Source organism: Altericista sp. CCNU0014 (genome assembly GCF_044923475.1).
Classification (GTDB): Bacteria; Cyanobacteriota; Cyanobacteriia; order Thermosynechococcales; family Thermosynechococcaceae; genus JAAURS01.
The window spans coordinates 4,570,541-4,800,577 of the sequence record NZ_CP137338.1; the positions used below are offsets into that span (position 1 = coordinate 4,570,541).

Below are 230,037 nucleotides of genomic sequence, written 5' to 3' on the forward strand. Positions count from 1 at the left end.
TCGACGTTTCGATACCATCGACCATCGACTCGACTCGATGGACTCCAAGATAGATACCATCCTGCAACACATCACAGGCATAAACCGCACGAACGATTGAGAATAATTTGCCGTTAATTTTATCTATACCGCCCATGCTACCCGAATAAAAAGGCGAATGAATTTTGTCGCGCTTGCGCTTCGCTCCCGATCCATTCCCCCAAATTCCAGTCACAATGGAAATCGTGGTCCGTAATCTTCGGTGAGCCTGTGATTGCCCATTCGTTAACCCTTTCTGCTCTGTTAGACCGAGCCGCATCAGGCCGAGACCTTACCTCTCAAGAAGGCGAGCTGCTGCTGAAACAAAGCGATCCGGCAGCAATTCAAGAAATTCGGCAGGCAGCGGATGAGCTCCGGCGATCGCTGGTGGGGGAAACCGTCACCTACGTGGTCAACCGCAATATCAACTTCACCAACATCTGCGAACAGCACTGTGGCTTCTGCGCGTTCCGCCGCGATGAGGGGGATCGAGACGCCTACTGGCTCTCCCATCAGCAGATTCTAGAAAAAGCCTTAGATGGAGCGCTCCAAGGCATCACAGAAATTTGCATGCAGGGAGGACTGCATCTCGGCGCGAAGATTGGCGGGCGATCGCTCCCCTATTACGTTCAACTGGTGGAAACCCTCCAGGATAAATTTCCGAAGCTGCATCTCCACGCCTTTTCGCCCCAAGAAATTCAGTTTATTGCCCGCGAAGATGGCTTGAGCTATTGGGAAGTCATTGCTGCCCTCAAAACGGCTGGAGTACAGTCCATGCCGGGAACAGCTGCCGAAGTGCTTAACGATGAAGTGCGGCGGGTGCTGTGTCCGGAAAAAATCGATACCGCCACTTGGCTGGAGATTGTAGAAACCGCCCATCGCTTGGGGATGCCCACCACCAGTACGATGCTATCCGGCCACATCGAAACCCCGGAGCAGCAGATCGAGCATTTGGAACATTTGAGATCGCTCCAGCAGCGCGCCCAGGAACGCGGCAATACGGGCATTACCGAATTTATCCTGCTGCCCTATATCGGCCAAGATGCGCCCAAACCCCTGCGCAAAAAAGTAGGCCGCGACCAGCCCATTTTGCAAGATGCCCTCCATCTGACGGCGGTTGCCCGTCTCTTTCTGGGGCGCTGGATCGCAAACCACCAACCCAGTTGGGTCAAGCTAGGGCTGGCGGGTGCTACGGAAGCCTTGCAGTGGGGCTGCAACGATCTCGGCGGCACTTTAATGGAAGAACACATCACGTCTATGGCCGGGGCGCAGGGGGGCACCTGCATGACTGTGGCGCAATTGCAGGGGGCGATCGCCTCCTTAGAGCGACCTTGGCAGCAACGCAATACCCTCTACGAACGCCTTCCCTAAGCATGGGTCAGAAAACGCTATACTGAGCAGTCAGTTATTTGAGGTCATGTACGGACGCCCTCGCTCGGGTTTTACCTTACAGATCTGTGGTTAGCAAAGGTACAACAGCTCAATGAACACGGCGCGGCGTGCAGAATTACGAAATCAGCTCAGAGCAAAACGGATGCGATCGCTGGCCTTAACCCTGGGGGGAGCTGCCTTCCTCGTGGTAGGGGGGACTGCGGCTTATTTCTTACTCAATGGCCGTCAATCGGAAAGCGTTATTCCTTTCGGTGCTGCTGTTACCCCACAAACCGCGCTCTTGAGCCTAACCGCGTCAACCAACGAAGGCCCCTGGCGACAACTGGGAGAATTTGGCACTCCAGAAACTAAAACGCGTTGGAAAGGACAGCTCAAGAATATTGAAACCGATTTTTTAGAGCCTTTTGGCCTCTCTTACGACAAAGATATTCGTCCTTGGGTGGGCTCGCAGCTCAATCTCGTACTGCTATCTCCCGCGCCCGAAGATGTTGCTAAAGTCGGCGCAAATGCAGCAGTCTGGTTTCTACCGATGCGAGATCCCCAACAAGCGAGGTCTGTTGTGGATCGTGCGGCGGGCAGCGCGTCCCAAAAGCGGACTTATAAAGATGTCGAAGTTCAAACTTTTCAAGGTCAAAACGGCAAATCTCTCTCTGCAGTGGTCCTAGAGAACCGTTTGCTTGTCGTCAGCAACGGCAACAATACCCTCAACCAAGTCATCGACACCTATCGAGGTGCGCCCTCTCTCGCCCAGACGCCCAGATTGCAAGAAGCCATGAAAGAGGTAGAGGATTCCTCTGCTTTCGCGCAAGTCTACGTGAACCTGCCGATCGCCGCAGCGGGTCTGCTGCAAAATGCGGGTCGCGGTATTTCGCAATCCACCATTGGGCGCATCCAAGCGGTGCAAGGCATTGGCGCTTCGATCGAGATTGAAAACGACGGGCTTAACTTTAAGGCGATCTCCTGGCTGAAACCGGATGCCAAGCAGGAGGTAAAGGGGAGCAATAAAACCCAAACTCTGGCACGGCTGCTGCCTGGGGACACCCTTGCGATCGCCTCTGGCGTCAATTTTCAACAGGCTTGGCAAGACCACACTCAAGGGACGGAATCCCAGTTAATCGTGCCATTGAATCCCAGTAAAATTCAGGCGAGTTTGCTGAAGTCGACGGGCCTGGATTTTGAAAAAGAATTTGCGAGCTGGATGGACGGTGAATTTATAGCTGCCGTGGTGCCGACTGCCAATTCGTCTAAACAGGGGGTTGGCATGATGCTGCTAGCCAAAGCCAACGACCGCGCTAAAGCAGATCGAGCGTTTCAGAAACTGGATACCGCCATGCGCGATCGCCACAATTTTTTGGTCGCTGAATCTAAAGTAGGAAACCGCTCCGTGACCACTTGGAAGGTACCGCCCAACCTACCCTTGGCAACCCACGGGTGGTTAGATAACAACGTGGCCTTTTTTACCTTCGGCGCGCCGATCTCCGAGCGGATTTTGACCCCGCAAAATAATTCCCTTGCAGATGCCGCCCTGTTTCAAAAAACGCGGTCGTCGAACCTCACCTCTAATACAGGCCAGTTTTTTGTAGACCTGCCGCGCGCGGTCGCGACGATGCAAAATAGCCCTCTGCTGCCCAAGCTGGCACCCACAGCAAATCAGATTGCTCAAGCCATTGAGGGCATCGGTATGTCGACTGCCATTCACAACGCTTGGAGCACCCGTTACGACTTTACCGTGAAGCTCAAACGCCAATAGATGCCAAAGTTTTGTTAAAAATCCGGCAGAACTCCCGCACAACAAGCCGTCCTGTGGCTCAATTGAGGATAGCCCAGAATCAAAATCGATGGTGCGAGTCCGGTTTCTAGACTTGTCCGCAACTGCGTTGGCGTTGGGCCTGCATATTTCCTCGTCCGAGCACTATCATTGCTATGACTGTTTCTTCCGCCGCCGAATTAAGCTCGACTCTGAACGGTCCTCCATCTGACTCCAAGCAACGGGTCGTGAGCTTTTTGCGATCGCTCCAAGATTCCATCTGCCAAAAGCTGGAGGCCGTCGATGGCGGCGGTTCGTTTCAGCAAGATGAGTGGGAGCGGCCTGAAGGCGGCGGCGGTCGTTCGCGAGTCATGCGCGAGGGCAATGTTCTGGAGCAGGGCGGCGTTGGATTTTCGGAGGTTTGGGGAGAGCATTTGCCGCCTTCGATCTTGAATCAGCGCCCCGAGGCCGCAGGCCACAAGTGGTTTGCAACGGGAACTTCGATGGTGCTGCACCCGCGCAATCCTTACATTCCAACCGTTCATTTGAACTATCGCTATTTTGAAGCCGGCCCCGTCTGGTGGTTTGGCGGCGGCATCGACTTGACGCCCTATTATCCGTTTCTCGAAGACGTGGTGCATTTCCACAGCACGCTCAAGGATGCCTGCGATCGCCACCACCCCGAATACTACCCCACCTTCAAACGCTGGTGCGATGAATACTTTTATCTAAAGCATCGTCAGGAAACCCGCGGCGTGGGCGGCATCTTCTACGACTATCAGGACGGCACGGGCGCGCTGTATCGAGGTCCAGATGCCGACGGGCCAGCAGGGCAATACAGCGCCCAAGTCGGCGCGCCCGCCCAGCGGTCTTGGGAGGAGCTGTTTGGGCTGATGCAGAGTTGCGGCAATGCATTTTTGCCCGCTTACGTACCTATTCTCGAAAAGCGACGGAGCCAAGCCTATAACGAGCTGGAGCGCAATTTCCAACTGTATCGGCGGGGTCGCTATGTGGAGTTCAACTTGGTCTACGACCGAGGGACGATTTTTGGGCTTCAAACCAATGGCCGCACCGAATCGATTTTAATGTCCCTACCGCCGCTGGTGCGTTGGGAGTATGGTTACCAGCCCGAACCCGGCACCCGCGAAGCCCAACTTTACGAGACCTACCTGAAGCCTCAAGATTGGCTGTCTGGGACAGTTGCCCATTCTTAATCCGCTTACGCTTGGCGGCTCGGGCTGCCATCTCTGGGTGAGCGATCTGCGCTCGCCCCCTTTGCGTATCGGCACGATTCCCCTCGACTGGATAACCTCAACCCCATGACCGTTACGCCGTTTCGAGTTCCATTGATGCAAGACCCCAAGGCACTCTACGAGTGTCTGGCGACGTTTCAAGCATCAAGCTCGAACGACGAGGCGATCGCCAGTATTTCTTTGGCACTTCCGCCCCTCGATCCCCTCGCGGCCTTAGAACAGCTCGGTCATGCCACCCAGGCGCATTTCTACTGGGAGCACCCGACTGAAAAAACGGCAATCGCGGCGATGCAGCCCATCGCGCGGCAGTCGATCGACGGCGGCGATCGGTTTGCTAAGACCCAACGATTTATCTCTGAGGTTTTGCAGCGCACCGCCACCGCAGGCGAACTGCATTTACCGATGGCAGGGCCTCATTTTTTCTGTAGTTTTACGTTTTTTGACAAAGCCCACCACGAGGCGCAGCGGTTCCCAGCCGCGACGGTCTTTTTGCCCCAGTGGCAGGTGGCTTGCGTGCGGGGCCAGGGGGTTTTAGTGGCAAATTTGCCCCTTACACCCACCGCCAATCTCGCGCAGCTGACGGATTCTGTATTGCAGATCTGGCAGCGACTCCAATGCCGCAGCGCGATCTACCGCGATCGCTTTTCCCTACCGCTGCTCCACGTTCCCGAGCCTTGTTTGAGCCATCAAACTCGGTTTTTAGAGGCCGCCGAGGCGACCTTAACGCAAATTCGCAAGGGCGAACTGGAAAAACTCGTGCTGTCCGAAACCCTGGAGGTGAAGACTGCTACACCGCTGCCCCTGGCTCCGACGCTCCACAAACTGCGATCCCGCTATGGGGACTGCCAAATTTTTTCGCTGCGGGACGATCGGGGCCAGGGTTTTATTGGGGCAAGTCCAGAACGGTTGTTGCAAATCCAAGAGGGGCGGCTGACGGCGGATGCCTTGGCGGGTTCGGCCCCGCGAGGGCGGACGTTAAGGGAGGATGCGGCGCTGGGCGATCGCCTCCTCAAAAGCGCGAAGGATATCCACGAGCATCGACTGGTGTTGGCTTTCATTCAGCAACGGCTGCAAAGCTTGGGCATTGCGCCCCATTCGACTTCTCCAGCCCACCTATTGCAGCTCCCAAACATTCAGCACCTGCGGACCCTGGTAACGGCTGACTTACCCGATCGCATTGGGTTGTTGAACGTACTGGCAGCGCTCCACCCCACGCCCGCAGTAGCAGGCACGCCGCAGCACAGTGCGGAACCGTATCTGCGCCGTTACGAACCCTTCGATCGCCACCTTTACGCGGCACCCCTAGGCTGGGTGGACTACCGCGGTAACGGCAGCTTTACGGTCGGCATTCGCTCGGCGCTGCTCCAGGGCAATTGTTTGCGCCTCTATGCAGGTGCGGGAATTGTGGCGGGTTCCGACCCCCATCGCGAGTGGGCGGAGGTGCGGCTCAAGCTCCAGACGTTATTGCAAGCCCTTGTGGAATATAAAATGTAGACTCCGAATCGAGCATCTATATTTTTTGCAGCGACCATCAGATCGGAGGCCAACCGCACTGGTTTTACAGCAGCCATCTCAGGACTGAATCGACTAAGATGGTGATCTAAGGCTAGATCTATATCTCAGCCTCGTTTTTTACAATCTCCCAGAACCTATGACCACTGAACTTGCCTTCGATAAACGCAAAATCGACCATCCTCCTTACGAAATTCATACCTTGGGCGATCGCGTCCTGCGTCAGACGGCAAAACGGGTCGCGAAGGTAGATGCAGAGACTCGTCAGATTGTCGAAAATATGCTGAGAACGATGTACAGCGCTGACGGCATCGGGCTGGCCGCGCCTCAGGTGGCGATCGCCAAGCAAATTATCGTGGTGGACATCGAACCCGATGAAGCCGCAAATCCGCCGCTGATTTTGATCAACCCCGTCATCCGCAAAAAAAGTCCCGACCTAAGCGTGGCCCAAGAAGGATGTCTGAGCATTCCAGAGGTATACCTCGATGTCAAGCGGCCAGAAGTAATCGAGGTCGCATTTAAGGACGAACTGGGCCGTCCCCAGGCAATCCGTGCCAAAGGGTTGCTGTCTCGTGCCATCCAACACGAAATGGATCACCTTTCTGGGGTGCTCTTTGTGGACCGGGTGGAGAATGCGCTGCTGCTGAACCAAGAGTTAGACAAGCACGGTTTCTCTCAAAAGGATGTGAAGCCAGCTTGAGGGGTAGGCTGATAAACCGATCGAGCTGCGTATAGGGCTAATCAGAAAAATATGGTCATACCGACAAAAAGCGGAATTCTCTTACTGTTCTCTTGCGTTGCCTTTATCGCCGTCGTAGGGTGTACGTTCGAGCTATCTTCTGGCGAACCATCGCTAGGGCAATGGCCGACGATCGCTATTTTGGCGTTGAGCGTGCCCTTGGGCGTCTTTACCTTTATTGCAGCGGCGCGCGAAGCAAAGGCAAGTCTGAAAAGCTAAGCATAGAGAAAAGGGGAATACCATGACCCAATCGCTCTCAACCTCAACGGATGCAGTATCGCCAGAGTATCCCGATCTGGTGGTACCGGATATCAGCGATCTGGTCATTGAAGACGATACCCCTGTGGACAATCTGATCTCTGAAAAACAGCAGCGGCTTCTGACCGAGCCACTTTATAGCGCTCAAGATCTATTTAAGGGACGTTCCTTTTTAGCCAGCGCTAATGTGGGCGTATTTTATGCCCTCCGCCGCCCGCCCTTAGTGCCGGATGTCTTTTTAAGTCTTAATGTTGAGCCGCCCCAAGACTTTAAAGAGAAGAAAAATCGTACCTACTTTGTCTGGGAATTCGGTAAGCCACCCGATGTTGTAATTGAAATTGTCTCGAATAAAGAAGGCAATGAGTTAGGGTACAAACTGACAAACTACGCTCAGATGGGCGTAACCTACTACATCGTGTACGATCCTTTGCAACAGTTAGGGCAAAAGCTTTTGTACGCGTTTGGCCTGCGGGAAGGACAATATCTCGAACTAGAGCGCCTGTGGCTACCTCAAGTGGGTCTTGGTCTAACACTTTGGCAAGGTGCTTTTGAAGAGGTCCAAGGTGAATGGCTGCGCTGGTGCGATGAGACCGGAGCGGTTATTACAACGGGGGCAGAACGAGCGGAACAAGAGCATCAACGAGCAGAACAAGAGCATCAACGAGCAGAACAAGAGCATCAACGAGCAGAAGCTGCCGAACGTCGAGTGGCAGAACTATTGCAGCAAATGCAGACGATGAACATACAGCCCATAGCAGGATTAGACGAAGCCTCAGAGCGTTGATTTTTCCTGCTAAGGTATTGCCAGCTAAGATAAAAGACGTTGTTGGCACATTCATCAAAACATGCAAGAGCGGGCAGCTTGGTTAGCTTGGGCACAAATTTCAGGAATTGGGCCAGTGTCGCTACAGCGACTGCAAGAGCACTTCGGTAGCCTAACCAGAGCCTGGACTGCCCCTCTAGACGAACTTGGGTCGGTGAATGGCATTGGGCCGACCGTCCTAAAGGCGATCGCCGCCCAGCGCCCGCAGCTAGATCCAGATGCTTTTCTGAGCCACCATCTTCGAGCCAATCCCACCTTTTGGACTCCAGCAGATCCAGACTATCCGCGTCTGCTCAAAGAAATCCCCGATCCGCCTGCGGTGCTCTATTACCGAGGCAATCCGGCCTTACTGGATGCCCAAGGTCATACTCCTGTCGTAGCGATTGTAGGCACCCGCGACCCTTCCGACTACGCCCAGCGCTGGACCCGTAAATTGGCTGTTGTCCTGGCCAAAAACGACATCGCAGTGATCTCTGGAATGGCAGAGGGGATCGACACCCAAGCTCATTTGGGTTGTCTGGAGGCTAAAGGCCAGACGATCGCCGTTTTAGGCACTGGCACCGATATTGCCTATCCACCTCGAAATCGCGCCCTGCACCAACAAATTTTAGAGCGAGGGTTGGCCATCAGCGAGTATCCCGCAGGTACTCAACCGAATCGCGCTCATTTTCCACGTCGCAACCGGATGATTGCCGCCCTCAGCCGCGCCACTTTAGTCATGGAAGCACCCCAGCGATCGGGGGCGCTGATTACGGCTTATATGGCCAATGATTACGGTCGGGATGTGTACGTGCTCCCCGGCACTCTAGACAATCCCCGCGCGGCAGGCTGTTTGGGGCTGATGACCAAAGGCGCGCAGTTAATTTTGGGGGAGGGGCATCTCTTAGAACTGCTAGGAACCATCCCTACGCTCGATCCCATCCCAGTTAAATCACCTGGAATTCCTGTGGCTGCGAAGGTCGAGATGCCCGCGCTCAGTGCCGATCTGCAGAAAGTCTGGACGCTGGTGCAATCGCTCTACGAAGGCTCGGGACAGACGGCGCTATCTTTCGATCGCTTGGTTCAGGATGCCGCCCAACCTGCAAATGAGGTGTCGAGCGCGTTGCTTCAGTTGGAGTTGATGGGTTTGGTAACGCAGTTGCCGGGGATGCGGTATGCGGTGGCGATGTGAGAGGGTGGGAGACATCAATCTTGACGCTGATGCAGTCGAGGGAGATAAAGTGTTTGATGTAAAACTTGACGGTAGAGAAAAAATCTATGGATTTAGGTATAGAAGGGGCTGGAAAAGTACAGAATGCAAGATATGCGCTGTGAAGGAGTGTTAGACCGCTGTGCTCGGCGAAACGGCTTTGCTGCATGAATAGGGGTTTGCGGACGGTAGATGAATGCTGTAGTAATCCAAAACTGGCAAAGACGAGTGCTGATATAGCCAAAGCTGTTCTTAGCGATCGTCAATATCAACGCAATCATATTTAATGGCACCATCAAGGTTGGAAAGCGGAAGAAGTTATTGCTCATCCAATCGAGAAAAACTTCCGGTGCGGCTGACTGCCAAAACTTAACAACGAACAGTGCAATAAAGATAAAGGCACCAGAAAATAGGCTGAGTGCACTCACAGAGAGTAAATTTAGAATTCTTGCAAGATTAAACATGGGGTACTCCTTAAAAGACGTTACGCTGCGGCTCGGATAGGGTAACGCGAATCGTGATGCTGCCATCATTTAGATTTTGTTATAGATTGCAGTTTGTGAAGTCCATTAGCTGCTTTTACCTAAAGTTATTATGGGCGATCGCATCTACAATCCATACCACGGCGATCGCTAGAAACTAGCTCAACACTTCCCGCAAAGCTTCCCCACGCACAACATAACGCAATCTTCTGGACGGCCTCTAAACCCTCGAACTAGAATAAAAATATCGGATTTCGAGCACAGAGGTAAGAGTAGAATCTCAATTCTTAGAGAAGCGTTGTCGGTCAGTTTCTGCGCTCACCTCAGATTGGCTCTAGCTTTATATATTAGGAGGCTTGACTATGCTTTTCCTCCTCTCGGCGATCGCCCTCTTTGCCCTAGCATTTCTTACCTTGGGCTATATCGGCGTTCCCCTCTGGACTTGGACGATCTACGCTGCAACAGTCCTTTGGATCGCACAGGCTCCAGTTTGGCTTTGGATAGGCTTTGGCATCGCTGCAATTATTCTAAATATCCCTAAACTGCGCCAAATTCTTCTCACCTCGCCAATGGTGAAAGCAGTCCGAGCCTTAAAGCTATTGCCCAATATTTCTGAGACGGAAAAAGCCGCGATCGAAGCCGGAACTGTATGGGTCGAGGGTGAATTCTTCTCCGGCAAACCCAACTTCCAACGCATCCTCAACGAACCCTACCCGCAAGTCACACCTGAAATTCAAGCCTTCCTAGATGGCCCCGTCGAACAAGTCTGCCGCATGGCAACGGATTGGGATATTTACCAACACAAAGATCTCCCTCCCGACGTGTGGAAGTACCTCCATCAAGAACGCTTCTTTGGCATGATGATTCCCAAAGAATATGGTGGCTTAGGCTTTTCTAACTTGGCCTACAGCGCCGTCATGACCAAACTGGCCTCCCGCTCCTTCACCCATGTCGCCACCGTTGGCGTCACCAACTCCCTCGGCCCCGCCAAGCTACTCCTGCGCTACGGTACAACAGCACAAAAAGACTACTACCTCCCCCGCCTAGCCAGTGGCGAAGAAATTCCCTGCTTTGCCCTCACAGAACCCCACGCGGGGTCTGATGCGGCCAGTATTACCTCCCACGGTGTGGTATTTAGAGGTGAAGATGGGGAACTTTACTTACGACTAAACTGGCAGAAACGATATATTACCTTGGGAGCGATCGCCACCCTCCTCGGTCTCGCCTTCCGCCTCCAAGATCCTGAAAACCTCTTAGGCAAAGGCGAAGACGTTGGTATTACCTGCGCGCTCATTGCCACCAGCACCCCCGGCGTAATCCAAACCCACAGACACGATCCGATGGGCGTCCCCTTCTACAACGCACCCCTAGAAGGCAAAGACGTTGTAATTCCCATCGATCGAATCATTGGTGGCGTGGCTCAAGCAGGTCAAGGCTGGAAGATGCTGATGCAATCGCTTGCCGCCGGACGGGGTATTAGCTTCCCTGCTACCTGTACGGGCGTAGCCAAACTCGTCTCCCGCGTGGCAGGTGCCCATGCAGTGGTTCGCAAACAGTTTGGCCTTTCGATTGGTCGCTTTGAAGGCGTGGAAGAACCCTTGGCCCGCATTGCTGGACTGACCTACCTCATTGATGCCGTGCGTCTCTACACCTGCGGCGCAGTGGATCGAGGCGAACAGCCAGCGGTAGTCTCGGCGATCGCCAAGTACAGCACCACGGAACTTTCGCGCCAAATTATCAACGACGGCATGGATATCTTGGGCGGCTCCGGCATCTGTCGCGGCCCTCACAACCTACTGGCGAATATCTATACCGCTACTCCCATCTCCATTACCGTGGAAGGTGCAAACATCCTCACCCGCACCCTCATGATTTTCGGGCAGGGTGCTATTCGCAGCCATCCCTACATCTATGCTGAAATTGAAGCATTGCAGCAGTCGGATGTTGCCGCCTTCGATCGCGTCATTTGGCCCCATCTTGGATCGATGGTGCGCCACAAGGTTAGAACTATTGTGTTAAGCCTGACGCGAGGAGCCTTAACCCCCTCTCCCGTCCGAGGCCCCACCGCACGCTACTATCGCAAACTAGCCTGGGCCTCAGCCACCTTTGCCCTTTTCAGCGACTTTGCCATGCTGGTCTTTGGCGGCACCCTCAAACGCCGAGAAACCCTCACTGGACGGTTTGCCGATGTGCTGACTTGGTTATATCTGGGCACCGCGACCCTACGACGCTTTGAAGCAGAGGGCAGTTTGTCCGAAGATCTCCCTCTCGTCGATTGGGCCATGCAATATACCTTTGCCCAAATCCAAGCAGCATTTGAAGGACTATTTGCAAACCTCAGTCCAATTCTGCGTCCGTGGGCGATGCTCTGGCGACTCAACCCTATCGGCACCATGCCGTCTGATGCTTTGGGGGCTAAAGTCGCAGCCATTTTACAGACAGTCGGGACACAGCGCGATCGCCTCACCTCAGGGATCTACCTGCCCACCCACCCCGATGAAGCCCTCGGTCGGCTGGAACGAGCGATGGCGTTGACCCTTCAGACTGAACCCTTTGCAAAAACCATCAAATCCGCCAGCCTTCGCGGTCAGATTCCTCAAGGGAAACCAGAACAATTGGTAGAAGCTGCGGTAGCCGCAGGGGTAATGACGATAGAGCAAGGGGTTTTGATTAGGGAAGCAGCGATCGCCCGCAATGAAGCCATCCAAGTCGATGCATTTTCGATGGAAAATTATCGACAGGAATCAGCGATCGCAAGTCGATTGACAAATAGCTATGTCCCGATGCAACGTTAAATCAAAGGATATCCGGTACATTTTTTAGGGGCGCAGGGCTTTGCGCCCCTTCCGATATGCGGCATTGTATTCAAATTCTCCGCACCAGAATCGTTCCTAATCCACGTCGTGGGCAAATCGATTGTAGAGAAAGTCGAGGGCGTAGTTCCGCAGTTTGTAGTACTCCGGTAACTCCATAATCCGACTCCGATCGCGGGGACGCGGGAAGGGAATCGTCATAATTTCGCCAATTTTAGCAGCGGGGCCGTTGGTCATCATCACCAGTCGATCGGCCAAGAATAGGGCTTCGTCAATATCGTGGGTAATCATCAAAACCGTGCAGCGATTGTTGTTCCAGATCTTCAGTAACTCTTCCTGAAGTTCTTCCTTTGTAATCGCATCCAACGCCCCAAAGGGTTCGTCCAGTACCAACACCGCCGGACGAATCGAGAGGGCACGGGCGATCGCCACCCGTTGCTTCATCCCGCCGGAAATTTCCGGCGGCTTTTTGTCGGCGGCTTCCGTCAACCCCACCATCGCCAGGTGCTCGTGAACCACCCGATTTTTTTCAGCGCGGGTCTTTTGCGGGAAGACAGCATTCACCGCCAAAAACACATTGTCGAACACCGACAGCCAAGGCAACAGGGCATAGCCCTGGAATACCACCATGCGATCGGGGCCGGGTTTGACGATGGGTTGCCCTTGGAGGCGCACTTGACCCGCCGTCGGTTTGGCAAAACCGCTCACCATATTGAGGAGCGTACTTTTACCGCAACCGGAGTGACCGATCAGGCAAATAAATTCGCCTTGCTGAACCGTGAGATTGACGCCTTCAAGAACGGTGTAGCGATCGCCTTTGGGTAAAGGATAGACCTTACCCACATCGTCAATAGTCAAAAAGTCATCCTGCCGAGGGGCAGTTGCAGCGTTGGAAAGGGAGCTTTTACTGGTCACGGTAGTTTGCATAATTTAGGGGGTAAGAAAGGGGAATTGGACAAAACCCGTCATTCTGTAGGGGCGCAAGGCCTTGCGCCCCTACTAGGGCATTTTTCTACGCAGCACGGGCTACAGGCATTCCCAACGGGACTTCTGCCATGTAGATGTCGTGCTTGATTTTCAAGCTATTCAGATAGGCGATCGGGTCGTCGGCGGTAAACGTCGCGCCATCAAAGAGCTGGATGGGGCCTCGGCTGTAGGAGACATCCTCTAGCCCCAGTTCGCGCGAGGCAATACTAAAGGCGCTGACCTTGCAGATCCGCTCCAGAATTTCTACCCAATTGCGCGGGAACGGGACATCGCCCCACCGTGCGAGCTGGGTCATAATCCAGAGATTTTCGGTACGGCTGGGACGGTTGATGCCTTTGCCGAAAAACTGATGGTGCGCGTACTCGTGAGGAGATTTCCGAATACTGCACACGCGATGGTTGGCATCCCCCAGGTAGATGTAGTTTGGATCCATACTCAAATACTCCGCCCGCGACAGAATCTCTTGCACTTCGGCGTGGTTGGCGGGATTAGCGCAGTATTGGCAGGCTTCTAGCAAGGCTTTGATCAATGCCACATGGGTATTGGGGTAGGCCAAGGCCCAATCCTCGCGCACGCCCAGCACTTTGCCGGGATGCCCATCCCAAATTTCGAGGTCGGTGGCGATCGTATAGCCGAGGTTGTCGATTGAGGCCCGGACATTCCAGGGTTCGCCAATGCAGTAGCCGTCAATGTTGCCCGCCTCCAATTGAGCGATCATCTGAGCGGGCGGAATGGTTGAAATCGAGACATCGTGGGTCGGATCGACACCCCCCGCCGCCAACCAGTAGCGCAACAGCAGATTGTGCATGGAGGCTGGATGCACCACGCCAAAAGTATGCCGCTTGTTTCGGGTTTCGAGCAGCATGGTTTTAAGGTCGTCGAGCACCCACAATCCTCGATCGGCAAACTTTTTATCCAGGGTAATGGCGTTGCCGTTCCGGGTCAGGGTGAGGGCGCTGACGACGGGGACGGGTTTGCCGTTCATGCCGCCAACAGTCATCCAGACGGGCATCCCCGAAGGCATTTCGGCAGCATCTAGATAGCCGCCCGCAATACCGTCCTGGATGCCACGCCAGCTCGATTCGCGCACGAGGTTGACTTCATCGAGACCGTGGTGTGTAAAGAATCCCTTCTCCTTGGCGATCGCCAAGGGCGCGCAGGCCGTCAGCGGCACAAAGCCAATGTCTAGATTCACCTTTTCGAGGCCGTGACGGGCGATTGTGGTTTGCTTGCGGGCGCGAATTTTTTTGATTTGTTTTTGCTGGTTCAGGAAATAAATGATTTCGCTGCGGTAGCTGTAGTAGTTGGGATGGTTGACCACTTCCATCCGCTTGCGAGGGCGAGGAATGTCCACCTCCAAAATTTGCCCAATATTAGAAGACGGCCCATTGGTCAGCATCACCACCCGATCGGACAGCAGAATGGCTTCATCCACATCGTGGGTGACCATAATGGCGGTGACGTGGTTTTCTTCGCAAATGGCCATGAGCTGTTCTTGCAAATTTCCTCGCGTCAGGGCATCCAACGCCCCAAAGGGTTCGTCCAGCAGCAGCAGTTTGGGGCGGATGGCTAAGGCACGGGCGATCGCCACCCGTTGTTTCATCCCGCCCGAAAGCTGGTCCGGCGGCTTGTTGGCCGCAGCCCGCAGCCCCACCATATCGATGTGGTGTTCTACAATGCCGCGACGTTCCCCCGCCGGAAGGTGGCTCAACACATTCTTGACCGCCAGTTCGATATTTTGGCGCACCGTCATCCAGGGCAGCAACGAATAGTTTTGGAACACCACCATGCGCTCCGGGCCGGGTCGCAAAATTTGCTCGCCTTGGAGCATCACCAACCCTTCCGTGGGCAGATCTAGCCCCGCCACCATATTGAGCAACGTGGATTTGCCGCAGCCGGAGTGGCCGATTAGGGAAATAAATTCTCCCTGTTTGATGTCGAGGTCGATATCTTTGAGGGCAACGTACTTCGTGCCGTTGCGGAGGGTGAAGGTTTTTTCAAGATTATCAACAGTTACAAAGGCAGTCATGGCTTATCTCTTGAATGAAGAACGATAGAGCAAAACGGGTGAAGGCATAGCGCAGACCAAGACAGAAAAGCTGCACTTTGGGGCGATCGCTGGAATACTTAAGGAAGATGGAGAATGGACGCCGACAGAAGGAGAACAGAAGAGTCCTGAGCAGCCCCACTCTCCATCGATCGCCGCGCGGCAAAGCCATACCGCGCAGCAGACTTAGAGGCTCAAACGGGCCTAGCTGTGGCGTTCGGCTAGTTCCTCTGGCTTTGAGGAAGCAAGCGATTTTGAATCACACCCATGAGCCAATCCAGAAACCAGCCCACTAACCCGATATAGAACAAGGCCAAAATAATTTCGCTCACCTGTCCGTTCTGATAGGCATTCCAGATAAAGAAGCCAATGCCAACCACGCCAGACATCACGATTTCTGCGGCAATAATGGCCAACCATGCCAACCCGATCGCAATTCTCAACCCCGTAAAAATATAGGGCAGTGCTGCCGGAAATAGGATTTTAAAGAAATACTCAGAGCGCGGCAATTGCAAAACTTGAGCCACGTTGTTGTAGTCCTGGGGGATCTGCTTCACCCCAACGGCAGTATTAATCAAAATCGGCCAAACGGCGGTAATAAAAATCACGAAGAGCGCAGCGGGTTGGTTCTGCTGGAGGGCAGCCAAGGCGATCGGCACCCAAGCCAAGGGCGGAACCGTGCGCAGCACCTGAAAGATCGGATTCAGCCCTTTAGAGATGCGCGCGTTCAACCCAACCACAATCCCTAAGGTAATTCCAACGACTGCTGCTAGGGTATACCCTATAGCAACCCGTTGCAGGCTCGCAAAGACTTGCAAAAATAGACCTTTATCCGTACCGCCGCGATCGTAGAACGGGTACAGAATGAGCTTCCAAGTTTCTTGCACGACTTTCAGAGGGCTGGGTAGCGTCGCACCGGGCAAGGAAGTCCAGAGTTGCCAGATCGCTAATAAAATGAGTGCGGTGACTAAAGGCGTTAGGATATCGTCAAATTTTTCAATCCACTTATTATTTTGGAGGAACGTATTGAAGGCATTGTTAGAACGGCGGCGAGCTATAGTCATGGTCTTGTTCTCCTAGTTGTTAAATCGCAAAGTAGGCTTTTGATGGCGGAGGTGCGCGGGTGGCACCTACCGATTCAATCCAAATCAAACGCGCTTGATCTTCAAACTGTTCAAATAGGCTTCTGGCTTTTCGGGGTCGAATTTCACCCCATCGAAGAATTCCTCAACCCCCCGCGAAGTACTGGTGGGAATGTCAGCCGCCGCAATTCCCAGATCCTGAGCCGCTGCTTTCCAGAGATCTTCCCGATTCACGCTGTCGATCAGCGCTTTGGCTTTACTCAAATACTCCTTGGGCAAGAACTTCCAGCGAACGCTCTCGGTAATAAACCAAAGGTCGTGGCTTTTGTAGGGATAGGATACGCTCCCCTTGCTATCCTTCCAGTACATGACCGCCATCGATTTATCGTCGATCTTGCGACCTTCGCCCAGGTCGTATTTGCCCATCAGCGGTTCCATTAAGACGGTTTCTGGAACGCCAAAATACTGACGCTGAGAGAGGATTTTGGCCAGCTCAGTGCGATTGTCGAAGTTATCGCACCATTGCTGGGCTTCCATAACAGCTTTCAACAATGCCTTGGTGGCCTTCGGATGTTTATCGACCCAATCTTTACGCACGGCAAAATATTCTTCAGGATGGGCCTTCCAGATTTCGGCGGTCAAGGCAGAGATAAACCCAATTTTGTCGGCCACGATGCGGTAGGGCCAAGGATCGCCCGTACTAAAGGCGTCCATTGCGCCGCGCTTCATGTCCGCAACGGTCTGGGACGCAGGAATCGTTAATAGTTCTACTTGCTGCTCTGGATCGATACCTCCCGCTGCCAGCCAGTAGCGAATCCAAAACTCTTGATTGGCCTTCGGGAAGGTATAGGCTGCCTTAAACCGAGTCCCTCCGGCCATAATTTGGTCGAAGTAGGCTTTCTTGCCATCCAACTTCAGTCCCAATCCCTTCCCCTGATGCTTTCCGGCGATCGCAATCCCATTGCCTTGGGTATTGAGCTGAGCCAATACGTACATGGGAATGGCCTTGCCATCCGTAATCAGCCCCTCGGTAATGAGATAGGGCATCGGCATTTGCCACTGACCGCCATCGATACCGCCGCCTTGGGAACCAATTTTGACATTATCGCGGGCCGCCCCCCAGTTGGCTTGTTTATCGACCTGTACCTCCGGCATGCCGTACTTCGCAAAAAAGCCCTTTTCCTTGGCAATGATGAGCGGAGCTGCTTCCACAATAGGGATGTAGCCCAACTTCGCCGTTTGCACCTCCGGCTCCTGACCCGCTTTTACACCTGTACCGGGGTTTGCAGTAGGAGACGAAGCGGCTGTACCGCCTGGCGTATCCTCAGGCGGAGCGCCCAAGCAGCCTTTCAAGAAAATCGATGCAGCGGCAGACGCCCCTGTTGTAGCTAAAAACTTACGTCTTGAAATCTGCCGCAAATGATGGTCCATAGATTGTTCTCCTTGTTTTGATAAAAAAATCTATCCCGCCGACTAAAATCGGGGGTTAAATGGCTATCCGACACCGCTCGATCTTTGCCTCAAAAATGAGCAAAGACCGAACCAGAACGAGCTAAGCGATTTAAATTCTTTTCGGCTTATCGCCTAGACATTTCACCTCAAGGGAAAGAAAGCTAGATCGAAATTTGCTGGATATGAACTGTCAAGAATCACTGAAATGAATTGCTGACATAGATGCTTTGAATGCAGTTTCAACAACTCAAAGACTATAGTGATTGACTATGAAGATACTCGTTTACATAGAAGATGTCTAGATAGATCTCTGACAAAATCTCAAGATTTTATTGATAATTCTGATAGAAAATTTCTTTTTTCCTAGCCTAGTAAAGATTTTGGCCAATATCCGGGCATCAATTGCTTCGCAGATTAATGCATGATCTAACTATAAGTGATAGATAAAATCTATCAATTGTCTAGACTGTGTAAAGTTTTGAAAATGGCTTCTAGGCCCTATAAAAACATGAATGAATTGGAGTAAAGTAATCGCCTTAAAATAAGGGAGCTTTAGGATCGGCTCTAACAATGAAAAAAATAACTACCTCAAAGCCTTATGGTTTTCTGGCGTATAGCTTTTTACATCCCGTAGAGCAGAAAAGCATAAAGTTTATGCAGTTCTGAGTCCGAGGGATAAGCTCTTTTGAGAGTGGGATAGCAAGGAAGATTCATAAACTAGAATTATGAGGAGATAGAGAATAATGAACGATGTCCGGTATAGAGCGCATAAGATGAAAGGGTGCGAGCAAGTAAGACTTTAGGATACTTAGGCCATTTCCAGGAAAAAGCTAACCGCTGGCTTCGGCTCCGCTCAGCCAGCTAGAGACTATTCTCGGAGGGTATAACCTTTCCTGAAAATCACCTTAGTACAATAAAATAGGTCAACTTTGGCCCCATCGAAGATGGATGCAACATTGCCAAGCCTCATTCAGCAGATGCTCCAGTCGGACTTCTACCCCCATCCCGTGCTGGAACCCGTCCAACTGCTGCAAACGCATATTTCCTACATTCTTCTGACGGGGGAGTATGCCTACAAGATCAAAAAGCCGATCGACCTTGGCTTCTTAGACTTCACGAGCCCCGAAAAGCGTCGCCACTTTTGTCAGGAAGAACTGCGCCTCAACCGACGACTTTCGCCAGAACTCTACCTAGGAGTGCTTCCTGTCGTAGACAACGAGGATCAGTATAGCTTTGGGGTTGACGATACAGAGCAGCTCGTTGCAGACTATGCCCTTCAAATGCGGCAGTTCCCCCAAGACATGCTCCTGAGCCAGCTCTTTCAGGATGGCAAGCTAACGCCTGAAATGGTGCAGCAATTAGCAAGGCAGGTGGCAGCGTTCCATACGAGTGCTGGCACTAATCCCGAAGTAACCGCTTACGGTAGGGTTGCGTCGATCCAGCAGGTGGCAACCAATAACTATGCCATCAGTGCGGCTTTTATCGGAACCTCGCAAACCCAACAGCAGCTAGACGAAACCCGTACCTTTACCGATTGTTTTTTTGATCGCCATGCCGACTGGTTTGCACAGCGTCAAATCGAGGGCAAAATCCGCGAGTGTCATGGCGATCTGCACCTGAATAATGTCTGCGTCTACCGGGACAAAATCCAGATTTTCGACTGTATCGAATTCAATCAAGAATTCCGCAATATCGATGTTATCTACGATGCAGCCTTTCTCGTCATGGACTTGGCCTTTCGGGGCCGAGCGGACTTGGCGAACCTTTTCCTAAATACCTACCTAGAGCAAACCGGAGACTATCGCGGTGCGGCCTTACTCCCGCTCTATCTGAGTATGCGCGCCTACATTCGCGGCAACGTCAATTCCCTGGCTCTCAACGATCCGGCCATTTCCCCGTCCGAAAAGGCAGCATATCTTCAGCGCGGTCAGGCCTATTATCGCCAAGCTTGGAACTACACTCGAAAATCGCAGGGTCGCATTCTCCTCATGTCAGGACTTTCTGGCTCTGGCAAAAGTACGGTCGCCCGCCAGCTCGCCCAAAAACTCAATGCAATTCATTTACGCTCCGATGCAGTTCGCAAGCATCTTGCCGCAATTCCGCTCCACCAGCGCGGCGATCGCGGGGGTGCGGTCGATAGCGGTATTTACACCCCAGAAATGACCCAAAAAACCTACGGAATATTGCTAGAACTTGGGCTACTGCTCGCGCAACAGGGCTGGCCTGTCATTCTGGATGCGAAGTACGATCGTCGGGCTTTGCGTCAGTCTGTGTTAGAGGGGGCGATCGCCGCCCAAATTCCCATCACCATCGTGGAATGTACGGCACCTGTTGAGGTATTGCGCGATCGCCTCCTTCACCGCACCAACGACATTACTGACGCTACCGCAGATCTGCTGGACAGCCAAATCAAAGCGGCTGAACCTCTCACAGAGGCGGAAAAAGCTATTGCCATTGTCTTACAAACCGATCGGCCATTAGAACCTCAGCTAGATCGGATCTAGAGGAAAGCGATTGTTGTAGGGGCGCGAGGCCCTGCGCCTTATTTACTTGCGCTTTATCTACTAGACAACTGAGAGACTTGAGAACTTCGCTCTTTATTAATTTGCTTCAACGTTCCTTCTGGAAGCTCGTTGCCCAGTTTTATAGCTCGATCGAAGTACTTAACGGCTTCGGTCGGATTCTTTTGAAGCGATAGAATTTGAGCCTTTAAGTAAAACAGCTCTGGATTCTGAGGCGCAACGGCGATCGCCTTATCCACCGCCACCTGAGCGTTTGCGTAGTCTTTCGTGTCGCGGTAGACCAGCGCCTGTCCGCGCAATGCCAGATAGGGAGGGCCAGCCTTTTGGAAATTTTTCAGCGCCTCACTATGCTTGCCGAGCACCATGTTAATAAAACCCACAAACAGATTTATTTCAGGGTCATTCGGCGATAAGTTATGGGCCTTATCAATTTCTAACAGCATCGAACTGGCATAGGTTAGCGTTTTGGGCAGATCCGTCACGCTATCCTTCAAAAAATAGCCCTCTAACCCTTGGGCAACGCCTTTATAAAGATGCGAACGCGCCACATCTTTAGCCGCGATCGCCTTGGATGCGGCTCTAATCTTCGGCAGGGTGGTCAAAAACACGTCTTTTTGCTGATTCTGATAGGCTGTTGCCGCTAACAACGTGTAAACCAAAGGTTCGTTAGGATTTTCAGTTTGAGCTTTAGTCAGCTTTTGACCGGAACTCTGGTATCTGCCATACCGAAAAAAGTCTTCAAAGGCACTTTGCAAAGACGCCCCAATGGGCCTTGCCTTAATCCCCACTCGAAACGGGTCGGCGGCCAATGCCGAATTCGCACATAGTAGTACTGCAAGGGGCAATACAGTACAGCGCCGGATTAGGCTTTTCATCTTAGGCTTTTGTAAGAAAATTTGCATGGGACACAATGGAATGATTTCACACCAGGCATCCTCTATCTTAAGAGCAAATTTTAAGTGCCCTAGCCTATATTTAACAAAAGTTCTGTCAGTGCAGCACAGTTGTGAAGAAAATTCGATTTTCTACCCCTATTTTGACCCCGCTGCTGAGCAATCAACCCCTTTGCAGGGCGATCGCGGGAGCTTCAGCCGTTCATTTATCCCTAACCGCCCTGGGTTTGCCGAGCTGGCCCTGTCCGTTGCGCTACGGATTAGGCGTCCCTTGTCCGGGCTGCGGGTTGACGCGAGCCATCAAGTCCTTAGCTGTCGGACACTGGCAACAAGCAATGACCGTTCATGCCTTTGCTCCATTGGCATTAATCGTAGTGATGTCGGTCGGATACGCTAGCTTAGCGCCAGTAAATCATCGGCGTTGGATCGTCCGACATTGCCTTCAGGTCGAACGCAAGACAAGCTTATCGTTCATCTTAACGACGCTATTCCTAGCGTATTGGTTGATTCGATTGTCGTTCTTTCGTGAAGCGTTTTACTACTTAGTTTTGTAATGTGATTTTCTGAACGTAATCGAAGTTTCTAGCTGGCTGAGCGAAGTCTCTAGCTGGCTGAGCGGAGCCGAAGCCAGCGGTAAGCTTTTTCCTGAAAATGACTTTACTTCTGTGCAGAGAGATACGCCAGCAAGGCTTGAAAGCCTAGATAATAACTTTGCGCGCCAAACCCGCTAATTTGACCGATCGCGACAGAAGCCAAGTAAGAATGATGGCGAAATGCTTCGCGCTGATGCACGTTACTGAGGTGCACTTCAACTGCCGGAAGCTTCACTGCTGAAATTGCATCTCGAATTGCCACGCTCGTGTGGGTATAGGCAGCAGCATTGATCAGAATACCGTCGTGAACGCCAAGGGCGCTGTGGACTTCATCCACGAGGACACCTTCGTGATTCGATTGAAATGTCTTAATCTTCGCACCCTGCTGTTCTGCCAAATCGTTAAGACGGGCATCGATCTCGGCAAGCGTCACAGAACCGTAAATACCAGGCTCTCGAATCCCTAAAAGGTTTAGGTTAGGGCCATGAAGCACGAGAATGCTGACCAACAGCTAACCCTCAGGACTGGACCAAACCGTTCTTAACGAAAATTGCGATCGCGCACTGGCACGGGAATAGGTTCCATTTCTAGCTCTGGCTCAGATTCTGGGCCAAACAAAGCTTCAATTACCTTACGGGCCAGATGCTTGAGGGCATCAAGGATTTTTTCTATATGCTCCATTGAGGAAATGGCTCCTTGCCGTATAGTACGGAGTCTTTATTTTAATACCTTCACCAAGGTGAAGCACGTTTCTGAACTTCCGTTACTAAATCTTAACACGGCAAATTCTTGAGGGCACCCCGAACAACAGATTCTCTTAAGGATTTTATGCTCCGAAACTGCTGTCTGCTCGTCTTTCTCTCAAGAATACAAGCCTATTTTCAACGCAACGAGGTGGCGAGAGGGACCTTTTAAGCTCTACGGGACGCCGAGATTGACTCGAAGTTCTAACCCGAGTAAAAACTGCGGCTAGGAGAGCTGCAGTAAATGGCGTCGGAGAAAGTCAAGGGCATGGGACGCGCTGATATCTCGAATCCAATCTCGTCCCCGACCGCCACCAATGCGACATTCTTTGTGGGTAACCGTTCCTTCAGGCCCTGCAAGCCCAATATAGACCAGACCTACCGGCTTGTTCTCAGAGCCACCGCCCGGTCCTGCAATACCCGTAATGCTGACGCCCCAGGCTGTACCGAGCAACTTTTGTACCCCCACGGCCATCTGCTCTGCCACCTGAGCGCTTACGGCTCCCTGCGTTTCTAAAGTTCCACTATCGACGTTCAAAAGCCGAAGCTTAACGCGGTTGTCGTAGGCGATCGCGCCTCCCCAGAAGTAGGCAGAACTACCGGGAACCTCCGTCAGCTTTTGGCCTAACCCCCCACCCGTACAGGATTCGGCGACCGAAACCGTTTGCCCGCGTTGCGCCAGCAGTTTGCCTACGACGGTTGCCAACGTATCGCCATCGGTGCCGTAGCAGTCGAGTCCGCACAAAGCCTGAATTTGGTGCTGCACGCTATCTAAAGCCCGATCGGCCTCTGCGTGAGAAGCCGATCGAACCGAGAGCCGCAGGCGCGCTTCGCCTCGACTGGCATAGGGGGCAACGGTCGGAGAATCCTGCGCGAGAAAAGGGGCCACTTTTTCGGCCAGGCTGGATTCGGAGATTCCCCAAAACCGCATGTTTCGGCTGTAGATCCGAGCAGTGCCCCACCCCTGCGCCAACAAAAAGGGGATGGCCGTCTCGGCCCACATGGCGTAAAGTTCTCGCGGCACTCCAGGAAACGTCAGGACAGTCAGACCCGATCGAGGGGTCCATATCATCCCTGGTGCGGTTCCCACGGGATTGGGCAAAACTTCAGCTCCCTTAGGGAGCAACGCCTGCTTCCGGTTGCTAACACTGGGAACGATGCCGCGCGTTGCAAATTTTTGCTCAATATCCGCCCAAATGGTCGGGTCTTCAACCAGAGGCGTCTCGAAAAAATCGGCGATCGCCGCTGCGGTCAAATCGTCGGGCGTCGGACCGAGCCCGCCCGTAAAGATCAGAATACTAGAGCGCTGGCAGGCCAAGGCAATGACTTGTTTGAGCCGAATCGAATTGTCGCCCACCACGGTCTGAAAAAAGTGCGGGATGCCGAGCTTCGCAAGTTCTTGGGCCAAAAACTGAGCGTTTGAGTTGAGAATTTCTCCCAGCAGCAGCTCGGTTCCCACACAGATAATTTCAGCGCTTTGAGTCATGGGTCGATTTAGATTGCCTCAGGCGTCGGCTTGCAACGAGAACGTCAAAGAATGGGATAAAAAAGCGTACTGCCTCATTCTACGGAGGATTTATCCTGAATGCGACGCCATACCTGCCAACTTGAATACCCTAGCAATAATGTCGCCCCGATCGCGTAGGCTTTAGAGCCGGGCAATCCGGCAAAGGTGGTCGCAAGGCTACCCACCCAAAAGGCGATCGAGTATAGAAATAAAACGATACTGCGTTGAGATAGCCCGGCCTGGAGGAGACGATGGTGGATATGGCGCTTGTCCGCAGCAAAGGGCGATTTACCCTGACTGAGGCGCGCCAGCACCACCGCTGAGGTATCGACAATGGGCAGTGCCAAGATCAGGAAAGGGAGCACCACTGCCACCGTCGTAACGCTTTTGACCAACCCCACAACGCCGAGCGCTGCCAAAGTAAAGCCCATAAAATACGCGCCACCATCTCCCATAAAGATCTGAGCGGGATTGAAGTTATAGCGCAAGAACCCCAAAGCCCCACCCGCCAGCGTTGCCGCCAGCACCGCTGCGATCGGCTGGTTCATAAACAGGGTCACCATCAGCATAATGACGGCAGCAATCCCGGCAATGCCAGCGGCAAGACCATCCAGCCCGTCCATAAAATTCATGGCGTTAGCCATACCCACCAGCCAGATGACCGTAATAGGCAGGCTCAACCAGCCGAGTTCGACCAGCCCGTGAAAAGGAACGGTCGAAAAATCAATACTCACACCAGCGTACCAAGCTAAAACAGCCACGCCGATTTGCAATGCCAATCGCAAGAAAGGAGAGAGCGTAAAGAGATCGTCCAGCAGCCCGATGAGAAAGAAGCAAAGTCCCCCGCCCGTAACGCCGAGCAGCTCGTAGGCCGACGCTAAAGGCAGCTCGCTAAACCCCCCCGAAATCCAAATAATGATCCAAGTGACGATGTTGCCGATAAAAATAGAGATGCCCCCCAGTCGGACCATCGGTCTTTTGTGAACTTTACGCGGATCTGGCAGATCGACGTAACCGCTCCTAAGACCAATTTTTTTGACAATCGGGGTACTCCAAAGGACAACAAAGGCAGAGATTAAAAACGCAACCAGATGATAGGGCATCTGAAAGTTGAAACCACTGAAAAACAGCTCATGCAGAGTTTACACTACGCCCTTCAAGCTGTCACATTTAAAGGGCAAAAGGCGTAAAAACCCCGTAAAACGGCAAAAAACCGCGCGTACTCGCAGACTCAATCGCAACGGACCGTTCATCCGATAGAGATTGAAATCCGTACGTTCATCGTAAACGAACATGGTTGCGAACGGTTTCTACAAACCGTCAAAGGTTTCAGTCATGCCTACCTCGCCAATCGATCGGGTCGAACAATCTAACGCGCGGCATTCCTGAAAGTCAAAGCTCCTGATGTGACTCGAACACACGACTTCTTCATTACGAGTGAAGCGCTCTACCAACTGAGCTACAGGAGCATTTTTCGAACATTTGCAGGCATTGCGCCCGTTACAACTATATCAGTTGGGCGCTGAAATTCAAGCCATTCGATCGACAAGAACTGCAGCAATTGGGCTTTAGGCGGGTGCTGACATCCTCGGACGGGCAAAGATCATCCGGCCTGCGGAAGTTTGCAGAGCGCTGGTCACCACAACGGGTACTTCATCGCCGATGTAGCCGCTGCCCTCTTCAACCACAACCATTGTACCGTCAGATAAATACCCTACGCCTTGATCGGGTTCCTTGCCTTCCTTCAAAATTTTAAGGTCGATACTATCGCCTGGCAAATAGACGGGCCTTAGAGATTGAGCCAGATCGTTTACGTTTAGCACCTGCACTTTTTGGAGGCTCGCAACCTTATTGAGGTTGTAGTCGTTGGTCACCAGACTACCGTTAATGTCTTGGGCCAGACGTACTAGTTTTGCATCGACCGTGGCCACATCTTCATAATCGGCGGGATTGATCGCAATGCGCTGGGGGTGGTTTTCTTGAAGGCGATTGAGGATATCTAACCCTCGACGACCTCTCGTGCGTTTCTGATCGTTGGAAGAATCGGCAATCCTCTGAAGCTCCTGGAGGACGAACTGCGGCACTAAAATCTGACCTTCTAAGAATCCTGTATTGACCAGTTCTTGCACTCGACCGTCGATGATGCAGCTCGTATCTAAAATCTTTGCCGGAGTGGGTTTCAAGGTGCCTTCTGCAAGCAGGATTGTTTCTAGGGAGTTGGGGTTAATCAGCCGAAGCAGGGTGCGGCCATGGGTATCTGCCAAGGTCAGGCCGGAGTAAGAAAAAATCAAACTCCCAAACAGCGCCGTAATGGGTTTTAAGAAGGACAGTTCTGAAGGGATGGGCAATAAAAAGATCGGAGCCAGCATTAAGTTGGCGACAATCAGACCTAATACCAATCCCACGGCGCGGCCGATCAGCACGTCGGTAGGGAGTTTCTTAACGCCTCGCTCGAGGCGGCGGTACGCTGTTTGCACCACTAATCCCATTCCCACACCAATGAGACAGCCAAAACCAAGCGTGACCCAACGCAGTCCCTCTATATTGGCTACTTGAGAAAGGATGTCGAATGGGAGCAGCTCGACGCTTTGATACCCTATCGTCGCGCCGACTAAGATAAGAGTCAAAATAATGATGGCGTCAATCATTGCCGTTTGCGCTCTGAAGGTAGGAGATGCCCCGAAGCAAAGATTGAAACCCTTTGCAGGCTAGCGGGATGGAATAACCGGGAGGAAACATAGAACCTATTATACTTTCTCGGTTTCTGAGACTTATTAAATTACTGGCAAATGGAATTTTAAGGGCGGCAAACCTAAATTTTGTCAGACAGCACTTTAAACAATTGTTTCACTAATGCTAAATCCTTGTCTCCAGGCGATACTTCGACCCCGCTGGAGAGGTCGATACCAGACGGGTTGACTCGAGCGAGGGCGGCGATCGCATTTCCCACGTTCAGCCCCCCCGCTAAGAACCAGGGACGCTCCGGCGCAAACTGTTCGACCAATCCCCAGTCCCACGTCTCCCCCGTTCCCCCCAAGGCATGGGGGTTAAAGGCGTCTAATAAAAAAGTGTCTGCGGCACTGGCGTAGGTCTCGACGAGGGCCAAGGTGTCTGCTGTCTGCACTCGGAATGCTTTAACGAGCTCGATTTGAGGCAATTCGAGGCGCAGCGCCCGACAAAACGCTGGCGATTCTTGGCCGTGGAGCTGTACGCCAGTCAGCGCGCCGCGATCGACCGTGGCAACAATTTGCTCGAGGGATGCATTGGCAAAGACTCCAATTTTGGCAAGGGTTCCGCCATTGAGAGACTGTCCCGGCAACCTTTTGACAATCTCTGCGATCGCTGGGGGTGCAATATACCGAGGCGATTGCGGGACGCAGATAAATCCAAGGGCGTCGGCTCCGAGGGCGGCGATCGCCTCAGCTTGGTCGGATCGGGTTAGCCCGCAAATCTTAACGCGCAGTTTCCCCGACATAAAAGTTAGTCGTTTACCCGCCAATCTCGTGCCCTAATGTTAACTCTTTAAAACAAACCGCGAAGGGTGACCCAAGGGATTTTTATAATCCTGACAGTTCTTGCGGGATCGCGTTTGACCGTGTGTTGGACGAACTGCAATCCCACAGCTCTCATTTTTAAGACGTTGAGGAAACCGATTTTATGAACAGTACTTTATTGGCGGTCGTTGCTGCATCTCCTTCTAACTGGTCCGTTCAAGTTGGCATCATTATGATTTTGACCAACCTGTTCGCCTTTTTTATTGGGCGGTATGCCATCCAACACAAAGGCGTGGGACCCAGTCTTCCAGCGAATTTGCCGGACGTGCTCAAGGGGTTTGGGGTCCCCGAGCTATTGGCAACCGCCAGCTTCGGCCATATTTTAGGAGCCGGAATGATCTTGGGCCTTCGCACGACAGGCGCGTTCTAAAAGATTCGATTCCGAATCTATCCCGTCCGTTCTCTCAGTCCATTCTCTCAAAAGAGCAGCCGAAAAGATTTCGCGTCTGCTCTTTTGGGTTTAGATCCGATCGGTGTCGTACAGTTCGGGTACGGCTTCTGCAATTTTTGCCGACAGAAACGGAATGAGGGCTTCCGTCTCGCTGGCCTGCTTGCCCTCTGTAAACACCACCAGCAAATAGGGGTGCCGATGGGGCAGTTCGACGTAGGCCGCATCGTGGCGGGTGGCGCTCGTCCAACCCGCCTTCGACCAAACTTTGCCCTCTAGAGGAACGCCTCCCCCAATAAAGCCCGCGACTTGGTTTTCAGGGTCTTCCGCTAAGATCTTGGGGTCTAGGTCGCGCCGCATCAGATCGAGCACGGACTGCGATCGCCTTGGGGAGACCGCCACTCCACCGACGATGCCATGGAGCAGACGCGCCGTCGCGTCCGTCGTCAGTCGATTGCGGTTTTCTCGCTGAGCCCCTACAAACGCGCATTCTCGACCGTAAGGCCCATCCCCCCACGTTTTTTGATTGACGTTGATGCTCTCTAGCTCGACCCATCCCAACCCTTCAAAATAACGGTTGACGATATTGCGCTGCGCTTTCCACGTTTCAAAGGGGCCGGGCGGCAGTTCTGGCCCGCTGGTCGTCCCGGTGAGGACGTCCACCAAGTAACCCGTCGCATCGTTGCTAGAATCTACGATCGCGTCGCGCAGGGCGCGATCTAACTCCGTCGAGGGAGGAATCATCCCTTTCTCTAGCCATTCGTGGCAGGCCACCGCATAGAAAAGCTTGACCACGCTGGCTGGGTAAATCGGCTCTATCCCGCGATAGCTATAGCCCCGCACGGGGTAGCTCCAAAACTCCTCTGGCGACAGCGCGCCCCCCGTATTGACGGGAAACGGTGGGTCGTAGACCAACCAAGTAAAGGCGAGCTGATTGCGGGCGAGCCAGGGAAACGCCACCCAGGTCTGCTCCAGAATGCTCTGGGCCTGGGTGGAGAGGGTTTCGTCAAGTCGGTAAAACGCCATGTATTGTACCCTTGACCTAACGTGCCTCAGATTCGCCGGACGCCTGAAGCGTCTGCTTGTTGCGATCGAGCTTAAAGATGAGGGTGGACAGCGGTGGCAAACACAAGTCGAGGGAGTAGGGACGATTGTGGAACGACCATTCTTCCGTCCACTTACCGCCTAAGTTCCCCATGTTGCTGCCCCCGTACTGACGGGCATCGCTGTTGAGCAGCTCGACGTAAAACCCAGCCTCTGGAACCCCGACGCGGTAATGGCTGTGGGGTTGGGGTGTAAAGTTGCACACCGTCAAAATAAATTCGTCGGAGTGCTTCGTGCGCCGCACGAAGGAGATCACGCTGTGGCGATTGTCGCTGCAATCCACCCACTCAAATCCGTCGTAGGCAAAATCCTGAGTGTGGAGCGCCGTTTCTTGACGGTACAGGTGGTTGAGTTCTGCCACGTACTGCTTGAGCTGCTGGTGGGGTTCGTACTGGAGCAGGTGCCATTCTAGGTCTCCCCAAACGTTCCATTCGCCGCGCTGGCCGAACTCCATCCCCATGAAAAGGGTTTTTTTGCCGGGGTGGGCGTACATAAAACCGTACAGACAGCGGAGGTTCGCAAACTTTTGCCAGTCGTCTCCCGGCATTTTGTTGAGCATGTTGCTCTTGCCGTGCACCACTTCATCGTGGGATAGCGCCAGCATGAAGTTTTCCGTAAAGGCATACATGATGCTGAAGGTGACGTTGTTTTGATGGAACTGTCGGAACCAGGGATCCATGCTGAAGTAGTCCAGCATGTCGTGCATCCAGCCCATGTTCCACTTCAGGTTGAAACCCAAGCCCCCAACGTAGGTGGGCCAGGAAACCATCGGCCAAGACGTCGATTCTTCGGCGATCGACAGCGCGCCCGGAAAGTAGTTAAACAGCGCGTTGTTGAGGTGACGCAAGAAATCAGCTGCCTCGATATTTTCGCAGCCGCCGTAGTCATTGGCGACCCATTCGCCATCCTTTCGGTTGTAGTTCAAGTACAGCATGGAAGCCACCGCATCGACGCGGATGCCGTCAATGTGGTACTTATCGAACCAAAAGAGCGCGTTGGCGGTCAGGAAGTTTTTGACCTCAGGACGACCGTAGTTGAAAATCAGCGTGCCCCACTCTTTATGTTCGCCCTTGCGGGGATCGGCGTGTTCGTAAAGGTGGGTTCCGTCAAAGAAGGCCAGTCCGTGGCCGTCTTTGGGAAAATGCCCCGGAACCCAATCTACGATGACCCCAATGCCATTTTGGTGGCACCGATCCACAAAGTACATAAAGTCTTGAGGCGTGCCGTACCGCGAGGTGCAGGCATAATACCCAGTTACCTGGTAGCCCCAGGAACCGTCAAATGGGTGCTCCGAAACGGGCAGGAGTTCGATGTGGGTAAAGCCCAGGTCCTTAACGTAAGGAATCAGGCGATCGGCCAATTCTCGGTAGGTTAGAAATCGAGCATGGGGTTTGAGCTCGGCAACGCTCACGGAAATTCCCGGTTCGCCATTTTCGAGCAGGGGCGGCTCTGCGGAAGCACCGTGCATCCAAGATCCGAGGTGGAGCTCGTAGATCGAGACCGGTCGAGCGAGGGGATCGCTGTGACGGCGGGCATCCAGCCAGTCCAAATCGTTCCACTCATAAGCATTCAGGTCGGCAACGATCGAGGCGGTTTTGGGACGAACTTCTTGATAGAAGCCGTAGGGATCCGTTTTCTCGTAAATGTGTCCCGCGTCGTTTTTAATCTCGTACTTATAGCTCTCTCCGACCGCTAATTCTGGGATGAACAAATCCCAAATTCCGGTCGGACCTTTACGCATTTGATGCTTGCGACCGTCCCAGTAGTTGAAGTCACCAATGATGGAGACGTTACGGGCATTGGGCGCCCATACCGCAAAGTAAACGCCATTCACCCCTTCTACAGTGGCTGGGTGTGCCCCCAGCTTTTCGTAAATGCGCTGATGGTTGCCCTCGGCAAAGAGGTAGCGGTCGTATTCCGTCAGGAGGGGAGACTTAAAGGCGTAGGGGTCGTACATGACCCGTTCGTGACCTGCTTCGGTAACGCGGAACTGATAGGTGGGCAGCGCGGTACTTTCTAGGGCGCACTCGAAGAAATGGGGGTGATGGGCGGACTGCATCGGATGCTCGGAGCGCTGCTCCGGACAGACAACCGTGACGGCTTCTGCCGTTGGCATGTAGGCTCGAATTACCCATTTTGAAGTCCCATTCATTTCAATGGGATGAGGCCCTAAAACTTCAAAGGGGTCGTGATGCTGATTGGCAATAATGCGCTGGACCTGATCGGGCGAAATCGAAGCGGTCATGTAAAGTACCTATATTAAAAAATCCCAATCTAGTCAACAGTGACAGCCTGAGACTCAAACATTGAGTGTAGTGTTTGAGGCAATCCTAAGCTCTAAGAAATACTAGAGCAGCGCGAGGCTAAATTTTACGGAGCAAACTCTAACCTGTCTGAGCCTCAAGCGGAGGCAAATCTATAAAGCGTTGGAAATCATACATCTCATGCATTGAACCATCTAAGGCCGATCTTTAAAATTTCAGTCATTAATAGCTTAATAGGATTCGATCTACAAACTTTGCAATTAGTCGATTTGCATCTGGAGTCTCCTGAAGTGAGGCCAAAATTTGCTGGAGGCGATTGTCATCGTCGAAATAGCGACTTTGATACCGCTGAATGCGGGCGGCTAAGTCTTGGGGATTTAGCTCTGGGTGAAATTGAAATGCATAGAAGGGTTTACCGATCGCTTTAAGGGCATGATACGGACACCGCTCCGTTGAGGCAAGACATACCGTTCGATCGGGTAGGGTCAAGGCTCGTTCTTTGTGTCCAGAAATGGCAAGAAAACCATTGGAGACGTCGTGCAACAGAAGATCGTCCCGAGCGGCTGGCAAGAGCTGCATTGGGTAGACTCCCATTTCCATCCGGTCGGGATCGGCAATGACTTTGCCGCCCAGGGCTTCCACGGCTAACTGAAATCCGAAGCACGACGCAAATACCGGAATGCTCTCCCGTACACAATACGCTAGTAGAACCTTTGCATCTTCGACAAAGGGGTAGCGCAGGGGATCCAAGACGGAAGCGTCACTGGAGCCACCTACGAATACGGCATCGCACTCTGACGCTTTTTCTGCATAGAAGTTAGGGGTATCGAAAACATTTAGCGTGAGGAATTGGTGCTCCTCTAAGCCGCTGTAGGCAATAAATTCCTGGAGCTCCTCCGCTCGCGTTGCGCCATCTTCTCGAATTTGGAGGTAGAGGATCCGAAGTTGAGAACGCTTGAGGCCCATGGAGTTTAATAAAAACGAAGAATAAAGGTTTGAGAGCGAACAAAAGACGGGAGATCCTCATACCCCCAAGAGAGATCGGCCAGGACTTATCCAGTATCGGCGTTACGAGATTTGCGCCGAGGGCACGACCGACGACCGCCAAGGCCTACGCTAGTGTAGGCTTTGGTGCGCTCTTCGATCGGTAAAGCTTGGCTAATCGACCAAGTTAAGCTTAAATAACTTCATTATTAAAAATAATTTTAATTTGCTTTTAACTTGGCGCTATGACCTTTTCCTCTAGTTCGGTCGCGCGCCCTCAGGTCTTAGTTTGTGCCCTCACAAGGTCTGAGACGCTTTTTAGTCCCATCGATCGAGCTTTAGAGCGCTACTGTACGGTAGTGCTCAGTTCGGATGCGGAAGCGTTTTTCAAGACGGTCGTTCGGGACCGTTTCTCGATCGACTGCTTGATTTTAGAACAGCAGCCGGACCTCGAACGGATTATCGGTCGCCTTCATCGAGAAGCGATTGTCTTGCCTCTCGTGATTTTGACAGATTCGAAGACCGACCGCGCGAGGGGATTGGCGGAACCGTCGCCGATCGACTCGATCGGCGATACGAGCCGCTACCACACGGCAGAGGTGGAGCTAGCCCAATCCAAAATCCAAGAGCTGCCCCAATCTGTCGATACTGCGATCGCCAATTTTTTGAAGCTCTCTCCCCAGTCTCGGCTCCCTCACCAATCGGAGATGGAGTTCGGCGTGGAGGATCGGTCTGCCCTCTCGAGCTTTGGCGAAACCTTAGCCGCCCAGCAACAGCGCCTCTCAGACAAACTCCGAGAGCGCTTGGGATACCTTGGCGTCTTTTACAAGCGAGACTCGCAACTATTCTTTAGAAATTTCTCGTCTGAGGAGCGGGAAAGTTTTTTACTTGAATTAAAATCAGACTACAGAGACATCATCCTTAGCTATTTTCGCAAGGGCAGCGATATCAACCAACAAATCGATGCCTTTGTGTATAAGGTCTTCTTCGCGGATATGTCTGTATCTCAGGTGCTTGAGATCCATATGGAGCTAATGGATCGATTGGCTAAAAAGCTTAAGTTAGAGGGGCGCAGCGAAGATATTTTGCTAGACTACCGCCTGACGCTCATCGATGCGATCGCCCATCTTTGCGAAATGTATCGACGCTCGATTCCCAAAGAGCCTTAGGATTGGGTTGTCAAAACGAACCGTTACATTGTCTCCTTCTACCGTCCTTTTCTGCAAGAGAAATATTATGAGTGTGCGTCGAAAAACCTACGTCTTAAAGCTGTATGTTGCTGGCAACACTCCTAACTCCGTACGGGCTTTAAAGACTTTAAATACGATTCTAGAAAAAGATTTTCAGGGTGTCTACGCTCTAAAGGTCATCGATGTCCTTAAAAATCCGCAGTTGGCCGAGGAAGACAAAATTTTGGCAACCCCCACCCTCTCTCGGGTTTTGCCTCCCCCCGTGCGTAAGATCATCGGAGACCTTTCCGACCGAGAAAAAGTTTTAATCGGCCTCGACCTTCTCTACGAAGAGTTGACCGATAGCAATAACGAGTGGGACTCATCCCCTTGACAGGCCCCCTTGACAGGAAATAGACAGTTTTTTTGCCCTTTAAATTCGAACTTTCGATCGCCAATTACAATGACTAACATTAGCAAACTTAATAAGCCTGAAGAACCCTCCTCTCTCCGCGTAGAAGTTCAGAAAATTCGGACAGATATTGAAGGATTTGACGATATCAGCCATGGCGGGCTGCCTCGGGGACGCACTACCCTCGTCAGCGGTACTTCGGGCACTGGGAAGACGCTATTTGCGATTCAGTTTTTGTACAACGGCATCGTTCAGTTTGACGAACATGCCGTCTTTGTGACCTTTGAAGAATCCCCCACCGATATCATCCAAAATGCTTTGAGCTTTGGCTGGAACCTTCAGTCTTTGATCGACGAAGGCAAGCTGTTTATATTAGATGCCTCGCCGGATCCGGAGGGACAGGATATCGCTGGAGATTTCGATCTGTCGGCGCTGATCGAGCGAATCCAGTACGCGATTCGGAAATACAAGGCGAAGCGCGTTGCAGTGGATTCCGTAACTGCTATTTTTCAGCAGTATGATGCGGCTGGGGTGGTGCGCCGCGAAATTTTTCGACTGACGGCGCGGCTCAAGCTGATTGGCGTGACGACGGTGATGACCACCGAGCGCATTGATGAGTACGGGCCTGTCGCACGGTTTGGGGTGGAGGAATTTGTCTCGGACAACGTGGTGATCGTGCGGAACGTGCTGGATGGAGAGCGCCGCCGCCGCACCCTCGAAATTCTGAAGCTGCGCGGCACCAGCCACATGAAGGGAGAATATCCCTTCACCATTACCGGGGAAGGGATCAACATCTTCCCGCTGGGCGCGATGCGGTTGACGCAGCGTTCGTCTAACGTGCGCGTTTCCTCTGGCGTTAGAACCTTGGATGAAATGTGCGGCGGCGGGTTCTTTAAGGACTCCATTATTTTGGTGACCGGAGCAACGGGAACGGGCAAAACGCTCTTGGTCAGCAAGTTTATTGAAGATGCTTGCTCTACGGGCGATCGCGCGATTTTGTTTGCCTACGAAGAATCCCGAGCGCAGCTCTCGCGCAATGCTTCATCTTGGGGCATCGATTTTGAAGAGATGGAGAGCAAAGGTCTGTTAAAAATTCTGTGCGCCTACCCGGAATCGGCGGGATTAGAGGATCACCTCCAAATGATCAAGTCCGAGATTGCCGAATTCAAGCCCTCTCGAATTTCGATCGACTCCCTCTCGGCATTGGCGCGGGGGGTGAGCAACAACGCATTTCGGCAGTTTGTGATTGGGGTGACGGGGTTTGCCAAGCAGGAAGAAATTACCGGATTTTTCACCAATACCACCGATCATTTTTTGGGTTCCCACTCGATTACGGAGTCCCACATTTCTACCATTACCGATACTATTCTGATGCTTCAGTACGTCGAGATTCGGGGCGAGATGTCCCGCGCTATCAATGTCTTCAAGATGCGAGGATCTTGGCATGACAAGGGCATTCGGGAATATACTATTAGTGCAAACGGACCCGATATTAGAGATTCTTTCCGCAATTTCGAAGGCATCATCAGCGGAACTCCAACGCGCGTTTCCATCGATGAAAAATTGGAGTTATCGCGCATTGTTCAGGATGTGAAGGGGTTGACCGATGACGATCTGAAGTTGCTATAGCAGAGGTGCGGTCATGGATGACAACGACCCAAAACGAGACCCCAACGAAATTAACGCAGATCCTGCTACAGTGCTAGCCATTATGCTGGCTGTGCTGCTGGTACCGCTCCTTTTGGTCGGAATATTTTCTCATTAGGGGCGATGCCGACTAGTATAGATAAGTTGCAAAAGATAAGTTGCGAACGTCTCCGCTTTGCAATGGTGCATTAGGATGCCGCTTTCGCCCGGCCTACCGCTATAGCCGCATACTGTCGAACGTTGGGAGAATTTCTGTGTCTTCTGTATTACACGGTATCGATCGAGCCGCTTCGCAAACGCCTCAAGCATCGAACGCAGCAAGGCGTTCGCGCCACTGTCGGGCGTGGATCTGTCTGGCGGCGATCGCCGCAGCACCGCTCTCCGGGACAATGTCAGCGTTCGGTCAGCCCCCAGCGCCCCCTCCCGTCACCTGCGACCCCAACGCTCCCCTGCCGCAGATCGAGCGTCCCAGCGCGCCGACGTCTAAGGATTTGGGTTCGCTGCCCCCACCCGGCGGAACGAGCGGCAAGGCCGCAGATCTGAGCGCCCTCACCCCGCCTTCTAGCTCCCTTCAGGTGCCGAGCAAGCCAGAAGACGTCGCGATTAAGACCACTCAGTCTATTACCCTAGATCAGGCCATCGATCTAGTCCAGCGTCGCAACCGAGATCTTCAAATTGCCGCGCTTCAAGTCGAGCAGCAGCGCTTTGCCCTCAGACAAGCTCGGGCTTCAATCTACCCAACGGTCAGTACCAATGCGGGGATTACTCGCACGGATTCGGCCCAGTCTGCCATTACGGCCAAGCAATTGGGATTGCCCAACCGCCCCAATGCCAGCAATAACTTCAATGGCAGCGTCCAGCTCAATTACGACGTATTCACGTCCGGCCAACGCTCGGCGAGCATCCGTTCTGCGGAAGCCGCGCTGAGAAGTTCGGAGAAGGCCTATCAAACCCAGCTCCGTCAGGTGCGCTTGGATGTTGCCAACGATTACTACGATTTACAGCAGGCTGACGAGTCGATCAAAATCGCGCAGCAAGCCGTTGAAAATGCGGAAGAAAACCTGCGCGTCGCCCAAGCAAGAGAAACGGCGGGATTGGGGACTCGCTTCGACGTGCTTCAAGCTCAAGTGCTTTTGGCCGATCGCAGGCAACAGCTCATCCAAGCCCAAAATCAACAGCAGGTCAGCCGCCGTCAGTTGGCTCAGCGGCTTACCTTCCCGGAGACAGTTACGGTGGTTTCTGCCGATCCCGTCGCGATCGTCGGGGAATGGCCGCTGTCCCTAGAAGACAGCATCGTGCAAGCGCTTCGAACTCGCTCGGAGCTGGCTCAGGTTCTAGATCAGCGCGACATCGCGCTCCAAAACCGCAGGGTGGCGTTGGGAAGCCTGGGTCCGCAGCTTACCTTTAACGCGAATGTCGCGCTCGCGGACGATTTGGCGGACAATAACCTGGGGGCCTACGGCTACGGAGTCGGCGCGGAAGCCAGCAAGACGATCTTTGATGGGGGTGCAGCCAAGGCGATCGCCACCCAACAACAGCTCAATGCGTCTATTGCCGAAACTCAGTTTGGGAGCTTTAAGAACGTCATTCGGTTTCAGGTCGAGCAAAACTATTACACCCTCCAAGCCAGTCGGGAGCGCATCGGCACGACCCGTTGCGCCATCGAGCAGGCGGAGCAGGGCTTAAATTTGGCGAGGCTGAGGCGCGACTTTGGGGTTGGGACCAGCTTAGAAGTGAGCAACGCCACCACCGATCTAGCTCAGGCCAGAAACAACTATCTCTCTGCGATCGTGTCTTACAATCGCGCCCTGTCTGCCCTGCGGCGATTTGTAGACCTACCAGCCGCCCCTCAACCCTAGCGCCCCCGTCCCCCTTAGAGGGCAGGCTCGCGCGTCGGTTCAATTCGTTAAACTAGATTACTGGGTCGTCATTGGGAGAAATACTGTGGCAATTTTAAGGCTTGAAACCGGGCGACAGCTTGACGATCTCGTCAGTATCGGCGAATCTCTCGCGCCTTTGAACGTTCGGCTCGATCGATGGCCTGTGGGTCGAGATGCTGCCACCCATCAGCTTTTGGCGCAGCCGAGTTTAGATGAAGCACAAAAAGAGGTTTTATTGCGATCGCTAGACCATTACTTTGAGTCCTTAGAGAACTATCAGTCGCGGGATGCGATCGTCCTCAACCCCGAAACGCCAAATCTCGATGGGTTGCTGGAAAAGTTTAGCCGCCCCCACATCCACGCAGACGACGAAGTGCGCTACATCGTAGATGGCGAGGGGGTTTTTGGTTTTGTGTGCCCCGACGGAACGCAGATGGAGCTGACCGTCCAACCAGAGGAGTACATTAACGTCCTAGCAGGCACGGAACATTGGTTTCACCTGACGCCGTTGCGCCGCATTAAGGCGATACGCTACTTTATCGATACATCAGGCTGGACGCCAGAATATACGGGAACGGCGATTCGGATGCAGGCCGTCGCCGTATAAACCCATGCCCAAAAAACACGCTTAAAAAACATGCCCAAAAAACATGCCCATTGAAGTCGAGTATCGCTTCCCAGTCGGGGTAGATGCCCAGAAGCAAGCTCAGGTCATTGCCTTGGGACAGACCGTGGGCACCTGGGATGCATCTTTTGCCCATCGCGAATCTTCCTTCCTGGCTCACAAGGCCGAAGTGGTGGAGGTTCGAACGAGCGATTCGGACGGATCCTCCCTAGCCACCATACGTTTTCCAGCGAGCAACGTAGAGGGCGATATTGCCTCTCTGCTGACGATGATTTTTGGGAAGTACTCGATGGCAGGACCAGCCAAGGTGATGGCGATTCGGCTGCCCGAAGGGTACGGCCAGCATCCGAAGTTTGGCATTACCGGAATGCGATCGCTGCTCGACACTCCCTCTCGCCCTCTGGTCATGGCGATCTACAAACCTGCTTTGGGGCTATCCGCTGCCGATCACGCCCAGATCCTCAGTCAGGTTGCCAGGGCGGGGCTAGACATCATTAAAGACGATGAAATTATGGGCAATCTGGCTGTTGCCCCTACGCTAGAGCGATTGAAAGCCTGTCGCCCGGTCATTGAAGCAGCGCAGCAGCAGAATGGGCGATCGCTCCTTTACGCCGTCAACGTCACGGGCAGGGCCGATCGGCTCTTGACCCAGGCGAGACAATTGGTTGCAGCGGGAGCCAATGCGCTCCTGCTCAACGTGCTGTCCTACGGGTTTTCTGTTTTAGAGGCACTAGCGGCGGATCCAGAAATTTCCGTGCCGATTTTTGCCCATCCGGCGTTGGCGGGGGCCTGGTGCGGCGCGCCAGACCACGGGTTTAGCTATTCGGCTGTGCTTGGCACTCTATTCTCCTATGCCGGAGCCGATGCGGTGCTTTATCCGGCCCACTATGGCAGTTTGCCGTTTGAAGCTGAAGAGGAGTTTCGGATTCGGGATGCGCTGAGAAGCCGCAATGGGTTTCCGGTGCCGTCGGCGGGGATTCATCCGGGGGTGGTTCCCAAGGCGATCGCCGACTACGGCCAAGACGTCATCCTCAACGCGGGTACAGGCATCATGGATCACCCCGACGGCCCCGCCGCAGGCGTGAGGGCGTTTTTTGAAGCGCTAGATGCCGCCGAGCCGGGTCAATCCTTCGAGCTTTCGCAAGTGCCTGAAGGTCCGCTCCGTCGCGCGCTTGAAAAGTGGGGGACGCCGTGATTTTAGAGCGGATCGTTTTCTGCGACTTTGACGGCACGATTACGGCCCGAGAAACCTTTGTGGCGGTTCTCAAGCGGTTTGCACCGGAACTGGCAGCAGCGCTGATTCCTAAAATGTATGCGTTAGAGCTGACGCTGCGGGAAGGGGTCCAGCAACTGCTAGAGTCGATGCCGTCCTCGGCTTACGCTGAGATTATTGAATTTGCTGCATCTCAGCCCCTGCGGGCCGGACTGCCGGAATTTCTGGATTTTTTAGACGATCGAGCCGTCCCTTTTGTAGTCATTACGGGGGGACTCCAAGGCATAGTTGAAGCTGCTATCCCCGCTTTACTGCCGCAAATCCATGCAGTACACGGTGTGGAAATTAATGCGGAAGGGCCTTATTTGCAGGTGCGTTCTCCAGCGTTGGGGGACTCCGAGCTGGTTTCTAAAGTAGATATCATGCAGCGCTATCCAGCCCGGCAAACGATCGCGGTCGGCGATTCGGTAACGGATTTGAAGATGGCTTTAGCGGGGGATGTGGTGTTTGCTCGCGATCGCCTGGCTGAATATTTGGGCGATCGGGATGTCCCTTACTACCCGTGGCATGATTTTCACGATGTTCGGGAGACATTGGCAACGCTCTGGCAATAGCACCTCATTGATTCTGGATCGTCTAACCGCTAAGTTTGTAATCTCTAACTTTCAATCATTTATTAGCTTTTGAAGATTCTCCTCCGAAACTTCGATCGTGAATGTTCCACCGTTTTGAAGCGGTTGCCATCCTTCTTCAATTGCTTGACGTATCCACCTTGTAACTTCAGATGGACTAACTGTTTCTTTAAGAAAAATTCCCCATCCTTGTGGACGAGGTTTATCTGTCAAAATCATTAAAGTGCTGTGCGATCGCTCAGCATGTTCCACTGCAATATTGATGCAACTGGACAGTTCAGTCCGCTGACTGTAGGTCGCTTTTCTACGAATCAGCCAGCGAAAAGGTTTTCCATCAACGACAATTCTTCTCGATCCAGTTTTGAGTAATGACATTTTACTTGGCTACATAATTCATTATTAAGTTCCTATAAAATAATATTCCCCTATGCTTTGCTTTGGGTTTAAGAAGATTTCCGGGGCTTATTGGGGTACCTGAACTTTAGAGGCAATTACAGAACCGAGCCTAGTAAAATGTTTTGGATTTAGCGTCAGCAAAACGTCAGCCTGAGATTTGAGAGTTGCTTGGGCAATCAAAGCATCAAAAATGCCGCCACCAGGGATTTGGTGCCGCACCATAGCGTTAATAGCCTCAGTGTAGTCTTCAGCAGTAAGCGGGATGCACTCGAAAGTTTGCAAGTTATCGCGGATTAGGTTTTGGGCAAGAGCAGGAGAGATCTGGGTTTGAGGAATGCGCGTTAGTGCAGAATAGAGTTCTGCCAAAGTATGGGTGGAGATGAGTCCTTGGATTTGCTGAGACTGTGCTTCTAGAAGCTGGGGTAAACAGACCTTATGAGAACTGTGCCCAGTCAGAATGGCAGCAACGAGAAGATAACCTTAGTTCCATCTGGAAGAATGGTGTTGCGAAGGATAGCACCCTTAATTCTAGGATTGTCAATACCTCCAGGTAGTTCGATCATGGCCTGACTCAAATCAACATCAGTCAGATTAGCTTGAGTAAGATCGAACTCATAACCGATAATGGTACCAGCGAAAGTAGCTCCGCTGAGGTTGGTTTCGGACAAGCTACACGATTCAAGAATGGTGTAGCTAAGATCAGCCATCGTCAAATTAGCTCCGTACAAGACTCCATTAGATATGCAAGCATGGCTGAGATTAGCATGGCTAAAATCGAGCGTTATGGAATCGCAAAAATCTTGACGCTCGATCGACGCGACTTTAGGCTCTTCCGTCCTCAGCATTGTCAAGCTTTTGAACTGTTGCCCTAGCAGTTGGAAGTCGTTTTAGAACAAGTTCGCAATCCTCAGAACCCTCATGGAAAAACTCGTAGAGAATTTGTCGGAACACCTGCGATCGCCCTTGTTCCAAAACGGCGATCGTATTAGGGATGCCAATTTGGATTATCGACAAGGAGATTTTCAGCCTGAGCAATCGCAAGCAAACGGTCATCTGCGGTCAAAAAGTGGAACGAGGCACGGCTAGGAAACTTAATCTCATTTCGAATACTCAACGCCGCAGCCAGTTGAACCGCATCGTAAGCTCGAAGCGGATGCATTTTGACCAGTTGCCCCGCCAGCTCAATAATCGTTTTATCGATTGCAGCCGTAAAATACTGAACATCCCAATGGTCGCGAAACGCCATCAAAATTTGATTCGCATGAACGTCACTAACGCTGCCTTCTCTTTGACGACGAGCAACTGCACTACAAACTTCAACCCAGGTAACGTGTGCAACAAATAACAAATTTTAATTTTGCGGATCGGTAATAGACTGAACCCAATCTGTCCCGACCTCAGAAAAGTAGCGCTTTGCTTAAGCTCTGCTGTCTAAAAAATAGACATTTACCATTCACCTCGATCCTCAATTACCGTCTCTGACAACGGCTTGCCAGAAAATTTTATATTGCGGGTCATCTCTCGAAAATCTGCTTCTGAAATAGAGGCAACATTTTGAGAATGGCATGGTGGAATAATCCTACCCGAAGCTATCAGCGGTTGCAGAATGTCGTCATTCGCAACATCGAGCTGGATTGGATTTTGAGGCATAGCTGTCTGGAGACTTGCAAATCTTTCGCTCAGAAGATTTTGTTCTTCTAATGACAACGATGAGATAACCTGCATGAGTGATTCAACGAGCTGCATATTCATCGGTTTTACCCTTAGTTCAAACCATTCTGAGTTTATTCTAGAACGACGACTGACGGAATTCCGTATTGACTTAGTGCGTTACCCGCTCAGATGAGGTCAGGCCATCCCCCAAGTAGACGACACCCAAATCGACCTCAGCCTTACGGCCTTTATCCCCTTAGACTACATCCCCGACCTCGACCAAAAGATGAGTGCTTACCGTGCGGTAGCTTCTGCTAATTCCAAGCGCCTATGATGGAAGAAATGCGATAGCTGCACCAAGAGTGCGCTCCTTGAACCATGCAAACCGCAGCAGTCAAACCGCAATACACTCCGGCTGAATACCTGGCCTTAGAAGATCGGGCCGAATTTAGAAGCGAATATCATGATGGCGAAATCATCCCGATGGCAGGCGGCTCCTTTCCCCAAAGCGAAATTGTCACTAACCTTTGTAGCATCAAGTCTGCTTTACAAAGCAAAGGCTATCGGCTTTATTCCAGCGATGTTCGCGTATGGATTTGTGAATTACCCGACGTTCACCTGAGTACAGGTAGAACGCGGGCTTCCCAGCTCAACCGCAACAGCCTCGACAGTAGTGGATTTGCGTCCATACCGCTTTGGTCTTACATCGCGTCCTTGGGCAGTAGCGCTGATTCCCAACGCCAAGATCCGTAAGCCTTCATTTCTGATATTGATGGCTGCATTCACATCTCGGTCATGACGCTCATGACAATAAGGGCATTCAAACGACCGAACAGACAAATCCATCTTTGGAACTGGCAGCAACGTCAAATGACACAAGTGTGACGATGGGAAAAATCGCCCAATCTCTAGGTAGATTTTTCCGTCAAATTCAGCCTTGTATTTGAGCATGGTACAAAATGTCGCCCAACCTGCATCGCTGATTGCTTTAGCAAGATTGTGATTTTGGACCATATTTTTGACTGCCAGGTTTTCTACAACAATAACTTGGTTCTCGTTCACTGTCTTACGGGACAGCTTGTGTAGAAAATCAGCGCGCACTCTCGCAATTTTAGAATGCACTTTTGCCACTGCAAGTTTTGCTTTGCGCCGCTTGTTCGTGGTTTTATCCTTTTTACGGGATAGTTTGCGCTGTTTACGTTTTAAGTTGCGCTCATGTTTTTGCAGATGCCTGGGATTCTGATATTTTGAGCCGTCTGATGTGACAGCAAAATCAATTAACCCCAAATCAATCCCAATCGCCTTCCCTTCACTACTGGGTTCTGGCTTTTCAATGCCATCCTCAACCAATAGAGAAGCGTAATAGCGACCATCTGGCATTCTGGATATCGTCACCGTTCTCAGCTTCCCGGAAACATCGCGATGCACCTTAGCCTTTACAGTCCCTAGATTTCCAGGAAACTTAATTTCAGTTTGGCTGAGCACTTTGACATTTGCGGGATATTGCAGGGATTGACGATCAAACTTACTTTTGAAGGTTGGGTATTGGGCTCGACCATCAAAGAAGTTGATGAATGCCTGAGACAAATTCAAAACGGATTGCTGAAGACATTGAGAATAACAAGTTTTCAACCAATCATGCTCAGCCTTCCACAACGGAATTTGTTTCTTCATGTCAAAGGCAGAAACCCCTTTCCCCGTCTCTTTATAGGTCAAGGATATGACTGCAAGAGACTGGTTCCAGACCCAACGAACACACCCAAAGGCTTGAGCCAAATGAGCTTGCTGTGCATCTGTGGGATAAAGCCTGATCTTCACTGCTTTCAACATATTCACATATTATCACACTCATTAAATTGCGATAATATAAAAATAAGTGATTTTGCGAGACATTATTTGTTCGTCTCGGCACTGTTACCTTCTCTCGCCTCCGGCATTGCTCAGGCAACGTACCTCGACTCACGCGTCTCTCATCCCGTCGCTCGCCTGGATACAGGTAGAGCGCGGGGCTTCCCGCCTACAAGCTAAATATTGTAAGTTTACTTATCCTGACATGATGGTTATTCAGGGTCAACCTGTCTCTTATGAAAATAGAACCGATACTCTTATTAACCCACGGCTTATTTTTGAGGTATTGTTTAAGTCAACTGAAGAGTATGACCAAGGCGATAAGTTTAATACCAAATCTACTTGCTGTGGCTACACATCAAGATCCCCCTAAATCCCCCTTAGAAAGGGGGACTATGAGTAGATTCCCCCCTTTTTCTTGGCGTAGCCGCTCTGAAAGAGCTAGGGGGGCTAGGGGGGATCAGATGTGTAGCGTGATTTTGCAAAATTGGTATAAGTTCTATCGCTCCATTTCTGACTTGCAAGAATACGTTCTGATTAACCAATACGAGCTTGAGATTCAGCACTATGCCAAATCTGGCGGCGGTTTCTGGATTTATCGCGCCTATGAAGCCGCAGAGGATGCGATCGCGCTGACCTCTATCGAAACAGAAATAACCGTTGCCGATATCTACGCGGGAGTGTCCTTCAAACCTGCACTTTCGACTGCAAACAGGATAGAAAGTGAAAACAAGGGATAGGATATCGCGATCGTAACTCTGCTCTAACTGGTTCAGATTCTTGTATCGGATTGCTCTGTGCTTAGATTTTTGAGATGAATCGCGATCGCTAACGCCCGATGCTGAAAACGCGATCGCCTTCGCCCCAGAACGGCGATCGCTTACTCTCCTGTCTGCATTTAAAGTATAGAAAGGAGGAACGAGGGCAACTATACTCAACTTAAATCGCGCTAATAGCATCAAGGATAATATGTTTTCACTTGTTAGAAGATTGTTTCGCCAGTTAATTCATAGGTCTACGCATATCAATCATGAATCAATCAACAAAGCTAGCATCATAATTTTAATTTTAATAGATGTCTTTGTTCTCTTTAATGTTTTTGGCGGTCTTGAAAATATTGGTCAATTAATTCTCTCCCCTCAAGAAGAATTCCCTTGCTTCTCATCTCGAGAGACCTATCAAAACTCTAAACAGAAAGGAACTTTCGACTTCGATGCAAAAACCATTGAAAATTTAATCGATACTAAAGATCGATCGTTCCCACATGTAGAGTCAGAAAGCTCTAAACGAATCGGAAAAATTTCTATCCTTTGCGAAACTGAAATTCGTTTGATTAAAGAAATTAATACTACTAACAATATCAAACTAAAAACCGAGATTAACCAAGACAGAACTGCAATCTCTAACCTAAATCAAGAAATTGAGACGCTTCGGAGACAGTACGATTCGACATTGCTCGAAAAAATTGCGGGTCAATCTCCTCAGGACTCTATCAATAAAGCGTCTGCCGATCGTGTCAAGGCTAAAATCGACGAAATAGACGCTAAAATTTCTGTTAAGAAGCAAGAAATTGTTGAAGTTCAAAAAAAGCTAGTTCGGCAGCCTTATTCTGAGGCTTATCTAAAGCTCCTCAATGACACCACTAAATACAAGCAAGTCAAAGAAGCCTATAGTTCAGCTCGGTTTTGGTATCCCAACAAGCAGTTATTTTTACAAACTCTATTCCTGTTGCCTCTCATTATTATCGCCTATTTCGTTAACTTGTCAGCCACGAAGAGAAATAAAGCAGTACTTGCTCTGATTAGCTGGCATCTTCTGCTCATTTTTTGTATTCCTTTACTCGTCAAATTCTTTGAATTCATTCAATTTGGGAACCTCTTAGGCTTCGCGATCGAGCAGGTGACGATCCTTTTGGGTGGCCTGAAATTTATTGCCAATTACCTCCTCATCCTCCTCGTTCCTCTGGCGGGCTTTGGACTGATTAAGTTTTTGCAAAAATTTGTATTTAATCCAAAAGTGCAGGCTAGGGCTAGGATTCAAAATGCTCGTTGTATTAATTGCAGCTTCAAACTAGCTAGAGGCGATGAATTTTGTCCGTCCTGTGGCTTCAACCAATTGATGGACTGTCCTAATTGCAGTCGAAAAACCTATAAGTTCACTCGCTTCTGCAAGCATTGCGGCCATAGCTTGGAACAGATCTCTAGTCTAAAAGCCGATCGACGCCAAGACGGGTAAGTAAGCACTCCTGCTGGAATAACGTTGCGTTACGTTGTATAAAAGAAAATCAATTTTTAGAAACCTCAGATTGGCCGCGCGAATTTCTCCATAGAATGAAAGTGTAAAGCGGCAGATGGCGCACTCGATCTGTATAGGAGAATGACTATGACACTTCTAAAATCCTTAGTTGACAGTCTGCGATTCATCCTTGAAGGTGTGACAAAAAACTTTGCTCCCAATGAAGAGCAGTACCCAGCTACTGGAGTAGTGCCCTACACCGGAGAGCCGTACCACGCGAAGTAGTTATTCTCGGTTGTTTTTACAAGGTTCGTCGCTCGTGGGTTTTAGGGACTCTGCCAGCGTCTGGATGTATGTCTTGCCGACCTGTCCGCCGTAGAGTTGGATCGGGCGATCGCAAAGGGCACTGCATCTCGTCAAGCGGGCGGGTAGTCTTTGGGACCCATAAAATTTTAGAAAGCTTCGCAACTGTCAATGTTGAGAAGTCCAGCCTACAATAGGGTTTAGATGGACAGCACACGCGAAGGGAGTTGAAACCCGCTATGACCGAAGCCACCCAAACCCAACAAAAGGGCATTCTAATGTCCGACTCCGCCCTCCAGCACGTGCTAGAGCTACGCGCAAAACACGGTAAAGATTTGTGCTTGCGCGTTGGCGTCAGGGGCGGCGGTTGCTCTGGAATGTCCTACACGATGGACTTCGAAGATCCCAGCAACATCCAGCCTACCGATGAAATATTTGATTACGAAGGGTTCAAAGTTATCTCCGATCCCAAGAGCTTGCTGTATATTTATGGGTTGATGCTCGATTACAGCGACGCACTGATTGGCGGCGGGTTTAAGTTTACCAACCCGAATGCCGCTCAAACTTGCGGCTGCGGCACTTCGTTCTCTACGTAATGACTCAGTAACTCATGACTACGACTACCGTTGAAGAGCTGTTCCAGCAAGGGCTCGACCGCTACAGTGCTGGCGAAGCGCCTCAGGTGCTGATTCCCGTGTTTAAGGAAGTGTGCGATCGCGCCCAGCGCAACAGCCCCGCTCTAACCTGTTTGGCTTGGCTTTACCTGTTAGACGGCAAGCCTGCCTTAGCGCTCAAAGCAGCTCAAAAGGCAGTCAAGCTGAACCCGCAAGACCCTCAAGCTCGCATTAACCTGGTTATGGCGATGCTGGATACCGCGCAGAAAGGCGTGCGGCCACACATTGAAATTATTCAGCAGCTTTTGATGGTGCCAGAGCTGCGAGAAGAAGTCGATAAAAGTTTTGCCGATGGCCTCGAGCGCAACCCTGAGTGGGCTAGCTTGCTCAAAGTCAAAGCTTGGTTAGATTCGTAGACCGACCGCGCAAATGATGCAAAAACTTTTGGACGGGTTAAATACCGTATTGGTAATCAATACCTTCGTCGTGTTGGGTAGCTTTGCTTGGCTGGCGATCGCTGTTATAGGCCGGAGCGCCGGACTGTCTCTGGGACTAGACCTGTGGTACAAACTTTGGGAACCTGTTTTTACCCCAGCACTCGGCATCCTGATGGGTGGCGCCCTGTTGAGCGGACTCATCAGTCAAATTACGAAGCGGTGGCCTCAACGGGCTAAGTCAGGCTAGGAACCAAAGCGCGGTGAGGCGAGGAGCGGAGTCCTGCGAGGGGGCTACTTGAGGTTTAACTCATCTTCCTCATCGGCCCAGTCGTTCCAATCCTCTTCTAGGTCATCGTAGTCTTCTAAGACGGGATCGTATAGGAATGCATCTTGAGCTTCTTTAAGGCTGAGCCACTGACCCGAGTCTCTAACAGCAGCAGGAGGCGAATCGAAACGAGCGTAAAACCAAGGGGGGGAGGTTGGCTGGGTGAGCGTCGCTTTAATGCGATAGACCTCTAGGCGTGGATTGTTCCGATCTACAGGAATTTCTATCCAAACCTGCTGGCCGATCAGATCGTTTGGGGATAGCATGTCAGCACCTCCTCATAATGCAGACGTTTTGTGTTGGGTTGGGCAAAGCCGATACTTCACTTAAGCAACACTTAACTTAATCTTACTCAACTTAAGGGGACGTCTTCAAAAACCTATCAAATTTTTTAAGTTTAGGTATTTACACTAATCTTGTCACCTGCTTTATCCTGAAAAGGTACTTCTACAGAGAGATTTCCGCTATATCCCTGAGTTAGAGAATCTTTTATAGCCTTTTTAGAGCAAAACGAGAATTACTATGCAGCTTGATGCCATCGCTCCTCAGATCGGTACATCGTCTTATTGGGAATGGAAGGGATGGCGCATCCACTACGTGAAGGCCGGAACGACTGGGCCAAATCTAGTCTTGATTCACGGTTTTGGGGCCTCGACAGATCACTGGCGCAAGAATATCGAGGCTTTGTCCGATCGCTATTGCGTTTGGGCGGTAGATTTGTTGGGTTTCGGGCGATCGCAGAAGCCTAAAATCGTCTACAGTGCGGACCTTTGGCGCGACCAACTGCGAGATTTTTGCGCGCAGCTGGTGCAGGCTCCAGTCTTTATTGCTGGCAATTCCTTGGGCGGGTATGCGGCGCTGTGCTTTGCTGCGGATTGTCCGGAATGGACTCAGGGGCTCATCCTATTGAACTGCGCTGGGCCTTTTTCCGAAGATACTGCTGTCCATCGTCCAGCCTGGCAGCAGGCCGTAGGCGATTTGACTCGCAACTTATTCAAGCTGCCGGGGGTTATCGAAGTTGTCAGTTTTGTGTTGTTTATGCGGACCCGGAACCGCGATCGCATTCGCGAAATTTTGCTGAAGGTCTATAAGGACCCTACTGCCGTGACCGATCGGCTCATCGACGATATTTATCGACCGGCTTTCGATGAAGGAGCACTGGACGTATTTGCGGCAGTTTTCAAGCAGCCCCCCGGACGCAAGCTCGACGAGCTCCTCCGGTCTTTGAAGCGCCCTCTACTGCTCCTTTGGGGCGAGGCCGATCCGTGGATGACGCCTACTAAGGCTCGGCGTTTCCAGCAGTTTTATCCCGAAGCAGCTTTGGAATGGGTCGATGCAGGACACTGCCCGCACGACGAGCGGCCTGAGGCGGTCAATGCGGCGATCGACGATTGGATTGGGAAGACAATGGAGGGCAGTTCCGTTTCGGTCAGTTCGAATTAGGTCAAATTCTCGCTGCGTTCTTGCTTTGGAGCGCTGACCCGTTATGTCTCACTGGCAAACTTGGATAATGGGGCATTGGTCTTGGCAGCGCATCCTCAGGCTGCCCCTCATCGCCTATGGCACGATCGCCCTCTATGCCTACTTCTTCGGCGATCGCCAGCTTTTCCAGCCCCAGCCTGCCAGCTACCGCGACACCCCAGACATCCTCAAACTCGCAACGCCCACCGGGGAAACGATTTCAGCACTGTATCTCACGCATCCCGCCGCCCAGTACACGCTCCTCTACAGCCACGGTAATGCCCACGATCTCGGGGATATCCGCTCTATTCTTGCAGAACTGCGCGCCCTTCAGTTCGACGTTCTGGCCTACGACTATCGCGGCTACGGGACTAGCCAGGGCAAACCCTCGGAAGCCAATGCTTACCAAGATATTCAAACTGCCTACAATTTTTTGACAGAACGGAAGCAGGTGAGGGGCGATCGCATTATCTTGTTGGGCCAGTCCATTGGCAGCGGTCCTTCGGTGTACCTCGCCACTCAGAAGCCCATTGCCGGACTGATCGTCCAAAGCGGGTTTGTCAGCGCTTTTCGGGTTGCCGTGCCCTTTCCGCTATTGCCCTTCGATAAATTTCCAAACCGCGATCGTTTGCCTCAGGTTCGCGCGCCAGTTTTAATTGTCCATGGCACGCACGATCGGCTCATTCCTTTTTGGCACGCGAGAGAGCTTTATAAAGCAGCAAATCAGCCTAAAACTTTAATCCCCATCCAAGGTGCAGGCCATAACGATCTCTATGAGATGGGCGATCGCCAGTATCTTGAAGCAATTCAAACCTTTGGTCGATCTCTAATTGCTCCTTTGAGTATGGGCATCGATCGTCAATGCCCCTATGCTGAGGATTGCAAATCTATGGAGGAATCGCGATGATTCCGGCTTGGTTGGTCATTGGCGGAGTTGCCCTTCTCGTCGCGCTTGCCATCAATCTTCTTCTGAGAGGCGACCTAAAGTGGTTCTTTCAACTCCGGCGTCCGCGCTGGCTTACCTTTGAGCGAGCGATTCCAGTTATCTGGACGGTCATTTTCGTTTGCGGCGGGTGGTCTGCTTACATCGTTTGGGTTGCCGAACCCGGCACATCTCAGACTTGGGGCCTAATGGCGGGTTACTTGCTGTTAGAGATCGTGACCTTACTCTACACCCCGATTATGTGTAACTTCCACAGCCTCAAGATTGGGGCGGCCATTGGTGCGACGGGATTTTTCGTCTGCCTGATTTTGAGCTTGCTGGTTTTGCCTGTATCTGGCTGGGCGGTCGCGTTGCTGCTACCGTATCTCCTCTGGAGTCCGATTGGAACGTTTGTGACTTGGAAAATGATTCCGCTCAATCCCGGTGCTGCATAAAGAAATAGTCTACGCTTGACTCAACATTTGATTAACTGAGATCTTGCACCAGTTGTACCAACCGCCAGGAATTTATTTCAGGCGATGTCGAGCAGCACGATTAAGAATGGTGCAAGATTTGAGTTAAGTCCAATCTCGCGTACAACGCTGTGAGATCTCATAGCCTTGTTACCCTATAATTCTGTCCGTAGTATTGTTTCAATAAGGCCGAATTAGTAGAAGTGACTTGAATTTCTAGAACAAAAGATCGTCATCACATTCAGGCTTATCTGGTGCAATGTATATTACTGACGAAGGATTCTGTGCGAGTGATGCAGGCAATTTCTCCTGAGGAGCTGATTCTTTATCCAAAATAGGCTCTGAAATTGATGCAATTTTCTGAGAAGAATCGATAGAACGCCCATCAGAGGAAGGCGAGTACTTAACGGGTGGAGGTAGTGGAGGCTCATCAAGCTCCATGACTCGTCCGTCTGGGAAAATAACCTTATTTCCCTCTCGACGAGGAGGTCCAAAATCAGTAACTGTTCCATCTGGAGCCGTTACCTTTTTACCCTTAAATTTGAACTTACCTAGTCCTTCCATTTCAACTTCGCCTTCATCGGAAGAAATACGCTTAACTTTTGCTTTTACTTTCTTCACCTTGCCATCTTTATCTTCAAGCTCAACTTCTTTCGTTTCACTTGTAGGTTGATTGGAATTCAACTTTTGAGAAATCTTTACATCCGAATCAGTGATTTGGTCTTTATGTTGTGGTTTCATTGCTTTAGCTAAACAAGCAGGTTGACTTTTTTGACTAAAAGAGGTTTCTGAAATACTCAATAGCGATGAGCCTAACAGAACAAAAAAAACATTTCTCAGAAGTTTAATCATAATCTTCAATGCTTTTGCCTAAGGAAAAATATGAATTTTGTCCGCGATTAATATTTGGTGGGAGGTTGCCTCATTGAACCCGACAAAACTGCCATTCATTCTTTAAGAGAATCAAGAAAGTTATGGACTTGATTTATAAAGGTTTGCATAGATCCGAGTTTGCCAGGCTAGAACTTTGTGATAGAGAGACGGAAGATTTTCCAACCATTAGTTCAAACATGACAAATGAGGAGTTAAGGGCTGTTTTTGGAGAGCGAGGAATCGTTGTTGCTCCGCAAAATGATGTTGATGTAGACATTGAGGTTTACGAAGGCTCGCAAACACCTTCTGAAACCACTTTTGTAAAAAGCGGTCAAATTACGATCGGCAATCGAGGGATAGCAATTGGTAATGCACCAGATTATGATGAAGTTCCCTGGCCTGCTGGAACAACTCAGGTTTCTGTCTACATGGATAATGTCCTCTTTGGCTGGGCACGTAAGGTTGTCTTTACTTTAGAACACCAAGATTAAAAAGTCTCATAGGAACGTTTGAGACTTGCTCAGTTCGGGTGCTGCCTGAAGGGACGTTAAATTCTGCGGGGTTCAGATCGAGATCGATGGGTTGCGGGCGTCGGGTTCTGGCACAATTGAAACCGTAGAACCTTCGACCTAAGGCTGCTCCATGTTAACGGTTGCTTTGCCCAAGGGCGCATTACTCAAAGACAGTATTCGCCTGTTCCAAGCTGCGGGCTTGGACTTTAGCGCTTTTTTAGACTCTAGCAATCGTCAGCTTCAGATCCCGGATCCGACGGGTCGCGCTCAGGCACTTTTAGTCAGAACCCAAGACGTTCCCGTTTATGTCGAGTACGGCCAAGCCCAGCTTGGCGTCGCCGGCTACGACGTCCTCAAAGAGAAGCAACCCAAAGTAGCGCAACTGCGGGACCTGAGCTTTGGATTTTGCCGAATGTCCGTAGCAGTGCCCGACAGTAGCCCCTATCGCTCAGCCGCTGAACTGCCGCCCTACAGTCGGGTCGCGTCTAAGTTTGTGAACTGCGCGCGGGAATATTTCGATCGGCTCGATATTCCAGTCGAAATTATTCCGCTTTACGGCTCGGTCGAGCTCGGTCCGATTACGGGCATGTCAGAGGCTATTGTAGATTTGGTCTCGACGGGGCGGACCCTAAAGGAAAATGGCCTGGTGGAACTAGAGGTTTTGTACGAAAGTACGGCCCGCCTGATTGCCCATCCCCTCAGCTATCGGCTGAATACGGATGGGGTACAGGACTGGGTAGGGCGGCTGTAGCTTTTATCCGCCCAGAGAAGGCTGAAGGCGCTGCTTCAGCAGATCCGGCGGACCAGATTGGGCGACTTGACCCTGCTCTAACAAAATTGCGCCATTGCAGTAGGTCAGTTCTTCAAGGCGATGCGTCACCCACAGCGCCGTCAACCCTCGCTTTTGGACGAGCGCCTTCACGCCCGTCACGAGGTCAAATTGGCTTTCCGGGTCCAGCAGGGAGGTCGGCTCATCCAGCAGCAATACGTTGCAATGACGGGCGATCGCCCCTGCAATGGCGACTCTTTGCTTTTGACCGCCGCTCAGGGCGTAGATTGGGCGGCGGATCAGGTGCAGGAGGTTGACTGCATCCAAGGCTTCCTCGACGCGATCGCGGATTTGAGGGTAGGAAAGATTTTCTTCGACGAGGCCAAAAGCGACATCAGCCCCTACGGTAGGCATCACCAATTGATGGTCGGGATTTTGAAACACAAATCCTACGGGAGCCTTGAGCTGCACCTGACCGGATTGATGCTCCAATAGTCCTGCCAAGACCCGCAGCAGCGTCGATTTGCCGCTGCCGTTGGTGCCCAAGAGCATCCAGAATTCTCCCTCAGGCACCTTCAGCGCGCAGCGTTTCAGAATGGGCTGGCGTTCGTCCCAGCCAAAGCATAAGTCTTGGACTTCAATCCCCCATTGGGTCATGGGCTTTGCTATACTCCAAAGCCAGTAAATCCGCCCTTAGAAGGTCCCCCGCCCTTTTCGGAAACTTGAACCGCCGTAATTTCGCTGACGAGAACGCCAATCTTTTTATCGGTTTCTTTTTCGCAGGTTAGCTCTAGCAGGTTAGGCGCTGTGGTCTTCATCGAGTCCACAATCGTACGGTATAGCGTCTCGGCATCGCTCAGCTCTTTGCGCTGAACGGCTAAGGAAAGGGGCGTGCCCCGCAAAGTCACTTCAACGGTGTACATCGGATCTCCATCAGTGGGTCTGGTTCGGGGTCGGTCGCGGAATGCTCGACCCTCTGAATTTACTGTACCAACGAACTGGCTGTGTCCGCAGCGAACTGTCGATGCGTCGCCGCTCTAGAAATACTAGCTTGCATCCAGTCGGGCGTTACCCCTCACCCTTGGGTCAAGGAAATGGCCCTCACCTGAACGTCCCGGTCGAATAACGCCTTTGGATACAGGAGCGTTCTGAGCAAAATCCAAACCGACTGAACTTCGCCGGGGGTGGTGCGATACTGCCACTGTCCCGGACGGCAAAACAGCATTTCAACCAGGGCTTTTTCTTGAGACAGGGTCAATGGTTCGAAGGAGACCCGCAGCACTGGCAACCCATCCCGGCATCCAATATTCGAGATCTGGGCGCTGAGGGTTAAATCGATTTCTAAAATGCAGAGCTCGACTGGAACGTCGTCCGTCTCCGGTAGCTCAACGCCTGCTTGGGTGAGGATAATTTCAGCGCCGCCTTCGGAGAGCATGGTGGTGCTGCCCCAGTAGGTGCGATCGCCCACTCGGAGCCGTGCGGTCCGGCGGAGATTAAACCACTCGTAGAGGTCCGGTTTCGGCACGTCCAGCAAAATCAGCAGGGCGATGCCAATCATCAACAAGTTGTACGAACTCCAAACCCACCCCAATCCGACCCCTTTGACGGTTTGGGCTGCTTCGGGAGACACGGTTGCTTGCCATTCGCCCTGAATCATCGAGATACCCAGATTCCGCCACAGGCTGAACGCGGTTGCGACAAACATGACGATCAGAGGCCAGGCCAAACTCCAGTTAAAGCGATAGGAGGAGCGCGCCTGCCCCTTGGGGGTAACGTTAAAGCCGCGACCAAATGGGTTCACCATCACCCGCAATACGGTCAGGGATAAAGGAAATGCCAAAACGAGGCTGTAGATATCCGAAAGCAGGGCAGAACGCGATCGCCCGTTGAGCCAAGCAAAGGTAGAAAATTGCGCGACGGTGTAGGGCACAAAGAAGTAGAGCAATTCATCCATCGTGGCCCGCAGCGGAATCACGCCCAAAAAGGCATAGGCCAAAGGAAACATCAAAAAACCGACCCGCGAAATGCTGGTAAACCAAGTCAGCAGGCCTTCTAGGTGAGCCAGCCGCTGCAGGAGCGTCAGTCCTGGAATGGTAAGGGGGTTGGCATCGATAAAGAACGCTTGGAGCGTGCCGCGCGCCCAGCGCAGTCGCTGGCTGGCATGGTCGGCAATGGTTTCGGCAGCCAATCCCGCACTGAGCTTTTCGTCTAGATAGGCCAGATGATAGCCTTGGGCTGAAAGGCGAATGCCCGTGAAGTAATCCTCGCTGAGGGAATCGGTTACAAAGCCGCCCGCTTCCTTGAGGGCCTGTCGCCGCACTACAAAGGATGTGCCAGAACAAATCACGCTGCCCGCACCGTCGCGGATGGGCTGAACTTGGCGGTAGAACACCTCTTCTTCTGGCGTCAAGACGTCTTCAAGTCCTAGGTTGCGAGCGATGGGATCGGCGTTATAGAAGCTTTGGGGGGTTTGGACCAAGCCCATATCCGGGCGCTGGAAGAAGCCGACGGTGCGTTGCAAAAAGTTTTTGGTCGGTACGAAGTCGGCATCGAAGACCGCAATCAGGTCTCCCGCAGTACGAGCGATCGCCGCATTCAGGTTCCCCGCCTTGGCGTAGCGATTGTCGGGACGGGTGAGGTAGTGACAGCCTAGGCGGCGGGCCAAGTCTGCAACCGCTGGGCGGCGGGTATCGTCCAGGATGTAAATTTCCTTCGAGGGATAATCTAGCGCCTGACATCCTAAAATGGTGCGCTTGAGAATGTTTTCCGGTTCGTCGTAGGTGGGAATCAGCACGTCTACTGCGGGCACAAACGTCCCTTCAATAACGCTCTGGGCTAGATAGTCCGCTTCCTTCCGACGATCGTTGATCCGCAGCATTAAAAATAACTGAAGGGTGCCGCTGCACAGGAGCAGCATTTCCAGCACGAACAACAGGACGCTAAAGGAACCGTTGAGCGGTCGGTCCAGATTGAGCGTCGACAGCGCCCGCCAGGCAACATACCGCAGCGTTAGCGCCAGCAGGATACCCACAACCGCAATCCGCGACCAAGATCGCGGTCGCGGCGACACCCGCATGACTGTCAGGAGCGCCAACAGCAGCATCACGGTAGGCACCAGCAAAAACGTGCCCGTCACCATGGGTACTTCCAGCCACACGGGCGGATGCGCCTGAAGCACCTCTATATGCCTGACAATTTTAGTGATGGTGCCTTCCCCAGCAAACCAGCCCGTTACGATCGCCCCTGCGATTGCTAGAAAGCCAACCATGACTAATGTCGCCCATCGGGGCTGCCAAAGTCCTGGAAACGTCCGATTCGTAGCGGTTAACTTAGATTTCGACAGCATCAGGCGATTGCCCCACCCACCGGAATAACTCAAGAAATCGAATGCCTTCCGGCAATAGGTGTCCGACGAATTTTTTCTGAAATAGTGCCTCAGAATGATTTGTCTTTTCCGATCTGTCTTTTCAAAGCGAGCAAATTGCGCGAATGTCAGCCTATTACTATTCAGCCCGCTACTACCAGTCTTTCGGCAAATTCTCGTCCTCGATCGGCCTTAGACCTTCCATGGCGCTCGGATACAGCGGCTTTCCGCAGCCATAGTCCACCCAAGCGACGGTTGCGGCGCAATGCATGCCAATGCCGCGCACCGTTCCAATTTGGCCGACAAAGACCGAGTCGCACTTAGCGCGATCGCCCGCCCGAAATAGGACCACCGATTCTGCCAAGCCCCCGATTCTCAAACAACCGAGCTGTGGGTCAATTTTAGTTCGGTTTGGACGATCTCCACTTGTTCGTCGGTCAGCCCTGAAAACTCCAGCCAGTCCACGGTATGACGCAGCCCCATAATAAAGACCTCGCCGCGAAGCGGTTCGCCTTTGGGACTGACCGCCACTACTGGCTTTGCCAATGTTTTCTGAAGCTGGACGATGGCGATCTTTGGGTCGCTGAATCGTCGATAGGCGCACTTGTCAGACTGCTGTAATGGCTTGAGCAGTGGCAGGGTTTTGGCTTCGATAATTTCGATGCCCTTTTCTGAACTGATGCGGATGTGCTTCATGTCTGGCATATCTGATTTCCTTATTGACATGATTCCCTCTGGTCAGACGATATCTGACGCGATCGAGTTCGCTGCCCCGCGATCTGCAGCCGCCACCACCACCGTACTGTTGCTGTACGCACGTTGCGAACGGGGAGAGTATCCGCATAAACCCTGAGACGCCGATCTCGACTTTCCGCCAAATTTCCGTATTCGTCCCGTATTGATTTTGCGGTTTCCGTTGAATGATAAATACATCAGCTCAAACAGACAAAAACAGGGAGAGGTTATGTTGAACAGTTTACTTGCCGAAGCTTTAGCCGTAGCCGCTGACAACCTCAACATGACGGCTAGCGTTTTGGAATGCACTAGGGATGCTGCTGTCGATCTTAGCCCTGAAGCCCAGCAACGGCTCAATTTGATTCACATGGGTTTGGCAATGGCGCTCCAGGCCATGAACCACGACGAACTCTGTCAAATCATGGAACAGTCCGATAGCTACATTCCCGCTTGGCTGACTTTGAGTTAGGAAATCGAGACGTTTGCCGCTAGGCAATCTCGCGATCGCCCCACCGCCACAACAGAAGCTCGTCTCAAAACTGCTATATCTTAAAAAGAGACGCAGCTCTTTATTGATGGCTCGATGACTTTCTCCGAAGACAAGACAGGTTCGCTCAATACCTTAGACCCCAAGCAGTACGAGGGCTTGAGCGAAGAACAGTACCGCAAAAAAATGCAGCGGCGCAAAGAAGTGCAGGAGCAGCGCTTAGAAACGCGATCCAATCAAAAAGGTCTCATTATCGTCCACACTGGCAACGGCAAGGGGAAAACCACAGCAGCCCTGGGCATGGTCCTGCGATCGCTCGGCCACGGGCATAAGGTTGCCATCATCCAGTTCATCAAAGGTGGCTGGGAGCCAGCAGAAAAGTCGGTTTTGGGGCAATGGTCCGACCAGCTCCAGTTTCACGCGATGGGAGAAGGGTTTACCTGGGAAACCCAGGATCGCGCGCGCGATATTCTGAAAGCTCGAGCAGCTTGGGATCAAGCGCTAGAGTACATCCAGAACCCAGACTATCGGCTCGTCCTGTTGGATGAAGTCAATATAGCGCTCAAGTTAGAGTATCTTAACCTCGACGAAGTGTTGGCAGGCATCGGTCAAAAGCCAGAGCAGTCCCACGTTATTTTGACCGGGCGCGGCGCTCCCGCTCGGCTTATCGAAGCGGCAGACTTGGTTACGGAAATGACGCTAGTCAAGCATCCTTTCCGGGAACAGGGCATTAAAGCACAAGCAGGCATTGAATTTTGAGGCGAAGGGAACGATGACCGTTTGGCCGAGAATTAAGAAGACCGCCCCACAGCGCCCTCGAAAAAGCGCGATCGCAGACCTCGTACTGATCGCGCTAGTGGGAGGACCGCTGGCAGCCCCGTTTTTAGCGTCCACCTCACTGCCGCTGCTGCCGCTCATCGCCAACATCATCTACTTCATGGGCGATCGCGTTTGTCCCCAGCCCGAGATGGGGTTGGCCCTATCGCCGCCCCACATCATGGCAGTCTGCATGCGCTGCTATGGAACTCTATTGGGGCTGGTGGCGATGCGCTGGCTGATCGGCCGCAGTTCGGGACGCGAAGCGTACTGGTTAAATCAGTACGGTATTGCTGGTTTTTGCCTGACCGTATTGCTCTGCCTGGCTTACCCCGCAGAACTGTGGGCGCAATCCTGGGGCTGGTGGGGCTACGACAATGCGATCGTGACGGGATTTGGTTGGATCGCAGGATTGGGATTGGGCGCTTACATTATGCCCCTCCTGCACCCAAACCCTGCAGGCCGAATCGTTGAAGGCTGACGCTCGGGGACGATTGGCCAAATTTTTGTAACGGCACCCTATGGAAAAGCAGTGGAAGACATTTACCATGCATGAGTGCCCTATTTCTTCTGGAGGAGTCAAGAAAATTCGAGACATTCGATCGAAAAGTTTACCAGGAACATTCTCGAACTGTTTCTCGATTAATTTAAAAGAGGGGATCCTCACGCACTGGAAATTTTGTCTTTAGTCGCTCGACTGCGACTGCTGCCCACCTACACCTTCGCTACTTTTAGGTCATCAACACAATGAATAGAACCGAACTGCCTCCACAACAGGGCCTATACGATCCGCAGTTCGAGCACGATGCGTGCGGTGTCGGCTTTATTGTCCACATGAAAGGGCAAAAGTCCCACGACATTATCGAGCAGGCGCTCACTATATTGGAGAATCTCGAGCATCGAGGCGCGTGCGGTTGCGAGACCAATACGGGCGATGGCGCGGGTATTCTCATGCAGGTGCCGCACAAGTTTTTACAGAAGGTGGCAGCAGCCGAAGGGATCGTCTTGCCCGCAGCAGGGCAGTATGGGGTCGGCACGATCTACGGCTCTCCCGATCCAGCAGCGCGGGCGACGGGACGCAAAATTTTCGAGCAGATTGCGGCGGCAGAGGGGCAGCAGGTGCTGGGCTGGCGCGATGTGCCCACGGACAATTCTTCGATCGGAAACACAGCTAAGTCCAGCGAACCCTTCATGCAACAGGTGTTCGTGGGGCGATCGCCCGATCTCGCCGATGACCTTGCCTTCGAGCGCAAGCTTTTCGTGATCCGCAAGCTAGCCCATACCCCCATCCGCGCGGCCCAGGCCGATCCGTACTGGTATATCGCCAGCCTTTCCTGCCGGACGATGGTGTACAAAGGAATGCTGATGACGGCTCAGGTGGGGCAGTATTACCCCGAACTGCACGACCCGGATATGGAGAGCGCCTTGGGACTGGTGCACTCGCGATTTAGCACCAATACCTTTCCCAGTTGGGAGCGATCGCACCCCTATCGCTACATCGCCCACAACGGCGAAATCAATACCCTGCGCGGCAATATCAACTGGACGATCGCGCGGCAGTCGCTGTTCGAGTCGGAACTGTTTGGGGAGGACATCAAGAAGATCCAACCTGTCATTAACGTAGACGGCAGCGACTCGACCATCTTCGATAACGCGCTGGAGTTACTGACCCTAGCGGGGCGATCGCTGCCCCATGCCGTGATGATGATGATTCCCGAACCGTGGACGGCCCACGAGTCCATGAGTGATGAAAAAAAGGCGTTCTACGAGTATCATTCCTGCCTGATGGAGCCGTGGGATGGTCCTGCCTCCATTGCCTTTACCGACGGTACCGTGATGGGAGCGGTGCTGGATCGCAACGGATTGCGGCCTTCCCGCTACTACGTCACCAAAGACGATTTAGTGATTATGGCTTCGGAAGCGGGCGTGCTGCCCATCGAACCAGAGCGAGTCGCTCGTAAAGGTCGTCTAGAGCCGGGGCGAATGTTTTTGGTGGATATGGCCGAGGGCCGCATTATTGCGGACGAAGAAATTAAACATAAAATCGCCACCGCGCATCCCTACCGCGAGTGGATCGATCGGCACATGGTGGAGCTGGCCAACGTGAAAGCTGCTTCAGAAGGCGAAGTCGTGGAGTCTCAACCTTTGGTTCAGCGTCAGATGGCCTTTGGCTATACCTTTGAAGAACTGCGGCTCTTGCTGACGCCTATGGCGCGGGATGGCGTGGAAGCTGTAGGCGCGATGGGCTCGGATACGCCTTTAGCGGTGCTGTCCGACCGTCCGAAGCTCCTGTACGACTATTTTCAGCAGCTTTTTGCCCAAGTCACCAACCCGCCCATCGACTCCATCCGCGAAGAAATCATTACCTCCGCCGAAACCACCATCGGCTCCGAGCGGAACCTGCTCAAACCAGAGCCGGAGAGCTGTCACCTGATCGAGCTAAAAAGCCCCATCCTCAGTAATGAAGACCTCGCAAAGCTCAAGCACATTGATGAGAGCGGGTTCAAATCCATTACCCTTCCCATTTTGTTCGACCCCAAGGACGGCCTTCAGGGGCTAGAACAGGCCATGGCTGAGGTCTTTGCCCGAGCCGATCGCGCCATCCAAGACGGGATTAGTATCGTTATTTTGAGCGATCGCGGCGTCAATCCCGATCGCGCTGCCATCCCCGCCCTCCTCGCAGTTGCAGGGCTGCACCATCACCTCATCCGCGCGGGCACGCGCACCCGCATCGGACTCGTTCTGGAATCTGGCGAACCCCGCGAAGTTCACCACCACGCCCTTTTGATTGGTTACGGCTGCGGGGCGATCAACCCTTATTTGGCCTTTGAGACCCTGGAAGACATGATTCGCCAAGGGTTGTTAGTGAATGTCGATCCTAAAACGGCCTGCAAAAACTACATCAAGGCCGCCACAAAAGGGGTGACAAAAGTTGCGTCCAAGATCGGGATTTCTACCATCCAGAGCTATCGCGGCGCGCAGATTTTTGAGGCGATCGGGTTGAACAGCGCGGTGGTGGATCGGTACTTTACCCGCACGGCATCCCGCATTGAGGGGGCCGATCTGGAAACGATCGTCCGAGAGGCGATCGCCCGTCATACCCATGCTTTTCCGGATCGTCCCTCCAAGGGGCACACCTTAGAAGTGGGCGGCGAATACCAGTGGCGCAAAGAGGGCGAAGCGCATTTATTCAGCCCCCAGACCATTCACGCGCTCCAGCAGGCGGTTCAGGAGGGCAGCTACGAGAAATACAAGCAGTATGCGGATCTGGTCAACGAGCAAAACCAGAAATACTTCACCCTGCGCGGCCTCCTAGAGTTCAAAGCTCGAACGCCGATCCCGATCGAGGAGGTGGAGTCCGTCGAGTCCATCATGAAGCGCTTCAAAACCGGAGCCATGAGCTACGGTTCGATCTCCAAGGAGGCCCATGAGGCGCTGGCGATCGCCATGAATCGCGTCGGCGGCAAATCCAATACGGGTGAAGGCGGCGAAGACCCCGATCGCTATACCTGGACGAACGAAACGGGCGACTCCAAAAATAGCGCCATCAAGCAGGTCGCATCGGGGCGGTTTGGGGTGACGAGCCTCTATCTTTCCCAGGCCAAGGAACTGCAAATCAAGATGGCCCAGGGTGCAAAACCCGGCGAAGGGGGGCAACTTCCTGGCAAGAAGGTCTACCCGTGGATTGCCAAAGTGCGCCACTCTACCCCTGGGGTCGGACTGATTTCTCCCCCGCCCCACCACGATATCTACTCGATTGAAGACCTCGCGGAACTCATCCACGATCTCAAGAATGCCAACCGCAACGCCCGCATTAGCGTCAAGCTGGTTTCCGAGGTCGGCGTGGGCACGATCGCCGCTGGCGTTTCCAAGGCGCATGCCGACGTGGTGCTGATCTCCGGCTTCGATGGCGGCACGGGAGCGTCGCCTCAGACCTCCATCAAGCACGCGGGCTTACCCTGGGAATTGGGCCTAGCCGAAACCCATCAAACCCTGGTGCTCAACAACCTCCGCAGTCGGATTGTGGTGGAGACGGACGGGCAAATGAAGACCGGACGGGACGTGGCGATCGCCGCGCTTCTCGGAGCTGAAGAATTCGGGTTCGCGACCGCACCCCTCGTGACTTTGGGCTGCATTATGATGCGGGTTTGCCACCTCAACACTTGTCCTGTCGGGGTTGCCACCCAAGACCCCCTGCTGCGTCGCAACTTCACAGGCGACCCGGCCCACACCGTCAACTTCATGCGCTTCATCGCCCAAGAAGTGCGGGAACTGATGGCCAGCCTCGGCTTCCGCACCCTCAACGAAATGGTGGGTCGCACCGATGTCTTAGAGCCGAAAAAAGCGATCGATCACTGGAAAGCCAAGGGGCTGGATATTTCCAATATCCTCTACCAACCCGACGTTGGTCCAGAAGTCGGGCGTTACTGCCAGATTCCCCAGGATCACGGTCTCGACAAGTCTCTCGACATCACCAAACTCCTGGATCTCTGCCGAGATGCGATCGAGCGCGGCACCCCCGTCAAGGCGACGCTGCCCATTCAAAACATCAACCGGGCCGTGGGCACCATTCTGGGCAACGAAATCACGAAGCGCCACTGGGAAGGACTGCCGGAAGATACGGTGTGGCTTCACTTCCAAGGCAGTGCGGGTCAGAGTTTTGGAGCCTTTGTGCCCAAGGGCGTCACCCTGGAACTGGAAGGCGATGCCAATGACTACCTCGGCAAGGGACTCAGCGGCGGCAAAATTATCCTGTATCCCTCCAAACGCGCCACCTTTGCGGCCTCGGAAAACATCATTGCGGGCAACGTTGCCCTCTACGGTGCCACCAGCGGCGAAGTCTACCTCTCCGGCATTGTCGGCGAGCGGTTTGCCGTCCGCAACTCCGGCGTCAATGCCGTGGTGGAGGGCGTTGGGGATCACGCTTGCGAATACATGACGGGCGGTAAGGTCGTCGTCTTGGGCCGCACCGGACGCAACTTCGCTGCTGGGATGAGCGGTGGCGTTGCCTACGTCCTCGACGAGACGGGCGATTTCGCCACGCGCTGCAACCTGCAAATGGTGGGGCTTGAAACCTTGGAAGATGCAGAGGAGATCGACGATCTCTACCAGCTCGTCCAGCACCATGCCGAATACACTGCCAGCCAAAAGGCGGCTCGAGTCCTAGACAGCTGGGCGGATCTCGTGCCCAAGTTTGTGAAGGTGATGCCGAAGGATTACAAGCGCGTGTTGCAAGCCATTGCCGAGGCGATCGCATCGGGACTCAGCGGCGACGATGCCCTCACTGCCGCCTTTGAAGAAAACGCCCGCGACGTAGCCCGCATTGGCGGAAGCTAGACTCTAAAGAGCGCATTAGACGCAGACACTTGCTACACCTGTTGCAGAAGGTTCCATTTATGGTTTGAGCAAAGACTTAAAGTGCGGATTCCCGATCGTGCCAGTATTCCTGATGAAAAACTTACGCGCTATCTATTGATTTACAGAGCGAGGAATGATAAATCGAAATTTCTTGCTCAGGCTGGATTCACAGCGCAAAATGTAGAGTCGCTGCGAACAGCTATCCGAGCGCTGAGTCAGTCTTCTGAGGCTGTTGAAGATCGCACAAATGAGTACGGTACTTTTTACGAGGTTACAGGAGAACTGATGGGAAATAATGGAAAAACTTTGTTTGTGACTACCCTTTGGTTGCGAAGACAAAGCGACGGTGAATTTCAGTTTATAACCCTTATTCCTGCTAAGGAGCCTCGCTCAGATGCTTGAGCTGTATCAAGATATTGCCTTAACTCGCGATCTTCCCGAACATCATCTTAAAATTGGCGATGTTGCAACCTTAATTGACTACGTGCATCACCCTACCGATGGCGAAGAAGGCTGCGTGCTGGAGGTCTTTAATGCAACAGGGGACTCCATTGCGGTCGTTGCTGTCCCAGTCTCTGCTGTTGAAGCGCTTCGAGCAGATGAAATCTTGACCGTGCGTTCTCTCGAACCCGTCAGTTAATCAACTTTGAAAATCTATATCTATCTAAGACGCAACTATGGGAAAACCAACGGGATTTATTGAATACCTCCGTGAAGTCGCTGCTGAGGTTTCGCCGCGCGATCGCATCCACAACTGGGACGAATTTCACTTGCCCATGGATGAGGACAAACTCCGCACCCAGGGCGCTCGCTGCATGGACTGCGGCACGCCCTTCTGCCACACTGGAACCATCCTCAACGGCATGGCCAGCGGCTGCCCGATTAACAACTTGATCCCCGAGTGGAACGACCTCGTCTATCGAGGATTGTGGGAAGAGGCTCTCGATCGCCTCCACAAAACCAACAACTTTCCCGAATTTACGGGCCGCGTCTGTCCCGCTCCCTGCGAAGGTTCCTGCGTCCTGGGGATTAACAACCCGCCCGTGACCATCAAAAATATCGAGCACGCCATTATTGATAAAGGTTGGGAAGAAGGCTGGATCGTCCCAGAACCACCCGCTCGCCGCACTGGAAAGAAAGTTGCCGTAATCGGCTCCGGTCCGGCGGGGTTGTGTGCGGCGGCGCAGCTCAATAAAGCAGGTCACTGGGTCACGGTATTCGAACGAGCCGATCGCCCTGGCGGGTTGCTCATGTACGGCATCCCCAACATGAAGCTCGAAAAAGAAGAAGTGGTGCTGCGCCGCCTCAAGGTGTTGGAGCAAGAAGGCGTGACCTTTACCTGCAATACCGAAGTCGGCAAAGACCTGCCCGTCGAAACCCTCCTCAAGGAGTACGATTCCGTCGTGCTCTGCACCGGAGCCACCCGTCCCCGCGACTTGCCCATCGAAGGGCGAGATCTGAAGGGGATTCATTTTGCGATGGACTTTCTGACCGCCAATACGCAGTCCCTTCTGGATCGAAAGGTGGGAAGTAACTTTATCTCGGCCAAGGACAAGGACGTAGTCATTATTGGCGGCGGCGATACGGGAACGGACTGTGTCGGCACTTCCATCCGTCATGGCTGCCGCAGTTTGGTACAGCTTGAAATTTTGCCCAAGCCTCCCTCAGAACGCGCCGCAAATAACCCTTGGCCTGAATGGCCCAAGGTCTATCGCATGGACTACGGCCAAGAAGAAGCCGCTGCTGTCTTTGGCGATGACCCTCGGGGCTACCTTACAACCTCCACTCGGTTTGAGGGGGATGAAAACGGCAATGTGAAAGCCATTCATACCGTCCAAATCGAGTGGACGAAGAACGAACAGGGCCAGTTTGTTCCCCAGCAAGTCCCTGGCACAGAAAAAGTTCTTCCGGCCCAACTGGTGCTATTAGCCATGGGCTTTCTAGGGCCAGAACAGCCGCTGCTGGATGCCCTTGGCGTCGAACGCGATCCGCGCAGCAATGTCAAGGCAAACACGAGCGACTATACAACGAGTATTCCTGGGGTGTTTGCGGCTGGGGATTGCCGTCGGGGTCAGAGCCTTGTGGTATGGGCGTTTAACGAAGGACGTGGCGCGGCCCGCGCTTGCGATCTATACTTGATGGGAAGCACCGATCTGCCTTAGTGGCTACTGTCGATATCTTGTTTGAGACCGTTACTCGAAAAAGGAAAGAAGTATGCTTTTGGTTTCTCCTAAAACTGTCTACCACAATCTCGGGCGATTGGAGCAGGTCGATTCCACCACGGGTGCCTATTACCGCCAAATGGCGCAAGATGCTCTAGCAGATACGGATCTGAGCTTGACCTGGCGACAGGCGATCGCCAATCGACTCAACCAAGCCAACCATCGCCTTGAGATGCGGACGGCTACGGCTAACGACAGCTACTAAAACCCATCGGTTCAATTTTGGACTTGACTTAAAAGCCCCCGATTTCTTGTGCGGGGGCTTTTGTGTTTTTATAAACTTAGGGAAAACTGCGATCGCCTGGAATGGTTTGGGCTGCTCATCGGGTGGGAAGAGGCAGATGTCTCTTATTGGCAATGCAACTCTCTAAAAAACGCTGTGCCAAGTACGGCTGCGCCCCAAAGTGAAGGTGGGTGTAGGCCGCATGAACCCGATACTTCTGCCAGCCTTCGGGCGCGAATTGTTGCCCAGACTCGTACCCTTGAAGCGCAATTAACGGACGATCCGGCTCTCGATCTAACGTCGAGCGATGAAATTCGTGCCCCCAAAACCGATCGCCCTTCCTCGCCAAGCAACTATCCTGGAGCATTGTAGCCTGACGATAGCCCAGCGCGAGCTGCTTTCCCATCACCGCTGCTGTCGGAAAAATACCCGTCATTTCGTACGCATTTTGCTCGAAATCAACAATGCGATCGCACAGGTACATCAACCCCCCGCACTCGGCATAGGTGGGCATCCCAGATTGAATGGCTGCTCGAACTGCTTGTCTGGCCGATTTGTTATCGGCTAGCTGCCCTGCAAATACCTCCGGGAAGCCGCCGCCAAAGTACAGTCCTTGGATGTGTTCGGGAAGCGCGCGATCGCTCAGGGGACTCCAAGGCACCAGTTCCGCACCGAGGGACTGGAAAAGGTCGAGATTGTCTGCATAGTAGAAACTGAAGGCTCGATCTTGGGCGATCGCCAGCCGTACCCTCTTTTCTTCCATCTTTGTTTGCGGTGGAGAGGGGGCTAGGGCATGAGAATCGAGCAACGGCAATAACTTCTCCCAGTCAAAGCAAGTTTGCCCCAGATCTGCCAACCGCTCGATGACCGCATCCAGATTCTTTTGTTCTACCGCTGGAATGAGTCCCAGATGGCGATCGGGTAACGCAATTTCCGCTTGTCGGCGGAGAACGCCCAAAATAGGAAGGTCGAGCGGCTCTAGCGCTTGGGAGAGCAGTTCCAGATGGCGATCGCTCCCCACTCGATTCAGCACCACACCCACCACTCGCACGCGCGGATCGAACGTGCGGTACCCGTGGGCGATCGCCGCGACAGAACGGGATGTGCTACTGCAATTGAGGATCAGGATCGCGGGGACATCGAGCAGCCTAGCAACGTGGGCGGTGCTCGCAGTATCGTCTCTGCCGGATGCGCCATCAAACAACCCCATGACGCCCTCGATCAGGACGCATTCCGCATTTTGGCTATGACGAGCAAAACAGTCCCGAACGTAGGCTTCTGAAGTCAGCACGGGGTCGAGATTGCGGCAGGGACGACCGGTGATGTAGGCGTGGAACATCGGGTCGATGTAGTCTGGGCCGACTTTGAAAGATTGTACAGATTGGCCCCGCTGCCGAAGGGCCGCCAATAGCGCCAACGTCACGGTGGTTTTCCCCACACCGCTGCGCTCCCCTGCGATCACGATTGTCACTACTCGTCGTCCCCAATCCTAGAAAGCCTCGTGCCGTCCTGTTACTATAGCAAGCGCTCAGAGTCCCGAATCAACGCCATTAATCCTTCATGCGATCGAAAGCGCGCCGAACTCAGTTCGGCGCGCTTTCGATTGGGACTTGAAACAATGCCATAGGCTTAGACCCTCGGCACGGCAGAACTATAGATTAATGTCTGCCAAAATAGCATCTAGCTCAGACAGAGCGTCTTGCTTTTTGTCCGCAACAGGTGCAGCGGCAGCAACGGGCTGAAGCTGAGATACCTTCTGCTCGACGTGGGTTTCAACCATCTTCGGAATTTTCGACAGTTCAGCCGTCAGATGCTCCGTTAGATGAGCTGCCATATCCTCGATCGCGCCGTTGGTGCTGTTGAGTTGGTTTTGCAAACTCACCATCTGCTCGGCTTGCAGTTGAGAAACTTGAGGATCTGCGACGGGCAAACTGCTCAGCCGCTGCTCCAACGCCATCAGCTGGTCCCGGAGCGGGCTGATGACCGACTGCACTTCCTGCTGAACCCCTTCAGGATTCAGACCCGCAGCGGGCGCAGCAGATACATTTTGATGCACCGCTTCGACCTGCTGGTGTACGATCTGCATCCGCTCTTGGGTTTGTTCCACCGACTGTTGGAACCCGGCAATTTCCGCAGAGAGCTGGGCAACTACGCTGTCTAGTCTGTCATGGAGAGACTGCACTTGGCCGTGTACGGTCTGCAACGATTCGGAATCTCCTGTAGGCGCGCTACCTTGCGCGGCCAGCCGTTCTTCTAAAGAAACGACCTGCTGCTGCACGGGAGCGATCAACTGGGATAGCTCTGCTCGTAATGGTTCTGCATCGAAAGGTGCCGCTTCGCCGCCACTGGGCCGGGCGGAAAGCTGCGATTCGAGATGGACTAGATTTTGCTGAACGGGATGGAGCAAGCCTTGGAATTCCTGCCGCAGTCCGTCTAGATCGACGCTGGGAGCGGACGAACTAGATGACAAACTGCGGATCTGCTGGTTGATCGCTTCTAAAGACTGAGATAAATCGAGCTGGTGATTGCGCAACTGCACTAATTCTTCGGCAACTTGGCCGGAACCGGCACCCGTGGGGTCGATCTGCTGGAGCTGGTGCGTCTCTAGAGCCGCAACTTTTTCTGCTAGAGAGGCGACCGCCTCTTCAACTTGGCCCGAACTGGTCAGGCCAACTTCTCCAGCACCTAAAGGGCGAAGACTTTGGATCTCACTTGACAGTCGGCGCTGAACTTCAGCCACTTCAACGTGGGTTTGGTATCGGCTAATTTGGCCCATCCGCAACCGATTGAAGTAATTTAAGGCAATGGCAATGGTAAGCGGTGCGGCTGCGACGACAGCAGAATTTTTTAACACACCAAGGGCGATAGTGCCAGCGCCTGCTATTACTCCTGTCGCCACCTCAAGTTTTTCAAATAAGACGTGCTTGTTCAGCATATCTTCCAGAATTTCTTCTGGATTGCGTTTGCGTTCTGTCATACGTACCCCTATCCGGTCGATGTCCTATTATAATTCCCCGGTTGCAACTCAAGGTAACATCGACGTCCAATGTCGCGCGCGGACAGGCAGGTTGAGCCTAGCCGAAACGCCCCGCAATGTAGTCCCTGGTATAGGTTTCGCGAGGGTTTGTAAAGATATTGACCGTGTCGTCGTACTCGACGAGATAGCCCACCTTGCCTTTATCGGTCGGTTCTACATTGAAGAAGGCTGTTTTGTCGGAGACGCGGGAGGCCTGCTGCATGTTGTGAGTCACGATCACGATGCTGTAACGCTGCTTCAGATCGTTCATTAATTCTTCGATTTTCAAGGTCGAAATCGGGTCGAGGGCAGCGCAAGGCTCGTCCATGAGTATGACGTCCGGTTGCACTGCAATGGCGCGGGCAATGCACAGCCGCTGTTGTTGCCCGCCGGAAAGCGCGGTACCGCTTTGCTTGAGCTTATCTTTCACTTCGTCCCACAGGACAGCCTGCCGTAAAGATTGCTCGACGAGTTCGTCTAGGTTGCCTTTAAATCCGTTGATACGAGGACCGTAGGCCACATTGTCGTAGATGGATTTTGGAAAGGGATTGGGTTTCTGAAACACCATGCCAATGCGGCGGCGGACCAAAACCGGATCGACGTGACGGCTGTAAAGGTCTTGGTTGTCGTGATAGACCTGTCCTTTGATATGAAAGCTCTCAATCAGGTCGTTGAGACGATTGAAGCACCGCAGCAGGGTGCTTTTACCGCAGCCCGACGGACCGATAAAGGAGGTGATCTGATTTCGAGCGATTTTAATGGAAACATTCTTGACGGCTAAAAACGAACCGTAATAGATATTGAGATCGATCGCTTCTAAGACGGAATCTTCAGTCTGGTTGGGCGCTCTAGCATCCACGTGAGGAGAGTAACGAGTCATGACTTCCTGGGATTTAGTAGGTTTTGCGGCGAAGGGCAAGGCGGGAAACAATGCTGGTGGTTAAAACTAAAAGCACCAAAATCAAAGAAGCTGCCCAAGCGAGTTCCTGCTGATTCTTGAAGGGTACGGTGGCGAAATTGAAGACGAGTACGGCCAATGACGGCGTCGGCTGCGATAAACTGTTGGGCCAGAATTGCGTGAACAGCGCCGTGAAAATGAGAGGTGCTGTCTCTCCTGCGGCTCGGGCGATCGCCAAGGTCACTCCGGTAATAATTGTCGGCAGGGCAGCGGGCACCACAATCTGCATGACCGCTTGGTATTTTGCTGCGCCCACGCCTAGGGCAGCCCACCGAATCTCTTGAGGGACAATTTTAAGGGCCTCGTCCGTGGTGCGGATGATGGTCGGCAACATCAAGATGGAAAGGGCCACTGCCCCTGCAAAAGCAGAAAAGGTTCCCGTTGTAATGACCAAAGCAGCATAGGCAAAAACGCCCAAAATAATGGAAGGGACTCCGTTCAGAACGTTTGTGGCAAACCGAATCCAGCGCGCGGTTGTAGGGTTGCTGAATTCCGATAAAAAGATAGCTGCCCCAACCCCAATCGGCACGCTAATGACAGAGGCAAGGCCCACCATGATCAGGGTACCTACAATCGCATTCGCAATCCCGCCGCCCGGAACCATCGGTGGCGGCGGCAGTTTGGTCAGCAAATCCAGGTTGAGTCGGCTAACCCCTCTGACGATAACGTAGGAAAGCACTGCCAGTAGCGGGATGAGGGCCACAACAACTAAGGCTCCCGACAGAACCGTCATGGCGCTATTGAGAATCGAGCGGGCATCTGCGGATTTACGGGTCAGATACATAGCAGGCAACCAATGGGGACTTCTGGGGACTCTTTCGTGCGATCGATAACAGCGCGATCGCGCTTAAAATTTCTGAACCTTGAGAACGATCCACTGAGCGGCCACGTTCACCAGTAGCGTCAACACGAACAAAATAAGACCTGCGTACATCAAAGCAGAGATCTGCAGCCCACCTGCTTCGGCAAATTGATTGGCGAGAAGCGACGAGATCGTATTGCCAGGTGCGAATAAAGAAAAATTAATGGTGTTGGAGTTTCCAATCAGCATGGTAACCGCCATCGTTTCGCCCATTGCGCGGCCCAAGGCCAGCATGATCGCCCCGACAATGCCCGAAAATGCAGCGGGCAGCAACACTCGAAAAATCGTTTCCCAGCGGGTTCCGCCCAATCCAATCGAAGCCTGACGCAGCTCTGGCGGGAGCGAAGTGAGGGCATCCCGGGAAATGGCTGCAATGGTCGGCAAAATCATGATCGTGACGACGAGCGACGCAGGCAGCAAGCCGGGTCCTGCGGGACTGGTGCCAAAGAGCGCGAACCATCCGAGGTTGGCGTGCAGCCATTCTCCAAAGGGCCGAATCAGCGGGATGAGCACAAAAATGCCCCACAGCCCGTACACTACACTTGGAATGGCAGCCAGCAACTCGACCAAAAAGACGAGAACCGTTCGGAAAGACACGGGCAAAAAATCTTCGCTCAAAAAAATTGCGGATCCGACTCCGATGGGAATCGCCAATAACAGCGCGATAAAGGATGTCATCAGCGTGCCGTAGATCATGGGCAAGACGCCATAACTCCCTTTGACCGGATCCCAATCCTGCTGAAAAATAAATCCCAATCCAAAGGTTTGGATTGCGGGCAAGGCTTCTATTCCAACCTGAACCGCAATGAGCGCCAACACGCCTGCGATCGAGAAGGCACAGATGCGGGTGATCCAAATAAACGTTTTATCTAAGTTTTGTCCGAGGCTAGATTTTGCTTGAATGAGCGGGGCGGATTGCGAGAGTGATGAAGCCATAGTGCTCAAAAAAGAGGAGTGCGCAGAGGAGGGAGTTCGAATAGACGCTCGACAAAACCAGACGGAAGGAGGGTTGGGGGCTAGGAGAAGGATGTTCTCTTTCTTGGCGCTAGCCCCAACGCCTGCAGATTTAACGCTCTGCTGGTTTAGTTACTTGACAGCAATAGTATCGACGGCTGCTTTAACCTGCGTTACTACATTTTCTGGCAGCGCCACGTAACCTAGCTCGGGACTGACCTTTTGACCTTCGGTCAGCCCATAGTTCACGATCGCCTTTAGAGCTTTGACCTTGTTGGCGTCAGGATAGGTCTTATACGCCAAGATCCAACTGTAGGTCACAATTGGATAGGTGTCTTTTCCATCGGGGTCGGTAATGAAGACCCGCATGTTTTCAGGAAGCTTTGCTGCTGCCAAGGTCGCTTGAGCTGATGCATCGGTCGGCTCTACATAGGAACCCGCTTTATTTTCAAGAGCGGCGAAGGTCAGCCCATTTTGTTTGGCATAGCCGTACTCGATGTAGCCCATCGAACCCGCATTTTGTTGAACTTGAGCTGTGATCCCCTCATTTCCTTTGGCACCGGTTCCGGTAGGCCATTTCACGGTCTTTCCATCGCCCACTTTACTTTTCCACTCGCTGCTAATCGCGCTCAGGAATTTAGTAAACACGCCCGTGGTCCCGCTGCCATCGGAGCGATACACGATCCCAATAGGGGAACTGGGGAGCTTAGCGTCGGGGTTGGCCTTGGCGATCGCCGGGTCGTTCCAGTTCTTAACCTTACCCAAGAAGATATCGGCTACAGCCGCTCGCGAAAGCTTGAGGGGCGTTTTAAGGTCGGGTAGGTTATAAGCCAGCACGATTGACCCTGCGGTCATGGGCAGCATCAATACGCCTCTTTGCACTTGCTTGATTTCTTCATCCGTCATGGCAACATCGCTGGCTCCAAAGTCCACGGTGCCCGCAGTAAACTGTTTCACGCCAGCACCGCTGCCCACAGACTGGTAGCTTACGGTAACGGAAGGATTGGCTTGATTGAAGTCTGAAAACCATCGTTGATAAAGAGGTGCGGGGAAAGATGCACCGGCACCGCTCAGGGTTACTTTTTCTGTGACAACTGGTGAGGCAGCTCCACCGGGAGATGCAGTTGGAGCGTCGGATTGGCCTTGGCAAGATACTAACCCGAAGGTCAATGCCGCAGCAGAAGTGGCGATAGTCCAGCGAATTGCTCTAGAACGGAGAAACATCAGGTTTTTCTAACTTTCTACTTAAAAGATGGCATTGTAATACTACAGGCCGTTGGTAAAAGAGCATACAGAATTCACGTAAAGGATAGGTTAAGAGACCGCGTCTTTTCCTTTTGCTTCTAGATCTAGAACGAATTCTGGCTTAGGGGATACCCGTTGCTTCCCTCGTTAACCTAGCCTTTACGTAATGGGTATACTTTTGTAGTGGCTAAGAGCTATGGATCCATTGCAACGCGTTTTTAGTATGCACTCAGTCACTGTTAGCCATATATTATGAATTCTACTCAACCTTCTACCATGTCTGCGGCAACTCAATTCACGCTTCAGACTGAAAATCTTTCGGTCTACTATGGCGAAACCGTAGCGGTCAAGAATGTTTTTTTAGATATTCCCAAGAACAAGATTGTGGCGCTGATCGGCCCTTCTGGATGCGGGAAAAGCACGGTGTTGCGCTGCTTTAACCGCATGAACGACCTTGTGGCGAGCGCTCGGATTGAGGGCAATGTCTTGTTTCACGGCACAAATCTATACGACAAGCGGATAGATCCCGTCGTCGTTCGGCGGCAGATTGGGATGGTGTTTCAAAAGCCGAACCCGTTTCCGAAATCGATTTACGAAAATATTGCCTTTGGCGCGCGCATTAATGGATATAAAGGCAATCTCGACGAGTTGGTCGAGCGATCGCTCAAGCGAGCCGCCCTTTGGGATGAAGTAAAGGATAAGCTCAAGGCTAGCGGGCTATCGTTATCTGGGGGGCAGCAGCAGCGGCTTTGTATCGCAAGGGCGATCGCCATTAATCCAGAGGTGATTCTGATGGACGAGCCTTGCTCGGCCCTCGATCCGATCTCCACCCTACGGGTCGAGGAACTCATGAACGATCTCAAGGAGCAATACACCATTGTGATCGTGACTCACAACATGCAGCAGGCCTCCCGCGTCTCCGACAAAACGGCCTTTTTCAATGCCGAAGCGACGCCCAAAGGCGGGAAAGTCGGCTATCTGGTCGAGTACGACGATACCGTCAACATCTTTACCGATCCCAAACAGGAAATTACCCGAGATTACGTATCGGGTCGCTTTGGCTAAACCCAAACGCTAGGTCTCTCAGTAGAGGTTGCTGAGGGACACGCCTTGAAAGTAGTGCATCAAAATCTCTTGGTAAGGCTTGCCTTGGAGTGCGAGGCTGTAGGCTCCCCACTGGCTCAGCCCCAGGCCGTGACCCGAACCCTGTCCCACCACTTGAAACCCCACGGGTCTAGACACTTTATCGCCAGCCACCGCACCAAATTCAGGCTTCACGGTGAAGCGCGTACTTTTGAGTCCTAACGCGCGACGGACATCGCTCCCTTTCATCAGGAGAGATCCCCTGCTGCCTTGAATTTTAAGGGTCCTAATTCGTCCGGTGGGAGTGGTTTTCAAAGGCGTCACGGAAATAATATCCCCAATGCCCGGAATCCGCTGGCGCAGTTGCGCTGCGGTCAGCATCAAACTCCATTGAAATACGGGAGCCGACTGATCGAAGTCTGGAACGCCGCGCAGATACGGTACGCTTTTGACCCAGACATCTTCAGAATTTTCAGTATGCCCCCCAGATGCAGCGTGAAACACCGATTCTATAATCTTGCCTTGGTAGGTCAAAACCTGGCCCGCAGTGGTCTGGGTTGCAGTCTGAGTGGAGTTCGCTTCGCCGTCTAGCCCCGCGTAGACTTGGGACGTAGTCGTGCTCAGGACGTCGAATAGCTTGAACTTCGGGTGCTGTTGCTGGTAGATGGCGTAGGAGCGGGCGGCAACGGCTTGAGCCTTGAGCGCTTCCTGAGGCCAAGTCGGGTACATTTCTTTGCCAATGACGCTGGCAACGTAGTCTTCTAGATTGAGTTTGTTGACGACTATCAATCCACCCTCGCCGCTGACCAATCTCACCTGGCCGCGATACCAGCGCCCGCCAGAGGCCGTCCCGCGATCGCCCACGTAGGTCAATCCATTTTCCTTGGGCTTGAGCAGGATCTGCCATGCTTTTTTGCCGTTCAGGCTCACGCCACCCCGGACCGCAGTTGCATTGAACCCCTGCAAGGCCGGAAGCTGTCCGATGACGGTTCCCTTGCCATCTAAAAGGTCAGCCGTGCTGGAACTGCCCACAGTCACGGTTGAGGCTCCCTGACTGAGGCCAACGCGAATGTCCATCGCGCTGGCAGGGGCTGCGAGCAACAGCCAAAATAAAACCCAGGTGGGTTTGAGGCGATTCTCCTGGCCAGATGTTCTGCGATTCTCCTGCACAGACGTTTCGCGATTCTCCTGTGGAGACGCTTTGCGATCGCTCCGAGGACCTCGGCAAAACTCAGGTCGGCGAAACGGCCAAGTCATAGAACGATACTCCATTAGAATGAAAACGGCGGGCGGCGCGGCTAAATCAGATCGAAAATTGAGGCACTAAAACTGAGGTGCCGATTTGTCTTGGATCCGCAGTTTCTTTATCTCACCATTAAGTTGCTCCCCTCGCCGAGCGGATGGATGCCATCGACCCAAGCCGCGTCAGATTTGTTTCAGAGGGACGTCTGTTGCGAGGAGCGACAGCTCCTAACCCTAAAGTCAAGGTTTGACGAATGAGAGCATAACACCTTTCCACGATCCTGCAAGCATCCTGCAAGCGATCGATCCGGTCTTTAGCCCCAAAAATGGGATTCTTTGCTCGACCCACCGAGCTTCGAGCGCGTCGAATCCAAAAATAAGATGCTTCAATCGTATGATTGAAGGACAACAATTCCCTCAGGTTTTATTAGGATTAGGAATTTTGCAAATTACGTTCCTCGGTACTAGTTCCGGTGTTCCAACGCGATCGCGAAATGTTTCGAGCGTTGCCGTTCGGCTGGCACAACGCGCTGAGATTTGGCTGCTCGACTGCGGAGAAGGAACCCAGCATCAAGTGCTGCGCAGCGACCTAAAAATAAGCCAGATCCGCCGCATTTTTGTAACCCACATGCATGGCGATCATATCTTCGGATTGATGGGCTTATTGGCAAGCTGCGGGCTGGCTGGAAATGCAAGTCAAATTGACATCTACGGGCCAGCAGGGCTAGAGGGGTACTTACAAGCCTGTCGCCGCTATTCTCAAACGCATTTTTCCTATCCGATTCGCGTCCATACAATTCAGCCGGGATTGGTCTTTTCCGACGAAGAATATGACGTTTATTGCACCCATTTAGAACATCGCGTCACTGCCTTCGGCTATCGCATCCAAGAAAAGGATCGTCCGGGTCGATTTGATGTCGATAAGGCAACGGCTCTGGGTATTCCCTTTGGCCCTCTTTACGGCCAATTAAAACGCGGCGAAACCGTGACCTTAGCGGATGGCCGCAGCATTAACGGAGCGGAACTCTGCGGCGAAACCCAAATGGGTCGCGCGCTCGTCTACTGCACCGACACCGTCTACTGCGATGGCGCAGTTCATTTGTCTCAAGGGGCAGATGTATTGATCCACGAATCGACCTATGCCCATCAGGACGCTACAATGGCGCGCGAACGGTTGCATTCTACCTCCACAATGGCCGCCCAAGTGGCGCTCACAGCCTCGGTAAAGCATTTGTTTTTGACCCACTTTAGTCCCAGGTACGCACCGGGGAGCACCGTTCAGCTCGATGACTTGCTGAAGGAAGCTAGGGCTATTTTTCCTAAGACAGAACTTGCCCACGATTTTCTAACCTATGAAATTCCTCGACAGACTTAAAAACCGCAGGAATAAGCCAGTCGAGGGGGGAAATGACTATTGTTGCGATGAATTCTCAGTTTTGCTCGATCTTTAAGACCTTTCCTTGACCTTTAAAAGCTTTTCTAGCTTAGTAATGAGATTTCAAGCATTCGTCAGTCGTCGCTCGCCATTTTTGCAAGGGATATTTTAAGGCTTACTAATTCTTCAGCTTTTCTATTTGCTATATCCGTTAATTTGGATTTAAAGTAAAATAAATTAGTTAATCGTGGTAGTTTATACACCATGCTTAACTGTCTGCGAACGGCAGATAAAGTGCTTGGCTAGTGCAATACTTTACTTGGGATTGAAGACGAATGGCAACTACCACTAAAAAGAAGGCGGAATCTTCCCCGTTAAAGGGAGAAGCGTTACTCGCTCGGGTCCGAGAATTGGAGAATTTAACGAAAGAAGATAAGGCAAAAGAGTGCGGCTACTACACCGTTATGCCAGACGGTAGCGAACGCCTCAATATGATGAAGTTTCTCAATGCCCTTATCGATGCCGAAGGCATTGAGCTAGACGGTCGGGCTAGCAATGGCAACAGTCGCGGGGGACGGAGTGCTAGCTTTCGAATCAGCGTTCAGGCCAATGGCAATTTGCTGATTGGGGCTGCCTATACGAAGAAGATGGAGTTACATCCTGGGGATGAGTTTGAGATCTCTCTGGGTCGCCGCCATATTCATCTAAAGCAGGTTTCTTCCGAGGCTGAATTAGCAGAGGCTTCATAGTTTGAGCGTTTGCTTTTTAAGAATGATGAAGGTCGACCTTTTGAAGGATCGCTCGTAGAGGGCGATCGTTTGCGAGCGCGGTCGTGCGGCTGCGTGCGATAATCTAGACTCTATGAAGGGCGAACTAGTAAGGTTCGCCCTTTTATTTATTGCTAAGCCCAGCCAAATGGGTGCGAAGTGTGACTATCAAACGCAACAGTATGAAACTTTCTTCTAGACGGTCGTCTCGTCCCATCGATTGGGTGCGGCAAGGGTTGACCTACGCGTTATTGATTGCGATCGCCTCGGTCATGCTGCTACCGCTGCTGTGGCTCGCGAGCACGGCCCTGAAATCGCCTTCCGAAAATATCTTTCAGTTTCCGCCGCAGCTTTTGCCCGCCCATCCGACGCTGCAAAACTTCGTCCGCGTTTGGGAGAGTCAGCCCTTTGGGCGCTATTTCATCAATAGCCTGCTGGTGTCGGTTCTGACGGTAGGGTTTAACCTCGTCTTTTGCTCCTTAGCGGCTTATCCCCTGGCAAGACTTGACTTTGCCGGAAAGGACTGGATTTTTGCGGCGGTCATTTCCACGATTATGATTCCCTTTCAGATTGTGATGATTCCGCTGTACATTCTCACGGTGCAGATGGGCCTCAAGAATACGTACCTCGGGGTCATTTTTCCGGCGATCGCCTCGGCCTTCGGCATCTTTCTGTTGCGGCAGGCATTCATGACCGTTCCCAAAGACCTAGAAGAGGCTGCCCGCATGGATGGCTGCTCCGAACTGGGGATTTGGTGGAACGTCATGCTGCCCTCCGTCCGTCCGGCCTTAGTGACGCTCACGATTTTCGTGTTCATTGGAGCTTGGAGCGACTTTCTGTGGCCGCTGATCGTGCTAGACGACCCGCAGTACTACACTTTACCCCTTGGCGTTTCGAAACTGGCGGGCACCTTTTCTTTGGATTGGCGCTTGGTAGCAGCGGGTTCCGTGATTTCCATTGCACCCATTCTGCTCTTCTTTTTGGTCATGCAGCGCTATATTGTGCCCTCAGACGTCGGCAGCGGCGTGAAGGGTTAAAATCTCTAACGCTTTAGGCCGGAGAAGAATTGCAAAACCGACCTGCAGAACCTAAACTTAAAGATATATAAACTCCCTTTAAAATCTTGCCTAATCTAGGCTAGCGCGACAAAATCTATACCCAGTTGGAGGCTAATGTATTAGGCTCCTGGGACAGAAGCCTGGAGAGGGCTTTGTTCTTGTCAGACGAACCCTAGCGTCCCTGTTAGTCTCTATTTATTCAGTGCTATTTTGTCTCGGTTCACACTATGTCTGACTCAGGAGCGGGGATGATCTCAGTGCCTTCTCAAGCCCAGCAGTCTACGACTGCATCGCCACAGCCTACCGAAAATGGCACCCAGGCGCTCAATCGTCAGATGATTGCGATTTTAGATTTTGGGTCTCAGTATTCCGAGCTGATAGCGCGTCGCATTCGAGAAACCCAGGTGTATTCCGAGGTGCTCTCCTACCGCACGACAGCCGCTCAGCTTCAACAGCTCAACCCAAAGGGAATCGTTTTATCCGGGGGCCCTGGCTCGGTCTACGATCGAGGCGCTCCGGTGTGCGACCCTGATATTTGGCAGCTGGGGATTCCCGTATTGGGGGTTTGCTATGGCATGCAGCTCATGGTGCAGCAGTTGGGCGGCCAAGTCGAGCAGTCCGATCTCGCCGAGTACGGGAAGGCATCGCTGTACATCGACGACCCGACCGATCTCCTGACCAATGTGGAGAACGAAACCATTATGTGGATGAGCCACGGGGATTCCGTCACTCAGCTCCCCGATGGCTTCAAGACTCTAGCCCATACCGCTAATACGCCCTGTGCGGCGATCGCCCACCACGATCGCCGTCTCTTTGGCGTGCAGTTCCACCCGGAGGTGGTTCATTCGATTGGCGGGCAATCCTTAATTCGCAACTTTGTCTACCACATCTGCGAGTGCGAGCCTACCTGGACGACGGATGCCTTTGTCGAAGAAGCCATCCGCGAAATTCGGGCTCGCGTGGGCGATAAGCGCGTTCTGTTAGCCCTTTCCGGCGGGGTAGATTCCTCCACGCTGGCGTTTTTGCTGCACCGTGCCATTGGCGACAAGCTCACCTGTATGTTTATCGACCAAGGTTTTATGCGCAAGCTAGAACCGGAACGATTGGTCAAACTGTTTAATGAAGAATTTCATATTGCAGTGGAGTACGTCCATGCCCGCGATCGCTTTTTAGCGCGCCTCAAAGGCATCACCGACCCGGAAGAAAAGCGCAAGCGCATCGGTCACGAGTTTATTCAGGTTTTTGAAGAAGAGTCGCGGCGATTGGGACCCTTTGATTACTTAGCCCAAGGCACGCTTTATCCAGACGTCATCGAATCCGCCGACACCAACGTCGATCCCGAAACCGGGGAGCGCGTTGCGGTCAAGATTAAGAGCCATCACAATGTCGGTGGGTTGCCCAAAGATCTGCGCTTTAAGCTGGTCGAACCGCTGCGCAAGCTTTTCAAAGACGAAGTGCGTCAAGTGGGTCGCGTTTTGGGGCTGCCGGACGAAATTGTCAAGCGACATCCCTTTCCAGGGCCAGGGCTAGCGATTCGGATTATCGGCGAAGTGACGGCAGAGCGCCTCAATATTTTGCGCGATGCCGACCTAGTCGTGCGGCAAGAAATTAACCGCGCGGGCGTTTATCACGATTATTGGCAGGCATTTGCAGTGCTGCTGCCAGTGCGCAGCGTGGGGGTGATGGGAGACAAGCGCACCTACGCCTACCCCATCGTGCTGCGTCTCGTCTCTAGCGAAGACGGCATGACCGCAGACTGGTCCCGCGCTCCCTACGAGCTGCTGGAAAAAATTTCAAACCGCATTGTGAACGAAGTGGAGGGGGTCAACCGCGTGGTATACGACATTACCTCCAAGCCCCCCGGCACGATCGAGTGGGAATGACGGTTAAGAGATTTTTGATGCCCGCGGAGATAGACAAAGCTTTGCTAGGATCGAGGGCGAACGGTCGGGTCAAACGCGAACCACCGATAGTAGCCTAAGAGTTGAGATGATTTGAGTGCAAAAACAATCGCGACGCTGGGGAACCATCGCTGTTTTGGGGTTTTCTAGTCTGGTTTTCATCGGCCTTTCTATTTTTCCGCTGATTGGCGGTATCCTCAACCAGCAGCAACAGAAACAAACGACCGCCATTTCTACGGCGAAACCCGGTGCTGCCGATTCTGTCGAGACGCTCCAAAAAGAAGAAGAAGGTTATCAGCTCGTGCTGAAGCGCGACCCCGATAATCCAACCGTCCTCCAAGGTCTTCTGGAAACGCGGCTCAAGCTGATTCAGCAGGGCGTGCGCCAGCCTAAAGATGTCATCGAACCCCTCGAAAAGCTGACCAAGTTGAACCCCGGCCAACCGCTTTACTCGATTCTGCTGGGCCAAGCTCAGGAGCAATCTGGCAATGGCGCTGCTGCCGTTCAGACCTATCGCGCGGTGCTAGACCAGCAGCCGACCAACACCGAAGCGCTTCAGCGATACGTTACCCTTTTACTCCAGCAAAATCAGGCCGCAGCGGCGTTCGATTTTCTGCAAAAGTCGATCGCCACGGCCAAGCAAATCAACCAACAGCAGCCCAATAGCGCTGACCTGCCCGCAATCGAGCTATTGCTGGGCGACGTGTATTTGGCACAACAAAAAAGCGAAGCGGCGATCGCCCTCTACGACCGCCTCCAAAAGGAAAGCCCCAATGATTTTCGCCCAGTGGTCGCCAAAGGAATTGTCTTGAAAAATCAAGGCAATAATGCAGAAGCCTTGACCCTCTTTAAGTCCGCTCAGGCCCTTGCCCCCGCTCAAGTCAAAGATAAAATCGAGCAGTTGATTGTCAGCACTCAAAGCGGAGCGACCCCTTCGGCCAACCCTTTTAGTAGCCCATCGCCTCAAAACTCAGCTCCATAGTGCTATAAGTCCGTACAAAGGGCGACGTAGCCAGCTAATCATCATCTGAGAGGATCCTTTATGACTGTTGCTACAGCCAAACGATTCACCATTGATGAATATCATCAACTCATACAGCTCGGGTTTTTAGTAGAAGGCGGTGCTCTACGAGACGGCAAACACGAACGCATTGAGCTGATTCGCGGAGAATTGATGCAAATGGCAACAAAAGGCATACCGCATACATTTTGTACCTCTCGGCTATGCCGCCTATTGGATCGGTTATTAGAAGATCGCGCAGTCATTCGCGGACAAGAACCGATCGCCCTGTTGCCGAACAGCGAACCAGAACCCGACGTTGTCATTGCTCGAGGCCGCGACACGGATTATTTAGCCCATCATCCATACTCCGAAGATATTTTACTGGTCGTGGAAGTTGCCGATTCCTCCTTGGATTACGATCGAACAACCAAACTGACCCTCTATGCAGAATCTGGGATTGCTAACTATTGGATCGTTAACCTCAATGCTCAACAGCTCGAGCGTTACAGTCAGCCTTATCCAACCGCTCAGGGCGAGTTTCAATATCGCAGCAAACAGATTTCCCTACTCGATGAGTCTGTTCCCATTCCTGGCTTTGCAGATGCCCGATTAGACCTCAAGCAAATTTTCCCATAAAACAAGCTAGCGGCACGCCGAGCGTTCGCGCAACCTCAAGCTTAAAGATGGGCATACTAAGGGTTGCATCGCTAGGATAGATATCATTGGCTTATTGCCAGGAGTTCAGCACGATGGAAGATGTCCGAGACGTTTTAAACAGCCCCACCTTGAATCGCCTGGTGATGTTCGCCTACCTGGTGCCCGTCTTTGGCATGGTGCCTGCGGTTTGGATCCTCACCCGCCGGAAAAGCGATCGCCACCATCGCAATCTGAGCCGTCTGAGCGTGACCCTCGGTCTGGCCTGGATTCTAGGCAGCCTCGCGTTCAACGCATCCTTGGGCGCGATCGACGAAAACGCGATCGGCGCGCAGATTTGGATGACCTTGTTCGATAGCGTATTTTCCTCCAGCTATTTTGTCGCGTCCCTGTGGCTGATGGTACGCCTGTGGAAACGCCAAAGCCTCGACCTGCCTGGATTCAGCTCCATCGCCAAACATTTGCCATAGCGGCCTATGCGCGTTCCTCGGTTAGCTCTGCTTGCGATCGGTGCCAGTGCGGTTCTGGGCCTGATGCTGTGGCTGACCAACACGCTCCTTCAGCTTTACGCGAGCGTTGCTGCCACCTCCGTACTGCTGGCAAACGTACTGATCGCTGGCATTGCTGTCCTGTTTTTGCTTCTCATGGGCGTGCTCGTCTACTACGGCATTGTTTTCAGCCGCCCGCGCCGTAAAGATCGGGTTCGCAAAGCACCCGTCAAGCTACCCGAACAAAAATCAGCGGTGGTGGACCAAACCCTCCAAGCCGTTCGCCGTCAGGTTGCCACTATTCAGGATGAAGTGGAACGGCAGGCACTGCTGCTGCGATCGCAAGAACTAGAACGAAGCCTGAAATACCGCGAGCTGCATATTGTCGTCTTTGGGACGGGTTCGGCGGGTAAAACCTCGCTGGTCAACGCGCTGTTGGGCCGCGTCGCGGGAGCCGTTTCGCCCATCATGGGCACCACCACCGTCGGCGAAACTTACCAATTTGACCTCAAAGGCATTCAGCGAGAGCTGCACATTACAGATACGCCGGGGTTGCTAGAAGTAGGCGTAGCCGGAACTGAGCGAGAACGAGCCGCGCGCCAACTGGCGACAGAAGCCGACCTGCTGTTGTTTGTCGTGGATGGAGACCTGACTCAGTCCGAATACCAAGCCCTGAAAGCCCTGCAACAGATTGGCAAGCGGTTTATTTTAGTCTTTAACAAAATCGATCGCTATCCCGCCGCCGACCGCAATGCCATTTTGCAGCGATTGCAAGAACGAGTGCCAGATGCGGATATTGTGGCGATCGCCGCTGCCCCGCTCGCCCTGCGTCTTGCCACTGGAGAGACCGTTCAGCCGAACCCCGACATCGTGGCATTGCTGCGGCAGATGGTCCTCATTCTGCGCTCTGAGGGAGAGGAGTTGCTGGCTGACAATATCCTGCTGCAAGCAACTCGGCTGGGCGATGACGTGAAACAGCTCATGGACGAACAGCGTCTGCGACAGGCCAATCGTCTCGTAGATCGCTTCCAATGGATCGGGGCGGGGGCGATCTGGATTACGCCGCTGCCCGTGGTGGATTTGCTCGCAACCGCTGTCGTCAACGCCCAAATGGTCGTCGAACTCGGTCGCGTTTACGGCTGCGAGATGGACTTGGAGCGCGGCAAGGAATTGGCGCTATCCCTAGCCAAAACCCTCGCGGGCGTTGGCATTGTGACGGGTGTAATGGAAGTCGTGACGACGGCTTTAGAGTTGAGCGTGGGCGGCTATGTCGTCGGCAAATCCATTCAAAGCGTGAGTGCCGCTTACCTGACCCGCATTGCGGGCAAAAGCTTCATCCAGTACTTCCGAAACGACCAAGATTGGGGCGATGGTGGCATTACGGCGGTCGTGAAGCAGCAGTTCGAGCTGAATCGCCGGGATGAGTTCGTGAAGGCGTTTGTGAAAGAGGCGATCGCCCAGCTCCCCAAAGACGCGGTCAATCTCTTGAATCCTCAACGGTTGCAAAACGAACCTGAGAATTTGTAAAGAACGAGCGACCGATCGGATCGCATTCAACATTGAGAGAATAAAACAATGCTTTAATGTCTCCCAACGGCAAAACACTAAAGCATTGTCAATTCAACCCAAATCAGTAGCTTAACTGCGACCTGGCTATCGTTATGGATTGAGCACGCCAGTAAACAACCCTAAAAATAAAAGGGCGATCGGGATTCCCACAGCCAGGACAGAGGAAATAGTACCCTTTGAAGGAGTGATGTTTTGAGGTGGCTTGAGTTCGGATGGATTTGAATAAGGACTGCTCATGAAAAATTTTCCTGTAGGCATTTTTGGAACATTAAATTAAACCATAAACGCAGAAATGTAATATTTCCTCGTTCGATGGTATGACTCCAAGGCTTTAGAAATAGACCTATGGATATAATTCTACGAACGATACTTGTCAATACTACAAAGGTAGTAAAGCCACATATCACTATTGGTTTTCAGGTCCTGTATATTTAAAATTTCTACTTCTTCTTTCCAAGAATAAACTTTACATCGCTCGAACCAATCGCTTAGTTGATGAATCTGTTCTTTAGGCCTAATATAGTAAGTTTTGAGCCGGAAGTTATGAGATTCATCTCGGATGATAGCGCGATCGGCAGCTTCGATCTGAGCCAAGTTCGTCGGGCGGTTGACTAAACGCAGCAACAAGTACATTGCCAGATTGACGTAGGTTTTTAAAGGGTTGAGACTGAGCTGCTTTCTTATATTAAATTCATTTTCAAGGCTTTGAAGATTGTGACTTGAAAAAAAGAAAGATCCTCCATGCTTCCCTATTCTGTTGATTTCTTGGAAAATCTTGAGTCGATCCTGATGCGAAACATAATCTATGCCATTAAAGCTAAATAAAATAAAATCAAAAGAGTCATCTTCAAATTGACTCATGTCTCTGGCATCGCAGACTGCAAACTCCACATTCTGAGAAGATAATGCAAATCGTTTCTTGCAAGCCGAAATCATTCCGGCAGAATAATCAATCCCGATATATTCTGAGGCTACCTTTGAAAAATGTTGCGTGGTACGTCCGCCGCCAACACCAATGTCGAGCATTTTGATACTCGTAGACTGCTGTTGAAGCAGTTTGAGTATTGCTTTTTCTGCGGGCTGAAGCGCGTTGAGCTGAGCGTAATGGCGGACGATACTAGCGGTTGAATAGGTTGTCTGATTGCGATCGTCAAGCATTGCCAATGCCGCCTGAATGCGGCATTGACCCGCTAGCATGTTTGACCCCATCAGCGATCCATTGGGTTGACCGCCTTCGGCAAGAGTATTCCATATAGATTTTATTTTTGTTCTAAATGAATCAGAATTTGAGCGCGCGGCAATTATAATAATCCTTCGTGCTGCAGGACAATAGAACGGCACCAGACGATGGACGGGCCTTTCGCATTGAGAAATTTATGGCAATTTTGGCGCTCCTACTACCATGGATTTTGCTATTGACTGCCAGCGCGATCGCAGGGGCGCTCAATGGCATAGCAGGTGGAGGCAGCTTTATTTCGTTCCCTGCCCTCATTTTTGCGGGGTTGCCTCCCATTAATGCCAACGCAACTAACAATACCGGAACTTGGGTCGGATATCTCGCGAGTCTCTACGCTTATCGTCGCGATTTCGGGGTGCGATCGCCAGAATTATGGCGTTTGGTCTGCATCAGTTTGGCTGGGGGTGTCATCGGTTCCCTGTTGTTGTTGAAGACACCCCAGGCCGTATTCGCGAAGCTAGTGCCCTACTTACTGCTGGTGGCAACCCTTCTATTTGCCTTCAACCCGTTATTGAAGCGGCTGCAACGCAGGCGCTCCCATCCGGTGCGACGCTCTAAATTAGCGCTTGCGGGCCTCTCAGCGCTTCAGTTGGCGATCGCCATCTACGGCGGGTTTTTTGGTGGGGGCGTCGGCATTTTACTGTTGGCACTGTTTGGTCTGATGGGGATGGAAGATATCCATGCCATGAACGCGCTCAAAACGATCCTGAGCGCTTGCATCAATGGCATTGCGATGGCGACATTTATTGTATCGGGAGCAGTGCTTTGGCCCCACGCCATTGTCATGTCTATTGGCACGCTGGTGGGCGGATACTGGGGCGTTTACTACGTCCGCAAAGCAGATCCAAAATGGGTTCGCCGCTTTGTCATCTCGATCGGCTTGGGGATGACCGTCTACTTTTTTATCGAAACCCGCTGAGTTTGCCGCTTGCAAGATCGAGCTAACTCTTTGCGATCGCCTTTTCCAGCCTTTGTTGAGCGATACCCTTTTGATGCAGAAGCAGCCAGGTTTCGATGAGGTCAGGGCCGTGGACTTCACCCGTTAGGGCAGCTCGGAGGCTACGCATGACCAATCCTTTCTTGACTCCCTGTTGCTTCACGGCCTGATTAATCAGGTCTTTAGCAGCATCTGCTGTCAATTCAGGGGTTTCCTTAAGCTGGGCGGTAATAAAGGTCAGCACTTCTGGGACACTGGTTTGCTGGAGTTGGGCCAGGGCTTCTTCCCCAAGGGTCAAGTCCTGAGTAAAAAAGACTCGAGCTTGTTCCACAGCATCATTGAGGCGGGTAAGACTGGGAGCGAGGAGAGTTGTCAACTGCTCCAGCCAGGGTCGGTTCGTGGCTTCTGTGTCATAGCCTGCTTTTTGCCACACGCCGATCAGACGATCCGTGAGTTCGGGAATGGGCATGGCGTGGAGATATTGGCTATTGATCCAGTCCAGTTTGTCCCAGTCAAACTTAGCGCCTGCTTTGGTCACGCGCTGCATCTCAAAATCTTGGGCAGCTTCGGCTAAGGAAAACAGTTCTTTAGCGGGGTCGGTCGGCGACCAGCCTAAAAGGGTCATGTAGTTGACCAAGGCTGGAGCAACAAAGCCCATCTCTTGAAACTCGGAGATAGAGGTGACGCCATCTCGCTTAGAGAGCTTTTTGCCGGAGGGGCTGAGGATGAGGGGTGTATGGCTAAATTCTGGAACGATCGCTCCTAATGCTTCGTAGAGCAAAATTTGCTTGGGAGTATTGCCAATGTGGTCTTCCCCGCGAATGATGTGGGTGATTTGCATATCAATGTCATCGACCACGACCACCATGTTGTAGAGAGGCTGCCCCATTTCGGTACTGGAGGCGGCACGGGCGATGACCATATCGCCACCGAGGTCTTTGCCTTGCCAGGTCACTTGACCCCGCACCAAGTCTTTCCAGGAGATCGTGCGATCGTCTTCAATTTTGAACCGAATCACGGGTTTGCGACCTTCGGCTTCAAATGCGGCTTTTTGCTCGGCTGTCAGGTTGCGGTGGCGATTGTCGTAGCGAGGGGCTTCGTGGTTGGCTTCTTGCGCTGCACGCATTGCTTCTAGCTCGGCAGGGGTGGTGTAGCAATGGTAGGCAAAGCCTTTATCCAGAAGGGTTTGCACGGCACGACGATACAAGTCCATGCGCTCGGACTGGAAGAACGGACCTTCGTCCCAGGTTAAGCCCAGCCAGGTGAGTCCATCGATGATGTTTTGGGTATATTCGGGGCGCGATCGCTCTAGGTCGGTATCTTCGACGCGCAGAATGAACTGACCCTGATGGTGGCGGGCAAACAGCCAGTTAAAGACGGCTGTGCGGGCGGTACCGATGTGGAGATTGCCCGTGGGACTGGGTGCAATGCGAACGCGAACTGTCACGAAATTTTCCTGGACCATTATAGGGATTGCTCTTTGACTCTATCGCAAAGCCATCACCAGTGTAGGGAAAGCGCGCGCGCGACGGAAAGATCGGTATCGATCTCATCCACTTCTTTAAGAAATGTAAGTAAGATCGTCACTATTAACCGTTCTGGACGGAGTTCGTTCGGAACGGGAGTGTTCGGTTCAAATTGTGACGCTTTTTATTTATCCGGTTGACCATGCAAGACTCGTCCACTCATCCTAAATCTCTCCTCCAGTGGCTGCTCTTAATCGCACCATTTTTCTTGTGGGGGACCGCGATGGTTGCCATGAAGGGGGTCATGGATCGAAGCAGTCCGTTGTTTGTGGGCACCTTGCGATTAGTGCCAGCGGGCCTGTTAGTGATCTTGGCAGCAGCCCTGTTGGGCAAGGCCCAGCCCCGAGGCTGGAAAGCATGGTTGTGGATTGTGCTATTTGCCCTCGTGGACGCGACTTTATTTCAAGGCTTTTTGGTAACCGGACTCTCCAAAACGGGAGCGGGCCTCGGTTCTGTTATGATCGATTCCCAACCTCTAGCTGTGGCGCTCTTAGCTTGGTTGCTCTATGGCGAACAGGTCAGATTTTGGGGATGGCTGGGCCTATCGATCGGGATTGCGGGCATTAGCTGCATTGGGCTGCCCGATGAGTGGCTTCTCGATTGGTTTGGCGGCCATTTTGCCTGGCCGACTTTAGACCTTTCGCCGTGGGATAGCGTGCAGGCATTTTTGAGCCGAGGCGAAAGCTGGATGCTGCTGGCGGCACTCTCAATGGCAGTGGGCACTGTCATGATTCAGCGCGTGAGCAAATACGTAGATCCGGTGATGGCAACGGGCTGGCACATGGCGATCGGCGGCATTCCGCTCCTCATCGGTTCTCTGCTTTGGGAGAACGATCCGTGGCAAGCTTTAACGCTCCAAAGTTGGTTGGCGATGGGGTACTCTACGGTTTTTGGCAGCGCGATCGCCTACGGTCTGTTTTTCTGGTTTGCCTCAAAGGGAAATTTGACCAGCCTGAGCGCGCTGACTTTTCTGACTCCGGTGTTTGCTCTCATCTTTGGAAATCTGTTTCTAGCGGAAGTCCTCAGCCCCATCCAGTTTCTGGGCGTCTGTTTGACCTTGGTGAGTATTTATTTAGTGAATCAGCGCGATCGCCTGCCCAAGCTTTGGGAACGGCTACCCGCGATCGACGAAGCAGAGCCGTTGCCGCCCAGCACCTCGATCGCGATACCAGTTTCCGAACAAGATATGTCTGCCAGTGCTTCTCTAGGATCGGATCGGCAGAGATAGAGGCTGGGGGACGTTGTCTCAGCCCCTTTGGGTGTTGTAATATTGAGGTTCGAAGCAACAAAACCGGGATGTAGCGCAGCTTGGTAGCGCACCTCGTTCGGGACGAGGGGGTCGTAGGTTCAAATCCTATCATCCCGATTTGCTTGGGATATAGACTAGACAAGGGTTTTAGCGTTAGTGGGATTTCGCTTTTAGCCTGTTCTATTGTCAATAAGCAACCTCTAAAGGGGTTTTTCGGCTGTTGGGTACTGTTGTTTCGCTCCCGAACGGGAGCAAAGGACTTTACCCCTAAATGTCTAATGCTTGGATTGAAAATCATGATGGTCGGCTACGCATCCGATGCCGCCACAGTGGGAAGACTAGAACGATATCTTTAGGGATTGAAGACGGTAAGGCTCAGAGAGGCTATGCCCTATCAATTCTGGGTCAGGTTAAATTAGATCTGTCCCTCAATCAATTTGATGATTCTCTGCTGAAGTACAAACCCAAAACTGTAGGTACTCAGGCCACTGAGCTAAGCTGCCCTGAACTGTTTCAGCGATTCCTGAAGCATAAGGTTGAGCGTGGCTTATCAAATGGTGCTCAGCGACGATACTCAGGGGTACTGAGTCATTTGAGGCGATCGCTTAATATCCCAGCTCATCACGTTACAGAGGGCAAGGCTGGCAATTTTGCAGCGGTTATTCAGGAATCTGTCAGCAATCGCACTGCAAAAGATTACCTGTGGGTTTTGAATGGCTGTTGGGAATGGGCCGCAGGCAAATATCGAGTCAGCGAGCGCACACCTTGGTCTGAGCTAGCCAAAGATATCAAAGCCAATGACCGCGAGGAAATACAGCCCTTCAATCCAACAGAGATTAAGGCAATTCTGCAAGGCTTCAAAACAAGTCTGTACTATGCCAGCTACTATCCTTATGTGTTTGCGATGTTCAATACAGCGGCGCGGCCTGGGGAGCTGGCAGCATTGACATGGAATGATGTTGCGGCGGATTTCAGCGGCATCAATATCAGAGCCTCATTTAGTCGTGGCACTCGAAGGAATCAGACAAAGACAGGGCGATCTCGTCTAGTGTTCTGTAACCCTGCGCTCTTAGTGGTGCAGAAAACTCCTGAAACCCTGTAAACTCGTTATTCTCAACAAGGCCATTTATTGAGAATATACAAAAAATTAACGGAAATAGGTAGCTTGAGCCTATGGTAAATCCGCTCTAAATAGGCCTAAAAAGTTTTCTGCACCACTAAGTCTTACCCCAAGCGATTGCCCAGACCTAGTACAACCGTACCCGTGGGACTTTCCAGGGTATACACTGATTCATTTCGAAAAAGAAGGCGCAACATATTGGATCCGAACCGAGCTATTGCGGCCAATGCCGGATGGATAGAAGCCAGCCAAGAAACGGAAAGTCAAAAATTAAATGAGTCCTTGTAGACTACTTTCAAAGAATAGTGTTACACTAGAATTAGTGACTAATCAAACCTATTGGCAACGATGGCGCGATCGCAAAGACGGCAAGGTCGAACCATTGCTGTTATGCAATTGTGGCGCAAAGTTAATCCGAGAATCTACCAAAAATCGCGGCACTTGCGGAGCTTGCAATCGCAAAGCAACTGTAAGCGATCGCGTCAAAAAACATAGGGAGAGTAAAATGATAAATACTACCGACGAAACAACTCCTGTTGTGCATGTTTATAAAAAAGGATGGTATGCATTCCGTTTGCATCCCGAAAAAAGAGCGGATATGTCATCGTACCAACTCGACAAATATTATCGGATGATGCCAGATGGTACGGTCGATTTCAATGCGCCCTCTTACAAATTAAGACGGGAGATAGCGCAAGCGCATCCAGACGGCAATTTTATTCTTTAAGGAGCAGCATTGAAAACCAAGCGATCGCCCAAGCCAAGCACTAGTCCACGCGGTAACGGGTTTGCTCGAAAGTCCATAACGATAAAGCCTCTGGCGCTGGCGATTACAGGCGATGACATAGACGCTGCCATAGATGCCGCTATAGATGAAGCGGTGAAGATCTGCACCATGGACTGGGACGACACTCGCAGAACAAAGGCGCAAACCCTAAAACCATTGCTGCGTCTCTTTTTGCACCATTTTGTACAGGCGATCGCCGTCTTCCTGCACCCAAGTTTCGCACCACATTGATGGTGCGGATGCACCACATTCCGCACCACGACGATCTAATTGGAAACCGTTGATAGCAAAAGGTTTGAGTGTGTTTCGCACCATTTGCACCACTTTTCTAAGAGTTTTTTTGGAAAACCATTTGCGCAAACCCTCAACCCCGTTGCTGTGCCGCTGCAAGCCATGGCCACGCTAAACATGGGCGATCGCCATACCCGATTTTTTTGGTTCCCATAAATGACGCTGAGAGGCGGTTGCACTAACAATGCTTAGAACTGCCTCTGGTTTGCTCCTGATTACTACCGTTTACTAGCAAACCCATTTTGTCGTTTATGGTCGAGCGGCGGCGGGTTTGTCACTACTGTCACTACCCTTGTCACTACCTAGTGGTGACAGATGAAAGCTTTGCTCTTCAATGGTTTGAGTGTGTTTGTCACTACTGTCGCTACCATTGTCTAGAGAATAAAAAAAGCTGGCTGTGGTGCCAGCTTATCTCCTAAATTTTGAAGGGCCTTAATTATCCGATTCCTTGCGGCGGTCGATCAGGTCCATAATCTGACCCCGCAAGGAATCGGCAAGACCATGGATCGGTTTGATGTCGGTTCCGTCATAACCTGCGATCGCATAAAACAGAAGTGTGGCGGTGTCGTGGAGCTTGCTCAGTTCGCGGTCAACGTTGAGCGATGTATCAGGAGCGAGCGGTGTATTCGATTCGTTCATGGCTTTCCTTAAATTATGAGTAATAGAGCTGGGCAGTTTTTGGGCATAACCAGGCCACTAAGTCAGGCAACGCGATAGTCGGTCGCGAACCACGTATCGCCAAGAGTAGAGCAGAGGGCGCGGTTAATGGCCGCTAGAGATGAGTTCGGGCTGATTACAATAACCTCCAGTTTGTCGAGGACAATTTTATTGGCAACCGTGGCGACAAAGGTATACAGATGATCGGCTCTGTCGCTTTGGGGGTGACGGCAAACTATTTGATCGTCGCGGACTGGTTTATCGACCACGGGACGGTCTAGGACGGCAACGTTTGGCATAATGAACTGAACTCCTGTATTGGGGTTAGAGAGCGGTCTTTGCTTCCCGGCGTTTCCGCTCTCTTTTTGTTTGACTAAATCTAGTATCGCTGTATACCGTGTTAATTGCAATTGTCCAGCTATGATATTATCACTGTATACAGCGCTTTTGATATAAGCAAAAGTTATCACTGTATACTTTTGGAAATCACGAGTATACTGATGCTGTAGAGTTTGATTTGTGAGCTATGCCCAGGGGCAACCCTAATCCAGTACAGACCTCTGAATTTAAGGTCTATCGCTACAAGCGAACTGATGGAACGAATGAGCCTTTAGCTCCTAAGCAAGTACAAGTACGTCTTCCACTGAGCATTGATACTGTGGTTCAATCTCTACCCAACCGTTCGGCATGGCTGCGCCGGGTCATCACCGAAGCGGCAGTGCGGGAACTGATGAAGGGGGGCGAGTCATGACAGAGCGATGGACAGATGAACGGCTAGATAGGTTTGCGGCAACGGTTGAGCGCTTTATTATTGGCGCTGACGAGCGCATGGAGGAGCTGACGGCAGTAACTCAGGCCATCGGTAGAGATGTAGCGCAGTTAGTGACAACACAACAGCAATCTTCACAAGCCCTCAATGAAGCCATGATTCGATTGGCTGACACCCAAGAAGGCGTAGTTCGTCTGCTGGGTTCTCTGGATGAAGACCGACCGACCATCCTCCGAAAACTCAACACGATTGAGGGCAAGGTTGACAATTTACTACAGCGTCAAGGGGGTGAGGCATGACTCAAGCAACCGACATCGATATAAGTGAGCTTTGAAGCTGGCATTTTTCCCGCAAACTTAACTCTTGCCTCAAAGTGCTTTGCTCCCGATGGCGCTCCCGTTGATTTATTGAGAATGTCCAACAGCTTTGATTTTATTGACTTATAGCTTCTAGCGGATCCTCGTTCGGGACGAGGGGGTCGAAGGTTCAAATCCTTTCATCCCGATTCAACTGACCTAAAAGAATACCGAAGTCTGATTTTGGGCATTATAAAAACACCGCCTAGCTTTTTCATTTTTAATCGAACAGGCGAGAAACCCGCGATAATGCTTAATGGGAAAGGCTCAGACTAGGAAAGCATATTTATGACTCAGATCCACGACTTCACGGGAATTTCTTGGGGAGAAGAATTCGCAATCGATGCACCTCTGACAGGCATTAGCGGAACTATCACCGGGCAGGGAGAGCTAGCTGCTGGAGATCATATCCTTTTGTGCGTCAAGTGCAAAGTTGAAGAAGTTGAAAAATATCGGGACGCCTCGGACATTTGGCAGGCAAGGATTTCCGTAGAGATGCCTGTCTCGATTGAAGAGATGACGGAAGGCGATCCGCTGCGGCCAGTCAAAATGTTACTTTCAAAATGGCGCGGTACTTTACAACAGGTCGATATCTATCAACGGATCGAGCAGTTATTTATTGCCGATAGTCTGACCCAGGTTTCCAGTCGCAATCGATTTGAGACTCGGTTGGTAGATGAATGGAAACGGATGCTCCGCGAGCAAACTCCCCTATCGATCGTCGTCAGTGCGATAGACGGCATGGATCTTTACGAAGCAACCCATGGCAAAGAAGCTTGCGATCGCTGCTTAAAAGAGATCGCTCAAACAATCCAGAATTGCGCTCAACGGTCTTACGACGTTGTGGCACGCTATGAAGAGCACAAATTTGCAGTGCTGCTCCCCAATACCTCAACAGAGGGAGCGAAGTACATTACCGAACAAATCCGAACTCAAGTTGAGGCGCTTCCTGTCTTTCAGACAGACGGCCAACCTCCGATCGCATTGCGTCTTGCAGTAGCGACTCAGGCTCCAGATATAGAAAGAGAAGCGCACGATCTGACTCGAGCCGCGCTGAAGTCGTTAGATTAACTGAATTCCCAGCCTTAGCCATCCGATGCAAAATCGATCTATGGGTCAGAAGACCGACCGACGGACCTTTTACTTACGCTCTCGCTGCATGTTTGCCATAGTGTTTGAATTTCTGAATTCAAAGAAAATCTGTTTGGCAATAAGCCACAGAAATATAGGAATAGTTGTAGCGTAGCGCTTCCAGAGTCTGAGAGGCTCCTGAGCGAGTCTATAAAACCATTCGAGGCCTGCTTGACGGAGAAACCTTGGCGCGCGTTTATGAATCCCAGCATAGACCGGGAAAGCGCCGCCTAATCCAACCATGACGGCAAATATTTTCCCCTTATGTTGCGACATCCAAGTCTCTTGCTTAGGACAACCCAGGGAAACAAAAACAAGTCCCGCGCCACTCTGATTTAGAGCTTGAACTAGGGTGCGATCCTCTTCAGAGGTTAAAGGACGAAAAGGAAGAGGAGTCATTCCGGCAATCTTAAGATTGGGAAATTCTCGTTCTAATCTGACTCTCATTTTTTCAAGAATGGAGGATTGAGACCCTAAAAAATAGACGCTCACGCCATTTTTCTCGGCACGCTTGCACAAGCCTTCTAACACATCTATACCCGCCACTCGATCTTGGCGAACCGCGCCCAAGAAACGTAACATCCAGACCAACGGCATTCCATCGGGTGTAACAAGGTCTGCATTCCGAAGAACTGCTTCAAAACGAGGATCGTTGTGTGCCTCGATCAGCATGTGGACGTTAGCAATACAGACAATCTTGCTGAGATTGCTTTTACCCCACTCCAACATCGTATCGATCTGTTCGTTACAGGGGAGGGAGCATATTGAAAAATCAATAATATTTTTATTTTCCATTGCTTGTCTGTAAAATACTATCTAAATTAATTATCAATACACGCATTAATTAAAAGGTCATCAGCTTTCTGAAGAAGTAGCCATTGTAACTTCAAAAACTTTAAAAATTAAAAACCTTATCTTCTTTCGTTTAAGCAAAGCTTCGCAGAGAGATGTCCATCGTCTAAAGCGATAGAAACCATTTCAAACTTATATGTGACCAATACATAAAGTGTAGTTAGCACGGTAAGCCAGATCTGGAAGTTAAACGACAATCTTAGAAGCAACTTTTATAGATATATGTGATCCGGATCACTTACGGCCTTGAAATATTTAAAGTGTTGATGTTTTGATAAGATTTCCCTCCAAAAGCGCTTAAATTGAGTCGTTCCATCGAAGCGGAATTTTGGCCAAAAAACAACGAAGTCAGTACATACATACTGAAACGCATATTAGACTTCGATGATTCTTGAATCTTAGCTTTGGCTAAACCTACGCCTTCCGCTAGTAAAGGCGTTTGCAGTACGGGCCCTGTGGGTTGACGGCGATTCTAAAGTGCAGTTTAGCCGTAAATTTTATACCTTTTGTTCCCTTTTGGGTTGCTTAGCCGATTAAAGCTTAGATTCAATACCCCCCCAAAAGTGCCAAGAACTTATCTACGAAATAGCATCGTTTCAGGCATATCACTCAATATATAATGCCGTTATAGCATTTGTCGATTCGTCCAACTTCTTTGAAGTCTTTGAGGATCCACAAGTTTGGATGTTACGCGAAGCTATGCCAAATTGGGAGTAAGAGAGCGTAAGCTTTAACCTTTGCAATGAGGATTCTGGAGATTGGCCCTATGGACGCTCGCTTGCTTACCCAGTTGTCTTATTTTTCTAAAAGCTTTAATCGATGATTCGTGCGTTAACGCTACCTCTTTTTAGAAGAGAAGTGTGTCAGTTCCAACCCTATCATCCTGGTGCAATCCACAAAATACCGGAATCGAATGAGACTAACGAAGATATTCTTTGCAGGCGATCGCCCATTTCAAGCGCTCTTCGTTTTGTAGGGCAGTCGTTTGCAAACGTAGGGCCAGCAGGCGCAAGGCAGCAAAACCCTGGTAGATTGGTAAAGTCAAACGCCTAACCCTTGCCGTCGGAAGAATTGGAATGGATGTAGAACTCGCGCAACTCTTTGTAAACGGCATTGCGGTTGGCTCGATTATTGCGTTGGCGGCTGTTGGGCTAACGCTCACCAACGGCATCCTGCGCTTGCCTAACTTTGCCCACGGCGATTTCATGACCCTGGGGGCTTACCTAGCACTCCTTTTCGATACTCAGCTTCTCAACTTCATCGCGATTCCAGAGCAGAAAATTGGCGCGGCGATCGCCCTTGGCAGCATCCTCACCATTGCTTTTTTTCTGCTGAGCGAATATCTGATCTGGAAACCCATGCGGAATCGTCGTGCCAACTCAACGACGCTGATTATTATTTCGATTGGGTTGGCCCTCTTCATTCGCAACGGCATTATTTTTATCTGGGGTGGCGGCAACCAGAACTACGACTTGCCCGTCCAGACTGCCCTGGACATTGTGGGGCTAAAGATCCGCTACAACCTCATGATTGCGATCGGATTGGCCGTGTTGTCAGTTTTGGTGCTTCACCTTCTCCTGCAATACACCAAAATTGGTAAGGCCATGAGAGCCGTAGCCGACGATCTCGACCTTGCCAGCGTATCCGGCATTAACGTACAGCGGGTCGTGTTGTGGACGTGGATCGTTGCGGGAGGGTTAACGGCGCTCTCGGGAGGACTTTATGCCCTCGTTCAGTCCCCGCGCCCCAATATGGGATGGTTTTTGATTTTGCCCATGTTTGCCTCGATTATTTTGGGCGGCATTGGCAACCCCTACGGAGCCATTGTGGGCGCTTTGATTATCGGCATTGCCCAAGAAGTTAGTACCTACTGGATCCCAACAGAATATAAATTAGCCATTGCACTGGTCGTGATGGTTTTGGTGCTGCTCGTGAAACCGCAGGGTCTATTTAGAGGAACGGGTTAGATCCGCAGCGGCATTCTAGTTTTGAGGGAGTCGAGCTGGCTGCTAGCTGTAAACTTTTACCAAAGAACTTTTGTAGTAATCTAATGAGGGCGCAGAGGATGCCTTAGATTTTCTCCAGCGCAGCGAATCCAACCCTATAATCCAGATGGGTGTCGGTTCGATGCTCTGGAGTGTTTTTGTGCTTTCATCCGCTCTTTAAAGTCGGCCAACCTTCTGGCATTTTCCTGCCCCTTGCTGAACCTAATCTGTGCGAGCCTATGCCCCGTCGTAACGATCTTCACAAAATTCTGCTGATTGGCTCTGGTCCTATTGTGATCGGTCAGGCTTGCGAGTTTGACTATTCGGGTACCCAAGCTTGCAAAGCGCTGCGAGATGAAGGCTATGAGGTGATATTGGTCAATTCCAATCCAGCCACCATTATGACGGATCCGGAAACGGCGGATCGCACTTACATCGAGCCGCTGACGCCAGAAATTGTCGAGAAAATTATCGAGAAGGAACGCCCCAATGCGCTGTTGCCTACCATGGGGGGGCAAACGGCACTCAATTTAGCGGTGACGCTGGCCAAAACGGGAGTGTTGGAACGCTACGGCGTGGAGTTGATTGGCGCAAAGCTTCCGGCGATTGAGATGGCGGAAGATCGCAAGCTGTTTAAAGAGGCCATGGAACGCATTGGCGTGGGGGTTTGCCCGTCTGGTTTAGCAGAGACCCTGCAAGAGTCCCGCCAGATCGCCCAACAGATCGGATCCTATCCGCTGATCGTTCGTCCGGCTTTTACCTTAGGCGGTACTGGGGGCGGCATTGCGTATAACCAAGAGGAGTTTGAGGCGATCGCCCAGTCTGGTTTAGACGCCAGTCCTGTCTCCCAAATTCTGATCGAGCAATCCCTCATCGGCTGGAAAGAATACGAGCTAGAGGTGATGCGGGATCTGGCCGATAACGTGGTGATTATTTGCTCCATTGAAAACATCGACCCGATGGGCGTACATACCGGTGACTCCATTACCGTTGCCCCCGCTCAAACCTTAACCGACAAAGAATATCAGCGGTTGCGGGACGCTTCTATTAAAATCATCCGCGAAATTGGGGTGGAAACGGGTGGTTCTAACATCCAGTTTGCCGTGGATCCCAAGACAGGTGATACGATCGTGATCGAGATGAACCCTCGGGTTTCGAGGTCTTCGGCCTTGGCGTCGAAGGCGACGGGGTTTGCGATCGCCAAAATTGCCGCAAAACTCGCGGTCGGCTACACCCTCAACGAAATCCCCAACGACATCACTAAGAAAACCCCTGCCAGCTTCGAACCCACCATTGATTACGTCGTCACTAAAATCCCCCGCTTTGCCTTCGAAAAATTCCCTGGTTCGGAGCCGATCCTGACCACTCAGATGAAGTCCGTGGGCGAGGCCATGGCCATTGGGCGAACCTTTCAGGAGTCTTTTCAAAAAGCGCTGCGCTCTATGGAAAACGGACGCTTTGGCTGGGGCTGCGATCGCCTGGAAGAAGCGCCGAGCCCCGAGCAAATCCGCGCTGGACTGCGCACGCCCAACCCCGACCGCATCTATACCTTGCGCCATGCCATGCAAACCGGGATGAGCGTAGCGGAGATTTACGAGATCACCGGAATCGATCCGTGGTTCCTCAACCAAATGCAGGATCTGCTGGAAACCGAAACGTTTTTGAAGCAGTCCCAGCTCGCAGCGCTAGACAGAGAAACCCTTTGGTCGATCAAGCGGCAGGGCTTCAGCGATCGCCAGATTGCCTACGCCACCCACACTGCCGAAGATGAGGTGCGCCAGTATCGCAAATCCCTGGGTGTGATCCCTGCCTACAAAACCGTAGACACCTGCGCGGCAGAGTTTGAGGCATTGACGCCTTACTATTATTCCACCTACGAAACCGAAACCGAGGTGCTGCCCTCCACTCGACGCAAGGTGATGATTTTAGGCTCCGGTCCCAACCGCATCGGTCAGGGTATCGAGTTTGACTATTGCTGCTGTCACGCTGCCTACGCCCTCAGCGAAGACGGCTTTGAAACGATCATGGTGAACTCCAATCCCGAAACAGTTTCGACGGATTACGATACTAGCGATCGCCTTTACTTTGAGCCGCTCACCAAGGAAGACGTGCTCAATATCTTAGAAGCCGAAAATCCCGAAGGAATCATCATTCAGTTTGGCGGTCAAACGCCGCTCAAGCTGGCAGTACCCCTTTCGGAAGCCAAAGCTCCCATCTGGGGAACTTCGCCCGACTCGATCGATACCGCTGAAGATCGAGAGCGATTTGAAAAAATTCTGCGGGAGCTCGACATTGCCCAACCCGCCAACGGCATCGCCCGCAACTTTGAAGAATCCTTAGCGGTTGCGCGACGAATTCAGTACCCCGTTGTCGTGCGTCCCAGCTACGTTTTGGGCGGACGAGCGATGGAAATTGTCTATTCCGATGCGGAACTGGAGCGGTACATGACGTATGCCGTTCAGATCGAGCCGGACCATCCCATTTTGATCGATAAGTTCCTTGAAAATGCCATTGAAGTAGATGTGGATGCGATCGCCGACTGCACCGGAGCCGTTGTTGTGGGCGGCATCATGGAACACATCGAGCAGGCCGGAATCCACTCCGGCGATTCCGCTTGTACGTTACCTAGCCTATCGTTGAGCGATTCGGTTCTCGACCGAATTCGCACTTGGACGATTCAGCTGGCCAAGGCGCTTAAGGTGATCGGCCTGATGAATATTCAGTTTGCGGTTCAGGGGGAGCAGGTGTTCATCATTGAAGCCAATCCCCGCGCTTCGCGGACGGTGCCCTTTGTTTCTAAGGCGATCGGGCTACCTTTGGCTAAAATAGCAGCGCGGTTGATGTCTGGGAAAACGTTGGCTGAATTGGGCATTACGGAAGAGATCGTTCCCAACCATATTTCTGTTAAAGAAGCCGTCCTTCCCTTTGAGAAATTCCCTGGTACCGATACGATTTTGGGGCCTGAAATGCGCTCTACAGGCGAAGCGATGGGCATCGATCGCGATTTCGGTCGCGCCTATGCGAAAGCGCAGCTCTCGGCCAATCAAAAGATTCCGCTGTCTGGGACGGTGTTTGTGACGATGAACGATCGCGATAAGCAAGCGATCGTGCCGGTGGTCGAAGCGCTGATTGAGATGGGGTTTAAGGCGATCGCCACGACGGGTACCCGCAAGGTATTGCAAGATGCAGGTTTAGCGGTGGAGCTGGTGTTCAAGCTGCACGAAGGTCGCCCTCATGTATTGGACTGGATTAAAAACAGTGAAGTTCAGCTCATTTTGAATACACCTTCTGGGGAAGAAGCGCAAGCGGATGGTCGTTTGATTCGGCGATCGGCTCTCACTTACAAAGTCCCTATCGTGACTACTATTGCAGGGGCAAAAGCGACGGCTGCTGCGATTCGAGCTTTGCAATCCGCCCCGCTGGATGTGAAGGCGATTCAGGATTATCACAACGGCATTCTTTGATTGATAGATTTTAGATGTGTACGCCAGTCGGTATGGATCCGATCGCACCTCCTTTAATCGATTCTTTAGGCCGAAGTCCTTCAAATATTGGTAATGGGTCGCGATTCGAATGAGGGTATATTGCAGCAGACCAAATTGTACTTTCTAATGTCACAGTTTAGACAAGGGTGCCACAGTAACGATCGGTGCTTTAAGCTAAAAAAGCGATAGAGGGCTTAACTTAAGGCAATGACGCAACTCACCCTGGAAATACCAGATCGGCTAGCCGAACAACTGAACGTGTATTTGAAAGAACATCCAGAAGAAGATTTAACCAGCTTAATTCAGGATGTTTTAGAAATTAAGTTGATGCCAAAAGATGGTTTTAGGCTCCTTGAATTGGCTGGGATTGTAGTGGAAGCCCCACGGGGGGCTTCGGAGCATGCTGAGGATTTTAATGGCTTGACTATTGAGGCAGGTCAAGCTGCTGTCGATGCAGCCCAAGCAAGTGTTCTAGAAATCAGGAGGGATTGGGATCTGTGATGAATAGTGAGGCCAAAATACCCGATCTAGAGACAAGGCAACGGCATGTTATTAACACTCAAGCGGCGTGCCAAAAGCTAGAGGCATTTACTTTAGCGTTAGATGATTTAATTGCTCACCTAGAAGCGGAAATGCATCTCCAGTCGCGCCGTACAAACGCGCGCTAACTTGGGAAAATGTAAAGAAATTGGTGAAAAAAGGCCATCGCCCTCCCTTTCTCTGCAATCTGAGGCGATCGCCTAGATCGCGATACTGTTTTCAGTTGGTTCACAGCAAAAATTATTTTCTCTGAGAAAAGCAAAACTCAGTGAAAATTTTGATGTATTTATGGGAATTTTAGAAATATGTCTTTAGAGCTTTAGCCATTCCAAGGTGTATAAAGAGTATGTTAGCCCTTCTCATCAAGGATTAGTCGAGGTATACCCTATGGCTTCTGCAATTGAAACTAAAGTTCAAGAGCTTGTTGCTCAACATGGGTACGACGCTCAGATACTGCTTGACTTTGTTGAATTTATTCAATCTCAGCCAAAGCCTCGAAAAAATACTCAAAAACCTTCAAATAAAAAATCAACTACAAAAGCGAAAACGTCGAAAAAAGATCTTACAGTAAACGAATTACAGGCTGCTGTAGCCGCAGCATTTAATTGCGCTGATGTAAAAGCATTAAAGAAGCAGGAAGCATTTAAACTTGCAACTGATGGACGAGAACTCAATCTCCGAACAAGAGAGGCTTGGCTTATCTTATACCGCGAGTGGGTGGGAGTGCCTGAAAATGAACGTCATGAGGAAGGTCCAAATTGTATTAATGGTATTGATGTTTTAAAAAACTTTCGTCCTTGGCATGTTTTTGGCCTTAACTCTAAAACAGCTACTGCTGACGACATAAATTCAGCTTTCCGTAAGCTTGCTAAGCAGTATCATCCTGATTTAGGGGGGGATCGATTGGTGTTTGAGCAGTTACAGAAAATGAGAGATTCAATTTTGGCCTTCCGATAGAATAGTTGCTCAATAATGGGGGAAATTGAATGGGAACTAATAAAAAATACGAACTACTTTCTGCTGAGGAAGCAGCTCAAATTCTTGGAATTAAACTTCCAAAGCTTTACAGAATATGTAAAATTTTTGATCAGCGTCATGACGATGAATGGGAATTAATTGAGGGCGAGCATCTTAGTGGTGCAGAAAACTCAAAGGAGCTGAAAGCTTTAGAAGACAGTCACCTTGGCAAACTCAATGCGAGTGTTCATCGCATCTCGCTTCTTGAGAGAGGCATAAGCAGGTGGTGGATTACATCGTGGCAAATATCTCAAGGGTGGCAGCGGTAATCTTTGATAGCACAACTGATTAATCCGTCTTAGCCCGATTTGCAGAAAACTCAATCCCCTGTGAGCATGCCAATCAATGGACTTTAGTGCGCCTTGAGCGATCGTTTCAATGGCAACGCAAATGGCAATAATGGTCGCAGCCGCCAGTAACATCAGCAGTCGGCTTAAAGCATGGGCATCTCTGAGTTTAGAACGAGGCAGTTCAAAGGCGGCAGACTTGTAATCCTTGAAATGGGGTTCAATGCCACCAAAACGTTGACCATATAGCGCGAAGGTTTGCACAGAAGGCGATTTATCTGTAATCACAGCCCAAGCCTCCTGGGCGATGGATAATCGAGCGGTCGCCAAATGACAGTGGATATCTTCAAGAATCGTGACATCAGAAAATAGAAAAGCTTGTTCAGGCTCTGGCAGCAGGTCAGCAACCGACTCGGTTTGAGCATTAGACAACGTGACCCTCAAATCGGATTTAGCGCGAATTGCCCAAGACCATTGATGGCTCCGTAGCCAACGAATTAACTCACCATGCTCAAAGCCTCGGTCAGCCAATAGTGTGATTTGACAATCAGCGGGTAAGACCGTCTCAGCCACATCCAGCACTGAGCAATAGTCCGCAAAAGCGACCGTAGCACTGCCATGCTTGAGCACCTTTTGAGCCAAAGGAAAAGAGCGCCCTCCCCAGGTCAGACAGACCTCTATCAGGCAATACTCATCCCACAGCATGCTTGTATCCAGGGTCAATGTCGTCGCCATGCCCGCCCACGCTTGAAGAAATTGAAGCAGTAATGGAACATAGAATGTTTCTGAGGTGATCTTGGGATTATGAACGAAGTAGCTCAGTCGTTCCATGTGAGAGCGGGCTTTACAACGACGATGACTCAAATAAGTCAGCCAATGGCTTAAGCTGCCACTTTGGGCTTGGAGGATTGCAGCGATGTTTTCAGCAAACACAGTAAGGTGACGTTTATCTTTGGGTGTGACCCATTGACTCAGTTGAGTTTGCAGTTGACGATAGAGTTGAGGGGTTGACATAGGATTGCTCTGAGTTTGGGAACTTAAGCATCACATTGAATGCCCCTCTCTGTCACCTTTGACAGATTTGAATATTGCCTGCTGGTAAGGTCTTCATGACTTTTCTGCACCATCAAGGGGCGAGCATTTTGAATGGCTTAGTAAGAAAATGGAGACCCGTCGTTTTTATGAATCAGGAGCTATGGCTATTGCTAAATATATACAGGAGACTACTACTGCAAATCCTGTTTCAAGTTTTATTGATACGGTTGTCGAACGTATAACCCATAGACGAGAGCGTACCCGTCGTATGTTAGTTCGGCGGCGCATCATTCATGAAACGCAAGATCTCCAAGGGATCGTCGTTCGTGGAGAATTAGTCTTTATCGAACGACCTCAGGTGATTCGAATCCTCGATACAAATGGAAAAGGCATAAATTTTGCTGCCAGAAGAGAACAGGATAACTGTGAGTTACAGGGCCGCGAACAAATGAAGCCAGGCGTTCACTTCGAAGATGTGGATAATGTTCAATACTGGAGCCAAAGAGGGATAGTTCGTCTTGCTCAAAATATGTCGGAGAACCTTGGAAATAAAAGCGCTTCTAAGTCACGAAAGACTTGGACTGATGCAGTTGCTGAAGTTGTTGAAGATGCTATTGAATATCAAAAAAAATATATTGAATCTTTTGATGCCAGAATTACACGGGCAATGAATCATGTGAAGTCGCAAGCAGACAAAAAATGTCAAGTAACTCATGAAAAGCAGGAGCCAGCTGCGCCATTTGATCTACATGTTCATCATTTATTCGACCGTGCAACACGTCCAGACCTAGCTGATTTTCAAGATAACTTAATCGCAATACATGAAAATCTACATCGAAATTTTCATGACTGGCATGGCAGTGCTAGCTGCGAACCTAAACACTTTATTGACTACCTTACTACAGTTGAATCTTGGCGCTTTGAGAAACCTAGAATGACAACTCATCTACAGCGATTAATTAATCGGCTTGAAAAATTACAGCTAAACCATGAAAATCATCGTCGTTTATAGCTGGGTATCCTCCGTCTACCGCGATCGCAATCAGACGGAAGCTAACTGAAGCCCCGCAGCCTCAAAATGCAAAACGATAAGTTGACAGGCTTTCAGGGGCAACATTGCATAGGTTCTTCCCCGATCGTCACTGAACTCAATCAAAAAAGTTTCAGGCGCTAACGCTTCTACGACCGAGCCAACTTGTCCCCGAAGCAGGCCCTGCTCAGGCAGATCTTCGGCTAACGCCACAACATCTAAAAGGGCAACCATATCTTTCTTGTTTCCCGATCTTGATTTTAGAGTAATGCGATCGCCTACCTCAGCCAAGACTGCGATCGCCACAATAAGTTAACCTCTCTGACATAAGCGACAATGCAAATAAGCCTGTTTCCTGCCTCGGAGCTTAGCCATGCAACCTATTACGCTTCACTCTCGCGTTCAATCAGATGGTCGTCTTATCCTACAACTGCCCGATGACTTTAAAGGCTACGACGTAACCGTTCAGGTGCAAGCCCAATCCACAGATTGGTTATCCATATTAGAGCAAACGGCTGGTTCTATCCCTGACCTAGAACGTCCCCCCCAAGGCGATTACGAAGTTAGAGACCTTCCATGATTTACCTGCTTGATACCAACGCCTGTATCCACCATCTTAAATTTCCAGGCTCTCCCGTTACACAACAATTACGCACTCATCTGCCCGTCTCAGCAATCTGTGCCATCACAAAATCAGAACTGTTTTATGGTGCTATGCGGAGTACCAGACCCACGCAAGCCCTCAAAAATCAACAGGATTTTTTAGCCCAACTACCCTGCCTCCCTTTTGATGCACAAGCTGCATCAATTCATGGCCGCATTCGTGCCCAATTGACCAGTCAAGGGACTCCTATTGGCCCCTATGATTCTCAAATTGCTTCAATTGCGCTTGCTTATGACCTGATTCTCGTTACTAACAACGTTGGAGAATTTCGCCGCGTAGAAAATCTGAGAATTGAAGACTGGCAGACAAACGGTTAAACCAACATCTAGCGATCGCCCACCTCAGCCAAAACGGCGATCGCCCCACGCGCCCCTATCGACAACTAAGGCAAATCTTTCTCAATAGAGAGCGGCGCTTCCGCCATCTTAGATAACTCGATCAACTCTCGCTCCTTCGTCTTAATCTTGAGCGGAATGCTCAGCGGCTCCGGTTGCTCCAGCCAACAACTGGCGATCGGCAGCGTCTGCTCCAGATCGTCCAGCGGCCTGGGAATCACCATCACCGCATTCAGCTCGCCAATCCGTTGCGCCTCATGCATCCCCGCCTCGATCGCCATCGCCACATCCGCCACCGAGCCGCGAATAATGACCGTACAGAGTCCCGCGCCAATCGTTTCGTAGGCAGAAAGCTGCACCTCCGCCGACTTCAGCATAATGTCAGCCGCCCCCACCATCGCCGGAAAACCGCGCGTTTCCAGCAACCCGATCGCCTGATTGCTGAGCTTGCTGACCGCACCATTTTGAGCCAACTGCATCATTCTGGCGCTGATGGGCAGCACCGCCTCTAGATTGGGCAAAGGTCTGGCTAGGATGAGGCTCGAAACATACTGACTGAACTTCCTGGCAGTTTCCTCACCCACCTGCACCGCAAGGCGCACATCTGCAATGCCACCGCGCACGATCGCCGTACAATGGCCGCTGCCCGTCTTCTCATACCCCACGAGCGTCACACCAGCAGACTTGAGCATCATATCTGCAGTCCCCACAATAGCCGGAAAGCTTTGGGTAGACACTAACCCCAGAGCAGTTTCCCGAATGGGGTTGCGGAGCGGTCGAGCTGCTCGCATTGGCGACCTCAATAGTTAATCTCCTCTATACTTTAGCCGCACATCCCGAGAACTGAATCCTCAAGAATCGGGAGATGGCGACATTTGACTGTTGCGGTTGGGCAAAAGGGTGGACAGCAAATCGTTGACGTAGGATTGCCCGTGCACTACATTCGCCACTTTTTCTGGAGCCGTTTTGTCGGATGCTCCATTGCTCTGTGCCGTTTGGTTGAGGCTGAGACTTGGATTTTCTGGATACTTAAATGGATTCGCGCCAATACTGGCAGGCTCTGGATACTTGAAAGAATTAAAACCGTTGCTCTGAGTTTCCGAGGACGGCGCAGAAATGGTTGGAATTTGGGGTTGAGACGTCGCCCAAGGATCGGGGGATAGGTCCGGCTGAGGCGGCGGTTGGGACGGACTCATCGTCGGTTGAGCCACCTCAGCTTCGATCTGAAGCTGACGGCTGCCGTCGCCCAAAATAGAACCTGACGGCACCAAGACCTTTGCCTCCACCGTCGTATTTAAGAGCGTACTCAGCGAGCCGATGCAGGCTCCCGGTCCGATCGCCCCAGCGCCAACGATCAGCACGCCCGCGCCAATACTCGCGCCCTCCCGAATCTCGATCGTCCCGTCGCAGGAATGCAAGACAGCACCCATACCAATGCACGCACCTGCTGCAACGACAATGCTGCTTCCCGGCGAAGCTTGGAGGAGAACACCAGGGGCGATCGCCGCATTCGGATGGATCGTGACATCGCCACTGATGAAAACCTGAGAATCATGCATGGCCTGAAGCGGCGGCGAGTACACGGATATCAAAACCTCTAAGGATACCGTTCGACAAACGAGGCATTACACCCGGATTAGTTCGGAGAACAGATTGGGAAGAACGATCGCGAGCTGTGGCGTCAAGGACAAACAAACCGTCAGGGACGGGCTATTTAAGGAAAATTGTTGCGAGGAGAGACTGGATAAGGCCGTTCTATCGGCATCGATAGCGTTCTGTGACAGCCTTACCAACAGTCTTCTCCTCGCGATACGGGAAACGATCAGCTCGGGCGCTGAATCACGGCTTCGAGCACGCGTCGCTTTGCCTTGGGGTCAATCCCAATCACGCGGACGTACTCGCCCGCATGCTCGGCAAGGCAAGTCTCAAGGGCGCGGAACACCTCGGCCTCGCGAGTGGTTGCGATCGGCGCGCAACTGTGCCAAGCATTGGCGCGGAAGCGGCGTTTGTCGGCATGTTCCGTAGAAATTTGGTGCCCTTGGGCCAAAAGTTGGCGGACTTGACTCACCACATCCGAGCTGAGCGGACCGGAACCCGATCGAGTCGCTGGTGCGGATGCAGGGCGCGCTGAAGGGGCGGGGGCAGAGTAAGAAGCAGGCGCTGGCATACTGCCGTTGCCATTGCCGTCAGGTCGCTGCACCACCAATTCCAAAACGCGCCGCTTGGCTTTAGGGTCAATGCCCACCAGCCGTACGTACTCGCCAGGATACTGCGAGACAATCGAGTTGAGTTCCGCAAGCGCGTCGCCATCGCGGCGGGCCGTCAAAGACTTGCCGCTCGTCCAAGCACTGGCGCGGAACCGACGCTTGTCGGCGTGCTCCGTCCCAATTTGATAGCCCTGGGCGAGCAAGCTATGAATGTGTCCCGCAACATCGGAACCCAAAGCCGCGCTACCGCCTGCAGCCGCAGGTCGATGAGACGATGCCGTCGATCCAGCACTCGCGACAGGTGCGCCGCCATTGCTATTGCCATTGCCGTCAGGTCGCTGCACCACTAGTTCCAAAACGCGTCGCTTGGCTTTAGGGTCGATACCCACCAGCCGTACGTACTCGCCAGGATACTGCGCGATAATCGAGTTGAGTTCGGAAAGCGCGTCGCCATCGCGGCGGGCCGTCAAAGACTTGCCGCTCGTCCAAGCACTGGCGCGGAATCGACGCTTATCGGCGTGTTCCGTCCCAATTTGATAGCCTTGGGCCAAAAGGTGGCGCACTTGCTGGGCCACATCGGCTCCAGCAGGTGTGGCACTGGGAGCAGCAGCAGATGCTTTGGAACTGCTCGCAACTCGACGCGGGGAGGGTGCAACACCGCTCGTGCCGTCGGGCCGCTGAATCACCAGTTCTGCCACGCGGCGTTTGGCTTTAGGATCGATCCCCACTAAGCGGACATACTCTCCAGCGTGTTCTGCCATACAGGCTTCTAGCGCAGCCACAACGTCTGCCTCGCGGCTCCCCAAAATTGGCTTGCAGCTATTCCAAGCACTGGCGCGGAATCGACGCTTATCGGCGTGCTCCGTCCCGATTCGATAGCCTTGAATCAGGAGCTGGCGCACCTGTTCTACGGCATCCGCACTGAGATAATTACTTCCTATTGCCACGGCGGCAGATCCTCCATTAACGCGAGATCCATTTCCAGCAGGTTCATTCCGAATCGGATCTTTTTTGGCGGCTCCCTTTTTAGGAGAACCCTCCCGAATCGGTCTGATACATTCAATGTCGTCGGCACAGCGGTAGCCCGAACGCAAAGATTGATTGATGCCAATCACATGACTGGCAAACTCCACATCGGCAGCTTGTACGTTGGGCAGGCGATCTGCCTGCTGCTGTGTGGTGATAACGGCCCCAGAAGGCACGTACTTGCCCGGCGGAATTTCTACATCCTGAATAAGGGCGTGCATCATGACAATGCAGCCCTTATTCACGCGTGCGTTGAAAACCGTCGAGCGAAATCCAATAAAACAGTTATCGCCCACATAAGCCGGCCCATGAATGAGCGCCATGTGGGTAATGGAGGTACTACCGCCAATCCAAACTGAATAGTCTTTTCCATCGTCCCCGATGACGCGACCTTGCTCTAGCCCGTGAATGACAACCCCATCCTGGATATTCGTACTTGCGCCGATCGAGAAGGGAGTCCCTTCATCGGCACGAATCGAAGTCCCAGGCGCGATCATGACATTTTCCGCAATCCGCACGTCGCCAATGACGTTGATGTCGGAGTAAACGTACGCCGAGGAATGGATTTGAGGTTTAGATAAGCTCTTAGACCAAGGTGTCGGGGGAGCCGCAAGGCCTCGGACAACCATGAATATTTCTCCTAACTGAATAATGAAACTCAGTTTGTAGTGGTAATCGATCGTTTGTGGAAGGAATCCGTCTGCCCCAGCCCCAAGCGCGTAAAACTCAAGAGGGGAAAGATCGGACGGAAGCTTCAGTCAACGCTAATACTGCTCTTTTTTGCTATAAAGCTTGCGATTATCGAGACTGACGGTGTCGATAATGCCGACCACGAGCGCGTCTAAAGGTCGCTTTTCAAAACCGGAGAGCTGACGAGCGGCGCTACCGCGACTCACCAAAACCCACTCATTGACCCCTGCCCCGACGCAGTCGGCAGCAACTTCGTATTCTGGAAGGGGCTGACCCTCTTCATCGATAAGCTGCACGAGTAAAAACTTGACGCCCATTAGGCTTGGGTCTTTTTGGGTGCTTACAACCGTTCCGCGAACCCGAGCAATCTGCATGGAGGGTTATGGTCTACCGATGGGGCGAATACCGCTGACGCTCTCGCGGAATTGCTCCACATCTTCAGTGTAACGAATGGGCAGAACGTACTCTAAGTTTTCGTGAGGGCGTGCGATGATGTGCGTGGAAAGCACTTGCCCGCCGTTGACGCGTCGAACGTTGTCAATCCCTGCAGCAACAGAAGCCTGAACTTCAGACACGTCGCCCCGCACGATGACCGTGACGCGACCGCTGCCGATCTTTTCGTAGCCCACCAGCGTGACTCGCGCTGCTTTAACCATTGCGTCTGCTGCTTCTACAACAGCGGGAAACCCGAGGGTTTCTATCATGCCAACTGCGATCGCCATAAAACCGTTCTCCAAAAAATAACAAACAAAACTCGAATCAAGACTGAGGCGCCCAGAACCTTCTCAGAACCTTAAGTTCTAAACTGCTCGACTTCTTCGGTGTAGCGAATGGGCAGGACGTACTCCAAGTTTTCGTGGGGACGCGCGATAATGTGCGTTGAAAGCACTTCGCCGCCGTTGACGCGCTTGGCAGACTCAATTCCAGCAGCGACGGAAGCCTGAACTTCAGACACGTCGCCCCGCACGATGACCGTGACGCGACCGCTGCCGATTTTTTCGTAGCCCACCAGGGTCACTCGTGCCGCTTTAACCATGGCATCCGCTGCTTCTACAACAGCAGGGAATCCCTTGGTTTCAATCATTCCAACCGCAATTGGCATAACATTCTCCTAACGTAAATTCGATCGCTTCACCTTAAACAAAAACTGAAGAAACCGCCCTGGGATCGCTTTTACACGGGAAGGGCCATCTTTCTATTTCATCAAGGCATTCAGGGTTATGAAACTAAGAATAGAGTTGCTGTGCTCCTTTTGACAATATAAGTTTCAATGATAGTTTCAAATCTAAGACATTAGCCAAGCTAATATTTTCTGGCGGTCGCGTCCCGACTCAAACCGGATGCATTGAAACTTTTACAGTCCCTTTATAAAAATATTATTAAACGGGTCTCATAAGTAAAAATTAGAGGGACGATTGATCGTTTTTTATGGTGCGTCTCTTTTCTCGGGTATCGTTGAGGTCTAAGCTGAGATTTAATCGCTTGCCCTGCGGCGATTGAAAATACGGCTTTGCGAGGCATGTCTGTTCGCTTAAGCGGTCGGTCAGTATGATGTCCGACAATCGAGCCTTGTGCGAAAGCAGCGGTTCGTGCCGTACTGTAAATGCGTTGGGTATCAATTTTGAGGTGTTTGGTAGAGGCTCATGAGCGGTTGTACCTACGGCCTCTAGGGTCCGTTGCACCTTAAAATAAAGGATAAGTTTTGTAAACGATTTGGTTAGGGCTGCGATCGCAATGGAACGTTCCCATGAATGACATCCTGGTGCAAACAAGTTGGTGGGTGCCCTGTTACGGGCTGTTGGGGGCATTGTTGACCTTGCCGTGGTCCATGGGATTGGTCAAGCAATCGGGCCCTCGCCCTGCCGCCTATTTCAATCTCCTGATGACGCTGCTTGCGTTAGTCCACGGCACGCTCGTTTTTCAGGGAACTTTGCATCGGGAGCCGATCCAGCTCGTGTATCACTGGCTCAACGTCGCCGATTTCGATTTGACGTTCCTGATCGAAGTGTCTTCCACGACGACTGGGGTCATGGAGCTGGTGACGAGCTTGAGCTTCTTGGCTCAACTCTTTGCCATCGGCTACATGGAAAAAGACTGGGCTTTGGCGCGGTTTTTTGGGCTGATGGGCTTTTTTGAGGCGGCGATGAGCGGGCTTGCCATTAGCAATTCGCTGTTTCTGAGCTATGCCCTCCTAGAAATGCTGACGCTATCGACCTATCTGCTGGTGGGGTTTTGGTACGCGCAGCCGCTAGTGGTCACCGCAGCGCGAGATGCGTTTTTGACCAAACGGGTGGGCGATATTTTGCTGCTGATGGGGGTGGTTACTCTTTCTGTATTTGCAGGGAGCCTCAATTTCCCAGATTTGTACGACTGGGCGGAGACGGCAACCCTATCGCCGCTAGCGGCCACGCTACTGGGGCTGGGTCTGATTGCGGGACCTTCGGGGAAATGCGCGCAATTTCCGTTCCACCTTTGGTTGGATGAGGCCATGGAGGGGCCCAATCCTGCCTCCATCCTGCGAAATTCGGTGGTGGTGTCTACGGGGGCCTATTTTTTAATTAAGCTCCAACCTATCTTGAATCTATCGCCCGTGGCGCTGACAGCATTGGTAGTCATTGGCAGCATTACTGCCATTGGCGAGTCTCTGGTGGCGATCGCCCAAATCGACCTGAAGCGGGCGCTCTCTCACTCCACGAGTGCCTACTTGGGATTGGTGTTTATTGCAGTGGGCATGCAGTGGACGAACGTGGCTTTGCTCTTGTTGTTTACCCACGCGATCGCCAAAGCTCTGATTTTTATGAGCGTCGGGGGACTGATCGTCACCACAAATACTCAAGACTTAACGGAGTACGGCGGAATATGGTCGCGAATGCCTGCCACGACCACTTCTTTTGTGGTTGGGGCTTTGGCCCTAGTCGGCATCTTACCCTTGGGCTGTTTTTGGGCTTTCGAGCGCGGCTTAGATATCTATTGGTACGACCAACCCTTGCTGGCGGCGATCGTGCTCGTCGTCAATTTACTTTCGGCGATTAACCTGACGCGGATTTTTAGGCTGGTTTTTCTAGGGCCGATTCAACCCAAAACGCGACGAGCGCCAGAAGTGCCTTGGACCATGGCGGTGCCGATGGTATCCATGATTGTCGCGACGCTTTTGTGTCCTTTGCTGATGTGGCGTTTATCCATCATCCCCGATCTGGCCTACATCAACAAAAGTGCGGCGCTTGCCTTGGTGCTGTCCGGTGTAATGGGCTGCAGTATTGGCGCGACGTTGGAACTGCAACGGTCGATGGCGCGCTCCATTCAGAAGCCGATCCGCGTCCTTCAAGATATCCTGTCCTACGACTTTTACATCGATAAGCTCTATCGCGTCACGGTGGTATTTGTAGTGGCTTCCCTGTCGCAGATTACGGCCTGGGTCGATCGCTATATCGTGGACGGGCTGGTCAATGCGGTCGGGTTGGCGTCAGTTCTGAGCGGCGAGGGGTTAAAGTACAGCGCCTCGGGTCAGTCTCAGTTTTACATGCTGACGATTTTGCTCGGCGTGGGCGTTTTGGGTCTATTTCTCACTTGGTCGTTGTGGTAGGGGAATATAAATGCTGAGCCTACTCCTTTGGATCCCGCTGGCTGGGGCGATCGCCCTGGCGCTGTGGCCCCAATTTCAGACTGTACGGCAGGTGAAGGGATTCGCCTTAGCGGTGTCCGTTTTGGCACTCGTCTGGACGGCGGCGATCGGGGTGCAGTTTGATGTCACCGCTGCCGGATCGCAATTTCAAGAAACCATCCCGTGGCTGGACGATTTAGGGTTGCGGTATCAGGTGGGCGTCGATGGCCTTTCCTATCCCCTGGTCGCCCTCAATAGCCTGCTGACCTGCATTGCCATCTACAGCTCCGATGACGAGATCGAGCGTCCGCGCTTTTACTACAGCCTCATGCTGCTCCTGAACTTTGGCGTGGTCGGCGCGTTTTTGGCAGAAAATCTGCTGCTGTTTTTCCTGTTTTACGAGATCGAGCTGATTCCGCTCTACTTGCTGATCGGGATTTGGGGCGGTGCCCGTCGGGGGTATGCCGCAACCAAGTTTTTGATCTATACCGCCGTTTCCGGCATTGCGATTTTAGGCAGCTTTTTGGGCCTCGTTTGGCTGAGCGGAGCCGATAGCTTTGCCTACCAACCGGATCTCGCCAATGCGCTCTCTCTGACTCAGCAGGTGGTTTTACTGGGCGGACTGCTCTTAGGATTTGGGATTAAAATTCCGCTGGTGCCCCTTCATACCTGGCTGCCCGACGCCCACGTCGAAGCTTCCACGCCCGTCTCTGTTCTGCTGGCTGGGGTGCTGCTCAAACTGGGTACCTACGGTCTACTGCGGTTTGGGGTGGGTTTATTCCCAGAAGCTTGGGCTGTGCTGGCCCCCTGGCTGGCCTCTTGGGCCGTGGTGAGCGTCTTGTACGGAGCCTTTACGGCGATCGCCCAAACCGACATGAAAAAAATGGTGGCGTTCAGTTCCGTGGGGCACATGGGTTTTATTTTACTGGCCGCAGCGGCGGCAACTCCCCTCAGCCTCGTAGCGGTCGAGCTGCAAATGGTCAGCCACGGCTTAATTTCAGCGCTGCTGTTTCTGCTGGTGGGTGTGGTTTACAAAAAAACTGGCACTCGCGACCTCACGGTCTTGAGAGGTCTGCTGAATCCAGAGCGGGGATTGCCCGTGATCGGCAGTTTGATGGTCGTGGGCGTGATGGCGAGCGCCGGAATTCCCGGCATGGTCGGGTTTATCTCGGAATTTTTGGTTTTCCGGGGCAGCTTTGCGGCCTTTCCCGTCCAAACGTTGCTGTGCATGGTGGGGACGGGTCTGACTGCCGTTTACTTTTTACTGTTGGTCAACCAAGCCTTCTTCGGTCGTTTGACGACCCGCGCCGATGGTAAGGTGGTGACACTGCCGCCTGTGGCGTGGAGCGATCGCTACCCTGGTATTATCTTGGCCATTTTGATCGTCTTGTTTGGCCTGCAGCCGAGTTGGATTACGGGTTGGACAGAATCAAGCCTCACCCAGCTAACCACTACCCCCACTTCGATTGCCGCCTTGCCCGATGCTGCTGACGGATCTGCGGTACCCGTGCCTCCAGCGTTAGCGCATTAATTGCCTTTTCATTAAAACTGCCTTGCATTCTTTGCCGAAGTCGTGCGATGACAAATTCCCCTCGCCTCAAATCCAAACATCCCTATGCCGAGTATATAGAGCGGATCCAGCAGGGCAAGACGTTGCTCCCCGATACGCCGGAGAACGTCTTGGAAGTAGTTGGCATTCTCAAAAGCTACGGCGTGGTGATGGAATCCTACTACAAAAATCTGCTGTATATTGCCGAATGGCAGTTCCTAGAACTCTTTCCGTTTTTCAAGTACTTTAACGGACAGGTGACCGTTGCCAAGGTGCTGCGCCACTGGTGGCACGATCGCATTAACTTTGAATATGCTGAATACTGCATGAAGGTGATGCAGTGGCACGGTGGCGGCGGACTCGATACCTATCTAGAATCTGAAACGTTCAGGAACTACGCGCAAAAGGCGATCGACGCTAAAACGCGCGGTAATTTTTTGATTCGGGGTCTCAATAAAGCCTTTCCTGAGTTTTTGCTAGAGCAAGTGCGGCAGTCCGTTTACTACAGCGTTCTGGGCCAGTTCTGGGATGTCATGTGCGAGATTTTCCTGACGCTGTCGGATTTGTACGATCTGGGAACTATCAAGACCATTCCTCAAGTGGTCGAACATGTAAAATCTGGACTGGTTGCGGCGGCCAGTAAGCCCATCGTCTATACCGTAGACATTCGAGGACAGCGCTACGACATCATCCCTAAATCGGCAGAGCTGACCTTTTTGGCAGATGCAGCCATTCCCTACGTAGAAACTATCTTTTTTCGGGGGACACCCTTTTTAGGTACGGTTTCTTACAACGCCCAAGCCCAACAGATTCCCTTCGACCAAGGCCGCTTTGCCTATGGCGCGCTCTACGCCGATCCCCTCCCCACGGGGGGCGCGGGAATTCCGCCTACGCTGCTCATGCAGGATATGCGCCATTTCATTCCTGACTATCTGCATCATGTGTACCAACAGACCATCCGCAAAGAAGATGACCTGCTGATCAAAATTTGCGAAAGTTTTCAAAAGTCGATGTTTTGCGTCACCAACGCGACCATTTTGGGATTGATGCCACATCCCTCGGACACCCTCGACCCCAAGGAGCAACGAGCCAATCTGATGTACCTCCAAGGGTGGATGGATCGATTGCAGTCGTCGCGGCTGGAGTCCGTTCAAATTGGCTCTGCTCCCTAGAGGCTAGAATTTGAGTTTATGTCTAGCTACGACACCTTCTAATGTTTAATTAAAGTTGAACGCCGTCCCAGAGTCTTGTATTGAAGCCACTCCAAGGGTCGACTAATGTTCGCATAGGGACTAATGTGTGGTCTTAAATTCACCCGCCCGTTTGAATAAGGTTTTGGTGGTTCTCAATGGCAAGGGGGGCGTTGGCAAAACCACAACCGCCGTTAACCTAGCGGCAATCCTATCTGCCCAGCGCAAAGTGCTACTGGTGGATGCCGACCCTCAGGGGTCTGCGTCTTGGTGGGCAGAGCAAAGCGATAGTAGCTTGGGGTTTGACATTGCAAAAGAAACCAACCCGCTGCTTCTGAAGGATTTGAGAGACGCAAAAGCCTATGGTGTCGTGGTGGTAGATACGCCACCAGCCCTGGCTTCCGACGCGCTGGCGGCGGCCATTCCAGCAGCAGACTACTTGATTTTGCCTACGCCCCCAGCGCCGATGGATTTGGCAGCTTTAGTGCAAACGGTCAAAAGTTCTGTCCTGCCCGCAGGAGTGATGCATCGGGTTTTACTGACGAAGGTCGATCCGCGCAGCATCAAGGAAGCCCATGACGCGCAGCAGACTCTTCAGGAACTGGGAATTCCGGTCTGTACTGCGTTTATTCGGGCTTACAAAGCCCACGAACGAGCGGCCCTAGAAGGGAAAACCATTCTGCAATGGCAGGGGGGGAATACCGATCGAGCTGGCTCAGACTACCATCAGGTTGTTGAAGAAATTGAAAAAGACTGGAGGACACGATCGTGACGCGCCGCAATCTCTCGGATATTCTGCGACAAGAGGTTCAAAAGGAAGCGACTGAATCAGAGTCTAAGCCTTCTGCCGCTCCGGAAAAGGCGGCGGCTAGTCGTACTCGTAAAGCTGCCGCAAGTGCTGTTCCTAGAAAAGACAGCGAGCCAAACGAGGGACAATTCGCAGCCCAAATTACTGAATTGAAGGCCGCTCTCACTCAAGGTGCGGAACGCGAAAAGGATCTGCAAGCGCAAATCGATTCCCTGCGAACTGAGGTGAAGCGCTACCAGAAAGAAGTGGGGAGTTTTGAGACCCAGGTCGCCCAAGTTTCCGTGCTGAAGACAGAATTGGCGGAGGCCAAGGAAGTCATCCTACAGCTTTCTGAGGCCAATACTGAAATGGGCAAAACTTTGGATGCCTTAAAAACGCCGAAGGCCCAGCCTCAGCGCAAAGCTCCGCTATCTCTGCGCCCTTTACCGTCCCACTCCGTTCAGCATAGTAAGGCTCCAACCAGCAATACAGGTCAGTCTAAGTCTGTAGACGTGGGCTGGATGGACTGAGGATAGGGGGGATAAACTGGTAAGCTGACTTTAAAGATAGACCCCGATTAGGGTCGATCTAGGAGGTTAACTTTGGCGCAGCGCAAGCAGTCGAAAGGAGCCTGTGCCTATTGCGGCAAGGTACTGGCGAAGGGTGCTCTGACGAAGCACCTTGGAACCTGCGGGAAGCGGTTGGAGGCGATCGCCCAGGCCGAAGCTGGCAAGGCTACCCCTGAAATCCTGTTTCATCTCCGGGTGCAGGATGTTTACCGCAGTGAATTCTGGCTGGATTTAGAGATGCGCGGTTCTAAGTCTTTGCAAGATTTGGATACCTATCTACGGGCGATCTGGCTGGAATGCTGCGGTCACATGAGCCAGTTTTCGTTTGGCGGCGGTTTTGCTCAAGAAGTCGGCAAACGACGAAAAATGAGCGATGTCTTTCAACTCGGTCGAGAACTCACCCATATTTATGACTTTGGGACTTCATCGGAAACGTTGGTGAAGCTGGTGGAGGTGCGTCAAGGGAAGCCTACGACCTCAAAGGCGATCGCCCTGATGGCCCGAAACCTCATGCCAGAGGAAAAGTGCATCGAATGCGGTAAACCTGCAACACATCTGTGCGTGGAATGTCTGTATGAAGATGAGACATGGGGAACGCTCTGCGACGCTCATACCAAGACCCATCCCCATGACAGTTATGAGGAACCCATCCCTCTGGTGAATTCGCCCCGTTTAGGGATGTGCGGCTATGACGGACCAGCGGAACCGCCCTATTGACAAGCGCGCGATCGCCAAGCGTTCGGTAACTCCACAGGTCAGCGAGACCTGCAGACAGACGTAAGCCGAGTCATATTTGCTATGAAACCTTGCCTGGATTGCCTCTAGACTAAGAGGAGGCAATAACGCCTGAGTCGCTTGAGAGCGATTTTGCCTCAAGCCAGGTCCTCTAAAATTCGGCGCTTCTATAACCCTTTCTTCTTGTGCTATGACCCTAAACACATTGACGCGCGGTGTCCAGAAAACCCTCTTAGACAACGGTCTGACGGTTTTGACCAAAGAAATTCATACGGCACCCGTGGTCAGCGTTCAGGTTTGGTATCGCGTCGGCTCTCGGGATGAGATCCCAGGCCAGAACGGCATTTCTCATCAGCTCGAGCACCTTTTGTTTAAAGGCACTCAGAGCCGCCCGATTCAGTTTGGACGGCTGTTCAGTGCCCTTGGCAGCGCTTTTAACGCATTTACGAGTTACGACATGACCGCCTACTTCGGCACCGTCAGCAGCAATAAATTAGATGCATTGCTGGTGTTAGAAGCAGATCGAATGCGTCACACGCTCATCAACGACGAGCAGCTCGACACGGAGAAGCGGGTCGTGATCTCAGAACTTCAGGGGTATGACAACAGCCCAGAGTATCGCTTGTCCGAAGCAGTCATGCGTCAAGCCTTTCCAGATCGCGCCTATGGGTTGCCCGTCGGCGGGACCAAAGCAGATGTGGCAAGCTTTACCGTCGAGCAGGTGCGGGATTACTACGGCAAGTACTACAGTCCCAATAACGCGGTCTTGGTCGTCACCGGAGATTTCGAACCAGACGCCTTGCAGCGCAGTATCGCGCAAACCTTTGGCGCTATTCCCTCAAACTCTAGCCATACTCGCGTCTCAAGGTCTCCGACGCTGGAGGAAGGCGATCGCTCCGCACCGAACATTCGCCCTCAACCCCCCATCCACTTAAAGCAGCCGGGCAGCGCGTCGTTGATTGAGGCGGTATACCCCATTCCCAACGTACAACACCCCGATATTCCAGCGCTGGATGTCATGGATGCCGTTTTATCGGTGGGTCGCAACTCTCGATTTTTTCAGACGCTGATCGAACCGGGGCTGGCCAGCAATATTAGTTCCTACTCTGCCGCCCTCTTGGAGCCGGGATGGTATAACATTTCGGTCTCGCTGATTCCCGATCGAACCCTATCTGACGTGGATCGCATTTTACTGCAAACCATTGAAGTAACGCGGACCGCTCCGGTCTCTACCGAAGAGCTAGAGCGTGCCAAACAGCAGCTCATGGCGCACTTCATTATGAGCAACCGTGAAATCGACAATCAGGCCAGCCAACTGGCCTACTGCGAAATTGTAGCGGGGGACTATCGTTACAGCGATCGCTACCTAGCCCAAATCCAGCAGGTCAGCGCTGCCGATATCCTGCGCGTGGCTCAAACCTACCTCAACGCAGCTCGCCGGACCGTCGGCTACTTCGAACCCACCCAGATCGATCGAGATGCCGAGACGGGAAGCGTTTCTGCCCAGCAGACCGTCGAAAACTTTGCCCCCAGCGAACCCGTCGATCCGGCAACCGTCGCCCAGTATTTACCGCCCCTGAACCCTACCCGAGGATCGGCATCCCAAACGCTGCCGGAAACCCTCGTCCTGTCCAACGGACTAAAGATTCTATTGCTGAGCGATCGCAGCTCGCCGACCGTGACCCTTAACGGCAATATCCAAGCGGGGAACGGGCTAGATCTTTACGCGAAGGCGGGGGTTGCTAGCCTGACCGCTGAAACCGTGATGGGTGGGACTGCGACTCGCGACGCTACTGCTTTAGCCAAGGATCTCGAAGATCGGGGCGTCAGTTTAGACTTTAGTTCTTTTCGAGAGGGCGTTGAAATTGAAGGGCATGCCCTAGCCGAAGATCTGCCCCTGTTGCTCGAAACGCTGGCTGAAGTTCTCCAGGAAGCCGCATTCCCCGAGGTCGAGCTAGAGCTATCGCGCAAACAAATGATTTCCAGCCTGCACGTAGAGTCGGACGATCCCGCTCGTTTGGGGCGCAAGGTATTGCAGCAAAAAATTTACCCTCCCGATCATCCGTATTACGTTTTTCCCACGATTGAAACGGTGCAATCCATTACGCAGGATGACGTCCTCGCGTTCTACCATCGGTGGTACACCCCAAAGCAAACAATCCTGGCCTTAGTCGGCGATTTTGATATCGCTCAAATCCAGGCCCAAATCCAAAACTGTTTTGGCAATTGGAACGCGCAAGGCGACGAGTTAACGCCTCCAGTCCCGGCAGTCGCCTTGCCCTCTGCCACCCACCGGGTCAAAGTTCCGCTGCCTGGTAAAAGTCAGGCTATCACCTACATGGGCTATCCCGGCATCAAGCGACGAGATCCCCGCTATCATGCGGCCATGGTCCTGAATCAAGTGTTGGGGGGCGATACCCTCTCTAGCCGCCTAGGGGCTGAAATTCGCGATCGCCAAGGGCTGACCTACGGCATCTACAGCTACTTTGCCGCCGGACAGCAGGCTGGCCCCTTTGCGATCGAGATGCAGACCGCTCCCGAAGATACGGAACGGGCCGTGCAAAGTACCGTAGCCCTACTCCAGAATCTGCGCCAAAATGGCATCTCCGCAGTAGAACTCAGTACGGCCAAGCGGACCCTGATCGACAGCTACCCCGTAGAGCTTGCAAACCCGGATGCCGTCGTACATCGGATGCTCGTCAATGCGGTGGACGGATTTGGGCCTGAGGAAATGCGCGACTTGCCAGGCAAAATCGACGCGGTCACGATGGAACAAATCGATGGAGCTATTCAAGACTTGATCCGGCCCGATCGCCTGCTGATCGTAACGGCTGGACCTACCGCCTAGAAAGTTTGAAGAAGTTCTGAACCTCTGAACTTCTAAGCTCTGTTACCCTAACAGAGCTTAGAAGTTAGACGTAGAGCTGTCGTCGTAAACGTCAGACCCCGGTGCGGGCACGACGGGGATTGCCACAGGGGGACGCTCTAGCACGATCATCAACGTTTTAGCATCTGCTGCTGGTCGCATTGCAACGGTCGAAGAAGCGTCAGGTAGCGGAACCGTCACAGAGGGCGCTTGAGGCTGCTGAGCTGTCTGGAACATACCGCCCTGATTGCCACCGGATAGCAACCCGGACAACGCACCAACCAGGAGCGCTGTTGCCGCGCCCAAGCCACCCCAGATCCAAACCTTGGGCTGTTGTTGTCGGTCTAAACGCTGCATGACTCGATTGACGAGCTGCTCTGTCGGTATGGAAGGCGCAACCGCAGGCATTGTCTTGAGTCCGCTTTGGAGTGCCAACATCTGTTGGTAGGTTCGCTGGAGTTCGGCATCTGAGGCGAGCCATTCTTCTACCTGTTGGCGCTCGACAGGTGACACTTCGCCATCCATGTAGGCGCTCAAAAGCTCGAATTTTTCAGAAAAGAGAGAGGTTGATGTATCCATGGGAATCACTTACTGGCCCGTTGAGGGGGATTCAGACTATTTGAAAAGCAAGAGATATAAGTTGCTTCCAGGATTGGAAAAGGAAGACATCGATTTTTGAGAAGGGGCCTTTAAAGCTTTATTTCACTCTAGCCTATGTTTCTGTGCAGAATCAAAGCGTTTGTACGGGAATGACAGGTTCAGATCTAAGATGAACCCTTTTCATTCCATATCGAACATTTTGCAAGGGTCTAGCTTTGCAGGTAGGACTGAAGTTGCGTCTGAAGTCGCTGGCGCGCTCTAGCAATGCGCGATTTGACGGTTCCCAAGGAAACTCCAGTGATTTCGGCAATTTCTTCGTAGGCCATCCCATCGATTTCGCGCAGCACGATGGTCGTGCGGAAAGCTTCGGGAAGGTCTGCGATCGCCACGTGGAGTTGATGGTAGAACTCGTTGGTGGTGAGGGAATCGTCGGGTCTGGGGTCTTCGGAGGCAATTTCCCAGCTCACTTCGCCATCGTCCATGGATAGCGGTGCGTCGAGGGACAGCGGGCTTTTGTGCCGCTTGCGCTTGCGAAGCTCGTCGTAGAACAGATTGGTCGCAATGCGACTTAGCCAGCCCCGAAACTTAGCGGGTTCTTGCAATCGACTGATATTGCGATAGACCCGAATCCATACTTCTTGGGCTAAGTCAGCGCGATCGTCCCAATCTGGCGCGAGGTGATACAGTACCCGATCGACATGGGACTGATGGCGGCGCAGCAGCTCGGAAAAAGCCGTGCGATCCGGTCGCAGTCCGCCAGATTGGCAAAACGCCACAAGCTCGTTGTTCGCAAGTTTATGGGGTGGAATTTGCACTGAAGGTACTGACCCCTCTACCCCTGACCAAGGTACAGAAAAACTGGATGTCATGGGATGGACTAGACCATAATACAGTTCTCTGTTCTTGACGCTAGGCCGAGCTAAAAGTTCCTGGGTTGGCAGTGGAGCCAACGGATGTTTGCTTGAATCCCGCTAATGGCACAGATGCTGCCAGTCTTTGTATTCCTGGCCTGCGTCGCCATCCTGCGAGCAAAACGCCAAATAGACGCGTTTATAAGGGCGCTAGCCATTGCGCTGCGTTTTTGACGTAGGTTTTGATGTCCTCTAGCGCCGTTGGGTGCTCTTGCATCCCATTGCCTGGCGGTTCTGCTACAAAGCTAGGACAGCCCAGCGCTATATTCCAGTTATAGTCTGCAAAATGATGGAATGTAGACTGAGCGATCGCTCTGCCGAGATGATTGCCGGAATTGTCTGGCCTGCGATCGCAGGCCACGACCAGATTAAAAGTTCGGCCTGTGACTTGACTCGTTCCGGTCGCGATGACCCTCGCTCCATCGTCCGCTGCTGGAACGCCAACGCCCCCTTCATGGGGGTGGGCTGGAAATAAGGAAATGCGTCCGTCTGTCGCTCCAGCCTTGTTCAGGAGGGCGTGAACGGGTTCGATGGGCGTAATGGTTTGATAATCGCCATTGCGCCCGGAGTGATAGTTGGGATATTCAATGGTGAGGGTGTGAATGTCGTCTCGACAGCAGCGTTCCGGGTCGGGATCGTTTTGCTGGGTGTGGAAATAGTGATACTTCCCTAAGGTGGGCAGCGCGCTCATGGAAAGGCCCATGTCCTGATGGTCGCGGGTGGTGAGAACGCCACCGCCCTGACGGTGAAAGCGATCGATCCCGGCACAATCTGCTGGGCTGAGTCCGTTGCCTACATCTAAGGCAAACAGCCAAAGCTCGTCAAAGTTTTGGCGGTCGAGATTGCTGAGGACGGGATCGTCGCCCTTGGCATCGGGGGTGCGATCGCGGGCAGTAACGGCGCACAGGGGTTGGTCGTCGTTGTCTTTTAAGCCTGCTAGGTATCCCTCCAGCAATGAAAATCGCCGGATGGTCCAATCGTCAGTCTCCGTCGGGAGTAAGGTTGTTTGCAGCAGAATTCGAATCGGCATGGCGCTTAGAGGTTCAGAGGGGAAAGGGTTCCTGTCGTATCTCTCGGGCTATTGCCAGCGTTAAAGTAGCTCGCAACTCGGCAAGGGTGCAAGGCATTGCACCCCTACGCAGCGCCCCTACGCATTTGAAACGGCTAATTCTTGAAGCTGTTGCTGTTGATCTTGCGAAATGCAGGACTGAATGATGGATTCCAGATCGCCTTCTAAGACTTTCTCTAGGGGGAAGTTAACATTCAGGCGATGGTCGCTGGCTCGGTTGTCTTTATAGTTGTAGGTGCGGATTTTCTCGGAGCGAGAACCCGTCCCTACTTGCGATCGCCGTAGGTCGGACACGGCTTCGTTTTGTTCGCGGAGCTTCATTTCGTATAGCTTGGCCCGCAAGATCTGCATGGCCCGCTCTTTGTTCTGAAGCTGCGATCGCTCTTCGGTACAAAAAATCCGAATACCCGTCGGTTTGTGGAACAGGTCGGCGGCGGTCTCCACCTTGTTCACGTTTTGGCCGCCCGCACCGCCGGATCGGGCCGTAGACATTTCGATATCTTTCGGGTCGATGTGAATTTCGACATCGTCCACCTCGGGCATGATGGCGACCGTGGCCGTAGAGGTGTGGACCCGTCCCGACGCTTCCGTGGCCGGAACGCGCTGCACGCGGTGGACGCCCGCTTCGTACTTGAGCTTGCTGTAGACGCGATCGCCCTGAATTTCTAGAATCGCTTCCTTGAAGCCGCCCATTTCTCCAACGGACTCGCTAATCAGCTTTACTTTCCAGTTTTGACTTTCAGCGTACTTCGAGTACAGGCGCACCAGATCCCCCGCCCAAATACTGGCTTCATCGCCCCCCGTCCCCGCGCGAATTTCTAACATGATGTTTTTGTCGTCGTTGGGATCGCGGGGTAGCAGCAAGACCTTGAGCCGACCCTCCAGATAGGCGAGACGCTCGGCCAGTTCCGAAACTTCTAAGGCGGCCATTTCTCGAAATTCTGGATCGCTGGCCGAGTCTTTTAAGATTTGCTGCGCCTCTTCCAACTCTGCCTGGGTCGATTTCCATTGATCGAACGTCTCGACCGTCTCTTCTAAGGACGAGCGAGCCTTGGCAATGCGCTGGATCTCCCCCGGATCGACTGCAACTTCAGGATCTCCCAGGCGGCGAGTGAGTTCGTGAAAGGTTTGCTCGACCGACTTTAATTTGTCAAGGAGATAGGCTTCAGCCATGATCGTTCAACTTCAGGGAATGAGAGACAGTAGGTTTTTCTAGCTTAGCCCGAAAACGATCGAGCCTCATGGGGATAGCTGCTGCGATGGTAGCTGCCGGAATCCCGCGCTGGGGAGACCCGTTCTGGGAGTTCGTGCTGGGGACTCGTGCTGGGAGACCGATCCCTCAGATCGCTACCCTAAGAATCTTGGCTCAGAAGCGATCTCGTTCGTTCTAAAGCCTGTCTGACTTGCTCGAATCCGGTACCGCCGTAGCTATTGCGCGCTGCGACGACCTGGCGAGGGGCGATCGCCTCGTAAATATCCGCTGCAAATTGGGGATGGATCGCTTGCCACTCGTCTAGGGTTAAATCCTTGAGCAGTTTTCCCTGGGACAGGCACACCTTGACCACCGTCCCGACGATGTTATAGGCTTCCCGGAAAGGCACGCCCTTCGCTGCCAGATAATCGGCCACATCGGTTGCATTGGAAAAGTCTTCGGCAACGGCACTGTTGAGACGGGCCGGGCGAAATTCCAATCCTTCTTCGAACAGGATGGTCATGGCCTGAAGGCAGGCCGTAACGGTATTGACGCCGTCGAAGATCGCCTCTTTATCCTCTTGGAGATCTTTGTTGTAGGCCAAGGGCAAGCCTTTCATCATCACCAAGAGTCCCTGGAGGTGCCCGAACACCCGCCCGGCTTTGCCCCGTACCAGCTCCGGTACGTCAGGGTTTTTCTTTTGGGGCATGATGCTAGAACCCGTCGCACAGGTATCTTTGAGGGTGACAAATCTAAATTCCTCCGAAGCCCACAGGATGACTTCTTCCGAGAGGCGGCTCAAATGCACCGCGATCAAGCTGGCTGCTGCCATGAATTCTATGGCAAAATCGCGATCGCTCACCCCATCCAAGCTATTGGCATACAACCCTTCAAACCCCAGAAGCTCGGCGCTGTAATGACGGTCGATCGGAAACGTCGTGCCTGCCAGCGCGCCGCAGCCTAAGGGCGAAAGGTTGACGCGGCGACGCACGTCTCGCAAGCGCTCCCAGTCCCGCTGGGCCATTTCCACGTAGGCCAGCAGGTGGTGGGCTAAGCTGAGGGGTTGCGCCCGTTGCAGGTGGGTATAGCCAGGGATGAGGGTTTCGACGTGGGTTTCGGCCAGGTTAACCAAGACAGATTGAAATTGGCGCAGATGAGCTTGAATTCGATCGATTCGATCGCGCAGGTAAAGGCGGATGTCGGTCCCCACTTGATCGTTGCGCGATCGCCCCGTGTGCAGCTTTTTGCCCGTATCCCCAATCAGTTCCGTGAGACGGCGCTCTACGGCAAAATGGACATCTTCTGCCTCTACGCCCGGCTGGAACGTACCGTTACGATGCTCTTGGCGAATCTGCTCCAGCCCCCGCACGATCGCCTCCGCTTCCTGAGGCGCAATAATACCCGTATGGGCCAGCATCTGCGCGTGAGCTTGCGACCCGGTGATGTCGTACTCGATCAGCGCGATATCGAAACCAATGCTGGCGTTGAACAGGGCGATCGCAGGGTGAAGCGAACCCTCAAACCGCTGACTCCACGGCTGCTGGGCCAAATTCGAGGGGGATAAAGCTGGATCCAAAATTTTACTCGCTCGCTGGTGCTAAGGGGAAATGGGTCTGGAGGCAGTTAAGAGGATGTAAGACCGCGAAAGAGGTAGCCCACGACAAATCCAATGCCGAGCGCCCAAACCTGACCGGATTGAATGAAGTTATTCCAAGATTGACCGACGTTATTGAACAGATCGTCTCTCACGGCTTGCGCGATCCAAATACTGCCAGAGATTAGCGGATAGGAGTCGATATCGAGGAAGAGAAAGCTCTGAAATCCGAAAGGAGCAGCGCTCTGGAGCAATCCAATATCCATGAAAATGGCTCTCTTACCGTCTGAGGATTTATACCGGGCTAGGGGAACATTATCATACCCCAAGGCCCAACTCCCATGACAGGGACCGTCGCTCGTCTATTTCTCAAAATCGTCCGCTAGAAAAACCAGCCGTAGGAATGCAGTCCTTTACCGAGCAAGTTAACGCCCAGATAGCAGATCCAGACCACCACAAACCCAATTGCTGCCAGGTATGCGGGGCGACGCCCCTGCCAACCGCGCGTAATGCGAGCGTGCAGGTAGGCGGCAAAGACGAGCCAGGTAATCAGCGCCCAAGTTTCTTTCGGATCCCAGCTCCAGGGGGCGCCCCAAGCTTCATTAGCCCAGACCGCACCGGAAATAATGCCGATGGTGAGGAGCGGAAAACCCAAGCCAATGACGCGGTAACTGAGGTTGTCTAAGGTTTCGGCTAGGGTGAGTCGCTGTAGGGTTAAGGTCGGACGGGAAGCAATGGGGCGATCGAGGACGGCAGTGCCTCCGTCTCCCGCGTTCGTAAAAGCAAGGGTGGGCGATCGATCTGCTTGAGGGTCGGTCCGCTTCAGCGAACGGCGGAAGCCGCCCGTCCCGACGGAGCTACCCTTGAGCTCAATGTCTCGTCCCAAGGTCGCGACGAGAAAGGCGATCGCCAACAGCGAACCCACCATAAGCGCGGCATAGCTCATCATCATGACGCTGACGTGCATCATGAGCCAGTTAGATTTGAGCGCGGGTACTAACGGTTCTGAAACCTGCATTTGTTTGGGCAGCGTTAGGGCCGCAAAGGCCGTAATGCCCGTCGCAACGGGGGCTGTTGCGACGCCCACCCAGCGATTCTGTCCCAAACGCTCTGCAACGAGGTGAAAGGCCGTAATGCCCCAGCACAGAAAAAATAAAGACTCGTACATGTTGCTGAGGGGAAAGTATCCGCCCTCCAACCAGCGGGCGCCCAGCAGGCCCGCAATGCAAAGGTTGGCGATCGCCATGCCAGCGGTTCCTAAAGTGCTGAGGAGAGGAATCTGAGGGAACGCTGCGCCGCTCCAATAGAGGAGCATGGTAATAAATAGCACTGCAAAGGATGTATTGTCCAAAGTGCCTTGGAGTGCGACCAAATCCATTCCGTTGATTCTCCCGTACCGTAGTGCTGTTACTATGGTACCGATTTCTCGGACAAGACTTTGCGTTACCTCTGTTTTTTGTAATGCTGCCTCGAGTTGGGTTTACCTGAAGCCAATCCAAACCCCAACTCGAAATCTTGCGCTGCTCTCAACACGGGTTAAGATATTGGAGACAAGCGGTTCGCTTCATGCAGTCGTCAACCTCTTAATTTCCCAGGCTTCTATGATTATTGCTCTGCTGTATCTCATCTTGAGTGGTGCTTACTTGCTCGTGATTCCGGGGTTGCTGTACTGGTACCTCAGCAAGCGCTGGTATATCGCCACGTCCTTCGAGCGCGCTTTCATGTATTTCCTGGTGTTTTTCTTTTTCCCAGGATTGCTGCTGCTCAGTCCGTTTTTGAACTTTCGCCCCCAACCTCGCCAAATCTAAGGCGCGAACGACTATGCGACGCATCGATGCCTTGGCGATTGGAGTGGCTGTCTTTTTGGCAGGCGGTCTGCTTTACGCTGGTTTGAGAGTGGCTGGTTTAGATTCCTTCGATGCAGGGATCTGGAGCCAAGCGCTCTTTTTGCTAGGCTTGTTGGGCTGGGTATCCACGTATCTATTTCGGGTGGTGGGCGGCAAGATGACCTACGATCGCCAGCGGGACGACTACGAAACCGCTTTCCTGCAAAAGCGTTTGGATGAGATGTCTCCAGAGGAACTGGAAGCTTTGCAGGCCGAGCTAGAGCAAGAGAAACAGGACAGCGCAAACCCTTCGTAGGATTGCCTCGCCGTCTCAGTAAATTTCCCCTTAACAATACGGTATGACTTCTGTTTCCGACTGTTTCAAAAACCTGCGCGATCGCGGGGAATGCGCCCTCATTCCCTTTCTCACGGCAGGCGACCCCGACCTCGAAACGACCGCAGCGGCCCTCCGACGCTTGGATGCCAACGGTGCCGATCTGATCGAGCTCGGCGTTCCCTATTCCGACCCCTTGGCAGATGGTCCTGTCATTCAGGCTGCAGCAACGCGCGCTCTAGGTAAAGGCGTTCGGCTCGATGCGGTGTTAGAACTAGTGCGGGGGCTTCAGCCGGAGCTGCGATCGCCCCTCATCCTCTTCACCTACTACAATCCGATCTACCACCGCGGGGTGGCTGCGTTTCTGAAGCAAGTGGCCCAGGCGGGCGTGAAGGGCCTGGTCGTTCCCGATTTACCCCTAGAAGAATCGGAAACGCTCCTTCAGCAAGCCGAAGCGGTGGGCGTTGAGGTGACGCTGCTGGTGGCACCCACCAGCTCCAAGGAACGGATTCAGACGATCGCAAAATCATCCCAGGGATTTATCTACCTGGTCAGCACCACAGGCGTGACTGGAGTGCGCTCCAAAATCGAGGATCGAGTGCAGGATCTGATCGTCGAACTCCAGGGCGTAACTGACAAACCCATCGGCGTTGGATTCGGCATCTCGCAACCCGACCAAGCCCGACAGGTGATGGAGTGGGGGGCCGATGCGGCGATCGTAGGCAGTGCCTTTGTCAAGCGCCTCGCGGAAGGTCAGCCCGCCCAAGGATTAGAGTCCGTTTCCGCATTTTGCCGATCGCTGAAAACAGCGCTGAAATCCGAAGCTTAGGAAACGACCGCCGCGATTGCGATCAGACCGCCTACTAATGCCGCAGCCACGACCCCCAAAATAATGTAGTTCCGCTGTTCCTGAGAATTGGGAGGCTCTGCCGAGTACATCTTCGGCTCGACTGCAAAATTGTTGATCCGACCGTCTTCGTCTTTGGTATAGCGCATCTTAAAAAGTTTTGTTACGAAAGCAATTCTGCTGATTCTATCAGAGGTTGGGGGGGTGCTGGGACAGCACCTCAACTGCCCGACGGTCTAGCTCGCAATTAAGCCCGTCAGGGGAGAACTCGCACTGGCATAGGCTTTGACCGGAATTCGGCCCGATAGGTAGGCAAGACGGCCCGCAATCGCGGCAAGGCCCATCGCGCGGGCCATCGCAGCAGGGTTCTGGGCTTGGGCGATCGCCGTATTGACCAGCAAGGCATCCGCGCCAAATTCCATTGCTTGGGCGGCTTCGCTGGGGGTTCCGATACCAGCATCCACCACGACGGGCACTTTGGCATTTTCAATGACGATCTGGATATTGGCCGCATTGCGAATACCTTGACCGGACCCAATCGGAGAACCCAAGGGCATAACCGTAGCACAGCCCGCTTCCTCTAGTCGCTTTGCCAGCAGGGGATCCGCATTGATGTAGGGCAGAACTGCAAACCCCTCTTTCACGAGCTGTTCCGCTGCTTGTAGCGTTCCGATGGGGTCGGGCAGCAGGTACTTCGCGTCGGGAATGACCTCTAGTTTGACGAAATTGTTATCTTCTTGGCCCAAAAGCTTCGCCATTTCGCGGCCCAAGCGGGCAACGCGCACGGCTTCTTCCGCCGTCTGACAGCCTGCGGTGTTGGGCAGCATCCAAAGCTTCGTCCAGTCCAGCGCCTCTGCTAAGCCCTCATGACCGGGAGCCTGAGTCTGCACCCGTCGCACGGCTACGGTCACGATTTCGCAGCCGCTGGCGGCAATGCTTTGGCGCATCTCGTCAAAATTGCGATATTTACCGGATCCGGTCATCAGGCGAGAGTGGAAGGTTCGCCCCGCGATCGTCAGCGGCGTATCTGCGGAGAGATCGGAGGAGAGAGCGGGCGGCAAGTCTAAGGTCTGCATGTTTGCTGAGGGATAAGGCACTTTCTCTATTGTCGCTCGGATTGGGGAGAACCGACACAGACCCATCGGCTGCTTCTCGGCGATCGCCCCATGCCTCCACTCCCCCAAGGTCGCTCCTGTCCAAATGAGGCTCATTCCAGTCGGGCGCTCAGACCAATGCCGTTTCTTCTAGAACGCGTTTCCCATCGGACTGGAGATAGTTAAAAAACGTGCGGGCCACAACGGAAAGGTGCTTGCCCTTGGGATAGACGATATGCCAGTGGCGCTCGATCGGAAAGCCCTCAACGTTAAGGATGACCACTTGACCGGCTTGACCTTCTAGCGCCATGCAGTGACGAGATAGCACTGAAATCCCCAACCCTCCGGCGATGGCTTGCTTGATGGCTTCATTGCTGCCCAACTCAAGGCGAACCCGAATGGAAATATTATGAGCCTCAAACAGTTGCTCCACCGCTTGGCGCGTTCCAGAGCCGGGTTCCCGCATGATAAAAGATTCGTTGTTGAGACGCTCTAGGGGAACATAGGGTTCTCGCGCGAGGGGGTGATTGCGGGACGCCAAGACGACCAGAGGGTTATCTAAAAACGGATGGCAGTGAACGTCCATATTCTCAGGCACTTGGCTTGGAATATAGAGGTCGTCGAGATTGTCTCTGAGCCGCTCTAAAATATGCTCGTGGTTGGTTACGATGAGCGCGACATCTATGCCGGGATATTGCTGGCAAAACGGTCCTAGCAGCCTTGGGATGGCGTATTTGGCCGTCGTGATCGCAGAAATCCGCAACTGCCCCTTCTTAAGCCCTTGCAGATCCGAGACGACCATCTCAAACTGGGAAAGCCGCTCGAAAATATCTTGACAGGTATCGAGCAATTCTTTCCCTGCTTCCGTGAGATAGAGGCGCTTGCCCACCTGCTCGAACAGCGGCAATCCCACCGCCTTTGTCAGCTGCTTCATCTGAATGGAAACCGTTGGCTGGGTTAAGAACAGCTCCTCCGCAGCTCTTGTAAAACTGCCTCTGCGAGCCGTAACCTCAAAAACCTTGAGCTGGTGAAAGGTGACTTGCTTCACGACATAGATGCCCTGCTGAGGTTTTCTATTGATAAAAATCTAGCACAGGGGCAAAAATAGTCCTATTTTATCTATGACAAATATTTAGCTCGTTGGAGAATGGCTGGTTCCGACGTGAATCGTTTTAACCCAGTTAAATCGCTTTGGCCGAATAGACATGCGCGCTGTAACGCTAGAAACCACAATCAGCCAATGGACCATATAGAGCGTGCCGAGGGCCGCTTGAAAGGTCATGGAAATCGGGCGGAAAGGCCGATCTTGAAGGTGGCGGATGCGATTGAGTCCGGCAAACATCCCGATAAAAGAAAGGCTGGAGGTCAAGATTGAAAGCGGTAACAAAACGGGCAGATGGCCGCACAAAGCCGCCATTAGGGTATCGGGAATCACAGCGGTGGGCAGAATGTACTGAAGGATCCAAAAAATGACTAAATCTAGGGTTTTGCGGTACCCCATGCGGTTGTTGAGCAAGAGAGGCCAGTAGTCTAAGTAGCGCTGATAGCCTCCTTCGGCCCATCGATTGCGCTGGTGCCACAGTCCGACGGTGCGGGTGACGCCTTCTTCTCGGACAAAGGGGAATGCAACCGAGGCAATGTTCCAACCGTCTAAATGAAGTCGAAAGGTGAGATCGAGGTCGTCGGTGATGGTGTCTTCGTTCCAGCCGCCGCAGCGCTCGAGGGCGGCGCGGCGCACGAATTGTCCGTTGCCGCGCAGTTCGCCAATGCCACCCAAGGCGCTTCTGCGTTCGTGCAAGAATGAGTCGAAGATCATCTCTGCGCTTTGACCCTTCGTCCAGAAGTTGACGTCTGCATTGGCGATCGCCTTGCGAACCTGAACTGCACCTACTTCGTCCGGGTCGAAGTAGGGCAGTACCGCGCGCAGCAGATCGCCTGAAACTTGAGCGTCGGCGTCGAACACGCCAATAAAGTCTCCTTCGAGCAACGGCAAAACTTGGTTGAGGGCGCCCGATTTGCCGCCCGCCGCATCTAAGCTGCGCCGAAGCCAGTGCAGGTTTGGGTAGCGCTGCGATAGCTCGGCTAAAAGGATCGGCGTGCGATCGCTGCTGTTGTCATCGACCACCCAAAGTTCGTAGCGCGTCGTCGGGTACTCCAGCGCGCAGAGCTTTTCGACCAAGGCTGCAATCACCGCTTCTTCGTCCTTAGCCGCCACCACGAGAGAGACAAAGGGGTGCGCTTCCGCGGCGAGATCGGGTGCTAAGGGAGAGGGGAGAGGGGAGAGACGGGTTCCCAAGAGTCTGAGCAGGTGCAGCGCGATCGACCCTGTCAGGCCAGCTGAAATCCAGATGCCCCTAGCGCTCAGGTGCAGCGCGACCGCGCTGCACCACACGGCAATTAGTAATAACGCCGCTTTCCGACGGCGGCCCTCGCCTTTAGGATAATCCTCTAGCCAATCGGGGTCGCTAGGCCACACTTCTTCTGACACCTTCAGCACTGACTAACCCTCAACCTCGCTGAAGAAAAATTTTTGGGCCGAACCTTGCTGCCCCAATTCGCCATGGCTTAGGTGCGAGACAGCCTGGAGAGTCAAAAGTTTTATGCCCCGAAATTGGCGATGGATGTAAGCATTTGCCTCATTAAGGGAAAAATTTAAAAAGCCGATGCGTCTCCTTATTTTCGGAGCCCGTTGGGGAGACAGAACGATCTGGGTGGTCATACTGGTGTCATGAAAGTTGCGGCAGGCAACGCATCGATCGGGCAGACTTTTGCAACGGGAGGAGCCATTAAAATTAGATCGTCCAATTAGATTGTCTCCATTCTCAACCCAGTCAAGTATGCCAATCCTACGGTTGCTATGTAACACCATACCCCAGATAGGCTCGCGCCTAGAGAAATCGCTGTCGCATCAAGCCTTTAGTCTTTTACTGCAGCGTAAACCCCAGGTACTCTAAATTAACTGCTATTTATCAGGAACGCACAAATATGGGCCAGCATCTCAGCACACTTCAACCCGCTCCAAACCGCGACGTGACGATGTACCTTCCGTATTACCAAGGCAGCAGGCGCGATATGCTGGCCTTAGCGATGTCTCTCTATCAATTTGGAAATTTTGAAGGAGAGCGCACCATCGAAGGCGGGAATAGCATTCCATTTTTAGCAACTTGGACGGTATTGCCGCTACCCGCTGACTTAACCCGCTGTCGGCTTCAGTTCAGTTCAGATGCAGATTTGAGCTATGAGGTCACGCTCACAAACTTCGAGTTTGTCGGCTTTCTCATTGATGTCCTCATCAATTACAAGCGCTCCCTAAGTGCTGACTTTTCCAAGTCCTTTTATCGCAAGCTTCTGAGAATAGAGGACTGACCTGTCAAGGCGCTCTTACAGCAGAATATGAGAGAATCAGCTGATGCTGGCCATCGTTCGTCCGCCGTATTGCTTGGCTGAGTGGCGGATTAGACCGATCTCATTGGGCTAAAGCTGTTACACTGCATCGTTGAGTGCTTTTTAGAGACGAAAGGAGTGAGGGTGTGCCCCATCTGGCAAAGCATTTGCTGATTGGTTCTCTGGTCGCTCATAGCGGTAAGTCTGCTGCTGTTTTAGGGCTAGGCCCTCAAATTTTGGCCAAAGGGGTTTCGTTCGCCTACGGGAAGCCTTTGAGCGTGAATTTAGATGCTTCTGCGCCGCCTGGCATAGATTTAGACGTTCAGTTTATCGTATCGGCACTCAACTTGACGCAGCACCAGGTCGTTCCGTCGGCGCTGACGGTCAATGCTACCGATATTCAGAAGCAACTCCAGACGGGCCGCATCGTTCCTTCCGGCCTGCCGTCGGTTGTCGAATCCGGTCTGGAAGACCGCGATTTGATTGTGTTCGAAGGACCCAGCAATCTGGCAGAGGGAGAGCTTTTTGGATTTTCGTTGCTCCAGCAGGCAGAACAGTTAGACGCTGCGGTGTTGCTGATGGCCCGGTGCCACTCGCTTGCAGTGGTGGAAGAGCTGTTGATGGCGCAGGTGCATTTGGGAAGTCGCCTCGGTGGGGTCATCCTCAACGACGTGCCTGAAAAGCTGGCACAGTCTGTCGTCGATTTTGCCATTCCGTTTCTGGAGCAGCATGATATCCCAATTTTTGGGTACATTCCCAGCCATCCTTTGCTGCGCAGCATTAGCGTGCGAGAAATGGTGCGTCAGCTCGATGCTGAGATTTTGTGCTGTAGCGATCGCCTGAATCTAATGGTGGAACAGCTCAGCATCGGGGCCATGAATGTCAACTCAGCGCTGCGCTATTTCAACAGAGCCAGCAATATGGCCGTGGTGACGGGGGGCGATCGCACCGATATTCAGCTTGCAGCCCTAGAGTCTTCGACCAATTGCCTGATTCTGACGGGACATTTCTCGCCGAATCCCATCGTGATCAATCGAGCGGAAGAATTAGAAGTTCCGGTGCTGTCGGTCGATCTAGATACTTTAACCACCGTCGAGCTCGTCGATAAGGCGTTCAGCGAAGCGCGTTTTAGCGAAACCATTAAGGTGGAGTGCATCCAGCAGCTTTTTAAACAGCATGTCGATGTCGATCGGCTCTTGAATACGTTGGAAATCAAACCCGCGCTGCGATTGTGAGCAAACAAAAGCATCCTTTTCTCCTGGGTTCTAAATGGACGGCGAAGGAGCCTACCTTTGGATGGCGGCACTTTGAGGTGGCCAGCCGTAAAAATGAAGGAAGCCTCGTTTTTGCCGAGCTGGTTTCGTCCTGCGATCCGTCCGTTCGCTTTTGGCTCAATGCAAAAACCCTGCGAGATAAAAACCTTTGGCTCCCTGGCTGGAAGTCTCTGGCGGAGCAAGGCCGACCCGCGCGGGACACAAAAATGTAAATTTATGTAAACATCTAAGTGTAAGGATTTAAGTATAGAGGCGTTCATGTCTGGTTTGCGGCGACTGCTTCGCTACGGTTTAATTGCGGGCGTGCTGTGCCTGATGCTTTTGCTCCCTACTGCTCCGGCGCGGGCTATGGGCGGGCAACTGCCGCTCTTGAACGAGCCAGCGCCAGGGTTTACGTTACCCACCAATGACGGGAAGGGGCAACTGTCGCTCGATAGCTTTCGCGGAAAATGGGTGGTGCTGTACTTTTATCCGAAGGACTTTACCCCCGGTTGTACTTTGGAGGCGCAGCGCTTCCAGCGGGATTTAGCAAAGTACCAGGCTAAAAATGCTCAGGTTGTGGGTGTCAGTGCCGACTCGGTAGATACCCACGCGGAGTTTTGCAACTCCGAAGGGCTGAAGTTTCCCCTGTTGGCCGATGAAGATGGCTCGGTGAGCAAGCTTTACGGATCTTGGATGGGCTATTTGTCCATGCGCCATACCTTTATTGTCGACCCGGATGGCGTGCTGCGAGAGCGCATGGTAAAGGTTGCCCCTGCGGTGCACAGTACTGAGGTCTTGGAGCGCCTCGCCGAGTTGCAAGCTTAGCGAGGATGAAATTCAAATGATAAGATTGGGAAATCCCAGAAGGCTGGGGCTGTAGCTCAGATGGATAGAGCGATCGCCTCCTAAGCGATAGGTCGAGGGTTCGAGTCCCGCCAGTCCCGTTCAGAGATGATAAAGTTTGTCCCGGTTGAAGGGATGCTACTGTCTCATGTGGATGGGGTATTGCATTAAGTCGTCGATGCTGTTGGCTGGGGTTTTGTCTTATTGCCAGTTTGAATTTATTGCTGCGCAGGCTGTATTGATTATTGAAAAATCGTATAGAAGTTTGCCTTGAGATTCGTTGGTTGTCACAGAAAAGACGCATTCTATGGAGATCGTTTCAGAGGCATAGATTGAACGTTCAAGGTAGCAATGCTAGTCAGTTTGAGATCGTTGCTCAGCAAGGTGGCATTAAGTTCAAATGCGGTTGCGGCAATGATAGCGTCAGGAAGTTTTAGTTAGTGTCCTGAGTTTTTCGCCATAGAGGCCAAAGCGTGAAAAGGTCTGAGGATAAGAGATTCAGGCCAACAGAGAATGGATATCGTCACACGCAAAGCCCAAATACTGCGGGTTCAAACCCAAAATCCATATCCAGAGTTGAACGAAGTCCTACAGGAAAAACTGAATACAGAGGTTCTGGGGGTTACGCAAAGCGTCTTAGAAGCAGCTCTGTGCGAAGAATTACAAGAGCATCTCAATCAGCTTGCGGGAGAACGACCTCGTCGGTCTGGCTACTTCAAGCGAGTCCTTGATAGCGAATACGGGCGCATCGAATCCTTGTCGGTACCCAAGCTGCGCCATGGGAACAGAGACCGAGACTGGCAAATCTTGGGGCGCTATCAACGGGGCCTTGGCAGTCTATTAAACTTTTGTCTAAGTCTGTATGTCATGGGCCTGTCCTTGCGAGACTTGCAAGAAGCGCTCTATCCATTACTCGGGGCTGTATTATCGGTCAATGCCATCAACCGAATCACAGAAGCCGCTCAACAGCAGATGAATCAACGGCGCACGGCAAAAATTACCACTGCTGTACCCATTTTGCTTGTCGATGGTGTTTGGGTGAGAATTCAATATGCAAGCGGGGAAACCTTTGAAGACCAAGCTGGACATGTGCGCGCCTTGCGTCAAGCCGAAGAACGGGTTGTTTTAGTGGCAATGGCCATTTATCCAGATGGCACTCGTGAAATCTTGCACTATGAGATTGCCGAGAGTGAATCTCAATTCGCCTGGGAGTCTTTTTTCAAGGGTTTACAGGAGCGTGGATTGAAGCTTGATGGGGTTGAGGTTGTCGTCAGTGATGGGACCAATGGATTGCCCGCTGTGCTCAAAGCCTGGGTACCTCAGGCCCAGCATCAACTGTGCATCACTCATAAAATCAGGGCAATGCTGCGTCATCTGGGCTATGAGAATTTATCCATCCAAGATGCGCAAGGTCAGACCCTAGACCTTCCAGAAGCAAAGAAGCTTCGCTATACCCAGATTAAGACTGACGCCTATGACATCTATAAAACCGATGATTGGATGGAAGCCATTGAGCGATTGGTGGTCTTTGTCGAGACTTGGCAGTCTGTTGAACCTAATGCCATCCGCTCCTTTTTGAGAGATATTGTTTTGACCTTTAATTTCTATGATTTGAACCCATCCTTATATCCACTCGTCCGAACCACTAATGCGCTCGAACGATTGTTTCGAGAGTTTAGGAACAAGTCCGATGAAATTGGTGCGTTCCCCAATGAAGACAGTTGTTTGACCATTTTCTTCTTGGTCTTACAGCGTGACCATACCAAGCATGACCGTCTCAAATCTGTGGCGAAAAACTAGGGACACTAACAGTTTTAGCCGATTTTGCTTGCGAAAAGCTATGGCTGTTTGCTTAATAGACTCTGTGAGATTAAGGATTTGAAGTTGTGCCAAAAACTGATGAATTTGCTGTTCTTCAGGCATTGTGAGGTTGGGATAGGACAGTAACTCTATTTCTGTGATGACTGACACAAAATATAGCCCTGTAGGAAGATTGCTTTGCAGTTGTCCGCCTAGGTGATACAAAGCGATATTGGTATCGAGGACAAAATTAGGGTTTATTGCCATTCGTTACGAATTTGTTGTTGGTAGGCGAGCGGATCGACGGTGAGAGAGATTGAACCCGCAAAGCTTGAAAGGTCTGTTGCTTGGCTTGGCTCAGGAAGGTTTTGCAGCATGGCTTCAATGTTTTGCCAATCGTTGTAATCGATGATGACAGCGACGGGGTGCATGGATTCGTCGGTGACGATTTGTTTTTTGATGGGGTGCATGGTGCGAGCCCTTAGTGGTGCAGAAAACTCCTGAAACCCTGTAAACTCGTTATTCTCAACAAGGCCATTTATTGAGAATATACAAAAAATTAACGGAAATAGGTAGCTTGAGCCTATGGTAAATCCGCTCTAAATAGGCCTAAAAAGTTTTCTGCACCACTAAGGGTGCGAGCCTCTAGTTTGTTCGGGAACGCTCAGATCTATTATCCCCTCAGAGGAGATTGGATTGCGACGATACTATCCACCCATACTTCACGCAGTCTGCTGTAGTTCAGCTTATTGCCAATAAGCAATACCCATTTCCTCTTGCCGGATGAGCAGTCCAAATCATTCCAGCCGATCGCAGTTTTCCCTAATGGTATCCAGTTTTTTCTGAGTGTTGCGTCCGGTGAATTGATGCTGGGGCGTTTGTCGCAACCCAATAGCGGAGCTAAGTCCCTCGAACTGTTGCCAGTTCGGGAACGAGTGCAGGCGATGAAATCTGCGGTAGCGAAAATCCTGTTGCGTAAAGATTGGGATTGGTTTGAGCAATTCGAACGTAAGACTGACGAACCTGGGCATTCACCGCAACCATCTTGGCATCGTAAACCTGAGTGGCGAGTTTTGGATAAACCCCTACGCCAATAATCAGCATTAAAAAGCAAACTGCAATAAACACCTCGCGCGGTTTGGCATCGATAAACGCAGCATCGGCAGGCAACACGCAACTCGTCCCAAAACAAACCGCCTCCTGGGCGCCTCGATTCTGAAACTGCACCTCCGCAATATCGCAAGACGGCAGAATATCGCAGGTTTGTACGCCCCCAGAATCGTAAAATACCTGTCGCAGCATAGACAGCAGGTAAATGGGTGTCAGAATTACGCCGACCGCAGAGAGAAACACCGTCACCGTGCGGAAAGCGTCGCTAAACACATCGTTGCTCGTCATGCCAATAAATACGGCCAGTTCGCTGACAAAGCCGCTCATTCCAGGCAGTGCCAGTGAAGCTAAAGCACTGACCGTAAATAGTGCAAATACCTTTGGCATTACCTGAGCTATCCCGCCCATTTCTTTCATCGACATCGTGTGGGTGCGATCGTAGGTTACTCCTGCTAAAAAGAACAATACCGAGGCAATGAGACCGTGAGAAATCATCTGAAGCATCGCACCGCTCATGCCAATATCGGCAAAAGACGTAATGCCCAACAGCACAAAGCCCATGTGAGACACTGAAGAATACGCCAGACGGCGTTTCATATTGGTCTGAGCAAAGGAGTTAAACGCGCCATAGATAATATTGACTACTCCCAAAATGGCCAAGGCTGGAGCAAAGTAGATATGCGCATCGCCCAGCAATTCCATATTGAGACGGATGAGTCCATAGGCTCCCATCTTGAGCAGCACCCCAGCTAGAATCATAGAAACAGGTGCCGAAGCCTCCCCATGGGCGTCTGGGAGCCAGGTATGGAGGGGAAAGATCGCTAGTTTTGCCCCAAAGGCGACGAGCAATCCGGCATAGAGTGGAATCTCTAAAGCTAGCGGGTAATGCTTGAGACCCAGTTCTGCCATATCAAACGTCATGTTGCCGCCATAAAGACCCATCCCGAGCGCCGCTACTAGAATAAAGACGGAGGCTGTTGCGGTGTAGAGCAAAAATTTAGTCGCAGAATACTGGCGGTTCGGCCCACCCCAAATCGAGACCAGCAAGTAAATGGGAATCAGTTCCAGCTCCCACATGATAAAGAGCAGCACCAAATCCTGAGCGACAAAAACCCCAATTTGAGCAGAGTACAGCAACAGCATGAGGCAGTAATACAGCCGAGGTTTTCGATCGACCTGCCAAGAAGAAAAAATGGAGAGCGTTGTTACCAGGCCAGCCAAAATCACCAACGGAACCGACAACCCATCGACCGACACTGCCCAACTTAGCCCCAACGTCGGAAGCCAAGCATATTTCTCTACAAGCTGAAACGAAGTGTTATGAGGGTCGTAATGCCTCCAAAAGACGTAGCACATCAGAATAAATTCTAGAATGCTGACTCCAAGGGCATACCACCGCACCGTTTTACCGTCTTTATCCGGCAAAAAAGGGATAGCTATTGAGGCCAAGGCAGGCAGCAAAATGATAGTGGTCAACCAGGGAAACGAATCCGCCATGATGTTGAGTAAAAATACTTATTTGCCAATGAAGCTATTTTATGAATAAGTGTGAAGTTTTATGCATGGAATTTTCATAAAGATGGGCATAGACAAGTTCTATTTGGCTCGTTCTGGCAGCATTTATCGATCGAAATCTCAGAAAACCGAGCAAAATCGATCGGTTGAGGTCAAGTAGAAGGCGGCGATCGCCTCTCAATCGCGCAGCACCAAACGGTTTTCCAGCCCAGCAGTGGAAAACCGTTTGGTGCATCTGTACTAGCAAAGGGCAAGAAATTTTGTACTCGAACAATCCTACCTTATCCTTACCAAGGATTGCCCACCATCGTAATGCCGCTCCAGTAGTAGGGGTGACTGAGGTCAGCACTTTGTTCTTGCAGCTTGAGCGAGAGGGGAATATTCAGTCCTGCTGCGATCAACTGGTCGTTTTCGACTCGAATTTGTCCCTTAAGCATCGCGACCTGTGCTTGTCGGAGAGCCTCGGCTTTGATCGGCGCTTGTTTTAAGTTGCTATAAAAGCTACTCATGAGTGCTAAGGTGCCGAGATCGCTGATATTCCAGAGACCGCCAACGGCAGTTTGCACCCCTGCCGAAACCGCCAAACCCGTAAACCCGAGTTCTGCATCTTGGTCGCCCAGAGCCGTGCGGCACGCGCTCAAGACCAGCAAAGAAACGGGGCTGGGTTGAGTCAACTCCAAGGATTGCATTTGTTTGAGGTTAACCTTACTGTTCCAAAACTGAATGTAGGATAGTTCTGGATTTCCGGCTTGGAACTCGCCATGGGTGGCTAAATGGACGATGCCATAGGGTTTGGAAGATCGCAGTTGCTTGAGTTGCTGGGGTGTAAACGATTCGTTCAGCAGCGATTGTCCGGACCAGATTTTTTCGATGGTGGATAGTTCTAACGGCACGGCAGGCAGCGCAGCTTGATCTTGAAATTCCGAGGCTCCCATTGCCAGCACCTGCGCGTCTTGAAGGTTTACCCGGCGGGTATCGGTTAGGGTGAGGCTGGGCATCACACCTACGCTAAAGCGCTCGACGACAAATCCGGTGCCATCGTGAAGGGCTGCGATCGGGAGCGCGCGCAACCCTTTATCCATCACAAAGACTAGGTTATTCACCTTCGCCGCTTTCAGCGCTTCCTCTAGCGGTGCGACCATCCAACGATAAAGCTGCTGAGACTGGGGCAGATACGTTTTAGAATCAGTCAATCTCTGGAGGCTTCCTTGCAGTCGTCTGACCGCCTTCACCATCGTGCCTCGCGTTGCCTCAGGAACCCGCTTGCGAATCACTTTTCCATCGACTGTGACCAGAACCAGAATGAGTTGATCGCTATCCCGTCCCGCTAGCCCTTTGGGGAACAAGCGATCCCAACCGCAAGAGTCAAACTGCCAGATGGGATCGGAGGGACTAGCAGGTTTTTCGGATAAACACTTTTCTTTTGACTCGATACCTGCGTCTTCTGCATTTTGCGCGACTGAGTTGCCTCGTAATACGGAAGAAGAGAGGTCCGTGGAGGCGAGTAATGTTGAGGGGCTGCGGAGGCTGTTTGCTACGGGTTTATTGGTTGATGGTGCAAAGTAAACGTAAATGAGGCTTGGATTGACCCCAGGAGAATCGGAAGAGACTTTACCTAAAACAGTTTGGGCCTGTTCGACTGTATCCGCAGGAGGATTGCTGCTCCCTAAATAGCTTGTTATGGCAGAACTAAAGTACCGATCCAATTCTGCAAGAGGTGCATCAGGTTGCGGCGGGATTATAGCTTTGGCGATAGTGACATTCCCCTGTGGGGGAGCATCGGCATTTTGTTCTTGCTCAAAAGCTAAAGGAGGTGTAACGGTTTCTTTGGTGATACGAGTAGGTTCGTTTGTGATGTCATTGGATGTCGGATTTGGACTAGGACTGGGAGAAGGAGAAGGAGAAGGACTAGGTTCTGGACTGGGAGAAGGACTAGGAGAAGGACTAGGGGAGGGTTCTGGGCTAGGTTCTGGACTGGGAGAAGGAGAAGGGCTAGGTTCTGGATTGGGAGAAGGAGAAGGTTCTGGACTAGGAGAAGGTTCTGGACTGGGAGAAGGACTGGGAGAAGGGCTAGGAGAAGGTTCTGGACTGGGAGAAGGTTCTGGACTGGGAGAAGGACTAGGAGAAGGGCTAGGAGAAGGTTCTGGACTGGGAGAAGGACTGGGAGAAGGACTGGGAGAAGGACTGGGAGAAGGAGAAGGAGAAGGAGAAGGACTAGGAGAAGGACTAGGAGAAGGTTCTGGGCTAGGACTAGATTCAAAAGCACCAATATCGGAAGTACCACCTTGAGGCCGCGCTGTCCCGCGCTGGTCTGTTGTGATGGATGGATCGGGGCTTGCTGCATCCAAAGCAGGGTTACCGGATAATAACGCTAGAGTTTGCGTGGGACCGCCATTATCTGCAAGTGGCCCTAAAACAGTATCGATCGAGCCAGCTAACACGATATCGGTCCCAATAGCGGGGAATCCACCTGCATTCCCATTTTGACCGACCAAATTGAACCCATTAGAGATAAAAAATCCAGCCCCTGCGGACGCTGAAACTTCCGCATCGGCAGGGGCGCTGTTACCCGCAAGGATGCTATTGCCAACGCTCAATGTATATGTGCTGATATCGTTACTGTCAAAGATCCCTCCGCCAGAAGTGCCGGCTGAGTTGCCGGAGATCGTGCTGTAAGTTATTTTCCCAGGGCCGTAGAGGTTGAAAATACCACCACCGGAAGTACCTGCTGAGTTGCCGAAGATGGTGCTGTTGGTTACCGACAAGTTGCCGTAAAAATTATTGGCTTCATCGTTAAATCCGTAATTGTAGATGCCGCCACCATCTGCGATCGCCGAGTTTCCAGAAATAGTGCTGCTACTCAATGTTAACGGACCAATATTGTAAATACCTCCCCCGGAGGACGCCGAATTCCCAGAAATAGTGCTGTTGGAGATACTCAAATTTCCGACGATGCTACCGCTAATCTCACTAGAATAGTAGCCAATACTAAAAATGCCGCCTCCAATACCATTGCTTGCAGAGTTTTCAGAGACAATACTATTTGTTAGCGATAAAGCACCAAAGCTAGCAATCCCTCCGCCAAAAGCGCCTCCTTCAGCAGTGTCGCTTGCAGAATTGCGAGTGATAGTGCTGTCAGTTATCGATAGATTATCGATACTGTAAATACCTCCCCCTCCACTGACTGCTTTGTTGTCATAAATACTGCTGTTCGCGATCGTGAAACTACCAAGCGAACTATTAAAATCACTGTCAAAGTAGCCAGAGTTATAAATGCCACCTCCAATGCCAAACCCATTTGCTGAGTTGTTGAATATGCTGCTGTTCGTCACTGCTAGGTTGCTGAATTCGTTATAAATACCGCCTCCCAAGCCTGTAGAAGTAAAGCCTTCTTCAATCTCTGCTCCTGTAGCTATATTGTCAGAGACGGAGCTATTGGAAATCGTCAAATTACTAATAACTTCGCCGTTTTCGCTGATATTGCCGCTGTTGTAAATACCTCCTCCAGAGTTTGCTGCTGAGTTACCAGAAACATTGCTGTTAGAAATTGTTAAATTGCCGACACCAATAGATTGAATTCCACCGCCGTTGCCCGATCCTGCATTGCCTCTGGTGATGGTCAAGCTATCAAGAGTTATTGCATTATCTCTAGCAAGATCGAACACTCGTCGAGTATTTTCACCATCAACGATCGTGTTGGCAGGACCCTGCCCTTTTACCGTGAGGTCTTTCCCAATAATACTGACGACCTGACTGCCCGTTCCTGTAAATGTACCACTACCGATATTTACAGTCGCTCCAGATGTTGCTACATCCACCCCATTTTGGAGGATTCCAGGAGCAGCTTGGTTGACATTAACAGTTGTTGCTTCCCCAGTTAGTATCTGACTGGTACCCAGTAAAATCGGTGCGTTGAGATTGACCGTGAGGTTTCCATCCAGGTTTTGGTCCTTAAAGGCAAGGATATTACCGTTGGTTTGCGTATTGCTGTCGATCGCTGCATCAACCTGAATCAACTGATTGGCCGCTAGATCGACGTTACCTTTATTCAGAGCATTAACAATTACACTTGGATCGATGGTGAAGTCGCCTGTTGGGGGTGCCAGTAATGTCGCTCCAGAGAACAATGCCAGCGTGTCATCGAAAGTGATGGATTTCGCAATAAATAACCGATCTGGATCCAACAGCCAAGTTCCACCCTTGCCGATACTAGCTCCCACGTCGATTTGAGCCGTTTGTGCAATACTCAGCCCTGTCTTGCCGGAGGTCTCGACAAAACCACCGTCACCACCATTGGGACCACCTCGGGCAAAAATATTGCCGTTCATCGCAGTAATGCCGTCCGACCAAACAACGACCGTGCCGCCCTTACCATTGTTAAGCGCATCGGCCTCAATCTGAGCACCTGCGTTGATATTTGTGCTGAATAACGTGGGGAGGCTTTCCTTATCTCGAACATCTCCGCCCACTAAGACAGTACCGCCGCCGCTATCTCCAGAGGCCAAAAGCTGAGCCGTTTTGGCAAGGTCGATCTGTTGACCCAACACCTGCACCGTGCCGCCTCGCTCTGCTAAGCCTTTGCCAGAAACATCCAGGGTTCCAGAAATCGAGACCGCTCCAGTACTTCCTCCTGACAGGACAATCTGGCCTTGGCGATTTTCTAGGGTACGGGCCAGAATCACTCCGTCCATGTTGATGGTATTGTCGATCGCCTTTGCCCCAGTTTGAGCGCTTAGCATCACGATGCTCCCATCTGCATTGATAGTACCGCTATTGCTCAGAAGGGTACTTAGGGGCTGACCGTTACGCCCGAGGACCTGACCTGCGATCGCAGGATCTACTGCAAAGGAAATCAACCCATCGCCGTAGAAATCGAGCGTTGCTGTCGTGCCAGATCCCAAAACGACCTGACCGAGACGGGCATTAATGATGCCGCGATTGGCAACGCCAGGTGCGACTAAAGCTGCAAATCCACCCTCTTTTACCGTAATGCTGCCCTGATTTTCAACAGTGCCGAGCGGCTTGTCCGGCATCTGCCAGAGCTTCAACGCACCGCTCATAAAATCCGAGTTATGGATATCTAGCGTGGTTCCTAAAATACTGCCGACATTAATTTGGGCGGTGGGGGTGAATAAAATGCCATTGGGATTGACTAAAAACAATTGCCCATTGGCGGTCAACCGACCTGCAATTTCCGAAGTAAAGCTTCCGGTAACTCGGTTGAGGGTAGCAGAGTTTGCTGAAGGTTGCTGAAAATTGACCCACTCTGAAGCCCCAATACTAAAGCTGTCCCAGTTCACTACAGCGCGATTGGAGGTTTGCACGACGTTCAACTTCTCCGCGCTCGGCTGCTGAATCTCAGCTTGTCCTGCGGAGACACTACCGCCTTGGGGAAGTGCTGCTCCTGGTAATGCCCAAACGATTGCACCAGTCGCTCCCAGCAGGAGACTGCGGGCGAATTTCCAGAGCGATCGAGATGAGAAATCGGTCTGAGTTGGCTTGGGCAGGACGGACGATGACAGCAAAGATTTGTTTCTGATAAGCCGACGATCCATACGTACAAATTCAATTGAAGACAGGAATGAGATGCAAGAACGCCAAGTCATAGTACACCTTGCTTAAAAGAAACCAGTGATGACAAAAAAGAGTCGAGGATCGTTCTTAAAAGAAACATCCGTTCGCTCGAAGGGAAACGCAAGTTCCAGTCCGACAAATACATTGGAATTAAAACTATGGCGCACTCCCAGCCCAACTGAACCCAACGCATCTGAGGAATTTTCTGCAGCTGTGGGCGCGTTGCGAAACACTTGGCCGTAATCGGCAAAAATATAAGGCTGGGTTGCCATGGGTAGTCCAAACCCCCGGTACAGAAAAGGGCGCTGTAGTTCTGCGCGCAGACCGTAGCCGTAGTCGCCTAAGAGGACATCCGGGTCAAACGCGCCGCCAAAGGTTTCTCCTCCCAGTCCAATGAGCTCTCTTGTCAAAAGCGCGTCCCCTGTAATCTGAGCCTTGCCGGACAGCAATAAATTAAATCGACTGGGGAGTTTCTGATTGCGCGTGAGGTTTAAATTGAGTTTGGTAAACACTGCGCTGCCTGCTGCTCTCGAGAGCGGCTCGGTAGCGGTGCCGGTCTCGGTTCCCCCCACGCCCTGGGAAATTTGAAACGAACCTTGGAACGCTCCTAACGGATCGAGGTTTTCGAACTGAACGCCCAACCGTACCACTGCAAGTCGATCTTGAGACAAAACAGCGTCCAGCAGCTCAGACCTGTTGCGACTGTCTGCGTAGTCAAAGCTGCCTTTCAAATAAATGCTGGTTTGACGGGAACGGACGATCGGATAGGTCAATCCCGCTTCTAGGGCAACAGTCCGTCCGTTAATGCCTAAATCGCGTAAATCGCCACGGGGGTTGACGCTAGTATAAGAGCCATCTAGATTCAGTTTTAGACCGTCATTCCCGATGGGCGCGACAACGTTGATGCTGCCTAGAGCCAGTTCGCTGGGGTTGCTGAGGGAGGTTGCACCTCGAACGGTAACGCGCTCCCCTTCTTCCAAAATGGAATTGAGGGAAACGCCAGCTTGAGCGCGGAGCGGGCCTACTTCTTCAGTGCCGCGATTGGTCAGCTCCCCAAAGACATCGATCGGATCGTAGGCTGCCCGTACGAGTAGGGTTGAGGTTCCCAAGCTGCTGCCTCGCCGCAACACCGCTCGGGCTTTAATCCCGGCTAAGTCATTGGCAAGAAGAAGCTGGCGTTCTAGATCCTTAACCTGAAGCGGTCGGGACGCCAAGATCTTATCGGTTATGGCTTGAATGCGATCGAGCTGCGGCTTTGGCGCGCCCTCTAGCTCGATTTTTTCGATGTAGCCTTCAATGACTTGAATGCGGGCTTTGCCGTCGACGATGGTCTGCTCCGGCACTACCGCAAAGGACAGTACGTAGCCGGACTGACGGTAAAACTGAGTGATTTTTGCGGCGATCCCATAGAGATCGGCTAGACTGACGTCTTTTCCGATCGACCGATCGTAGAAGGGCGCAAAACGTTCTGTTGAATAGACCGTCGCGCCTTCAATTTCCAACGATCGCAGCTGAAACTTCTGCCGATCTGTACCGGGGGGAACGGTCAGGTCTTCCTGTCGAGGGACAGAAATCTCCGGTTGAGGCGTCGGCGAACTGGGGGGAGGCAGTTGTCGCTCGATCCGACTCGGATCGTTTAAGGTCTGAGCTTCGCTATCTGGCAGTAAATATCCAGTTCCAATTGCACTCAACGCCACCGCACACCAAAATCGACCCCAAGGTCGACCTAAAACATAAGACCGCATGCTTTTTAAAGTTTGAACGAAGTTAAGTTTTTGTTTCAATCGTTGCATTTTCAGGAATGCAACTCAAAGCAATGGGGTCGTTTAGAGAGAATCGACTCGGGCACACAACTTTATAAAATCGATCGCAGCAGTTTTTGAATGGCTTTGACTGCAGCCCTTACATGTCACCAGTTTCTAGGTTAGAAAACTAGCAGCACTCGTCACTCCTGCCAGTGATTTAGGTCACATAAGGATAGAGCTTCAGATCGCCAGACATTTAGAAAATTATGGCATATTATCTTATTAAGAAGACAGAGTTCCTGAATCTTTGGCCTTTGTTTGTATTTCTTTATCTCGCTCGTCAATATCGCCTTTCCCTCGGAAACATCTATGAAATCTATTCTTCTCCAGGCTGCTGCCGTTGCAGCTCTAGGTCTAACTTGTGCCATGACGCGCGTCGTGCCCGCTCAAGCCGAGCCTCAATCCGGCAGTCGGTTTTTCTGCGGCAAGAGTCAGAGTTCTGCAGCAGGGGATGAAATCCCGACGACCATCGCGCGAACTCAACGGGGAAACGTTTTGATGATTCGCTGGAAATCGAGCTTTTTTGCCAACGGGCTCAATAACTACACGCCTGAAAGCCGCTGCCTAGAAGTGTCTCGGCGGTTTCAGACCTTTTACGACAGCGGAACCCTTGCCTTTTTGACCACAGGCAAAGCAAACGGACAAAATGTCATTTGCGTTGCGGAAGAATACGGCGGCTCCTGTAAGGGGTTGTTGCTAACCCTCGAACCCAAGGACAATCCACAACAGGTTTTGCAAGATTTAATGGACGTTCGAGTTCGCGCTCGCGGGCCTATTACGCGAGGTGCTGATTCGACCTATATCGACGTAGAGGAATTTCTCGACACCGCACCCGTTCAGGAAGATACGCTGTCTGTATCTCCTGCCGTTCGGGTTTCTCCCAAAAACTAGAACGCTCGAACGTGTCGGAGTTCGGCCAATACCGCAGATGGGTGTGAGGTCTAGGCTCTAGGGCCTAGAGGCGATCGCAAAACAACGAAGATCGAGCGGACGCTAAGCCAGATATTGAATCCATTGCGAGACAACTTCTGGCGAACCGTACCAACGATAGCCTTGCCCCCGATCGAGGGCGTCAGAGGTTTGGGGCGAATGTCGCACGTTTTCTAGGACCAGGTTGGTAGCGCCTTCTAAATGAGCCGCTTCGACGGGCGTAATGCCATCGCCCCAGCATTGTCCTATCCCGCCTGTGATTTGGTAGCTTTGGTAAGTAAACCACTCGCCCGGACGCAGGCTGGGTTTGCCATAGATGGCTTTGCCCGCAACGCAGACGTAGTTGACCGATTCGTAAAACGCGCCGGGGTAGGTGGTATTGACAAAATCCAGGTTGCGACGCGTCCAGCGTTCTTGGCTGGTGTGGGGCGTGCCCAAGGTCATGAGGGTACTGACTTGGGGCTGTCCCGCCCACTTTTGGCCGCAATAGGGTCGATCGCCCATGTAAATGCGAGAAATCCATCCCCCTGCCGAATGTCCGATGAGATTGATTCGATCGGCTTGGGTTTGGCTTAAAACCTGCTGAATCGTTCGGTCTAGCTGGCTTAAGATGGGCGTTACAGGCCGCCCGCCGAGCGTTACCCACCAACTTTGGCGCGTTAGCGGTACCGTTACGGTCGGGAAACCTGCTTGAGTCAGGTACTGCTCTAGGGCTAAATAGTCGCGGGCGGCGGCAAGATAGCCGGGTAATATCACAGTGGGGAGCGGCATGAATTTAGATCCCGTGGCAGCGATCGCACTATAAGTGAGAAAATAACAGAAGTTTATCAAGCGTCTTTGCGTTGTGAATACCGTCCGTACCGTTTCCGATACCAAAAGAGCCTTCTATACCTTACACACCCGTCCCGTTTCGTCGGTGTACCGACGGGTTGTGGAAGAGCTGATGGTGGAAATCCACCTTCTGCGCGTTAATGAAGATTTCCGCTACGACCCCATCTTTGCTCTCGGAGTGGTTGGCACCTTCGATCGCTTTATGGCTGGCTACGAGCCAGCGCCCGACCGAGACTCTATTTTCAACGCGCTCTGTCGCGCTGAGGAGATCGACCCCGCTCAGTTTCGGGCAGAGGCAGAGTCGGCAAAGGTAGCGGTTGCAGGCCGCAGTTCCGAAGACTTGCTGAATTGGGTGACGCAGTCTGCCTCTGCTGGGGGCGAAGGGCTAGCGGGGACGCTGCACGCGATCGCCGTCAATGCCAAGTTCAAATACAGCCGTCTGTTTGCCATTGGCGTTTATAACCTCCTCGAATCTGCCGACCCGGCCTTGGTGGCGGAAGAGGCAAAGCTCAACGAGTTTATTGAGAAGCTGGCAGCCCCGCTGAACCTATCGGCGAGCAAAATCCAAAGGGACCTCGAGCTATATCGGGGCAATCTCGATAAGTTAGAGCAGGCGCGCAAAGCCCTGGCTGAGTTCATTGAAGGAGAGCGCCGCCGCCAGCAGCAGCGTGCTGAGGAACTTCAAAAGCAAGCCGCCGCAGCGGAGGAAGTCTCTGTACCTCCAAACCCCGATTCGGCTCCTTCTACGTAAGCGCTTTCCATCGACCTTCTATCGCAGGAGCAATTCCATGCCAACGGTACCTGTTTCTTTGGTTCGCGCCCATAGCTACGGCGATCTCATTGCGCTGAGAACTGCAATAGAAGCGTTGCTCGACCCTCTGGGCGGGATGGGTGCTTTTGTGAAAAGGGGCGATCGCGTGTTGCTGAAGCCCAATTTGCTGACGGGCGCACGGCCCACGAAGGAATGCACCACTCGTCCTGAAGTGGTGTCCTGCGTGGCGCAATTGGTGAAGGAAGCAGGCGGCAAACCCTTCTTAGGGGATGGCCCTGCCTTTGGGTCAGCCTATGGGGTAGCAAAGGCCAATGGCTACCTACCAATGCTGGAGGAGCTAGAGATTCCCGTGGTGGAGTTCCATGGGGCGCGGTATGAGGCCGTGGGAGAGGCATTCGATCGTTTGCGTTTGTCTAAAGAAGCGATGGATGCGGATGTGGTGATTAATCTACCCAAGGTGAAGTCTCACGTGCAGCTAACGGTAACCTTAGGGGTTAAAAATCTGTTTGGCTGCGTCCCTGGCAAGATGAAGGCGTGGTGGCATTTAGAAGCGGGCAAGGATGCGGAGCGGTTTGGCGAAATGCTAGTGGAAACCGCCCGTACCATTAACCCAGATTTGACGATTTTGGATGGCATTATTGGGCATGAGGGCAATGGGCCAAGTGCGGGAGAGCCTAGGGATTTAGGCGTGTTGGCTGCTTCTGGCAATGTGTTTGCCCTAGACCGTGCTTTGGTTGAGATTTTGAAGGTAGATCCGCGTTTGATCCCGACTCAGAGGGCTGCAAGTCGTCTGGGGTTAAATGATGTTGAGATTAACTATCCGCTGCTGATGCCTCAGGATTTGGCGATCGATGGTTGGTTGCTGCCTGAAAAGATGATGCCCATTGATTTTGGCGCGCCGCGCGTATTGCGTTCTACCTTTAAACACCTCTATATCCGCTGGATTAAAGAGCCGATGGCGACCTACGCAAATCGTAGCGCTTAGTGCGATGTAGATCTGTACTATGGCGAAGCAGCTCTGTTTTGGAGAATCGAAGTGGTTGAATAGAGCGCTAAAGCAGCCCAAATCAGGCTAAAAGTTACAAGATGAGCTTGGGTAAATGGTTCGTGGTAGACCAGTACTCCTAACCCCAACTGCAAACTAGGGGCAAGATACTGGAAAAAGCCTAGGGTGGAGAGCCGCAGACGCTGGGCAGCGTTGTTGAACCACAGCAGCGGTAGGGACGTGATGACGCCAGCGCCGACAAACAGCAGTGCGAGCGTAGCATTTTGCCCAAAATGGCTGGCGTGCTGGGTGTTGAGAAAGGCGAGATAGGCGATCGCCACGGGGGACAGCAAACAAGTCTCCACGGTCAGCCCTACCAAAGGACTGACCGGAATCAGCTTCCGCAATAGCCCATAAAATCCAAAGGATACGGCTAGGGTTAAGGCTAACCAAGGCACCTGTCCCAGAGATAGGACGGAGTTCAGCACCCCCAGGGTTGCCAACAAGACTGCACCGCTTTGTCCCCAAGTCAGCCGCTCTTTGAGAATGAGCACGCCCAACAAGACATTTACCAACGGGTTAATAAAATATCCCAGACTGGTTTCAATAATCTGGCTGGTGCTAACCCCATAGATATACAGCCCCCAGTTTAGAGACAAAATGGCGGAGGTGAGCAACAGCGGCAGCCATCGTCGCGGTGAAACCAGCAGTTTTTTTAGCTCCGGTAGATTTTGCTGAACCGCCAGCGCCATCAGCAGTAAAAGGCTCGACCAAACCATCCGGTGGCCTAGAATTTCAAGGGCCGGAACGGTGCCAAAATGCTTCCAGTACAGCGGCACGAGACCCCACGATCCGTAGGCAAGAAGGGCGTACAGTCCCCCAATATGATTGGGCGTAAAGGATTTCACAATTGCAAAATGTCCGATTAAACTGTCTGGCGGTAGGGGCGGGTGGAGCTGCAACGCTTTGAGGGAAAGCAACCATCGCTAACGTTCCGGTTGAGCGGCAACCTATCGCTTTTGTCGCAACAACAATCAACCTTGCAAATCCGCTCCAGCTGGGTTGTTATGCCGCTGCAATCATAGAGAGCCACATTTCAAAAACACCTTAAATGAACGCTAATCTTGCTGAGTCTCCTCAAAAAACGTGATGAGGTTGCCATCTTCATCTAAAACGCCAAATTCAAGCGTTCCCCAAGGCTTTTCCTGTAATGGCGCATTGGGATGAATGACCCCTTTGGGTTGAAATTCAGCATACAGCGCATCAATTTCTTTGACATTGACACGACATGCAGTGTTTTCAGCAATGTGTTTTTCAGAACATGCCCAAAAATGAATCTGTACCGCATCACGCTGAACGATACCGTAGACTGCTGGCTCTTCATAAATTTTGGCAAACCCAAACACAGAGCAATAAAACTGAATCGTCTTAGAGATATCAAGCGAAGCTAAGACTGGGACAACCGAGTTTAATGTTGGAATACTCATTTCACCTCCTGCCACTTGACCTGGCTTGCAAGTTGCTACGAGCGCCCTACAAATAAGCTCAAACTACTGTCTCACCCACGAATTTGAGGGAACTAAGCCTTAGACAATAACAAATGGTTTTTATGAACTGTCCCCATCGGGAACTTGCGGCATAACAAAATGCTTTCCCATACGGAGCGATCGGATGACGATGTAACGCGCTTTTTTAAACCCAAACAGCCGATGAGCGGGATACCCATCGGCTGGCGTCGATCGTCCCCTGAAAGGGTGCAAGGTATGTGCGCCCCTACGAAATTTATCGGTCTACAGAACCCATGATGACGTCAACGCTTCCCAAAATTGCAATGAGGTCGGCGACTTTATAGCCCTGGACCAATTTTGGCAAGATCTGGAGGTTGTTGAAATCCGGGGCCCGAATTTTCCAGCGCCAAGGGAAGACATTATCGCTGCCGATCAGATAAATGCCGAGTTCGCCCTTGCCTGTCTCTACCCGCGCGTAGAGTTCCCCTTCGGGTATTTTTGCAGTAGGTGCTAGCTTTTTACCTAAAAATTGGTAGTCAAACTCATTCCACTTGGACTTCTTGCCCTCCAGCATCCGGTTGGCTTCGAGGTTTTCGTAGGGTCCGCCGGGAAGCTGCTCTAGAGCTTGGCGCGTAATCTTGATCGACTCGCGCATTTCGCGGATGCGGACGGCATAGCGGGCGAGGCAGTCGCCGCCCGTCTCCCACTGCACGTCCCAGTCAAAGTCATCGTAGGATTCGTAATGGTCGACTTTCCGTAAATCCCAATCTACCCCAGAAGCGCGCAACATCGGGCCGGATAGCCCCCAGTTGATGGCTTCGTCGCGGGTGATGGTGCCAATCCCTTCGAGGCGTTTGCGAAAGATGGGGTTGTTGGTGATGAGCCGTTCGTACTCGTCTACTTTGGGCAGAAAGTAGTCGCAGAAGTCGAGGCATTTGGTGACCCAGCCGTAGGTGAGGTCTGCGGCGACGCCGCCCATGCGGAAGTAGTTATTGTTGATGAACCGCATGCCTGTGGCGGCTTCAAACAAGTCGTAGATGAGTTCCCGCTCGCGAAAGATATAAAAAAAGGGGGTTTGGGCGCCCACGTCTGCTAAGAAGGGGCCAAGCCAGAGCAGGTGGTTGGCAATCCGGTTCAGCTCTAGCATGATGACACGGATATAGCTGGCCCGTTTGGGGACTTTAATATCGGCTAGTTTTTCGGGGGCGTTGACGGTCACGGCCTCGTTGAACATGCCTGCGGCGTAATCCCAGCGGCTCACGTAGGGCACAAACATGATGTTGGTGCGGTTCTCGGCAATTTTTTCCATGCCGCGATGCAGGTACCCGATCACGGGTTCGCAGTCGATGACGTTTTCGCCGTCTAGGGTCACCATCAGCCGCAATACCCCGTGCATGGAGGGGTGGTGCGGTCCCATGTTGAGCACCATCGGCTCGGTTCTGGTTTCAATTGTGGTCATAGGTTAAAACGCCTTTGTACGGAGGGCGAAGCGCGAGCGCGACGAAAGTCGTTTGCATGGCCTTAATAGCCCTTCTACATAGTACAGAAGTTTGCTTAAGTCCATCATGCAGAATCTTTTGACTCATCATTTATGGAGATTATGTTCGCTCCAAGACCGCTACGGAGTCCTTCATCCGATTTTTCGATGATGTCTTCGAGAAAGGCGATCGCAGATGAGGCTGCAACTCAATCTCCACCGCCATGCCGCATCAAACCCACGGTTTTCTCTTCTATGGTAGGCGATCGCCCCCCATGCTCCCCTTACAACGAAACCGTATAAATCCGCTGGGTTTCCAGATGGTTGAGCGCCGATTGCGTCAGATTATGAGACTGCACATCCTGGCGATCTAGCTTGATTTGGAGCGTCTTGAAGGGATCTGTGCCGGGAGAAATAAGAAACTCGAACAGCGCCGCCTGGGGCCAAGTCCTCAGGTCTTCCAGAATACGGGCGATCGCCCCCATGTAGGGATGCCCTGGCTGCGTAAACCAATCTGCATCTGCCACCTGCGGCTGATCCAGCCCCAAATGCACCACCAGCGCCGAGCGACCGAAGATTGCCGTTGCGACGGGACGGGTTTCTTCTTGCAGGAGTAAATGCTGCGTATCGGCTAGGTGGCGGAGCTTTTCGAGACGCTCGTAGCTTTCGTCCTCCGTCGGTGTGTCCTTCCATTGAATGCCAATCGTCAATAAGAAAGTTTGCAGCAGCATGTGGCCGAGTTTTTCAGCCTTCGTGTTGAGATACGCCATATTAAACGACGTTGCCTCGATCAACAGCGGCACTCGACCCACTACGTCCAGGCCATAACCCTTGAGTCCGGCAATTTTACGCGGGTTGTTAGTAATCAGACGAATATTGTGGATGCCCAGATCGTTGAGGATCTGCGCTCCTACACCATAGTTGCGCAAATCTGCTGGGAAGCCTAACTTCTCATTGGCTTCGACGGTATCGAATCCCTTATCTTGTAACGTGTAGGCTTTGAGTTTGTTGATAAGGCCGATTCCGCGTCCCTCTTGACGCAGGTATACCACCACGCCTTCGCCTACGGCATCGATCATCTTGAGGGCCGCCTGCAACTGCATCCGGCAGTCGCAGCGCAGAGAACCGAGGGCATCTCCCGTCAGGCATTCGGAGTGGACGCGCACCATAATCGGGCGATCGCCAAATTTATCCACATCCCCCTTCACGATCGCGACGTGGTCTGAATTATCGAGGGTATTGCGGTAGCCGTAGATTTGGAATTGCCCGAACTCCGTCGGCAACTCCGCGACCGTTTCGCGATGGACAAAGCGCTCGTGCTGCAGCCGATAGCTAATTAAATCGGCAATGCTGATGATTTTAAGATGGTGTTCGCGAGCGTAGTCGATCAGCTCCGGCAATCTTGCCATCGAACCATTCGGGTTCTGGATTTCGCAGATCGCGCCCGCTGGGTAAAGCCCCGCCATGCGCGCCAAATCCACCGCCGACTCCGTGTGGCCCGCCCGCTTGAGCACGCCCCCCTCGCGCGATCGCAGCGGAAAAATATGCCCTGGTCGCCGGAGGTCGGAAGGCTGAGTGTTGGGATTAATGGCCACCTGAATGGTACGGGCGCGATCCTCTGCTGAAATGCCCGTGGAGACGCCGAGTGCTGGAGATGCGTCGATGCTGACCGTAAAAGCCGTCTGATTGCGATCCGTATTGTGAGTCACCATCAGGGGTAAGTCCAAGGCATCCAGGCGCTCGCCCGTCATGGCAAGGCAGATCAGCCCGCGTGCTTGAACCGCCATAAAATTAATCATTTCCGGCGTAGTAAACTGAGCCGCGCAGACGACATCGCCTTCATTTTCGCGGTTTTCATCATCCACCACCACAACTGCTCGCCCTGACTGGATATCGGCGAGTGCCGCTTCAATAGAGTCAAATTGAAATCGAGGAGATGCCGCCGATTGAGAGGAATTCAAGGCACTTACCGTAACGTTTCTTAATGGCTATTCTCATTCTAAAGGGTTGCATCCTCGGTAGAACAGCCTTACTTCAGTTTACGAGTTTTTTGTAATTCAAAACACAAAAGGGCTGCGGCTCGAAGCCCCCGTGCGGAGAGGCACCGCACTGTCGAGCGAACTATGCCGATTTGAACTGCGGCATGCTATCAAACATGCTATCAAACCAGTACCCTTGACCGTAAAGACAGCCATTTGCCTTCAGCAAAGCTAACTGTTGAGCCGTCTCGACGCCTTCCACGATGACTTTCAAGCCAAGGTTGTGCCCTAAATGAATGATGGCCTTTAGAATTTCGTGGTGCGCTGTGTCTTCCCGGACCTGAGCGACAAACGATCGATCGATTTTCAGCATGTTAATGGGAAAGCGATGGAGATGGCTCAGAGAAGAGTAGCCGATGCCAAAGTCATCAATGCAGATATCAATTTGGCGATCGCGCAAGGCTTGGAGCACAGACACCGCTAGGTCGGGATTCCCAATCAGCGTGCTTTCGGTAATTTCTAATTTCAAAGATCGCGCGTCTAGCCCCGTCTGCTTCAAGGTCAGGTCAATTTGGTGGAGCAGGTGTGGCTGAGAAAATTGGCGGGCAGATAGATTTACGTTAACGGTCAAGGCAGATCGTTGCGGGCCTTCTAACTGCCATTGCTTGAGTTGCCGACAGGCTTCTTGAAGCACCCACTGGCCGATCGGCTCGATCGAACCCGTTTCTTCAGCGACGGCCATAAACGCGCCCGGCATGACCAATCCGCGCTCGGGATGCTGCCACCGCAGGAGCGCCTCAAACCCGCTGAGCTTCTGGGTCTGAAGGTCGACAATTGGTTGATAGTAGAGCCAAAACTCTTGGCGTTCTAGGGCGCGTTGCAAATCGTGCTCTAAATGAAGGCGCTCCAAGGCCGCCGCGTGCATCGAAGTATCAAACGCTTCGTGGCGGCCCGGACCTTGCTGTTTGGCTTTGTACATGGCAATATCGGCATCCCGCAGGATTTGTTCGGCTTGGGTATAGTGGAGCGCGCCCAAGGCAATCCCAATACTGACGCTGACGAACATCTCATGCCCTTCTAGATTGATGGCAGGCTTGAGGGTGTAGCGGATCCGCTCGGCAACTTCTAGCGCATCCTCCAAACTTTTGACGTCTTCTAACAAAAAAACAAACTCATCGCCGCCGATCCGCGCGATGGTATCCCCTCTGCGCAGACTGGACTCAAGCCGTTGGGCGACGACTTTGAGAAGCGCATCGCCTAATACGTGTCCCAAACTATCGTTGATGACCTTAAACCGATCGAGGTCGAGGAATAAAACAGCGACTTGCGGCAAATCTTTGGTCGAGTAACGAGCCGCCCGTCGTTGGTTCATGTCGAGGGCGTGCTGCAAGCGTTCGGTCAGCAAGGCCCGGTTGGGTAAATTCGTTAAGGGATCGTGAAAGGCGTGGTGTCGCAGTTGCTCTTCAACGCGCCTGCATTCTGCCAGTTCCGTCCGAGTGGTTTGGTACAGTTGGGCCTGATGCATGGCGATCGCGCACCGATCGACCACGGCAACCATGAGGGCGAGTTCGCCTTCGTTCCACTCCCGTTCGCGATCGCACTGTTGCAGGCACATGAAGCCGATGAATGCTTGCTGGTGCATTATGGGGACCAGCACGACGGCTTTAAACCCAAACTCAGCCGCTGTGGCTTGCAACGCCTCGGGAAGCGAGTCGTCTATCCGAGACAATGCAACACTTTGACCCCGTTCCAAAGCAGCTCGATACGCGACATACAAGGGACAACTGTAAGGCTGGCCGATCGTCTCGGCGCGATTGGGCATTGAATGGCTGGCGTAGGCAAGCTGCAATTGCCCCTCTGGCGACTGCCAAACGATAAAGGATTGGCTGATGCCAAGTGCATCCTGAATTTCTTCAGTCGTGACTTGCAGGACGTCCTCGAGCACTAAGGGTTCTCGCATGGCTTGAATGATGCGGTTCAAAATTGCTTCCCGCCAAGCCTGCTGTTTCAGTTGCATCATTGCACGATGCTGCTGTCGGCGCAGATCGAATTCTTTGAGGGCGCGCTCGATTGCCAGCGGCAGTCGAACCAACCGATCTTTGAGGATGCAGTCGGTCATCCCAGCCTTAATGCACTCGACGGCAGCTTCTTCGCCGAGGCTCCCCGTCACTAAAATGAATGGAATCTCTTGTCCAGATGCCTGCAAGCGCTGGAAAGCTTCGAGTCCGGTGCAGTTTGACAAACGGTACTCCGAGCACACAATATCGTAAGTTTGCCTGCGCAAACAATCTTCAAAAGTTTCTATATCGTCCGCAAGATCGTGGGTGAAGGGAAGACGGGCTTCTTTGAGAGTCAGCACGATCCGTTGTGCATCTTCCGCTGCATCTTCTAAAAAAAGACATCGCAGCGGTGTGGGAGAATTGATGGGGATCGGCTCTTGGGTTATCTGGGGCAGGTGCGACATAAGACTATAGCCTAAAGTTTAAAACGGGCCATTAATCGGCATCTAGTACAGGCGTATCTGTTCAGAAACTCGGGCGACCTCAAAGGTAAGCTGAATCAATTCAATGCCATGGGGTTGCAGCTATCGTCTTTTACCTATAAAGTTCAACGGGTCTGATGTTCGAGCCTTATCGGCCTAAATTTCAATCTTTCTAGGATAACTTTTCTATCACGAGAGAATTTATCTAAAGATAAAAAAAATGAGGCTATACCTCGATCTAGCTGATTCTTTGGATTTAGCTCATAACTCAATGTAATGACGTTTGATGCTGCGGCACGTCGCTCTCAACAGGAAAAATATCAATGAATTGTCTTCAACAAAAGCATCTTTTCGGTCGCGGGTATTGTGAGGATAGAGTGCAATAATTGCGGTACCGCAAATCTTCTGTGCGGAAGCGCTGGGGGTGTTTCTACAGCTTCGAGAAGAACCTTTTGCTACCTTCCCTCCTTCAAAATGGTAGATCTGGCGCGCGTTACACTACAATCCCTGCCGTTTGGTACTACAATGCATCAACAGTTCGAGCATCGAACGCTAAACCGAATCAGTAGGATATCTCATGGATACGGGGTCTCAGACAAAGGTACCAGTTGCGATCGTTGGCGCTTCGGGATATGGCGGGGTTCAGCTCGTGCGCCTGCTCCTGGACCATCCCAATGTCGAGGTAGTTTATTTGGGGGGGGACAGTAGCGCGGGTCAACCCTTTGGCGACCTATATCCTCATCTGAGCCATCGCACGAAGCTGGTCGTCGAACCCATCGATTTGGACGAGATTGCCCGCCGCGCTCAGGTGGTGTTTCTCTCTTTGCCCAATGGATTGGCGGTGCAGATCGCTGCGCCCCTCATTGAAAAAGGCTGTAAGGTTTTGGATTTGTCTGCTGACTACCGATTTTCAGACCTCAGCACCTACGAGCATTGGTACGGTCAAGCCCGCACGGACCGCGAAGTAGCGACAAAAGCGGTCTATGGCTTACCAGAAATCAATCGCAGCCGATTGGCGATCGCCCAACTGGTAGGTTGTCCGGGTTGCTACCCAACGGCCAGCCTGCTGGCGCTGGCCCCTCTCCTCAAGCAGGGCTTCATCGGACTCGACAGCATTATCATCGATGCAAAGTCCGGGACTTCAGGGGGCGGGCGACAGGGGAAGGTTCCCATGTTACTGGCGGAAGCCGATGGTTCGATTGGGGCCTATGGCGTAGCGCACCACCGCCACACCCCAGAAATCGAGCAGATTTGCCGCGAACTCTCGGGGCAGGACATGATGGTGCAGTTTACACCCCATCTAGTGCCCATGCCGCGCGGCATCTTAGCGACGGTTTACGCCAGCCTTCGCGATCCGGGATTGGTGGGGGAAGACCTAATCACCATTTACTCTGCGTTCTATCGCGCTTCGCCTTGGGTTCGGATTTTACCGACGGGCGTATTTCCGCAGACAAAGTGGGCCTGCGGGACCAATCTCTGCTACATCGGCATTGAGGTGGACGAGCGCACGGGCCGAGCGATCGTGATTTCGGCGATCGATAATCTGATCAAGGGACAGGCCGGGCAGGCCATCCAGTGCCTCAATTTGATGATGGGCTGGGATGAAACGTTGGGCTTGCCGCAGTTAGCCTTTTATCCGTAGCTCTTACCTTAGCTGAAGAGCGCAGGTTCTAATGCTGCCAACAGCCGCTCGATTTCCAAGGGTGGAAGGGGTTTAGCCAGCAGATAGCCTTGGGCAAAATCGCAGCCCAACGCTTTAAGCTGTCGGAGCTGAGATTCCGTTTCGACCCCCTCGGCGATCGCCATCATTCCCAGATTTTGAGCCAGCGTAATAATTACTTTGACAATTTCCGCATTGTCCGGGTCGGTTTCGAGCAGCCGAATAAACGAAATATCAATTTTGAGCGTATCGAGCGGCAAACTGTGGAGCATGCTCAGTGAAGAATAGCCGGTTCCAAAATCATCCACCTGAATTTGAATCCCTAAAGCCTGAAGCTGCGTCAGAATCTGAACCGCTGCTGGGGGGTTTTCAACAATCATGGTTTCCGTAATTTCAATCTTGAGCCGATGGGGAGGAAACCCAGTCCGATCTAGGGTGGCTTGGATCTGTTTGACTAAGTTGGTTTCAGAAAATTGCTTTGCAGATAAATTAACGCTGACCGTGAACGACCGCGCAGTCGGGAACTGGTTCTGCCAAAGGTGCATTTGGCGACAAGCCTCTTGGATTACCCATTGACCGATGGGTAAAATGAGACCCGTTTCTTCTGCAATGGGAATAAACTCGGCAGGTGAGATCGGACCTCGCGTGGGATGAGACCAGCGGATCAGTGCCTCAAAACCAGCGATCGCATTTGTGGCAAGCGACCAAATGGGCTGATAAAACAACTGAAACTGCTCTGATTCCATGGCACCGCGCAAGTCGGTTTCGAGCTGAAGAGACCGCTGTGCCTGTTGGTGCATGGTGTTCTCAAAGACTGCATACTGCGATTTCCCAGCGGCTTTGGCGCGATACATTGCAGTGTCCGCATCCCGCAGCAGATCTTCGGGCTGTTGGGAAAGGGAGAGTTGGGCAGGGCGGTCATTGAAGGCAATCCCGATGCTTCCAGAAATATAAACGGTATGCCCCTGTAGGTTAAACGGTCTTGCCAGCGCTTGGTTGATGCGCGTGGCGATATGTTCTGCATCTTGATGGGACTGAAGGTTTTCCAGCAGAATCGCAAATTCGTCGCCCCCCAATCGCGCCACCACATCTCCCGGTCTCAGGGAGTCTTCTAGGCGCTGAGCTACTGCTTGCAAGAGCCGATCGCCAATGGCGTGTCCTAGACTATCGTTGACGACCTTAAAGCGATCGCAGTCTAAAAACAGTACGGCCAACTGGTAGCCAGATTGACGTTCAATGCGACTAAACGCCCGCCTCAGCTGTTCTAGAAACAAGGCTCGGCTGGGAAGCCTGGTGAGCTGGTCGAAGAGCGCAACGTGATGGGTTAAGTCGGTTTGAGAACCCGCTATTCTGAGGATGCTCCCTCGGTCGTCGCGCACTGCCAGCCCCTGGCTGAGCACCCAACGGTAGCTGTCATCTTTGTGACGAATGCGGTACTCGCTCCGAAAGACCGCCTTTTCGCCAGACAAATGGCTCCTCAGCTCCACCTCAACCCGCGCTTTGTCTTCTGGATGAATGCGGTCAACCCATTCTTGGGGCGTTGGCCGCAATTCATGTAATTCATACCCCAAAATTGCAAGCCAGCGGGGCGAAAAATAAATGGTTCGAGTTTGCCAATTCCAGTCCCAAATGCCATCGTTGGAGGCCTGGGCAACCAGTGCGTACTGCTGCTCTTTTTCTTTTAGCGCAGCTAGGGTGAGCGCGTGATTGAGCGTATAGCGAATGGAGCGCTCTACCATTGCGGGGGTGATGTCTGCTTTGACGAGATAGTCTGATGCGCCCGCCTTCATTGCTGCGAGGTCAGTATCGCGATTGCTCTGACCCGTGAGCATAATGATGGGAACCGTTAAGTGCTGAGCTGCAGCAGCATTGAGCAGCTCGATGCCAGTGTTTTTGCCAAGCTGGTAGTCCGATAGACACACATCGAAGGCTTGGGTACGCAGGATCTCTAAAGCGGTTTCCATCGTCGTAACCCAGGTAACGGCGATGGAAACGCTAGAGATCTCCGAGAGCACGTCCGAGGTCAACAGATAGTCATCCTCATCGTCCTCGACTAGCAGTAGCTTTAAAGCATCCTTACCCAGCATTGTTTGAGTACCCTTCGCGCGGAAGCCGCACGACTGAAAACCAGTATTTGCCTAGTGTATTGAGAACGTCAACTAAAGCGTCAAAGGTGACGGGTTTAGTAATGTAGGAGTTTGCGCCAATGTCGTAGCTTCGGTAAACGTCTCCCTGCGAGCTAGAGGTTGTGAGTACCACGACCGGAATATGGCGCAGTTTAGGGTTTGCTTTAATTTCGCGGAGCGCTTCGCGACCGTCCTTTCGAGGCATATTCAGATCTAGCAAAATCAAGTCGGGTAGGAGCGAGCGGCTCGATTCGTCGGGTTCTAAACAGCGATTGAGGTAGTCGATCAGCACTTCTCCATCGTTCGCAAAGGTGAGACTATAGGGTAACCCACTTTCTTCGAACGCATCTTGGGCAAACATGCGATCGTCTTCGTCGTCGTCAGCCATTAAAACAACGAGTCGATGCTTTGGAACTGCGGTCATGGGGTGCGGTCTCCTTCACTTTTGGGCTGCTCGAGCGGCAAGACGACGATGAATGTCGCGCCTTGACCGGGGGTGCTTTGGGCCGTAAGCTGGCCGCCGTGACGCTCGACAATTTTGGCGCACACAGCTAAGCCAATCCCGGTCCCTTCGTATTCATTGCGTCCGTGCAGGCGCTGAAACACTTTAAAGATTCGGTCTAGATACTTTTCATCAAAGCCGATTCCGTTATCGGACACTGCGATACGACAAAAAGACTGCGCCGAGTCCGAGTTCCCTGAGCGTTCTTCGCTGCATTGAATGCAGATGATGGGCGGAACGCTGGGCTGCTGAAACTTGAGGGCGTTGCCGATCAAATTTTGAAAGAGCTGCCGCATTTGAAGCGCATCCGCCTCAAGGGTGGGCATGGGTCCAACGCTCACTCGAGCGCGGGTCTCCTGCACGCGCACTTCTAAGTCGCCCAAAACGTCCTGAAGCAGCGTTGAGAGCGATAGGGATATAAAACCCCGCGATTGCGTGGTAACGCGAGAAAAGGCCAGCAGGTCTTGGATGAGGGTGCGCATTCGACCCGCTGCATTTTGCATGCGCGCTAGGTAGTCGTGCCCTTGTTCGTCCAAGGTTTTATCGTACTTGCGCTTGAGGCGATCGCCAAAGGCTTCGATTTTGCGCAGTGGCTCTTGCAAATCGTGGGATGCAATATAGGCAAACTGCTCTAGTTCTTGATTGGAGCGGGCCAGTTCTTCTGCCTGACGGGCAAGCAGTTGGGCGGCAGCTTTGCGATCGCTGATGTCCGTCAGAGAACCCGCCATCCGGTAGGGTGTTCCTTGACTGTCCCGAACGGCTGACCCCCGACACATAACCCAGCACTCCGTACCGTCTTTGCGGATCGTCCGATGCTCGTGTTCGAGATAGGGGGTGTGCCCCTCTAAATGCGCTTTAATGGCCGCCTTAAATTCCGGCAAATCCTGAGCGTGCTGATGTCCAAACCACGCCTCTAAGGACTGCTCGAATTCTGTCTCGGCATAGCCCAGAATCTTTTCCCAGCGCGGTGAAAAGTAAACAGTATCGTTCTGTAAATCCCAGTCCCAAATGCCATCGTTAGCGCCGATGACCGCTAAGGTATAGCGTTCTTCGCTACTTTGAAGGGCCTGCTGCGCCTGTTGGAGCCGATCTAAGGTGTGATTAATGGTCTCAGCCAACTGCGTTAGCTCGTCCTGTCCTGGGAGATGGACCCGTGCGAGCAGCGTGCCTTGGGAGCCGATCGTGCTAACCCCTTGGCTCAGGTGGCTCAACCTGGATAAAATAAAGCGCTCTAGAAGAAAAAGCACAAGGGCACAGAAGGCAAGGCCGATGAGCAACGTAGACCAAAAGTAGTAATTAAGACTATTTAACCCCTGGACATAGATTTCGCGATCGTTTTCGGCCTTGAGCACCAGTGCGGGGTTCCCAAACACATCGTTGACTCGCACGTAGCTCGTAATAGAGTTCTCTCCTGCGATCTCGGCTGCGATCGCAGTGTTTTGAAGCTTGGTATGAATGAGCCTTTGAATTTCTTTGGGAAGCTGTGACTCTGGATAGGGGTAAAGCGTGACCGGAAGCTGCACGTTGTCAGACAGTTTCTTAAGCATGGGCGGATCGATAAAGCGCCCCATACTCAGCACCCCATTTTCTCGCCCCGTCCCTTCACTTTTAAGGATCGGCTGACTCGTAACCAGCATTGGCCCTGCCGATGAGGACAAAACCCCTAGTACTTTGCCCTGTCCAGAGCCGTTTAAGTCTTTGACGCTGAACGAAGTATATTTTATAAACTCTGAGGGCGGATCGATCGTGCTGGACGTATAAAAATCTAATCCCTTTTTTGCCAGCAGTTTGCCAGATTGATTTTTGATCGCGATTGTATTTATTTTTAAGCTTCCGAAGATAGTTTCGTAGAGCTGCGTTTGGACATATTGAGGGTTACGGCCTTCCGCAAAGCGATAGGTTTCATCCCATGTGGAGTAGTCCGTTGTGACATCATTGAGCCGAGCGATCTCGCTGGTCAGTGCACTTTGAAGGCGTGCGGCATTAGTGAGAGCGCGGTCTTCTTCAATGCGCGCAAAGTTTCCTAACAAAATGGTGCGTACCGCTGCAAATTGGGTCAAAAAAAGAACCGCAAAGCTTCCGGCCACAATGGATGTCACCTTCAGGCGAAGTCCCTCCCAATAATGAGGGGGCTTGCCTAACGATATAACGTTGGTCTGAATGGACTTCAGCGGTTCAGGTATGGCTTCTTGCATGCAGAGTAACTTTGGGGGCACTAGAGCTTTGCTTGGGCAACAACCACGGCAAGCTCATAATGTCAGTTTGCCCAAAATTACAGAGAATACGTGAAGTACCCGACGCCGATCTGAGTACAGTACAGCGCGGGGCTTCCCGTCCAGAAGCTAAAACAGGAAATACCGTTGGGCCATGGGCAGTACCGTTGCGGGTTCGCAGGTAAGGAGTTCCCCATCGGCACGGACTTCGTAGGTTTCAGGGTTGACTTCCATGTGCGGCATGGCATCATTAAGCTTCATGTCGCGCTTGGTCAGCTTGCGAATGCCCGATACAGCCACCGCCTGCTTTTGCAGGTTCAGTTTTTCAGGAATATCGCGCTTGAGGGCAGCCTTTGAAACAAAAGTCAGCGATGTTGCTGCCATCGCCCCGCCGTAGCTGCCAAACATCGGGCGCATGTGGACGGGTTGTGGCGTGGGGATGCTGGCGTTGGCGTCGCCCATTTGCGCCCAAGCGATCGCGCCACCTTTGAGGACCATCTCGGGCTTTACGCCAAACATGGCAGGTCGCCACAGACACAGATCTGCCAGTTTGCCCACTTCCACGGAGCCGACATGGTTAGCAATACCGTGGGTGATAGCAGGGTTGATAGTGTACTTGGCGATATAACGCTTGGCGCGGAAGTTGTCGTTGCGTTCGGAGTCTTGGGCTAAGGATCCGCGCTGCACTTTCATTTTGTGCCCTGTCTGCCAGGTGCGAATAATTACTTCCCCAATGCGGCCCATGGCTTGAGAGTCCGATGAAATCATGCTGAAGGCGCCTAGATCGTGGAGGATATCTTCGGCGGCAATGGTTTCGCGGCGGATGCGGGACTCGGCAAAGGAGATATCTTCGGGAATGTTGGGGTCGAGGTGGTGACACACCATGAGCATATCCAGGTGCTCGTCGAGGGTGTTGAGGGTGTAGGGTCGCGTGGGATTGGTGGAAGAAGGCAGGACGTTGGCTTCAGCGCAGACTTTGATGATGTCCGGGGCGTGGCCGCCTCCCGCGCCTTCGGTGTGGTAGGTGTGAATGACGCGCCCTTTGAAGGCGGCGATGGTGTCTTCGACAAATCCGGCTTCGTTGAGGGTGTCGGTGTGGATGGCGACTTGGACGTCGTAGTCGTCGGCGACGCTGAGGCAGGTATCGATGGCGGCGGGGGTGGTTCCCCAGTCTTCGTGGAGTTTGAGTCCCATTGCACCTGCTTCGACCTGTTCTTCGAGTCCGTCGGGTTGGGCGCTATTGCCTTTGCCAAGAAAGCCGATGTTCATGGGAAAGGCATCTGCGGCTTGAAGCATGCGGTGCATGTGCCAGGGGCCAGGGGTGCAGGTGGTGGCGCTGGTGCCAGCGGCGGGACCCGTGCCGCCGCCAATCATGGTGGTGATGCCCGAGGCGATCGCCACTTCGATCTGCTGGGGGCAAATGAAGTGAATGTGGGTATCGATGCCGCCTGCGGTGAGGATGAGTCCTTCTCCGGCGATCGCCTCGGTGCCGGGGCCGATGATGATATTGACGTTGTCTTGAATGTAAGGATTACCTGCTTTGCCGATCGCTGCAATCTGTCCGTCTTTGATGCCGATATCGGCTTTGACGATGCCCCACCAGTCCAGAATGAGCGCGTTGGTAATTACGGTATCTACGGCACCGTCTTTGTTGGTAATGGGAGATTGCCCCATGCCGTCTCGAATCACTTTGCCACCGCCAAATTTCACTTCGTCGCCGTAGGTGGTGTAGTCCTGTTCGACTTCAACGAACAGCTCGGTGTCGGCCAGACGAATGCGATCGCCGACGGTTGGCCCAAAGGTTTCCGCGTAGGCACGGCGACTCATGCGATAACTCATGAAAACTCCTCACAATTGAATGTCTGGGCGCAGGTTGGGGGCGATGCAGTTTTTTCTTTCCCCACAATAGAGGATTTCTGAGCTAAGGCTGTGCGCTAGAAATCAATTTCTCCCTAAAACGAGGAAAATACAATTTCGCGGTAAACTATGCCCTTAGTCTCTTTCCTCTGTACTCATGCCCTTTGATAACACCTGTAAATTTATTGCTGAGAACTTCAGCGTAGATATCGCAACTTGGTTATTGGGTGCTCCGACTGAGTTAACAAAACTGGAGCCTTCAGAATTGTTCGCCGAACCAATTCGGGCTGATGCAGTCATTTTCTTGGAGTCAAAAGATTTATTAGCCCATATCGAATTTCAGACAGATCCTGACCCTGAAATAGGTTTTAGGATGACGGATTACAGGCTCAGAGGATTTCGCCGCTACCCCAACAAGCAGATGCGGCAGATTGTGATTTATTTGAGGCCAACCCAGTCTGCAAGGGTTTATCAAACCCATTTTGAGTTACCCGGTCTGCGACATGAATTTGAAGTTATACGGTTGTGGGAGCAGCCAACAGAGATTTTTCTTTCTTCCCCAGGCTTATTACCTTTTGCGGTTTTGAGCCAGACCAATGAACGAATGGATGTTTTAAGGGAAGTGGCTCGGAGGGTGGACGAGATTTCAGACAAGCGATCGCAGAGTAATGTCGCGGCGGCGAGCGCCATTCTGGCTGGTTTATTATTAGAGAAAGCGGTGATTCATCGAATATTGCGGAGCGACGTTATGCGAGAGTCTGTGATTTATCAAGAAATTGAGGCTGAAGCTGAGGCTAGAGGTGAGGCTAGAGGTGAGGCTAGAGGTGAGGCTAGAGGTGAGGCTAGAGGTGAGGCTAGGGGCAAGATGCTAGGGGAACTCGATCTGGTTTTGCGGCTTCTTACCCGTCGTGTGGGCACGATCGCCCCTGAAGGTGAGGCCCAAATTCGATCGCTTTCGCTGACTCAACTTGAAGAACTCGGCGAAGCTCTGTTGGATTTCTCGCAACCCTCGGATCTGAGTGATTGGTTGCAATCGCAGATTTAGGAGAACAATGCGATCGTTCTTCCTAAGCCAGCTTGAAGTACTCGGTGAAATCCAGTTGGATTTCTCAAGCTGTCATATAAGGTGATGCAGGATTTGTCCCTGGCTATTAATCACATCGCGGACAGAGCCTTGCTGGTCGCTCAAGGCCCTGTCCGTCGTATTTTTGTCCTCGATTAAACGATTCAGGCGATCGTATTCATAGGTCGTTCGATTCTTCTCTGGATCCGTCAGCCAGAGCAAATTCCTGTTTGCATCGCAGTCATACTGGGTCAAACCCTTCAGCGGATCCGTTTGGGTAATCAGGCGATTAAGCGCATCATAGCCGTAGCGCGTGGTTTGATTGAGCGTCTCCGTCGTCGCGATCGCATTCCTCAACGCATCATAGGTCGTTGAACTGCGTTGATTTAAGTCATCGATCGCTTCCATCTGTCGATCGAGAGAAAATACTAAAATCAAGAAATGGCAGCATTCCTGGCCAAGGGACGATCGAAACCACTTTTTCTCTCAGGTGCAAAACACATGACCGCCACCATTGTTGAAATATTGAGCGATCGAGAGCTACGGCGCACGATTACGCGCTTGGCCTCCCAGGTGGTGGAACGCTGCCGTCAGTTAGATCGACTCGTGATTCTGGGCGTCCTCACCCACGGTTTGCCACTCGCCAAGCTTTTGGCACAGCAAATCGAGCACTTAGAGCAGGTTCGGGTTCCCGTGGGAGCCTTGGACATTACCTTTTATCGCGACGATTTAGATCGCATCACCGTGCGAACCCCCGGCAAAACCGACCTCCCCACGGATTTGACGGGCAAAACAGTGGTGCTCGTAGACGATGTGATTTACAGCGGTCGTACCGTACGGGCAGCGCTTAACGCCATCCACGACTACGGTCGTCCCAGCTTGATTCAGTTGGTTGTCCTCATCGATCGCGGACATCGGGAATTACCCATTCACCCGGACTTTGTCGGCAAAGTGCTGCCCACCGCACGCGATGAAAAAGTAAAGGTATTTCTGCAAGAAACCGACGGTCGCGATGCAGTAGAACTGGTGAGAGGTTAGCCCTAGAGACTGCATTCTAGGGTGGGCAATACAGCATCAGGATCGACCCTTCATACCCGGTCGCCCCCTTTAACTCCGCTGCAACTTGCTGAAACATCGCGGCTGAAGAAGTAGAATCCGTCCAATGTCGATCGCAACTCATCAAAGACTCGGTCAATTGCAGGTGGGCAGACTGAAGATCCGCGCTGAAGATAAAAAGGCGATCGCCCGGTTCAAACGCCAGAGTTGCCGCAGCCGCTCGAGCAGTAGCAATCTGCTGTCGGACTAACGCAAGCGTATATCCCCGCGCGACGTAGGAAAGCGCGCGGCGATCGTCCCCATGCAACTCCCCGTGAAACAGCCGCAACCTGTCCCCAGTGCCTTGAAGGTCGGGTTCCATCAAAGCCAGCGCGCGTTGAAACCGTTCCTGAAGCGAATTTTCTAAACTCAAGCCCTTGAAAAGCCCGCGAACCTCGGCCAGCAAAATCGCAGACAACGGCGAACCGGACTCAGAACGTGCCAGCGTCAAATGAAGCGTATCGGGACTGCAGGGTTGCCAATCGAACAACTCAACGCTGAAACTGGCAGAGGGTAAAGCGGCAAACTCAAAATGGGCGATCGCAGGCATTGACTCAGCCCACAGTGCGGACTGTAACTCCGCAAAGTTTGAGGTTGGGGGTAGCTGTTGAAGCTGGCGGAGGGCCAACTGCGTCTTGACGCGGGCCTGCACCTCTGCCCATTGAAACGGCTTCGCCACGTAGTCCGCCGCACCCACCTCAAACGCTTTGGTCTTGTCCATCGACTCATCCAACGCGCTGACAAAAATGACAGGTATTTCAGCCGTTTGAGGATTCTTTTTGAGGATCTCGCACAGCTCGTAGCCATCCATCTGGGGCATCGTGATATCTAGCAAAATCAAATCTGGCGGCTCGGCATGGATAGCAGTCAACGCCATCTCTCCACTGGTTGCTTTGCGAACCTTGTAACCCAGTTGGGACAGCATCGTCGCCAGCAAGCGCACATTTACAGGCTGATCGTCAACAACTAAAATGTCGCCTAGCGTACTGCTCATTTGCCCTCCAGTCCCAAACTTTGCATGAGTTGCATGATTAATTCAAATTGAAAGTTATTGACCCAATTCACCATCGTCCTTGCCGCGGCTTGGCTCTCCTCAGGCATTTCTACGACGAGCTGAAGCAGGGTGTCGTCATCGCCGCGGCAGGCTGCTTGGTAAACAGCCTGTTGCCAATCTAGGGGCATCTGCGCGACGAGCGCGGCAACGTCTGCCGCAAACACTGCTGCGGCAACGTCCGTTCCCGAGCTCGGCGTCGGTGTCGGCGAGGCTGCTTCATAGATATACTCTAGGCCTGTATACTCCGCAATTTTGGACAGCAGTAATGCCTCGCGGAAGGGCTTGGCAACAAAGTCATCGCAGCCCGTGTGCAAAATCAGATTGCGCTCTTCGTCAAAGGCGCTGGCGGTTAGCGCGATAATGGCGGGCTGACCGACAACGCGCAGCGCTTTGATCTGCCGCGTGGCTTCGTAACCGTCCATCACGGGCATGCGCATATCCATCAAAATTAAGTGGGGTTGCCAGGACTGGCTGAGATCGACTGCCTCTTGACCGTTTTCTGCCTCTGCTACCTCAAACCCCAGGGGGTCGAGCAATTTAACCAGAACCAAGCGATTTTCTGGCCGATCGTCCACGATCAGAATGCGACAGGTGGGTTGATGGGGCGCGATGCCGATAATACGGGGACCCGGGCGATCGCCGCTTTCTTTGAGAAACTCCAGTCGCGTTGCAGCAACTTGAAAAGAAAAAATAGTGCCCTTGCCGACCGTACTGCGAACCTGAAGCTGTCCGCCCATGAGTTCCACAAAGCGACGGCTGATGGATAGCCCCAACCCCGAACCCTGCTGGGATTTGCGGCCCGTCTCCGTCTGGCGGAACGCCTGGAACAACAGTTCTAGCTCTTCAGGCGCAATACCGGGACCCGTATCCTCAACTTCAACCCAGAGCCAGATCGAGGGTGCGGTTGCATCCTCTTCAGGAACCCTGTTTTGGCTGTTGAGGCGCACCGTAACGTGGCCGCTTTTTGTGAATTTAATAGCGTTTCCCATGAGATTGATGAGGACTTGACGCAGCTTCCCTTCATCGGCGCGAAGGTAGCAGGGCACCTGATTCGCGCATTCGATGTTGAGTTCAATGCCTCGATCGCTGGCCTTGAACCGAAACATACTTTCAACGGTCGCCAACAAGCGGCTGACGTCAAAGTCGTTTTCCTCCAAGCTCATGCTGCCCGATTCGATTTTGGACATTTCCAAAACGCTATTGATCAGCCCCAACAGATGCTCGCCGCTGCGGTTGATGATGTTGATGTATTGTTGCTGGTCTGGGTTGAGGGAGCTGTCTCGCTGCAAAATTTGGGTAAAGCCGATCACGGCGTTGAGGGGGGTTCGCAGCTCGTGGCTCATGTTGGACAGAAATTGGCTTTTGGATTGATTGGCGCTTTCGGCCAATTCCTTGGCCTGAGAGAGGGCGAGTTCCGCCTGCTTGCGATCGCGGGCTTCCAAGGCTAGCGCGATTAAGTCAGCTAGCGATCTGGCAAACCCTTCTTCTTCCAACGACCACTCGCGCGGGCCGCCACGCTCCTCCAGGCAGAGCATCCCCAAAAACTGGTTGCTCACGCTAATCGCAACCGCCAACAGCGCGGTAATCCGGTTGGGAATTAAGTAGATGGGAACCGCTTTTCCCAATCGCGGTTCGCGTTCGATGTCTGATGCTGCAATCCACGGCTCGGCCATAATTGCTTCGAAGAACTTCGGGCAGTCGGACTGATGCAGCGATAGGTTGGGGGTCTGAACCTGCATGTCGCCATCCTGTAGCAGCGTACAAGTGACCCGAGCGGGGTCTAGTTCGTACAACCAAATGCTGACGCGAGCGATGGCAAATAAATCGGCAGCAGTGTCGGCAATTTCCTGGAGCGCTTCTTGCAGGCGCCCCTCGCTCACAGCGCGGTTTTTGGCAAGTTGGACCAACGCTTCATTTTGCTGTCGCAGTTTTTGCTCGCTGTCCCGCAGTGCATCTTCGGCGAGTTTGCGCCGGGTGATATCGGTCACAATGCCTTCGTAGTACAGTAAATTGCCCTGGCTGTTTTTGACGGCGCGGGCATTTTCTGAAATCCAGATAATGGAACCATCTTGACGGTACACTTGGGCCTCGAAGGCCGTGACATGGCCCCGGACTTCTATATCGCGGACGAAGTCATTGCGGCGCTCTGGGTCGACGTAGAGTTGTTGGGGAATGTTTTGAATGGTGGCGATGAGAGCTTCGGCGGAGGCATAGCCATAAAGTCGCGCCAGAGCCAGGTTTGCGCTCTGATAGCGACCTTCAGGGGTGGTTTGATAGATCCCGTCGCTGGCGTTTTCAAAAATACTGCGGAATTTTTCTTCCGCCTGACGCAGAGACAGAGTCCGTTCTTCCACGCGCAGTTCGAGACCCTCAAAGGCGCTGCGTAACTGTTCGGCCATCCGGTTAAAGATGGCGGACAGGTTGGACATTTCGCGAATCCGAGACGGGACGATGGTGTAGTCGAGCTGGCCGTCGGCGATCGCCTGACTGGCCTGTCCCAACCGCCGTACGGCCTGCACGATTCTGTGAGACGTAAACAACCCCAATGCGACCGCCACAGCTAATGCAGCCAGCGAAACTAAAGCGATGTACAACGCGCTAGCCTGCATTTCACCGAGCAAATCCGACTCTGGGATGACAATCATTACCAGCCAATCGAGTCCAGCAGCGTCCTTCCAGGGAAAAAGCTGAATGTACTGAGTTTCTCCACCGAATCTAAACGCGAGTTGCTGGTGGGATTGAATGGAATTGAGAGAACTAAAGTGCTGTTGCAAGAACTTGGCAGCAGCGCTCATCAACGGATCGACGCTGGCTGTGGCTGGCTTGCGGGTAATTTTCCCTTTCAGGTTGAGGTAGGGCGGTTCCTTCTCCGAATTTGCAATTAGCATGCCATTGCGCTCTAGCACGATCGCCTTTGCCCGAGGCGTTTTCTTGAGATTGTGTAAAAACTCCCCGATCTGCGACAGGATTAAATCGACGCCTAATACGCCTTGCAACGCATTCGAGCGATCGTAAATGGGAATGCTGGCGGAAATGGAAAGGACCTCGGGTCGTTGCTGCCATTGATAAATGGAAGTCCAGATCGGTTTTCCGGCTTTGGCTGCTTGGGCATACCAACCTTCTTCTTTAACCGAAATGGGGTCGTAAGTTTCGTAGAGATCGAGCTTCCGCCCAGCGGTATCTAACTGATAGTTTAAAAACCGAGTGGGGTCATCCTGACGCGATTGCAGGAGAACAATTTTTCCATCGCTTTGACGTTCTGCGCCAATAAAGTGGTTCCGTTCGGTGGCGTAGTTGATATAGCCGACATGGGGAAAGGTTTGGAGCTGTCGGTGAAACAATCGGCCCAGTCGATCTGAATCGTCGAACTTTAGCGCGCCAATCTCCGTAACGGCAAGGTTGATCTGATTGATTTGAGTGGGTTCGGTCAGCATGTCTTCGAGGTGATGGCCGATCTGGCGCACCAACCCAAGGCGCAGTTGAGCGGCCACTTGTTTGACGGCATTCTGCCCTTGCTGAAACGAGAGCCAACCCACCAACGATACCGCTGCGGCTAACTGAACCACGTAGGGAACCACCAAAATAAACCGCAAGGGTACTTTTTGCCGAGCTTGGGTTGCGCTCGGCGTTGCAGGAACTTTGGCTGTTGGGGGAGGCTGATGATTTGGAGAAGATCGCAGGGCCACGGCAAACGTTACAACTGTTTGAGAATCGCCAGGGTCATACAATCTTAAACTGGATGGCTGTCAATATGCGATCGCTCCCATGACATGCCTCAGCGCCACGATCTCGATTGAGGTTTATTAAGAATCGACACTGTAAAGATACTGTTGAATGAACCTACGATCCGCTGTAGAGACGCTCAAAGCGAGGATCGATGCGATCGCCTTTGCTCAAGTTACAGCGCCAGCAAAGCGTATGCAGGTTGCTGAGGTCATTGGTGCCACCTTTGGCAAGGGGAATGATGTGGTCGATATGGAGATGCGTTTGCCGAGCCGCTTTTCCGCAGCTCTGACACTGGAAGCGATCGCGCTCTAATACATATTGCCGAGCTTCTGGCGGAATTGAGATTCGTGGCGTTTTACTCATGGAGCAATCATCACCGAGCTTCGGGTTCATCTAGTAAATTTAACACTTCTCGATCAATAGTTGCGGAACGTTCATCAGCTCTAGAGTTTGTAGTCCTGAAAACACTTTTATCTCTTAAATTGAATTATTGAATTGGCGCGTCCTCATCTCGAAATGCATCTAACTCCGATGGTAATTTTATCTCTTTATCAGGATCAAACTAAACGATAACTCGCTCTTTAATTCGACCTTTTTCCCACTGCTTTTCGCCAAGCCTCAAAATCTCACATTCAACACCTTGAGTCAATCATTGCTGTGAAGCAATGATTGACCTAGAAAGTGTGGTGTAGAAACCCTGCGCAGCTTCTCCATTATTTTTAATAGATTTACGACAGTTATTGTTGAGTTTGCTGATTCTAAAGATTTTATCTTTGTTTTCAAAAGAAATTAAATCTTCTTCATCAAAATCTTGAAGATAAGAGTGATCTTTTATTGAAATTTGCCTTATGAGTTAAGCTGCCTAAGTTCGTCAAGCACGGAGAATTCATCCTTTTTTAGAGACAAATCTTCCTGTATAGGTTCTACGTCTTCTACTTCAGTTAAAAGTTCAAAGGAGATTTTAATTTTGCCTGTTTGCCACCCACCTCCACTCTCTTGGAGGATTTCACAGGAATGTCCTCTATCGTCACAAATATTGCAGCTATATTGGGTTTTCTCTCGAAAAATAGTCTGAATATGAGCAATTAAATCACTAATTTTAAATGTTTTAGCTAAACCCAAAAAAATTTGGATTAATGTCACGCATTATGTCATCTTTGTTCAATTTTTTAATCTCTTGTCGCATAATTTGATTGCCTTAGTTTGCAAAAATTAAATTTCACTATCTCTAAATTTGTTGAGATCTGAATTTTCGTCTTTCAGTTCAGGAGAAAATTCAACCCTAATTCTTAAATGTCCTTGTTGCCATTCTTGACTGCCTAGCTGCAAGATTTCACATTTTATTCCATTCCTAAGTAAATCTTCATTGCCTAGGCCATAACGCTTTAAAAAGTCTTCTAATTTTTCTTGAAATGCGCTAAATTTATTCGTTCGAGATAACCCAAGTGGCTTAAAATCTTCAAACGAAACTACGTCTTTTTCAGACAGCTGAATTTTTACCATATAATTACTCTCCAAAAATACTTATGCTTCAAACCAATCCTGAATTTTGCGTTTCAGAATGAGTTTCTTAATGACTGTCACTGCCTTCACTGTTGCTAAAAGTTAAGGTTAAATCATGTTTTTGAATCTCAGGAAGCTTTTTGCGATCCAGTAGCATTTTCTCTAGGCAAAGATTAACTTCTGAAATAGCTTGGTTGTAGGTTTCGATATTATGTTCGACTGCTTCCTGCTGCTGCTGAATAGCTACAATTTTTTCCTGTGCTTCCTTTTCTAGTGTTTTAGCAAGGTACAGTCTTGCCTGCTCGTACTTTTGAATTACAGAGTCAGCCAGTTCTTCAGCCGTATCAAGTAAATGGCTGTTCAAGGTTTGGTTAATGGTTTGGCGAAAGGTAAACACCACCGTCTCCTTTACCTTTTGCTCAAAATCTAGCTTCAGTAGCTGACGAATCGCAGGTTCAGCTTCAATCATGCTTTGATAGTCGTAGCCCTTGCACGACTGCTGTAAAGTCTGACGAAGTTGAAAAATCGAAGCCGTACCTTCTGCAAAAAAATCGGGACGCTCACGCACATAGCGATCGCACTCCGTCCTCGCTTCATTTCGAATTGCGTGACAGACCTGCTCCTGAAGCTGATGCAAACGCTGCTCTATCCCGCTGTCATCCCCTAATATGCGATAAAGATCGCGGTAGTAGCCTTGTTTTTTAACTTGTGCCAGCAAATCTCGGAAGAAATTAGAGACAATTTCCTGCGCGGAATTCTCCAAGACCAGTTCTAGGCCATTGGCTAAGTAGTAAAAAGCTTCTGCCAAAATTCCCAACAGCGGCACTACCGAATTCCGTCTATGGCTGGTCTGAGCCTGCCGATGTACCGCCGCAACCGAAAACCCTTTCAGTAATTCATCAAGCTGCGCTACCATCAATGCCTGAAGCTTCCGAAAATCTGCCTCAAATGCCTGATTGAGATTGCTGGCAACCACTTCGTTTAGCTCTTGCTCAAGGTGAGTGCGAAACTCATCTCCTACCCGTTCAAGATCTTGGACGAGCTGCTGTAGCTCCTGCTCCTTCATCGCATCTATATCGCGGGGCTGGCGATCGCAGTATTGCCAAGCCTCAATATAGGTTTTACGAAGCGCAATACATAACGGCTGAAGATCGTCGGCTAAGCTAGCAAAAAGCTGAGGCCGCTTTTCTTCCGTAAGATAGCGCGTAATAGCAGATCGAAACGTTTCAATACCGCTATCTTTGATAAGTTCATCCACCAACGGCGTACCGCACTCTGACAAAATACGAACGTAGTTTTCATTAGGTAACTCATAACCGCGCACTTCTGGCCGTAGCGTACTGCCCACCAGTTTCCCAGATGCACAATAGTTGTTGAACTCCGTCACAAATAACGGCGCTTCTTCTTGTCCGAGCTGCCCGCGAAGTTCTTCGATAAAAATAGAGTCCAAACCAAAGCGATCGCCTCGATTGGTTTGCCGAAGCTGACTGCCGTAAAAACCCAATAGCCCACTGGTTTTATAAACTCGCGTTGTATCCTGAAACTGTTCGTGAATCAAGCTTTCCAGCCGTTGCCGTAACTGAGCGTTGTACCACGTCTTATCTACTCGATTAAAGGCGTAAAACACGCGATCGCGGATGCCAGCATTAGACTGCATGGTTTCTAAGAGGGCTGTTTCTTCGCTAGTCAGTTCTCCAGTTTCAGCCGCCTTCAGGACACAAATAACCGCCGAGGTATCGGGATCTTTGATTTTGTCATAGGTAAGTTCAGCATCGCGTTTGACGGGAGCATCAATGCCTGGGGTGTCAATCAAGACGTTGCCGTCTTTGAGCAGGTCGTGGTGACAGTAATATTCGATCCGCTTTAGCACCGCGCTATTGCTGCCGCGACGGGCATAACTGGCCGCTTCTTGGAGCGTACCGAAGTTGAACTGCTCCATCGGATAAGTCGCATTGCTTTGAGGCTGAATGCGATCGCGATTGTTCTGATAACCCTCAAGCAAAAACTTGAGCGCACTGGCCTGCTTTGCCAATTCAGAGCGGTTCTCTCCTCCTTCAGCCTGAATGATGCTTCCACACTGCTGCCTCAGAGAATTAACCGCATCATCTGGTTCAAGGCTACCTGCGAACGATAGCCCTAATCGTTGAACCAATACCGAAGCCTGTTCTACAATTTCAGTCCGACTCAAAAACGTCAGCACCACCCGCTCTCGATCAGGTTCGGCATAGGCAATTTGGCACTCCGTCCCAGTAGCATGACCTTCCGCACTGTAGAGTAATTTGCGTTCCAGCAGTGCGTTGATGAGCATCGACTTGCCTGCGCTGAAAGCTCCTGCAAAAACAATCTCAAATGTAGGGGAAATGACCTTGCGTAGAGAACTCTGGACGGTTGTGATGTCTTGCGATCGTAACGCAGGCTCTTGAACCAGCAATTCTAGAAGCGTCTGAACCTGAGACTGTAAATCCTGGCACTGAGACTGCGGCGGTGGAGTCATAATCGATCGAACGCTGCGGACAATAGTATTAAAATTCCCTCTTTTGCCAAGAAAACAAACAAAGTCAGAAAAAATGCATCTTGTCCGATTATTTTTTGCCAAAAAAATAAACTTTAATACTGAAACCCAGCCTCCATCATTTTTCCCTGCTAGAGTGTCTTTGACCGGGGCGATCGCATAACGGTGGTTCGTCGGGATGTTGGGCGATGTAGTCCTTGAGGCGATCGCAGCCGTAGTCAACCAACTGCTGCACGTCCCAATTCCAAGAATGCCACAATAGAATCGAGCCGCTCTCATCGGCAGACATTAGGTCATTTTTGGGACTAAAACTTGCCAGCATGACGGGCGCGCTGTGACCTTGCAATGTCTTAAAGAGCGTTCCGTCTCGCCTCCAAATTTTGACGGTATTGTCCGTGCTGGCTGAAGCCAGAAATTGACCGTCAGCGCTGAAGCTGACCTGTCTGACCTCCGCTTCATGGCCTTTCAGCGTTTTTATAAAGGCTCCCGAAGGTTGCCAAAGCTTGACGGTGTTGTCGGTACTGGCCGATGCGACGAGTTGGCTGTCCGGGCTGATATCGACATCCCAAATTTCTCCTTCGTGCGGCTCCTTTCCATCCAACGGCAACGCCGTTCCATCTGTTTTCCAGAGCTGAACCTTCTTGTCTCGACTGGCCGCCACGACAAAAGCACCATCGCGGCTGAATTTAACTTGGTATGCGGCTTGTTTGTGCCCCTCTAAATCCCTGAGATATTTGCCATCTGTCTGCCAGAGCTGAAGGCGTCCGCTGTCGTCAGCCGTTGCCACTAATTTGCCGTCTGGGCTAAAGCGAATATCCGTTATCGTGTTGGAAGCAACCCACTTCGCATCTTTGAGCGGTATAGAACTTTTTCCCTTCACCGGCCATAGCCTCGCATCCCCATTTTTCCCCGCAGTGGCTAACATCAGTCCGTCAGGACTAAATCTAATTTGATAGATCGCCCCAGACTGTTGGCCTAAGTCCTTCCCAATCCAAGTAGACCCCTTAGGCTCCCATACTGTCACTTTTCCCGTCTCGTCTCCAGTGGCAAGTAACAGATGTTCTGGATGGAACGCTGCGGCGATCGCCTTTGCTGCCAGCGGGAGTTGAACGCCGTCTCGCCATAGCTTTAAGGCGTTATTGTTATCGATGGAGGCGAGGTAAGACCCATCCGAACTAAAAGCCACGCGCTGCACGGTGGACTGATGCCCCACAATCCGCGTCACCAGCGTACGATCGATTTTCCAAAACCGTATTGTTTTGTCGAAGCCACCCGATACCAAAGTGAGGAGCTTTTGATGGGGGACGACTGCTACGTGCTTGACCCAATCCGTATGTCCCTGAAGGGTTTCCACAAAGGAACCATCTTGCTTCCAAAGCTTGATCGTTTTGTCGCGGCTACCCGTGAGCAAAAATTGACTGTTAGGGCTAAATGCAAGGGTGTCTACAATGTCGCGGTGGAAATCCGGGCCGCTTAAGGTTTGGATTAAGGTGCCATCTTTGCGCCAGAGATTGACAGACTTGTCATAGCCCGTCGAAGCGATCGCCTGGCCGTCAGGGCTAAACACCACTCTCGAGACGACGTCTTTATGCCGATCGAGGGTCTCGAGCAATTTTCCCGCTAACGTCCAGATGCGAATCTTGCGATCGGCTCCGGCAGTGACCAATACTTTTCCATCCGGGCTGAAGGCTAAATGCTTGACTGCGCCGTTGTGGGCTTGCAAGGAATTGCGAGCGGTTAAGGAACGCAGCAGGCGACCCTCAACCGTCCAAAGTTTGACGGTACCATCCTTGCTGGCAGTTGCGAGCGTTTGGCTGTTGGGACTAAAACTAAAGTAAGTTACCTCAGCGTTGGGCGTTGCCTCTGCGCCGAGCGACTTTAGGAAAGTACCATTTGCTTTGCGCAGGAAAACGCGTCCCCTGCTATCCGATGACGCCAAAAACTTTCCGTCGGGACTAAAACTGACTTCCCATCCTTTTCCATCGTGGGGACGATCCAGCGTCTTCACAGGCTGCCCGTCGGTATAGCACAGCCTCAGAATCCCCTCCTTGCCGACCGATGCTAAAACTCGACCATCGGGACTAAAGGCTAAATCGTACACGCCAGCTTGATTCCCCGCAAAACAAGTCCGGGACGAGCCATCTAGTTTCCAAAGTACGACTTTCCCATCGGAATCCGATGAAGCCGCATGCCGACCATCCGCACTGGCAACCAGGTCGTTAATGTAGACTGCATGCTTTTCTTCGACGCTATAGGGGACGTGGACGAACCCGACCGCGTATTGAAGCGTCGAGATAATCTCTTCCTGTAAATTCCCCAACGGGATGCGAGACTTGGCATACAGCCTGTGAGATTGCAGGGCGATTTTGAGCGCGTCGAATCCTTTGCCGCTGGCAAAGAGCATTTTGGAATTTGCGAGGGTCGCTCTAATCGTCTCTTTTTTGGCGACTCGATAGCTGTACCAGCCAAACAAGCTACTGCCAACCGCAAGTAACAATAAAGCTCCCGTCACTGCCAGCCCAACGCGCTGTTTTCGACTGGCAGATTCCAATCTAGCGCTTTCCTCAAGACCGCTCGTAATGAAATATTCTTTTTGAAGCGGATTCAGCGGCGGTTCTTTTTTGACGTTCTCCACCAACTGTTGGCGAACGGCGGCTAAGTCTTTGCCGCGCAATAAAAAACTTTCGTCCTGATTGCCGCGCTCCCAATCGAGCGCGCGCTGCAAGAGGCGGGCGTGGAGGCGAACGTAGGCCAAGTCCGTCTCGATCGCCCGGATTAAGATTTGCAGCGATTTTTGAAAGTCATCCGATTCTCTAAAATTGATACATTGGTGCTGCTCTATAGCCGGATGCAATAACTTAAAGTCGGGAATATTTTGATAAAGAATTGGAATAATTCGTTTTTGACACTCCTCAGCATAGTCAGCCTCCTTGCGGCATTCTTCGGAACTCACTGCCTCTGGCGTAATAATAAAAATAAATGTATTTGTTTTTTCAAGGGCTTGCCAAACTTCCTTGCGCCACTCGTGGGCTCCCCCAATTTTCCAGTCTCCCCAAGTTGCGTATCCATTTTGAAAAAGACTTTCAGAGAGCTTGCTGGCAAACTCAATATCTTCGTGAGCGTAGGAAATAAAAATATCTTCTAGATCCGTTGACCCAGGGATTTCCCGTTTCATTTCAAAGAAAATTCAAGAAAGGCTTTATATTTCTTTAAAATACTAGGTAAATATTTTTCTCTCGCCAGAATTTAAAGAATCTTTATTGTGGTCGTGGATGAAAGCTTTTGAGGGATAAAGTTTTATGCTTCTTTTGACTTTTCTTCTTCTTTTCGATCCGCTTTAATGCCCTCAGTGACAAAAATCTCCACATCTCTCTGGACGATGGCCTCTACCTGCTCGACAAAGATTGGAAAAGATTCTTGATGGGTTTTGTAGGTTCGATACTGCCCGCTTTTCTGGAAAAACTGCCAGCCATTCGTTTTGAGAAGTTCTGCCGATCGGCGGTAACTGTACCAGCGTTTGCCGTATTGATTGAATTCTTCCACTGCCGCGCTAATGGCAATAATGCTGCTCAGTACGACGGCGCTGCCGCGCAACAGTTTTTCGTTGACTTGGTCTTTGCCGACGTTAACCGTCACTAGAATGGGGACGATTACGCCTAATACAATGCTCGTAAGACGCAGCCGACGGTACCAGTTCCTGGCATGATTGGCCCGCCCGTCCATCCACAAAACCTGATCCAACCAGCGCGATTTCAAGTATCTCTTCTGCTGCTCGTCAAGTTCGAGGCGATCGATGACTTGAGCGTACTCCTCCCTAAGCTGTTGCGCGTAGTCTTTCTTGATATTTGTAGCGGCTGGGTCGAGCGGGTTTTGCTGACTTAAAGAACTCAGATCGCTAGAAGCCTTGTTGAACATGATGATGACTTTTTCGATACTGAAAAATATCTTCAATCATTGCAGATAATACGGCTTTGTTTTCTTTGAGATTTGTAATTTTAACTAGTCCTGACTGAATTAAAGAAGTGGCGCGATCGTCGGTATCTCGCCCGCGAGCGGCTGAAGCTAATAGATCTGCAGTTCTACCAGTTCCCTCGATGACAATCAGCTCGCGATCTTCGTCCACGTTAGCTCGAGCGTCTTTCCAGGTCACTTCGCCGCCATTGATCAAAACCGTCACTGAAGGGGCGTCCCCTGCTAGTGCTGTCGCAACTTCGGCGAGCCAGGGCGATTCGTCGCCCCACGCTTCGCCGGGAACCAAAAAAAAGTGCGTGTGATTGGGCTCTAAGCAGCCGTCTTTATTCTCTGGAACGTTTCTGTCTTGGGGGATGACGGCGAGATCGGCTGGGACGACACCAATGAGGGGGAACGTCGCCTTGAGTTCCGACCGCGCCTGCCCCATCAATCGCATCACGCCAGCGTTGGTGCCGCCATCGATTACGTTTGCGCCCCATTTTTCGGCCAGCGGCGCGAGGACAGTGATGAAGAGCTTGCGGACGCGCTCGTCGACGGCTCCAAAAAATTGCGCGCCCCCAATAATCACTAGGGTGGGTCTGCCGATCGCGAGGCCCATCTCCTGCAACGCTTGATGGAGGTCGAGATGGGGTTGTAAAGACAAGCCTTTTGCCTTGAGGTGAGCGTCAAAAACAATGGGGAATTCTGCTGAGTGCGTGTAGGTCATGAATTGGCGGTGGGTGTCGTTTAATTTAGGATGCGACAGGTGGCATCAAAATCTTCCCCCTTTGTACGGCTCGATTGAATTTGTTGGTTACATCATAGCGCTGTGAAATCGCGCTGACGGCTAAATAGAGGGAGAAGATAGGTTTCTCGAATCAATTCTCAGCCTTCAGAAGGAAAAGTGGCAGTTCTTGGATCGGTGCTACGCGATCGCCCCATACTGCGCCTCCGTAATCCGCTGGGTTTCGTAAAGCGTCCGAGAAATTTCTGAGAGCGTAAATACGGCATGGGCTTGGTAGCCCTGCGCCCGCATTTTATCCCGCACGCCGCCCTCGTGGTCGATCAAAACGACGATGTCAGAAACGCGCAGGCCCGATGTTTCGAGCTTCTGGATGCCTTCAAGGACGCTTTTACCCGTAATCAGGACGTCATCGATGACCAAGGCCGTTTCTCCCGATTCAAAGTGACCTTCCACCAAGCGGCGAGTGCCGTGAGCTTTCACTTCTTTGCGCGGATAAATCATGGGGCGGTTGAGCTTGAGCGATAGACCCGTCGCGGTTGGCAAAGAACCGTAGGGAATCCCCGCGATCCGGTCGAACTCGAGCGGCGCGCTCAACACGGCATAGGCTTCCAGCACCTGATGAAATAGTTGGGGGTTGGAAATAATGCGTCGGAGGTCGATGTAGTAGGGAAAGACCGCCCCAGAGGCTTGGACGTAGTTGCCAAACATCAGGCAGCCAATGTCAAAGAGCTGGACGATCAGCGCTTGGTGAAGATCGAGCGACGGTTGCTGGCGTTGGGGCAATAGCTCGCAGATGGACGGACCTTGGCTGAGCTGCTCGCGCAGAGTGCTGATGTCTTGCCGGAGCGCCCCCACGCGCTGCGCTAGATCGGGTTGCCCCAACCAGTCTTGAGGGACGGGCAGGAGCAATCCCGTTCCGGTTTGGTTGAGTCCCGCTTCTAGGATGGCTTTGAGGTCGGTGGATTCAGACCAGATACTGCGGGCGAGGATGGTGCGTTCGGGGGCGATCGCCCTAATCTGTCTCAACACCGATGGAGCTGCGGTTCCTACCTCCAATCCCAACCGATCGGCACTGCCCCAGCCTCGAACGGCCTTGACGACCTCTAAATATAGGGGCATATCTGGCGTAGGGTAAGACTGAATTGCTTCGGCGGAAGGATTGGAGGTATGGGTTAGCACGAACACCGCTCGGTCGGGGAAGAGTAGAAAGGGAGTCACGCTTTCTTGACCGACGTAGGGGTTGACGGTGACGGCATCCACCCGCCACCGCTCGAAAAACGTTTTAGAGAGTTGAGATGCGGTGTTTAGGTCGCCGTGCTTCGCATCCAAAATGATGGGGATATCCGAAGGAATGCAGCTTAAAACCTCCGCGAGCAGCTCCAAACCCTCTGTTCCCAATGCCAAGTAAAACCCAAGACTCGGCTTATAGGCACAAACCAGCGTTTTGGTTCGCTCTATAACGGCTTTCAACCAATTCCCGAGCGCGCGCTCGAGCGAATTGGAAGGCGGGTTGCCCGGAGGGGGAAGCATTTCGGGGTTGGGGTCTAAGCCGAGACACAGCAAGCTGGCATTGCGCTGAATGGCGGCATCGAGTTTTTCGGCAAAGGTCATTGCAAGCGAAAGATTTTAGGGAAAAAGGGGTACAACTGAAACAGTAGCTCAAATTGATTGCTTCAGGTTCTTATGATGTCTGTCCTTCAAGACCACTATGAAGAGTTGTTGGCTGCCTTTAGCCACCATTACCGGGCCGTCGAGCTACTGCGGCACCATCGTCCTTATTTTGAAAAAATTCCTAGCATTCGTCGGTCTGGAGAGAGCATCATTACCATTCCGCTGCCGATCGTGAAAGTGCGACAGCGCCAACCCCTCCAGGGTTCCAACCCCAATTACGACAGCCCAAACGAGCTGATCGCGCTCCCCTGCGACTTAGCCCTTCTGATGTGCGATCCGGAATGGCAAATCAAAACGGAGGTTGAAATCTTCGTCTTCATCCACCGTCCTGCTGAAGATCTATCCGATCTGCTGCGCCGCTGGCGCGAAACCCAGGTGCTGCTCAGTCGCGGCTACAGTTGGGAAATGCCGCTCCAGCACCAACACATTTTTAGCGAAGGTGCTGACAAACCTTATCCGCTGTTCGTACTTTCCACCGAGACGGCTGAGCGCATCAAGCGCGGTCTCAAGGGTGCGTGTTTGCCAAACGTGACAATGCCCGTCCATCGCGAACTCGAACATTTGACCGAAGCCGCACCGTTGGAATCTGCCAACCCCAACGCGCAATTCGACCTCAACTGTGAGGCCGACTCCGAGATTGGGTAGCGTTGACCTGTTGTAAAAAGGCGGATTCCGTATCGGCGATGGGGAGACAGGTCAATCCCTTGCAGACCAGTCCCATCGCCCGTTCTGGTAGTTGGGGGTCGATGGTATATAGGGCCACGGGCCAGTAGAACCGCGCCATCCACTCCCGGATGCGATCGCGACTGCTGCGGATGACGGTGGCGTTGGCATACCAATCCAGCGCTGCAAAGAGGCTGGGGCAGGCAGGAGGAGAAGACTGCATGGCGGAACTGAAGGTTTTGAGCGCCTGCTCGGCTCGGTCCAACAGGGTCAGGTCTTCTTGCAAAAAGGCGAGGCGGATGAGGTTGGCGATCGCCACTCCATTTGCAGAAGGGGTCGCGCTATCCATCCAGCTGCGCTCCCGCAGGATGAGTTCTGGGGCGACATCTCTGGAGGCATTGAAGTAACCGCCGCCTTCAACGGCCCAAAGGTAACTGTCGAATTCTGCCTGAGTTGCCAAAGCGGCGGTCAACCAAGCTTCAGCGGCTTCGGCGGTATCGACGGCCAAACTGGCCTGATGTAAATCCAAGAGCGCCTTAATGAAAAAAGCGTAGTCTTCGGATTGAGCGGGAATAGCAGGTTGCCCTTCGTAATAAAGGCGGTGCAGGCGTCCGCCCACCCAGTGTCGGTCTAGAATAAACTGCGCGGCGGCGGTTGCGGTCGCGAGGTAGGCGGGTTCGGAAAAGACCGCAGCGGCCCTGGCCAGTCCCGAAATCATCAGGCTGTTCCAGGACACGATCGCCTTGGTATCCGTCACGGGCGGGATCCGACCGGGCCAGTCGGTTTGTTTGGCTTCTGCATTGTTGCGGGCGGGCGGGAAGGCCGTCAGGCGATCGGGCAACGCTCCGTAGCGCACCTGAAAGAGTTTGGCGATCGCCCCTTCTGTCAGCTCGCTCAACGCTCCGGGCTGCTGGCGCTGGAGTACGATCGATCCCTGCTCGAAGTTGCCGTTGGGCTGAAGGTCGAAGGTGGCTTTGAGCGCTTCCCACTCATCCGGTTTCAGCAAGGATTCCAGTTCCGAGTGCTGCCATACGTAAAAGCGGCCCTCCTCGGGTTCGACATCGGTAAGCCGAACGAAGGTATCGGCATCCTGAGCGGCGTAGAAGTAGCCCTCCGGTGCGGTCATTTCGCGGGCGAGCCATCGAGCGGTGAGGGCGATCGCCCGTTCGAAGCTGGGTTCGCGATGTCCCGCGCTCCAGAGATCGGCCAAAAACTCGACGATCTGGCCGTTGTCGTAGAGCATTTTTTCAAAGTGGGGCACCGTCCAACTGGCATCGACGGTATAGCGATGGAATCCTCCGCCAACGTGGTCGAAGATGCCGCCTAGGGCCAAGTCCAACCCGCATCGGAGCGCTGGGGAGGGGGCATTGGTGGGGGGCAGGAGGCGCTCGCCCTGGAGCGCCAGCAGGGCATAGGGCATCATGGGGAAACTGGGTGCGGAAGCCGGACGGGCCATGATGGCCGTACTGGCCTCCAGCCCCAGGGCCAGCAATGCTGGATTTAACGTTTCGGCAGATTGCAATACCGTCGTATTTTGCAAAAACGCCATGAGCTTCTGGTTTTGCTGGATCAGCGTTGAGGGTTCGGTCTCGAAAAACTGACGGAGGGCTTTGAGCACTTCTAAAAATCCAGGTCTGCCGTAGCGCGGGTCGATGGGGAAATAGGTCCCCCCATAAAACGGCACTAAGTCTCTGGGCGTTAAAAACAAATTCATCGGCCAACCGCCCTGTCCCGTCATGGCTTGAAGCGCCGACATGTAGATACTGTCGAGGTCGGGACGTTCTTCGCGATCCACTTTGATCGGGATGAAATGTTCGTTCAGGTAGAGGGCGATCGCGTCATCGGAGAAAGCTTCCCCCTCCATAACCGTGCACCAGTGGCAGCTGGAGTATCCGACGGACAAGAAAATCGGTTTGTTGTCGCGGCTTGCTGCTTCTAGGGCTTCTTCGCCCCACGGATACCAATCGATGGGATTCTCTGCATGTTTGCGCAGGTAGAGGCTTTGAGAAGCGGCAAGGCGATTGGTCATGGCAACCTCGACGGAATGGGGCGACGGAATGGGGCGATACTCTGATGGTAGCTAGAAACGCTTGAGGGGGAGAGGCGCAACAGACCGTTGGAAGTCGAGGTTGAAGTGGGTATTCTACCCCATGCCAAATCCTCCGTCAGCAATTGCTTGACTTTAAGTCTGGGCATTTCTTCGATGGTGCCTCAACCAGAACTCTCTTTAGAAACGCTCGTCGCGCCCGCAGATCGAGCACTGTATCAGGCGAAAGAGGAGGGCAGAGATTGCATTTGCATAGACGAGCAGGCCACCTTTCCCATCGATCCCTAGTGCTATTCCAGATTTCTGAAATTCAATCGCGACGGTAAATCTCGTCCCCTTCCTTAGGAATTGACCTGCATCTTCCGCCCTCGCCCTGGTTAAGACGCGTTTGGCGCTCTGATAGAAGGGTTTCCAAATTGGGCCTGCCCGTCAAAGCTAAGCGCCAACTTGCCCATAGGTCGTATAGCTTGTTCGCAATAGGGCGGACGATCGGCCACTGAGTTGCGGCATAGATCCAACCCATACCCAGCGCTTCATACACTCGCCGGAAGACCTCCACGTCGCGAATGACTGTGCCATCGGGCAAGACGGCATGAATGCGCCCCATGGCCTCTGCAAATTCGACGCCGCCGTGGTCTGAGGGACGGTAGTCGAGGTCGGCGATATCGACAAAGGCAACGATACCCCGGCCTGCATCTTTCCGCGTCAAGAAATTCACTTCTCTCAAACACAGCGGGCATTGACCGTCGTAGAGCAACTTTATTTTCCAGGATGCAGTGAGATGGGCGGTATCGTCTTTAGAGTTTGGGGATTGAGTTTTGAGCGTAGGCATAAATGGCATCGCACAGCTAAAAGGGGATTGCTTGGGGGTACATTTACCCTACATTCTAGTCCTGTGAAAAGTCCTGTGAAAGGTGTTGTTGCGAAAGGGCGCGCGTCGTCGAGAACGAAAAGAGAGAGCGATTACCCCAATTTACAATGCGCTTCTCCACCCCGCTCGATCCACCCGCGAATGAGGCCAGACGTTGACTGGGCCGCAGCACAGTTCCCCGCCCCATCGATCGCGATCGCCCCGCCATCTCCATTCACCTTTCTGACTAAATACTCGATCCCCGCCTTCACCGCAGCGTCCGCATCCATTCCCCGAAACTGCACGAAATCAGAAATTGTTTTTGCCAGAACCGTGCGCAAAAACTGTTCCCCGTATCCCGTCGCCGAAACCGCGCAGGTTTCATTATCTGCAAACACGCCGGCCCCCACCACAGGCGTATCGCCAACCCGCCCCCAACGCTTGTTGACCAACCCGCCCGTTGAGGTGGCCGCCGCGAGATTTCCCTGGAGATCCATTGCCACTGCGCCTACGGTTCCCAGCTTTTGGGACGGCTTAATGCGCTCGTGGTCTAAGGTCATTCGTCCGGCGGCTTGGGCTTCCGCCAGCTGCTGCACGCGCGCTGCCGTGATGAAATAATCGTCCGGGTAGGTTTCCATTTCGCAGAATTGGGCAAAGGCTAAGGCTCCATCGCCCACCAGCAGGACGTGTTCGCCCCGATCTAAAACGCGACGCGCCAAGGCGATCGGGTTTTTAATGTGTTTCACGCAGGCTACCGCCCCCGCCCGCAGATCGCTCCCGTTCATGAGGGCCGCATCCATTTCCACCTTGCCTTCAGCATTGAGGACAGAACCCCGACCTGCGTTGTAAAGCGGGTCGTCTTCTAGGAGGGTGACGCAATATTCCACCGCATCCAAAGCGCTGCATCCTCGCTCTAAACGTTGACGGCCCCGTTCTAAGACTGCGGTAATGCTCTGGTGAAAGGTTGCTTCGCTGGCTTCATGTTTGAGATCTTCAAGGGCACCCGCGCCGCCGTGAATCATGAGGGAATAGGAATGAGACATATTGCAATTGATAATGAAGGGGTAGGTCGAGCGTGCTGAAAAATAGCATTCCATCTAACTGAACTAAGAGGATGTCTAGAAAAATATAAAACACCCTGCATTAGCCCCCCGGCCCCCCAATTCTGGTGGGAGAAGTGCAAAATCTCAGGCTATTTCCCCCTAAGTTTGGGGGGTTAGGGGGGCGAGTGTAAGATATTTTGCATTTCTCAAACATCCTCTAAGGGCGATCGCCCTCTGGAACCAGCTCCTCCAGTATCCTAAAGCGAATGTGATTGATCGCTAAATCTCCCATAGAGACGTGCTCTGGTTTGTCATCGGCTTTCATTTTTGCAAACGGAATTCCTTTGCCAATTTCCGTGTGGTACCAAGATAACCCCATGAAAAATCGTTCGGGATAAGGCCCGCGTTCCACCGTATCGTCCACGTTAGACTCCATCGGCAGCCAGCCCACGCCGGGAACGTAAAACTCCAGCCAAACGTGGTTGAAATCCGGCTCTAAAGGCAAATGACGGAGTTCGGGATGCTGGGGGCATTTGTAGCGTCCGATGGTGCGACAGGCAATCCCGTTGAGACGCGCTAAAGCCAGCAAAACCCCTACATATTCGCCGCAGGAGCCGATCCCGCGCGCTAGGGCGACATCGGGGGTATCGATCTTGGGTTGAATGCCGTAGGAGAGGCGATCGTAGACATAATTGCGAATTTTGAGCATCTTCCGCAGCACGTTCGTTTCCGTGCCCGCCGCCTCCTTTGCTGCTTGACGAATCTCGGGTGCATCCATCGCGAGGTCGTCGTCATCGACCAGATAGCGCTGCTGCAATTCCAGGGGAAGCGGCAGGTTGCTATCGATATCTTCAGGAGATAGAGAATACTTGAGACCGTACATCTCGATGATGGCTTTCCAACCCAGTAACCCGCCCTGATGGGGCTGCACCCGATCGAATTGGAAGACGGCAACCTTCTGTCCTTCTTGTTCTTCAATCGCAAACTCGTGCCCGATCGGTTCGACGTGGCGGATCCGTTGCCGCAGCGTATCGGAGGGCAATGCAATGCGCCACTGGACGTTGTTAAGCGTGACGGCTTCGAGGGGAAGCAGTTCTTCGACGTAGGACAGCTCCACTAAATACCCGTTAGAAAGCGTGTAGTGGCCCGCCGCATTCCAATGAAAGTAGAGCGGATGGATGAAGGTGCGATCGCGGAACGTCAGCTCGTAAGGAAATTCTGCGTTGGGGTCATCCCGAATGTAGGGTTCTTCATCGGCATAGCAGATATAGCAAAGGGGCGCTTGCCCCTCCTCGTCTGCGTAAAATGCAATGCCCGTCGGATCGCTAAAGGGGGTCAGCGCGCTGAACCGAACGGTTCCCGCGATCCGATCCAGGCAGTAGACCGTCTGCTCGGCGCGATCGCAGACCCACAGGTCACCCTCAAACACCGTCAATGTTTCTGTTCCCACGCCAGGATGCGGGAAGCGCCGGATCGGTTCTCCCGTCGTTTGCTCGAAAACATGGATATAGCCGGATTTCTGACAGCTCGCGTATACAGTAGATTCCCAGACGGCCACCCCGTCAACCGGATAGGGCAATCGCGTAAAAAGGGTGGGCGCGAGCGTTTGGCGATCGCACCAAAACACCTCCTGCCCCCTCGCAAACCAGAACGTATCTTGCCAAATCGATAACCCCGTCACGCCCTCCCAGTCTGCGACTTGGTGGGGATTCAGAACGATCGTGTTGTTGGTGTGGGGATCCACCCGCAGCAGATATCCCCGCACCCTATCCACTGCGAGCAAATGGTTGCCATCTGCCGCCAGCCCTGACAAGGCATAAACACCGATCGGGCGAATTGTAGAATGCGGCAAAGAAACATCGGATAACGGACTTTCAGACATCGGCATAAATCAACGACTCACCGCATTTACCCAACACTATATCTCTCAACGTAAATGCGAGTTTGCCTTTCCCATTTGCCAACGACCTGTATCTCAAATCCGAGGATGCTCGATAAAATTGAGAAAGATCTTCGATTTGAACCGATGTCGATTTTTTGTGGTCCACGATGCAGTTAAGTTACGCAATCTATGCCTAGGATGAGCACCGGAGTCAGACCTTGCGATCGGGAGATAAAAGTCACGGCATCATCACGCCTTACCTCGCGAGCAACCCGCCGACGAACCATAGGACATAGCATGGCATGAAAGTAGTTTACGACCCGGACAAAGATATTTTACAAATTGCTTTTATGGAAATGACCATCGAAGAAACAGCCCAAATTGCGCCGGGACTGGTATTGGACTACGACGTCGATGGCAATGTGATTGGGCTAGAGCTTAAAAAAGCATCCGAAAAGATGGATAACCCTTACGCTGTCTCCTATCTCGTGGGCGAGGCCAACGTCGAAAAACCCCAACCTAACGGAAAAGATTGAGCGGACGGTCGGACGGCTGGCTCGAGTTTAATCGCTGATCCAGGCCTCTTTTCCGGCCAGCTCGATGACCCGGTCTCTCAGCAAAAAGTTGTTTTCTGTCAAGAGCTGCTCGACATTGTGCCACTGGCGATCGCTGAAATGTCTGCTGAGTTCGTAAATACGCTGCTGGCGATTGACCAAACCTCGCGATACTAAAGCTCGAACTTCTTCCTGAAGGTCGGTAATCGTGTATTGACGAAGAATATTCATAATCTAATGATGTCCCCGCAGAAGATGAGAATGACGGTGAGGCGAAAGGGCGCGCGCTCGCCCAGACCAATGAAAGACAAAAATGCTGATGCCAAAGTCCCGGTCAGCAACAGCACGCAGGCTCGATAAAAAGTCAGTTATGTTCGACCTTCCCTCAACCCACAGTTCGCGCTGAGTTCAATAAAACCTCGTTCGCTCCCAATCGCTGGAAGCTATTTCTAGATCGACCTTTTCTATGAGTAATTGTACTCTATGCTACAGATTTGCCGCAACTTAAGCCGAAAAACTTCTCTCAATGGGTATGACAAAAAAATCAAATAATGCACAGCCATCAAGGGCTTTCAGCCAATGCAGCGCCGTTTGATTGCGATCGACCTGTGACAGACTTGGCTGAGTGCTGCGATCGCACCCAATCGTGCCACGCCTCTATGCCTTCTCCCGTTTTGGCCGAGACCGGAATAATGGTGGCACGGGCATTCATTTGACGCACGTTGGCGATAATCCGATCCACATCGACGTCGAGGTAAGGAACTAAATCTAGCTTAGTAATCAGAAGACAGTCCGCTTCTTGAAACATCACGGGATATTTCAGCGGTTTATCTTCTCCTTCGGTGACGCTGAGCAGGGCAACTTTGGCATGTTCGCCCACTTCAAATTCAGCGGGGCAAACCAAATTGCCGACGTTTTCCACCAGTACCAAGTCAAACTCTACCGGATTGTAATCGCGCTCGAGGCGGTGAATCCCGCCCGCGACCATTTTGGAGTCGAGGTGGCAGGAGCGTCCCGTGTTGATGGCAATGACCGGAACGTCGTGCTGGCGCAGGCGATCGGCATCCAGTTCGGTGGTCATGTCGCCTTCGATGATGGCAATTCTGAATTCCTGGCGGAGGGTGGGGAGCGATCGCTCTAGCAATGCGGTTTTCCCGGAACCCGGACTGCTCATGAGGTTGAGGCAGGTAATGCCCCACGCGTCGAAATGGGCGCGATTGTGGTCGGCCCCTTCTTGGTTGACGTGGAGTAAATTAATGCCTAAAGCCGCGTCAAAGGTTTGATGCACGATCGGCCTCGCGATATTCTATACGATCGATTTTAAGCTCTCGCCCGGAGCGGATGTCATCCATGGGGGATTGACAGGTCGGACAAGCATACTGGATGCCCATCTCGGGTCGGTATTCTTGCTGGCACCGATGGCAAAAGGCAATGAGCGGTGTTTCTTGAATGACAAGCCGAGCGCCTGCTAGGAAAGTATTGTGGGTTTGGGCGTCGAAGGCAAACTGCAACCCCGCTGGCTCCACGCATGTAAACTGTCCTACGGTCAAATGGACCTGGGAGATGGTGGGCCGTTCTGTTTGGGACTCCCACCAGTCCTTGACCGTGAGGATCAGCGCTTTGGTCATGTCTGTCTCGTGCATGGGATCTGCTGGGCAGCGATCTGCGCTGGGGATGGAGGCGAACGCTTGGCGCGCGATTGAGCTTAGCTCTTGCCATTATACTCGAGGCTTTGCCGGATTTTTGCGGCGGTGCGGGGGTCAGAGTTTAAGGCAGTGGCTGCATCGCCGCTGCCCACTTTTCTAGATCGGCAACGGGGTAAAGTGCCGAAATGGTCGTGTAAGGTATTCGGCTTCCCTGAGGCGTGATGATGTAAGGTTCGCCGTTATCCATCTCCTGGTCGATCGCGAGCTGGAGCTGCTTTGCCAGATTAAACCAGCGCCAAAAGTCAGCCGTCAGCGTTGGCGTCAGCTTGAGCTGCCCCTGGGCGTCAACCACGTAGGCAGCACCCACATATCCCGTGTTTTCGTACAGGAGCTGATGGATGTAGAGGTCCAACGCCTGTTCGTCCTGAAATTGGGGGCGATAAAAGTCCTTCACCTGCTCTTCTACCCCCAGCTCCTTGAGGCGAGCGTGAAGCGCCGTTTTTTCGCCCGCGAAGTAAGCTCTCCGCGCTTCTGCATCCTCTAAAAAGCTGACGAGAATGCGGACCGGAACCCCCTTGTAAGTCAGCGTGGGATAGGCAATCCACAGCCCCATGCCAGCGAGCAGCAGGCTTGCTGCGCCTCCGGCTAGAATATAAGACCACCTCAGGCGTTTTTTTTGATTTGTGCTGTGCTGTCTGACAACCACAGATTTACCCTCTACACTGTTGTAGTGATTTTACGAGAACTGGCTCTCGATTTTTAGTCATGTCCTCCCCCCGCCTTCACCCTGAAACTATCGAACAGGTGCGTCAGGCTGCCGACATCGTGGATGTGGTGGCGGAGCACGTGGTGTTGCGCAAGCAAGGCCGAGGATTTGTCGGGTCCTGCCCGTTCCATGATGACAAATCTCCCAGCTTTAGCGTTAGTCCTGAAAAACAGTTTTATTACTGCTTTGGTTGCGGGGCGGGGGGCAATGTTTATAAGTTCCTGATGGAGCTGCGCAAGCAGTCCTTCAGCGAAGTCGTCCTAGACCTCGCCCAGCGCTATCAGGTTCCCGTTCAAACCTTAGCCCAGGAGGAGCGTCAGGAGCTTCAGCGCCAGATTTCGCTCAAAGAGCAGCTCTATGAAGTCATGGCGATCGCCGCCCAGTTCTACGAGCATTCTCTGCATCAACCCAGCGGACAGCACGCCCTTGCCTACGTCGTACAAAAGCGCGGCCTCACGGAAGACACCCTCCAGCATTTTCAGTTGGGCTACGCGCCGGGGGGGTGGGAAACCCTCTATCGGTTTTTGGTGGACGGAAAGGGGCTAGCGGCTGAACTGGTCGAAAAAGCGGGCTTGATCGTGCCGCGCCAAAACCAGCAGGGCCATTACGATAGATTCCGCGATCGCCTGATGATTCCCATCCACGATCAGCAGAGTCGGATTGTGGGCTTTGGCAGTCGTACCCTCACCAACGAAGAACCCAAGTACCTCAACTCGCCGGAGACGGATTTGTTCAATAAGGGACAAATTTTGTTTGGGCTGGACAAGGCCCGTAAGGCGATCGTCAAACAGGATAAGGCGATCGTGGTGGAGGGGTATTTCGATGTCATTGCACTCCATGGTGCGGGCATCGCCAATGCCGTGGCGTCCATGGGGACGGCCCTGACCTCGGCCCAAATTCGGCAGCTTTTGCGCTATACCGAATCCAAGCAGATTATCCTCAACTTCGATGCGGACAAGGCGGGCCAAAAAGCAGCGGAGCGGGCGATTTCTGAGGTTGAAGATTTAGCGCTGCGGGGCGAGGTGCAGCTCCGGGTTCTGAATTTACCCAACGGCAAGGATGCGGACGAGTTTCTCAAGGAGCGCTCTAATACTGCCTATCAGCAGTTGGTAGAAGCGGCTCCCCTGTGGCTGGACTGGCAAATCCAGGCGGCGCTGGCGGGCAAGGATTTACGAGAGTCAGATCGGTTTCAGGCGGCAACCCAGACGGTGGTGCAGTTGTTGGGTAAGCTGCCCAACGCCACCTTGCGGACGCACTATATCCATCGCTGCGCGGAGTGGCTGAGCCAAGGGGATGCGCGCCAAACGCTACAAATTGAAGATGCGCTGCGCCAGCAGGTGCGGGGGCAGCGCTGGCATGGGCGATCGCAGAAGTGGCAGCGTCCTGCGGATTACAGCCTGCGCGAGGCGGCGGAAGCCCAGCTTTTGCGGATTTACCTGCACTGTCCCTACCACCGTCAGGATGTCAAAGAAGCCCTGCGGCAGCGGGACTTGGAATTTACTTTTTCCCACCATCGGTTTTTATGGCGGCAGGTTTTGGGTATTGAGGAGCGACCTGCAGAGGCGATCGAAAAGCTCGCGCATCCAGAATTAGACGCGAGTCCGGCGGATATCGATTTAATGGACGCGCTTCAGGATCTCTGCACGCAGCACGCTCAGGAGATGCAACAGGTCTACCATCTGATGCAGCTCAATGAAGCCACTGAGATTGAAATTCTCCGGCCTACCCTTTCAATTCGCACGGCGGTGGCGACGCTAGAACGGATCGCCTGCGAGAAGCGCTGCCGTCACGTTTTGGAGCTACTCCAAGCCGCGCTAAAAGAAGCCAGCCGAGAATATGAAGAGCGACCCATGTTGGATGCCTACCTCGCCCAGGTCTTGGATGAGGCGTCCGATGAAGCGGATGCGTTGATGGCGGAAGAAAATCGATGTTTTCAAGAACTGGACGAACTCAAGCGGCTTTACTACCAAGAGAAGCGCTATCTTCAGCAAATTGAGAATCAACGCTGCATCAGCATTAGCGAATTGGGGAATTCTAGCAGCGGGGCTTACTTACCGTTGAATTAGCGTTAGCAATAGATGAGGGCATGACAAACGGAAAATTACTGTTTTAGGTTCGCAGGTACGTTTTCTGGCACGGTCCAGTAATAAATCGTGCTTCCCGCCACTCGCTCCACTCGGTCCGGTTTCCAATCGCCCATATCAAAGGCATGGGAAACAATACGAGTGCCGGGTCTGAGCTCGCTCAATAGCTTGGGCCGCAGGCGCAGATTCACGCTAGACAATAGGTAAAGCGTGACCACAGAAGCGCCGCGCAGGTCTGTCTCAAATAAATCCTGCTGGCGAAACTCAACCCGATCGGTCACGTTCGCTTTTCGAGCGTTTTCATTGGCCTCGCGGATGCGCTCGGGATTGATATCGACGCCGACCGCTCGTTTTGCATTGTATTGTCGAACGGCTGCAATTGGAATTCGACCATCCCCACTGCCCAAGTCATAGACCACATCGTTGCGATTGACATTCGCAATTTGCAACATTCGATCGACCACTGCCCGTGGAGTGGGTACGTAGGGTACGTCAGGTACGCGCGCTGGAGCTTGCGTTTGAGTTTGCGCCGTTATTGAATTGGTTTGAGCGTCTGCTCGAAAATCGCGTTGTCGAGCGTAACCTACTCCTAAGCTTGCAAGCCCCAATCCAACTGCTAATCCGGCAAGTAAGCGTTTTACGTGCATATTTCTGACTCCCGATTGAGAACAATATTGAAACTCGTCAATGCAACCCAGCGTGCAGTTGTTTTAATCCATCAGTCGATCGCTCCTTACTCAATATTTCGACTTGCAGAATCGCGGGCGAATATAAAATAAGAGGGCCAACAAGAATGAATTCTTGCAAAACTAAATGCGCGTACGATCGGGTGAATTCCGATAGATGAAAGTAAATCTAAAGATTTAACGGTTGCGTTTTTATTGCGTTCAATACTTTACGCTGCGCATAATCAAGATAAAGATTTTCATATCAATAAAAATCCTACTTCAGTAGGATTTCAAACTCATTCCGAAGCATTAGGGTATCTGGCAGATCGTTCTGGATGGACTTGTGCAGCTCCTACATCAATAGTTTGGCTATCCTGCCATTGCCCAAATGTATATTTCAGTTGATGAGTATTACGCGTAGCAAGCATTACATTGTTTTTGTGCTAGTTCCAGCCAACTTTAAGTATGGATCGATTCGCGATTTCCGATCGCAGAACCGCTCGATCGAAGGGATCGAAAAATGACAAGATCGATAAAAGAATATTCTCAAACAAATGCTTTGCGTCAGTTGTACGCTTCTGAGATGCTACAGAATTTGTTGCAGCAGCATCCTGGCAGAACCATTCGCTTGGGAGAGTTAGTCCGCAGCTTGGGAAACCGCGCTTTTGGCCCGACCTTATTGATTTGTGCCTTGCCGGAAGCTTTGCCGATACCCATTGCGGGCGTATCGGCAGTGATTGGTATACCATTGATCGTATTTTCAGCCCAATTGTTGCTGGGCTTTTCATCCCCGTGGCTCCCCCCGTGGCTGGCAAATCGTACTTTTAAGCGCAAAGATCTCGAAAAAATTATCGAGCAGGTTCTGCGGTATCTGAAACGGTTCGAGCGGGTTATTCGTCCGCGTTGGCAGTTCGCCACCACTCCTCTGGTCGAGCGATTCCTAGGCTTGCTGTTTCTCGTTCTCGCGATCGCCATCACTTTGCCCATTCCCTTTGGGAACATGCTGCCTGCAATCGCGATCGCGACTATCAGCCTGGGGTTAATCGAAGCGGATGGCGTCCTCGTTGTTGTAGGGGCGATCGCAGCCTTAGTTATTCTTGTCGTGATGGCAGGCGCAATTGCTGCCCTTGTTTCATGGGCAGTTACTTTTTTCTCTAAGCATATCCGCATTGGTTGAAATACCTGATGGGTTTGCACTGGATTTCAGCAACTTCTAGAAGATTGTTTTGAATGAGCTTTGACGGTTGGCGTTCGTCCTGAGGGCTGCCGTCATCTAGCGTAAATTAGACTAGAGGCGGCTTCAGCAGAACGATACGTTCGAACACTCTCGGCGACGGACATGCTCGATCGCAGCTGATATCGCGGCGGTTCGCTGTATAGTGCAGTCAGGTTTTACGATAGAGAACACTATGCGGGCAGTTCTGTGCGGGTATTACGGCTACGGGAATGGCGGCGACGAGGCGCTGTTGGCGACACTGCTTCAGTTTTTGCCAAAGCATATTTCGCCCGTGGTGCTGTCCGGGAACCCTGCCCAGACCCAAGCCCTTCACGGCGTTGCTACCTGCGATCGCAACAATCTCCTCGCCGTCTTTAACCTCTTGCGCAGCTCTCAGGTCTTTATTTGGGGTGGCGGCAGCCTCATTCAAGACAGTACGAGTGCCCTCAGCCCCTGGTACTATTGCGGCCTCATGTTAACGGCTCGATTGCTGGGCTTAAAGACGATCGCCTGGGCACAGGGTATTGGTCCCCTGCACCGCGCTCAAACCCAGTGGATTGCCAAGCAAGCCTTCAAAAGCTGTACCGCCATCAGCGTTCGAGACCCTGGCTCGATGGCGTGGGTCGATCGCTGGCACTGTAAAGCGATCGCCGCCCCCGACCCCGTCTGGGCGCTAGATACCGTTTCTACGCCCGAACGAGAGGCGCTCCCGACCACGCGCATCGCAGTCGTGCTGCGATCGCACCCCCTTCTCACCCCAGACCGTCTGGACAATATTGCTCGGGCGCTTGAGATCCTGCACGAACAGACCCGAGCCTCGATCGTGCTAGTACCGTTTCAACACAGTCAAGATCTGGCGATCGCCCAGACATTACACGCCCAACTGACTGAAATAAGTCATATCGTGCAACTGACCGATCCGCGACAGCTAAAGGGAGTATTCCAGGGGGCGGACATGGCGATCGCCATGCGACTGCACGGCCTCATCATGGCAGCAGCAGAGGGCTGCCGATGTTTTGGGATTAGCTACGATCCCAAAGTCCAACGACTCATCGAAGAAATTAACTGTCCGGGCTGGGATCTCGCAAACTTCCCAGAAGATGTATCGGCAATGGCGCGAGAATGGATTCAGCTTTATCGCTCAACCCCAACCCTATCTCAGGAGAAGTGCCAGACATTGACCCAGCAGGCCAGACAACACCAACAAGTATTAGAAACTCTATCGTAAACTTCGCAGTACTCCAACCATAGCTGAAAGCTTGGTTGGGGGTGTAGCGGAGCGTATTTTGAGCGGCTCAATGTCGCGACAAAATAAAATCTACATGAAATATGTTAGCATGTAGACATGCTAAACATGACTTGGAAATTTAAGCTAGAGCCGACTGCTGAGCAGGTTTCAGAGATTGAACACACCTTAACAGTGTGCCGCAAAGTCTGGAATTTTGCCCTGCGGGAACGCAAGGACTGGCTGAGTTCTCGTAAGTCTCCCATCAATGCTTGCTCAATCCATCAGGAGTACATTCTTGCTCCTGATGAGCCATTCCCTAACTACCACGTTCAGGCAAAACGCCTAACTGTAGCAAAGGAATTAAGTCCAGAACTTAAGACGGTTAATGCTCAGATGCTTCAACAAGTTTTAAGAAGCTTGGACAGAGCATTTGAGGAGATGAAGTCTAAAGGTCGTGGATTTCCACGGTTCAAGAATCAGATCCGTTCTCGGTCATTTGTATTTCCTCAGATGCTTCAAAACTGCATCAACTCAGAAGGAATCAAATTACCTCAACTTGGGTTAGTCAAGGTTCGATGGTCGCGCCAAATCCCTGAACTTTTTCAGGTCAAGCAAGCCCGGATCGTCAGAAAGGCGTCTGGGTATTTTGTCATGTTGAGTTTGCAAGCTAACCTTGATATTCCGGCAACGATGCAACAGGGGCATCCAGTCGGGATTGATGTGGGCTTGGAGTATTTTCTTTCAACGTCTGATGGTGAGCAGGTCAAGCGTCCCCGCTTTTTTAACGAGCAACAGCGCAAGCTGAAATTGCTGCAACGTCGCCTCAAGAAGAAGCAAACAGGGTCTGCAAATCGACAAAAGCTCAACCGGAAGATTGCAAGGCAGCATCAACACATTGGCGATACTCGCAAGGACTGGCATTTTAAGCTGGCTCATCATTTGTGTGATGGAGCTGGCATGATTTTTGTGGAAGATTTGGATTTCCGCATTATGGCTAAAGGGATGCTGGGCAAGCACACCTTAGATGCAGGGTTAGGTCAGTTTAATAACCAGATCTTGCCTTGGGTTTGCTTCAAGCGAGATGTCTTTTATGGCAAAGTTGATGCTTATGGCACCAGTCAGGAATGTCCTGATTGTGGAGCCAGAGTCAAAAAGGATTTGAGTGTTCGCCTCAGTCAATGTCTAGAGTGTGGGTCAACCAAGCCGAGAGATGTTGCAGCAGCACAAGTGATATGTACCCGTGGGCAACGGGGAATCGAAAATGCCTGTGGAGTTGATGCGGCGGGGACTGGGGTCACTCAGTCTAGTTGGCAAGCGCTGAAGCAGGAAATCTTTGGGGCGACCCAAGGAATCTCCAATCATACCGTCAGGTTGCTTGGATGAGGATGTCAACGAAATAGTCAGTACGATCGGCACGATACGATCGAAAGATATCAACGTCCTATTTTGTCGCCCGTTCTACGCGAAGGCTTCTACGGCTGGAATTCTATTTTTCTGAGGCAACTTAAATCGGCCAATTTTCCAAACTCAAGCCAGGCATTTCCTCAAATTCACTCGTATTTGCAGTGACGAGCGTTAGGTCGAGGGCCAATGCATGCGCTGCAATCAGCAAATCGTTCGGTCCGATTGGGGTTTCTGCCCGCTCCAAATGGGTCCGAATCACAGCATAGTAGCGATCGACGGGTGGTTCCAAGGCAAGCACCGGGAGAACTTCCAGGATTTGCTCCAGTTGCTGGATCAGACGGGCAGAACCGCTTTTGACAGCTTCAAATCGCAGTTCGGACGACACGATAATGCTAGTGCAAACCCGGTCTTCTCCAACGGTAGCGATACGCTGAAAAATCGCTCCTTGAGGATGCCGAACCAGATCTGACAAGACGCTAGTGTCCAGCAGGAATTTATACGCCATCGAATCCACCTAAAGCACAATTTCATCGAGGGGAAGCAGTCCCTCATCTATGTCAGCAAAATTATCTGTAATGTCTTCTAACGTAGTCAGAAGGGAAAGAAGGGAACCGGGAGGAATTGAATCAACGATCAATCGGTTTCCTTCTTTGCGCAATAAAACCTTTGTTCCCGACAGAGCAAATTCATGGGGGATGGTTAGAACTTGCGTTTTATTCGGAAATAAGGAAGCGGGGTGCGAGTTTGGCATAGAGCATCTCCTGTTTTAATCACTCCAGAAAGTGCGTACAAACCTATAGCGATCGGAACTCACTTATAGATCGGACAATGAAACGAAACATCCACCTAAATAGGGGGATGGGACTTTCTAATATTCATAACCCATGCAGGATGAATGTATGTATATATTGAGACGTATTCATGATATTTACTCACTAAATTATTGAAATATTTATTTACCTGAAACAGTTTTAACCTTTTGAAGCTGTATAGACACTAAAGAGATGAGAATGCCGGATCGGTGCCGATCCGCAAACGCCAAACCGAGCGGAAGTTCTAAAAAATACCGACGAACGTATCTGCGATAAAACCAGATGCATGCGCCGTGTTATGTCGGTAACTCTGAATGTCGATCCCCGGACAAACTAGAGTGCGAGCCGTACCGATCGAGTCATGTGCTCAGCTTTGGCTCGTTCGCCCGCAACCGCTCAACGCCTGCCAAGAGATGTCCGATGCGAGCTAAAAAGCCGCACGCCAGAACGATCAAAGCGCTGCGATCCCATTGCGAGCGATCGCGACCGCCGAGCGAAAAGTTCTGCCACTCCGTTAGGTTATATATTTATGCTGTCGCAGAAGCACCCCGAGCGCAGACCTCTGCCCCTGTCATATTTTTTATTTCATTCAACAGGTGTGAAGTGCCGATTGCTATTTTTGAATTGACACGCGCCAGCCTTTGCGCTCGTTGTCTTCGCTAAGATACGAGTTGCTCCGCAGAGGCTGCGACCTTCTGTATTGCGTCGATTTTGCATATCTTTCTCCAGCATGGCGATACTAAGAATGCTTATATTGACTAAACAAAATTAGCTAAGGCGATCGCCCCCACCAAAGCACAGACCTATGTGGAGTATTATAGCCATGGCGAGAAGTTTTGAGCTGCTTTCTAGCCCGATGCTCGTGAATTCATCAAATTGCACCTCCGCCATCACAGTCTGGTAACGGTTGCCCGAAGCCTCCACCTCCTGGCGTTTCAATCGCAAATATATCGCCGGGCTGCATCTGGACTTCGGCTCTGCCGTCCAGCAGTTCGGTGTCGCCATTGCGGCGTTTTACAACGTTTCGGCCCACAGCACCCGCTTCTCCCCCCGCCAAGCCAAACGGGGGAACAATCCGATGTCCAGACAGAATCGCTGCTGTCATGGCTTCGCGAAACTGAATTTGGCGGACTACGCCATTGCCGCCTCTATGGCGTCCGTTGCCACCGCTATTGGCTCGGATCGCAAACGAGTTAACCAGAACGGGAAACCGCCATTCCAAGACTTCTGGATCCGTAAGGCGCGAATTTGTCATGTGGGTCTGTACGGCATCGGTTCCGTCAAAGGTGGCTCCAGCCCCAGAACCGCCGCATATGGTTTCGTAATATTGATATCGATCGTTGCCAAAGGTGAAATTATTCATCGTGCCTTGGGAGGCAGCCATCACCCCAAGGGCACCGTATAGCGCGTTGGCGATCGCCTGAGAGGTTTCCACGTTCCCTGCCACAACCGCAGCGGGATAGTTCGGATTCAGCAGGCAACCCGGCGGCACGACGATCTCGAGCGGCTTGAGACAGCCCGCATTCAAGGGGATATCCGCGTCGAGTAAGGTCCGGAAAACGTAGAGGACGACCGCTTTGCAAATGGCGAGCGGCGCGTTTAGGTTCGTGGATTGCTGGGGCGACGTGCCCGTAAAATCAATGCGAGCAGAGCGATCGCCCGTATGAATTGAAATCTCGACGCGGATCTGGCTGCCATCGTCTAACGGGTAGGTAAACTGACAATCTTTCAAAACCGCAATGACGCGTCGCACGGATTCTTCAGCGTTGTCCTGGACGTGCTGCATGTAGGCTTGCACCGTCTCCAAGCCATAACGATCGATCGTTTGGAGGAGTTCTTTGACTCCGCGTTCGTTGGCGGCAATTTGGGCTTGCAGGTCAGCAATATTTTGCTGGGGATTGCGCGCCGGATAAGGACCGGATGCGAGCAATTGCAGTAATTCCAATTCCCGAAACTGGCCTCGATCTACGAGGTGAAAATTATCGACGAGCATCCCCTCTTGCTCGATGGAGGTGCTGTGGGGCGGCATGGAACCCGGCGTAATCCCCCCAATGTCGGCATGATGGCCGCGCGATGCGACGTAGAACAGCGGACGAACGCGATCGCTGGGCGAGAAAACGGGGGTAATCGCCGTAATATCCGGCAAATGCGTTCCGCCATCGTACGGATTGTTCGAGATGTAGACATCGCCAGGTTTCAAAGTATTGCCTCGGGCGCGAATCAAACTCAGAACGCTTTCGCCCATAGAACCGAGATGGACGGGGATGTGAGGCGCGTTGGCGACCAACTGTCCGCGTCGGTCGAAGATCGCGCAGGAGAAATCGAGCCGCTCTTTAATGTTGACGGAGTAGCTGGTGTTTTGGAGCGTAACCCCCATTTCTTCGGCAATTGCCCCGAGTAGGTTATTAAAGATCTCTAGTAAAACGGGATCGGGTTTGGCCCGAACAGCAGATCGCGCGGGAGCTGCTTGCCGATCTGGCATTCGGGTTAAAACGAGATCGTCGCGATCCGTTATTTCTGCAACCCACCCCGGTTCGATCGCATTGGTGCCCGTCGGCTCGACGATCAGTGCCGCTCCCGCAATGCGATCGCCCACCCTCAAATCGCGGCGATGGTAAACAGGTGCATCGTGCCAGCAACCCTTGGTGTAGAGGGGTACGGTTGCGGCGGCTTCCAAGGGGGTCGTTCTTGGGGATGCGAGCGGCGCTGAGGTCGCACCAGCGGCGGTCGGCACGTCCGCCTGCCCGACGACTTCTACAGAGACGGCCTCCACGATGAGGGCTTTGTGCTCCATGACAAAGCCATAGCGCTGTCGGTAGGCGCGCTCGAACTGCGATCGCATCGTCTCCAGCGCGTCCATTGCCACAATCAGGGCCGAATCGGTGCCTTCGTAGCGCAAATGGACCCTCAGCAGCATTTGAATTCGAGCGGCGGCGACACCTTGCGCCACCAGTTCGGCTCGCCCGTTCTGGGTTAGCGCGTCGAACGCCTGCTCTAGTTGCGGCAAGGTTGCGGCAATCAAGGGCGCTTCGATGGCCCGTTCTTCGATCGATCGCAAATCTGCCAGCCCGATGCCATAGGCGGATAGAACGCCCGCATAGGGGTGCAGGAAAATCCGAGTCATTCCTAAGGCTTCTGCGATCGCGCAGGCATGCTGGCCTCCAGCGCCGCCAAAGCAGCACAGCGTATATTGCGTGACATCGTAGCCGCGCTGAATGGAAATTTTTTTGATGGCGTTGGCCATTTTGTCGATGGCGATCGCTAAAAACCCTTCTGCCACTTCTTCTGGAGCGCGAAAGTCGTCAGTGTCTTCGCCAATCCGCACGGCCAGCGCTGCAAATTTTTGCCGCACGATGGCCGGATCCAGCGACAGGTTTCCTGCCGATCCAAACACCGCAGGGAAGAACTCGGCTTGCAGTTTGCCGACTAAGACATTGCAATCCGTTACCGTGAGAGGGCCGTCCTGACGGTAGCAAGCCGGACCGGGAAAAGCCCCCGCCGACTCGGGGCCGACTCGGTAGCGGGAACCGTCGAAGGCTAGGATCGAGCCGCCGCCTGCCGCGACGGTATGGATGGACATCATCGGCGCTCGCAAGCGGACGCCAGCTACTTCGGTTTCAAACGTGCGTTCGTACTCGCCGTTGAAGTGGGAAACATCGGTGGAAGTCCCGCCCATATCAAAGCCGATAATTTTATCGAATCCGGCCATGGCACTGGTCTTCGCCGCTCCGACAATGCCGCCTGCCGGGCCGGATAAAATGCTGTCTTTACCTTGAAATTGGCGGGCGTCGGTCAGTCCGCCGTTGGACTGCATGAACATCAGCTTGCAGGCGGGGGATGACTCTAAGGGCGGTGACAGTTGAGCGGCGACGCGATCCACGTAGCGGCGCAAGATCGGAGAGAGGTAAGCGTCTACAACGGTGGTATCGCCTCGACCGATCAGCTTCATCAGGGGGCTGACTTGGTGCGATGTCGAAACTTGAGTAAATCCCATCTCGCGTGCCAGCGCCGCCACTTGCCGCTCGCGATCGGGATAGCGGTAGCCGTGCAGAAAGACGATCGCGCAGGACCGAATGCCTGCTTCGTAAGCCGCTCGCAAGTCTGCAATCAGCGCGTCGCTCACCCTAAGCGGGACGAGTTCTTCCCCGCGAGCGCTGTAGCGTTCTTCCACTTCGATGACTTGCTCGTACAGGGGTTCGGGCAGGACGATCTGACGGGCAAAAATGTTGGGACGATTTTGGTACCCGATTTTTAGCGCGTCGCGAAACCCTTTGGTAATCAACAACAGCGTGCGATCGCCCTTGCGCTCTAGCAATGCATTGGTGGCGACGGTCGTGCCCATCTTCACCATCGCGATTTGCTCTGCCGGAATCGGGGTGCCGCTAGGGATGCCCATCACGTCTCGAATCCCCTGAATCGGCGCGTCGGGATAGCGATCGGGGTTTTCGGACAAGAGCTTGTGGACGACGATTTCGCCGTTAGGGCGTCGGGCCACGACATCGGTGAAGGTGCCGCCGCGATCGATCCAAAATTGCCAGCGCGGGGTCGGCTCGGAATAGGTCAAGCGCTGTTCCTGCTCGGGGTCGAAGTCTGCCATTGCTAGTTCTAAAGTGTTTATCCCGTGAGATTGCGATCGTTAGAAACTGCGATCGCCGCTGATTCAATTCAGCCCCAAAGCAGCTTCAGAGATTCAGCCCTTTACAATAGAGCTAGTGCGTTCTGAGCAAACCCTATGACCTTCACGCCTGCTGTCGCAACGACCGAAACCGTCGTACTCGAACCGAGCTTTCGGCTGCCGTTGGGATTGGCGATCGCCTCCCTCCCCCTCGCGTTCCTCTCCCTTTGGGCTGCTATCCCGATCTTCGCGTTTGCTATTTTTTTAGGCGTGCAAGCTGCTACCCTGCGGTTGCATTTTACCAGCACGGCCCTAGAAATCTATCGCGGTCAGACCCAAATCCGCACCTTTCCCTATGCAGACTGGTATCATTGGGAGATTTATTGGCCCGCAGTCCCCATTTTGTTTTACTTTCGCGAAGTCAACAGCATCCACTTTTTACCCGTGCTGTTCGACCCAGCCACCTTGGCCCAATGCCTCGGCGATCGCTGCCCCCGCAAAGCAGAACAAAACTAGCCGCCAGCCATTCCCTTTCACTTGAACACTGCCAGACCCCAAAGCATTCATGGAATCGTCGAGTTTACCCCCTTTATCGCCAGACCCTGAAGCCCTCCGGCAGGAGGTTTTGCAGCTCAAGCTGGAAAAAGGCCAGCTTTTAGAGCAGCAGCTCCAGCAAACCAAAACTAAGATCGACCAGCTTTTTCAAGAAGACATCCAGCAGCTTGAAGAACGTAAAAAAGCGCTGCAAATTTCAGTGGAGCAGCTAGAGCGCCGCCAAGAGCGCATCCAAGCCGAAATGCGCTCCACCTTTGCCGGAGCGTCTCAGGAAGTGGCCATTCGAGTGCAGGGGTTTAAGGAATACCTCGTCGCAAGCCTTCAAGACGTGGCTGCGGCTGCCGAACAACTGCAACTCATGCCCCCAGCCGCAACGCCTGCTCCGGCTCAGGTCAGTGCCGAAGCGAAACCAACCCAAAAACGAACGCCAGAGCCAACCCCATCGGGACGCAGTACCCCTGCTTCCACTCAACCGCAGTTTGCCACCCAAAGCTTTCAAGAAGAAACGCGGGCCATTCGACGGCTCCTAGAGCAGTACCGCACCACTCCCAACTATTACGGCCCGCCCTGGCAGCTCCGCCGGACCTTCGAGCCAGTCCATGCCGATCGCGTGGCGAAATGGTTCTTTAGCCTGGGCGGTCGCGGAGCCGTCCGCAGCTTGGGGACGAGGTTGCAAAATATTTTGGTGGCCTCCGCTGCGATCTCGATCTTGAACGAACTCTATGGCGATCGCCTCCACGCGCTGATTCTGGCCAACGCGCCAGAGCGGCTTGGAGACTGGCGGCGCGGGCTTCAAGATTGTCTGGGGGTGGAACGCGCAGATTTTGGCCCCGATCAGGGCATTGCTCTCTTTGAATCGCCCGATTCTTTGGCGCAAAAAGCAGATCGATTGATTAAAGATGACGCCATCCCGCTGATTTTGCTGGATGATTCGGAAGAGACCGTCAGCTTATCGGTATTGCAGTTTCCGCTGTGGCTGGCCTTCGTTCCCGAACCGCAATTGCGCCGCGAACGACAACAAAACGACTGGTTTGAATGACCGATCGCGATGGAAATCGATCTCCGCGCCGCGATCGCATCGCTATTATTTTTTACCGTAGCTCCTGTCCGATGGTTTCTAAAGTTTTACTCGGTTTGCTCTGGCTGGGCTTTGTCGGCTACGCTTTTTTCCTAGCGCCGCCGGATCGGCCAGAAACATGGACGCTGATTCAACACCTCTCGACGGGCCAATGGAATGGGATCGATGCCTGGGTTATCGCGCTGTTTAACGTCATGGGCATTTGGCCGCTGCTGTACTTCGGCATGCTCTTTGCCGATGGCGACGGTCAAAAGGTCCGAGCTTGGCCCTTTGCGATCGCTGCAATGGCCGTCGGTGCATTTTCAATTCTGCCCTACCTCGCCCTCAGAACGCCTCACTCTGACTGGTCTGGCCAAAAAACTTGGGGGTTGCGAATTTGGGATGCGCGCTGGATTGGGGCGATCGCCCTTTGCGGTTCGGCGGCCTGCCTTTGGTTTGGATTGACTCAAGGAAACTGGTCGGACTTTACGAGGCAGTGGTACACCAGCCGCTTCATCCACGTCATGAGCTTGGACTTCCTCATGCTGAGCGTCTTGTTCCCCACCCTCCTGGCAGACGATATGTCCCGTCGCGGTATGGATCCGACAGGGCCGCTGCGGTTTATCGCAGTGGTGCCGCTGCTAGGTCCTTGTATTTATTTGATGGCGCGATCGCCCCTTCCTGACGGACGGCAACTCCCAGCATCCGCATCTCCATCCTAACCTCCGAGAGACTCCCGCCACAGCAAAGCTTGGCGGTGAGGGGGATGCTTCGACAGGCTCAGCAACAAGGAGCGATGAATAAACAGACTCGATGTCTGATTATTCATCCCTCAATCTCCTCAATCAGACTGTCAAGATCGATTTCATCAAACTGTCGCCGCTTGAGCTTGAGTGCAGTGTCGTCTAACCAGGCGACGAGATCGCGGGCGTACAGCGTTTTCTGAATTTGGGCTTGTGTCACGCCAATTGCTCCTGATAAGGTGCTGAGCTTATTTTAAAGCATTAAATTTTCAAACACGCCAGCCGCGCCCATCCCGCCGCCTACACACATTGTGACTAAGCCATAGCGAATGTCGCGCCGCTGCATTTCATGCAGAAGCGTTGCGGTAAGTTTTGCGCCGCTACAGCCCAAGGGATGACCCAAGGCGATCGCCCCACCATTTACATTCACAATGTCTTCATTCAGACCTAGCTTGCGAATCACCGCCAAAGATTGCGCCGCAAAAGCTTCGTTCAGTTCGATTAGGCCGATATCGTTCAGCGTCAACCCCACTTGCGCGAGCACTTTAGGAATTGCAGTGACAGGCCCAATTCCCATCAGTTCTGGCGCAACGCCCGTGACGGCATAACCCAGCAAGCGGCCCATTGGCTTTAACCCCAGTTCGCGGATTTTGCGATCGCTCATCACAATCGCTGCCGCTGCCCCATCAGACATTTGGGAGGAATTGCCTGCCGTTACGCTCCCGCCTAAGCGAAAGACGGCTGGAAGTTTAGCCAAAGCTTCCAAACTGGTGTCGGCTCGCGGCCCTTCATCCGTGCGGAATTCGGTTTCAACGGTTTGAGTTTTGCCCATCTCATACAGGGTTTCGCGCGCGGTCAGGGGAATAATTTCTGACTCGAAGCGTCCCGCCTGAATGGCCGCTAACGCCCGTTGGTGCGATCGCAATGCAAATGCATCCTGATCCTCGCGGGAAATATGGTACTCCCGCGCCACATTCTCCGCCGTCAAGCCCATGCTGAGATAGACCTGAGGTGATTCGGCCAAGAGATCTGGGTTGGGCAGTAGAACGTGGCCGCCCATCGGGATTAAGCTCATCGATTCCGCACCGCCTGCCACTATCAGATCGGCATGACCCGCCAGGATCGCCTGGGTTGCCATGGCGATCGTTTGGAGTCCAGAGGAACAGAAGCGATTCACCGTAACCCCTGGAACAGAATTGGGTAAGCCTGCGCGTTGGGCAATGACGCGACCCATGTTAAACCCCTGTTCTGCTTCGGGAAAGGAACAGCCAAAGATGAGGTCGTCAATTTGAGCTGGATCTAAGTTAGGGATAGGGGCGATCGCACCTTTCACTACCGCTGCCCCCATGTCGTCAGGGCGCATGTTGTGCAGAGTCCCCCGTGGCGCTTTTCCAACTGCAGTTCGGACACTGCTGACAATATAGGCATCTTGCGATTTCATAGATAACCTCTCTAATTCCGCAGGGGTTTCTTTGTTTTGAGCATATGGGCAATTCGCTCTTGAGTCTTTGCAAGACTTAGTAAGGGGATAAAGTTTTCTCTCTCTAGTTCGAGCAAGTAGTTTTCGTGGACGAAAGCTGGAGCAGTCAGATCTCCACCCGTCATGACGTAAGCGAGACGATTGGCAAGGTAGCGATCGTGTTCGCTGGCGTATCCGCTTTGCTCGAAAGTATATGCCCCCAGATCTAGCAGGGCGCGGGCCGGACGACCCAACACTTGAATTGCATTCAGTTCTGGTGGTGGAACGTAGTCAGACTCTGCTAAATGCAGCACCATGGATTTAGCAACGGCTAGGCGGCGATCGCCATTCATCAAAATCTGCGTCGTGGGTGGCAAAAATCCCAAGGCTTGCCCTTCATAGGCACTACTGGAAACCTTTGCCGTTGCGATCGTTTCAAAGGCTGCTTTCAGGAACGGCTGTACGTGACTGGGGTTTTCAGATGCGGCTCGTTCTGCCACCCGTGACGTCATTCGCATAATGCCGCCCGCTCCTGGAATGAGACCCACAGAAACTTCCACTAGCCCAATATAGGTTTCCGCTGCTGCCACTACATTAGGGCAAGCCATCACCAACTCGCAGCCGCCCCCCAACGCCCGTCCCTGCACCGCAGCAACAATCGGTTTCGGGAAGTAGTAAATGCGCTGGAGGAGCGTTTGAAACGTAACGATGAGATTCGCAATTCCATCCAGACTTCCAGATTGGGCCATCATCCCCATTTCTGCTAGGTTAGCGCCGCCCGAAAAGTGAGCGCTACTATTGCCAATGACAAGTCCTTTTAGATTATTGATTTCTAGAAGATCCAGGACTTCAGACAAACCTTTGACGACATTCAGGCTCAGCGTATTCCCCTTGGAGCGGAACTCATACAGCCCAACCCCATCGCCGATATCCAGCAGTGCCGCTTCGGAATTTTGCCAGAGAATATGGGTTGCATCGGCCCCGATCGCCTTTAGATCGATGTCAGAGTTCGGTGTGGATTTCACCAAGGAATCGCGAGTTCTTTCAAATATCTCCTTTCCTTCTCCAGTTCCTTTCAACGCTTCTACCCAAGCCGGTACGACCAGCCCCGCTGTTTTCATATCTGCCAGCACCGTCTCAAACCCGAGCGCGTCCCAAGTTTCAAACGGTCCTAATTCCCAACCAAACCCCCACCGCATGGCGCGATCCAGATCGGAAGGTCGATCGGTAATTTCAGGAATGCGGTTGGCGCTGTAGCTGAGGGTCTCTAGGATGAAGCTGCGGAACAAGGTTCCCGCTCGTCCAGTGTCGTGGTAGAGGGCGCGGAGGCGATCGCTCAGCTTTGGCATCCGAGCGATCGTTTCCAGTCCTGGCAAATTCATCGGCTGGGGCAGCTCGTAATCCAGCGTGGCAGGATTCAGCGACAGAATTTGAGACTTTTGCTTTTTGTAAAACCCTTGTCCCGTCTTTGCCCCCAGCGTTCCAGTTTCGACGAGCTTCCGCAGGAGTTCCGGCACCTCAAATACCTCGCGGCGCTCGTCGTCCGTGATGGCTGGATAAAGGTTCTGGACCACGTACGTCAAGGTATCCAGTCCCACCAGATCGGCAGTGCGGAACGTGGCGGACTTAGGACGACCGACGAGCGGCCCCGTCAACGTATCGATTTCTTCGATGGTGTAGCCCTTGTCGGTCAGAGCGCGCAATCCCAGGAGGGTTACGTACGTTCCAATCCGATTGGCAATGAAGTTGGGCGTATCTTTGGCAACGACGACTCCCTTCCCTAGATGAAGTTCTCCAAAATTCTGCATCCGTTCTAGAACTTGCGGAGCGGTATCGACGGTAGGGATGAGTTCCAGTAATTTGAGGTAGCGCGGCGGGTTAAAGAAGTGGGTACCTAAAAAGCGCTTGCGGAAGGATTCAGATCGCCCCTCAACGATCGCGTGAATCGGCAATCCACTCGTGTTGGTCGAAATCACTGCATCGGCGCGGGCGATCGATTCCAGCCGACCCATTAATTGCTGCTTAATAGCCAGATTTTCGACAACGACTTCGACGATCCAATCCACATCGGCAAGGCGATCGAGGTGCTCCTCAAAGTTGCCGAGGGTGACGCGGCGAGCGGTTTTTTCCGTAAAGAAAATCGGCGGCGATTGTTTCAGACCTTTCTTGAATGCTGACTCTACAATCGCGTTCTTATTCTCAGCGGTAGCGGCAATATCGAGCAGGTGAACCGTCAACCCTGCATTGGCGAGGTGAGCGGCAATTTGGGTGCCCATCACGCCTGCACCCAGGACAGCGGCGGTTCGGAATGGTTTTAGCATAGGTCGCACCTTACAAAGCAATTAGGCCAAAGCAATTAGGCCAAAGCAGTTAGGCCAAAGCAGTTAAGTCGTGAAACGAGGGTTGAGGGAGCGTGCAAAGGCCGGGCAAGCATCCTCTTCTAAAGATGGCGGCGCAGAAGGCAGTGGGGATTCCGGCTGCTCCGATGAACTGGAATGGCTGCCGTATAGCGCATCGATTTCTGACGCAAACCGCTCCAAAATCGCCGCGCGCTGAAGCTGGCCGATGGGCGCGAGCGACCCCTTCTCGACCGCCAGCGCGGTCGGAATGAGCCGGAATTGCTTGACGGCAGACCAGTAGGGCAAATGGCAGTTGGCGGCTTCGACAATGGCCTGATAGCGCTTCAAAATCCATGGGTGGTGCAGAAGATCCTCTGCCGCCAGCGCTAAGCCCAGCCGTTGAGCTTCCTGGCGCAGCATCTGCCAGTTCGGAAACAATAAGACTCCGCAGAACTTCCGATCCGCTCCCACCACCACAGCTTGAGCGACTAAAGGCGATCGCCGCAGCCGTTGCTCGATGGGCAGGGGGGCAATGTATTTTCCGGTTGCCAGTTTAAACAGATCTTTTTTGAGACCTGTGACTTTCAAGCACCCCCCCGTCGTAAAGACGCCCAAATCGCCCGTATGCATCCAACCCTGCGGATCGAACGAGCTGCGAGTGAGTTCGGGATTTTTGTAATAGCCAGGCGAGATCGACGGTCCTCGCACCATAATTTCGCCATCTGGGGCGATCTTCACTTCAGCCCCCGCAATCGGCTTGCCCACGGTGCCCGCGTAGTTCGCTCGCTCGCGGTTGACGCAGACCACCGCGCTGGTTTGGGTCAGCCCGTACCCTTGCAAAATGCGGATGCCTGCGGCGGCAAACAAGTTTGCAATCTTGCCATCCAGCGCCGCACCGCCGCTGAGGAGGTATCTCAAGCGTCCTCCAAACAGCGATCGCCACCTTGCAAAAATCAGCGGGTCTAACAACTTTAGAAGACAAGCATCCCAAAGCGAGGGCGTTCGCCCCAGTTCGTAACGTTGGGCCAGCTGCACGCCCAAATGCTGAAGCCAGCGCTGCAACCAAAAGCGCGAGGGTTTGCGGGCCGCTTCTAAGAGCTTGCTGTAGACCTTCTCTAGCAGCAACGGCACCGTCGTCAAAATGGTAGGACTGACCTCTTGGAGGTGCTTCAGAACGCGATGGGGCGTGGTGAAATAAATGCTGTGGCCGTAAGCCATGTGGCCGTAGAGGAGCGATCGCGCTAGGACGTGATTCAAGGGCAAAAACGAAAGGACCACCTCTTTAGAACCGCGCTTGAGACTGGGTAGGCTGCTGAAGGCAGAGAGCGCGTTGTGCGAGAGGTTCTCGTGGGTGAGCATTACGGCTTGGAGCTGACCTGCCGCGTCGGGAATGTAGATGAGGGTTGCCAGATCTTGGGGACGAATGCCGTCCCGCAATTGCTGGAACTGTCCTTCCCAACGGTGGCTTCGGCCTTGGCGCTGCACGCTTTCTAAGGACCATACTTGTATTCCTGCCGTGCAGTAGGGCCAAGATTGTTCGGATTCCCTGAGGCGAACCTCTGAGAGGGACAGACAAGCCGAAGGTGGAGGGACGAGCGTCAAATTTTGCGGCGCTTCGGGAGGCGCTTGCAAGTGCTGCTGCCCCCACTGAGCAGGCACCTGCGCCACAATGACATGCTGAAGTTGAGAGGCTCGACCTAAATAAGCCGAGACTTGGTTCAGCAGATCTAAATTGGAAACGATCAAAACCTTCGCCTCTGAATGCTGAAGCGTCGCAATGATATTCTCTATAGTCTGCGTGAGATCGATTGGGACATTGACCAGCCCCGCTAGCAGACTTCCCATGTCGGCGATGCAGAACTGCACGTCGCTGTGCATCAGCAGGGCAACGCGATCGCCCCGATCCAGCCCCAAGTGCAATAGCCCCAAGGCCAAATCTTCTGCCGAACTGCGAGCAAAGCGATTTGAAAAGGTTTGCCAGCCTAAGGTAGTCCATTGATGGAAGGCATCGGGATTGGGGGTGCGATCGCATCCCTCATCCAACAAGTCGGGGAGAGTCCGCCTTAGAAAACTCGGTTCGACAGACTCAGAAGTGCGACGAAACTTCTTCAGCCATAACATGCTTCCCTAGAAGAACTTGCGTTCTTCTCCTCATCTATGAATATTCGAATTCTAAATAGACTATTTGGATTCATCTAACCGAAGCATGGCAAAACGAATCGAAAAATTAAAATACTCGAACGAGAAAACACAATTCTGCGAACGTTATTCCTGCATCTCGCTAATGGTGAAATACTAACGCTTCATTAGGCACAGAAATCTTAATTAATTTGGATGTTTAAACTTCGAATGCGGCGACGCGTTCGGATCGTTATCGAAATCGTTCATTTCCCTAAAACTCCTTCCAGCTAGGGACGATCCTAGTCTAGCGAATAAAATAATAGACTGTTTGGTTTATATATTTTCGTTAACTTGAAAGTTAAGCTTAGAGCGCTCGTTCGGCGTCGCAATCGCGAGTGTAAGTTTGACGAAGATGGAGGTGATTGCTACACTCAAATACTTAGAGGCAAATCTATCTTTGCAACCAAAGCACTTAAAGGAAGACCTACGCGCTTCGACGATAGCCCCTTCTCTCCGCATCACGAGTCAGTGCAATAAGAATCATAAATGAGAATCGCCAGAAGGGCTACAGGACATCTATTCTGAGGATTATGGAAACAAAAGACCAGGATCTTCTCGCACCGATCGATGCACCTGGGTTTGACCCAGAGGAAAGAGTTGCGCGCTTTGGGCTTGAAACATATTTTAGAAAAAAACGTCACCTTAAACCGAGCCAGTCAGAATCAGAGACAGTTTGGGTAAAATTTAACAATCTAAGCCACTCGCGCCGAGAAAACACGCTTGGTCTTGCCGTTATGCAGTGGTTTCCCCGGAAGGTATGCCTGACTTGCAAGCAGGATCGTGCAGCTTATCGGGGTTGTCGTAGGGGATCGCTAACCCTTGAAGATCTGTACCCAATTCGACGTGTCGTTGAGGCCGTGTTTGGATCGGCGATCGCCGATCCGCTCCAACCCGATAGAATGACCCACTTCAAGGGGGGTAGGGCTTAGAATTTGACTGCGCTCAATAAGCCTTGTTTCTTACTGTGACTCATGACGATTAGGTTTAGGAAGTTCAAAAAAAATGAACGAATCTTCCCATAGCTGGGTGGCTATTCTCATCTTATACAATGAATCTGATGCAAAGAGAAATCAAAAAGAATCTGAGCCATATATCTTGTCTAAGAAAGAAGCGACTTATATTGGCCGCTCTCCAGACTGTCATTTTATTTTAAGTCCTGAATATTCGACTGTATCTCGATATCATGCAAAATTTGAGCTGGTCAAACAAGATGGTGAGGTAGTTTGGCAGGTTCAAGATTTAGGAACACCCAATGGCACTTTTGTTAACAATCAAAGAATTAAAGACTTTAAATACCTCAAATCCGGAGATTGCATAACACTTGGAAAAACCAATGGAGCAAATTTTCGATTTGAATGGAAATTCATAGAAGTTGAAGAGTTAAATGATGTTTTCAGAAAAAAGCGTTTGTATAATGAAACCGTGATTCCAGATGCACAAGAACTTGAAAGCTTGAATGAAGGCAAAACACAATTCTTCGATCAAAATGCACCTCAAGAAAAATTTCAAGATCGACAGGAAGATAATATCTATGCCGAGCTAAAACAAGTCGGATCTGAAATCAAACAAAATATAACTGACTCGAAATTAAATGTGGAGCACAATAATGATGCCAAGATTTTCACTAAAAGATGGCCTTATTTAATGCTGGCATTGTTGACTTTTTTAGCGCTATCTTTTTTGATTTACAGAAATCAAGACATATTTAGCACTAAGGAAGATCGAGATGAAGGGCTTAGAGCTTATATTGAAAATATATCTAGACTTTTACTGAACAATAAATTAAGCAGCCTCAACCCTTACGATCCAGATGCCCGCAAAGCTAGAGACTCTGCAAACGGGCAAACGCTGATTGAGTTGAAGAATTTAGATGGACAAGAGAAAGGCACACTCCTAAGATTTCTCCACGGCACAAACCTGATTAAGATTCAACCTCAGAAATTAACTAAGGAATGGTTTTCAAATACTTATACGAATTCTAATAAAAGCAAACTTCAAATATCAAATCTAGATTTGAGTCGCAAAGAATTATTTTATTTGAGGCTCAATCGGACTGAAAAACTCAAAGCATCGGCTCTCCCGTTCTTTTTGATGAATCAAACTGAATTCAATAGAAAATACAATAAAAAAACAGAGAAATGTGACTTCGATCGAGTCGATCGGGATATTTTGGTATGTGCCTTAGTGCTTCCATTTAAGGTACAGGCTTACGAAAAACCCATTGTTACCCCCATTCAGTTAAGTGGGTCCGATCTTACAGGTGTAGTTTTAAAGGATGCACCTTTAGAAGATATTAATCTTGAAGGTGCATATGTTTCATTTAAAGAATGCAAGCAAAATCTATCGGGAAATTTTGTTGAAGATAACTTTTATCGAAGGCCGATCGATTGGTTGTCCAGATATAAGTGCAGGGCAGATTTTAGTGGCGCTGGGTTGCAAGGTGCGCGATTATTTCAGTCTGTGTTGATGGGTGCAAATTTAAGCAATGCAAAACTAGATGATGCTGACCTTCGACAAGCCGACCTTCGCTGGGTAAATCTGACCGGTGCGACCCTGACCGGTGCGACCCTGACCGGTGCTTGTTACATTAAAGAAGAGTGGAAAAAGAATTTTCCTAAAACGGGCTCTAACGGACAACCCTTTAACCCAGATGCAGAAGGAATGATAGCAATAGCTATTCGTCAATCCAATATTCACGACCCTCTGAATTTTCAAGAATGCAAAAATTTTTCAGCCACTCAACCCGATCCCTCTCGTTAGAGGTGCTGCGAGCGATCGAGTTTAGAAAATAGCGTTCAGTTCAAAGCAAGGCATTGCAGCGGTAAAGAAAGTGGGTGCGATCGCCGACCGTGCTGCGCCATCCAGCTCGCAATATCGGAAATCACTTCCATGTAGTTCAGGTCGGCATGGAGATCGTGGTAGCTGTTGGGATAATGTCGGTAGGTTTTATCGACGGATTGAATGCTTTGAAAGAACGATCGACTGTGTTGGGGGGATGTAATGCCATCTGCATCGCCGTGGAGTAACAACAGCGGAACCTCGAGCCGATCGATATTTCGGTCGATCCAGCGCACGACCTTAAAGAACTCGGCGGACAGGCGGGCCGTGCCGTATTCGTGGCGAAGCGAATCGGTCGCGTATTCGGCGAGGACAGTCAAATCTCTGGAGCTGAGGGAATGGTCGATGCCGACTTTTAACCTAAACCGGGGCCAGAATCGAGATAAAACTTGACCTACGGTTAGTTTCCATGCAGGTACGCCAATCTGCCCCAAAGCGGGTGCAGAAAGAATTAAGCCCTGCAACGATTCGGGATAGTGCAGGGCGTAGTCTAGGCTGATGGTGCCGCCCATGCTGTGACCCCACAGAAAACAGGTTTCTACCTGTTCGCGAGTGCGGATGAACTGCAAGAAAGCTCGTAAGTCTTCTCGGAATTCCAGCCATTGTTGGATATAACCGCGTTGTCCCGGCGATCGCCCGTGCCCCCGCAAGTCCAGGGCGTAAACGCCGTAGCCCTGCGGCACGAGACAGCGCACGCCGTGCTTGAACAAATCGCTGTGGCCGCCAAGGCCGTGTACGACAACTAAAATTTCGTGGATGGGCGATGAATCGGGAAACCAGCGCTGGTAAAAAAGGGGAAGTCCGTCAAAGCCTTCGAAGTAACTTTGCGTGTGGTTCATATAATCCCTTTCAGATGAGGCAACGTAAAGAGCTGTCAAGCTTATCTAGCTTGGCTGTAAACGCCTCAATGCTATTTCTTTATTCTATCCTCACCTTCTGGGAGTGCAAGTATTCGATCCGACGAGCCGCGAAGTGGTTCTAGAAGATTAAGAAACTTGTCCGAGAGCGGCGATCTGCTCGCTTGCGAGAGCCACGGTCAAAGTCGTGGAAGATGTTGGTATTGAGGGTGCGAGCCGCTCTTTCTGCGAGGGTGACAAGAATCACCGTATTTTAGTTTTTGCGTTACAGCTTTGAATCGAGCATTAGCAGAAAATACCCTTAACGAAATAAGGGAGAACGCAAAATGCAACTAAGGAACTTCTTCAGGAAAACCCAAAAAGCACCCATCGTTAAACCCATCATTAACCAAACTTCCGATGAAGTAGATGAGGAGACGATCGATCGACCCAAGCAGCCAACAACTGAATGGGAGATGTACAACGATCTGTTAACGATGAATCTGTTTGCAAACTATTATCCGCATGTATTTCCAGACCAAAATATGTTCCGATAAGGTTTTTAACAAGTTTCATTTGACATTTCCCACTGGGAGGCAATGGGCATCCGCCAACCCGTTCCAAAAGCGCGATCCGTAATTTTGAGACCTGGGGCGGCTTGCTGGCGCTTGAATTCGGCGCGTTTCACCATGCTCAATACCCGACTCACGATCGCCGCATCGCGTCCTCCCGCTACGATATCTGCCTGGGATTGATGCTCGTCAATGTAACGATACAGAATATCGTCCAGCACGTCGTAGGGAGGCAGAGAATCTCGGTCGAGCTGTCCTGGCTTGAGTTCCGCGCTGGGGGGCTTGGTAATGATATGGGCTGGAACGATTTCGCCCTTGGCATTGGGCGTGAGTTGTTTGACCCAAGCTCGAGCGGCAGGACTGTTGAGCCATTCGCATAGTTTGTAGACAGTCGTTTTGGGGACATCGGCGATCGCCGCCAGCCCTCCGCTCATGTCGCCGTACAGCGTGCAGTACCCTACCGCCACTTCCGATTTATTGCCAGTGGAGATCAAGAGACGCCCGAACTTATTGGCGATCGCCATCAGTAAATTGCCCCGAATTCGAGCTTGAATATTTTCTTCGGCAAGACCCGATTCCGTTCCGACAAAGAGCGGCGCGAGGGACTGGGCGAACCCTTCCATCAACGGAGCAATGGGAATGGTCTGGGTTTCAACGCCTAAGTTTGCGGCTAAAGCCAACGCATCGGTAATGGAATGATCGGAGCTGTAGGGGGAGGGCATGAGAACGCCCAGAACATTTTCAGCCCCTAGGGCTTCTGCGGCGATCGCTGCCACCAATGCCGAATCGATGCCGCCGCTCAACCCCAGCACGACTTGCTTGAAGCCGCATTTACGGGCATAGTCCCGCACCCCCAACACTAACGCGCACCAGATTTCAGCCGTTGCCTCGGCAGGATGCGCTGGCAGGTGCCCCGACTTGATTTGATGACCGTCAGAATCGTAGTCAACCCAAACTAAATCTGTCGCAAAAGCCTGCCCTCGGGCCAAAATATCGCCCTGATGGTTCACCACTAAACTGCGACCGTCAAAAATTAAATCGTCGTTGCCGCCCACTTGATTGACATAAACGATCGGGCAGTCGTACTGCTGCGCCGTGTGATTCAGCATCGATTCTCGTAATGTTTGTTTCCCAACGCAAAAAGGCGAGGCAGACAAATTGACGATGAAATCAACCGATTGACCTGCCAATTGCGAAATCGGATTGACCCGATAGATCCGCTTGCCCCAAAAGGATTCTTCATTCCAAAGATCTTCGCAGACGCTGATGCCAATCCGCACCCCATCTAAAACCATGACATTATCTGACTGTCCCGGTGCAAAATAGCGATCCTCGTCAAAGACGTCATAGGTGGGCAACAACTGCTTGTGAAATTGGGTTTTGATGCGACCTGCTTCCAGCCAAACCACACTGTTGAAGAGCGGCTTATTTCCCGTCACTTCCGCTGTAGGGTTGCGCGCGCCTATCCCCACTAAAACGGCGAGCTGAGGGGGTAAGGTTTGGGCAAGGTCTAGCAGAACTTCCTCCATCGCGCCAATAAATCCTGGGTTTAGGAGTAAGTCGCGGGGCGGATAGCCGCAAAGGGAAAGTTCTGGCGTGAGCAGCAATCGCGCTTCAGCCGCTGCTGCTCGTTCGGCTACCGCTAAGATCTGAGCTGCATTTCCCTTCAAGTCACCGACGATGGGATTGAGTTGGGCGATCGCAATTTTCATGAGGTGCTGCTCTAATCTGCTGGACGGTGCAATCGGTCAATACCATTGGCCCTTATCTTTATTAAGGTAAACTATTGCGCCAAACGCGCGCTGAGGGCAAGGATGCTAAAAATTCGAGAGGGGTTGGGCGGGTGCTGCGCTTGGGCATTGCTCGTGCAGGTGGCTTCGGCCCAATCCCTATGTCCCACTCAACTTGGCCCTGCCATCGAGACGATCTTGCAACAGCCATCGCTGCGGTCGTCCTACTGGGGGATTTTGGTACAGGATCTGGACAGTGGGACTACGCCCTACGCCCGCAATCCAGACCAACTCTTCTTGCCGGCCTCAAATGCTAAGCTGCTGACCACCGCTGCAGCCTTAGCGGCCTTAACCCCCCAGTTTCAGCGCCAAACCCCTTTTCTGGCGATCGGTCAGCCTCCCACTCTGGAGACCCTTCGCGTTGTGGGACAGGGTGACCCCAGCCTCAGCGAAAAGCAGCTAGAGCAAGTGGCGATCGCCCTCCAGGCCAAGGGCGTGCGCAGCATTGGCACGCTAATCGGAGATGACTCACTTTTTTCTGGAAACCCGATCGAACCGAGCTGGGCCTGGGAAGACTTACAAGGGGGGGATGGTTTGCCAATCAATAGCCTAATGCTCAACGGGAACGTATTCTCAATGCAGCTCACGCCCCAGCAGCTCGGTCAGCCCGTGCGATCGCAGTGGCTTTCGGCAGGCGTCCCGAGCAATACGATCGTGCAAAACCGGACTTTAACTGTGGGGGCCTCTGTCCCAGAGTCTATCGAGACGATCTGGGAAGGCGATCGACTCGTCGTCAAGGCACAGCTCAGATCTGGATCGCCCTCCGAGACCATTGATGTTCCCATTACAAACCCTGGCATGCATTTTCTGGAACGGTTGCGGACCATTTTGGGCGCTCGCCAAATCCAGGTGCGTCGAGTGTCCCTCACAACGACCGCTTCGCCGCAACCCCAAGCCTTCCCCATCGCATCCATTGCCTTTCCGTCCCTTAGCGCGCTTATGGCCGAGATCAATCAAAACAGCAATAACTTCTACGCCGAAGCAGCATTGCGACTGCTTGCCAATTCAACCCCAAGAGATCCTTCTCAGCCGACCGCCCAAAAAGGATTAGCGGTTTTGACCCAAACCCTGACGCGTTTGGGTGTGGATGCCAACGGCTATCGACTGATAGATGGGTCGGGGCTGTCTCGCAAAAATCTGGTTAGCCCTAGGGCTATCGTGCAGGTGCTGCGGGCCATGGCCCAACCCCGGTATCGGGATTTCCGCGCTTCCCTGTCGGTGGCGGGCCAAAGCGGAACGCTACGACGGCGATTCTCAAGCACGGCAGTGCAGGGTCGCCTTTGGGGTAAAACGGGAACGCTTCAGGGAATTTCTGCCCTCTCTGGCTACCTCGATCGCCCAGGGGCGTCAACCGTGGCCTTCAGCATTTTGGCAAATCACTCGACGCAGCCGAACCCGGTGCTCCAACAAGCCGTAGATCGGGTGGCATTGGCGATCGCCCAGCTTAAACCGTGTCAATGACAGCAAGGCAATCCATGAAGCTGAAAATTTTAAATGATTTTTTATTTCATCAAGCGGAGGGCCTTAATTCTTTCTAAAGAGATATACATTGATCCCAGTGTCTTTGGATACCCTTAAGTTGACGAACGATTTGATCCCCGCAGTGAGTGCGACTTCCGTGCAAAACATTATTTCTCAGAAAATTCACATTTTGTCTTAAGGTTTTCAGCGGGATCGATTCAAATTCTTGAGGCAATATAGAAGAAAGGCTTATCTGTCATCTCTAAAATTTGCTTCAAAATTAAGTTGTATCCTCAGTTATTTCCAATCGTCTATGCTTTAACCTCATTTCCCTACCCCTCCGCTTAACATTACTTTTTACTCGAGCATGTGGCGGATCCCCTAACTGGCTTAGACGAACCCATTATCTTCATTCAAAACCATCACAAAAGAAAGAGGACTTTAAAATGACACATATAGAAGCAGTGCGTTGCCCCAATTGTGGCCGTTACGGAGAAAGACATCACATTGAGGAGAGCCACCTCGTTCGGACTCAATGCCCCGAGTGCGACTATCTACTGGTCGCCTGCAGCTTGACTGGCAAGGTGATTGAATGTTATGCCCCTGGCCTATCGGCAGCTTCCGTCATTCTTCACAGTAGAATCTCCTCCCCTCGAGCGACGGCGGCTCGTTAAATATTGCGTTAGTTAGCAGCTTGCCTCGAGCTGAATAAAGGTTGCACCCTTTAAGAAATCACTTTAACGCTAAGCGCAATTTTATACATGAAGTTAGCTTCAATAACATAAATGCCGCACCTTATTAAAGATGCGGCATTTAGTTTGAATTTGAAACCGGGCTAGGCTAGACGCCTCAGCAGAAGGTTACTCAACAGCTTGGGGCAAAAGTGCTGGAGTCTTTTCTGAATGAAGGACTGCAACCTGCCCGTCTTCGTTGACATCGACGACGATGCGATCGCTGTCTCGAATCTTGCCGGAGAGAATCTCTTCGGCCAAACTATCTTCGAGAAGGCGCATAATGGCGCGACGAAGAGGACGCGCCCCATAGCTGGGGTTGTACCCTTCTTCAACAAGCCGTTCTTTAAAGCGCTCCGTGACTTCTAGGGTGATATTTTTCTCTAGAAGGCGCTGGAACACTTCGGCCAAGAGCAGATCGGCAATTTCCTTCACTTCGGGCTTCGTCAACTGACGGAAGACGATGATTTCGTCGAGTCGGTTGAGGAATTCCGGACGGAAGTACTGCTTCAGCTCTTCGTTGACCAGGGAGCGAATGCGGTTGTACTGAGAATCGACTTCGCTCTCGCCAAACTCGAACCCGAGTCCGCCTCCACCCTTTTCGATCACCTTCGAGCCAATGTTCGAGGTCATGATCAGGAGGGTATTTTTGAAATCGACGGTGCGTCCCTTGGCATCCGTTAACCGACCGTCTTCCAGAATCTGGAGCAATAGGTTAAAGACATCGGGGTGCGCTTTTTCAATTTCATCGAAGAGCACGACCGTATAGGGCCGACGGCGCACTGCTTCGGTGAGCTGGCCGCCTTCGTTGTAGCCCACGTATCCAGGCGGCGAACCGATGAGCTTGGAAACGGTATGCCGCTCCATGTACTCGGACATATCCAGGCGAATCATGGCTTCTTCAGAACCGAAGAAGTAAGCCGCCAGCGCTTTGGTCAGTTCGGTCTTCCCGACCCCAGTGGGACCGGAGAAGATGAAGCTAGCGATAGGACGGTTCGGATTTTTCAGCCCGACGCGGGCGCGACGAATCGCGCGCGAAATGGCTTTGACCGCTTCGTCTTGACCGATGATGCGCTGGTGAAGGGTATCTTCCATGTGCAGGAGCTTTTCGGATTCGGATTCCGTCAACTTGCTCACGGGAACCCCAGTCCAAGAGGCGACGATCCCGGCAATGTCTTCTTCCGACACGATCGGAGACTCGTTGCCCTCATTGGTAAGGTCGGAGGCTTTTTTGTTTTGGGCGATCGCCTTGATCTCCGTCTTCAGCTCCATTTCCTTGTCGCGCAGCTCGCCCGCCTTATCGAAGTCTTGGGAACGCACGGCTTCGTCTTTGTCGCGTAGGACTTGACGGAGCTGCTGATCCAGTTCTTTGGCGGCGGGGGGAAGCTGAGAATTCATCAGGCGAACCCGCGAACCCGCTTCATCCACGAGGTCGATGGCTTTGTCTGGAAGGAATCGATCTGAAATATACCGATCCGCCAGCTTGGCAGCAGCCACAAGCGCTTCATCGGAAATTTTGAGCTTGTGGTGTTTTTCGTAGCGTTCCCGCAGGCCGTAAAGAATCTCGATGGTTTCATCCACGGAGGGTTCGCCGACGGTGACGGGCTGGAAGCGGCGCTCGAGGGCTGCGTCGCGCTCGATGTGCTTGCGATACTCGTCTAGGGTTGTGGCTCCAATGCACTGGAGTTCGCCCCGCGCCAAGGCCGGTTTCAAAATGTTGGCAGCGTCGATCGCTCCTTCTGCAGCGCCCGCTCCAATCAGCGTGTGAACTTCGTCAATCACCAAAATGACGTTAGAAGCTTGACGAATTTCATCCATGATTTTCTTGAGGCGCTCTTCAAACTCGCCTCGGTACTTAGTCCCCGCGACCAACAAACCGATGTCTAGGGTCATCACTCGTTTGTCTTCGAGGATATCTGGGATGTCGCCCGTTGCAATGCGCTGGGCCAGACCTTCGGCGATCGCCGTTTTACCCACCCCAGGCTCGCCGATCAGGACCGGATTATTTTTAGTGCGACGGCCTAGGATTTGAATTACCCGCTCGATTTCTTTTTGTCGTCCGACCACGGGATCCAACTTGCCGTCGGCGGCCATTTGGGTCAGGTTAGAGCCAAATTCGTCTAGCGTCGGGGTTTTGGTTCGCCCGCCACCGCCACCGCCGCCAGCAGAAACCTCAGCGGTTTCGCCCAACATCCGAATCACTTGAGTCCGTACTTTAGATAGATCGACGCCTAGGTTTTCTAAAACCCGAGCGGCAACTCCTTCGCCTTCGCGAATCAGGCCCAGCAGGAGATGCTCCGTACCGATATAGTTGTGGCCGAGCTGACGCGCTTCCTCAAGGGATAGCTCCAGCACCCGCTTCGCGCGTGGGGTGAAAGGAATCTCCACCGCGACAAAGCCCGAACCTCGACCGATAATTTTTTCAACTTCAATCCGAGCGTCTTTGAGGTTGACCCCCATTGACTTCAGCACCTTTGCCGCAACGCCAGTGCCTTCTCCAATCAGACCCAATAGGATTTGCTCTGTCCCAACAAAGTTATGCCCCAAGCGGCGAGCCTCTTCTTGGGCCAGCATGATAACTTTGATAGCTTTTTCCGTGAAGCGTTCAAACATGGCCTTTTCTCACTACCTGCTGGTAAACCCAATCTTAACACAGAGAAAAATTTACAAATGGGCCTGTCCCTAAGGGTTTAGGTATTTAATGCGGCGATCTCAAAATCCAAAATGGGATGTGGGATGGCACTTAACATTAACAACAGCTTAATAACCTATTGTAGGCGCATTGAAGGAGAACGGGACCATTATTTAGAGATAGAAAGCGCGGTTTTTACGACTTGTTCGATCGCGATCTCCGCCTACTGCCTGTTGCATTGCTGCCAACGCTGTCGCACGGTTTCCCAGTGAATGACCATTTGGTCTGTAAATTCAGCCGTTTGCAGGTCCGATCGCCACATGACTAAAGCATCTTCTCCAGTGTCGCCGTAGTAATTTCGACGCGTTCCCGCAGTGGTAAACCCTAGCTTGGTATAAAGGGCGATCGCTGCTTTGTTGGATGCCCTCACTTCTAAGGTGGCGTACTTCATCCCGCGCCGTCGCGCGGCCTCCAAAAGCTCGAGCAAAATCCCGTATCCCAAGCCACACCGACGATGTTGGGGATGAACTGCCATTAGTACAATGTGAGCTTCATCTAAGACTGTCCACGCACAGCCCATGGCGAGCAGCGATACCTTTCCTTCGGCTTCGGAGGCAGTCGACCGCAACCCCACTAGATCGCTGCTGGAACGGTTTAGCTCTTCTCGATAGGATTGAGCACTCCAAAACCCGCCCAGAACCTGCCGATCCAGTTCGACTGCTGCATTGAGACACGATTCAGTCAGGGGTGCGAGCGCGAACGGCATGATTTGTTTCGCAAAGCTCAACTTTAGAGCAAAAAGAAGCCATGCATCCAGAACCGCCAAATTGTACACTGAGGATATTGGGTTTGAGCGCCGTGCAAATATTTTTCCAAAGAAGCGAAATATTTTTTGCCGTTTTTAAGAATCCCATAGCCAATTTCTATTGTTAGATTGATTTAAGCTTTATGGTAGCTGTCCAAAATCCAGAGCGTCTTTTAAGCAGCGGTGTAGACTTCCTCGGTCAGCATCCTTCGCCCGCATCGACACCTTCTCCAAACCAGCAGCTACTCCCGCTGAGCGCCCGCGCAGAGGGAGACATCCTTGAAATTGGTGGGTGTAGCGTACCCGAGCTCGTCGGCCAGTTTGGCTCTCCGCTCTACATTTTGGACGAATCCACCCTCGTCACCGCCGCTCGGCAGTACCGTCAGGCCTTGAGTCGGCATTATCCGGGAGCCTCTCAGGTACTTTACGCCTCGAAAGCTTGGAGCTGTCTGGCCGTATGCGCGATCGTCAATCGCGAGGGTTTGGGGTTAGATGTGGTTTCGAAGGGCGAGCTATACACTGCGATTCAGGCGGGTGTCGCGCCTCGAGATATTTACCTGCACGGCAACAATAAGTCCATAGATGAATTGCAAGAGGCGATCGCCACGGGTGTGACGGTCATTGCCGATAACTGGCTGGAGTTGGAGTATCTGGCCAAATTAGCGCAATTTCACGACGGCCACCCCATTCGAGTCATGCTGCGGATTACACCGGGCATTGAATGTCATACCCACGAATACATTCGCACCGGACATTTAGACAGTAAATTTGGCTTCGACCCGAACCAGCTGGTGGAGGTATTTCAATTTGCCCGACAACACCCCGAAATTCAGTGGGTGGGGTTGCACGCCCATATCGGTTCGCAAATTTTTGAACTCCAGCCTCACCGAGATCTGACGGGGGTCATTGCGGAGCTACTGGCACAAGCTCAGTCCATCGGCTTGCCGATGGCGGAGCTAAATGTGGGCGGCGGTCTGGGAATTCGCTACACGGAGTCAGACGACCCTCCTAGCATTGAGGATTGGTGCGAGGTCATCGGGACGGGTGTGGCGGCAGCCTGTACTGCACGATCGATTCCCCTTCCCAAGCTGCTGTGCGAACCGGGGCGATCGCTGATTGGGACGGCCTGCGTCACGGCCTATCGCATTGGCAGCAAGAAAACCATTCCAGGAATCCGCACGTATATTTCTATCGATGGCGGCATGTCAGATAACCCTCGGCCTATCACCTACCAGTCCGAGTATCGGGCGCTGGTGGCCAATCGAATGCGAGATAAAGCAACGGAAATCGCGACTGTTGCTGGAAAGCACTGCGAATCGGGAGATATTTTGTTAAAGAACGCGCAACTGCCGGACTGTCTGCCCGACGATATTCTCGTCGTGATGGATACGGGCGCTTATAACTACAGTATGGCCTCCAACTACAACCGCATTCCTCGACCTGCGGCAGTTTTGGTCAATAACGGAGAAGCTACTCTGATTCTACGGCGGGAAACTAATGAGGATTTAGTTCGTCAAGACTGCCTTCCAGAACGGTTGCGGCAGTCCAGCCCGTCTGTGGCCGCCCAAAGCGCGCTGCAAGACGCTAACCCTTGAAACAACAGGGAGATTTCTGTTCTACCGTTTCGACTCCATCCCGTGCAGAAGGTTAAAACACAACCATGGAAGGGCTTAAGCACTGGCTGTTTGACCATCACTGGACTCAGTCTTTGCTTTTGCTAACGGACGTCGGTTTAGTGCTAGCACTCACCTACATCGTGTTGCTCGTCATCGCAGAGCGGCGCACGCTGTGGATGGTGCGAGGGTTTATTTTCTTAATGTTGGCAGCAGCTGTCAGTCAGCGCCTACAGCTCACGCTGCTGAGTTTTGTCCTCAATAATCTGGTGATTGGTTCTGCGGTTGCCATGGCTGTTATCTTACAGTCTGAGGTCCGTCGGTTTTTGGAGCAGTTGGGGCGGGGGGAGGTCCTGAGTTTGATGCGGCCCAGCCAGCAAACAACCCTCACCTCCGATAGCGCGATCGATGAAATTGTAGATGCCATCCGAGATCTGTCTCAAAGTCGAACGGGAGCGCTGCTCATTCTAGAAACAACCAATACCCCTATTGACGAGCGCGACTTTTCCGTGCCGGGGGTTCGTCTCAATGCAGAGGTCTCAAGGGAGATTATCCAGACCCTTTTTCAAACCTCTACACTGCTGCATGATGGTGCTGTGCTCATTCGAGGGTCTAAAATCGTGGCCGCAGGGATTATTTTGCCGATTTCAGATCGGGATGCTTCGCGTCAGTTGGGGACGCGTCACCGAGCGGCAATGGGCATCACCGAGCGGGTCGATCGCTGCCTCTGCATCGTGGTCTCCGAAGAAACCGGATCGATTTCCCTCGCCGAGAAAGGGATATTAAATCGTCCGTTGACTAGCAGTAAACTGAGAGAGCTTCTAGAGACCCGACTCATGTTTGCCATAGACAGAGAAGTAGTCACACCTGGATTATCCAGGTTCTTTCAACGGTCTAGGAAAAAGAGTCTAGGGGTATTGTCGCGCCTTCTGCATTTTTCAGTCACTCGTAAGAAAACATGACCGCGAATCCAGCCATTCTCCATAGTCTGCCTGCCGATCTCGATGTGTTGCGCCTTCCAAAGCATGTCGCTGTGATTATGGACGGGAATGGACGCTGGGCCCAGCGCCAGGGGCAGCCTCGGTTTATGGGCCATCGCCGAGGCGTCGATACGCTCAAAGAACTCCTGCGTTGCTGCAAAGATTGGGGCATTGGAGCGCTGACTGCCTATGCATTTTCTACGGAAAATTGGGGGCGACCTATGCCAGAGGTCGATTTTTTGATGACGCTGTTTGAGCGGGTATTGCGTCGCGAGCTCAAGGAGATGATCGACGAAGGGGTTCAAATTCATTTTGTAGGAGATTTACAGGCACTGCCTTCCTCTCTCCAAGAAGAAATCGAGCGTGCAATGCTGGCGACTCAACACAATGAAAAAATCAAGTTTGTGGTAGCCACCAATTACGGCGGTCGTCGAGAGATTTTGCAGGCCTGTCGGGCAATCGCCCAGAAAGTCAGCTCGGGCGAACTCAACCTTGAAGACATCGACGAAGGAATGTTCGAGCAGCATTTGTATACTGCTGGTATCAGCCATCCAGACCTGCTGATCCGTACCAGTGGAGAAATGCGGGTCAGTAACTTTTTGCTATGGCAGGTTGCCTACGCAGAGCTCTACGTCACCCAGACCCTTTGGCCTGACTTCGACCGCAAAGAATTCCATCAAGCGCTTTTCGACTACCAGCAACGACATCGCCGTTTTGGCAAGGTAAAGTAGCGTCGATCGTCCTTGCAACGCGCCCCGATCTAAGGTCCGGCAAAAATAGCGTCTTCAACATCCTGGCGGCTGAGAGAGTACTTAAACGTCCTGCGAACGCTCAGCGTCCGATCTTTCGGTGTCTCGTACAGTACCGACAGCTCTTCGATATCTAGCCGAATTTCAGCCGACCAAGACGGACCGTTCAGGTGCCAAAGATGCAGTTGTTCGACGTCCCGCTCGCAGCCATGCGCTCTGAGCCATTGCTCGATGTCTGGCAAAGTGTGGTTGTACAGTGGAGTTTCAGGGAGAGGTAACGAAGAATTCATGCCAGCTATGCTCTACTTGTGCATTGAAATAAGGGGTTTTCAGCCTTGTAAGGAACATTTTAAAATACTAAAAGCATTGATTTACAGTGGTTGTAAGACATTAGAGGCTTTCCAAAGATATAAGACCCGCTGTAAAGGGAAAAATCGAATCCCTTTCCTCTAAGGTGAGGGTCGATCGCGAGTTGAGGATTTTGGCGATCGCGGCGACCCTTCCAACGCTTTCGACCGTTTCAGCGAAGGAATGTTTGAAGAAAGGGACGCAGCCGTACCGGAAGGCATCTGCTGTAGGGCAGACACAACAGGCACAGAAGTCTGAAGCACCATCTCCCCTCTTGCTACGCCCAAGACGATCGCCAGTACGAGACAAACGACAAACGTTATCCCCAAGAGGAACACTGCAAAAATTTCTCCTGGGGATAGGGGACGTTCTTTTGGATCTAAATAAGCTGCAGAAGAACTTCTAAACCGATTATCCGAAGATGCTGTAGCATCGATCGGAACGTTGACGGGGGGCTTATCCCATTTTCCTGCATCATAAGCAGCACGGCGCTCGGGCGTATTTAAGACGGCATAGGCTTCCTTGAGTTCGCGGAATTTTTGGATAGCCACTGCTGGAGGCAAGGTTGTGGTATCGGGATGATAAAGCTTGCTCTTAAGACGATAGGCCCGCCGCACTTCCTCTGCCGTAGCAGAGATAGACAGATCGAGACGCTCGTAATAAGTAGGCATAGTCCCTAAACGCTTGGCAGAGCGTATCGGCGGATTATCCCCAAACTTGTCCTGAGTCACAACAGCCCGTCTCAACACATGGTTGCTATTGTAAACACCTAGCGATGTTTGTGACTAGGCCGTTCTTCATCGATCGAGCCAGTTGACGAACCTTTGCCGACCTGGGCC

At 52.3% G+C, this 230,037-nt stretch carries 211 protein-coding genes, 3 tRNA genes and 2 pseudogenes (1 of these 216 running past the window's edge); 105 read left to right on the forward strand and 111 right to left on the reverse strand.

What is annotated here, in order from left to right:
• From R6H26_RS21785 to dprA, 9 genes are all read left to right on the forward strand, one after another.
• Positions 1-100, forward strand: the end of a protein-coding gene (locus tag R6H26_RS21785; protein ID WP_404785504.1) for a hypothetical protein. Its footprint begins 161 nt before the window's first position; only the last 100 of its 261 coding nucleotides appear in the window; its start codon lies beyond the left edge, outside the window; it ends in the stop codon at positions 98-100.
• A 152-nt stretch (positions 101-252) separates the two neighbouring features.
• Positions 253-1,389 (forward strand): 7,8-didemethyl-8-hydroxy-5-deazariboflavin synthase subunit CofH, encoded by a 1,137-nt coding sequence (cofH, locus tag R6H26_RS21790; protein ID WP_404791404.1) that lies wholly within the window; start codon positions 253-255, stop codon positions 1,387-1,389.
• Between the two features lie 112 nt (positions 1,390-1,501).
• On the forward strand, positions 1,502-3,160 hold the full coding sequence (locus R6H26_RS21795) for a DUF3352 domain-containing protein (protein WP_404785506.1): 1,659 nt from the start codon (positions 1,502-1,504) through the stop codon (positions 3,158-3,160).
• 173 nt (positions 3,161-3,333) lie between these two features.
• The gene (gene hemF / locus R6H26_RS21800; protein ID WP_404785507.1) at positions 3,334-4,371 is read left to right on the forward strand and encodes an oxygen-dependent coproporphyrinogen oxidase; all 1,038 of its coding nucleotides are present in this window, start codon (positions 3,334-3,336) and stop codon (positions 4,369-4,371) included.
• Positions 4,372-4,476: 105 nt separating this feature from the next.
• Positions 4,477-5,904, forward strand: coding sequence for an isochorismate synthase MenF (locus R6H26_RS21805; RefSeq protein ID WP_404785508.1), 1,428 nt, complete (start codon positions 4,477-4,479; stop codon positions 5,902-5,904).
• A gap of 157 nt (positions 5,905-6,061) precedes the next feature.
• Positions 6,062-6,622: a peptide deformylase gene (def, locus tag R6H26_RS21810; RefSeq protein ID WP_404785510.1), complete on the forward strand. Its 561-nt coding sequence runs from the start codon at positions 6,062-6,064 to the stop codon at positions 6,620-6,622.
• A 51-nt stretch (positions 6,623-6,673) separates the two neighbouring features.
• A complete protein-coding gene (locus tag R6H26_RS21815) occupies positions 6,674-6,880 on the forward strand; it encodes a hypothetical protein (RefSeq protein WP_404785512.1) in 207 nt (68 codons plus the stop codon).
• Between the two features lie 22 nt (positions 6,881-6,902).
• On the forward strand, positions 6,903-7,703 hold the full coding sequence (locus R6H26_RS21820; protein WP_404785513.1) for a Uma2 family endonuclease: 801 nt from the start codon (positions 6,903-6,905) through the stop codon (positions 7,701-7,703).
• 61 nt (positions 7,704-7,764) lie between these two features.
• Positions 7,765-8,913 carry a DNA-processing protein DprA gene (dprA, locus tag R6H26_RS21825; RefSeq protein WP_404785515.1) on the forward strand — a complete coding sequence of 383 codons (1,149 nt, stop codon included), beginning with the start codon at positions 7,765-7,767 and terminating at the stop codon, positions 8,911-8,913.
• A 92-nt stretch (positions 8,914-9,005) separates the two neighbouring features.
• On the opposite strand, the gene R6H26_RS21830 is transcribed toward dprA, so the two are convergent.
• Positions 9,006-9,395 (reverse strand): hypothetical protein, encoded by a 390-nt coding sequence (locus R6H26_RS21830; protein WP_404785517.1) that lies wholly within the window; start codon positions 9,393-9,395, stop codon positions 9,006-9,008.
• A 380-nt stretch (positions 9,396-9,775) separates the two neighbouring features.
• Between R6H26_RS21830 and R6H26_RS21835 the strand changes: the two genes are divergently transcribed.
• The gene (locus tag R6H26_RS21835) at positions 9,776-12,208 is read left to right on the forward strand and encodes an acyl-CoA dehydrogenase (protein WP_404785519.1); all 2,433 of its coding nucleotides are present in this window, start codon (positions 9,776-9,778) and stop codon (positions 12,206-12,208) included.
• Between the two features lie 96 nt (positions 12,209-12,304).
• Here the strand turns inward: R6H26_RS21835 and R6H26_RS21840 are convergent, their stop codons facing one another.
• The 4 genes from R6H26_RS21840 to R6H26_RS21855 form a co-directional block, all read right to left on the reverse strand.
• Positions 12,305-13,153, reverse strand: coding sequence for a nitrate ABC transporter ATP-binding protein (locus R6H26_RS21840; protein WP_404785520.1), 849 nt, complete (start codon positions 13,151-13,153; stop codon positions 12,305-12,307).
• A gap of 85 nt (positions 13,154-13,238) precedes the next feature.
• Entirely contained in the window at positions 13,239-15,242 is a 2,004-nt protein-coding gene (locus R6H26_RS21845; protein ID WP_404785522.1) for a nitrate ABC transporter ATP-binding protein, read from the reverse strand.
• Between the two features lie 239 nt (positions 15,243-15,481).
• Positions 15,482-16,324 (reverse strand): nitrate ABC transporter permease, encoded by an 843-nt coding sequence (gene ntrB, locus R6H26_RS21850; RefSeq protein ID WP_404785524.1) that lies wholly within the window; start codon positions 16,322-16,324, stop codon positions 15,482-15,484.
• 84 nt (positions 16,325-16,408) lie between these two features.
• Entirely contained in the window at positions 16,409-17,773 is a 1,365-nt protein-coding gene (locus R6H26_RS21855) for a CmpA/NrtA family ABC transporter substrate-binding protein (RefSeq protein ID WP_404785525.1), read from the reverse strand.
• A gap of 965 nt (positions 17,774-18,738) precedes the next feature.
• On the opposite strand from R6H26_RS21855, the gene R6H26_RS21860 reads away from it, so the two are divergent.
• A complete protein-coding gene (locus tag R6H26_RS21860) occupies positions 18,739-20,298 on the forward strand; it encodes an AAA family ATPase (protein WP_404785527.1) in 1,560 nt (519 codons plus the stop codon).
• Between the two features lie 53 nt (positions 20,299-20,351).
• On the opposite strand, the gene R6H26_RS21865 is transcribed toward R6H26_RS21860, so the two are convergent.
• The gene (locus R6H26_RS21865; protein ID WP_404785529.1) at positions 20,352-21,191 is read right to left on the reverse strand and encodes a hypothetical protein; all 840 of its coding nucleotides are present in this window, start codon (positions 21,189-21,191) and stop codon (positions 20,352-20,354) included.
• A gap of 131 nt (positions 21,192-21,322) precedes the next feature.
• Between R6H26_RS21865 and R6H26_RS21870 the strand changes: the two genes are divergently transcribed.
• A complete protein-coding gene (locus tag R6H26_RS21870; protein WP_404785531.1) occupies positions 21,323-21,763 on the forward strand; it encodes a DUF2752 domain-containing protein in 441 nt (146 codons plus the stop codon).
• A gap of 103 nt (positions 21,764-21,866) precedes the next feature.
• Here R6H26_RS21870 and aroQ read toward each other — a convergent pair whose 3' ends face one another.
• The 7 genes from aroQ to R6H26_RS21905 form a co-directional block, all read right to left on the reverse strand.
• Positions 21,867-22,310, reverse strand: a complete 444-nt coding sequence (aroQ, locus tag R6H26_RS21875; protein WP_404785533.1) for a type II 3-dehydroquinate dehydratase — start codon at positions 22,308-22,310, stop codon at positions 21,867-21,869.
• Between the two features lie 32 nt (positions 22,311-22,342).
• Complete coding sequence (locus R6H26_RS21880; RefSeq protein ID WP_404785534.1) at positions 22,343-22,483, reverse strand: DNA topoisomerase I; 141 nt, start codon at positions 22,481-22,483, stop codon at positions 22,343-22,345.
• A 288-nt stretch (positions 22,484-22,771) separates the two neighbouring features.
• Complete coding sequence (locus R6H26_RS21885; RefSeq protein WP_404785535.1) at positions 22,772-24,031, reverse strand: competence/damage-inducible protein A; 1,260 nt, start codon at positions 24,029-24,031, stop codon at positions 22,772-22,774.
• A 74-nt stretch (positions 24,032-24,105) separates the two neighbouring features.
• Positions 24,106-25,155, reverse strand: coding sequence for a glycosyltransferase family 4 protein (locus R6H26_RS21890; RefSeq protein ID WP_404785537.1), 1,050 nt, complete (start codon positions 25,153-25,155; stop codon positions 24,106-24,108).
• A 293-nt stretch (positions 25,156-25,448) separates the two neighbouring features.
• Positions 25,449-25,521: transfer RNA gene (locus R6H26_RS21895), tRNA-Thr, on the reverse strand.
• Positions 25,522-25,620: 99 nt separating this feature from the next.
• Positions 25,621-26,700 carry a PIN/TRAM domain-containing protein gene (locus tag R6H26_RS21900; protein WP_404785539.1) on the reverse strand — a complete coding sequence of 360 codons (1,080 nt, stop codon included), beginning with the start codon at positions 26,698-26,700 and terminating at the stop codon, positions 25,621-25,623.
• A 164-nt stretch (positions 26,701-26,864) separates the two neighbouring features.
• On the reverse strand, positions 26,865-27,527 hold the full coding sequence (locus R6H26_RS21905; RefSeq protein ID WP_404785541.1) for a phosphoribosylanthranilate isomerase: 663 nt from the start codon (positions 27,525-27,527) through the stop codon (positions 26,865-26,867).
• Between the two features lie 182 nt (positions 27,528-27,709).
• On the opposite strand from R6H26_RS21905, the gene psaK reads away from it, so the two are divergent.
• Positions 27,710-27,976, forward strand: coding sequence for a photosystem I reaction center subunit PsaK (psaK, locus tag R6H26_RS21910; RefSeq protein ID WP_404785542.1), 267 nt, complete (start codon positions 27,710-27,712; stop codon positions 27,974-27,976).
• A gap of 90 nt (positions 27,977-28,066) precedes the next feature.
• On the opposite strand, the gene R6H26_RS21915 is transcribed toward psaK, so the two are convergent.
• The 3 genes from R6H26_RS21915 to R6H26_RS21925 all read right to left on the reverse strand — a co-directional run bounded on the left by R6H26_RS21915 (position 28,067) and on the right by R6H26_RS21925 (position 32,328).
• Positions 28,067-29,020, reverse strand: a complete 954-nt coding sequence (locus R6H26_RS21915) for a serine hydrolase (RefSeq protein WP_404785544.1) — start codon at positions 29,018-29,020, stop codon at positions 28,067-28,069.
• A 16-nt stretch (positions 29,021-29,036) separates the two neighbouring features.
• Positions 29,037-31,343: a 1,4-alpha-glucan branching enzyme gene (glgB, locus tag R6H26_RS21920; protein ID WP_404785545.1), complete on the reverse strand. Its 2,307-nt coding sequence runs from the start codon at positions 31,341-31,343 to the stop codon at positions 29,037-29,039.
• Between the two features lie 241 nt (positions 31,344-31,584).
• Entirely contained in the window at positions 31,585-32,328 is a 744-nt protein-coding gene (locus R6H26_RS21925) for a type 1 glutamine amidotransferase (protein ID WP_404785547.1), read from the reverse strand.
• A gap of 263 nt (positions 32,329-32,591) precedes the next feature.
• Between R6H26_RS21925 and R6H26_RS21930 the strand changes: the two genes are divergently transcribed.
• The 8 genes from R6H26_RS21930 (at position 32,592) to R6H26_RS21965 (ending at position 39,906) form a co-directional block, all read left to right on the forward strand.
• Positions 32,592-33,515 (forward strand): circadian clock protein KaiA, encoded by a 924-nt coding sequence (locus tag R6H26_RS21930; RefSeq protein ID WP_404785548.1) that lies wholly within the window; start codon positions 32,592-32,594, stop codon positions 33,513-33,515.
• Positions 33,516-33,582: 67 nt separating this feature from the next.
• Entirely contained in the window at positions 33,583-33,909 is a 327-nt protein-coding gene (kaiB, locus tag R6H26_RS21935) for a circadian clock protein KaiB (protein ID WP_404785550.1), read from the forward strand.
• Positions 33,910-33,978: 69 nt separating this feature from the next.
• Positions 33,979-35,556 (forward strand): circadian clock protein KaiC, encoded by a 1,578-nt coding sequence (gene kaiC, locus R6H26_RS21940; RefSeq protein WP_404785551.1) that lies wholly within the window; start codon positions 33,979-33,981, stop codon positions 35,554-35,556.
• A gap of 13 nt (positions 35,557-35,569) precedes the next feature.
• Positions 35,570-35,692 (forward strand): hypothetical protein, encoded by a 123-nt coding sequence (locus tag R6H26_RS21945; protein WP_404785553.1) that lies wholly within the window; start codon positions 35,570-35,572, stop codon positions 35,690-35,692.
• A 136-nt stretch (positions 35,693-35,828) separates the two neighbouring features.
• Positions 35,829-37,433, forward strand: coding sequence for a TolC family protein (locus R6H26_RS21950; protein ID WP_404785554.1), 1,605 nt, complete (start codon positions 35,829-35,831; stop codon positions 37,431-37,433).
• Between the two features lie 85 nt (positions 37,434-37,518).
• Positions 37,519-38,061: a 1,2-dihydroxy-3-keto-5-methylthiopentene dioxygenase gene (locus R6H26_RS21955; RefSeq protein WP_404785555.1), complete on the forward strand. Its 543-nt coding sequence runs from the start codon at positions 37,519-37,521 to the stop codon at positions 38,059-38,061.
• Positions 38,062-38,104: 43 nt separating this feature from the next.
• Complete coding sequence (locus tag R6H26_RS21960) at positions 38,105-39,274, forward strand: RuBisCO large subunit C-terminal-like domain-containing protein (protein ID WP_404785557.1); 1,170 nt, start codon at positions 38,105-38,107, stop codon at positions 39,272-39,274.
• Positions 39,271-39,906, forward strand: coding sequence for an HAD-IB family phosphatase (locus R6H26_RS21965; protein WP_404785559.1), 636 nt, complete (start codon positions 39,271-39,273; stop codon positions 39,904-39,906). Before R6H26_RS21960 ends, R6H26_RS21965 begins: the two co-directional genes overlap by 4 nt.
• A gap of 51 nt (positions 39,907-39,957) precedes the next feature.
• On the opposite strand, the gene R6H26_RS21970 is transcribed toward R6H26_RS21965, so the two are convergent.
• The 5 genes from R6H26_RS21970 to R6H26_RS21990 form a co-directional block, all read right to left on the reverse strand.
• Positions 39,958-40,299: a hypothetical protein gene (locus R6H26_RS21970; protein ID WP_404785560.1), complete on the reverse strand. Its 342-nt coding sequence runs from the start codon at positions 40,297-40,299 to the stop codon at positions 39,958-39,960.
• An 87-nt stretch (positions 40,300-40,386) separates the two neighbouring features.
• Entirely contained in the window at positions 40,387-40,779 is a 393-nt protein-coding gene (locus R6H26_RS21975) for a PIN domain-containing protein (RefSeq protein ID WP_404791406.1), read from the reverse strand.
• Positions 40,773-41,165, reverse strand: coding sequence for a pentapeptide repeat-containing protein (locus R6H26_RS21980; RefSeq protein ID WP_404785562.1), 393 nt, complete (start codon positions 41,163-41,165; stop codon positions 40,773-40,775). Before R6H26_RS21980 ends, R6H26_RS21975 begins: the two co-directional genes overlap by 7 nt.
• Before the next feature lie 140 nt (positions 41,166-41,305).
• Entirely contained in the window at positions 41,306-41,668 is a 363-nt protein-coding gene (locus R6H26_RS21985; protein ID WP_404785564.1) for a type II toxin-antitoxin system VapC family toxin, read from the reverse strand.
• Positions 41,669-41,766: 98 nt separating this feature from the next.
• Complete coding sequence (locus tag R6H26_RS21990; protein WP_404785566.1) at positions 41,767-42,072, reverse strand: hypothetical protein; 306 nt, start codon at positions 42,070-42,072, stop codon at positions 41,767-41,769.
• Between the two features lie 94 nt (positions 42,073-42,166).
• Here R6H26_RS21990 and R6H26_RS21995 point away from each other — a divergent pair.
• Both R6H26_RS21995 and R6H26_RS22000 read left to right on the forward strand, forming a co-directional pair.
• Positions 42,167-42,295, forward strand: a pseudogene (locus R6H26_RS21995) (TRCF domain-containing protein); the annotation flags it as partial.
• Between the two features lie 56 nt (positions 42,296-42,351).
• Positions 42,352-42,543 (forward strand): annotated as a pseudogene (locus tag R6H26_RS22000) (Uma2 family endonuclease); the annotation flags it as partial.
• Between the two features lie 33 nt (positions 42,544-42,576).
• Here R6H26_RS22000 and R6H26_RS22005 read toward each other — a convergent pair.
• Entirely contained in the window at positions 42,577-43,803 is a 1,227-nt protein-coding gene (locus R6H26_RS22005; RefSeq protein ID WP_404783167.1) for an RNA-guided endonuclease InsQ/TnpB family protein, read from the reverse strand.
• A gap of 46 nt (positions 43,804-43,849) precedes the next feature.
• On the opposite strand from R6H26_RS22005, the gene R6H26_RS22010 reads away from it, so the two are divergent.
• The 7 genes from R6H26_RS22010 to R6H26_RS22040 all read left to right on the forward strand — a co-directional run bounded on the left by R6H26_RS22010 (position 43,850) and on the right by R6H26_RS22040 (position 47,657).
• Positions 43,850-44,194, forward strand: a complete 345-nt coding sequence (locus R6H26_RS22010; RefSeq protein ID WP_404785567.1) for a Uma2 family endonuclease — start codon at positions 43,850-43,852, stop codon at positions 44,192-44,194.
• A gap of 91 nt (positions 44,195-44,285) precedes the next feature.
• Positions 44,286-44,561 carry a hypothetical protein gene (locus tag R6H26_RS22015; RefSeq protein ID WP_404785569.1) on the forward strand — a complete coding sequence of 92 codons (276 nt, stop codon included), beginning with the start codon at positions 44,286-44,288 and terminating at the stop codon, positions 44,559-44,561.
• 229 nt (positions 44,562-44,790) lie between these two features.
• Positions 44,791-46,056, forward strand: coding sequence for a zinc ribbon domain-containing protein (locus R6H26_RS22020; RefSeq protein ID WP_404785571.1), 1,266 nt, complete (start codon positions 44,791-44,793; stop codon positions 46,054-46,056).
• Between the two features lie 147 nt (positions 46,057-46,203).
• Entirely contained in the window at positions 46,204-46,341 is a 138-nt protein-coding gene (locus R6H26_RS22025) for a nicotinate phosphoribosyltransferase (protein ID WP_404785573.1), read from the forward strand.
• Between the two features lie 257 nt (positions 46,342-46,598).
• Positions 46,599-46,955, forward strand: a complete 357-nt coding sequence (locus R6H26_RS22030; protein ID WP_404785575.1) for a HesB/IscA family protein — start codon at positions 46,599-46,601, stop codon at positions 46,953-46,955.
• Between the two features lie 14 nt (positions 46,956-46,969).
• Complete coding sequence (locus R6H26_RS22035) at positions 46,970-47,389, forward strand: tetratricopeptide repeat protein (protein WP_404785577.1); 420 nt, start codon at positions 46,970-46,972, stop codon at positions 47,387-47,389.
• A 13-nt stretch (positions 47,390-47,402) separates the two neighbouring features.
• Positions 47,403-47,657 (forward strand): hypothetical protein, encoded by a 255-nt coding sequence (locus tag R6H26_RS22040; protein WP_404785578.1) that lies wholly within the window; start codon positions 47,403-47,405, stop codon positions 47,655-47,657.
• Positions 47,658-47,701: 44 nt separating this feature from the next.
• On the opposite strand, the gene R6H26_RS22045 is transcribed toward R6H26_RS22040, so the two are convergent.
• The gene (locus tag R6H26_RS22045; protein ID WP_404785580.1) at positions 47,702-48,001 is read right to left on the reverse strand and encodes a hypothetical protein; all 300 of its coding nucleotides are present in this window, start codon (positions 47,999-48,001) and stop codon (positions 47,702-47,704) included.
• A gap of 256 nt (positions 48,002-48,257) precedes the next feature.
• Here R6H26_RS22045 and R6H26_RS22050 point away from each other — a divergent pair, with 256 nt between their 5' ends.
• The 3 genes from R6H26_RS22050 to R6H26_RS22060 are packed head-to-tail and all read left to right on the forward strand — an operon-like array spanning position 48,258 to position 50,573.
• Positions 48,258-49,178: an alpha/beta fold hydrolase gene (locus R6H26_RS22050; protein ID WP_404785582.1), complete on the forward strand. Its 921-nt coding sequence runs from the start codon at positions 48,258-48,260 to the stop codon at positions 49,176-49,178.
• Between the two features lie 43 nt (positions 49,179-49,221).
• Positions 49,222-50,103, forward strand: a complete 882-nt coding sequence (locus tag R6H26_RS22055; RefSeq protein ID WP_404785584.1) for an alpha/beta hydrolase — start codon at positions 49,222-49,224, stop codon at positions 50,101-50,103.
• Positions 50,100-50,573: a TspO/MBR family protein gene (locus R6H26_RS22060; RefSeq protein ID WP_404785586.1), complete on the forward strand. Its 474-nt coding sequence runs from the start codon at positions 50,100-50,102 to the stop codon at positions 50,571-50,573. The genes R6H26_RS22055 and R6H26_RS22060 overlap by 4 nt, the downstream gene beginning before the upstream one ends.
• Before the next feature lie 234 nt (positions 50,574-50,807).
• Here R6H26_RS22060 and R6H26_RS22065 read toward each other — a convergent pair whose 3' ends face one another.
• The gene (locus tag R6H26_RS22065; RefSeq protein WP_404785587.1) at positions 50,808-51,443 is read right to left on the reverse strand and encodes a hypothetical protein; all 636 of its coding nucleotides are present in this window, start codon (positions 51,441-51,443) and stop codon (positions 50,808-50,810) included.
• 122 nt (positions 51,444-51,565) lie between these two features.
• Between R6H26_RS22065 and R6H26_RS22070 the strand changes: the two genes are divergently transcribed.
• Complete coding sequence (locus R6H26_RS22070) at positions 51,566-51,955, forward strand: hypothetical protein (protein WP_404785588.1); 390 nt, start codon at positions 51,566-51,568, stop codon at positions 51,953-51,955.
• A gap of 151 nt (positions 51,956-52,106) precedes the next feature.
• Positions 52,107-52,727, forward strand: coding sequence for an ATP phosphoribosyltransferase (hisG, locus tag R6H26_RS22075; RefSeq protein ID WP_404785590.1), 621 nt, complete (start codon positions 52,107-52,109; stop codon positions 52,725-52,727).
• A 3-nt stretch (positions 52,728-52,730) separates the two neighbouring features.
• Here hisG and R6H26_RS22080 read toward each other — a convergent pair whose 3' ends face one another.
• From R6H26_RS22080 to R6H26_RS22100, 5 genes are all read right to left on the reverse strand, one after another.
• Positions 52,731-53,402, reverse strand: coding sequence for an energy-coupling factor ABC transporter ATP-binding protein (locus R6H26_RS22080; RefSeq protein WP_404785592.1), 672 nt, complete (start codon positions 53,400-53,402; stop codon positions 52,731-52,733).
• 8 nt (positions 53,403-53,410) lie between these two features.
• Complete coding sequence (locus R6H26_RS22085) at positions 53,411-53,668, reverse strand: hypothetical protein (RefSeq protein WP_404785594.1); 258 nt, start codon at positions 53,666-53,668, stop codon at positions 53,411-53,413.
• 152 nt (positions 53,669-53,820) lie between these two features.
• The gene (locus R6H26_RS22090) at positions 53,821-56,124 is read right to left on the reverse strand and encodes a glycosyltransferase (RefSeq protein WP_404785596.1); all 2,304 of its coding nucleotides are present in this window, start codon (positions 56,122-56,124) and stop codon (positions 53,821-53,823) included.
• 139 nt (positions 56,125-56,263) lie between these two features.
• Complete coding sequence (locus R6H26_RS22095; RefSeq protein WP_404785598.1) at positions 56,264-56,473, reverse strand: hypothetical protein; 210 nt, start codon at positions 56,471-56,473, stop codon at positions 56,264-56,266.
• A gap of 11 nt (positions 56,474-56,484) precedes the next feature.
• Complete coding sequence (locus tag R6H26_RS22100) at positions 56,485-56,814, reverse strand: hypothetical protein (protein WP_404785599.1); 330 nt, start codon at positions 56,812-56,814, stop codon at positions 56,485-56,487.
• A gap of 259 nt (positions 56,815-57,073) precedes the next feature.
• On the opposite strand from R6H26_RS22100, the gene R6H26_RS22105 reads away from it, so the two are divergent.
• The 8 genes from R6H26_RS22105 to R6H26_RS22140 all read left to right on the forward strand — a co-directional run bounded on the left by R6H26_RS22105 (position 57,074) and on the right by R6H26_RS22140 (position 65,932).
• Positions 57,074-57,313 carry a hypothetical protein gene (locus R6H26_RS22105; protein ID WP_404785601.1) on the forward strand — a complete coding sequence of 80 codons (240 nt, stop codon included), beginning with the start codon at positions 57,074-57,076 and terminating at the stop codon, positions 57,311-57,313.
• A 114-nt stretch (positions 57,314-57,427) separates the two neighbouring features.
• Positions 57,428-58,090: a cob(I)yrinic acid a,c-diamide adenosyltransferase gene (cobO, locus tag R6H26_RS22110; RefSeq protein WP_404785602.1), complete on the forward strand. Its 663-nt coding sequence runs from the start codon at positions 57,428-57,430 to the stop codon at positions 58,088-58,090.
• 13 nt (positions 58,091-58,103) lie between these two features.
• Entirely contained in the window at positions 58,104-58,628 is a 525-nt protein-coding gene (locus R6H26_RS22115; RefSeq protein ID WP_404785604.1) for a DUF2085 domain-containing protein, read from the forward strand.
• A gap of 266 nt (positions 58,629-58,894) precedes the next feature.
• Positions 58,895-63,484, forward strand: coding sequence for a glutamate synthase large subunit (gltB, locus tag R6H26_RS22120; protein WP_404785605.1), 4,590 nt, complete (start codon positions 58,895-58,897; stop codon positions 63,482-63,484).
• An 81-nt stretch (positions 63,485-63,565) separates the two neighbouring features.
• A complete protein-coding gene (locus R6H26_RS22125; RefSeq protein WP_404785606.1) occupies positions 63,566-63,907 on the forward strand; it encodes a DUF6883 domain-containing protein in 342 nt (113 codons plus the stop codon).
• A complete protein-coding gene (locus R6H26_RS22130; RefSeq protein ID WP_404785608.1) occupies positions 63,900-64,145 on the forward strand; it encodes a DUF4926 domain-containing protein in 246 nt (81 codons plus the stop codon). The genes R6H26_RS22125 and R6H26_RS22130 overlap by 8 nt, the downstream gene beginning before the upstream one ends.
• Before the next feature lie 37 nt (positions 64,146-64,182).
• Positions 64,183-65,667: a glutamate synthase small subunit gene (gene gltD, locus R6H26_RS22135; protein WP_404785610.1), complete on the forward strand. Its 1,485-nt coding sequence runs from the start codon at positions 64,183-64,185 to the stop codon at positions 65,665-65,667.
• Positions 65,668-65,719: 52 nt separating this feature from the next.
• Complete coding sequence (locus R6H26_RS22140) at positions 65,720-65,932, forward strand: hypothetical protein (protein ID WP_404785612.1); 213 nt, start codon at positions 65,720-65,722, stop codon at positions 65,930-65,932.
• A gap of 115 nt (positions 65,933-66,047) precedes the next feature.
• On the opposite strand, the gene R6H26_RS22145 is transcribed toward R6H26_RS22140, so the two are convergent.
• The 6 genes from R6H26_RS22145 to pstS form a co-directional block, all read right to left on the reverse strand.
• Positions 66,048-67,421 carry a cobyrinate a,c-diamide synthase gene (locus R6H26_RS22145; RefSeq protein ID WP_404785613.1) on the reverse strand — a complete coding sequence of 458 codons (1,374 nt, stop codon included), beginning with the start codon at positions 67,419-67,421 and terminating at the stop codon, positions 66,048-66,050.
• A gap of 180 nt (positions 67,422-67,601) precedes the next feature.
• Positions 67,602-68,927, reverse strand: coding sequence for a hypothetical protein (locus tag R6H26_RS22150; protein ID WP_404785615.1), 1,326 nt, complete (start codon positions 68,925-68,927; stop codon positions 67,602-67,604).
• A 97-nt stretch (positions 68,928-69,024) separates the two neighbouring features.
• Positions 69,025-69,825, reverse strand: coding sequence for a phosphate ABC transporter ATP-binding protein PstB (gene pstB / locus R6H26_RS22155; RefSeq protein WP_404791408.1), 801 nt, complete (start codon positions 69,823-69,825; stop codon positions 69,025-69,027).
• Between the two features lie 34 nt (positions 69,826-69,859).
• Positions 69,860-70,717 (reverse strand): phosphate ABC transporter permease PstA, encoded by an 858-nt coding sequence (gene pstA, locus R6H26_RS22160; RefSeq protein WP_404785616.1) that lies wholly within the window; start codon positions 70,715-70,717, stop codon positions 69,860-69,862.
• 54 nt (positions 70,718-70,771) lie between these two features.
• Positions 70,772-71,722, reverse strand: a complete 951-nt coding sequence (pstC, locus tag R6H26_RS22165; protein WP_404785618.1) for a phosphate ABC transporter permease subunit PstC — start codon at positions 71,720-71,722, stop codon at positions 70,772-70,774.
• A gap of 150 nt (positions 71,723-71,872) precedes the next feature.
• Entirely contained in the window at positions 71,873-72,964 is a 1,092-nt protein-coding gene (gene pstS, locus R6H26_RS22170) for a phosphate ABC transporter substrate-binding protein PstS (protein WP_404785620.1), read from the reverse strand.
• Between the two features lie 297 nt (positions 72,965-73,261).
• Between pstS and pstB (R6H26_RS22175) the strand changes: the two genes are divergently transcribed.
• A complete protein-coding gene (pstB, locus tag R6H26_RS22175; protein ID WP_404791410.1) occupies positions 73,262-74,050 on the forward strand; it encodes a phosphate ABC transporter ATP-binding protein PstB in 789 nt (262 codons plus the stop codon).
• 18 nt (positions 74,051-74,068) lie between these two features.
• On the opposite strand, the gene R6H26_RS22180 is transcribed toward pstB (R6H26_RS22175), so the two are convergent.
• Positions 74,069-75,325: a SpoIID/LytB domain-containing protein gene (locus R6H26_RS22180; RefSeq protein WP_404785622.1), complete on the reverse strand. Its 1,257-nt coding sequence runs from the start codon at positions 75,323-75,325 to the stop codon at positions 74,069-74,071.
• Positions 75,326-75,752: 427 nt separating this feature from the next.
• Here R6H26_RS22180 and R6H26_RS22185 point away from each other — a divergent pair, with 427 nt between their 5' ends.
• The 8 genes from R6H26_RS22185 (at position 75,753) to R6H26_RS22220 (ending at position 84,083) form a co-directional block, all read left to right on the forward strand.
• Positions 75,753-76,685, forward strand: coding sequence for a ribonuclease Z (locus R6H26_RS22185; RefSeq protein ID WP_404791412.1), 933 nt, complete (start codon positions 75,753-75,755; stop codon positions 76,683-76,685).
• Between the two features lie 335 nt (positions 76,686-77,020).
• Positions 77,021-77,434 carry an AbrB family transcriptional regulator gene (locus R6H26_RS22190; RefSeq protein ID WP_404785624.1) on the forward strand — a complete coding sequence of 138 codons (414 nt, stop codon included), beginning with the start codon at positions 77,021-77,023 and terminating at the stop codon, positions 77,432-77,434.
• 200 nt (positions 77,435-77,634) lie between these two features.
• The gene (locus R6H26_RS22195; RefSeq protein WP_404785625.1) at positions 77,635-78,489 is read left to right on the forward strand and encodes a carbohydrate ABC transporter permease; all 855 of its coding nucleotides are present in this window, start codon (positions 77,635-77,637) and stop codon (positions 78,487-78,489) included.
• A gap of 356 nt (positions 78,490-78,845) precedes the next feature.
• Positions 78,846-80,393 carry a glutamine-hydrolyzing GMP synthase gene (gene guaA / locus R6H26_RS22200; RefSeq protein WP_404791414.1) on the forward strand — a complete coding sequence of 516 codons (1,548 nt, stop codon included), beginning with the start codon at positions 78,846-78,848 and terminating at the stop codon, positions 80,391-80,393.
• 115 nt (positions 80,394-80,508) lie between these two features.
• Entirely contained in the window at positions 80,509-81,393 is an 885-nt protein-coding gene (locus R6H26_RS22205; RefSeq protein WP_404785627.1) for a tetratricopeptide repeat protein, read from the forward strand.
• Positions 81,394-81,453: 60 nt separating this feature from the next.
• Positions 81,454-82,050, forward strand: coding sequence for a Uma2 family endonuclease (locus R6H26_RS22210; RefSeq protein WP_404785629.1), 597 nt, complete (start codon positions 81,454-81,456; stop codon positions 82,048-82,050).
• 113 nt (positions 82,051-82,163) lie between these two features.
• Entirely contained in the window at positions 82,164-82,538 is a 375-nt protein-coding gene (locus tag R6H26_RS22215; RefSeq protein ID WP_404785631.1) for a hypothetical protein, read from the forward strand.
• Positions 82,539-82,544: 6 nt separating this feature from the next.
• Complete coding sequence (locus R6H26_RS22220) at positions 82,545-84,083, forward strand: YcjF family protein (RefSeq protein ID WP_404785632.1); 1,539 nt, start codon at positions 82,545-82,547, stop codon at positions 84,081-84,083.
• 132 nt (positions 84,084-84,215) lie between these two features.
• Here R6H26_RS22220 and R6H26_RS22225 read toward each other — a convergent pair whose 3' ends face one another.
• Positions 84,216-84,362, reverse strand: a complete 147-nt coding sequence (locus R6H26_RS22225; RefSeq protein WP_404785634.1) for a hypothetical protein — start codon at positions 84,360-84,362, stop codon at positions 84,216-84,218.
• A 120-nt stretch (positions 84,363-84,482) separates the two neighbouring features.
• Positions 84,483-85,322: a class I SAM-dependent methyltransferase gene (locus tag R6H26_RS22230; protein ID WP_404785635.1), complete on the reverse strand. Its 840-nt coding sequence runs from the start codon at positions 85,320-85,322 to the stop codon at positions 84,483-84,485.
• Between the two features lie 119 nt (positions 85,323-85,441).
• On the opposite strand from R6H26_RS22230, the gene R6H26_RS22235 reads away from it, so the two are divergent.
• A complete protein-coding gene (locus tag R6H26_RS22235) occupies positions 85,442-86,281 on the forward strand; it encodes a sulfite exporter TauE/SafE family protein (RefSeq protein ID WP_404785636.1) in 840 nt (279 codons plus the stop codon).
• A gap of 22 nt (positions 86,282-86,303) precedes the next feature.
• Here R6H26_RS22235 and gltX read toward each other — a convergent pair whose 3' ends face one another.
• A complete protein-coding gene (gltX, locus tag R6H26_RS22240) occupies positions 86,304-87,746 on the reverse strand; it encodes a glutamate--tRNA ligase (RefSeq protein ID WP_404785637.1) in 1,443 nt (480 codons plus the stop codon).
• 221 nt (positions 87,747-87,967) lie between these two features.
• Between gltX and R6H26_RS22245 the strand changes: the two genes are divergently transcribed.
• The 4 genes from R6H26_RS22245 (at position 87,968) to R6H26_RS22260 (ending at position 90,921) form a co-directional block, all read left to right on the forward strand.
• Positions 87,968-89,053, forward strand: a complete 1,086-nt coding sequence (locus R6H26_RS22245) for a DMT family transporter (protein WP_404785638.1) — start codon at positions 87,968-87,970, stop codon at positions 89,051-89,053.
• 64 nt (positions 89,054-89,117) lie between these two features.
• Positions 89,118-89,191: transfer RNA gene (locus R6H26_RS22250), tRNA-Pro, on the forward strand.
• Positions 89,192-89,345: 154 nt separating this feature from the next.
• Positions 89,346-90,176: a tyrosine recombinase XerC gene (gene xerC / locus R6H26_RS22255; protein ID WP_404785639.1), complete on the forward strand. Its 831-nt coding sequence runs from the start codon at positions 89,346-89,348 to the stop codon at positions 90,174-90,176.
• Positions 90,177-90,516: 340 nt separating this feature from the next.
• Positions 90,517-90,921 carry a hypothetical protein gene (locus R6H26_RS22260; protein WP_404785641.1) on the forward strand — a complete coding sequence of 135 codons (405 nt, stop codon included), beginning with the start codon at positions 90,517-90,519 and terminating at the stop codon, positions 90,919-90,921.
• Positions 90,922-91,128: 207 nt separating this feature from the next.
• On the opposite strand, the gene R6H26_RS22265 is transcribed toward R6H26_RS22260, so the two are convergent.
• From R6H26_RS22265 to R6H26_RS22275, 3 genes are all read right to left on the reverse strand, one after another.
• Entirely contained in the window at positions 91,129-91,296 is a 168-nt protein-coding gene (locus R6H26_RS22265) for a hypothetical protein (protein ID WP_404785643.1), read from the reverse strand.
• A 408-nt stretch (positions 91,297-91,704) separates the two neighbouring features.
• The gene (locus R6H26_RS22270) at positions 91,705-91,911 is read right to left on the reverse strand and encodes a hypothetical protein (protein ID WP_404785645.1); all 207 of its coding nucleotides are present in this window, start codon (positions 91,909-91,911) and stop codon (positions 91,705-91,707) included.
• Positions 91,912-91,973: 62 nt separating this feature from the next.
• The gene (locus R6H26_RS22275) at positions 91,974-92,228 is read right to left on the reverse strand and encodes a hypothetical protein (protein WP_404785647.1); all 255 of its coding nucleotides are present in this window, start codon (positions 92,226-92,228) and stop codon (positions 91,974-91,976) included.
• Between the two features lie 448 nt (positions 92,229-92,676).
• Here R6H26_RS22275 and R6H26_RS22280 point away from each other — a divergent pair, with 448 nt between their 5' ends.
• The gene (locus R6H26_RS22280) at positions 92,677-92,997 is read left to right on the forward strand and encodes a hypothetical protein (RefSeq protein ID WP_404785649.1); all 321 of its coding nucleotides are present in this window, start codon (positions 92,677-92,679) and stop codon (positions 92,995-92,997) included.
• Positions 92,998-93,342: 345 nt separating this feature from the next.
• The gene (locus R6H26_RS22285) at positions 93,343-94,125 is read left to right on the forward strand and encodes a GGDEF domain-containing protein (RefSeq protein WP_404785651.1); all 783 of its coding nucleotides are present in this window, start codon (positions 93,343-93,345) and stop codon (positions 94,123-94,125) included.
• A 69-nt stretch (positions 94,126-94,194) separates the two neighbouring features.
• Here R6H26_RS22285 and R6H26_RS22290 read toward each other — a convergent pair whose 3' ends face one another.
• Positions 94,195-94,980 (reverse strand): WecB/TagA/CpsF family glycosyltransferase, encoded by a 786-nt coding sequence (locus R6H26_RS22290; RefSeq protein ID WP_404785653.1) that lies wholly within the window; start codon positions 94,978-94,980, stop codon positions 94,195-94,197.
• A 976-nt stretch (positions 94,981-95,956) separates the two neighbouring features.
• Positions 95,957-96,082 (reverse strand): hypothetical protein, encoded by a 126-nt coding sequence (locus R6H26_RS22295; RefSeq protein ID WP_404785655.1) that lies wholly within the window; start codon positions 96,080-96,082, stop codon positions 95,957-95,959.
• A gap of 31 nt (positions 96,083-96,113) precedes the next feature.
• Between R6H26_RS22295 and R6H26_RS22300 the strand changes: the two genes are divergently transcribed.
• The 5 genes from R6H26_RS22300 to R6H26_RS22320 all read left to right on the forward strand — a co-directional run bounded on the left by R6H26_RS22300 (position 96,114) and on the right by R6H26_RS22320 (position 102,004).
• Positions 96,114-97,004, forward strand: a complete 891-nt coding sequence (locus R6H26_RS22300; RefSeq protein ID WP_404785657.1) for a branched-chain amino acid ABC transporter permease — start codon at positions 96,114-96,116, stop codon at positions 97,002-97,004.
• Between the two features lie 257 nt (positions 97,005-97,261).
• Positions 97,262-100,486: a carbamoyl-phosphate synthase large subunit gene (gene carB / locus R6H26_RS22305; protein ID WP_404785658.1), complete on the forward strand. Its 3,225-nt coding sequence runs from the start codon at positions 97,262-97,264 to the stop codon at positions 100,484-100,486.
• Positions 100,487-100,714: 228 nt separating this feature from the next.
• The gene (locus tag R6H26_RS22310) at positions 100,715-101,008 is read left to right on the forward strand and encodes a hypothetical protein (RefSeq protein ID WP_404785660.1); all 294 of its coding nucleotides are present in this window, start codon (positions 100,715-100,717) and stop codon (positions 101,006-101,008) included.
• Positions 101,005-101,175, forward strand: a complete 171-nt coding sequence (locus R6H26_RS22315) for a hypothetical protein (protein WP_404785662.1) — start codon at positions 101,005-101,007, stop codon at positions 101,173-101,175. Before R6H26_RS22310 ends, R6H26_RS22315 begins: the two co-directional genes overlap by 4 nt.
• 259 nt (positions 101,176-101,434) lie before the next feature.
• Positions 101,435-102,004 (forward strand): J domain-containing protein, encoded by a 570-nt coding sequence (locus R6H26_RS22320; protein WP_404785663.1) that lies wholly within the window; start codon positions 101,435-101,437, stop codon positions 102,002-102,004.
• Between the two features lie 209 nt (positions 102,005-102,213).
• Here the strand turns inward: R6H26_RS22320 and R6H26_RS22325 are convergent, their stop codons facing one another.
• A complete protein-coding gene (locus R6H26_RS22325) occupies positions 102,214-103,365 on the reverse strand; it encodes a transposase (protein WP_404783408.1) in 1,152 nt (383 codons plus the stop codon).
• 181 nt (positions 103,366-103,546) lie between these two features.
• Between R6H26_RS22325 and R6H26_RS22330 the strand changes: the two genes are divergently transcribed.
• Entirely contained in the window at positions 103,547-104,398 is an 852-nt protein-coding gene (locus R6H26_RS22330) for a hypothetical protein (protein WP_404785665.1), read from the forward strand.
• Between the two features lie 30 nt (positions 104,399-104,428).
• On the opposite strand, the gene R6H26_RS22335 is transcribed toward R6H26_RS22330, so the two are convergent.
• Positions 104,429-104,722, reverse strand: coding sequence for a DUF4926 domain-containing protein (locus R6H26_RS22335; protein WP_404785666.1), 294 nt, complete (start codon positions 104,720-104,722; stop codon positions 104,429-104,431).
• Between the two features lie 67 nt (positions 104,723-104,789).
• Here R6H26_RS22335 and R6H26_RS22340 point away from each other — a divergent pair, with 67 nt between their 5' ends.
• Positions 104,790-104,996, forward strand: coding sequence for a hypothetical protein (locus tag R6H26_RS22340; protein ID WP_404785668.1), 207 nt, complete (start codon positions 104,790-104,792; stop codon positions 104,994-104,996).
• Entirely contained in the window at positions 104,993-105,397 is a 405-nt protein-coding gene (locus R6H26_RS22345; RefSeq protein WP_404785670.1) for a type II toxin-antitoxin system VapC family toxin, read from the forward strand. The genes R6H26_RS22340 and R6H26_RS22345 overlap by 4 nt, the downstream gene beginning before the upstream one ends.
• Positions 105,398-105,462: 65 nt before the next feature.
• Here the strand turns inward: R6H26_RS22345 and R6H26_RS22350 are convergent, their stop codons facing one another.
• The 6 genes from R6H26_RS22350 to R6H26_RS22375 form a co-directional block, all read right to left on the reverse strand.
• Entirely contained in the window at positions 105,463-106,206 is a 744-nt protein-coding gene (locus tag R6H26_RS22350; protein ID WP_404785672.1) for a carbon dioxide-concentrating mechanism protein CcmK, read from the reverse strand.
• Between the two features lie 60 nt (positions 106,207-106,266).
• Positions 106,267-107,007 (reverse strand): hypothetical protein, encoded by a 741-nt coding sequence (locus R6H26_RS22355; protein ID WP_404785674.1) that lies wholly within the window; start codon positions 107,005-107,007, stop codon positions 106,267-106,269.
• 230 nt (positions 107,008-107,237) lie between these two features.
• A complete protein-coding gene (locus R6H26_RS22360; protein WP_404785676.1) occupies positions 107,238-109,277 on the reverse strand; it encodes a ribulose bisphosphate carboxylase small subunit in 2,040 nt (679 codons plus the stop codon).
• A gap of 135 nt (positions 109,278-109,412) precedes the next feature.
• A complete protein-coding gene (locus tag R6H26_RS22365) occupies positions 109,413-109,712 on the reverse strand; it encodes a EutN/CcmL family microcompartment protein (protein ID WP_404785678.1) in 300 nt (99 codons plus the stop codon).
• 6 nt (positions 109,713-109,718) lie between these two features.
• Positions 109,719-110,060 (reverse strand): carbon dioxide-concentrating mechanism protein CcmK, encoded by a 342-nt coding sequence (locus tag R6H26_RS22370; protein ID WP_404785679.1) that lies wholly within the window; start codon positions 110,058-110,060, stop codon positions 109,719-109,721.
• A gap of 71 nt (positions 110,061-110,131) precedes the next feature.
• A complete protein-coding gene (locus tag R6H26_RS22375; protein ID WP_015170479.1) occupies positions 110,132-110,440 on the reverse strand; it encodes a carbon dioxide-concentrating mechanism protein CcmK in 309 nt (102 codons plus the stop codon).
• A gap of 645 nt (positions 110,441-111,085) precedes the next feature.
• Here R6H26_RS22375 and R6H26_RS22380 point away from each other — a divergent pair.
• From R6H26_RS22380 to R6H26_RS22410, 7 genes are all read left to right on the forward strand, one after another.
• On the forward strand, positions 111,086-112,921 hold the full coding sequence (locus R6H26_RS22380) for an NAD(P)H-quinone oxidoreductase subunit F (protein ID WP_404785682.1): 1,836 nt from the start codon (positions 111,086-111,088) through the stop codon (positions 112,919-112,921).
• A gap of 10 nt (positions 112,922-112,931) precedes the next feature.
• Positions 112,932-114,470: an NADH-quinone oxidoreductase subunit M gene (locus R6H26_RS22385; RefSeq protein ID WP_404785684.1), complete on the forward strand. Its 1,539-nt coding sequence runs from the start codon at positions 112,932-112,934 to the stop codon at positions 114,468-114,470.
• Positions 114,471-114,517: 47 nt separating this feature from the next.
• Complete coding sequence (locus R6H26_RS22390; RefSeq protein ID WP_404785686.1) at positions 114,518-115,660, forward strand: CO2 hydration protein; 1,143 nt, start codon at positions 114,518-114,520, stop codon at positions 115,658-115,660.
• 127 nt (positions 115,661-115,787) lie between these two features.
• On the forward strand, positions 115,788-116,450 hold the full coding sequence (locus R6H26_RS22395) for an AAA family ATPase (RefSeq protein ID WP_404785687.1): 663 nt from the start codon (positions 115,788-115,790) through the stop codon (positions 116,448-116,450).
• Positions 116,447-116,995: a hypothetical protein gene (locus tag R6H26_RS22400; protein WP_404785689.1), complete on the forward strand. Its 549-nt coding sequence runs from the start codon at positions 116,447-116,449 to the stop codon at positions 116,993-116,995. Before R6H26_RS22395 ends, R6H26_RS22400 begins: the two co-directional genes overlap by 4 nt.
• Positions 116,996-117,067: 72 nt before the next feature.
• Positions 117,068-117,751: a hypothetical protein gene (locus R6H26_RS22405; RefSeq protein ID WP_404785691.1), complete on the forward strand. Its 684-nt coding sequence runs from the start codon at positions 117,068-117,070 to the stop codon at positions 117,749-117,751.
• 208 nt (positions 117,752-117,959) lie between these two features.
• On the forward strand, positions 117,960-120,617 hold the full coding sequence (locus R6H26_RS22410) for a M16 family metallopeptidase (protein ID WP_404785693.1): 2,658 nt from the start codon (positions 117,960-117,962) through the stop codon (positions 120,615-120,617).
• A gap of 57 nt (positions 120,618-120,674) precedes the next feature.
• Here R6H26_RS22410 and R6H26_RS22415 read toward each other — a convergent pair whose 3' ends face one another.
• The 7 genes from R6H26_RS22415 to ccsB all read right to left on the reverse strand — a co-directional run bounded on the left by R6H26_RS22415 (position 120,675) and on the right by ccsB (position 127,379).
• Positions 120,675-121,214 (reverse strand): anti-sigma factor family protein, encoded by a 540-nt coding sequence (locus R6H26_RS22415; protein WP_404785695.1) that lies wholly within the window; start codon positions 121,212-121,214, stop codon positions 120,675-120,677.
• Positions 121,215-121,444: 230 nt separating this feature from the next.
• Complete coding sequence (locus R6H26_RS22420) at positions 121,445-122,104, reverse strand: sigma-70 family RNA polymerase sigma factor (RefSeq protein ID WP_404791416.1); 660 nt, start codon at positions 122,102-122,104, stop codon at positions 121,445-121,447.
• Between the two features lie 181 nt (positions 122,105-122,285).
• Positions 122,286-123,176, reverse strand: coding sequence for a hypothetical protein (locus R6H26_RS22425; protein WP_404785697.1), 891 nt, complete (start codon positions 123,174-123,176; stop codon positions 122,286-122,288).
• 117 nt (positions 123,177-123,293) lie between these two features.
• A complete protein-coding gene (prfA, locus tag R6H26_RS22430; RefSeq protein WP_404785698.1) occupies positions 123,294-124,388 on the reverse strand; it encodes a peptide chain release factor 1 in 1,095 nt (364 codons plus the stop codon).
• A 179-nt stretch (positions 124,389-124,567) separates the two neighbouring features.
• Entirely contained in the window at positions 124,568-125,956 is a 1,389-nt protein-coding gene (gene argH / locus R6H26_RS22435; protein WP_404791418.1) for an argininosuccinate lyase, read from the reverse strand.
• Between the two features lie 74 nt (positions 125,957-126,030).
• Complete coding sequence (locus R6H26_RS22440) at positions 126,031-126,267, reverse strand: hypothetical protein (protein WP_404785699.1); 237 nt, start codon at positions 126,265-126,267, stop codon at positions 126,031-126,033.
• Positions 126,268-126,383: 116 nt separating this feature from the next.
• Positions 126,384-127,379 carry a c-type cytochrome biogenesis protein CcsB gene (gene ccsB, locus R6H26_RS22445; protein WP_404785701.1) on the reverse strand — a complete coding sequence of 332 codons (996 nt, stop codon included), beginning with the start codon at positions 127,377-127,379 and terminating at the stop codon, positions 126,384-126,386.
• Positions 127,380-127,545: 166 nt separating this feature from the next.
• Here ccsB and ndhL point away from each other — a divergent pair, with 166 nt between their 5' ends.
• The 3 genes from ndhL to trpA are packed head-to-tail and all read left to right on the forward strand — an operon-like array spanning position 127,546 to position 128,990.
• Positions 127,546-127,809, forward strand: a complete 264-nt coding sequence (gene ndhL, locus R6H26_RS22450) for an NAD(P)H-quinone oxidoreductase subunit L (protein WP_404785702.1) — start codon at positions 127,546-127,548, stop codon at positions 127,807-127,809.
• Between the two features lie 13 nt (positions 127,810-127,822).
• Positions 127,823-128,143, forward strand: a complete 321-nt coding sequence (locus tag R6H26_RS22455; RefSeq protein WP_404785703.1) for a DUF3007 family protein — start codon at positions 127,823-127,825, stop codon at positions 128,141-128,143.
• Between the two features lie 43 nt (positions 128,144-128,186).
• Positions 128,187-128,990, forward strand: a complete 804-nt coding sequence (trpA, locus tag R6H26_RS22460) for a tryptophan synthase subunit alpha (protein ID WP_404785704.1) — start codon at positions 128,187-128,189, stop codon at positions 128,988-128,990.
• Here trpA and psb34 read toward each other — a convergent pair.
• From psb34 to R6H26_RS22480, 4 genes are all read right to left on the reverse strand, one after another.
• Positions 128,987-129,157, reverse strand: coding sequence for a photosystem II assembly protein Psb34 (gene psb34 / locus R6H26_RS22465; protein WP_404785705.1), 171 nt, complete (start codon positions 129,155-129,157; stop codon positions 128,987-128,989). The genes trpA and psb34 overlap by 4 nt on opposite strands.
• A gap of 87 nt (positions 129,158-129,244) precedes the next feature.
• Positions 129,245-130,084, reverse strand: a complete 840-nt coding sequence (locus R6H26_RS22470; protein ID WP_404791420.1) for a thiazole synthase — start codon at positions 130,082-130,084, stop codon at positions 129,245-129,247.
• A gap of 148 nt (positions 130,085-130,232) precedes the next feature.
• On the reverse strand, positions 130,233-131,150 hold the full coding sequence (locus R6H26_RS22475) for a LysR substrate-binding domain-containing protein (RefSeq protein ID WP_404785707.1): 918 nt from the start codon (positions 131,148-131,150) through the stop codon (positions 130,233-130,235).
• Positions 131,151-131,234: 84 nt separating this feature from the next.
• Positions 131,235-132,599: a glycosyltransferase gene (locus tag R6H26_RS22480; protein WP_404785708.1), complete on the reverse strand. Its 1,365-nt coding sequence runs from the start codon at positions 132,597-132,599 to the stop codon at positions 131,235-131,237.
• A gap of 488 nt (positions 132,600-133,087) precedes the next feature.
• Between R6H26_RS22480 and ebsA the strand changes: the two genes are divergently transcribed.
• The 6 genes from ebsA to R6H26_RS22510 all read left to right on the forward strand — a co-directional run bounded on the left by ebsA (position 133,088) and on the right by R6H26_RS22510 (position 137,385).
• Entirely contained in the window at positions 133,088-133,468 is a 381-nt protein-coding gene (gene ebsA, locus R6H26_RS22485; protein WP_404785710.1) for a type IV pilus biogenesis protein EbsA, read from the forward strand.
• Positions 133,469-133,632: 164 nt separating this feature from the next.
• Complete coding sequence (locus tag R6H26_RS22490; RefSeq protein ID WP_404785712.1) at positions 133,633-134,721, forward strand: phosphotransacetylase family protein; 1,089 nt, start codon at positions 133,633-133,635, stop codon at positions 134,719-134,721.
• Positions 134,718-134,972, forward strand: coding sequence for a TIGR02450 family Trp-rich protein (locus R6H26_RS22495; protein ID WP_404785713.1), 255 nt, complete (start codon positions 134,718-134,720; stop codon positions 134,970-134,972). Before R6H26_RS22490 ends, R6H26_RS22495 begins: the two co-directional genes overlap by 4 nt.
• A gap of 46 nt (positions 134,973-135,018) precedes the next feature.
• A complete protein-coding gene (locus R6H26_RS22500; RefSeq protein WP_404785715.1) occupies positions 135,019-135,567 on the forward strand; it encodes a peroxiredoxin in 549 nt (182 codons plus the stop codon).
• Positions 135,568-135,612: 45 nt separating this feature from the next.
• Positions 135,613-135,686: transfer RNA gene (locus tag R6H26_RS22505), tRNA-Arg, on the forward strand.
• Between the two features lie 412 nt (positions 135,687-136,098).
• Positions 136,099-137,385 carry a transposase gene (locus R6H26_RS22510; RefSeq protein WP_404783412.1) on the forward strand — a complete coding sequence of 429 codons (1,287 nt, stop codon included), beginning with the start codon at positions 136,099-136,101 and terminating at the stop codon, positions 137,383-137,385.
• A 257-nt stretch (positions 137,386-137,642) separates the two neighbouring features.
• On the opposite strand, the gene R6H26_RS22515 is transcribed toward R6H26_RS22510, so the two are convergent.
• From R6H26_RS22515 to R6H26_RS22530, 4 genes are all read right to left on the reverse strand, one after another.
• On the reverse strand, positions 137,643-137,855 hold the full coding sequence (locus R6H26_RS22515) for a hypothetical protein (protein ID WP_404785717.1): 213 nt from the start codon (positions 137,853-137,855) through the stop codon (positions 137,643-137,645).
• Positions 137,856-138,285: 430 nt separating this feature from the next.
• The gene (locus R6H26_RS22520; protein WP_404785718.1) at positions 138,286-139,992 is read right to left on the reverse strand and encodes an NAD(P)H-quinone oxidoreductase subunit 4; all 1,707 of its coding nucleotides are present in this window, start codon (positions 139,990-139,992) and stop codon (positions 138,286-138,288) included.
• 305 nt (positions 139,993-140,297) lie between these two features.
• Complete coding sequence (locus tag R6H26_RS22525; RefSeq protein WP_404785719.1) at positions 140,298-145,565, reverse strand: CHAT domain-containing protein; 5,268 nt, start codon at positions 145,563-145,565, stop codon at positions 140,298-140,300.
• Between the two features lie 63 nt (positions 145,566-145,628).
• Positions 145,629-147,329: a ShlB/FhaC/HecB family hemolysin secretion/activation protein gene (locus tag R6H26_RS22530; protein ID WP_404785721.1), complete on the reverse strand. Its 1,701-nt coding sequence runs from the start codon at positions 147,327-147,329 to the stop codon at positions 145,629-145,631.
• A gap of 369 nt (positions 147,330-147,698) precedes the next feature.
• Between R6H26_RS22530 and R6H26_RS22535 the strand changes: the two genes are divergently transcribed.
• Positions 147,699-148,280 (forward strand): COP23 domain-containing protein, encoded by a 582-nt coding sequence (locus tag R6H26_RS22535; RefSeq protein ID WP_404785723.1) that lies wholly within the window; start codon positions 147,699-147,701, stop codon positions 148,278-148,280.
• A 102-nt stretch (positions 148,281-148,382) separates the two neighbouring features.
• Here the strand turns inward: R6H26_RS22535 and R6H26_RS22540 are convergent, their stop codons facing one another.
• Positions 148,383-149,090, reverse strand: coding sequence for a lipase family alpha/beta hydrolase (locus R6H26_RS22540; RefSeq protein WP_404785725.1), 708 nt, complete (start codon positions 149,088-149,090; stop codon positions 148,383-148,385).
• 73 nt (positions 149,091-149,163) lie between these two features.
• On the opposite strand from R6H26_RS22540, the gene psb29 reads away from it, so the two are divergent.
• Together psb29 and R6H26_RS22550 are read left to right on the forward strand one after the other, a co-directional pair.
• Positions 149,164-149,901 carry a photosystem II biogenesis protein Psp29 gene (gene psb29, locus R6H26_RS22545; RefSeq protein ID WP_404785727.1) on the forward strand — a complete coding sequence of 246 codons (738 nt, stop codon included), beginning with the start codon at positions 149,164-149,166 and terminating at the stop codon, positions 149,899-149,901.
• Between the two features lie 37 nt (positions 149,902-149,938).
• Positions 149,939-150,907: a DUF362 domain-containing protein gene (locus R6H26_RS22550; protein WP_404785728.1), complete on the forward strand. Its 969-nt coding sequence runs from the start codon at positions 149,939-149,941 to the stop codon at positions 150,905-150,907.
• 17 nt (positions 150,908-150,924) lie between these two features.
• On the opposite strand, the gene rarD is transcribed toward R6H26_RS22550, so the two are convergent.
• The 5 genes from rarD to R6H26_RS22575 all read right to left on the reverse strand — a co-directional run bounded on the left by rarD (position 150,925) and on the right by R6H26_RS22575 (position 158,335).
• Complete coding sequence (gene rarD / locus R6H26_RS22555; protein WP_404785730.1) at positions 150,925-151,887, reverse strand: EamA family transporter RarD; 963 nt, start codon at positions 151,885-151,887, stop codon at positions 150,925-150,927.
• Positions 151,888-152,025: 138 nt separating this feature from the next.
• Positions 152,026-152,394, reverse strand: coding sequence for a bleomycin resistance protein (locus R6H26_RS22560; RefSeq protein WP_404785732.1), 369 nt, complete (start codon positions 152,392-152,394; stop codon positions 152,026-152,028).
• 295 nt (positions 152,395-152,689) lie between these two features.
• Positions 152,690-153,874, reverse strand: a complete 1,185-nt coding sequence (locus R6H26_RS22565) for an NAD(P)H-quinone oxidoreductase subunit H (protein WP_404785733.1) — start codon at positions 153,872-153,874, stop codon at positions 152,690-152,692.
• Positions 153,875-154,176: 302 nt separating this feature from the next.
• Entirely contained in the window at positions 154,177-155,853 is a 1,677-nt protein-coding gene (gene ribBA, locus R6H26_RS22570) for a bifunctional 3,4-dihydroxy-2-butanone-4-phosphate synthase/GTP cyclohydrolase II (protein WP_404785734.1), read from the reverse strand.
• A gap of 160 nt (positions 155,854-156,013) precedes the next feature.
• Positions 156,014-158,335, reverse strand: a complete 2,322-nt coding sequence (locus tag R6H26_RS22575) for an EAL domain-containing protein (RefSeq protein WP_404785736.1) — start codon at positions 158,333-158,335, stop codon at positions 156,014-156,016.
• A gap of 595 nt (positions 158,336-158,930) precedes the next feature.
• Here R6H26_RS22575 and argC point away from each other — a divergent pair.
• Complete coding sequence (gene argC / locus R6H26_RS22580) at positions 158,931-159,995, forward strand: N-acetyl-gamma-glutamyl-phosphate reductase (RefSeq protein ID WP_404785738.1); 1,065 nt, start codon at positions 158,931-158,933, stop codon at positions 159,993-159,995.
• A gap of 8 nt (positions 159,996-160,003) precedes the next feature.
• Here the strand turns inward: argC and R6H26_RS22585 are convergent, their stop codons facing one another.
• The 4 genes from R6H26_RS22585 to ureC all read right to left on the reverse strand — a co-directional run bounded on the left by R6H26_RS22585 (position 160,004) and on the right by ureC (position 166,693).
• Positions 160,004-162,100 (reverse strand): putative bifunctional diguanylate cyclase/phosphodiesterase, encoded by a 2,097-nt coding sequence (locus R6H26_RS22585; protein ID WP_404785740.1) that lies wholly within the window; start codon positions 162,098-162,100, stop codon positions 160,004-160,006.
• On the reverse strand, positions 162,090-162,563 hold the full coding sequence (locus R6H26_RS22590) for a response regulator (RefSeq protein WP_404785742.1): 474 nt from the start codon (positions 162,561-162,563) through the stop codon (positions 162,090-162,092). The genes R6H26_RS22585 and R6H26_RS22590 overlap by 11 nt, the downstream gene beginning before the upstream one ends.
• Positions 162,560-164,836: a CHASE4 domain-containing protein gene (locus R6H26_RS22595; RefSeq protein WP_404785744.1), complete on the reverse strand. Its 2,277-nt coding sequence runs from the start codon at positions 164,834-164,836 to the stop codon at positions 162,560-162,562. The genes R6H26_RS22590 and R6H26_RS22595 overlap by 4 nt, the downstream gene beginning before the upstream one ends.
• Positions 164,837-164,983: 147 nt before the next feature.
• On the reverse strand, positions 164,984-166,693 hold the full coding sequence (ureC, locus tag R6H26_RS22600) for an urease subunit alpha (RefSeq protein WP_404785746.1): 1,710 nt from the start codon (positions 166,691-166,693) through the stop codon (positions 164,984-164,986).
• Between the two features lie 175 nt (positions 166,694-166,868).
• Between ureC and R6H26_RS22605 the strand changes: the two genes are divergently transcribed.
• Positions 166,869-167,756, forward strand: coding sequence for an Rpn family recombination-promoting nuclease/putative transposase (locus R6H26_RS22605; RefSeq protein WP_404785748.1), 888 nt, complete (start codon positions 166,869-166,871; stop codon positions 167,754-167,756).
• 72 nt (positions 167,757-167,828) lie between these two features.
• Here R6H26_RS22605 and R6H26_RS22610 read toward each other — a convergent pair whose 3' ends face one another.
• Positions 167,829-168,212 carry a hypothetical protein gene (locus tag R6H26_RS22610; protein WP_404785749.1) on the reverse strand — a complete coding sequence of 128 codons (384 nt, stop codon included), beginning with the start codon at positions 168,210-168,212 and terminating at the stop codon, positions 167,829-167,831.
• Between the two features lie 63 nt (positions 168,213-168,275).
• Between R6H26_RS22610 and pyrR the strand changes: the two genes are divergently transcribed.
• Entirely contained in the window at positions 168,276-168,812 is a 537-nt protein-coding gene (gene pyrR / locus R6H26_RS22615) for a bifunctional pyr operon transcriptional regulator/uracil phosphoribosyltransferase PyrR (protein ID WP_404785751.1), read from the forward strand.
• 16 nt (positions 168,813-168,828) lie between these two features.
• On the opposite strand, the gene R6H26_RS22620 is transcribed toward pyrR, so the two are convergent.
• From R6H26_RS22620 to R6H26_RS22670, 11 genes are all read right to left on the reverse strand, one after another.
• Positions 168,829-169,863, reverse strand: coding sequence for a response regulator (locus R6H26_RS22620; protein WP_404785753.1), 1,035 nt, complete (start codon positions 169,861-169,863; stop codon positions 168,829-168,831).
• Positions 169,860-173,651 carry an ATP-binding protein gene (locus R6H26_RS22625; protein WP_404785754.1) on the reverse strand — a complete coding sequence of 1,264 codons (3,792 nt, stop codon included), beginning with the start codon at positions 173,649-173,651 and terminating at the stop codon, positions 169,860-169,862. Before R6H26_RS22625 ends, R6H26_RS22620 begins: the two co-directional genes overlap by 4 nt.
• A 112-nt stretch (positions 173,652-173,763) precedes the next feature.
• Complete coding sequence (locus R6H26_RS22630) at positions 173,764-174,012, reverse strand: HNH endonuclease (protein ID WP_404785755.1); 249 nt, start codon at positions 174,010-174,012, stop codon at positions 173,764-173,766.
• Positions 174,013-174,211: 199 nt separating this feature from the next.
• Positions 174,212-174,298, reverse strand: a complete 87-nt coding sequence (locus R6H26_RS22635) for a KGK domain-containing protein (RefSeq protein ID WP_404791422.1) — start codon at positions 174,296-174,298, stop codon at positions 174,212-174,214.
• Positions 174,299-174,495: 197 nt separating this feature from the next.
• Positions 174,496-174,792: a KGK domain-containing protein gene (locus R6H26_RS22640; protein ID WP_404785757.1), complete on the reverse strand. Its 297-nt coding sequence runs from the start codon at positions 174,790-174,792 to the stop codon at positions 174,496-174,498.
• 69 nt (positions 174,793-174,861) lie between these two features.
• On the reverse strand, positions 174,862-175,152 hold the full coding sequence (locus R6H26_RS22645) for a KGK domain-containing protein (RefSeq protein WP_404785759.1): 291 nt from the start codon (positions 175,150-175,152) through the stop codon (positions 174,862-174,864).
• Between the two features lie 67 nt (positions 175,153-175,219).
• Positions 175,220-177,646, reverse strand: a complete 2,427-nt coding sequence (locus R6H26_RS22650) for a dynamin family protein (RefSeq protein ID WP_404785761.1) — start codon at positions 177,644-177,646, stop codon at positions 175,220-175,222.
• Positions 177,647-177,782: 136 nt separating this feature from the next.
• Positions 177,783-180,839 (reverse strand): toll/interleukin-1 receptor domain-containing protein, encoded by a 3,057-nt coding sequence (locus R6H26_RS22655; protein WP_404785763.1) that lies wholly within the window; start codon positions 180,837-180,839, stop codon positions 177,783-177,785.
• Between the two features lie 122 nt (positions 180,840-180,961).
• Positions 180,962-181,579 (reverse strand): DUF4231 domain-containing protein, encoded by a 618-nt coding sequence (locus tag R6H26_RS22660; RefSeq protein WP_404785765.1) that lies wholly within the window; start codon positions 181,577-181,579, stop codon positions 180,962-180,964.
• Entirely contained in the window at positions 181,560-182,342 is a 783-nt protein-coding gene (locus tag R6H26_RS22665; protein ID WP_404785767.1) for a hypothetical protein, read from the reverse strand. Before R6H26_RS22665 ends, R6H26_RS22660 begins: the two co-directional genes overlap by 20 nt.
• A 198-nt stretch (positions 182,343-182,540) precedes the next feature.
• Positions 182,541-183,971, reverse strand: a complete 1,431-nt coding sequence (locus R6H26_RS22670; RefSeq protein ID WP_404785769.1) for a bifunctional orotidine-5'-phosphate decarboxylase/orotate phosphoribosyltransferase — start codon at positions 183,969-183,971, stop codon at positions 182,541-182,543.
• Positions 183,972-184,043: 72 nt separating this feature from the next.
• Between R6H26_RS22670 and R6H26_RS22675 the strand changes: the two genes are divergently transcribed.
• Positions 184,044-184,676: a hypothetical protein gene (locus tag R6H26_RS22675; RefSeq protein ID WP_404785770.1), complete on the forward strand. Its 633-nt coding sequence runs from the start codon at positions 184,044-184,046 to the stop codon at positions 184,674-184,676.
• Here the strand turns inward: R6H26_RS22675 and R6H26_RS22680 are convergent.
• On the reverse strand, positions 184,645-186,723 hold the full coding sequence (locus tag R6H26_RS22680) for a thioredoxin domain-containing protein (protein WP_404785771.1): 2,079 nt from the start codon (positions 186,721-186,723) through the stop codon (positions 184,645-184,647). The genes R6H26_RS22675 and R6H26_RS22680 overlap by 32 nt on opposite strands.
• Positions 186,724-186,810: 87 nt before the next feature.
• On the opposite strand from R6H26_RS22680, the gene R6H26_RS22685 reads away from it, so the two are divergent.
• Positions 186,811-187,029, forward strand: a complete 219-nt coding sequence (locus tag R6H26_RS22685; RefSeq protein WP_404785773.1) for a diguanylate cyclase domain-containing protein — start codon at positions 186,811-186,813, stop codon at positions 187,027-187,029.
• 22 nt (positions 187,030-187,051) lie between these two features.
• Here R6H26_RS22685 and R6H26_RS22690 read toward each other — a convergent pair whose 3' ends face one another.
• The 3 genes from R6H26_RS22690 to R6H26_RS22700 form a co-directional block, all read right to left on the reverse strand.
• Positions 187,052-187,573, reverse strand: a complete 522-nt coding sequence (locus R6H26_RS22690; RefSeq protein ID WP_404785775.1) for a thiol-disulfide oxidoreductase DCC family protein — start codon at positions 187,571-187,573, stop codon at positions 187,052-187,054.
• Between the two features lie 131 nt (positions 187,574-187,704).
• On the reverse strand, positions 187,705-188,634 hold the full coding sequence (locus tag R6H26_RS22695) for an isoaspartyl peptidase/L-asparaginase family protein (protein ID WP_404785777.1): 930 nt from the start codon (positions 188,632-188,634) through the stop codon (positions 187,705-187,707).
• 217 nt (positions 188,635-188,851) lie between these two features.
• Entirely contained in the window at positions 188,852-190,516 is a 1,665-nt protein-coding gene (locus R6H26_RS22700; RefSeq protein ID WP_404785779.1) for a transglutaminase domain-containing protein, read from the reverse strand.
• 302 nt (positions 190,517-190,818) lie between these two features.
• On the opposite strand from R6H26_RS22700, the gene R6H26_RS22705 reads away from it, so the two are divergent.
• Positions 190,819-191,052: a DUF2283 domain-containing protein gene (locus tag R6H26_RS22705; protein WP_404785780.1), complete on the forward strand. Its 234-nt coding sequence runs from the start codon at positions 190,819-190,821 to the stop codon at positions 191,050-191,052.
• Between the two features lie 27 nt (positions 191,053-191,079).
• Here R6H26_RS22705 and R6H26_RS22710 read toward each other — a convergent pair whose 3' ends face one another.
• The 4 genes from R6H26_RS22710 to R6H26_RS22725 all read right to left on the reverse strand — a co-directional run bounded on the left by R6H26_RS22710 (position 191,080) and on the right by R6H26_RS22725 (position 193,422).
• A complete protein-coding gene (locus tag R6H26_RS22710; protein WP_404785781.1) occupies positions 191,080-191,301 on the reverse strand; it encodes a DUF4327 family protein in 222 nt (73 codons plus the stop codon).
• 331 nt (positions 191,302-191,632) lie between these two features.
• Positions 191,633-192,358 (reverse strand): hydrogenase nickel incorporation protein HypB, encoded by a 726-nt coding sequence (gene hypB, locus R6H26_RS22715; RefSeq protein WP_404785782.1) that lies wholly within the window; start codon positions 192,356-192,358, stop codon positions 191,633-191,635.
• Positions 192,342-192,713: a hydrogenase maturation nickel metallochaperone HypA gene (hypA, locus tag R6H26_RS22720; protein WP_404785783.1), complete on the reverse strand. Its 372-nt coding sequence runs from the start codon at positions 192,711-192,713 to the stop codon at positions 192,342-192,344. Before hypA ends, hypB begins: the two co-directional genes overlap by 17 nt.
• Before the next feature lie 124 nt (positions 192,714-192,837).
• Positions 192,838-193,422: a hypothetical protein gene (locus tag R6H26_RS22725; protein WP_404785784.1), complete on the reverse strand. Its 585-nt coding sequence runs from the start codon at positions 193,420-193,422 to the stop codon at positions 192,838-192,840.
• 59 nt (positions 193,423-193,481) lie between these two features.
• Between R6H26_RS22725 and dnaG the strand changes: the two genes are divergently transcribed.
• Positions 193,482-195,548 (forward strand): DNA primase, encoded by a 2,067-nt coding sequence (gene dnaG, locus R6H26_RS22730; RefSeq protein ID WP_404785786.1) that lies wholly within the window; start codon positions 193,482-193,484, stop codon positions 195,546-195,548.
• Between the two features lie 35 nt (positions 195,549-195,583).
• Here dnaG and R6H26_RS22735 read toward each other — a convergent pair whose 3' ends face one another.
• The gene (locus R6H26_RS22735) at positions 195,584-196,213 is read right to left on the reverse strand and encodes an SAM-dependent methyltransferase (RefSeq protein WP_404785788.1); all 630 of its coding nucleotides are present in this window, start codon (positions 196,211-196,213) and stop codon (positions 195,584-195,586) included.
• A gap of 541 nt (positions 196,214-196,754) precedes the next feature.
• Between R6H26_RS22735 and R6H26_RS22740 the strand changes: the two genes are divergently transcribed.
• The 3 genes from R6H26_RS22740 (at position 196,755) to R6H26_RS22750 (ending at position 200,061) form a co-directional block, all read left to right on the forward strand.
• Positions 196,755-197,411, forward strand: a complete 657-nt coding sequence (locus R6H26_RS22740) for an exopolysaccharide biosynthesis protein (protein ID WP_404785790.1) — start codon at positions 196,755-196,757, stop codon at positions 197,409-197,411.
• A gap of 232 nt (positions 197,412-197,643) precedes the next feature.
• The gene (csaB, locus tag R6H26_RS22745) at positions 197,644-198,678 is read left to right on the forward strand and encodes a polysaccharide pyruvyl transferase CsaB (RefSeq protein WP_404785791.1); all 1,035 of its coding nucleotides are present in this window, start codon (positions 197,644-197,646) and stop codon (positions 198,676-198,678) included.
• A 126-nt stretch (positions 198,679-198,804) separates the two neighbouring features.
• Positions 198,805-200,061, forward strand: a complete 1,257-nt coding sequence (locus R6H26_RS22750; RefSeq protein WP_404785793.1) for an RNA-guided endonuclease InsQ/TnpB family protein — start codon at positions 198,805-198,807, stop codon at positions 200,059-200,061.
• A gap of 121 nt (positions 200,062-200,182) precedes the next feature.
• Here R6H26_RS22750 and R6H26_RS22755 read toward each other — a convergent pair whose 3' ends face one another.
• The 3 genes from R6H26_RS22755 to R6H26_RS22765 all read right to left on the reverse strand — a co-directional run bounded on the left by R6H26_RS22755 (position 200,183) and on the right by R6H26_RS22765 (position 205,491).
• Positions 200,183-200,587 (reverse strand): PIN domain-containing protein, encoded by a 405-nt coding sequence (locus R6H26_RS22755; protein ID WP_404785794.1) that lies wholly within the window; start codon positions 200,585-200,587, stop codon positions 200,183-200,185.
• Positions 200,588-200,596: 9 nt separating this feature from the next.
• Positions 200,597-200,833: a hypothetical protein gene (locus R6H26_RS22760; RefSeq protein ID WP_404785796.1), complete on the reverse strand. Its 237-nt coding sequence runs from the start codon at positions 200,831-200,833 to the stop codon at positions 200,597-200,599.
• Positions 200,834-201,765: 932 nt separating this feature from the next.
• On the reverse strand, positions 201,766-205,491 hold the full coding sequence (locus tag R6H26_RS22765; RefSeq protein ID WP_404785798.1) for a hydantoinase B/oxoprolinase family protein: 3,726 nt from the start codon (positions 205,489-205,491) through the stop codon (positions 201,766-201,768).
• A 135-nt stretch (positions 205,492-205,626) separates the two neighbouring features.
• Here R6H26_RS22765 and R6H26_RS22770 point away from each other — a divergent pair, with 135 nt between their 5' ends.
• Genes R6H26_RS22770 through R6H26_RS22780 form a run of 3 tightly spaced genes read left to right on the forward strand, consistent with a single transcriptional unit; the run spans position 205,627 to position 207,843 of the window.
• Positions 205,627-206,025 carry a DUF3119 family protein gene (locus R6H26_RS22770; protein ID WP_404785799.1) on the forward strand — a complete coding sequence of 133 codons (399 nt, stop codon included), beginning with the start codon at positions 205,627-205,629 and terminating at the stop codon, positions 206,023-206,025.
• 49 nt (positions 206,026-206,074) lie between these two features.
• Positions 206,075-207,103, forward strand: a complete 1,029-nt coding sequence (locus tag R6H26_RS22775) for a DUF3086 domain-containing protein (protein ID WP_404785801.1) — start codon at positions 206,075-206,077, stop codon at positions 207,101-207,103.
• Positions 207,100-207,843, forward strand: coding sequence for a DUF2834 domain-containing protein (locus tag R6H26_RS22780; protein ID WP_404785802.1), 744 nt, complete (start codon positions 207,100-207,102; stop codon positions 207,841-207,843). The genes R6H26_RS22775 and R6H26_RS22780 overlap by 4 nt, the downstream gene beginning before the upstream one ends.
• Before the next feature lie 103 nt (positions 207,844-207,946).
• Here R6H26_RS22780 and R6H26_RS22785 read toward each other — a convergent pair whose 3' ends face one another.
• From R6H26_RS22785 to R6H26_RS22800, 4 genes are all read right to left on the reverse strand, one after another.
• Positions 207,947-208,084 (reverse strand): DUF29 family protein, encoded by a 138-nt coding sequence (locus tag R6H26_RS22785; RefSeq protein ID WP_404785804.1) that lies wholly within the window; start codon positions 208,082-208,084, stop codon positions 207,947-207,949.
• Positions 208,085-208,117: 33 nt separating this feature from the next.
• Positions 208,118-209,305 carry a thiolase family protein gene (locus R6H26_RS22790; protein WP_404785805.1) on the reverse strand — a complete coding sequence of 396 codons (1,188 nt, stop codon included), beginning with the start codon at positions 209,303-209,305 and terminating at the stop codon, positions 208,118-208,120.
• A gap of 11 nt (positions 209,306-209,316) precedes the next feature.
• Positions 209,317-211,644, reverse strand: a complete 2,328-nt coding sequence (locus R6H26_RS22795) for a 3-hydroxyacyl-CoA dehydrogenase NAD-binding domain-containing protein (protein ID WP_404785806.1) — start codon at positions 211,642-211,644, stop codon at positions 209,317-209,319.
• Positions 211,645-211,707: 63 nt separating this feature from the next.
• Positions 211,708-213,783 carry an AMP-dependent synthetase/ligase gene (locus R6H26_RS22800; RefSeq protein WP_404785808.1) on the reverse strand — a complete coding sequence of 692 codons (2,076 nt, stop codon included), beginning with the start codon at positions 213,781-213,783 and terminating at the stop codon, positions 211,708-211,710.
• 1,062 nt (positions 213,784-214,845) lie between these two features.
• On the opposite strand from R6H26_RS22800, the gene R6H26_RS22805 reads away from it, so the two are divergent.
• Entirely contained in the window at positions 214,846-216,603 is a 1,758-nt protein-coding gene (locus tag R6H26_RS22805) for a pentapeptide repeat-containing protein (RefSeq protein ID WP_404785810.1), read from the forward strand.
• Between the two features lie 35 nt (positions 216,604-216,638).
• On the opposite strand, the gene R6H26_RS22810 is transcribed toward R6H26_RS22805, so the two are convergent.
• Positions 216,639-217,520: a lysophospholipase gene (locus R6H26_RS22810; protein ID WP_404785812.1), complete on the reverse strand. Its 882-nt coding sequence runs from the start codon at positions 217,518-217,520 to the stop codon at positions 216,639-216,641.
• A 344-nt stretch (positions 217,521-217,864) separates the two neighbouring features.
• Here R6H26_RS22810 and R6H26_RS22815 point away from each other — a divergent pair, with 344 nt between their 5' ends.
• A complete protein-coding gene (locus R6H26_RS22815) occupies positions 217,865-218,074 on the forward strand; it encodes a hypothetical protein (protein WP_404785813.1) in 210 nt (69 codons plus the stop codon).
• 5 nt (positions 218,075-218,079) lie between these two features.
• On the opposite strand, the gene R6H26_RS22820 is transcribed toward R6H26_RS22815, so the two are convergent.
• Positions 218,080-219,801 carry an NAD+ synthase gene (locus R6H26_RS22820; protein ID WP_404785814.1) on the reverse strand — a complete coding sequence of 574 codons (1,722 nt, stop codon included), beginning with the start codon at positions 219,799-219,801 and terminating at the stop codon, positions 218,080-218,082.
• A gap of 102 nt (positions 219,802-219,903) precedes the next feature.
• Between R6H26_RS22820 and dacB the strand changes: the two genes are divergently transcribed.
• Positions 219,904-221,340, forward strand: coding sequence for a D-alanyl-D-alanine carboxypeptidase/D-alanyl-D-alanine-endopeptidase (dacB, locus tag R6H26_RS22825; protein ID WP_404785816.1), 1,437 nt, complete (start codon positions 219,904-219,906; stop codon positions 221,338-221,340).
• Between the two features lie 860 nt (positions 221,341-222,200).
• On the opposite strand, the gene R6H26_RS22830 is transcribed toward dacB, so the two are convergent.
• Together R6H26_RS22830 and rimI are read right to left on the reverse strand one after the other, a co-directional pair.
• Positions 222,201-224,684, reverse strand: coding sequence for an ATP-dependent Clp protease ATP-binding subunit (locus tag R6H26_RS22830; RefSeq protein WP_404785818.1), 2,484 nt, complete (start codon positions 224,682-224,684; stop codon positions 222,201-222,203).
• A gap of 242 nt (positions 224,685-224,926) precedes the next feature.
• Entirely contained in the window at positions 224,927-225,469 is a 543-nt protein-coding gene (gene rimI / locus R6H26_RS22835) for a ribosomal protein S18-alanine N-acetyltransferase (protein ID WP_404785820.1), read from the reverse strand.
• Positions 225,470-225,651: 182 nt separating this feature from the next.
• Between rimI and lysA the strand changes: the two genes are divergently transcribed.
• The 3 genes from lysA (at position 225,652) to uppS (ending at position 228,832) form a co-directional block, all read left to right on the forward strand.
• The gene (lysA, locus tag R6H26_RS22840; protein ID WP_404785822.1) at positions 225,652-227,103 is read left to right on the forward strand and encodes a diaminopimelate decarboxylase; all 1,452 of its coding nucleotides are present in this window, start codon (positions 225,652-225,654) and stop codon (positions 227,101-227,103) included.
• A gap of 65 nt (positions 227,104-227,168) precedes the next feature.
• A complete protein-coding gene (cdaA, locus tag R6H26_RS22845; protein ID WP_404785824.1) occupies positions 227,169-228,083 on the forward strand; it encodes a diadenylate cyclase CdaA in 915 nt (304 codons plus the stop codon).
• Positions 228,080-228,832 (forward strand): polyprenyl diphosphate synthase, encoded by a 753-nt coding sequence (gene uppS, locus R6H26_RS22850; RefSeq protein ID WP_404785826.1) that lies wholly within the window; start codon positions 228,080-228,082, stop codon positions 228,830-228,832. The genes cdaA and uppS overlap by 4 nt, the downstream gene beginning before the upstream one ends.
• Before the next feature lie 29 nt (positions 228,833-228,861).
• On the opposite strand, the gene R6H26_RS22855 is transcribed toward uppS, so the two are convergent.
• Positions 228,862-229,140, reverse strand: coding sequence for a DUF3143 domain-containing protein (locus R6H26_RS22855; RefSeq protein ID WP_404785828.1), 279 nt, complete (start codon positions 229,138-229,140; stop codon positions 228,862-228,864).
• 159 nt (positions 229,141-229,299) lie between these two features.
• Positions 229,300-229,869, reverse strand: coding sequence for a J domain-containing protein (locus tag R6H26_RS22860; protein WP_404785829.1), 570 nt, complete (start codon positions 229,867-229,869; stop codon positions 229,300-229,302).
• Positions 229,870-230,037 lie beyond the last annotated feature (168 nt).

What these genes read in the sequence shown, in the direction of transcription:
- R6H26_RS21795 (WP_404785506.1), top strand. Translation starts at nt 1,502, where the DNA reads ATGAACACGGCGCGGCGTGCAGAATTACGAAATCAGCTCAGAGCAAAA.
- hemF (WP_404785507.1), top strand. Translation starts at nt 3,334, where the DNA reads ATGACTGTTTCTTCCGCCGCCGAATTAAGCTCGACTCTGAACGGTCCT.
- R6H26_RS21805 (WP_404785508.1), top strand. Translation starts at nt 4,477, where the DNA reads ATGACCGTTACGCCGTTTCGAGTTCCATTGATGCAAGACCCCAAGGCA.
- def (WP_404785510.1), top strand. Translation starts at nt 6,062, where the DNA reads ATGACCACTGAACTTGCCTTCGATAAACGCAAAATCGACCATCCTCCT.
- R6H26_RS21815 (WP_404785512.1), top strand. Translation starts at nt 6,674, where the DNA reads ATGGTCATACCGACAAAAAGCGGAATTCTCTTACTGTTCTCTTGCGTT.
- R6H26_RS21820 (WP_404785513.1), top strand. Translation starts at nt 6,903, where the DNA reads ATGACCCAATCGCTCTCAACCTCAACGGATGCAGTATCGCCAGAGTAT.
- dprA (WP_404785515.1), top strand. Translation starts at nt 7,765, where the DNA reads ATGCAAGAGCGGGCAGCTTGGTTAGCTTGGGCACAAATTTCAGGAATT.
- R6H26_RS21830 (WP_404785517.1), bottom strand. Translation starts at nt 9,395, where the DNA reads ATGTTTAATCTTGCAAGAATTCTAAATTTACTCTCTGTGAGTGCACTC.
- R6H26_RS21835 (WP_404785519.1), top strand. Translation starts at nt 9,776, where the DNA reads ATGCTTTTCCTCCTCTCGGCGATCGCCCTCTTTGCCCTAGCATTTCTT.
- R6H26_RS21840 (WP_404785520.1), bottom strand. Translation starts at nt 13,153, where the DNA reads ATGCAAACTACCGTGACCAGTAAAAGCTCCCTTTCCAACGCTGCAACT.
- R6H26_RS21845 (WP_404785522.1), bottom strand. Translation starts at nt 15,242, where the DNA reads ATGACTGCCTTTGTAACTGTTGATAATCTTGAAAAAACCTTCACCCTC.
- ntrB (WP_404785524.1), bottom strand. Translation starts at nt 16,324, where the DNA reads ATGACTATAGCTCGCCGCCGTTCTAACAATGCCTTCAATACGTTCCTC.
- R6H26_RS21855 (WP_404785525.1), bottom strand. Translation starts at nt 17,773, where the DNA reads ATGGACCATCATTTGCGGCAGATTTCAAGACGTAAGTTTTTAGCTACA.
- R6H26_RS21860 (WP_404785527.1), top strand. Translation starts at nt 18,739, where the DNA reads ATGGATGCAACATTGCCAAGCCTCATTCAGCAGATGCTCCAGTCGGAC.
- R6H26_RS21865 (WP_404785529.1), bottom strand. Translation starts at nt 21,191, where the DNA reads ATGAAAAGCCTAATCCGGCGCTGTACTGTATTGCCCCTTGCAGTACTA.
- R6H26_RS21880 (WP_404785534.1), bottom strand. Translation starts at nt 22,483, where the DNA reads ATGGAGCATATAGAAAAAATCCTTGATGCCCTCAAGCATCTGGCCCGT.
- R6H26_RS21885 (WP_404785535.1), bottom strand. Translation starts at nt 24,031, where the DNA reads ATGACTCAAAGCGCTGAAATTATCTGTGTGGGAACCGAGCTGCTGCTG.
- R6H26_RS21890 (WP_404785537.1), bottom strand. Translation starts at nt 25,155, where the DNA reads ATGCCCTATCATCTGGTTGCGTTTTTAATCTCTGCCTTTGTTGTCCTT.
- R6H26_RS21900 (WP_404785539.1), bottom strand. Translation starts at nt 26,700, where the DNA reads ATGATTGACGCCATCATTATTTTGACTCTTATCTTAGTCGGCGCGACG.
- R6H26_RS21905 (WP_404785541.1), bottom strand. Translation starts at nt 27,527, where the DNA reads ATGTCGGGGAAACTGCGCGTTAAGATTTGCGGGCTAACCCGATCCGAC.
- psaK (WP_404785542.1), top strand. Translation starts at nt 27,710, where the DNA reads ATGAACAGTACTTTATTGGCGGTCGTTGCTGCATCTCCTTCTAACTGG.
- R6H26_RS21915 (WP_404785544.1), bottom strand. Translation starts at nt 29,020, where the DNA reads ATGGCGTTTTACCGACTTGACGAAACCCTCTCCACCCAGGCCCAGAGC.
- glgB (WP_404785545.1), bottom strand. Translation starts at nt 31,343, where the DNA reads ATGACCGCTTCGATTTCGCCCGATCAGGTCCAGCGCATTATTGCCAAT.
- R6H26_RS21925 (WP_404785547.1), bottom strand. Translation starts at nt 32,328, where the DNA reads ATGGGCCTCAAGCGTTCTCAACTTCGGATCCTCTACCTCCAAATTCGA.
- R6H26_RS21930 (WP_404785548.1), top strand. Translation starts at nt 32,592, where the DNA reads ATGACCTTTTCCTCTAGTTCGGTCGCGCGCCCTCAGGTCTTAGTTTGT.
- kaiB (WP_404785550.1), top strand. Translation starts at nt 33,583, where the DNA reads ATGAGTGTGCGTCGAAAAACCTACGTCTTAAAGCTGTATGTTGCTGGC.
- kaiC (WP_404785551.1), top strand. Translation starts at nt 33,979, where the DNA reads ATGACTAACATTAGCAAACTTAATAAGCCTGAAGAACCCTCCTCTCTC.
- R6H26_RS21945 (WP_404785553.1), top strand. Translation starts at nt 35,570, where the DNA reads ATGGATGACAACGACCCAAAACGAGACCCCAACGAAATTAACGCAGAT.
- R6H26_RS21960 (WP_404785557.1), top strand. Translation starts at nt 38,105, where the DNA reads ATGCCCATTGAAGTCGAGTATCGCTTCCCAGTCGGGGTAGATGCCCAG.
- R6H26_RS21970 (WP_404785560.1), bottom strand. Translation starts at nt 40,299, where the DNA reads ATGTCATTACTCAAAACTGGATCGAGAAGAATTGTCGTTGATGGAAAA.
- R6H26_RS21980 (WP_404785562.1), bottom strand. Translation starts at nt 41,165, where the DNA reads ATGCTGAGGACGGAAGAGCCTAAAGTCGCGTCGATCGAGCGTCAAGAT.
- R6H26_RS21990 (WP_404785566.1), bottom strand. Translation starts at nt 42,072, where the DNA reads ATGAATATGCAGCTCGTTGAATCACTCATGCAGGTTATCTCATCGTTG.
- R6H26_RS22005 (WP_404783167.1), bottom strand. Translation starts at nt 43,803, where the DNA reads ATGTTGAAAGCAGTGAAGATCAGGCTTTATCCCACAGATGCACAGCAA.
- R6H26_RS22015 (WP_404785569.1), top strand. Translation starts at nt 44,286, where the DNA reads ATGTGTAGCGTGATTTTGCAAAATTGGTATAAGTTCTATCGCTCCATT.
- R6H26_RS22020 (WP_404785571.1), top strand. Translation starts at nt 44,791, where the DNA reads ATGTTTTCACTTGTTAGAAGATTGTTTCGCCAGTTAATTCATAGGTCT.
- R6H26_RS22025 (WP_404785573.1), top strand. Translation starts at nt 46,204, where the DNA reads ATGACACTTCTAAAATCCTTAGTTGACAGTCTGCGATTCATCCTTGAA.
- R6H26_RS22030 (WP_404785575.1), top strand. Translation starts at nt 46,599, where the DNA reads ATGACCGAAGCCACCCAAACCCAACAAAAGGGCATTCTAATGTCCGAC.
- R6H26_RS22035 (WP_404785577.1), top strand. Translation starts at nt 46,970, where the DNA reads ATGACTACGACTACCGTTGAAGAGCTGTTCCAGCAAGGGCTCGACCGC.
- R6H26_RS22040 (WP_404785578.1), top strand. Translation starts at nt 47,403, where the DNA reads ATGATGCAAAAACTTTTGGACGGGTTAAATACCGTATTGGTAATCAAT.
- R6H26_RS22045 (WP_404785580.1), bottom strand. Translation starts at nt 48,001, where the DNA reads ATGCTATCCCCAAACGATCTGATCGGCCAGCAGGTTTGGATAGAAATT.
- R6H26_RS22050 (WP_404785582.1), top strand. Translation starts at nt 48,258, where the DNA reads ATGCAGCTTGATGCCATCGCTCCTCAGATCGGTACATCGTCTTATTGG.
- R6H26_RS22055 (WP_404785584.1), top strand. Translation starts at nt 49,222, where the DNA reads ATGTCTCACTGGCAAACTTGGATAATGGGGCATTGGTCTTGGCAGCGC.
- R6H26_RS22060 (WP_404785586.1), top strand. Translation starts at nt 50,100, where the DNA reads ATGATTCCGGCTTGGTTGGTCATTGGCGGAGTTGCCCTTCTCGTCGCG.
- R6H26_RS22065 (WP_404785587.1), bottom strand. Translation starts at nt 51,443, where the DNA reads ATGATTAAACTTCTGAGAAATGTTTTTTTTGTTCTGTTAGGCTCATCG.
- R6H26_RS22070 (WP_404785588.1), top strand. Translation starts at nt 51,566, where the DNA reads ATGGACTTGATTTATAAAGGTTTGCATAGATCCGAGTTTGCCAGGCTA.
- hisG (WP_404785590.1), top strand. Translation starts at nt 52,107, where the DNA reads ATGTTAACGGTTGCTTTGCCCAAGGGCGCATTACTCAAAGACAGTATT.
- R6H26_RS22080 (WP_404785592.1), bottom strand. Translation starts at nt 53,402, where the DNA reads ATGACCCAATGGGGGATTGAAGTCCAAGACTTATGCTTTGGCTGGGAC.
- R6H26_RS22085 (WP_404785594.1), bottom strand. Translation starts at nt 53,668, where the DNA reads ATGTACACCGTTGAAGTGACTTTGCGGGGCACGCCCCTTTCCTTAGCC.
- R6H26_RS22100 (WP_404785599.1), bottom strand. Translation starts at nt 56,814, where the DNA reads ATGCCAGACATGAAGCACATCCGCATCAGTTCAGAAAAGGGCATCGAA.
- R6H26_RS22105 (WP_404785601.1), top strand. Translation starts at nt 57,074, where the DNA reads ATGTTGAACAGTTTACTTGCCGAAGCTTTAGCCGTAGCCGCTGACAAC.
- cobO (WP_404785602.1), top strand. Translation starts at nt 57,428, where the DNA reads ATGACTTTCTCCGAAGACAAGACAGGTTCGCTCAATACCTTAGACCCC.
- R6H26_RS22115 (WP_404785604.1), top strand. Translation starts at nt 58,104, where the DNA reads ATGACCGTTTGGCCGAGAATTAAGAAGACCGCCCCACAGCGCCCTCGA.
- gltB (WP_404785605.1), top strand. Translation starts at nt 58,895, where the DNA reads ATGAATAGAACCGAACTGCCTCCACAACAGGGCCTATACGATCCGCAG.
- R6H26_RS22130 (WP_404785608.1), top strand. Translation starts at nt 63,900, where the DNA reads ATGCTTGAGCTGTATCAAGATATTGCCTTAACTCGCGATCTTCCCGAA.
- gltD (WP_404785610.1), top strand. Translation starts at nt 64,183, where the DNA reads ATGGGAAAACCAACGGGATTTATTGAATACCTCCGTGAAGTCGCTGCT.
- R6H26_RS22140 (WP_404785612.1), top strand. Translation starts at nt 65,720, where the DNA reads ATGCTTTTGGTTTCTCCTAAAACTGTCTACCACAATCTCGGGCGATTG.
- R6H26_RS22150 (WP_404785615.1), bottom strand. Translation starts at nt 68,927, where the DNA reads ATGACAGAACGCAAACGCAATCCAGAAGAAATTCTGGAAGATATGCTG.
- pstC (WP_404785618.1), bottom strand. Translation starts at nt 71,722, where the DNA reads ATGGCTTCATCACTCTCGCAATCCGCCCCGCTCATTCAAGCAAAATCT.
- pstS (WP_404785620.1), bottom strand. Translation starts at nt 72,964, where the DNA reads ATGTTTCTCCGTTCTAGAGCAATTCGCTGGACTATCGCCACTTCTGCT.
- pstB (WP_404791410.1), top strand. Translation starts at nt 73,262, where the DNA reads ATGTCTGCGGCAACTCAATTCACGCTTCAGACTGAAAATCTTTCGGTC.
- R6H26_RS22180 (WP_404785622.1), bottom strand. Translation starts at nt 75,325, where the DNA reads ATGACTTGGCCGTTTCGCCGACCTGAGTTTTGCCGAGGTCCTCGGAGC.
- R6H26_RS22190 (WP_404785624.1), top strand. Translation starts at nt 77,021, where the DNA reads ATGGCAACTACCACTAAAAAGAAGGCGGAATCTTCCCCGTTAAAGGGA.
- R6H26_RS22195 (WP_404785625.1), top strand. Translation starts at nt 77,635, where the DNA reads ATGAAACTTTCTTCTAGACGGTCGTCTCGTCCCATCGATTGGGTGCGG.
- guaA (WP_404791414.1), top strand. Translation starts at nt 78,846, where the DNA reads ATGATTGCGATTTTAGATTTTGGGTCTCAGTATTCCGAGCTGATAGCG.
- R6H26_RS22210 (WP_404785629.1), top strand. Translation starts at nt 81,454, where the DNA reads ATGACTGTTGCTACAGCCAAACGATTCACCATTGATGAATATCATCAA.
- R6H26_RS22215 (WP_404785631.1), top strand. Translation starts at nt 82,164, where the DNA reads ATGGAAGATGTCCGAGACGTTTTAAACAGCCCCACCTTGAATCGCCTG.
- R6H26_RS22220 (WP_404785632.1), top strand. Translation starts at nt 82,545, where the DNA reads ATGCGCGTTCCTCGGTTAGCTCTGCTTGCGATCGGTGCCAGTGCGGTT.
- R6H26_RS22225 (WP_404785634.1), bottom strand. Translation starts at nt 84,362, where the DNA reads ATGAGCAGTCCTTATTCAAATCCATCCGAACTCAAGCCACCTCAAAAC.
- R6H26_RS22230 (WP_404785635.1), bottom strand. Translation starts at nt 85,322, where the DNA reads ATGCTAGCGGGTCAATGCCGCATTCAGGCGGCATTGGCAATGCTTGAC.
- R6H26_RS22245 (WP_404785638.1), top strand. Translation starts at nt 87,968, where the DNA reads ATGCAAGACTCGTCCACTCATCCTAAATCTCTCCTCCAGTGGCTGCTC.
- xerC (WP_404785639.1), top strand. Translation starts at nt 89,346, where the DNA reads ATGTCTAATGCTTGGATTGAAAATCATGATGGTCGGCTACGCATCCGA.
- R6H26_RS22265 (WP_404785643.1), bottom strand. Translation starts at nt 91,296, where the DNA reads ATGGTGCGAAACACACTCAAACCTTTTGCTATCAACGGTTTCCAATTA.
- R6H26_RS22270 (WP_404785645.1), bottom strand. Translation starts at nt 91,911, where the DNA reads ATGAACGAATCGAATACACCGCTCGCTCCTGATACATCGCTCAACGTT.
- R6H26_RS22275 (WP_404785647.1), bottom strand. Translation starts at nt 92,228, where the DNA reads ATGCCAAACGTTGCCGTCCTAGACCGTCCCGTGGTCGATAAACCAGTC.
- R6H26_RS22280 (WP_404785649.1), top strand. Translation starts at nt 92,677, where the DNA reads ATGACAGAGCGATGGACAGATGAACGGCTAGATAGGTTTGCGGCAACG.
- R6H26_RS22285 (WP_404785651.1), top strand. Translation starts at nt 93,343, where the DNA reads ATGACTCAGATCCACGACTTCACGGGAATTTCTTGGGGAGAAGAATTC.
- R6H26_RS22290 (WP_404785653.1), bottom strand. Translation starts at nt 94,980, where the DNA reads ATGGAAAATAAAAATATTATTGATTTTTCAATATGCTCCCTCCCCTGT.
- R6H26_RS22300 (WP_404785657.1), top strand. Translation starts at nt 96,114, where the DNA reads ATGGATGTAGAACTCGCGCAACTCTTTGTAAACGGCATTGCGGTTGGC.
- carB (WP_404785658.1), top strand. Translation starts at nt 97,262, where the DNA reads ATGCCCCGTCGTAACGATCTTCACAAAATTCTGCTGATTGGCTCTGGT.
- R6H26_RS22310 (WP_404785660.1), top strand. Translation starts at nt 100,715, where the DNA reads ATGACGCAACTCACCCTGGAAATACCAGATCGGCTAGCCGAACAACTG.
- R6H26_RS22320 (WP_404785663.1), top strand. Translation starts at nt 101,435, where the DNA reads ATGGCTTCTGCAATTGAAACTAAAGTTCAAGAGCTTGTTGCTCAACAT.
- R6H26_RS22325 (WP_404783408.1), bottom strand. Translation starts at nt 103,365, where the DNA reads ATGTCAACCCCTCAACTCTATCGTCAACTGCAAACTCAACTGAGTCAA.
- R6H26_RS22330 (WP_404785665.1), top strand. Translation starts at nt 103,547, where the DNA reads ATGGCTATTGCTAAATATATACAGGAGACTACTACTGCAAATCCTGTT.
- R6H26_RS22340 (WP_404785668.1), top strand. Translation starts at nt 104,790, where the DNA reads ATGCAACCTATTACGCTTCACTCTCGCGTTCAATCAGATGGTCGTCTT.
- R6H26_RS22345 (WP_404785670.1), top strand. Translation starts at nt 104,993, where the DNA reads ATGATTTACCTGCTTGATACCAACGCCTGTATCCACCATCTTAAATTT.
- R6H26_RS22350 (WP_404785672.1), bottom strand. Translation starts at nt 106,206, where the DNA reads ATGCGAGCAGCTCGACCGCTCCGCAACCCCATTCGGGAAACTGCTCTG.
- R6H26_RS22360 (WP_404785676.1), bottom strand. Translation starts at nt 109,277, where the DNA reads ATGGTTGTCCGAGGCCTTGCGGCTCCCCCGACACCTTGGTCTAAGAGC.
- R6H26_RS22365 (WP_404785678.1), bottom strand. Translation starts at nt 109,712, where the DNA reads ATGCAGATTGCTCGGGTTCGCGGAACGGTTGTAAGCACCCAAAAAGAC.
- R6H26_RS22370 (WP_404785679.1), bottom strand. Translation starts at nt 110,060, where the DNA reads ATGGCGATCGCAGTTGGCATGATAGAAACCCTCGGGTTTCCCGCTGTT.
- R6H26_RS22375 (WP_015170479.1), bottom strand. Translation starts at nt 110,440, where the DNA reads ATGCCAATTGCGGTTGGAATGATTGAAACCAAGGGATTCCCTGCTGTT.
- R6H26_RS22380 (WP_404785682.1), top strand. Translation starts at nt 111,086, where the DNA reads ATGAATGACATCCTGGTGCAAACAAGTTGGTGGGTGCCCTGTTACGGG.
- R6H26_RS22385 (WP_404785684.1), top strand. Translation starts at nt 112,932, where the DNA reads ATGCTGAGCCTACTCCTTTGGATCCCGCTGGCTGGGGCGATCGCCCTG.
- R6H26_RS22390 (WP_404785686.1), top strand. Translation starts at nt 114,518, where the DNA reads ATGACAAATTCCCCTCGCCTCAAATCCAAACATCCCTATGCCGAGTAT.
- R6H26_RS22410 (WP_404785693.1), top strand. Translation starts at nt 117,960, where the DNA reads ATGACCCTAAACACATTGACGCGCGGTGTCCAGAAAACCCTCTTAGAC.
- R6H26_RS22415 (WP_404785695.1), bottom strand. Translation starts at nt 121,214, where the DNA reads ATGGATACATCAACCTCTCTCTTTTCTGAAAAATTCGAGCTTTTGAGC.
- R6H26_RS22420 (WP_404791416.1), bottom strand. Translation starts at nt 122,104, where the DNA reads ATGACATCCAGTTTTTCTGTACCTTGGTCAGGGGTAGAGGGGTCAGTA.
- R6H26_RS22425 (WP_404785697.1), bottom strand. Translation starts at nt 123,176, where the DNA reads ATGCCGATTCGAATTCTGCTGCAAACAACCTTACTCCCGACGGAGACT.
- prfA (WP_404785698.1), bottom strand. Translation starts at nt 124,388, where the DNA reads ATGGCTGAAGCCTATCTCCTTGACAAATTAAAGTCGGTCGAGCAAACC.
- R6H26_RS22440 (WP_404785699.1), bottom strand. Translation starts at nt 126,267, where the DNA reads ATGGATATTGGATTGCTCCAGAGCGCTGCTCCTTTCGGATTTCAGAGC.
- ccsB (WP_404785701.1), bottom strand. Translation starts at nt 127,379, where the DNA reads ATGGATTTGGTCGCACTCCAAGGCACTTTGGACAATACATCCTTTGCA.
- R6H26_RS22455 (WP_404785703.1), top strand. Translation starts at nt 127,823, where the DNA reads ATGCGACGCATCGATGCCTTGGCGATTGGAGTGGCTGTCTTTTTGGCA.
- trpA (WP_404785704.1), top strand. Translation starts at nt 128,187, where the DNA reads ATGACTTCTGTTTCCGACTGTTTCAAAAACCTGCGCGATCGCGGGGAA.
- psb34 (WP_404785705.1), bottom strand. Translation starts at nt 129,157, where the DNA reads ATGCGCTATACCAAAGACGAAGACGGTCGGATCAACAATTTTGCAGTC.
- R6H26_RS22470 (WP_404791420.1), bottom strand. Translation starts at nt 130,084, where the DNA reads ATGCAGACCTTAGACTTGCCGCCCGCTCTCTCCTCCGATCTCTCCGCA.
- ebsA (WP_404785710.1), top strand. Translation starts at nt 133,088, where the DNA reads ATGGGCCAGCATCTCAGCACACTTCAACCCGCTCCAAACCGCGACGTG.
- R6H26_RS22500 (WP_404785715.1), top strand. Translation starts at nt 135,019, where the DNA reads ATGTCTGGTTTGCGGCGACTGCTTCGCTACGGTTTAATTGCGGGCGTG.
- R6H26_RS22510 (WP_404783412.1), top strand. Translation starts at nt 136,099, where the DNA reads ATGGATATCGTCACACGCAAAGCCCAAATACTGCGGGTTCAAACCCAA.
- R6H26_RS22515 (WP_404785717.1), bottom strand. Translation starts at nt 137,855, where the DNA reads ATGCACCCCATCAAAAAACAAATCGTCACCGACGAATCCATGCACCCC.
- R6H26_RS22520 (WP_404785718.1), bottom strand. Translation starts at nt 139,992, where the DNA reads ATGGCGGATTCGTTTCCCTGGTTGACCACTATCATTTTGCTGCCTGCC.
- R6H26_RS22525 (WP_404785719.1), bottom strand. Translation starts at nt 145,565, where the DNA reads ATGGATCGTCGGCTTATCAGAAACAAATCTTTGCTGTCATCGTCCGTC.
- R6H26_RS22530 (WP_404785721.1), bottom strand. Translation starts at nt 147,329, where the DNA reads ATGCGGTCTTATGTTTTAGGTCGACCTTGGGGTCGATTTTGGTGTGCG.
- R6H26_RS22535 (WP_404785723.1), top strand. Translation starts at nt 147,699, where the DNA reads ATGAAATCTATTCTTCTCCAGGCTGCTGCCGTTGCAGCTCTAGGTCTA.
- R6H26_RS22540 (WP_404785725.1), bottom strand. Translation starts at nt 149,090, where the DNA reads ATGCCGCTCCCCACTGTGATATTACCCGGCTATCTTGCCGCCGCCCGC.
- R6H26_RS22550 (WP_404785728.1), top strand. Translation starts at nt 149,939, where the DNA reads ATGCCAACGGTACCTGTTTCTTTGGTTCGCGCCCATAGCTACGGCGAT.
- R6H26_RS22560 (WP_404785732.1), bottom strand. Translation starts at nt 152,394, where the DNA reads ATGAGTATTCCAACATTAAACTCGGTTGTCCCAGTCTTAGCTTCGCTT.
- R6H26_RS22565 (WP_404785733.1), bottom strand. Translation starts at nt 153,874, where the DNA reads ATGACCACAATTGAAACCAGAACCGAGCCGATGGTGCTCAACATGGGA.
- R6H26_RS22575 (WP_404785736.1), bottom strand. Translation starts at nt 158,335, where the DNA reads ATGTCGCACCTGCCCCAGATAACCCAAGAGCCGATCCCCATCAATTCT.
- argC (WP_404785738.1), top strand. Translation starts at nt 158,931, where the DNA reads ATGGATACGGGGTCTCAGACAAAGGTACCAGTTGCGATCGTTGGCGCT.
- R6H26_RS22585 (WP_404785740.1), bottom strand. Translation starts at nt 162,100, where the DNA reads ATGCTGGGTAAGGATGCTTTAAAGCTACTGCTAGTCGAGGACGATGAG.
- R6H26_RS22590 (WP_404785742.1), bottom strand. Translation starts at nt 162,563, where the DNA reads ATGACCGCAGTTCCAAAGCATCGACTCGTTGTTTTAATGGCTGACGAC.
- R6H26_RS22595 (WP_404785744.1), bottom strand. Translation starts at nt 164,836, where the DNA reads ATGCAAGAAGCCATACCTGAACCGCTGAAGTCCATTCAGACCAACGTT.
- ureC (WP_404785746.1), bottom strand. Translation starts at nt 166,693, where the DNA reads ATGAGTTATCGCATGAGTCGCCGTGCCTACGCGGAAACCTTTGGGCCA.
- R6H26_RS22605 (WP_404785748.1), top strand. Translation starts at nt 166,869, where the DNA reads ATGCCCTTTGATAACACCTGTAAATTTATTGCTGAGAACTTCAGCGTA.
- pyrR (WP_404785751.1), top strand. Translation starts at nt 168,276, where the DNA reads ATGACCGCCACCATTGTTGAAATATTGAGCGATCGAGAGCTACGGCGC.
- R6H26_RS22620 (WP_404785753.1), bottom strand. Translation starts at nt 169,863, where the DNA reads ATGAGCAGTACGCTAGGCGACATTTTAGTTGTTGACGATCAGCCTGTA.
- R6H26_RS22630 (WP_404785755.1), bottom strand. Translation starts at nt 174,012, where the DNA reads ATGAGTAAAACGCCACGAATCTCAATTCCGCCAGAAGCTCGGCAATAT.
- R6H26_RS22645 (WP_404785759.1), bottom strand. Translation starts at nt 175,152, where the DNA reads ATGGTAAAAATTCAGCTGTCTGAAAAAGACGTAGTTTCGTTTGAAGAT.
- R6H26_RS22650 (WP_404785761.1), bottom strand. Translation starts at nt 177,646, where the DNA reads ATGACTCCACCGCCGCAGTCTCAGTGCCAGGATTTACAGTCTCAGGTT.
- R6H26_RS22655 (WP_404785763.1), bottom strand. Translation starts at nt 180,839, where the DNA reads ATGAAACGGGAAATCCCTGGGTCAACGGATCTAGAAGATATTTTTATT.
- R6H26_RS22660 (WP_404785765.1), bottom strand. Translation starts at nt 181,579, where the DNA reads ATGTTCAACAAGGCTTCTAGCGATCTGAGTTCTTTAAGTCAGCAAAAC.
- R6H26_RS22665 (WP_404785767.1), bottom strand. Translation starts at nt 182,342, where the DNA reads ATGACCTACACGCACTCAGCAGAATTCCCCATTGTTTTTGACGCTCAC.
- R6H26_RS22670 (WP_404785769.1), bottom strand. Translation starts at nt 183,971, where the DNA reads ATGACCTTTGCCGAAAAACTCGATGCCGCCATTCAGCGCAATGCCAGC.
- R6H26_RS22675 (WP_404785770.1), top strand. Translation starts at nt 184,044, where the DNA reads ATGATGTCTGTCCTTCAAGACCACTATGAAGAGTTGTTGGCTGCCTTT.
- R6H26_RS22680 (WP_404785771.1), bottom strand. Translation starts at nt 186,723, where the DNA reads ATGACCAATCGCCTTGCCGCTTCTCAAAGCCTCTACCTGCGCAAACAT.
- R6H26_RS22690 (WP_404785775.1), bottom strand. Translation starts at nt 187,573, where the DNA reads ATGCCTACGCTCAAAACTCAATCCCCAAACTCTAAAGACGATACCGCC.
- R6H26_RS22695 (WP_404785777.1), bottom strand. Translation starts at nt 188,634, where the DNA reads ATGTCTCATTCCTATTCCCTCATGATTCACGGCGGCGCGGGTGCCCTT.
- R6H26_RS22700 (WP_404785779.1), bottom strand. Translation starts at nt 190,516, where the DNA reads ATGTCTGAAAGTCCGTTATCCGATGTTTCTTTGCCGCATTCTACAATT.
- R6H26_RS22705 (WP_404785780.1), top strand. Translation starts at nt 190,819, where the DNA reads ATGAAAGTAGTTTACGACCCGGACAAAGATATTTTACAAATTGCTTTT.
- R6H26_RS22710 (WP_404785781.1), bottom strand. Translation starts at nt 191,301, where the DNA reads ATGAATATTCTTCGTCAATACACGATTACCGACCTTCAGGAAGAAGTT.
- hypA (WP_404785783.1), bottom strand. Translation starts at nt 192,713, where the DNA reads ATGCACGAGACAGACATGACCAAAGCGCTGATCCTCACGGTCAAGGAC.
- dnaG (WP_404785786.1), top strand. Translation starts at nt 193,482, where the DNA reads ATGTCCTCCCCCCGCCTTCACCCTGAAACTATCGAACAGGTGCGTCAG.
- R6H26_RS22735 (WP_404785788.1), bottom strand. Translation starts at nt 196,213, where the DNA reads ATGCACGTAAAACGCTTACTTGCCGGATTAGCAGTTGGATTGGGGCTT.
- R6H26_RS22740 (WP_404785790.1), top strand. Translation starts at nt 196,755, where the DNA reads ATGACAAGATCGATAAAAGAATATTCTCAAACAAATGCTTTGCGTCAG.
- csaB (WP_404785791.1), top strand. Translation starts at nt 197,644, where the DNA reads ATGCGGGCAGTTCTGTGCGGGTATTACGGCTACGGGAATGGCGGCGAC.
- R6H26_RS22750 (WP_404785793.1), top strand. Translation starts at nt 198,805, where the DNA reads ATGACTTGGAAATTTAAGCTAGAGCCGACTGCTGAGCAGGTTTCAGAG.
- R6H26_RS22755 (WP_404785794.1), bottom strand. Translation starts at nt 200,587, where the DNA reads ATGGCGTATAAATTCCTGCTGGACACTAGCGTCTTGTCAGATCTGGTT.
- R6H26_RS22760 (WP_404785796.1), bottom strand. Translation starts at nt 200,833, where the DNA reads ATGCCAAACTCGCACCCCGCTTCCTTATTTCCGAATAAAACGCAAGTT.
- R6H26_RS22765 (WP_404785798.1), bottom strand. Translation starts at nt 205,491, where the DNA reads ATGGCAGACTTCGACCCCGAGCAGGAACAGCGCTTGACCTATTCCGAG.
- R6H26_RS22770 (WP_404785799.1), top strand. Translation starts at nt 205,627, where the DNA reads ATGACCTTCACGCCTGCTGTCGCAACGACCGAAACCGTCGTACTCGAA.
- R6H26_RS22775 (WP_404785801.1), top strand. Translation starts at nt 206,075, where the DNA reads ATGGAATCGTCGAGTTTACCCCCTTTATCGCCAGACCCTGAAGCCCTC.
- R6H26_RS22780 (WP_404785802.1), top strand. Translation starts at nt 207,100, where the DNA reads ATGACCGATCGCGATGGAAATCGATCTCCGCGCCGCGATCGCATCGCT.
- R6H26_RS22790 (WP_404785805.1), bottom strand. Translation starts at nt 209,305, where the DNA reads ATGAAATCGCAAGATGCCTATATTGTCAGCAGTGTCCGAACTGCAGTT.
- R6H26_RS22795 (WP_404785806.1), bottom strand. Translation starts at nt 211,644, where the DNA reads ATGCTAAAACCATTCCGAACCGCCGCTGTCCTGGGTGCAGGCGTGATG.
- R6H26_RS22800 (WP_404785808.1), bottom strand. Translation starts at nt 213,783, where the DNA reads ATGTTATGGCTGAAGAAGTTTCGTCGCACTTCTGAGTCTGTCGAACCG.
- R6H26_RS22805 (WP_404785810.1), top strand. Translation starts at nt 214,846, where the DNA reads ATGAACGAATCTTCCCATAGCTGGGTGGCTATTCTCATCTTATACAAT.
- R6H26_RS22810 (WP_404785812.1), bottom strand. Translation starts at nt 217,520, where the DNA reads ATGAACCACACGCAAAGTTACTTCGAAGGCTTTGACGGACTTCCCCTT.
- R6H26_RS22815 (WP_404785813.1), top strand. Translation starts at nt 217,865, where the DNA reads ATGCAACTAAGGAACTTCTTCAGGAAAACCCAAAAAGCACCCATCGTT.
- R6H26_RS22820 (WP_404785814.1), bottom strand. Translation starts at nt 219,801, where the DNA reads ATGAAAATTGCGATCGCCCAACTCAATCCCATCGTCGGTGACTTGAAG.
- dacB (WP_404785816.1), top strand. Translation starts at nt 219,904, where the DNA reads ATGCTAAAAATTCGAGAGGGGTTGGGCGGGTGCTGCGCTTGGGCATTG.
- R6H26_RS22830 (WP_404785818.1), bottom strand. Translation starts at nt 224,684, where the DNA reads ATGTTTGAACGCTTCACGGAAAAAGCTATCAAAGTTATCATGCTGGCC.
- rimI (WP_404785820.1), bottom strand. Translation starts at nt 225,469, where the DNA reads ATGCCGTTCGCGCTCGCACCCCTGACTGAATCGTGTCTCAATGCAGCA.
- lysA (WP_404785822.1), top strand. Translation starts at nt 225,652, where the DNA reads ATGGTAGCTGTCCAAAATCCAGAGCGTCTTTTAAGCAGCGGTGTAGAC.
- cdaA (WP_404785824.1), top strand. Translation starts at nt 227,169, where the DNA reads ATGGAAGGGCTTAAGCACTGGCTGTTTGACCATCACTGGACTCAGTCT.
- uppS (WP_404785826.1), top strand. Translation starts at nt 228,080, where the DNA reads ATGACCGCGAATCCAGCCATTCTCCATAGTCTGCCTGCCGATCTCGAT.
- R6H26_RS22855 (WP_404785828.1), bottom strand. Translation starts at nt 229,140, where the DNA reads ATGAATTCTTCGTTACCTCTCCCTGAAACTCCACTGTACAACCACACT.
- R6H26_RS22860 (WP_404785829.1), bottom strand. Translation starts at nt 229,869, where the DNA reads ATGCCTACTTATTACGAGCGTCTCGATCTGTCTATCTCTGCTACGGCA.